We start from the raw sequence: 230,686 nt of genomic DNA, 5'->3' as shown, positions 1-230,686 counted from the left end.
CGCAGCTTTTCTAAACGTCGTGTTGATTTCGGATACGGTTGGTTGGCTGTGTAAGGTACAGGTAAAATCCGTCAACGAACCATTCAAGACGGGTACGCGGATGCCAGCACCACCAAGTTTACCCTCCAGATGCGGAAACACATTGGTGATGGCCTTGGCGGCGCCCGTAGTGGTAGGGATGATGGAAGCAGAGGCGGCTCTTGCTCGCCGGAGGTCGCGATGAGGGGCGTCATGGAGATTTTGATCACCTGTCATGCTATGTACAGTGGTGATATAACCATCTTGGATACCCCAGTTTTCATCCAGCACCTTGACCAATGGTGCCACGTTATTGGTGGTACATGAAGCATTGGATAGGATGGGGCTACGTAAATCAATGGAAGCTTCATTGACCCCCAATACCACAGTAGGGACATCCCTGTCTGATGAAGGGGCAGATATGATCACCTGTTTTGCCCCGGCTTCTAAATGTTTGGCGGCTGCTTGCCCACTCGTGAATTTACCGGTGGCTTCTATGACTACATCCACATCCAATGATTTCCAAGGCAACTTTATCGGATCCCTTTCGGCAAACACTTGGATGGAATTGCCATCTATAATCAAGGTATTTGGGGTTGCTTCGATATTGCCGCCATAGGGGCCATGGACGGAATCATACCGGAAGAGATGGGCCAATGTGTGGGTATCAGCTAGGTCATTGATGGACACCACATTGATGCCCTTTACCTGCCTAAGCAGCATGTTGCGGAGCGTGTTTCGGCCGATACGACCGAAACCATTTATTGCAATTTTCAACATTTAATAGGTTATACTACGTAGATGGTTAAACCAAGTCCAAAGTTAATCATTAAAATGATTACTGTTATACCACGTGGTTTATTATCTTATGCCTTATGCCTGTTACACCTGATTAATGGCTGCGATTACCTCCTCGATATCTTTTTCACCACTCCAATGCTGTTTCAATATGCCGTCGGATCCATACACATATGTGGCCGGATATTGTGAAGGGATATGGAATTTGTTGATAAACTCGGCATTACGATCATACAATAGTGTAATATTGTCTTTGCCAATCAAAGGCTTGGCGTAGGTATCCAAAAAGGTACTCATAAGCGCTGGGTCATTCATCGAGACAAAATAAACGTGAACATCTTTGACGCGGCTGTAATGCTGACCAAGATCTCTTGCTTCATGTTGGCAATGGCTGCAACTTGGGTCAAATAGGATGAACACAATATTCTTGCCGTCTTTGGCGAGATCTTCACGGCTGAAACGTATACCGCTTTGCAAAATATAAAAAGTAAAATCAGGGATTATTTTGGTTGGTTCAACTGAGGTTGGGGCGACAGCGGGGGAGGCGCTTGCATGGCTTTGTATTGCCGATTCCTTAGACTCGCTTTGCGTATGAGGTTGTTTACTGTTTCCATTACATGAAAGGGAAAGTGCCAGGCACATAAAAGTAGAAATACGGATCATATATTTTTGGCAAATCATATGCTTATTGTTTTATTAGAATCATATTTTATCAAAACTATGCAAAAAATCAAAGAAAATAAATGCTTAACCATTAAATGACATGGCCGTTATCCAATTCATCTGGGGGCAAGTTTCCTAACCAAGAGCTGGCAGGTATAGCTATCCTTGAGCTCCATGATGATTTCCTTTTCCACCAGGACACGATCTATAGTCTGCTGGTTGTAATGACGTATGGTGATGAGTTCCAATCCGTTTTGACGCTGCACATCATATCGTGCTTTTAAATCACGGAGCAACTCCGCTATGTTTTCTCCTGTGCTATCTATACTTACCGAAAAGCTTACGGCGCTATTGTGCATCATATTCACCTTGATTTGGTACTGGTGGAAACGGCTGAAAATGTCACTGAGATTGTCTTCTACAATAAACGAAAAGTCTTTCGGCAATATGGAAATCAACACTTGATTTACCTTGAAGATAAATGAGGGTATCGGTAAGGTGCCCTCGGTTTGGCGTATCTGCGTGCCTCCATTTTCAATATCGATGAATGACTTCACATGCAACGTAATATTTTTGTTTTGCAGCGGTTTGATAGTCTTTGGGTGGATGACCGTGGCACCGTAATAGGTAAGCTCAATGGCATCCAAATATGAAAGTTCAGCAATTAATTCTGTCTTGTCAAACCATTTAGGATCGGCATTTAGTACCCCTGGTACATCCTTCCATATGGTTACGGCTTCGGCATCAAGACAAGCCGCGAAGATGGCTGCTGAATAGTCAGATCCTTCACGGCCAAGCGTGGTGGTGAAATTTTCGGATGTAGAACCGATGAAACCCTGGGTTACTGCCAATTGCTGCTCCAACAGGGTGGGTATTTCACTTAAGATGCGCTCTTCGGTGATTCTCCATGCCACACGCCCCTCCCGATGGGTATTGTCAGTAAAAATATAATTCCGTGCATCTAGCCATATATTTTTTACTCCGATGTAATTGAGGTAATGGCTCACGATGGTTGTAGAGACGAGCTCACCCACGGAAACAATTTGATCATATAAATAATCATAAGGATCCATTGGCTCGTCTTCCAATATCCACTCGATTTCGACAAACCGATTGGCGACATCGTTATAGGCCGGATGGTGCTCATCAGGAAAGAGTGTTCGTAATATGGTGTCGTGGTATTGTCTGGCTTGCTCCAACAAATCGGATGTATCATCCTTCTGGGTGAAATAGCTAAGGGTTAACCGTTCCAATAGGTTGGTGGTTTTTCCCATAGCGGAAACCACGATTAACAACTTGTCATTTTGGTGTTTTTCGATGATCCGGCCCAGGTTTATTACACCTTCGGCGTCTTTTACGGACGCACCTCCAAATTTGAATACTTGCATTTAGGGGTATAGCTTTACATGTTCAATTCCACAATAATCCGTTTTGCACGGTCCGTCAACAACTTTTCAACTTCCGAATAGGGAACACGGAGTTCAGTTTGTCCGTCTACATACGGTTTGATTTCATAGACGTTGTAAAGGAAAAGCATACTGTCTCGTTCGAGCCCAAAGTTGTCCGGAAGGCTGAAACGGCCTTGGTCAAAAAAATAACCGTTTTCTAAGGATTGGTCAACGGCAAGGTTTTCCTGTTTCCTAAAATGACGTTCAGCAACGGCAGTCAACTCATTTTGGTATGGTTTTGATACGATGTTATCAAGAGTGAGTGGTTGTCGATTGGGGATGTCATAGTGCATGAATACCGTGGCATAGTTGCCGTGCGCACCACCCGTGTAGGTGGAAGCATCGATTACCAACTCGAGGTAAGAGGGGGTAATGCGGTACACTTTGGCGTGGGACTCGGACGCCCAAACCCGTGGAAAGGGGTCGGATTGACGGAAATCATCAAATTCATCAATGAATGTTTGGGCAACCCCCTCCACTGATGCGGTATCATCACCAAGCAGCGCGCCCATCACGAAGCGGTTGACGGCAGAATCTTGGAATGACGGGTAAGACATCGCAAAATAAGTGGTGTCTGTGGTTTCACTGGTCTTAATAGGAAAGTCGCTGTATTTGATATAATTTTCATATTGGTATGCAAGCGTATCTGCATGTTGAACCTGGCTTTCTGCCTCATTATTATCTGAATTGGACTGGCAAGCACCAAGCACTCCGGCTCCGATAATCGCCAACAAGCCATACCGCCAGTTGGCGAATTTGGGATTCCTGAAATTCATACGTTTGTTTATCATCATGTCAGCGCTTTGGGGTTTAAATTGTCAATATAAAAATTAAAATGTGTCCAACGACACATTCACCCATTCCTTATCAAAAGTTGCACCATATTTTTGGTAAAAATTGATGGCGGGCTCATTCCATTCCAATACCTGCCATGCCATGCCACTGTACTGTCGTTCCTTGCATAACTTCCAGGTCGCATCGAACAGTAACTTACCGATGCCTTTACCCCGCATGTGTTCGGTTACAATGATATCTTCCAGATAAAGCCTACGGCCCTTCCATGTCGAATACCGGATATAAAAGAGGGAAATGCCCACGATATGGTCATCCACATCCGCCACAAAAGCCTCCCACACCGGAGCATCGCCAAAACCGGTGTCCACAAACTCCTCCATGGTTACGGTCACTTCATCCGGTGCTTTTTCGTATACGGCAAGTTCCTTGATGAGTTCCAGCATCTGCTGGCAGTCGGTCGCTTCGGCCTTACGTATGATTATGTTGTTCATTTTTGTTGACTGTTTGTCTTTTGTTCTTTCACACAGAGGCTGTCAAGCCTTTACGCAAAGAACGCGAAGGCATTTATTGCTTTCTTTTGCGAACTTTGTGTGGAACCCGCCTTCATCGCTCACCAAAAATTGTGCTCCCCAAACGTACCATCGTGCTACCTTGTTCGATAGCGATTTTGTAATCGGCAGACATGCCCATGGATAAGGTGTCAAAATAAGGGGTATCCCTGAAAAAACTCTGTTTAATGCCATCGAAAAGTGATTTCAGTTCATAAAATTCCTCTTTGACTATCTTTTCACTAGGTGTGTTGGTTGCTATTCCCATTAATCCCCTAATCCGAATATTCTTCAACTCGCCAATCTGTTCTGAACGCAACAATTCAATAAGTTCAGCATGGTCGAGTCCGAATTTAGTGTCTTCAGAAGCGATATGTATTTGCAAAAGGCAGTCGATGATACGGGCATGCTTCACTGCTTGTTTGTTTATTTCGCTCAAGAGTTTTAAGCTATCTACTGAGTGGATCAAGCCGATGAATGGCGCAATGTATTTGACCTTGTTGCTTTGCAGGTGGCCAACGAGATGCCATTCGATATCTTTGGGGAGTGCTTCGTGTTTCCCAACCAATTCCTGCACGATGTTTTCACCAAAGGCGCGGTGTCCGGCATGGTAAGCTTCCATAATATCGGATTGGGGTTTAGTCTTTGACACAGCAATCAGTTTGACAGCAAGTCGGCTTAACTCTTCTTCGATGGCTTTAATGTTATTAGCAATGCGCATATTTTTGACGATTTCGTTTTATGTTTCTCATCTTGTTATAACCTTTTTCTCTACGGCGGATGAGAGACTGGTAAGCCGCATAGAACTGTGTCACGAAAGTTCGCAGAGACGCTTTTCCGTAGTTGGCGGATTAAGCTCGCTAAGAAAAGCTCAGCGGTCTTCGCGTTGGAAAACTTTGCGCGCTCAGCGTGAAAAAGCTGCAATCTGCCGTACACCCCCATAATTGCGAAGCATTCACGAACACCTTTGGAGCTGACTGGAGGTGAGTAATTGCTTTTCACACACAATTTGTCTAAGTTTTCATCTGTCCTTAACTTTTCTCTCAATGGCAGATGAGAGATCGACAAATTGCTTTTCACACACAATTTGTCTAAGTTTGCACAAAACTACAAAACCTGCACCTATCTACCAACTGGAAAGATAGGCAAGGATAATATAATAGGATGCGACTGCTTTTGACCGGAATGATGGTTTTGTTTTTATACATCTCCTGCGGGGAGAAAATTCCTACTGATGTGATTCGGCAAAATCAGATGTCGGACATATTGCTGGATGTGCACCTAGCGGATGGTGAGCTGTCTTCTATGGCCATCGATTCGGCAAGAGCTTACCGAGAAACGTATTATGATGCAATCTTCAACCGGTATGGTATTGATTCCACGATGTTTAGGCGAAGTATTGAATTCTATTCAAGCAGGCCGTATATCATGAAAGAATTCTATATATCCATTGAAAAAAAGCTAGAAGGAATGAATAAGGCTGAGCAGGAGGAAATCGAAGCGAAATATCGGTCGCAACGGCTTGCAGACTCCATCAGAAATGTCCAGACGCTAGATAGCCTGTATCGTATAAAACGTGATTCGCTCGATCTCAAACGCAAGCGTTACCTATTGTTCATGCATAAAGGAGATAGCACATACAATGGGCCGGATTCCGTGAGCTTTGAGCAATTGCGAAACAAGATGTTGGAGGATATTGGCTTTGATAGGGCCCGGAAACTGCAGGATAGCATAAGACAAGAATGATTTATCCCGATAATGCCATAGACAAACTTGGGTTTGCGGACATAAAAACACTCGTCAAATCCAAATGCCTGAGTGAACCGGGCGAGGAGATGGTGGATAAAATACAACCTCAGACGAGGTTTGACCAAATCGATAAGTTTTTGAGGCAAGCCCATGAATTCAAGGAACTGCTTACCAATGACGCCCCGCTTCCCGTAGATCATTTATACCCTATTAAGCCCCATGCAGAAAAGGCCAGGGTAATAGGTGCTTTCCTTTCCGAAGAAGAGTTTTTCAATGTATTGCTGTCCTTGAGGACAGTATTTGCCGTTATCCGATACTTTAATGAACGCAATGGCCAATATCCCAATTTGGAAGCATTGTTTGAGCACCTTCCCATCGAAAAGAACATCATTTTGGCCATTGAATCGGTCATAGATGCCAAAGGAAAGGTAAAAAACAATGCTTCGCCGTTGCTGGCAGACATCCTGTCTGGCATCGTCAAAGCTGAACAGGAAGCTCGGAAACGCATCGATCAAGTATTCAAAGCCGCCCAGAAAAATGGCTGGACGGCCGATGGCAACCTCACGATCCGCGATGGCAGGCTATGCATCCCAGTGTTAGCCGAAAACAAGCGCAAGGTAAAAGGATGGATGCATGACGAGTCGGCCACCGGACAGACCGTATATATCGAGCCGGAAGAAGTGTTCCTCCTCAATAACAAGGTGCGCGACCTTGAATTCGAGAAGCGACGGGAAATCGTCCGAATATTGACCGCCTTGACGGACGAACTGCGACCACATATCCCTTTGTTATTGGCTTATCACAATTTGCTAAGCAAAGTGGATTTTGTACGTGCAAAAGCATTGTTTGCCATCGATATCGAGGCCCACATGCCTGAGTTGAGCAAGGATGCAACGCTTTCATTGGTCAATGCACGGCACCCCTTGTTACTGCTCAATTTCAGAAGCACCCAACAAACTGTGGTGCCACTCAACGTAAAAATAGAAGAAGGGCAGCGGGTCATTGTGGTCTCGGGACCAAATGCAGGAGGGAAATCCGTATGTATGAAAACCATTGGATTACTGCAATTGATGGTCCAAGCGGGTTTGCTTATCCCAGCGGATCCCACTTCAAAAATAGGGATATTCCGGCGGGTGTTTGTCGATATCGGTGATGATCAATCGATTGAAAGCGATCTCAGTACGTACAGTGCCCACCTTTCGAAAATGAAGTATTTTTCCGAACATGCAGATGCCAAGACCTTAGTGCTCATTGATGAGTTTGGCACGGGTACCGATCCGCTTTTCGGTGGACCCATTGCCGAAGCGGTGTTGGACACACTTAACCGTAAGCGGGTCAGAGGAGTGGTCACTACCCATTATTCCAATTTAAAAGTCTTCGCCAGCAATACGGAAGGCCTTGAAAATGCGTCCATGTTGTTTGACAATGCGGCGATGCGGCCCTTATATATCCTCCAAACCGGTAAACCCGGTAGTTCGTATGCTTTTGAAATTGCCCAGAAAATAGGCTTGAGCAAAGACATTTTATATGCCGCCAGGCAAAAGATTGGTGTCCAGCAAAAGCGAGTAGATACATTGTTGGTTGATTTGGAACGAGACAAGAAACTAGTATATGATGCTAAAACAGCTATCGCCCTAAAAGAGCGGCAACTGGCTCTACTGAAAGAAGAGAACGAAACATTACAGACTTATTTGGAAGAAAACAAAAAGTCCATTATCAGCAAGGCCCGTGAAGAGGCGAAGGAGATTATTAAGAATGCCAATAAACTCGTGGAAAATACCATTGCGGGCATCAAGGAAAGCCAGGCGGATAAGGATAAAACCAAAATGCTACGGAAACAATTGGATGCCGAATTGCAAAAACATACGCAGGAAACACCAAAGCCGGAAATCCATAAACAACAGCCCGTAGCGGATGACCATATTGAAGTAGGTGATTGGGTTCAACTGTTGGAAACGGGCAATGAAGCACAAGTAATCAGTGTTGCCAAAAATAACCTTGTATTGGCAATGGGCGAGCTCCGTACCGTCCAAAAGCGAAACAATGTAGCCCGTATTACAAATAAGAGCCCCAAAAAGGTTTCGCGGCAATCGCACCATGCCAAAATATCGAATGATGTAGCTAGTTTCCGTCCTGAAGTGGATGTACGTGGTATGCGTACCGAAGCAGCACTTTATGAAATCGAGAAATACCTGGATAGGGCGTTAATGATGGGGTTTCCAAGCCTCAAAATCATCCATGGCAAAGGCGATGGGATTTTGCGCAAATTTATCCGAGATTATTTGCGCAAATACGGAGAAGTGAGCCGAATGGAAGACGAACATCAAGATAGGGGAGGTGAGGGAATTACGTATGCTTATTTTGAATAAAAATGGACTTTTTACCGGAACACCATGATTTGATTTCTATTGGAATCTCTATACTGGCGGGCAGCCTGGTGGGGCTGGAGCGTGAGTACAAAAATAAATCAGCCGGCTTTCGCACCATTGTGCTCATTTGCTTAGGGGCGACGGTATTCACCATTGTTTCACGCTTTGGCGTGGGGAGTGACGACCGGATCGCCGCTAATATCATTACCGGTATCGGTTTTATTGGCGCCGGTGTCATCTTCAAAGATAAGTTCTCGGTAATGGGGCTCACTACGGCTGCGGTGATCTGGGTCGTAGCGGGGATTGGCATGGCAGCGGGCATCGGATACCATGGGTTGGCGCTGTTGCTTGCTGTAATTACCGTGATTGTATTATCCCTTTTTGCTAAAGTTGAAGGTGGCATGGAGCGGTTGTTCCTGACGCGCACCATTTTCGTTGGTTTTCACAATATGGATACCGATAACCTAGAAGAGTTGAAACGCTTGATGGATAAATATCGCATCAGACACACGCGTAAAACGGTAAGCAAACGCGCCGGAAAACTAGCCGTTGTTTTTGAGCTGAGTGCCGACAGGAAGAACCTGCAACAATTTAATAACGAAATGATCAGCTTGCCTTACGTAGACGAATTCCATTACAATTCATAAGAAAAAGGAAAGGCTGTCCTTCACTAAGAACAGCCCTTCCCATGTGTGTTACTTAGGTAACGTTTAAAAGCTATACGTGAGCCCAGCGTTCCACGTGGTGCCTAAGCCGTAATAGTAACCGTTGCCGGTTTTACGGCTGAAATATTCCTGGTTTAAAATGTTCATCACGTTGCCGCGGAATTTCAACCGCTGCGCCCCGATGTTGAACGTATAGCTGACTCCGGCGTCAAGAACACCGAACGAATCAAGTTTCTCGGGACTGTATACCTCCCCGTCAAGCACTGCATCAATGACGCTCGATGCATTTACTTGCTCATAGAGGTTGCTGTAGAAATTGTAATCGACATCGATTGACAACTCTTCCAGAATGTCATAGCGTGTTCCCAGTCCAAACGAGGTTTGGGCAGCGTCGCCAACCTTTGCACCGGAAAGTTCGAGATTACCACTTTGAATGATTTGTGAATTCTCATCATTTCTTAGGTTGAAAGGTGAATCGCCGTCATACTGCCAGTCACCCAATGAACCATAGCCGCGAATCATCCATTGCGGGGTAACATTTGCCTGGAAATCCAGTTCCAATCCTTTATGAAGTTGTGTTACACCGGTTAAGAGGTAAGTTGTTTCATCGTACACCGTTCCGTCGACTTCTATGCCTCTGACGAAGAACGTCTCAAAACGATTTTCCCAAGAGGTGTAATAGCCGTTCAGATTAACGACAAAATTTGGAATCGAAAATCGATAGCCGGCTTCCAGTCCGAAAATCTCCTCGTTATCCACCTTTGGATCGGTAAATTCAACGCTGCCCTGGGGGAAAATGTTATCCAAAAACGGCTGACGGGAATACTGGCCGATATTGGCAAAAATCGTGTGCTGATCTTCAAAAGTATAAGAAGCCCCGCCCTTAATGTTATAACCTATTTTGTTTTCAGTATCAGATTTCGCTTCTCGTTCGTCATAGTTCCAGCGATTGTATTTCACATAAGACTGGTTGGAAACAGAACCTTGCGCAAACACCGTAAATCCATCTCTCGCGTATTCCACTTGTCCAAAAGCACCCTGGTAATTAATGCTTTCCGAATCGTCATAACCTACCCGCTGATCTTCTGGTGCGTAGTTGAAAAGCGCCGCCCAAGGGTCTGCTTTGTAAGATTTGGTGATTTCGAAATCACCGCCGTGTGCCGGGCTATTTTCAATCCGGCTATTTAATCCCAATTTATTGATGACCTGGCGGAAGTGGTCGCCTTGGTAAAACCGGAGATCAGCCCCAACATTAAATGTAAAGCCATAATCCGTCTCGTGCGTGAAATTCGATACCATTCCATACCAGAAGTGGTTGTTCATCGAAGCCCGCAGCATGGTGCCTTCGTATCCTTGGCTCACACCACTTGTAATCGAGTTGTTATAACTCGCGATATTATCCCAAAGTAATTCACCGTTGGGTCCGTAAGCCGGGCCGAATTGCTGGTCTAGGCGGTTTACACCGTTGCCCAACGCGCCCGTACCGCCACCCCGCCCAATGGACGCATAGAGTACGGTAGAAAGTGATGATTTTTCGGTAATATCAAAGTCCCAGTTAAGATTGGCTACCGGTTTATGATAAAAGTTGGTTACCAGTGACAGTCCGTCGCCGTTGTAACGGCCATAATTATGATTGCCGCGGATACCGGTTAAATCGTAGCCGGGAAATTCAACGCTTCCGTTGTCGAAATAGCTCGTTTCCATATTCTTGGCATAGTTCTGTCCGTGCTGTTGCGGCGCACCGAAGAGCATGAAGTTGAAATTATGGCTTTCGTTTGGTTTGTAACCCACGGAGAAGAAGTAGCTTTGTCCATTTCCTTGCGTACCTACGGCGTATTTAGCATCTGCGCGCCAATAATCCAGCATCATGGAAAAGCCCCATTTATTCTTGAGGCCGGTATTATAGCTTACCGTACCCTTAGCGTAGCCGTTGTTGCCAGTCATGAAACGAACGAAACCGCCTTGTTCCAAGTCCGTCGCTTTAGTAACAATATTTATTGTACCGCCGACAGAAGAGATAGCTAGTTTAGACGATCCTAAACCACGCTGCACCTGCACGGCGTTTGCCACGTCAGCGATTGAACTCCAGTTGGACCAATACATGTTTCCGTCTTCCATCCCATTGATCGGCTGTCCATTCAGCAGGTAAGCCGTATTGGATTGATCGAACCCACGTAGGAAATTCTGTCCATCACCAAATCCGCTGGCCTGGTTCGTTACATAAACCGATGGCGTGTTTTTCATGATTTCCGGGAACTCGACGTTGCCGATACCCTTGTTTTGAATTTCCGATCTACTAACGGTAGACACCGCAATAGGCGTTTTACGGTCTTCGGCGATGTCGATGATTCCACGGCCCACCACTACTACTTCTTCCAACGATTGCGAGTCCGAGGGCGATAATACGATGATACCCAAATTGGATGTTGTAGAGAACGGCACCGTCTTGCTCGAAAAGCCGATGATTCTGATCATGATTTCACCGGATTCGCGGTCTGTGGAAAGGGTAAAGTTCCCGTCGCTATCGGTTGCCGTAGCGATGGAAGTGCCCCTGATCAAAACGGTTGCTCCGGCCACTGGCTCATCGCCATCGGTAACCTTTCCCGTGAGCGCACGCTGTGCCCAGGAATAATTGCTGATCATTAAAAAAACAGTAACTAATGTTGTCCATTTAGTAATTTTCTTTCTCATACGTACATAAATTGATAAAAATTCGAGTGTGAATGAAGTCGTTTTTCCTCCTAAGCGAGAAAAATGAAAATTCAAGTGCCGTGAAAAACGATACATTCATGGGATGAATGGTTATTTTACAGCACAAAGGTAGCCTTTTGCGTGTGAAGTTAATATTAACACAATATTATCTAACATCTTTTTTATCAACAAGTCGGTCTCACTGTGGATTTCTCCACGATACGTTGATTATGCTTGCAGGTCATTACGAGGATAGTTATGTTTGGGACATGAAAAGAGTCCTGCTTGGCAGTTGTTTCCTCTTGGCATTGGGTTGTGGCGATAAACGTAACAATCCGAAACCGGAAGCTGCTACCTATCGCATCACCGAAGACTTTGAAGGTGCCCGGAAAGACGCTTATGCAACAGGCGAACTGCCGTTAAATACAGGGATATGGGAGTTTGACGATGCCCTGATCTGGGGTGGCGCGTTCCAAGCTGACGCAAAAAATGGCAAACGCGCCGTTCGCATCCGAAATACGGGAAGTATAAGTACCGCTTTTCAGGTATCGAACCTTGAGATGGTCTACTTCAAACACGGACTTTTCGGCAATGATGCTCCAGCTACTTGGCATTTGTATATGGCGCCGGATGGAGAGGGCTTTCAGCAGGTTGGCGAGGAGATGACAACCTCTTCACACACCCTGAAATTGGATTCGTTTGCCGTTTCAGACACCGGGAAGGTGCGGTTTCGGATCGTTAAAACCGGTGGTGGCCGCCTCAACATCGACGATATCGTTTTCAAAGGGACAGGTGAGTCGGGGATTGTATTAGGCGAGCCGGGTACGTGGGAGGGCGGTGGTTATGACCCCGCCGATGAAGAGCCGCGCGGCGTTGAAAAGGGGGAAGATGCGCCACCATCAGTAGGCGATAACAGCAACATGCTATTCGGGAATCCTTCAGACGCCGATGACAACATCATAAATTATTCCAACTACCTCATTGATCATCATTACTATGTATTGTCATACAACCGCGACCGCGGAACGCCGAATTGGGTAAGTTGGCATTTGGACGAGGCCAATATCACCGGTGAGGTAGGCCGCCAGGACAATTTTGCACCCTATATTGGTATTCCCCAAAGCTGGTACGTCGTATCCCATGCTAGCTACACAGGTTCTGGATTTAATAGGGGGCATAATTGCCCATCGGCTGACCGGACGAGTTCCTATGAGGCTAATTCATCGACATTTTTGATGACAAACATGATCCCGCAAGCGCCGGAAAACAACGGCGGACCATGGGCAGACTTGGAAAACGAGATCCGCGCCCAGGTGAGAAATGGCCGCGAGGCCTATATCATTATGGGTTTGTATGGAAAAGGTGGGAAGGGCGACAATGGAGAAGCCGAGACCATTGACAATGGGAAAATAACAGTGCCTGCCCGGATTTGGAAAGTTGCGCTACTCTTAACGAAAGGTGATGATGATCTGGCTCGCGTTACCGCGGATACGCGAATTATCGCTGTAGATATGCCAAATAGCAATGATGTTGATGAGCGGTGGCAAAATTATCAGGTAAGTGTTGATGCCATTGAACAACAAACCGGATACGACTTATTCGCCAACCTTCCAGAAGATATCCAACGCGCCGTGGAGGGGGCCGTTGTTGTCGACTTTTAAGTTGGGATAACTGAAAGAAGCGGAGGCGACTAAAGCGTATCTACCCAACGAAGTACAGGGTGCCCTGCTCTTGAAACGGGCCGGACAAATGGGCTATCTTAACTTGCCGTGCTATGCAAAACCGATGCTTTGCCATTTTAATAGTTTGGTTGGTTTGCTTGCCAACTATCGTCGTGCTTCACCAGCAGCGACTCAAGGGCGCGGTCGGCCATTACGAATACCTCCGCGTTGGTAAGGAATTGGTAGGTGCTCCCCTTACCATATCGTGTGTTTGTGTATGTTGCTTCCATTATGAAGACAAAGGTAGGGGCAAAGCCAACCCTGAAAGTTGACCTCAACTGCATAAAAACTTGGCAAAATAGACGGTACAGGAAATTGTAAGCTCCCTTTAGCCGCCGCCATCATCACGCTGTTGGCTCTTCCGATACGCACGTGGCGACAGCCCATACCACTTCTTAAACAGCCTGCTGAATACGCTGGTTTCGGTATAGCTGAGCGCAGAAAACCTACACGCGGGGGATGCGCGCCGTCACAATAGCGTTCCATGAGCCAGCCTTCCATGTTGGACTCCGCGTCACCGGCTTCTTCCTCGATGACGTCGTCGGGCGCGGCATGGAGGTTAAGGCGAATGATTCTAAGGGAGTCTTCTCGAGCGTATAAAAAATATCTTCCAAAAAACTTAATAGGTGGCAAAAAAAGCGGCAATCTATCGTACCGATGACTGCCGCTTTTAACGATTATCTTTGGACCTTTATACGTCTCTTCTTGGTTGATTTCCAGCTTTTACCGCCGCACGAATCTTGCTATGCCGCTTGCCGTATACAAAGTAAAACACGATTCCGATAACCATCCAAATAGCTAATCGCTCCCAGCTCGCAATGGGCAATGAAGCCATCATAGCGATGCATACGACAATGCCAAGAATGGGTAACAAGGGTACCAAGGGGGTACGGAATGGCCGATGTGTATCGGGGTTTGTCTTGCGGAGCACGATAATGCCTATGCACACCAAGGTGAATGCAAATAAGGTGCCTATACTGACCATGTGGCCAAGGTCTGATACCGGTACAAAACCGGTGAAGAGACTGACGAAAAGCATGAAAATCAGGTTGGTTTTCCAAGGTGTTTGCCTTTTGGACAAATCCGAAAAGAATTTGGGCAACAGCCCGTCTTTGCTCATGGTATAGAACACACGACTTTGACCGAGCAGCATCACCAGAATGACGGATGTATATCCGGTAAGGATGGCAATAATCAATGCGGTATTTAAGAAGGTGTATCCTGTTTTGGCAAAGGCTGTAGCAACGGGTTTTGCATCGCCCGCAAACAATTTGTAATTTTCTAAACCGGTGAGCACATAGGAGAACAGCACATATAGAATGGTACAAACCACCAACGAACCGATAATGCCTATAGGCATTCCTTTCTGTGGGTTTTTGGCCTCCTGGGCGGCGGTACTCACGGCGTCAAAACCGATGAAGGCAAAGAAAACGACACCCGCTCCACGCATAATGCCGCTGATGCCAAACTCACCGAAATAATCGCTCCTGAAGAACTCAAAAAAGCCTATTTCGCCTGATTTCAATAGTTTTTCACCTTCATTTACAGGAATGAACGGATCATGGTTGAGCGGATTGATGAAACTCCATCCCAAAGCAATGAAAATCAAGACCACGGCCACCTTGACCACGACCAATATATTATTCACAAACGACGATTCCTGTGTGCCTCTCATCAAAAGCAGCGACAACAGACATACGATGAAAATGGCCGGGAGATTCACGATGCCATTTTCCCAAGGTCCATGCAAAAAATTATGAGGGATAACTATGCCAAATTCAAGTAAAAACTGATTGAAGTACTGCGACCAACTGGACGCCACCGTGGCAGCACCCAACGCATATTCGAGCACGAGATCCCACCCGATCACCCAAGCCACAAATTCACCCATGGTGGCATAGGAGTAGGTATATGCACTCCCCGCTACCGGAATCATAGCTGCAAACTCGGCATAACAAAGTCCCGCAAACGCGCATCCCACAGCTGCTACAATGAATGAGATGGTCACAGCCGGCCCTGCATTTTCAGCCGCTGCTATCCCCGTAAGCGAGAAGAGCCCAGCACCAATGATAGCGCCTACGCCCAACGCCACCAGCCCACTGCTTGATAATGTCCGTTTGAGAGTTCCTTCTCCACTTTCCTGGGCTTCAGCCACCAAGGTTGGAATCGATTTTTTAAATAGCATATCGAATCACTTTTAAGAATTTAGATTGTTTGCGTTAGTAACGAACCAAACCTACAAATTTTTATTTTTAAAAGATGTATTTTTTTAGTTATCCGATTTTTCTACCGATTGTAGGGAGGGATGAGTCGGTTTTTCGATAGGTTGATAGGTTACGACTTTTTCTTGCTGCTTATTCCCTTCGGCCGTGACCAAGGGGCTATCCCTATTAACGCTGATATGTGGCGCGATAATCAAAGACACGATCGACATCAATTTGATAAGGATATTCATGGAGGGCCCCGAAGTGTCTTTGAACGGGTCACCTACGGTATCGCCGGTCACTGATGCTTTGTGTGCATCCGAACCCTTATATTCCATTTTACCGTTGATTTCTACACCGGCCTCGAATGATTTCTTGGCATTATCCCAAGCTCCGCCGGCATTATTCTGAAACATTCCCAGCAATACTCCCGACACCGTGACCCCCGCCAAAAGGCCTCCAAGGATTTCGGCCGAAGAGGTGTTTTCGAATACGCCCTTGAAGCCGAAGCCCACCAAAAGCGGGACAACCAATGCGATGGCACCCGGTAAAATCATCTCCCGGATAGAGGCTTTGGTGGATATCGCCACACATTTGTCGTATTCGGGTGTTGCTTTGTATTCCATGATGCCAGGTATTTCGCGAAACTGACGCCTCACTTCTTCCACCATGGCCATCGCTGCCCGACCAACAGCTGCAATAGCCAAAGAAGAGAAAATAAATGGAATCATGGCACCAACAAATAACGCACCCAATACTGGTGCTTTGTATATATCAATGGAGTCGATGCCTGCTATGCCAACAAAAGCGGCAAACAAGGCCAATGCGGTCAATGCCGCTGATGCAATAGCGAACCCTTTTCCTGTAGCGGCTGTGGTATTGCCTACCGCATCCAGCTTATCCGTGCGTTCGCGCACTTCTTTGGGTAGTCCACTCATTTCCGCAATTCCACCCGCATTATCTGCAATGGGACCGAAAGCGTCAATGGCTAGTTGCATGGCTGTGGTGGCCATCATGCCCGCTGCGGCAATGGCTACGCCATACAGCCCCGCAAACGAATAGGAAGTGATGATACCGGCAGCCAATATGATCGTGGGTACCGCGGTAGATTCCATGCCAACCGATAGCCCCCCAATGATATTGGTGGCGTGGCCAGTGGACGATTGCTTCACAATGGAATTGACCGGACGCTTGCCTATGGCCGTGTAATATTCAGTAACGATGCTCATTAGTGCACCAACGATGAGCCCCACCACAATGGCAATAAACACATCCAATGAACTGAATGAAACGCCCCGTAATTCGAGTTGATCAGGCAACAGCCAACCTACCACAAAATAGCAGCCGATGGCCGTGAATAGGATGGAAGACCAGTTGCCAAGGTTCAATGCCTGCTGTACGTCACCCAAGTCATTCTTTACCCTTACCAATGTTGCACCCAAGATGGAGAAAATCAACCCCATGCCAGCGATGAGGATGGGTAACAAGATAGGGGCGATGCCCCCGAAATTGTCTATCGATATGATTTCGCGGCCTAAAACCATGGTGGCCAATATGGTAGCTACATATGAGCCGAATAAATCAGCACCCATACCGGCTACGTCACCCACATTATCCCCCACGTTATCCGCAATGGTAGCGGGGTTGCGTACATCATCCTCAGGGATGCCTGCCTCCACTTTCCCAACCAAATCGGCACCTACATCGGCGGCTTTGGTATAGATCCCACCACCCACACGGGCAAATAGGGCAATGGATTCAGCCCCTAATGAGAATCCAGCCAATACTTCCAGGGCCTTCTCCATTTCTTGCCCGTTTACGTTTGATCCGGTGCTGACTACATATAGCTGATAGAGAATGATGAATAATGTACCCATTCCCAATACAGCCAAGCCAGCCACTCCAAGCCCCATCACGGTGCCACCCGTAAACGACACCTTAAGCGCCCTCGTAAGGCTGGTACGTGCAGCCTGGGTGGTTCGTACGTTGGCTTTGGTTGCGATATTCATGCCGATGTATCCGGCAAAGGCGGAGGTAAACGCTCCGATGATAAAAGATATAGAAATAACCCAGCTCGAGGTCTCGACCAAAGTGCCCGACCAAGCCAAGAGTATAGCCGATATGATCACAAAATAGGAGAGAACCTTCCATTCGGCTCTCAGGAAAGCCATGGCTCCTTCAGCGATATGACCTGCCAATGATTGCATATTGTCGTCTCCCGCATCCTGCCTGCTCACCCACGCTGATTTGATAATCATCACGATAATGCCCACCAAGCCCAATACAGGAATTAAATAAATCAGATTTTCTTGTAAAAATTCCATCGTATTTGATTCAAATTAAGTTAAATATTTCTGCCGCAAGTCATAATAGGTTCCAATCAAGCGATGCCAAAAATAAGATGCTTATTGTAATATTCAAATTTATTTGCGCTTTTTTTTCCTTTCCACTTTTTTCCATACTTTCGTTGTCATAACCAACCACCGATGAACACAACACCCGAACAGAATGACGACATGAAGCGCGAATTGGGCTTGCTCGATGCGACCATGTTGGTAGCCGGATCGATGATCGGCTCAGGTATCTTTATCGTTAGCTCCGATATTGTACGTAACGTGGGCAGTGCCGGCTGGCTCATCTTCATTTGGGTACTCACCGGCACAATTACCGTGATAGCGGCAATGAGCTACGGCGAATTGTCGGCCATGTTCCCGAAAGCAGGGGGGCAATATGTCTACCTGAGGGAAGCCTATAATAGGCTTGTAGCCTTCCTTTATGGATGGTCGCTATTTATGGTCATTCAAGCGGGCACCATTGCTGCCGTGGGGGTGGCATTCGCCAAATTTGCGGCTTATATCTATCCTCCGCTGGGCGATGAATACATCTTATGGGATTTAGGAGTATTTAAACTCAATTCGGGCCAATTGGTGGCCATTGGCACCATTGTCATGCTCACTTGGTTCAATGCCCGCGGAGTGAAAAACGGAAAGATCATCCAAACGGTGTTCACCATCGTAAAAATCCTGTCGCTAGGCGGGTTGATTGTCATGGGGCTTTTCGGTGCGTTCAATGCCGATGTTTGGAATGCCAACTGGTCAACAGCGTGGGATACTGTGCGCTGGGATGTAAATAGCGGCACGGCTGTTTCAATAGGTGGTGCGGCCATCTTCGCCGGTATTGTATCGGCCATGGTCGGTTCCTTGTTTTCCAGCGATGCGTGGAACAATGTGACATTCATCGCCGGGGAGGTACGGAATCCAAAGCGGAATATTGGGTTGAGCTTGTTTTTGGGCACCCTGATTGTGACCGTCATTTATGTATCGGCAAACCTGATGTATTTAGCCACGCTGTCCATGCCTGAGATTGCTTTTGCACCTGCAGATCGGGTAGCTATCGTGGCAGCACATGCTATTTTTGGTTCCTCAGGCACGCTTATTATTGCCATTATGATTATGGTATCAACCTTTGGCTGCAACAACGGATTGATTTTGGCTGGAGCACGGGTATACTACACCATGTCTCAGGATGGACTATTCTTCAAAAAAGCAGGTGAATTAAATAAGTTTGAAGTGCCTGGATGGGGATTGTGGGCACAGTGTATATGGACTTCGGTGTTGTGCCTCACAGGCAGGTATGGCGATTTGCTCAACTATGTGATTTTTGTAGTATTGATTTTCTATGCCCTTACCATCATTGGGATATTCATCCTCCGAAAGAAACAACCCGATGCAGAGCGGCCCTATAAGGCCTTCGGCTATCCGGTGTTGCCTGCTTTGTATGTTGTTGCCGCATTGACAATTTGTGTCGGATTGTTGATCTATCAACCCACCTTCACATGGCCGGGATTGATCATTGTACTTTTAGGTATACCGGTGTTTTATTTTTGGAATAGGAAAGCAATTAATGTGTAGGACTGGTTTATGGGAGATGCCTTGAACCTCATAGCATAGGTTTTAAGCTACAAGAATAGGACGTGGATGATGCAGATTAAACGAATCAACGCCTTAACTATCTATCAGCGATAATCTGTTTAATCTGCGTCTCCAGTGTTCCGATGAGACACGTTATCGGCGTTCTATCAACTACTTCGCAGGCACCGTCCAGAAATAGATGGTATCGTTGCCCACTTTCACCACGCTTTCGGCCTCCCAATCACCCATATCAAAATCGTGCGAAACAATACGGCTTCCGGGCTTCAACTCCTTGAGCAGCTTGGGGCGTAGCTTCAGATTCACGGAGGGCAATAAGTATAATGTCACCACGGAGGCCTGACTAAAATCGAAGTCAAACAGGTCACCCTGTACGAATCTCACCTTATCGGTTACCCCTTCGGCTTTGGCATTTTCATTGGCTTCCTTGATGCGTTGCGGATTCAAGTCCACGCCGATTCCTGTAGCCCCAAATTTTTTTGCAGCAGTAATAACAATACGTCCATCTCCACATCCCAAATCATAAACCACATCGCCAGCTTTTACGCCAGCCAGTTTCAGCATTTCTTCTACTACCTTTTGGTTCGTAGGTACATACGGGACATCCAAATCCGGTTGTTGAGCATATGCGCCTGTGCACGCAACAACAAATAAGGCAATCAACCAATTTTTAAATTTGCTCATCATCTTTGTTTTTTGGGTTATACATTTATATATATATATCAAATGCTTGTGATGGGGCTATAAACCTAAAGATTAACAGTTTACAGCCGTGATTGTCTTTATCCTCTTGGACTACCGTATAACAGTAAAAAATAATGTGCCCAATAGCAATACCCCGACACCCACCATGGCCCCCATGCCTGTGTAAGTCAAACTTGAATACAATAAATACGCACAGGACCCGCTAAATATAATCGGGGTTAGGGGGTATAAGGGTACCTTGAACGGACGTGGGACATTTGGCTCCTTGATGCGCAGCACAAACAATGCGATGCCAATGGCGAGGAAAAAGAACCAGAACACGGGTGCCGTGAACTCCACCATGGACTCAAAGCCGCCGCGGGTGAACGCGCCTAAGCCAATCAAAGCCAAAGCGATCAGGCCCTGGACGAGGAAAGCGTTGACAGGGGAGGAGGTGTTCGTATTCCACTTGCCCAAGGGAGCAAATATCTTGAAGTCGCGGCCAAGGGCATAGTTGGTACGGGCTCCGGTAAAAATGGTCGCATTAACAGAGGTCAATGCCATCATCGCTACCAGCACCCCAATGAGAAAAACTCCCGGTTCGCCCATGATGGCACGCATCAGATCGACCCCAACGGCCTCAGAAGCGGCCATCCGCTCAATACCCAACACATATAGGAATGCAAGGTTAATCAATAGGTAGATAGCCGTGATGAATAGGATGCTAATCACCAATACATTGACCATTTTCCGGCTACCTGCACGTAATTCCGCAGATATGTAACCAGCTTCGTTCCATCCACCAAATGTTAAGAGGACGAATACCATGGCGAGCCCCATTGCCGGAGTGGTGTTGGTGGTCACACTGGGTATGTCCGCCAATGATGCCGATGATGGACTGAAGAGAAACCCGGCGATGATTACCATGAGTAACCCAGAAAACTGGATAGCCAATAACAATTTTTGTGTGCCGGTGCCGAACTTGACACCGCTGATGTTGATGGCGGTAAGCATAAACACCACCAATGCTGCATATATGGCGGAGGAGTAAGTACCCAAACGATATAATTGGGAAATATAATCGCCCACAATATAAGCCAGCAAAGCTATTGAACCCGTTTGTATTACACTTATCCTCGCCCAAGCAAATAGAAACGAAAAACGCTTACCAAAGGCACGCCTCAAAAAATGATAGTCGCCCCCAGTGTTAGGAAATGAGGTGCTAAGCTCTGCATAACACAATGCCCCAATCAAGGAAACCAATCCACCCAGCAGCCAAACGGATAAGAATAATCCCCAGCTTCCAGTATTTGCAGCCACCAAGGGTGGCGTACGGAAGATCCCTGCACCAACCACGATGCCCACGATGATGACAATCGCGTCCAGCATGCTAAGTATGGGTTTAGGGCTGTTCTTGTCAATGGATTGGAAATGGGAAGGAGATGTCGCCTGACCATTTTGATGAAGTTCCAAAAAGGTGTGGGTGGACTTGCTTTCTTCTTTCATAACTTGGTATGCTAGTAGATACGATCGGTAACCAGAAGAACTACAATTATATAGCGTGTTTGTTTACCATGGATTAGCTTTTGTAATGTAATATTATTGTGGTAGGAAGGTGAATAGTGGTCGATGGTCAGTAGTCTGCGGTCGATATTCAATCGAAAAATTTTTCACTAAAGTTTACAAGAAACAATTCTTTAGTGGCGCGTGTGCAAGCCGTATAAAGCCACCGTAGGAACTCGATGTCCATTAGCTCATCCGTAAGGTAACCCTGGTCTACAAATACGGCTTGCCATTGCCCACCTTGTGCTTTGTGGCAGGTAACAGCCATGGCAAATTTGATTTGCAACGCGTTATAATATGGATCGGCCTTCAGGGCAGCCATGCGCTCTCTTTTGTCAGGGATGTCCATGTAGTCGGCCATGACAGCTTCAAAGAAACGCTGTTGGTCAGCTTGGGGAAGGTTCGGCGAGTCGCTATGGAGGGTATCTAACATGACTCTGCAGTCGATGGGTTCAATTTCATCGGAATCCATGAATTCCAGGCTTACATCAGCAAACCGGAAGCCATGTTGTTCATGTACATTACGTACCCTGCGCACTTTCGCCATGTCGCCATTGGCGATGAAGCCCGTTCGTTCGGAATCGGCAGAAAGCCAATAGTAATTGTTGCGGACAACCATGATATAATCGCCCCCAGTAAGTTCTTCGTCCCTGAAAAGGATGCGGTTCCGTATGTTTTGGTTGTAAAGGTTGGCGTTTTTGTTCGAACGGCAGATGACGATGGTGTTTTCCATGCCATATTTGTCATATGTATAGTGCAGCCCCTCAATGAGGCGTTCGCCTGTCATCCGATAGATATCGGGATATCCTTTTACGGTAAAGTGCGGAAACCCGACAGGCATTTCCGCTTTTGCCGCCTGTATCTGGTTACGTATAGCCGTGGCATTGAAGAGTATGCCTGAGTGCTTTTCCTGCCTCACCACTTCGGTGAGTTCATATGTAAATACATGCATTCCGAAAGCAGTCGAAAGCCACTTAGCATCAAGTGCAGGGCTTTGCGAGAGGCCCACAGGGGGAAGTTGAGCGGTATCACCCACAAACATCAAACGGCAATTTTCACCAGTTCCCACATACGCTACCAAGTCTTCCAATAAGCTTTTTCCATTGAATGCAAACCTTTCGTTGGATATCATGGATGCCTCATCCACGATGAAGAGGGTATCCGTGTGTGGGTTCTCGGCCATACCGAAGGCCATATCGGGCGACAAGGCTGTCTTTTTACGATATATTTTTTTGTGTATGGTGAACGCCTTTTTGCCGGAATAGTTGCTCATCACCTTTGCCGCCCTGCCGGTAGGGGCAAGCAATACCGTGCGCCTGCGCAACGTAGGGAGCACATTTACTAAGGTACTGATGATGGTGGTCTTCCCGGTGCCCGCATAGCCTTTGAGAACAAAGCAACCATCATTTGCCATATAGGCCAAAAAATCAGCAAGCCTTTGGAATGCTTCATTTTGCTGTCCGGTGGGTTGCAAAGGGAAACGGCTGGAAATCAATTCAGCGATACGCACGGTCAAAAGTACCCAAAAGTTTGCCAATTCGCCGCTAAGAATGAAAATTGCTTTTAAGGATTAAACTAAGTAAGTTTGCCTCAATAAATGGAGGAAGATGACTTATACATCAACGGATTTTGATGCACAGCGGCTGGATGATTACACCTTACTGGTTAGGATAGATCAGGATGAAAATGCGTTGGCCATTATAGACAACGAGCGGCAATTGAAGTTCATAGGTGTCTATGATCCGGCAAAGGTCACACAACAAATAGGAGATATCCTAAATCTCGGTTTTGTTAACGTGAAAATCACTGCGCTCGATAATGGTTATTCGTTCATCCCGGCCGACGTGTTTGACGAAGTGCATCTTCCTACGTATCGTCGTTATTTGCCGAACGACAACCTTTCCGATCCCTTTGTTTCCGATATACCCCCCATTGGTGTCAAACTTGTCGGCCAAATCAATCGCCTTGGCTTGGTGCCTTTTTTGGAACGCTTTCCACACGCTGGCGTCCATTCATCTGTACAGGTGCTCTTGAATGGTGTGGCCGGTTATGGCGCAAAAGCAGGCGGTCGTACCTTAGCCATCCATAAGGCAGCAACATCAGTAGGATTCTACCTCTTTGATTCTGGTAAGTTTTGTTATGGTAATGATTTTGAAGTATATGATGCTGATGACTTAAATTATTACCTGCTTTCGGTACTCGAACATTTTGAGTTGGAGGGGAAGCAGCCGGATATACTATTGTCGGGCGATCTTACTACGGATGATGCATATTACCAGCGGATAACGAAATATAGTGAAAACATAGCGTTTGCTGATGTCGGGGAATTGACCGGAATAACAATACCGGCTGAGCTGCAACAACACCAGCATCGGTTTTTCACACTTTTTGGACTCAACTTATGCGAATAATTGGTGGCAGCCGCGCGGGATTACGGTTGCATCCGCCACCAAATTTGCCCGTACGGCCTACTACAGACATGGCCAAGGAAGCGCTGTTCAATATTTTACAAAACCGGATTGACTTCGAGGGAATACATGCATTGGATTTATTTGCCGGAACCGGCAATATTGCTTTTGAACTTGCCTCCCGGGGCGCGGCCCATGTGACGGCTGTAGACATCCACTTTAAATGTATGCAATACATCAACACTACGGCAAAAAAAATGGATTTGGCAGGCATCAAGGCGGTCAAAGCAGATGCCTTGAAATTTATTGCAACAGGCAATGGGGCCTATGATTTGATATTTGCCGATCCGCCGTATGATTTGCCTTTACTTCCCCAGCTCGCTGGTACCATTTTTGACCAGGGTTTGGTGAACTCCGGAGGTCTAGTGGTAATCGAGCATCCCAGCACCCGGAAAATGATTGAACTTCCCACGCTCATGGAAATCCGCAAGTACGGTTATACATCGTTTACATTCTATCAAGGATAAGTTATCGATTTTTTAATGACTGCAGTTTTGTCATTGTGGGTGTAATCTCATACTTTTGAAAAAAGATATTCAATGAACATCGCTGTTTTTCCCGGTTCTTTCGACCCCATCACCAAGGCACATGTGGATATTGTGGAACGTGCAAGAAAACTTTTCGATAAGATTTATGTGGCTATTGGAACCAATACCACAAAAAAAAGTTTTTTTAGCCATGAAGAACGATTAGCCATTATTAAAGATGTGTTTTCAACCCAACAAGACTCAATAGAAGTCGTGCAATTTGCGGGGCTTACGGTTGATTTTTGCCGGAAAATGGGCGCACGCTATATCCTTCGCGGTATGCGTAATGCTGGGGATTTTGAATTCGAGAAAGCCATCGCCCTCAATAACTCGGACCTCGCACCGGACATTGAAACCATTTTTTTAGTGAGCAGCAGTGGATTGTCCCATATCTCGTCCACCATCATTCGCGAAATCATACTCAATAACGGTGACGTGAGCCGACTGGTGCCTGCTGAGGTGGTAAGGGCAATAGGCCTTAGGCAATAGCCAAAAAAATCACGATAATCCATCTGTGGCTGGATCCGGTTCATGTTCCATTGGTGAGATTGTATCCAAAATATCTGCTATAAGCGGATATGTGTTTTCCCGGACCTTATTTAATTCAGCTTTCGGCAACCATAGCGCTTCTGTGATGTTCTCCTCCAGTTGGGGTTTCAGCTTGGGTACCTTATTTACCCCCATTTCATACCAATTCGTTTTTTTGATCACCAATTCACCTTTCATTATGTAGGCATGGTAGGTGGTTATGATTTTCTGTCCGAGGTAATTCACTTTGATACCACATTCTTCCTCCACTTCCCGTACGGCTGCACGTTTCATCGACTCGCCCTCGTCTACCTTGCCTTTGGGCAAATCCCATTTGCCAAGCCTATAGATAATTAGGTAGTCGCCATGGCCGTTTTTCACTAATCCTCCCGATGCTTTAATTATTTTGATTCTTTTTTTAATGAGACTAAAATATGCTTTCGGATTTTTTATTAGTATGAAATACGTAACAGGCGATTCATTACCTTTTGATTGTTTAAAAAGTTTTTCAAAGTCAAGATCCTGATGGTCAATTGATTGGATGTTGGAGATATTGCCGGGTGTAAAATCAGCCAAAACGAGGGCCGATTGGTTCATATAAATTTTATAGATTTGCGCCATGAATAATATGAATGAGGTTGGACAAAAAGTTGCCGAATCATTATTGCAAATTAAAGCAATAAAATTACAACCTAAAAAACCTTTTACATGGGCCTCAGGTTGGAAGTCGCCAATTTATTGTGATAATCGTGTTGCATTGTCCCATCCACCTATCCGTACGTATATCCGTCAAAAGCTTTCTGAATTGGTACAAGAGGAGTTTGGTTCGGTGGAAATGATTTCGGGTGTAGCCACTGCTGGGATCCCTCAAGGGGTATTGGTAGCACAGGATTTGGGTTTGCCGTTCACCTATGTACGGACAAGTGCCAAAGACCATGGCCGGGAGAACCTCATTGAAGGCGAGATGGTAGGCGGTCAACGCGTGGTTGTAGTTGAGGACCTTGTTTCCACAGGTAAAAGCAGTCTTAAAGCGGTACAGGCTTTGCGTGACGCAGGTTGTAATGTAGTGGGGTTGGTTTCTATCTTTACTTACGGGTTTAAGGAAGCGGATGAGAACTTTGCAGCGGCAAAATGCCGGCATATCAGTTTATGTGACTATAACACGCTGGTTGATTTTGCTGCTGACCATAATTATATCCATCCAGCTGATATCGAAGTGCTGAAGCAATGGCGGGAGAACCCTGCGGATTGGTCGCCAGCAACATAACGGGGCACCCTGTTTACATGATATGACTACTATTCAGAACCGTACGATTATTAATAAACCCGTCGCGCAGGTATATGCTTTCCTGGCAGATTGTAACAACCATGAGCAATTGATGCCTGATAGTGTTTACAATTGGTCTTCTACAAGCGATGAAGCACGTTTCACCATCCAAAACATGGCGAAACTGGCACTCAAGGTGGATAGCCGTACGGAAAACAGTGAAGTGATATTTGTGCCGTTGGAGAAAGCGCCATTCGATGTGACCCTTCGCTGGAACATGATGCCCCAAGGAGACCATGCAACGGAGGTGGGGTTGGTCATTGAGGCCGACCTGAATATGATGATGAAGATGCTGGCAACTGGGCCATTGCAGAAACTGGTGGATTACCAGGTAAGCAGGCTTAGCGAAATATATGCTTAACAAAAAAATTCTGCTTCCATATTTAAAGTTGCTCAGCCACAAAATCCCAATTGACCACGTTCCACCAATTGCTGATGTAATCCGGCCGCTTGTTTTGGTAATGGAGGTAATAGGCATGTTCCCATACATCGAGGCCGAGTAGTGGTTTACCGCTTAATTCCACATCATCCATCAAGGGATTATCTTGGTTTGGCGTAGAACCTATTTTAAGTGCATCATTCTCTTTCACTAGCCATGCCCAGCCCGATCCAAATTGTCCGGCTCCGGCGGCTGCGAATTGCTCTTTAAACTGGTCGAATGAACCAAACGCTTGGTTAATGGCTTCCAACAATTCACCAGTAGGGGCATTGCCTGCCATAGGTGCGCGCAACGATTTCCAGAAAAACGTGTGGTTCCATGCACCGCCACCATTATTGCGCACTTTGGCAGAAAGTTTCGAAATATTGGCAAACAACTCCTCCGGTGTAGTGTAAGACAATTCGTCTGCTTTGATAGCTTCGTTTACATTTTTGATATAGGCTGTGTGATGTTTCGTGTAATGGATTTCCATAGTCCGCGCATCGATATGCGGCTCCAGTGCATTGTATTCATAGCCCAATGGTTCTTGAGAGAACTCCAATGCCCCGTCCGTTCCAGTAGATGACTGATCAGATGAAGTAGGGGATCCACACCCCACCAATGCATTCAATGGATTGATACCTAATGCTGTGGAAGCCGCCGTGGCTGCGGAAAAACCAATGGTTGTACGTAAAAAATTCCTTCTGTTGGTAATTGCCATAATGGTTAAGTGATTTGTATTTTTAGCTAATATACAACCAAAAGTAGGAATTTGTTTTTAATTGCCGTGGATTTCAAGCCATTTGTTTAGAGAATGTGACACAAATCGCGTACTTGCGGTTTTGTTTGATCAGATTTCTAGTTATTTATTAAATAGCACTTGCCTTATCTAATCGAGCAATCTGTTCATTGGAAAGGTGCAGCGAAACCGCTTCAACGAGATCCGTCAAGTGGTAATCATTGGTAGCGCTAGCGATTGGAGCCGTGATATACGGTTTGCTCAATTGCCAAGCCAGGGCTATTTGCGCCAATGAAGCTCCGGATTCAGTTGCCACGTTATCGAGTGCATCTAAAATGCGAAAACCCCTTGCATCGAGGTATTTCTTGACACTACCGCCCCTTGGACTTTGGCCAAGATCCGCTTTGTCTCTGTATTTACCACTGAGGAACCCGCTGGCTAAGGCATAGTAACTGATTACCGCCAAGCCTTCGGTTTGGACAAGTGGCAAATATTCGGTTTCGAACTTTTGCCTATCATATAGGTTGTAAAGCGGCTGCAGACTGATATAGCCTTGGAGATTATTATCCCTGGCATAACGGTTGGATTCCGCAATGCGTTCAGCCGAAAGATTGGAGGCACCAATGTAACGGACTTTGCCGGCACTAATCAACTCGTTGAACGTTTCGATCGTTTCGGCAACAGGGGTATCAGGGTCGTCATAATGTGCCTGGTATAGGTCTATGTAATCGGTTCCCAGTCGCTTCAATGAAGCGTCCACGGCCTCTTTTACGTGCGTGGCACCCAGTCCTTTTTTGCCATTCCCCATATCTCCACCTAGCTTGGTGGCAATAATCAGGTCATCACGTTTGCCTCGTTGTGTTATCCAATTGCCAATAATGGTCTCGGATTCACCCCCTTTGTTGCCGGGTATCCAGGTCGAGTAGGTATTTGCGGTATCAATGAAATTAAATCCAGCAGCCACGAATGCATCAAGGATGCGGAATGACCGCTGTTCGTCCAATGTCCACCCGAAGACATTGCCCCCGAACGCGATGGGTGAGACATGTAAATCTGATTTTCCTAATGTTCTTTTATCTGCCATAATATAACGATATACACGTAACGTGTTATTTTGGTTTTTGTAAATAAATGAATAATGGCCTTTAAACAGTGTGAACTATCCAAAGGCCATCGGGTCATTGTAAAATCGGTATTAAGCGATCTGTAAGAAGAATTCATCTTTGGGCGTGCGCACCTTTTTTTGATTCACCAGCCAATCATTCTCCGAATCGCGGTAACCCAAGGGTAAGAGCGTTACACTTTTAAGCCCTTGTTGAGGCAATTGCAACAATTCGTCAAGGGCGGCGTTGTCAAATCCTTCCATCGGGGTGGCATCCACCTGAAGTTCAGCCGCGGCAGCTATGGCAAGGCCAAACGCAATGTATGCCTGACGTGCCGCATGCTCGAAATTCTGCTCGGCAGCACGTTTGGTGTATAATGCGGTTATCCTGTTCTTATAGTCAGAAAAGGTTCCTTCGGGTAGCCCACGCTCGGTTTCAATGTGTTGGTATACCTTATTTATCCGCTCTACGGTATAGTTGTCCCATGCGGCAAAAATCAACACATGCGAGCTATCCGTAATTTGGCTTTGGTCACTTGCAATTTCCCTGATTTTTCGCTTCATGGCTTCATCAGTGACAATAATAACCTTGAATGGCTGCAATCCAGAGGAAGTAGGAGCAAGATAAGCGGCTTCCAATATATTGTCTACTTTTTCTTGTGGAACGGGCTGGCCGTTCATTTTTTTTGTGGCGTAGCGCCAGTTTAACGCATCTAATAATTGCATGATTTTAATCTTAATGTGTTTTATTTATTATGTGTTTTATTTATTGCTAACTAATGATTATTAATTACTAACAAAGACAGTATCAGGTTGTGAGTGCTTTGATAAATCCTTCCATCGCATCATCCAAGGTTTGCAATGCTGTATCAGCACAATTTCTAGCCGAGAGCATTTCAATGGCTACCAAGCCGTGTAGAATCGACCAAAAAGTCCGCAGTTTGAGGTGGCTATCGGCATCCAGGTTCTTCCCACTTTCTATGGCATATTCGATGGAAGACAGCATTAAGTCATTCACCTTTTTCATTTCATCAATACCATGTATCATTTCGCATGTGGGTATGCCAAGGCCAAACATGATTTGGTAATGTTTGGCATGATTGAAAGCAAAGTTCCAATAAGCATGGGAGATGGCTATCAGTTGCTGGTCTGGCTGGTCATGTTGTATCTTAGCATTTTTCAGTTTTTCCGCCAACAATCCAAAACCCTGTTTGGTGAATTCTTCAATGATGGCGTCTTTGCTTTCAAAATGTTTATATACCACAGGAGTGCTATATTCAATAGCTTCTGCAATCTTCCGGATGGAAAGCGCTTGCCAACCTTCTTCCTCCACGATTTGCCATGACTGTTCGAGGATAGTGTTCCTTGTCTCCTCCATTTGCCGTTGTTTACGCTCTAAAATCCCCATGGATATTTACGTTATAATAAAAAATAACACTGTGAGCAAAAGTAATACATGTTAACTAAAGATAATACACCATTACCTGAAAAAGACAATCAAATGACGATGGCTGGGCTTTTCAATTGCTGAGAAGAAATTTTTTCAGTGGTTCAATAAACCGCTCATATGCTTCTATATGGGGTAAGTGCCCGACGCCATCGATTTCCACCAATTGAGCGTCGGGTATTGCCGCTGCGGCGGCTTTTCCAAGTGCCGGGTAGTTTCCCAATGTTTCTTGGACTTCCTTGGATGCCTTGGCTTTGCCAAGTGCGGTGCGATCACGCTGCCCGATGATCAGCAGGGTGGGGGCTTTGATATTGCCAAACTCATATACCACCGGTTGCGTGAAAATCATATCATACAATAACGCCGAGTTCCATGCGATACGGGGGTAATCGACATCGTTCGTCCAACCTGCCAACATGTGCACCCAACGGTCGTATTCAGGTTTCCATTTGTTGTCGTAATAAAAGGTGAGTTGGTAGTTCTTGATTTTGTCATAAGTCTGCGCTAATTCTCCGGCATACCAATCTTCCACGGTTTGGTAGGGGACCACGGTTTTCCAATCCTCCAGTCCGATCGGATTTTCCAAGGTCAACGTCTTGGTAGCCTGCGGATACATTAGCGCGAACCGAACGGCGAGCATCCCTCCCATGGAATGACCCAATACATGAGCTTCCTTGACACCAAGGCTGTCTAATAGCCTTTTGGTATTCATGGCGAACAGTTGGAAGGAATATTGGATGCGGTTGGGTTTTGACGATTTGCCAAAGCCAATTTGGTCAGGCATAACTACCCGGTAGCCCAGTTGGTTAAGGTGCTTTGCTGTCTGCTCCCAATATGCTCCATTAAAGTTTTTTCCATGGAGCAGCAGCACGGTTTCACCGTTTGGCGCTTGCGGTTTGGCGTCCATGTAAGCTAGTTTCAATGTTTCGCCTTGGATATTCAGGGTTAGGTAGTGTGGTGGGAAAGGATATTTGATCGTTTCAAGGTTGGCCCCAATAGGGACGTCGTGTTGTGCATTTGATAGTTGGATGGACAAGATAGCCAAACCGATTACCCTTAATATCCTATTCAAAAATCTATTGTTATGCATAGCTATTAAAATTTGCTGTTACCTCGCTTTTCGATAGAAAAGCGCAAAAATAATGCCTAGCCCCCAATAAAGTTATAGGCACTACACCGGCCTCAATGCCGCAAACCAATTGGCTGAAGCGACGATAAGGGCAAGATTAAATAGGTAATGCAACAATTTTAGGGAAAGAGTATTAACTTTGGCGCATGTCAATAATCATCAATAATTCTTCCAGGACTCAGCAATTTATTCAAAAAGAATTAGCATACAGTGCCCATAACTATCACCCCTTACCGGTTGTATTGGAAAGGGGAGAAGGTGTATATCTTTGGGACGTAGACGGAAATCGGTATTATGACTTCCTTTCGGGATATTCGGCGGTGAACCAAGGGCATTGCCACCCGAAGATTGTGGGCGCGTTGATTGAGCAGGCTCAAAAACTTACGTTGACCTCGCGTGCTTTTCATAGCGATTTGCTGGGTGAGTATGCCGAATATATCACCGAATATTTCGGCTATGATAAGGTACTGCCCATGAACAGTGGGGTGGAAGCCGTGGAAACGGCCTTAAAACTAGCCCGCCGATGGGGCTATGACAAGAAAGATATCCCAGTCGATCAAGCCAAAATCATTACGGTGGAAGGCAATTTCCACGGACGTACGCTTAACGTGGTTTCATTTAGTACGGATCCCGCTTCACGTGAGGGTTTCGGACCGTTCATGCCGGGCTATGAGGTAATACCCTACAACGATTTAGACGCGCTGGAAACAGCATTAAAAGACCCGTATGTGGCCGGGTTTCTGGTAGAGCCCATCCAAGGGGAGGCAGGGGTGTATGTGCCGGACGACGGTTATTTGGCCCAAGCTTATGATTTATGCAAGCAGGCTGGTGTGCTTTTCATTGGCGATGAAATCCAGACTGGTTTGGCGCGTACAGGCAAAATGCTCGCTTGCGACCATGAAGGTGTTCGTCCCGATATCTTGATATTGGGTAAGGCCCTCAGCGGAGGCATATTGCCTATTTCGGCCGTATTGGCCGATGATGAGGTGATGCTATGCATCAAACCCGGGGAACATGGATCTACTTATGGGGGGAATCCATTGGCTTGTAAAGTGGCCATCGCGGCATTGGAAGTGATTAAGGATGAAAACCTCGTGGAGCGCGCCGAAGAGCTTGGGGTATATTTCCGCGAACAGTTACATCAACTAAATCATTCTAATATCAAAGAAATCAGAGGAAAAGGATTGCTGAATGCTATCGTTATCGAACATGTAGATACCGATGCGGCATGGACGCTTTGTCTTGCTTTGAAAGCAAATGGCCTTTTGGCCAAACCCACCCATGGTGATAAAATCCGATTTGCTCCACCATTGGTGATCACCAAAGAACAGTTGGATGATTGCATTCGTGTTATCGCGAAAAGCCTGGAAATATTAGGATAGGCGCCCACCCCAAATGTAATCGCACGGTAAAGAATTTGCGGTAACAATAGATTTATTGGGATTTCGGGAAAAACCGATATATCTTTGTCCCATGGATCAGCTCGAAATTTTTAAAGCCCTTTCAAACAAGACCCGGCTGGAAATACTGCAATGGCTTAAAGCGCCTGAACAGCATTTCGAACAACAGGATCACGACGATTTTGAGGGGCAAGGAGTGTGCGTAGGTCAAATACAGGCCAAAGCAGGTTTAACCCAATCCACCGTTTCCGAATACCTAACGATCCTGCAAAGAGCCGGACTGCTGCAGCAGACCCGGGTAGGGCAGTGGACCTATTACAAACGGAACGAAGAGGCTTTTGAAGCTTTGGGCAAACTGATTCAAACGGACATCTGATCCCGGTCAAATTATTTATCTTTAAATTTAGTACAACATGAGTGCAGAGCAGCTTTTTCAACCTTTCCATCTTAAATCTTTACGTATCCGCAACCGGATTGTCATGGCTCCCATGACTCGTTCTTTTTCTCCTGGGGGTGTCCCGACGGATGAAGTCGCTGCCTATTATGCTCGCCGGGCAAAAGGTGGAGCAGGTCTTATCCTTTCGGAAGGTACGGTCATTGACAGGCCTTCTTCTTCCAATGACCCCAATATACCACATTTTTATGGGGAAAAGGCATTGGCTGGTTGGCAGCAGGTAATCCTGGATGTGCACGCCGCAGATGGAAGCATGGGCCCACAGATTTGGCACATGGGTATTATGGAAAACCACCATTCAGGCTGGTTGCCCCCAACACCTTTTGAAGGTCCTTCCCCCTATAAAAATGCTGATTTTCAAAATGGGAAAGCAATGACCGATGCAGATATTGCTGATACGATCCGCGCATTTGGACAGGCGGCAGCCGATGCTAAACGTCTGGGCTTTGACTGCGTGGAACTGCATGGGGCCCATACCTACCTGATCGACCAGTTCTTTTGGGACGTGACGAATAAACGGACGGATGGTTATGGAGGGAAAACCCTGCTGGAACGCAGCCGCTTTGCCATTGCCGTCATTAAGGAGGTACGGAGACGGGTCGGCGAGGATTTTGCGATCATCATCCGTTTGTCCCAATGGAAAAGTGCTGATTTTGCTAATAAACTTGCAAAGACCCCACATGAGATGGATATCTGGCTGAATGCGCTAGCCGATGCAGGCGTAGACATTTTTCATTGTTCGCAGCGCCGGTTCTGGGAACCTGAATTTGAAGGGTCGGACTTGAACTTTGCCGGCTGGGCGAAAAAACTGACGGGCAAAGCCAGTATTACCGTAGGTTCTGTCGGGCTGTCTGGGGAGTTTTTAGCGGCATTCAGGGGAGAAGCTTCTTCCCCAGCGACCCTGGACGAGTTGTTGCGGCGTTTTGACCGGGGCGATTTTGACCTCGTAGCGGTAGGCCGTGCCATTCTGGCCGACCCGGAATGGGTAAATAAGATCCGAGAAGGACGTGATGCTGAGCTGGATGGCTTTCGTAAAGAGGCCCTCGGGCAGCTAGTATAACATTTGGGTATTTGGCCGTGTAAATGGTCAGTAGGGGAGATGCTGTGCGAAAATTGTAAGTAGTCGCAACAATCCGTAACTTCGCCCAAAATCATTTACATGCAACATTACCGACGGTACGACCGCCAAGAGAAAAAGGAAACCAACCAAATGGTATTTGGTATCCGGGCAGTCATCGAAGCGATAGATAGCGGCAAGGAAATCGAATCCTTGTTTGTGCAACGTGGGTTGGGTGGAGCATTGTTCCTAGAATTGAAGCAAGTACTCACTCAGCATGGTATCAGCTTTCAGCAGGTGCCGATAGAAAAACTCAATCGCATTACACGCAAAAACCATCAGGGTGTTATTGCCGTTATTTCGCCCATCACGTACCAACGAGTAGAAGACATCATCCCCTTGATTTATGAAAAGGGCGAGGTACCCCTGCTATTGATATTGGATGGCATCACCGATGTGCGCAATCTGGGCGCTATTGCACGTTCAGCTGAATGTGCTGGAGTGCATGCCGTCATTGTTCCGAAAAAGGGGGCGGCGGAAATCAACCCTGATGCGATAAAGACTTCTGCCGGCGCCCTCTTTAAAATTAATGTATGCAGGGAAGATAGCTTGTCTAAGACCGCCAAATTCCTGCAGGAGTCGGGCATCCAATTGGTGGCTTGCACGGAAAAGACGGACAGCGATCTGTACCTGCCTGATTATACCGTGCCCACGGCATTCATACTTGGTTCGGAAGAGCATGGTATCGCTGACGACCTTATCCGTATTGCCGACCACCTCGCCAAAATTCCAATGGCTGGTGAGATTGCCTCGCTCAATGTGTCGGTATCGGCTGGGGTAGCCTTATATGAAGCGGTAAGGCAACGGCTGAAGGTCAACGGATAACACAGATATTTCCGACCTTTCCATTTAAAAAGGAGGGCTATCTTTGTGCTGCAAAATGGAAAAGTATTATTCGATCGGTGGTAATCAGGTGAAGGTTATTTTTAATGATGGACTTGTGGGCATCGTTAATGACATGGCATTAAAACAGGCGGTGGATATGCAACCAGAAGAATCAGTTGATTTGCTGGTCGTATGGATTAAGGAAGATTATCTGTTAGAGAAGGGAGAACCATTGGTTATTACGGATAACTCGTTTGTCGTAGAAATTTGGGGACATGTTTACGTGGATTATTTTCTTTTGAAATACAAGACCTTACTTCGTGTTATATTGGCTTTTGGTTTATACGCCCGTTTCTGCAAATCATGTGAAGTGATCGATTGTGGAGAGCGAGGAAAAGACCCTAACAGACGATTGTGGGATGCCTTGGCTCCCTATAGGAAAGCGATTGCCAAATGGAAGTTTCAGTAGGTATACTTTTTTGTTGTTATTTTTCGTGATAGTTACCATAATGTCGTGGATTGTATACGTTGCTATTGATGATCCGAAAAGGACAATCCTTGTGCTGCGAGGGCGCTGCGGAGTGTAGGTATGGTGCTAGGGCCTACACCATGCATGGCCAATAACTCACGCTCGCTATATGCCGATAACTTGGCCAATGTGGTGATGTCGGCGCCTTCGAGGGCGCGTCTTGCTGGGGCACTTATCAGGGAGAGAAAACCATCCTTTGGTTTTCGCGCTGCTTCGCAAATGGGACACGTGGGACAATCGCTGCTCTTATGGTACTGGTGTCCTTGGCTGCATATCCTTAAGGTATTTGTAGCTGCTTTCATCTGTATGGATTTTATGTCCGAAGTTAGATCTGCGCGAATATACGGTCATTTTCATTAGGTGATATGGTGTAAAAACGACAAAGTGACGGGTTGATTGCGTCAACTGTTTGCCGTACCTTTGTGGGCATGAAGAAAGTAAGTATCCTCGTTCCCAATACGGCGGTGCCCGCGGCAGTGGTCGACCCCCGTTACATGTTCTCGGCTGTCAATGGCTTTTTCAAAACCGCCGGACATCGACCCTTTTTCGACGTGCAGACCGTAGGGCTCACCAAGGAGGTGAAATTGAATGATGGGCTTGTTTCCATCCATACCGATGCCTTGGTCAATGAGGTAGGCAAGACCGATCTCATTATCATCCCCGCCATCAGTGGTGATATTGACGAGGCCCTCAAGCAGAACGAAGCATATTTTCCTTGGATAGTAGAGCAGTACCAAAAAGGGGCAGAAGTGGCCAGCTTGTGCATCGGGTCGTTCCTACTGGCTGCTACAGGACTGCTTGACGGGAAATCATGTTCTACCCACTGGCTGTTTGCCAATGAATTCAGGGCTCGTTTCCCAGCCGTGCAATTGGCCGATGATCGGGTAATCACGCATCAAAAGGGCTTATATTCAAGTGGCGGGGCTAGTACCTATTGGAACTTGCTCTTATATTTGGTTGAAAAATACACCAGTCGGGAAATGGCCATCATTGCCTCTAAATTCTTTCTGCTGGATATCGAGAAAAACAGTCAGTTGCCGTTCAGTGTCTTCAAAGGGCAAAAAGACCATGGCGATAGCTTGGTATTGGCTATTCAGGAACATATTGAGCAAAACTATCAAAATAGAATGACGGTTGATGGTTTGGCCGATCGTTTCGGGATTGGACGGCGTACGTTCGAGCGCAGGTTTAAAAAAATCACGGCCAATACCGTTGTGGAATACATCCAACGGGTCAAAATAGAAGCAGCAAAGAAACAGCTGGAGACCGGCCGTAAAACCGTTGCTGAGGTAATGTATGATGTAGGATATACTGACCCTAAGGCATTCCGGGACGTGTTCAAGCGGATAGCGGGGTTGTCGCCGGTTGATTACGCCAATCGATACAATTAATCAAGCCACCTCTCGCATGTCTACGGCCACCACGCGCGATATACCTTGCTCCACCATGGTCACCCCATAGATGATATCGGTGCTGGCAATGGTGCGTTTGTTGTGCGATACGATGATGAATTGCGACTGGTCTGAGAATTTACGGATGATGTTGTTGAATTTGTCTATGTTCGTATCGTCCAATGGTGCGTCCACCTCATCAAAGATACAAAACGGTGCGGGTTTGAGCAGGTATAGTGCGAAAAGGAGGGCGGTAGCTGTCAGTGTTTTTTCTCCGCCGGATAGCTGGTTGATGGAAAGTGGCCGCTTTCCCTTAGGGCGGGCCGTGATTTCGATGTCAGATTCCAAGGGATTATCGGGGTTACTCAAGATCAGGTCACACGAGTCTTCCTCGTTGAATAGCGAGCGGAATACGTTGATGAAGTTTTCGCGTACGCGGGTAAAGGCGTCCATGAATTTTTCACGTGCCGTGTTGTCTATCTCTTGTATCGTCTCCAGAAGTGAATTTTTTGCATCCAGCAGATCTTGCTTCTCCTTGATGATAAAGGTGTATCGCTCGTTCATCTCCTGGTAAGCCTCCATAGCCATAGGATTGATACTGCCAAAATCATCCAATTGCCTGCGTAGCTTTTCCGTTTTTAGGCGCAAAGTTTCTTCATCTTCCTGCGGTTCTTCGGGTGTTGTTTCGAGGAGATCTTCTATTGCAATGGAAAACTCTACAGATAGCCGCTCCTTCAGGGTATTGAGATCCAGTTTTAGGTTGGTTTTTTTATCACGCAATTCATCAAACAACAGGTCGGTGTTGTCCTTCTGCCTACGCAATTGGCTGATCTGCTCTTCGATTTCGTTGATTTTCCCACGCGACGTATAATAGTCTTCCTCCACCTGCTGCAGCCCTTTTTCATAAGCTTCCTTTTGGGCATACATCGCAATAAGGTCTTCGTCTGAATCGTCTACATGCTGGAGCGTATCCTTGATGTCGGCCCGCACCTGTTCGTATTCGGTATTATTTTTGGCTATCCGGTTTTCATAGGTTTCTTGTAGGCTTTCGCGATATTCCAGATCTTTATGGATACTTGATACCTTGTTTTGCTGTTGATGGAAACGGATATTCTCTTGGTTATAGATAGAGGATTTTTCCGTGAGCACCTCTGCCAACCCTTGAAATGCAGCTTGCAATTCTTGCAACACGGCAGCATGGCTTTCTCTTTCGGCAATGAGCGTTTCTAAGCGAGGTTCGGCAGCCACCAACTCTTGTGAAATGCTGGCCATCTTTTGTTCGATGTCCTGTTTGCGATTTTGGCTATTGGTAATGAATGCTTGGTATTGTTCCTGCTTGGTCTTCACCGATATCAATTCATGGTCGAGCCTATTCAGCTGTTGGCTCAGCTCGTCTATATAAGGCTTTTTAGAGCTGCCCTTCAGGCTGCCCAGCCGTTGGATTTCTTCTGTGAGACGATTTTGCAGGGTGCTGATATGCTGTCCCAGTGATTTGGTTTCCTTGGCTAGGTTTTCGAGGTTTTTGGCCCGACCAATCCGCTTGCCTTCAAACAGTCCCACTGATCCACCGGAGAGGCCCAATTTATTTTTGCTGAATTTGCCACTTTTATGGAGGATGATCATTTCACCATCAGGCAGCGCGTTTTCCAGTTCCTGCTCATTGTCTGATTTAAGTAGGAATACATTATGTAGCAATATACGGCATAGCGGCAGGTATTGTTCCTCCACGCTGATGATGTCCAATGCGGAAATCAGGTCGTCGTTGGGTGCCGGTATGGGATGCGGTATGGGCAGGTTACCTATTGCATCGATGATGAAGAAATTAGCCCTTCCGCGTGCGGCATCACTTAGCAAGCGCACAGCCTGCACGGCTTCTTCTTGTCGCTGTACCACATAGTGGTTCATGATTGGTTCGAGGTAATTTTCGATGGCCACGCGGAAGTCTTCCTTACAGAATAGCACATCCGAAAACAAGGGATATTGTTTTTTCCACCCGGCATTTTTGCGCAAAAAACGGATGGATTCAGGGAAACCTTCGAGATTGTCTACCAATGATTTGGTGAGGTTATACTCATTTTGCTTGGCATCAAGCTGCCGGTTATCGGTACTGAGTTCGTCTTTGAGCGACTGGATGGTTGCTTCTGTCTCGCCCATTTGTTGTTGCAATTCATTTTCCAACTGCACAGCAAGGTCATATTCCCGTTGATGGGTTTCAGTTTTACCCTCCAGCTCAGCCACAATGACATTAAACTGGTTCAGCTCCGTAGTTTTCGATTCGGTATCCGTCACATTGCGTAAGCCTTCCTGCTCCAGCGCATCGCGCTGGATGCGTAGTACCGCAATTTCCTTTTCCAGCTTATAGATTTCGTTTTGTAGCTCGTTATGTTGACGGGTGGTAACGTCCACTTTATTTTTAGCTGTCTGTAGTTGCCCCCGCAATTCATCTACTTCGGCCTTCTGCTTTTCCAATCCAGTGGTGATGCCGTCCAGTTTGTTTTGTTCCTCCAGTTGTTCCTCATTGAGCCGTTTGATGTTGTACAGCACATGGTTGAGCTGCTGCCGGTCCTGTGCCAGTTCGTTGCTGAGGCGGGCTTCCTTATCCTGCAGATTGCGGAGCTGTTCGTTTTTTACTTTTTTGTCACTTTCATAAGCGCGTATTTTACCCACATACTCATTGGTGACCTTTTGCTGCATGGCCAGATTTTTCTCCCTGGTGAGGCTATCTTGTTTCAACTGTTGGAGTAGAGCCTCCTGTTTGGCAATTTCGGTAGCGATGCGGGTCTGTTCAGTACGTTGTGTCAGTTCCTGCTCATCCAGTTTGGCCAATGATTCACTGAAATGAGCGATACGGTAGGTGGCCAATGCCACGCTAATGGTTTTATATTGCTCCTTGAGCCGGTAATACCGTTCGGTCTTCTTGGCCTGGTTTTCGAGTGTCTTGAGGTTTTTCTCTATTTCGAAAAGCAGGTCTTCCACACGCTCTAGATCGGTTTCGGTGTCCCTCAGCTTGGTGAGTGTCTGTTTTTTACGTACTTTATATTTGGATATGCCAGAAGCCTCCTCAAAAAGATTGCGGCGTGAGTTGTCTTTGTTGTTGATGATTTCGTCAATCATCTTTAACTCGATGATGGAGTAGGAGTCGGCCCCGATACCGGTATCCAAGAATAGGTCAGTGATGTCCTTAAGCCGGCATTTCACGTCATTAAGTCGATATTCGCTTTCACCGCTACGGTACAGTTTGCGGGTAATGGTTACCTGCGAAAACTCCGTGGGTAAGATGTTCCTAGTGTTGTCAAAGGAGAGGGACACTTCGGCAAGGTTCGCGGCCTTTCGGTTTTTGGTGCCGTTGAAGATGATGTTTTCCATCTTTTCCGAACGAAGCATGCGCGTGCTTTGCTCACCCAATACCCATCGGATGGCATCCACGACGTTGGATTTACCGCAACCATTAGGGCCCACGATAGCCGTTACCCCTTCGTTGAAATGGATGGTAATCTTGTCGCCAAAACTTTTGAAGCCTTTTATTTCGAGCTTAGTGAGTTGCATCTATGCCTATGTTCTCCTTGGTGTTTTCGTGGCGAATTTAAGAAATTGGATTGAGTAAATGCATATGGACGTGAGTTCATGCTAAACTTTGTAAAAAAAATGTTTATGTTAGCCTCACAGAAAAAAACAATTATGAAAACCTTTTTGACGCTCCTGTTCGCCGTGACGGCATGTATGTTAAATGCCCAGACCCAATCGCATAAAAAATCCCCACCGGTTTTGGAAGCTTCTCCAAGTAGTGTTGGCATTTCCGAGGATCGACTGAAGTGGATCGATGCGATGTTGGAAAAATCCGTTGCGGATGGGGAAATCCCGGGCGCGGTGGCTTTGATAGCACGAAACGGCAAAATTATTTACCACAAAGCCTTTGGTATCGCAGATGTTGAAAAGGGGAGAGCACAACAAAGGGATGACATTTTCCGTATCGCTTCGCAAACGAAAGCCATTACCTCCACGGCTGTGATGATGCTTTGGGAAGAAGGTAAATTCCAGCTCGACGATCCCATCTCCAAATATATCCCCGAATTTAAAAACCCCCAGGTGCTGCAGTCATTTAGGTATGCGGATACCGGCTTTACCGCCCGCCCGGCAAATAAGGAGATCACCATTAGGCACTTGCTTACACACACTTCGGGTATAGGTTATGGGGTAATTGATGGGGATGAGCGGATGAAGCTAATCTATGAAAAAGCAGGCACCACGGATCTTTTTACCACCAAGGATGTAAGTATTGGCGATGTTGTTAAAAAGCTGGCCAAATTACCCCTTCATCATGATCCAGGTGAGAAGTTTACCTATAGTATGGGATTGGATGTATTGGGCTATTTCGTGGAAGTGATTTCAGGAGTTCCTTTTGATCAGTTTTTGCGGGAACGCCTATTTGATCCCCTTGGTATGGATGACACGTGGTTTTACTTACCCAATGACAAGGCAGAACGGTTGGTGGCTATCCAGCATAAAGAAAAAGGCAAATGGGCCAATTATCCCATAACGTTTTATGATACAGATTATCCCATCAAAGGGGCCAGGACATTCTTTTCAGGTGGAGCTGGCCTTTCCAGCACGGCTAAGGATTATGCCATCTTTTTGCAGATGTACCTCAATGGTGGGGAGTTGAATGGCGTGAGGATACTGAGCCGCACCACCATCGCCAGCATGATGGCCAACCAAACCGGTAACCTATTCGGTGATGGAGACCAGTACTATGGTTTGGCTTTCGGTGTCCTGAGCCCGCAAGGCGTGGCCAAAGGCGGTTTGGGCAGCGAGGGCACCTTCGTTTGGGGTGGGTATTTCAATACCCAGTATTTTGCTGACCCTAAAGAGCACGTTATCGGTATCATCATGAAGCAAACACAAGGTTCTACAGGCGATCAAACGGCTTGGAAATTTAGGCAACTTGTAGGTACATTAATGGATGATTGATAGGGAAAAAATAATTACTACCTTTGTTGCACGATGGAAACCAAGCACCCGGAGAAAGATGACTATAGTTTCTGGACGAAGTACAAACGATTCGCCGGAAATGAACTATTGCTGTACGCAATCATGGTAATCGGTATCCTGCTAGGCATCGCTGTCTTCAGCCGATTTTTCTAAGTAAGTTAAACATATTCCACACCTAAAGCATTTCGCGAAACAATAAAATAACATGAAGCTTAAGTTGAAACGTCCGTTGGCCTTTTTTGACCTGGAAACCACCGGCGTAAATGTATCTAAAGACCGTATTGTGGAAATTTCCATCCTAAAGGTTTCTCCGGGTGATGATGAAGCGGTGAAAACGCTTAAAATAAACCCAGAAATACCCATCCCATTAGAATCTTCGATGTTTCATGGCATATACGATAAGGATGTGCAGGAAGCACCTACCTTTAAGGATGTGGCACAGGAAATAGCTGATTTTATTGGCGATGCCGATCTGGCAGGATATAATTCGAATAAATTTGATATCCCGATGTTGATGGAGGAATTCATCCGTGCCGATGTGGATTTTTCATTGGAGGGAAGGTGTTTCGTGGATGTACAGAATATTTTCCACCAGATGGAGCAGCGCACACTAAAAGCGGCTTATCGTTTTTATTGCGGTGAAAGACTGGATAATGCCCATAGCGCAGAAGATGATGTGAAAGCCACATACGAGGTGCTGAAATCGCAGCTGGATCGTTACCAGGATATGGAATGGGAAGACAAGTTGGGTAAAAAATCCATTCCCGTGGTCAACGATGTGGAAGCATTGCACCGTTTTACAAACCTGAGCCGTCCGGTGGATTTTGCAGGAAGAATGGTTTTCAATGAACAAGAGGTGGAGGTGTTCAATTTTGGGAAACATAAGGGGCGCCCGGTAGAAGAAGTGTTTGCAGTAGAGCCCAGCTATTACTCATGGATGATGCAGGGTGATTTCCCATTGTACACCAAGAAATGCTTGGATAGGGTATGGCAACGTTTCCGTGCGAAGCAGAAAGAACAACGTGCTGCCGTGCAGAAAACAGACACACCCCAAAAGGCGGCCCCAGCGACTGCGCAAAACAAGCCGGATACGCGCGATTTCAAGCGTCCACAGCAATCGCCAAAACGTAAAACTGGACCCATCACGGATGACATGCTGAAAAACCTGCAGGAGAAATTCGGCAAATAAGCCATCACTAATTACTTACCAACCGTTGACAAACGGCTATTGAATTACCCGTTTTAAAGCTGTACTTTTGTACATCAAAAAATTAGCTATGTCGCAAGAAACCGAACACGTAAAATGTTTGATTATCGGCTCCGGGCCCGCTGGTTATACAGCAGCTATCTATGCCGCCCGCGCCGACCTGAAGCCCATCATGTACACCGGTATCGTGCCGGGAGGGCAACTGACGCAAACCACGGATGTGGAGAATTACCCCGGCTATCCAGATGGTGTGCAGGGGCCGCAGATGATGGAGGATTTTAGGAAACAAGCTGAACGTTTTGGTACCGATATCCGCTTTGGATACATTACTTCGGTGGATTTCTCCGGAGACGTGCATAAAGTGGTTGTTGACGGTGAAAAAACCATTACGGCTGAAACAGTTATCATCGCTACGGGCGCCACGGCCAAATGGCTTGGCCTTGAAAGTGAGCAAAAGTATAATGGTTTTGGGGTATCTGCTTGTGCGGTATGTGATGGCTTCTTCTTCAAGGGGCAGGACGTGGCGATCGTAGGGGCGGGGGATACCGCTGCTGAAGAGGCTACTTATTTGGCGAAATTGACCAATAAGGTGCACATGCTGGTGCGCAGGGATGAATTCCGGGCTTCGAAAGCCATGCAGCACCGGGTACTGAATACACCAAATATCGAAATACACTATAACACGGAAACCATGGAAATTGTGGGCGATGGGCTGAATGTGACTGGTGTTTCCATATATAACAACCAGACCGGAGAAAAGCAACAGATTCCGGTAACCGGTTTCTTCGTGGCCATTGGCCATAAGCCGAACACTGAATTGTTCCAAGGGATACTGGATATGGATACAAATGGTTACCTCATCACCAAGCCGGACAGCACACGCACCAATATTGAAGGCGTGTTTGCCTGCGGCGATGTGCAGGACCATGTGTATCGCCAAGCGGTAACCGCTGCTGGAACAGGCTGTATGGCCGCTTTGGAGGCGGAGCGATACCTCGCCGCCAAGGAACATGTAGTGGTATAAAAAGGTATAAAATAAGTGATAAGGCCAGCAGTTTACTGTTGGCCTTATTACGTTACAGCGCTTCCAAGGGTCCCAACCCAAACATCAACAGCAACTTATCATCCTTATAAATATTGAGCGTTTGGTCGGCCACATCAAAACGTAGCAGCTCATCTCGGAGAATGGCTAGGAACTCCTGCTCAAGCTTGTTTTTATGTGCTTCTGCACATGCCATCCGCGTACTGGCCAATTGGTTGAATTTGATGTAATCATCTTGGTTGTGGAAATTGCCAAAGAAACGGTTACATCCTGAAAAACCATTGACTGATCCTTTAGCCTTGTCAAAGCGGATATATACAGGTGAGTTTTCCTGCGTTTCGCCTGCTATTTGCAATAAAAACGGTATCAATACACATGTGACCCATTTTCAAGCCACAATGCCCAGTTTTTATCATAGACATGGAGTTCGGTTGTCTGTATTTGCTCGTTGTTGTATACGGGGTTACGTTGGTTGACCCATTCATAAATACCCCCGAACAAGTTGAAAACGTGTTTGTAACCTGCTTTTTGCAATTTTTCGGCAATACGTTCGCCACGGTTGCCAATGGCACAATAGACGATGATGGTGTCGATTTTCGGAATGTCGTACACTTTACGCATATCAAACCAGATAAAACCCACATGCCTTGCGTGCTTCATATGACTTACATCAAATTCGTCTTGTTCGCGGGTGTCAAGTATGACAGCGCCTTGCTTCATCATCTCTTTCAATTCACTGACCGTAACCGTGGGTACACTATGCCGGTATATGCTGTTTAGCCGTGCCGCAAATTCCGGGTTGACTGTTGACTCCTGCTGCCCCTTACTCAGAATCAAAAAAACTAAGCTTATTATCCCCCACATCAGTCTGCCGGTGTAAAATCCGAAATAAATATGCCCATATCCTGTACTACTGCATGGGGTAAAGCAGCGGCAATAATGCTCGCCCCAATAGCCGAACGATATCCGCCAGCACAGTGCACCACGATGGGCTTGTCTACGGGGATTTGTTGGGTGTTTTCTCGCAATTTGGACAACGGGATATGGATAGAATGATCAAAAACCGGGTTTTCAGTCACTTCCGAAGGATCGCGGATGTCAATCACGGTATAATCTCGAGGATTGTGCTCAAATGCTTCTAGCTCAAATGGAGCGGACACAGACGGTCCTCCGTTAGCCACTACCAATGCCACTATCTGTTGCTCATACCCGATTTTGGCTACTTTTTGGACAAGTATCTGCAACGCTTCACGATCGGTGCTCACCAAATAGAACCGTTCATCGGGCGCTAAGATTGATCCGAGCCAAGTCTCAAACTTCAAGCCGTCTGGTATATGGATGGCTCCAGGCTGATGCCCTGCTCTAAACTGGGCTTGCGGTCGGCCATCGACGATGGTGATGCCGGCTTCAAATACCGCTGGGTAATCGAGGGAAGGGATAGCATCGATACTTGCCCTTAAAGCTTTTGCCCCTTTTTTATTGAGGCGCACATCATATTCAAAATATTTGGGTACAAAAGGTTGCCGTTCCATAAGCAAGGCCACAAATTCGCCTTCATCCATGTCTTGCAACGCATAGTTTTCATTTATTTCCCTGCCAATGGAGCTATGCAAATCAGCACCCATGTTCCTTCCGCAGAGTGAGCCCGGGCCATGGGCTGGATATACCAATACATGCTGAGGGAGGCTCATCAGCTTCTCACGTGTAGACCGATAGAGTTGTTTGGCCAGAAACTCGGCCTTAGCGGTAATATTTCCTGCGTTTTCGCGTAAGTCCGGTCTACCGACATCACCCACAAACAACGTGTCACCGGTAAATATAGCATAGGGTTGGTTTTGTTCATCCAATAGCAAGATGCTGACACTATCGGGCGAGTGTCCCGGGGTGTTGATGGCTTCTAACTGTACCTTTCCCAATGCGATTCGGTCCCCATCATCAAATGGTTGATGGGGATATTCCGCTCCCACCAATCGGCTGGTATAAATCGTTGCGCCCGTTAGCTGATGGAGCTCTAAGTGCGAACTGACAAAATCTGCATGTGGGTGGGTCTCTAAGATGGTGGAAATTTGTCCTTGGTGGTGTTTGGCAAAATCCAAATAAGGTTGGGGGTCACGTGCAGGATCTATTACTGCCATCATGCCTTCGCTCAATATTGCATAAGATGCATGGGCTAGGCCCTTGTCGTAAAACTGGTGTATAAGCATATAAAAAACAATTGTGGCACAAAGATATGAAATGTTTCTGTAGCGAGTTTGTGGGGACATGAATCAAGTGAACATGAAGATTAATTCGTATTTTGCCCCGCATGAGGTCGAAAACAAAGTTGATCGCATTGGTGACAGGCTGCTTGGCAGTGCTTTGCATGCGGGGCCAGGAAGAAACGGTGTTCGCCCATAGGCAAGCCAAGGGTAAAATATCGAATATCGAGATTGACGAAATATCGGGTTTGATTGCTTCCGCGAGGAACCCCAGCCGCTTTTGGACACATAATGACAGTGGCGACAAGGCTCGGATATTCCTCCTCGATGATTCGGCTAAGCATAAAGCTACCTATCACCTCAAAGGAGTCCCCGCTCGCGATTGGGAAGATATAGGAATCATGGAACGCAAAGGACGACATTATCTGCTGGTGGCGGATATTGGAGACAACAAGGGCCGATATCCCCATGTGCGGGTATACCTATTCGAAGAGCCATTAGTAAGCGCACGCAAACATGCGGTGGATACGATCCCGAAAGAACAGATACACGCGTTTAAACTGAAGTATGAAAATGGCCCCCGGGATGCTGAATCATTATTCTTTGACCCCGTGGATGAACGCCTATACATCATTAGTAAACGGGAACTGGAAGTAGGTATATATTGTACGGCCTTGCCAGAAACCCCTGCAGGTACCTTGATGCTCCGAAAAGTGGGGAGTCTACCGCATACGTTCATCACTTCAGCAGACATCAGTCCGGACGGCAGCGAAGTACTGGTAAAAAACCTCATGGAAGTGTTTTATTGGAAACGGAAAGGAGGGGAGTCCATACCCGATATGCTCAGTAGGCCTGCCATGAAGTTGCCCTACAAACCCGAACCACAAGGTGAGGCAATCACCTTTTCGCGAGATGGGAGCGGTTATTACACCCTGAGTGAGAAAGCCCTTAGAATGGATGCCATTTTGTATTTTTATAAAAGATTGTTGTAAATATGCTCATGAAAATCTATGCATTCAGCGTGTTGTTCGTGCTATGCGTTGCAAAGTCTTATGCTGCCGATGTAGTAGCGGGCGGGCTATGACCGATATTCCGCATACCTACATTACCAGTCCGGGCGCACATAATTGGGATTATTGGCGATTATCCATCCCGTACCAATTGCTGTTTTTTGATCGTTTCTTTGCCAAACACTGATTTAAAGACCTAAATCTGTATATATTTACTAAGGTGATTTAGAATAATAATTGCCTGATTGTTAATTTATTATAAATTTAATGTAAAAAAAATTGACTTTTTTGAATAAATTATTTGCCAATGTCAACTAATTATTCATATTTTTATTGCTCAAACCAACTAATTATAAACTTAAAGAGTCCTGATTGTTCGCAGTCAGGATTTCTTGTTTTTAATAGGTTACAATAAACCCTAAGAACAAGTGTAAAAGTCGGGAAAGCAGTATGTCTAGTGAAAAGGAGTATTTAAAAAAGCACTTCCTTAAGAATCCTATACGACTTCAACCTCGCTCCCTGATCATAAATATTACTAGTGGTCATCAATTCATCGACTCCGGTTTCCTCAATGAATTTAGAAAGCTGCGCCTGTAGGCGCTCTTTGCTCCCAATGAACGTACAGGAGGTCATTTGCTTGACCGCGGCTTCCATATCGGGCGACCAATAGGGATCCATGGAAGGCACAGGAGGTTGCAATGGCCTACGTGTATTGGTGACGATGCCGAGGAACATGCGGTACATGCTGGTGGCTAGTACCTGCGCTTCCTCATCGGTATCAGCTGCAATGACGTTTACACAAGCCAACACATAAGGGCTGTCGAGCTGTGCCGAAGGTTTGAAATGCTGCCTGTATAGGGAAATGGCGGCACGGAACTGTTGGGGGGCAAAGTGTGCGGCAAAGGCATAAGGAAGCCCCATTTCAGCCGCTAAATAGGCGCTATCTGTGCTTGAGCCGAGTATCCATATCGGGATATCGATCCCTTCACCTGGGAACGCCCGCACACGTCCATCGCTATTATCGTCGCTAAAATAAAGCTGGAGCTCACGGACGTCGGAAGGGAAGTGGTAAGCCGTATTGGCATTGTTGCGCCGCAGTGCCATGGCCGTCAGTTGGTCGGTACCCGGTGCTCGCCCAAGTCCCAGATCGATACGGCCAGGATATAAGGTATCAAGCGTGCCGAATTGCTCGGCAATGGCCAGCGGGGCATGATTGGGCAGCATAATGCCTCCAGATCCGACCCGGATGTGGTTGGTCCGACCCGCTACATGGCCAATGAGCACCGAAGTGGCCGAACTGGCAATGTATTCCATGTTATGATGTTCGGCAAGCCAAATACGTTCATAACCCAATTGTTCGACATGCCGGGCGATCTCCACGGTGCGGGAGATGGCCGTGGCGGCATTACCACCTTGTATCACTACGGAAAGATCAAGCGCGGAAAGCTTCAGTTGTTTAGCCATGCCCACAAAATACAGCAATACCTCCATCAAGCAAAGCAGCCATCAGCATTTTGATGTAAAGATGACCAAAAGGGTATCGGCCATGCCCGTACAAAAAAACAGGTACCTGTTTCCTCCCTCATCAATCCGGTGTCGTTTGCGTAGTTCTTCGGATTTCAGCGGAAAATTCCGGGTGCTGACGTTCGCTTGAGTTGTCGCTTTATTTTTTTTGAAATCGGAATAAAGCATCATGCTGTCTATACGAAATGTCCTCCCCATAAAATCGGGGTTTGCTTCCACAGAAGTATATAGGTGGGTGTGCTGGTGAAGTTTTTTAAGGCCGTATCGTTGCCCGATGAGCTTGAAGGCACCGGATTTCAGCAAGGCAGCATCCGGCTCGTAGAGATAGCCCTCAGGGTGGCCGAAATCAGTGGTCGCTGATTTTTCCTCGTCGACATAGAATTGGAAACGCTGTGCCATGCCGCCCTTCAAGGCTGCTACAATAATTTGGGGTGCATCCATATATTCGCGGTCGAGCACAAACAACAACTCCTTGCACTCATTATCAACACTGATGATGTGCACTTCACATACCCTTTTCAGTACACTCAATGCAGACGAGATGTCAAGTAACGGGGCAGATTTTATCAGGCTTTTTTTGGTCTTCTGTAGTAACCAATCCTGCAATGCTACCACATTGGGTTCGCAGTCTTCCAGCAGGAAAACCTTGCGTTTGTCGATACGTCGTGAGGGATCGATATAGCTATAGTCAAAAGTGTCATCTGCTTGGCTTTGTAGGTGCATGAGGCCATTAGCGGCAATGAAATCGATGTTGTCGGCCCCCAGGATGCGAGCATTATATTGAGCTATTCGTGCAAGCGATTCATTTCTTTCGCAATAGGCAACCGTTTTAGCGCGTTGTGCGAAATAATAAGCGTCCACGCCAAACCCTCCGGTGAGATCGATGATCCGGCTTTGTTCTGCGATGAGGCTACTTTTGTAGGCAGCTGTGTGTTGCGATGAGGCCTGCTCCACCGATAGTTTTTCGGGGTAATAGATGTTGGGTGTGCTATACCATAGTGGAAGTTTTTTACGGCAGCGCTGGCGGCCATCCAACTGTTGGGCCAATTCAGCTGGATAAACATGTAAGAATGGGCTTTTCCGCAGGGCCAAGCTTGTTGGAGCTGCTGTTTCGTGTTGCTGCAAGTAATGTTGCACTTCAGGTGCGAGTATCTGTTCGTTCATGGGTCAACTCAATCAATCGCTCCTGTTTGATACAACTGCCAAACCGGGGAGGCGGCTCTTAATTTTTCAACTGCCGATGTGACTTGCATAATGCCGTCACGGATATCCTCATCGGTATTGAACCTTCCCAAGCTAAATCGCAAAGAAGCATGGGCATCTTCATCAGACCTTCCCATGGCTTTGAGCACATGTGAAGGGTCACGGGTGCCGGTTACGCAGGCCGACCCTGAGGCGAGGGCAATATCGGGCACGTTGACCATGATTTCTCCGGCCTTAAGGTGTCTAAAGGTGATGTTGCTCACATGCGGCAAACGGAGTGTGCCTTCACCATTGACAAATGTCGCAGGTAATTTGGCCAGGGCTGTTTCCAGTTCGTCACGCTGTTTGGCGAGTTGCGAGAATTCATCAAGCATACGTTGTTTGGCTATTTCCGCGGCCTTGCCCAATCCCACGATTCCGGGAACATTGAACGTGCCGGCCCTGCGCTTGCTTTCCTGGCCACCCCCATGAAGCAACGCGCCAGTCTGTATACGCTTGTTCTTGCGCCTTATGTATAAAGCTCCCACGCCCTTCGGACCGTAAAGTTTGTGTGCACTCAAACATAGGAGGTCAACCCCCGCGGTCGCTAGGTCCACAGGAAGCTTGCCAACGGCCTGGGTAGCGTCGCAGAAGATCAATACATCATGCTTGTTAGCGATTTTAGCAATATCTGCTATGGGATGAACAATGCCTGTCTCATTGTTGGCATACATCAGCGCTATCAATACCGTATCCGCACGGATGGAAGTTTCCAGCAAAACCAAATCCATAGCTCCATCCTTATCTACTGGCAGGTAAGTAACCTCGGCCCCTTTTTTTTCTAAATAGGCAAAGGTGTCTAGCACGGCCTTATGCTCGGTGGCGCAAGTAATGAAGTGTTTGCCTTTGGCCTGGTAGTGTTCGAACACCCCTTTTATAGCCATGTTGATGGCCTCTGTAGCTCCGGACGTAAAGGTAATTTCCTGGGGTGTGGCCCCAATGAGTGCCGCCACCTGTTCCCTTGCCTTCTCAACGGCGGCCGAGGCCGTTCTTCCGGCTCGGTGTGTGATGCTGGAAGCGTTGGCGAAATGTGTGGTGAGGTAAGGCATCATGGCTTCCAGTACCTGCGGGTCGAGCGGTGTAGTGGCATTGTTGTCAAAATAGATAAGCCTATCCATGTTGCGAATTTAAGCTTTTTGGGTATATAAACCGCAATACTATACTGAACTGTGCTGGTTGTCATTTTTTGTACTTGCCAATTTTTGTTGCAACTTTGGAGAGCCATAGCGGATTACGGTTAAGAACCGATATAAACCAAAAAGTATTTTATGAATCATTCATCGGATGCTCAACTCTTAGAAAAGCTAACGCAGGGAAACCTAGAAGCGTATGATGCGTTGTTTCTGAAGTATTACAAAATGCTATGTGTAAACGCTTACTTTTATCTTAAGGATACGGAAGAAGCCAAGGAGCTTGTGCAGCAGTTTTTTGTAGAACTTTTCGAAAAACGAGGATACCTGCGCTTGGAAGGAGATGTAAAAGGATATCTTTACCGGGCTGTTAAAAATAGATGCCTCAATTGGTTCCGTAAAGCAGCAAATGACCGGAAAAGATCAGCACAATTGCTATGGGAAACGGAATCCACAGCCCATGAAGAAGATCGGGAAGTGGTGGAAAACTTATTTAACTTGCTCGGTGAAGCATTAAATGACCTAACTGTACAGCGCAGGGAAGCGCTTACCTTGGTTTATGTGCAGCATAAAAAATACCAGGAAGCAGCCAATGAGATGGGTATCAGTGTTAATTCGCTCAAGACGCATCTCAAATTGGGATTGAAGAATTTAAGGGAACGATTAAAAAATAGTCGAGTAGCTTAACCCGAAAGCGTGAGTTGCGTGTAGTAATTACAGTATGGAACCCAGCTACGAAGATATTAGACGACTATATATTGAGAAAATTTCCGGCGTTATTTCGGAAGCGGATAGTGCGCTGCTAGCCTCGTGGTTGGCAACGGATATAAAGGCGCAGCAAATTTGGCAAACCTTGGAAAAGGAAGGACGCCAATTGAATCTGAGTGACTTTATGGAGGGAATTGATTCCGGTGCTGACCTGCTGCAGGTAAAGCAAAGGGCTGGTACCCTTCCAACCAGAAGAGTTATCCCTTTTATGCGCTATGCAGCGGCAATGACCTTTTTTCTCTTGGTTGGTGCGGGCTTTTTTATCCTTAGAAAAACAGATAGGGGAGCGTCGTTAGGCGACGATCCAATAACCTTTGCTGCCTCGGTGGAGGATAGTCCGTATGTGCAGCTCAGCACAGACGACGGGCAGTCCGTTAACTTACAACATCAAACGACAATACGTGCCCTTAGGCTAAACGGTATAGCAATCAATGCCTCTGCCAGTGAACTTGAATCTATCCATTCCGATGCAATAGCCGTTGTGATGAGCACGCTCAGTGTGCCCGCAAAAGGCGCATACAAAGTCACCCTGCCGGATGGTTCCAAGGTATGGTTAAACGCGGAATCCAAGCTGCGTTTTCCATCCCGGTTTATTGGCGGTTCAAGGGAAGTTTACCTCGATGGGGAAGGTTATTTTGAGGTAACGACCGATTTGGCAAAGCCTTTTATCGTCCATGCTGGAGATACCAAAGTGCGCGTACTTGGAACACGTTTCAACCTACGGACATACGAACAGCAGGCCATACAAACTGCATTGGTAGATGGAAGCGTGCAGCTAACCACTGAAAACGGTGAAAGCATGCGACTCGAACCGGGGTATGCGGCCACATACAATGGTAAGGGCTTCTCGAAAGCCTCCTTTGATGCCACCGAAATATTGGCCTGGATGGATGGCGTCCATTATTTTCATAATGCATCCCTTGAAGAGTTGGCTAAGACCATCAACCGTTGGTACGGTTTATCGGTCACCTTTGAAAATCCTCAACTCGTTCACCAAACGATCACCGGGCTCATGGAAAAGGATGATATCGCTTACTTCCTAGCTGATCTAAAATCATCTACCGGCATAAAACACAGGCTTGTTGGCGATGTGTTATACCTCAAGTGATAAAAAAAACATTTTTCCTTTCACCCATTTCATTCCCTATGGTGTAGTTCTTTTAACCAAGGGTAGTTCACGGTTTTATGCTTAAGCGTATATGGCCAATTACCCAGAAAATTATATAACCATATTAACTCAGATGAAGAATAGGATTTTAAACCAAAGCATCAGATGCATGACGCTTCTGCCATTGTTCCTTATGGTATTGCAGGGGGCCGTGCTTGCAAAGAACGAGAAACAAGAGCTCATGGGAAGATCGGTTACCATGAAGGGCCGCAACGTGTCGTTGGCCACGGCATTTGCCATGATCAAGAAACAAACCGACTTGACGGTGTTTTACGGCAACAATCTGCTGGATGATAAGGAAAGGGTAACCTTTGATTTCAAAAGCAAAGCACTTAATGAGGTGCTGGATATCCTTTTGGAAGGCAAAGGCCTCCGGTACGAAATGCGAAGGAATCGCGTAATCGTTCTGGAAAAAATCACTGCACGCCCTACTTCCCCGGCCATAATTCAGGAGCAGCAGTCCATAACCGGAAAAGTAGCTGATCAGCGGGGGCCAGTGGAAAATGTGACTGTCAGCGTAAAGGGTGCAAACCGCGGTAGCTCAACAGACGGTAATGGAAACTATACCATCAATGCTGCGGTAGGGGAGGTATTGGTGTTTAGCCGGATCGGTTATATACAACAAGAAGTTGTGGTTGGTTCGGAAACCACCATCAACATTACATTGGTAGAAAGCATACAGGATATCGACGAAGTTGTGGTTATCGGTTACGGTACTGTTCGCAAAAGAGACTTGACAGGTTCCGTTTCCCAGGTCAAATCGCAAGAAATAAATGCTTTCCCTAATGCCAATGTTATTCAATCACTCTCTGGAAGAGCCGCCGGCGTCCAGATCCGCCAAAGCTCTGGAGCTCCGGGACCGGGTATGAGTGTGCGTATCCGTGGTGGTAATTCTATTCAAGGGAGCAATGAGCCATTATATGTAATTGACGGGTTCCCTATCTCGGGTAATACCCCCAGTCCCACACATATAAACACCGCTGATATAGAAAGTGTTGAAATTTTAAAAGACGCATCAGCAACAGCTATATATGGTTCAAGAGGAGCAAACGGTGTTGTAATGATTACAACCAAGAGAGGTAAGGATGGACTCACAAGTGTCAATTTTGAGACCAGTTTTGGATCTCAAAGCGTGATTAAGAAGTTAGATTTGATGAACGCCAGTGAATATGCACGGTTTTATAATATCCAAGCTGCAAACGACAATATCCCCGCTTATTTTACCGAAGAGGAGGTAGCTGGATTTGGCGAGGGATATAATTGGCAGGATCTCCTATTTACGAGAGCCCCCATATCTACTGCCGCGCTGAATGTGAGTGGTGGTAACGAGAAAACTCAATTTTCAGTTTCAGGCAGCTATTATGGACAAGATGGAATCATACAAGGAAGTGATTACACGAGGTATTCCCTGCGCAGCAGCCTCAACCATAAAATCAGTGATTTGTTTAGTGTAGAGTTGAACAGTACCCTATCTCGCTTGAAAACCAGCAGAAGGGATAATGGTGGTGGCAGTAGAGGCAGTTCGATGTTTGGTGGTGCATTGGTAGCTCCGCCTACCTTAACACCTTACAATGAAGATGGATCGTACCGGGTATTACACACCGCATACACGTTCTTGGCCGGAGAACTCAGAAATCCAATTAATTTCATCAATGAACAAACCGGTATTGTCAGGGCAAATGTGGCTCTTGTCAATGCCGCCCTCCTTTATAACATTACCCCTGACTTGGTACTAAAAATAGCTGGAGGTATTGAGAATAGGGACGACCGAACGGATAATTACACCAGTACCCGTTTTTTTAACAGCCCAGGCACTGCCTCCATATCCACGTTGCAGTTGACCAGCCTGTTGAATGAAAACACGCTGAGTTATAATAAAACCTTTGCGGATAAGCACACCATCTCTGCGGTGGCCGGCTTTACCTACCAAGATTTTCTTTCCACCCCTTTTAGTGGGAGTGGCTCAGGATTCTTAAGTGATATTTTCGAGACTTATAATATTGGTGCTGCTAGTAACCACACCCCATCAAGTTCCAATTATATCAAATCAGTATTACTTTCTTATTTGGGTCGCGTAAACTATAATTATGATGATCGGTACTTGGCCACTGTCAGTATCCGTCGCGATGGTTCTTCACGTTATAGCGAGGGACTTCAGTGGGGGAATTTTCCTTCAGCAGCGTTGGCTTGGCGTGTTTCAAATGAATCGTTCATGGCCGGCCAAACGGCCATTTCAGACCTGAAGTTACGTGCCAGTTGGGGGTTGACTGGCAGCCAGGCCATTGATCCTTATATTACCCAAAACATTCTCGTTAATGATGTGATTATTCTGGGTAATGAATTTCACAATACATTTGCACCAAACACCGCATTACCGGGGACATTGAAATGGGAAACCACGGAGCAAATGGATTTCGGCCTTGATCTAGGTTTTTTGAATAACCGGGTTTTGTTGACAGCAGATTATTACGTCAAGAATACACGTAATCTGTTAAGTCCTGTTTCCCTACCGTCTTCTATGGGATACAGTATAACCACACAAAATGTGGGCAGGGTACGGAATAAGGGATTCGAGTTTGGGGTTGATAGCCGTATCCTAGAAGGAGCATTTACCTGGGACGTGAATACAAATATAGCTTTTAACCGTAATAAAGTTATCGAACTTTATTACGGGGAAGATCTGCTCCGAGACCGGGTTGGTGTTACCATAGTCAATGATGTGACCAGCATCTTGAGGGAAGGGAGGCCCGTCGGTCAATTCTGGGGTTACCTAGAAGATGGCTACGATGAAAATGGCCGGATTGTCTATAAGGATGTAAATGAAGACAATGTCGTCAATGCGAGTGATAAAACGTATATTGGTGACCCGAACCCCAAGTTTATCTATGGTTTTAATTCAACTGTGGCCTATAAAAACTTCGAGCTGAATGTGTTTTTTCAGGGTATTTATGGAAACGATATCTTCAATGTGAGTTCTATTTCTACAGTTGATTATGGGTTTGGTCTGAATTTGCCGAATGAAGTTCTCTATGACCACTGGACGCCTGAGAATCCGAATGCCAAATATCCACGCATAAGCAGGAACTCTAATGTACAGATTTCCGACCGTTTTATCGAAGACGGCTCTTATTTGAGGCTGAAGAATATCATGCTCGGCTATAATTTACCCGTGCAGACCCTGGGCATACGTTGGACAAAAAGCCTGAACGTGTATGTCAGTGGTCAGAATCTTTGGACAATAACTAATTATTCATGGTGGGATCCAGAAACAAATTTCAGGCAAGACTGGAATGGGTACCCCATTGCAAAAACGGTAACATTTGGACTCCGTGCTGGTTTTTAACTATAGACTATCAAGAAAGATTGGAATACGATTATGAAAAAGTTAATAATAATAATGGTCGTTGGCTTTCTGTTCTCTGCCTGCAATAAGTGGTTGGAGGAGAAACCCAAGCAAATAGCCGAATTCGTATTTTATAATACGGCGGCAGAAGTGGAAACGGCGGTGAATGCCATATTGCTGCCATTACGAAAGGCCCGAGAGGCTCGAATGGCCAACTACATCGCTACTTTGGAATGCCAATCGGATTGGATGGTGGGGCGTGGATCGTGGGAGCCGCTAAGCTTGTATCAAGGGCTCAATGATGTCAATATTACGCGTGTGTCAAGTTTATGGGACGCATTTTATGTAGCTATACGTAATGCCAACCTAGTGATATTAAATACCCCATCTGGAACCAGTATCAGCCAACAGGACAAGGATAAATATCTTGGTGAAGCTAGGTTCCTGCGAGCCTATTTGTATTATCAACTGGTACAGAATTGGGGAGCGATTCCACTCCGTACAGAAGAGAATATGAATCAGCGGGATTTGCCTAGAAGCAGCCCTGATGTTATTTATGAGTTGATTGTAAGCGATTTGCTGGAAGCGGAAGTAAATTTGCCAGCCACGGCTTCTGTCAGTGGCCGCCCTACCAAATGGGCTGCAAAAACATTGCTGGCGGAGATGTTTTTGCAATTGGGACGGAATGAGGAAGCGGCGATGCGTGCCCAAGAGGTGATAGAGCAAGGGGGATTTAGCTTAGTGAAGATCAACTCTGTGAGTGATATTCAAACCAAAATATTTGGGCCTGAGATTAGCAGCAGCAGTGAAGAGATCTTTGCGCTGAAATATGCGCGTATAGTAGAGCAGGGTAATTATATTTTGTGGATTTCCAACCACCCGAGTACCAAATTATTTACATCGGAAGGTGTAGGTGCTTATGCGGTGCATGGTGATGCTAGCAACCCAAATTATGTAAATTGGGATGATACCGATATCCGTAAAGGCATGTGGGATAGGATAAATTATGGAAATGCACCTAATGCCCTTATTAGTTCAAAGTATGCTGATCCACAAGCGATAAGCCAATATGGGGCTGGTAATGATCAGCCCATATACCGGTATCCAGATGCATTGCTGCTATATGCTGAAGCAGCTGCTCGTTCTGAGAATGCTGTTAGCGTAGCGGCCATGGAAGCTTTGAATAAAGTACACCGACGTGCATACGGGCATAACCCCGACGCAACATCCGAGGTAGATTTAGACGCCGCTGATTTTACAGCCGAGACATTCATTGATCGTGTCATACAAGAGCGTGGTTATGAATTTATATATGAAGGAAAGCGTTGGTTGGAACTTAAAAGAACTGGTAAGTTGGATGAACTTATTCAATATGGCAAAGGAAAAACGGTAACAGAAAAACACCTATTATGGCCTATCCCGCTTTCTGAATTGAACTATAATGATGCGATTGATCCGGTGTCAGACCAGAATCCCGGGTATTGAAATATGGGTTGTCTTGCAACGTTATATATTGACTAGTGAAAGATCGAAGTGATCATGGAAAAAATGAAAAGACGATCAGCTATTGCCACCATAGGGGCGGTTTCACTGGGGCTTGCTTCGCCCCGGCTGCTCAAGGCTGATGTGCTGCAAAAACCTTACGCTGTAAAGAAAGAAATACTAAAAACGGATATCCTGGTTATCGGCGGTGGCACGGCCGGCGTTATAGCGGCCATACAGGCCGGTCGCGCCGGCTGTAGTACCATCCTTGTTGAGAACGGCAGCATGTTGGGAGGCACCACCACCACGGGCGGTGTTTCCTTTCCCGGCATTTTCTTTGCCTGGGGTAAGCAAATAATCAGCGGTATTGGTTGGGAACTAGTTCAGGAAGCGGTAACCCTTAATGATGATGAGCTTCCTGACTTTTCCCGGCCGCATGGCAGGCAGCATTGGCACCATCAGGTACGGGTCAACGGCCCCCTGTATGCCATACTGGCCGAGGAAAAATGCATAGAGGCGGGGGTAAGCTTGCGATTCTATGAGACCCCGGTCAACATTACGGGCAATAGGAATGGATGGACGGTAACCACCATGGGCAAAGGAACACAGACGGAAATCCAATGCAACCAGCTGATCGACTGCACGGGCAATGCCTATGCAGCGTCTATAGCGGGCCTTAGCGTGTTGCGCGAAGCCGAAACACAACCGGGAACGTTGATGTTTGAAATTGGCGGGTATGATTATAATCGCCTGGATATGGATATGGTAAAAAGCCGGTTTAGCGAAGCCGTTCAGCGCGGGGAATTGGTGAAAGGTGAGTTCTATAATGTAGACGCATTATTGCGCAGTGGGGGTGACAATGTACAACATGTGGCCGGTGCAGACTCCACCACATCGGAGACTCATACCGTGGCCAATATCGCGGGTCGCGCTTCCTTACTCCGGACCGTCCGTTTCCTGCGGACCTTGCCCGGCCTCGAAAAATTAAAAATACTGGACATGCAAAATGAAACAGCCGTCAGGGAAACCTACCGTATAGACGGTCTGTATCAAGTAACCCAAGAGGATTACGTAACCGGAAGGGTATTTGATGATGCCGTTTCTTATTCTTACTATCCCATTGACCTGCATGACGAGCATGGCGTTATACCCAAACAGCTAAAGGAGGGCATGGTTGCCACGGTGCCTTTGCGTTCGTTGATCCCAAAAAACAGCCGGAATTTTTTGGTGGCAGGGCGTTGCCTAAGCAGCGATAGATTGGCCAACTCAGCGCTGCGGGTTCAAGCTTCCTGCATGGGAATGGGCCAAGCTGCCTCGGCAGCCGCTGTACTGGCCAATCAGCAAGGAAAATCACCGCATGAAATAAGCATCGCTGCGCTCCATGAGCTGTTGGCGGCACACGGTGCAGTCGTACCAACTGTATAATATCCTAATGGGATTGGATAATGCGTGGACAATATAGGTGGTTACCAATCGGGTTAAAGAAATGGACATTATTCGGTTTATTGCTGGCATGCCACACGGGCCAAGCCCAAAACACGCCATGGGCAACCCGTTATTTCCGTAATCAGACCGTTTCATTTAAAACGCATGAAGTCAAGCCATTTGTGGTAGAAGTGAATAATACGGGTTATCGCGATACGCTTTATCAGGCTCTTTCCGAAAATGGCGAGCCGGTCTACTATTACCGCAAGATTTTGCAAGAGGTGTGTTTTGAGGGGGAATGCCGGCTTTTGAACGCCTATTTGTATTGGAATATTACAGGCAGCTATTTAGGCTTGGAACTTCCACCTGAGGAATTTTTGAGCAAGTCTGAACATACACCATTCGTGCCGAGTGAATATGCTGAGTTAAACAAGATTTTGGCGGATTCCTTGTCGCCACTTGCCAATTTCGCATACGAGGATCTTATCGTCAAGGATCGTAAACCACCCTCAGGGCTGGATGCCGTGACGGGTGCGACGACAACGAATATCGCCGGATATGTGGTGGATGGAGCGGTGTATACCACCCATACCTTATGGCATTTGGTGTATGGTCCAACAAGGCAGGAAGTCATGCGCTTAACAGCGGAAGTGCTGACTCCCGAATTATTGGGAGAGATCTTGCAAAGTGCAGATATGGGCGATAGATATTGGGCACTGAACCACATCAGTCACTTGCAGCGATTGCCTCGACAACTGGCCAAACAAGTTTTAGCGTTAATGGATGATAAGCAATACAATCTCTCGGAGCGCGCCATAAGCAGCCTACAGCCCCAGCAACTAGGGGATGGTTTCTTGCAAGGTGAAATCGTGAAAAAAATTGATCAGGTAGGGTATAGCTTGAAACCTCAATTGATTGTTAAACTGGGAGAAGCCCCTTTTTTGACTGAAGGTGTCGCCCAGCAATTGGCCACCTACCTGAAGCAGTCAAATGGCAAACCATTGATCACGATTTTTGATGTGTTGCAAAAACAACAGGTATCCGAACCAAAGGTACTTTCCATAGTTTCGGACCTCCTGGCAAACGAAAATCGCTTTATAGCAAATAACGCCTATAAATTCCTAAGTGGAATAGCGATAAAAGATCGGGTAATCTTGGGAAAGATGGAAGCTTATGAAGCTAGGCTGGCTGATGGGTATTAATCACCAACCGTTTGCTTCTTCATCTTAGACCTCACGCGGCGAAATGTGCCCCAAAAATCCTTTAAAAGGATGATTTTGTCTGATAACAATGACGCATTAAAGAATTGCAATTTTCTGAAATTAAGTCGTTTACCGGTTCCTATCCAAAAAGCGAGCATCCTAGACCCCGCCCTTATTCTGCGGTTGTACTGATAGGGCTGCATGAGCGCTATTTTATCTGCACTTAAAGGTTGTAGTACCATATTGCCGGCTTGCTGCGCCATTTTTAATACGGTTTCGCCTGCAGGTGTGCGAGCGAGAACCAAGCTCCAGCCCTCTTTTTCTGAAAAATCAGGATACCCATCTTTGGTTTCCCAAGCATCACCTACAGCAATATCAGCCTGTATGCCTATACCCTCTGGGCATATCTTACAACGAAAGTGTAAGTAGCGATTCAGTGTTTTACCCCAGGAATCATTATAACTTTGCTGGTAATGCCTTTGCTTGCTATCTGTAAATGTGAAATAACCCGGCCAGCCATGTCCCCGATAAGTTAGATTTGTTATGGGAGGGGTAGCTTCCTGATCGTCAATAATAGCTTGCGTACCCTTAATGGATGGCATACCTGCACACATAATGGCCACAGTAAGCTTGAGGCGCTCCTTATATCGCGGGTATTCCTTTAAAAAGTTTTTCAAGGCCGAAATATCACATGGCTTCCCGATAAAACAAAACGTGTCATTACTACTGTCGAGTAATTCCAATATGTTATTAAAAACCAATGCGGGCGCATACCTTGAGGACGCACAATGAAGCACATGATCACGCGTTCGTGATACCTGAAGGCTATTACGCCGGAAATCGCTGCTATCACCACCCACCTGCAATACAGCATTCACCTGTTTGGTTTTCAGCATATGGATGGCGATGGCGCTCACGATACCGCCCGAAGAGCCTTTATCTCGCACATCCGAATCTGTCGCATAACCAGATAGAAGCAATCTTATTCTTCCCCAAATTCGCTCATTTCTACCAAAAGGGATGTCATTTACAATGTTAAGGCCGGGGCAGATGCGCGCAATGATCGCTTCCCTATGTGCAATGCTATGTTTTACTTCTGGATGAAAAAAACCATCCAAGCCAAGCTGTATATGTACATGCTCAGATCCGCAAACGCTTTCACAAAGACCGCAACCGAGGCATAACCCACGGTTATCAATTTGTTGAATGACAGAGCCTGCCATAGACTAATAATTAGTCAGTAAGAACCTTATGAAGTATTTCTTTCAAAGATACTAAACGTGGTGCAATTATGGTGCTATTGCTATGGTCTACTTTTGCTTTCAATTCATGGCGATTTCCGTATGCCTCCTTCAGACCAGTAAAAACGGTGTTATTGTCGTCATTTACGCAGTCGCCTAGCCAAGGATACTGCAGTGTGTCGGCAAACAGGCCATTGAACTTACGGCTGTACGCCATCGGATAAACGGGTACACCGGTGGAAAAAGCAGCGATACAAGCATGCATGCGAGCACCGGTAAAGAAATCAAGGCCGCTGATGTACCCCTTTGCGGCAATGGGTGTGGCAAACCTTGGGGCAACGATAGCTTGTGGAAACTCTTGCTTCAAGGCTTCTGCCGCTTTATAGTCGTCTTCTATGGGGTGGTGGTCGGGTATGACATGCGATACAAGATGTATTTGCACATGCTGTTGTTGGGCGAAATAATGTAGGGTATCCAATACCAGCTTTTTATAATCCGTTTTCATGCCAAACTGGTTGCCGCCAGTATAACCGCCGTTCCAAAGCAGTCCAGATATATTGATGCCTACATGAATATTATTTGGCTCAAATTGCCCTGGAACATAAGGCATATAAAAGGCCACATCAATGCTTTCCGCAAGCTTTTCCTTGGATAACTGGGTTGCTGTATATTCATAGCTCCGTCGATCCCGGCTGATTACCAGATCTGCGTATCCCATTGCATGGAAAGCTGATTTCTCATTCCCGGGGTTCTTAAAAGGACCGATGGTTTGCGGTAGCAATACCAGCTTTTTTACCCTCTTTCCAAAGTAAATTTTGCTGTTTCTGATTTTTCTGAACCTTACATCGCCATAGATGTCGGTAAAACTATCACCCTCTGCAATGTCAAAAGCGTAATCGATGGCTTTGATATCAGGCAATCTGTGTTTCTTCGGAAATAACAACAACTTGATACGCCATTTCCAGTCGTGGAAATCAAGGCCGGGAATGTTCCTGAAATGGATAATCCTATCGCCGATCGCAATTTCGTCGACCCCCATTCTTTCGCTACCAAAAAAAGAAAAATCCGCCTGAAGGCCATGCTCCTCGATGATATCATGTAAAAGAGCTAAGGAAGAATAAGCGAGCGCGGCGACACCTAGGTTTTTGTTGTAGGGGTTGGCCCAAATAATTCCTATCTGTATTTTTTTATTGTGGTTCATTACCATTCCCATTCATGAATAGTGCCAATTATAGCCATTATTGTCTGGACGACCATAAAAATTTTATAGTGCATATGCATTTCTTGTTTTCCAGCTTTATTCATTAACTTTATTGCCTTGTAAGAGGAAAGAAACCATACCTCGAAATTCGTTCCAATAACTATTAAAAAGAGAAAAACATGAAATTCACCAGAACAGCAAGTGCCAACTGGCAAGGCACGGGGAAAGATGGCAAAGGTAGCCTGAGTACGCAAAGCGCAGTATTGGACCAAACGCAATACTCGTTTAAGGCCCGCTTCGAAGATGGTGTGGGTACCAATCCCGAAGAATTGATAGCCGCGGCGCATTCCGGATGTTTTACCATGCAGCTGAGTTTCCTGCTCAATGAAAAGGGCTATACGGCAAGCAACCTTGATACGGAAGCAAAAGTAACGTTTGAGGATGGTAGCATTACGCTGATAAATCTTGATCTAAAGGGATCAGTGCCTGATATTTCTAAAGAGGAATTCAGTGAAATTGCCCAGAAAGCAAAGGAAATATGCCCGATATCCAAATTATTGAACACGAAGATTGAATTGGCAATAACATTAGCCTGAATCTTTTAATTTTGCATCGGTAAATTTTCCGATGTGCCGACGTAGCTCAGTTGGTAGAGCAACGCACTCGTAACGCGTAGGTCGTAGGTTCGAATCCCATCGTCGGCTCGTTGACGCCTCTTTTCGTGAGATTAGAGGTTTTTTTTATTTTTTTTATCTTTACATCGATTTTATCGATAACATGACACTCATTCAATTAGAATATATTATAGCGGTAGATACATACCGCAGTTTTGTGGCCGCGGCTAAGAAATGTTTTGTTACCCAGCCTACGCTGAGTATGCAGATCCAGAAATTAGAAGAATCCATTGGCGCCCGGATTTTCGACCGCAGCAAGCAACCCGTTGTTCCCACCGATGTAGGAGTGGAAATCATCAGGCAGGCAAGGGTGGCGTTAATGGAGAGCCGCAAAATCAATGAGATTGTACAGCTAAAGAAGGGAGACTTGGAGGGCGAGCTGCGCATTGGGGTGATTCCCACCATTGCACCCTACCTGTTGCCACGGGTGTTGAGCGGTTTCATGCAAAAATTCCCAAAGCTTCAATTGCAGATATGGGAATATACCACGGAGAAAATCATCCATGAGCTAAAGGCAGGATTGCTTGACTGCGGTATATTGTCGACACCGGTATATGACGCGGCCTTGGCAGAACGCCCGATGTTTTATGAACCATTTGTGGCTTATGTAGCATCCAGCAGCGATTTGTTCCAGAAAAGGGAGGTGACCTCTGAAGATATATTGGCTGATAAACTTTGGCTGCTTACCGAAGGTCACTGCATGCGGGGACAGGTGCTGAATATCTGCCAACGCAAACGGAGCATGGAACCTGAGGGGACCTTTGAATATAATACGGGTAGCGTGGAAACCTTGAAACGGATGGTCGATGTCAATTCCGGAAGCACCATCTTGCCTGAACTAAGCATTGCAGATTTTGATGAGGACCAATTGTGTCGTATCCGGTATTTCCAGTCGCCGGAACCGGTGCGTGAAATCAGTATGGTGACCACCCATAACTATTTGAAAAAACAAGCTATTGATGCGTTGGAAAAGGAAATTATCGCATCCGTCCCGAAGAAATTCAAATCAAAGAAGAAAAAGGACGTCGTCGGTTTTGATTGATTTGGGGCATTCCCAAAAATTGACAAGGCATTTCCACGTTAAATCAACAGGTAAGTTGTTTTACTCCTTTTGTTGGTTTACTTTTGCCCCTACACATGCAAAAGCACCGCCCACATATTATTTACCGCCTCAACCAATGGCGGATGCGTCGGATGTCCAACCGCCATTTCCTTGTAATATTAGCCGTGGTAGTAGGGGTGTTCGGTGGCTTGGCAGCGGCAGCCCTAAAGGGACTTACTCATTCCATCGCATCATTCCTGCAAGATGATGTGCAGTGGCAGTATAAGTATTATCTCTATTTATTCTTCCCGCTTATCGGGATATTGCTAAGCGTAATGTATGTGAGGCGTTTCATTCGTAAGGGTACCTTTGAGCATGGAATGACCCCGATTATCTATGCCATATCCCGCAAGTCAAGTAGGATACAGCCCCATAACATCTATTCGCAGATCATCACCAGTGCCCTCACTATCGGGTTCGGTGGCTCGGCAGGGCTGGAAGCACCCATTGCATACAGTGGTTCGGCCATCGGTGCAAACGCCGGGCGTTTCTTTGGCCTCAACTACCGCGAGGTGACGATGTTGTTGGCTTGTGGGGCGGCGGCCGGCATTGCCGGAGCATTCAATAGTCCTGTAGCGGGAATGATTTTTGCGATTGAAATCTTACTACCCGAGTTTTCCATTCCGGCGTTTATCCCACTGCTGATGTCAGCAGCCACGGCTTCAGTGGTATCAAGATTAATCTACAGTGAACCGCTTTTCCACCTGGTAACAGATAATAATTGGGAATTTGAAGCTTTGCTCTTTTATATGCTGTTGGCCGTCATCATCGGTCTCTTCTCCATTTATTTTGCCAAAATCAGCACTTGGGCCAAGGCATTGTTTTCCAAGGTCAAGAATCCCTACCAAAAAATAGGAATGAGCGGATTGAGTCTTGGGTTGTTGATTTTCCTGTTTCCGGCCCTTTATGGCGAAGGATACTTGGCCATACAGCAAATCTTGGATGGGCGAATGGATGCCTTACTGGCGAATAGCATCTTTTCGGATTACCGGCATTTCGGCATACTGATTGTCATTTATACCGTGATTACGGTCTTTGCCAAATCAATTGCTTCACTGATTACGCTCAATAGCGGTGGCAATGGAGGGGTATTCGGTCCCAGTTTAGTGATGGGAGGGTTGTTGGGCTTTGCGTTTTCCTATGGTATTAACCTGACAGGCCTGATTGAGCTGAATGTGGCCAACTTCGTGGTGGCTGGCATGGCTGCAGCACTCAGTGGTATTATGCATGCCCCCTTGACGGCCATTTTCCTTATTGCGGAAATTACTGGTGGTTACGCCCTAATGGTTCCGTTGATGCTGGTAACCGCCATTTCCTATTTGATTAACCGGGCTACGCTGAAATATTCCATCTATACGAAAGTATTAGCAGAAAGCGGGGATTTGTTGACCCATGAAGACAAGGACCGTACGGTACTGAGCATGATGAAATTACGGTATGTGTTGGAACGTAATTTCATCATATTGCGACCTGACGAACTACCCTCAGACCGCCGGCATGATATTATCCATACCAAGCGAAACATCTTTCCGGTGGTAGATTATGATGGCAAACTGCTGGGAATTATATATAGTGAACGCCTTTTTGAAATTTTGCTGGGTGAAAATCCGGAAAAGGAAGGTAAAACGATGGGTGAATTGGCGGAGAAGCCAGTGGATATCATCCGAATGGATGCCAATATGGAATTGGTGATGCTTAAGATGAATAAGGAGGATATCTGGATATTACCTGTGCTGGACAATGAGGATAATTACATGGGGTTTGTATCAAAGTCAGCTGTATTTAACAAGTACCGGGCATTGTTAATGCGGCAGGGAACTTATTTGGAATAGCGGGTGATAGTATGCGGATGACGCAGATGCAACAGACGCCGAATCATGATTGATCCGTTAAAATCCGTTTGATCGGTATCATCCGCATTCCATTTACAATTCCTTAATGCGGATGTTGCGGTAAGCCACTACATCGCCATGGTCTTGAAGGGCAATTTTACCTTTGGGGTATTTGGCAAATCCTTCCCAATCCTTGAACTTGCTGGCGTTCAGTACTTCTTCCCATTCCGGGGTACCGATGGTGACATCAGCCGTTTGCACATCGTTTAGCCAAAGCGTGATTTGTCCATTATTTTTACGGATACGTGCTTGGTTCCATTCGCCCACAGGTTTCGGCTTTGAGACTTCTGTACTGCCAATCATATCATACAACGTACCGGCCAGGTGATTTTCGATTTTGCTGTCCGCGGCATCGATGTTGTCCAACACCTGCATCTCGGCTCCTGTGAGGTAGGTGGCGCTATATTTTGGATCTTCGTGCACACCGAAGATGATGCCGCTATTTCCCCCCGATGAGATTTTCCATTCCAGTTCGAGCTCGAAATTTTCATACTCACTATCCGTAACGATGTCTCCGCGCTCCTCACGGGCGACCTCTGGGTTGAAGCGCAACTCGCCGTCTTGCGCGGCCCACGCGGACGAGACACTATCTTTCAAATAGGTATGCCAGCCCTTGGTGGTTTTCCCATCGAATAGCGATACCCATCCGTCGTTTTCTGTGGGAGCCTCTTCATTGGTTGCACTTTCATCGTTTTCGGCTTTTTGTCCCGATCCGCAAGCGGAGAATAAAACTACAGCGAGAGCAACGGATAATAGTTTTTTCAAGTTTTCCATTTTAAAGATTTTATAGAGATTTTTGATCTATAGTTTGTTTGGCTTCAATATTACAAACTTATTTTCAAAAGCGAATGTTTTGAAGCATTATTTTTATGAAACAGGAGGTAATGATTCTCAAAATTTTCTTATAATTGCCCTTCAAACTTTACGAACCGAAATTAAGTGATTAGCCTAAACATTAACAGCCCGACCTATGTCCAAATTAAACAGAAAGTTGTGCTAATCAAAACGTTGTAGGTGATCTTGTCCTGTAAAATGTTTTTTTATCCAGCACGAGCTATAAATTATAAATAAACAATGTAATATTGTAGGTGAAATCGGAGTTTAAATAATATTGATTACTTGCTATTCTTAGATTCTATATAAAAGACATGTCCCTAACTCCAGTATGCGGGTTCCGTTTTATCCTATTGACGATTCTTATTGGTGTACAGGCCGTCGTATTTTCCCAAACAACACACACCATCAGTGGCCATATTCGCGATGCACTCACCGGCGAAACCTTAATAGGAGCGAGCATAACGTTAAAGGCTAACCCATCCATAGGTGCTCGTGCCAATAATTATGGTTTTTACTCGCTTACGGTGCCCGAAGGGGACCACGTATTTGTGTTTTCGCATGTGGGGTACCAAGTTGAGGAAGCTGCCATTGGTTTAACTGGAAATAGGACCTTCGACATTGAGCTGCAGCTTGGCGAAATGTTGGATGAAGTGGTGATAACCAAATCATCAAAAAGCGAAAATGTGAGCAGTCCGCAGATGGGTGTTGCTCGCGTAGATATAAATGAGATCAGGCATGTGCCGGTATTGATGGGCGAGAAAGACGTATTGAAAACCATCCAGTTGCTTCCCGGGGTGCTTTCAGGAGGTGAGGGGAGTAGTCATTTTTTCGTAAGGGGCGGTACTGGCGATCAAAACCTCATTTTGTTGGATGAGGCGATGGTGTATAATGCATCACACCTGTTTGGTTTTTTCTCCACATTCAATTCAGACGCCATCAAAGAGGTAAATCTTTATAAAGGAGGCATGTCTGCGCAATATGGAGGGCGACTAGCGTCGGTACTCGACATCAACATGCTTGATGGAAATAAAAAGAACTTTGGTGCCGAGGGTGGAGTGGGGATCATCGCCTCTAGGCTCAAGGTGGATGGGCCAATAGTGAAAGACAAAGGCTCCTTCATGGTAAGTGGGCGGAGGACATATGCCGATCTGTTCCTGAAATTCTCCAATGATGAAAGCATCAATCAAAGCAGCCTGTATTTTTATGACCTGAACGCCAAGGCCAACTATAGGTTGAACGACAGAAACGCACTCTTCCTTTCGGGTTATTTTGGTAAGGACGTGCTGGGATATTCCGACCTCTTCGGATTTGATTGGGGCAACGCTACGGCTACCTTGCGTTGGAACCATGTGCTGAATAACCAGTTGTTTTCCAATACCACCTTGGTATATAGCAACTTCAATTACAATGTAAATATCGACAATGAAGACTATGATTTTGTCATCGCCTCCCGTATTCTCAATTATAACCTCAAACAGGATTTCCAGCTCTATGCCACCAATAAGAGTACATGGCGCTTTGGTGTGAATTTGCTGCGACAGCGAATCTCACCCGCAAATATCGATGCAGATGAGGATACACCGGTAAATAGTTTGCAGCTTGAGGACCGGACAGGGATGGAATTGGCGGCATACATTTCACATGAGTGGAACCCGACCGACCATTTGAACGTGGTGTATGGCCTCCGCGTAAACAATTTCCTGCTTTTCGGCCCCGGCGTATTTTCCCAATACGATGCCGATGGTGATATCATGGGAAGCCAAACATACAAAAATGGAGAAGTGGTGCAGCATTACATCAACCTGGAACCGCGGCTATCCTTGAGCTATCAACTGCAAGGTAATAATAGCCTCAAGGTCTCTTACAACCGTAATTCGCAAAACCTGCACCAACTGTCTAATTCGACATCCAGCTTGCCTACTGATGCTTGGGTGATGAGCAGCAATAACATCAAGCCTCAAGTGGCGGACCAAGTTGCCTTGGGCTATTACCAGAATTTTGGGGGCGATGTGTACGAATTTTCGGCCGAGACGTATTACAAATACATGCAGAACCAGATAGACTACCGCAATGCGGCCGATTTACAGGCAAATGAACATATAGAGGCCGAATTACTTTATGGCATGGGGCGCGCCTATGGATTGGAGTTGTTCCTGAAAAAACGGGAAGGGAAATTCAACGGTTGGCTGAGCTATGCCTTGTCGAGAAGCGAGCGCCAGTTTGACGACATCAACGAGGGCAACTGGTTTGTGGCACGGCAAGACCGTACGCATGATGTGTCATTGGTCGGGATGTATCAGTTATCTCCACGGTGGAACCTCTCTGCGACGTTTGTTTACAGTACAGGCAATGCGGTGACGTTTCCCAGTGGGAAATACTCGGTGGATGGGCAAACACTTTGGTATTATACCGAACGGAATGGATATCGGATGCCAGACTATCACCGCTTGGATTTGGGAGCAACGTGGGAATCGAAAGTGACCAAACGATTCAAAACGACCTGGACATTTGGTCTTTATAATGCTTATAACCGCAAGAACGCGTATATCATCGACTTCAGGGAAAACGAAAGCAATCCAAACATCACCGAGACATATCGGATTGCTTTATTTGGGATTATCCCTTCAATAACATGGAATTTTAAGTTTTAATCAATGAAGACTTATTTTAGGTATATTGCTATATCAATCAGCTTTTTGATGTTTTCATGTGAAGATGTCATTGATATAAATCTGAATGATGCCGACCCTCAGTTGGTTATCATAGGCGAAGTGAGCAACAACACGAATGTACAGCAGGTTTCCATCAACAGGACGGTGGCCTTTGCCTCGGATACCCCGTTTGATCCGGTCCCCGGCGCGGAAGTAGAAGTGGTGGATGGAAGGGGGCGGGTATATCGGTTTACAGAAGAAACCCCAGGAATATATGTGGCTAATGGTTTCACAGGCAGCCAAAATGAACGGTATGACCTCCATGTACGTGTGGATGGTCAAGAATTTATGGCTACGGCTACCATGCCATCGCTGACTACTGCTGATTCCATAGGTACATCTGTGAGGAACTTATTTGGCGAGGAAGAAAAATTTGTTAGCGTCAAGTATCAAGATCCTCCCGGTGTTGCGAATTATTACCGGTATCTCCAACGTGTGAACGGGGAACGCTTTAAAATGGTGAAAGTAGCAAACGATAAGTTCAATGATGGTAGATACGTGAGTGATGACCTCATCGATTTTGATGTGGAATTGGTAGCTGGTGATTCGGTGGTCATTCAAATGCAATGTATTGATAAAGCTACGTTTGATTTTTGGAATGCGGTACAGTCGATCAACCCCGGTACGGCTGCCCCTGCCAACCCGCCTTCTGTTTTTGGCGATGGGGCATTGGGGTATTTCAGTGCCCATGCCATGTCAGAGATTTCTACGGTGGTGCAGTAATCTCCATCGGCTTTCGGCATTGGTCGACTTTGAACGTTCTCTACAATACACCAAACGTATATCCCGCTTTCAGCCAATGTTCGATAGCTCGGGGCAGGGCATAGGTTACACGTGGGATAGCCCTGATGCTGTCATGGAATACCACGATGGATCCATTTCGGGTATGTTTGATGACATTCCGCAGGCATTTTTCGGGTGTAAGTCTACTATCAAAATCACCGCTGAGCACATCCCACATGACAATATTATACTTCTCCTGTTGGAGCCTGGCATATTGTGAACGCGTACCACGTCCATAAGGAGGCCTGAAAAGATTGGTCTGTGTCAGTTGCTGGCAGCGGGCAATATTTTCAAGGTAAGTTTCGTCAACAGTCTTCCACCCGTTAAGGTGATTATAAGTATGGTTGCCAATACGGTGCCCATTTTCTATCAAACTATCGAACAAATCAGGATGTTTTTTTATATTTTCGCCCACACAGAAGAAGCTGGCCTTGACACCGTAAATTTTTAAGGTATTTATGATACCCGGTGTAACATCCGGTATTGGACCATCGTCAAAGGTGAGAAAAATGCGTTTTTCAGCCCTATTACGATGCCAGGTAAGTGTGGGATAGAGCCACTGTAAGATTAAAGGAGTATTGACAGCATACATGTTTCTGTGACAAAGATAGATTTTTGGAGACAAATGACGTGCATAACTAAATAAAGATAATAATAGCAATCATCTACTACATAATTATTACATGAAAAGAAGCTTATCATACTTGAAATTCCTGACAATCTGTATATGCATGATGTTATTCGCATCAACCAGCAGTGTTGCGCAGAAGTTGGTTCCCATCAATGTGGCCATTTACCATGCGTTGGACAATAACCTCCAGGTGAAGCAGGCGAAATTCCAAGCCGCGTTGTCCGAGCAAGATTTAAAGCAATCAAAAATGGATAGGTATCCCACGCTTAATGCAGGATTAAATGGTGGGTTAAATTGGGGATTGTCATTTGACCAAACGGCAGGCCGATTGATCACACAATCTGTTAATTCTGCAGGAGGCAGGCTTTCATCCAATGTTGATTTGTTTACAGGTTTTCAACGCATTAACCAGATAAGCGCCAATAAATTTCAACTGTCGGCGGACCAAAGCAATGTCGAACGAGTGAAGAATGACTTGGTTTTATCTGTAGTGACCACCTATTTAGAAGCGTTAACAAATCAGGATTTATGGGGAGCCAGCAGACAACAATTGGCATTGTCCAACGAACAGTTGGAGTCTGTAACTGCCAATTATGAAGTAGGAAACAATACATTGGCGGACCTTTCCCAAGCTAAAAGCCAGGTGGCTACTGATGAATTGAATGTAACCTCTGCACAGAATGCGTTTGATCTTTCTATACTCAATCTGAAGCAATTGATGGAAATGGATCCGGCAGTGGATATTGTTTTGGAAAAGCCAGTATTGCCCAACATTAATCTTATTGAGAGCAGTTATTTGGCTACACAGATTTACCAAACAGCTGTAACGAATTTTCCGGATATCAAACAAGCGTCATTTACATCGGCGACTGCCAAAACGAATATAGACATTGCTAAGGGTGGATTTTACCCCACCTTGTCGGCTAGTGGCGCATATGGCACCAACTATTCCTCCCAGTCGAGAAACATCCTCACGGGCGAGTTTTTGCCATTTGGAGAGCAGTTGGATCAAAATATGAATCAGTCGCTTGGTTTGACATTGAATATACCGATATTTAATAACCTACGAACTCGAATCAACGTGGCAAAGGCCAAGATCAGTTATGAAAACGCATTAGCAAGCGAACAGCTTGCTAAGAATAACTTGAATAAGATAGTGAATCAGGCCGTATTGGATATGCGCTCCGCCGAGAAGCGACATCAATCAACTGAGTCTGCTTTTACCTCTGCCAAAGATGCTTTTGAGGTTATCCAACAACGGTTCGATGTAGGTTTGGCTAATTCCATCGAATTGTCCACCGCGCAAACCAATATGAATAAAGCGGAGTTTGATCACATTACAGCGAAGTATGATCTGCTTTTCCGTAGCAAAGTCATCGACTTCTATTTGGGCAACGAAATAAATTTTGAAAATTGAACGAGTAAACAACCAAAATCATTAGGAAGACAATGGCAAAGAAGAAAAATACACTTAAATACGTGCTGATTGGCGCGGTAATCTTGGTGGTGTTGGTCATCATCGCTAATAAGGCGGGATGGATTGGGCAGGGCAATGTAATCAAAGTGGCCACGGATAAGGTAGCGAAAAAAACCGTGAACGAACAGGTATCGGCCAGTGGAAAAATCCATCCAGAAATAGAAGTAAAATTGAGTTCAGAAGTTTCGGGCGAAATCGTTGAGCTCAATGTAATGGAGGGCGAGGTGGTTACTAAGGGCCAAGTACTTTGTCGTATCCGGCCGGATATTTTACAGTCGGGCTATGAGCGGGCCGTGGCGTCGCTCAATGCACAACGGGCCAGCTTGGCAGCTGCCGAGCAGCAGCTCAAGCAGCAAGAAGCCAATTTTGCGAATATGGAGGCCATTTTCAAACGTAACAAGGAACTTTTTAGTAAGAAGGTGATTTCCGCATCGGAGTTTGACCAGACTAGGGCAGATTATGAAAGTGCGCGTGCAAATCTCGAGGCCCAACGGCAGAATGTATTGGCTACCAAGTATGGGATAGACCAGTCGCAGGCCTCCGTACAAGAAGCTGGGGATAACTTGGCACGGACCACCATCTATGCGCCAGTGGATGGCGTGGTATCCCTATTACAGGTGGAGCTTGGCGAACGCGTGGTGGGGACGGCACAGATGGCCGGCACGGAAATCATGCGTATTGCCAACATGAGCTCCATGGAGGTAGTTGTAGAGGTGAATGAGAACGACATCAATCGTGTGGCATTGAACAACGAAGCAACCATCGAGATAGACGCTTTCCAAGGTCGAAAATTCAAGGGGATTGTCACTGAAATAGCCAGTTCATCCACTACGGCCTCCATGGAAGGGACTGGCTCAGCAGGTACCGATCAAGTGACTAACTTCAATGTAAAAGTCCGCATACTAGCCGACTCCTATGAAGATTTGCTGAAGAAAGACCAGCCTAATCCTTCGCCTTTCCGCCCTGGGTTGTCTGCCACTGTGGATATCCATACGCAACAAGATATCGGTTTGGCTGTGCCCATCCAATCAGTTACGACACGAGAGTCAACCGCAAGTGACACAACGGCTAATGAAGGAGGCGATACCAGTGCCGCCGCTACAGGGAAGCCAAAAATAAAAGAATACGTATTTGTATACAACGATGGTAAGGTGAAACAAGTGGAAGTGACCACTGGGATTCAAGACGACACCAATATCCGCATCCTATCCGGCCTCAACGAGGGGGATGAGGTGGTTTCCCGCCCGTTCAATGCCATCAGCAAAACCTTGAAAGATGGAAGCTCGGTAGAAAAAGTGGATAAGAATAGCTTGCTTTAAGGCCCTACCTGATAACACGTAGTTGTATGATTTCCTCATCATCATGCTGGAGCAATGTTACACACTCTATATCCAACACTTCGGCAATTTGGAAAAGCCTATCCAATGAAAGTTTATGGAACCCCAACTCTAGCTTACTATAGGCATTTTGGGAAATGCCTATTTTGCTCGCAACATAATCTTGCGTGTAGCTTCTAAATTCACGTACACGTCTAATATTATTGGCCACGGTTTTTGCTTTGGCGTTCGGCGTCATAAGATAGCTTTTTTCTATGCGGAAAATAGTACTCAGACAGCTAAAGTACAAACTGGCAAACTGTCCATCATGTTTTGTTTCATTTATTTTATTCATGGCAGAATAAGGTAATAGATGGCTTGCCGTTTATAGCAGATTTTCGACCAACATTCCGATAAGTTGTATTGTATTCCTTATGGTTGTTTGAATTCATGATTCCTTTATATGATTTCCATCACAAAATGGCGTTATTTGTGATGGCAACATTGCATTACTGCATGTGTTGCCAAAGGGGGATGCCGAAAACCTTTGGATAGAGTAGGCAATCAATTTACTTAAATTTAGTATCTATGAAACTTCAAGAATTGAACGAACAAGAACTGAAAGAAACAAATGGTGGCTTTTTACCAGATGCCTCCATTGTCCTTGGATTGGGTATCGGAAGTTTATTGGGCTTAACTGTGGTTGCAGCTGATAGCCAAGTTGATGCCAACCTTTCTCTTGACCTAAGTGGAGTGACTGGTCTTGTTGGTGGTGTTTTGGGAGGTGTAGGCAACATCTTGGGAGGTTTGTTAGGTAGGTTATAAACCTGAAATAACAACAGATCATTACAACAAGTGGCTGTCAAGCGCAGCCTTTCGAAAAAAGAGGGACTTAATTAGTCCCTCTTTTTTCCTATACCACCCCATACTCATATTTTTCATTATTGATGAATTCGTATGTCAAAAAGGTTGTTTCCCGCGGAAATTGTTGAATATACAACGGAATACCATTTCAATAAGCACAATCCGCGAACACTTATTCTCTATCAGATCATGTTGCTGTTGCTCTTGGCTGCCGGCATTTCACTTTTTGTGGTTAAAGTAGATGTAAGCGTGCATGGTATAGGGGTGTTGCGCGCTACACAGGAAAATTATTCCGTGAAGCCCATTGTGTCTGGCCGAATCGAAGAGCTACTGGTCAAAGAAAACGAACATGTGAAGGCGGGGCAAGTATTGGCAAAAATAAGGACCGATATCCTTGATCAAGAGGAGGATTTGCTAGTGTCACAACGATTTGATATGAGAAACCAAATGAGTGACCTGCAGAAACTCACCAACCTATTACAGCGGCGCGAGTTGCAACGGCGACCTTTTCTGGTTTCAGCTATGTATAGTCAGCAATTTATCCTGTTTTGGCAACGAGTGTCCAAGTTGCAAAACCAACTAAATCTTGCCCAGAAGAACTACGAACGATATGAAAAGCTGTACAATAGTCGAGTTGTATCGGCGGCTGAATACGACGAAGCAAATTTTTCTTACCAACAGGCTAAAACCGAGTTGGAACTAGCCTATGACGAACAGGCGTCGATATGGCAACAAGATTTGAATAGCCTCAAGCTGAGGACGGGCGAATTGGGAGCCCGCATCAACCAAGTAAACAAAGAACAAGAACTTTATGTGCTGCATGCCCCCGCGACGGGAACCTTGCAATCGGTAAGGGGCTTGCAACAAGGCAGCATGATTGGTATAAACGAAGCACTCGCTGAAATCTCACCCGACTCCGGCCTGATTGCTGAGGCCTATATTTTACCAAAGGACATCGGTTACTTGAAAGTGGGTACACCAGTGAATTTGCAGGTAGAGGCTTTCAACTATAATCAATGGGGTATGGCAACCGGTGAAGTACAATCGATATCAGCCGATATTTTTACAGATAGGGAACAACCTTACTTCAAAGTACGATGCTTGTTAAATGAGGACCGTCTATCCCTCAAAAATGGCTATGAAGGCAAGTTGCGTAAAGGAATGACTTTGCAGGCACGTTTTTTCGTGACCCGAAGGACATTGTTTCAATTGTTATATGATAAGGCCGACGATTGGTTAAATCCGAATGTGGTATCGGCTCAACAAGCTGCTTTATAAGGATGTGTATATGGCTTTTTGCCCGATTTCATAGCAATAGAAACAAGTAATAGCAATAGAAACAAGTAGATGACTTGATATAAATTAAAAGCGATGGCTATATGGAACTTTTTTTGGGGTCGGAAACGGAGGGCTGCCCGTATCAAGATTAAACAGCATGACATAACAGACTGTGCTGCAGCATGTCTGGCTTCTGTATTGGCTTGGTATAAGCGAGATGTGCCGATTGCCCGCATCCGGCAACATGCATCTACTGACCAAAAAGGTACCACCGCTTTTGGTATCATCCACGCCGCAAACAAACTGAACTTGTCTGCCAAGGGGGTACGAGGCGATATTGATGCCCTGCCCGAAATCCCTTATCCAGCCATAGCCCATGTAATCATTCGCGAGCAATTGCAGCATTATGTGGTCATTTATGGCGTATCAAAAACCCGTGTGGAAGTAATGGATCCAGCCACAGGGACCATCACAAAATTGCCATTAGATAAGTTTAAGGAAAGTTGGACGGGTGTGCTTATCTTACTCAGCCCCAACAACGACTTCATGCAGGGAAGTGAAAAAGCGAGTATAGCCAGCAGGTTCAGATTTTTGCTCAAACCGCATCAGGCAATTTTATGGCAGGTATTGGTGGGAGCTGCCATGTTTACGATCTTGGGCCTGTCTTCTTCCATTTTCGTACAGAAAATCGTGGATAATGTAATCCCTGATGGTAACCGTAACCTGCTTAACCTAATGGGGATAGCCATGGCGGCAATTTTGGTGATTAAAATTATCATCAACCATTCACGTACATTGCTTACTATCAAAACAGGACAGCAAATCGATGCGCGGCTTATCCTCGGTTACTATAAGCATCTGCTAAGATTGCCCCAGTTGTTTTTTGATAATATGCGTGTGGGCGAAATCATTTCCCGGATGAATGACGCGGTGAAAATCCGGGCGTTTGTGAATGAAGCGCTAGTCGGTTTTGCGGTGAATGTGTTCATCGTTATTTTTTCATTTGCGCTCATGTTTACCTATTATTGGAAATTGGCGTTGGTGATGTTGCTGATCGTACCCTTGTTTGCCATCATCTACTACTTTTCCGACCGCTTGAACCGTAAGACACAACGAAAACTTATGGAAGATTCGGCCGACTTGGAGGCACAGTTGGTGGAATCCATAAACGCCGCAAGTACCATCAAACGCTTTGGCTTGGAAGACTTCGCCAATTTCAAGACCGAAACCCGGTTTATCCAATTATTGAAAAGCGTTTATCGCTCCTCTACCAATTCGCTGTGGATTGGCAATGCCAATTCCCTAGTATCCGGACTTCTTACCGTGATACTCCTGTGGCTGGGTACGCTGTTTGTGCTCAACAAAGTTATCACCCCCGGAGAATTGTTATCTTTTTATGCAATCTTAGGTTACTTCATTGGCCCGGTTGGAAGCCTTATCGGCATGAACAAGACCGTGCAAGATGCCTTGATTGCGGCCGACCGCTTGTTTGAAGTGATGGATTTGGAACGTGAGGAGCAGGAAAACCAGAGTGATTTGACCCCTGAGATGATTGGAGACGTTACCTTTATGGATGTGAAATTCCAATATGGTACGAGGGCAACGGTTTTCGAGCGGCTCAATCTATCCATACCTATGGGCAAAGTCACCGCTATCGTAGGGGAGAGTGGCTCTGGAAAAACCACGCTGTTGTCATTATTGCAAAGCATGTATCCGCTTCAGGGAGGGAAAATCATGATTGGCGACTATGATATCCGGTACCTTACCAACGAAAGCCTGCGACGAGTGGTGGCCGTAGTGCCGCAAGAAGTACACCTCTTTGCTGGGAATATCGTGCAAAACATTGCTGTGGGCGATATGTCTCCAGATATGAACCAAGTGGTGAAATTATGCAAGGAATTGGATATGCTAGGCTTCATTGACCAAATGCCTGCGGGGTTCAACACCTATATTGGTGAAAATGGCACACAGCTTTCGGGGGGGCAACGACAACGAATAGCCATTGCAAGGGCTTTGTACCGCCATCCAGAAATCCTCATTTTGGATGAAGCCACCTCTTCCCTTGATTCTTCCTCCGAAAGATATGTGCAGCAAGCCATTGCCGCCTTGAATGGACAGGGCAAGACTGTAATCCTTATAGCACACCGCCTCAGTACGGTGATGAGCGCTGATAAAATTGTCGTGCTCCATAAGGGTGAGTTGATTGAGGAAGGAGACCATCCCAGTTTGATGAATGTGAAAGGAGCTTATTACAACATGTGGCAGCAGCAGTTCCCACCTGAATACACCTTGTTGAGCAAACAATCGTACGTACAGAAAAATTAGCTATCTGCTATCAGCCATGGGCAATAAGCCTAAAATCTAACACGCAACGTTTAAAACAAAAAGCATGTTTAGTTGGACTGATTATAAATAATGCGTATATTCGCATCGGTTTAACTAGTTAACGCAGACGATGATTTGTCCTTTAGCACATTTCGAGGAAGTTTATAAAACAATACACGGCACTGTATATCAATGTAGTAGGAAAAATTGTTATTGGTTGGAGTTTGCCGGTAACACCACGGCATTCAAAGTAGGTGATTTCTTCAATTTCAAGAAAAAGATTGATGGAATCGATATTTCGGAGATGATTATCAATCCATCTCGTACTGCCGATTTTACCATTGTGATGCCGTTCCGTACGTCACGCTGTTTTGTGTTGGATATTAACGATGTGTTGAATCTCCGGGAATTATTGAAAGGTGCTAAATTTATGATTGAGCTCAATAGCGTTGTGAAGGAATGCCTCCGGACTACGCCGAACCGGATTGCCTATTAATATGGTTACTCCTCCCACCACCGAACACCCACCATCAGTAATTTAGACTGAATTTGTATTGTTTTTAGTTTGAGTGTTTTACCACTTTGTTTTCGTATTTTTGTATAGCAAAAAAGGAGCAGGTGCATTACCTATTCCTCGAATTTAAAAATACATAGCATTATGAAAGATTTATTGAGATTGAAAACCTCTTTGAACGAAGAGATAGAAAACATACTGAACGCACAGATTAAGGTAGAGGCCCATTCATCTTCCATCTATTTGGCCATGTCGTCATGGTGTGATGAGCAAGGTTACGACTTCAGTTCGAATTTTTTTGCTACTCAGTCAGAGGAAGAGCGCAAGCACATGATGAAACTCTTCAACTATGTAAATGATAGGGGTGGGCGTGCGGTTTCTCCAGAAATCGTGAACATTCCTGCTGATTTTGAGTCGTTCCGTAGTGTGTTTGAGCAGACGTTGGAGCAAGAAATGTATGTAACGCAGCAATTCAACAATATTGCCGATAAGTGTATCAAGCTGAAAGATTTTGTGACCTTCCAGTTCATCCAATGGTTTCTCGAAGAACAAATCGAGGAGGAATATGTAGCTAGGCGTATTTTGGAAATGTTTGACGTAATTGGAGAAGAAGGAACAGGCCGTTGGGAAATTGACAAACATGTTCCCAAGGTAAGCTATGAAGGATAGACATTGGCTGTAAGAAGTCGATGCTACCGGGTTGTCTTTCTAAAAAGACAACCCGTTTTTTTTTGCAGAGATACTGATTAAGTCTTATCTTTCGTTCTTTATAGAACAGTGACAGATTTAGGTTGCATAGACAGCGATAGATTTAAATTGCCTTATTGAACATATTGAGGATATTTCAAGCCAATTCATCTTATTCTGACGAAAAGCTGCCATCGACAGCTCTACATAAGCTTGTGCTTTTCGTATTTGTTTTCGTGTCATTGCAGGCAATGGGCCAGCATCAACGAAAAGAAATAAGCGGTGTTGTGATCGATACAGCAGGTGTGCCGTTGGAAGGGGTAAACGTGCGGCTTTCGTCCATACTGGATACGATATTGATAACGACAAAAAAAAATGGTGCATTCCGATTCACAGATATCATAGGTCCTGAATTTAGGCTTACATTCAGTATGATCGGGTACAAAATATTGGATAAATCATATCAATCGAATTTTTCGACGCCATTAATACAATTACTCCCCATCGTGTTACCCCCGGAGCAAACCTTGCTCAGGGAAGTGGTCATCAACTGGGTACAACCCATTGTTATCAAAGAAGATACCATTCAGTACAATATGGATGCATTCAACGTGCGGAAAAACTCGCTGCTGGAAGAATCGTTGAAACTACTTCCCAACGTGCAAGTGCTCAGGGACGGCACAGTGATTGCCCATGGAAGACAAATCAGCCGGGTACAAGTAGACAGCAAGAATTTTTTCGGGGGAGAGGTACTTACAGCGACGCGCAATCTGCCTGCCGAATTCGTCCAGTCCATACAGGTAATCGATTATTATGGCGATATGGCGAGCAGAACGGGCGTAAAAGATACGGAGCCCGAGAAGATACTCAATATCGTATTGAAAGAAGATAAGAAACGTATACTTTTTGGACAGGTAACCGGAGGTGGAGGAACGGAAGAACGATACATCGGCAGCATGGGGATAAACAACTTCAACGATGGACAAGAATTTTCCATGGTGGGATCGTTCAACAACACCAATACAAGCCTATTTAGCTATGGAGCTCCGAGTGGCGCGGGTATGAGGGAACGAGGCAATACCGACCTTACCGGCATGATGGATCCCGTGGATGGACTAAACACCACCAATTCAGCAGGAGTTAGTTATTCCGATGACATATCGGAAAAGGTAAGCGTATATGGGAAATACACATTTTCCAATAGGAAAAACAATACGGTGGGGAATACCCTGTTACGAAGTGTGTATGACGATTTCAATACCATCGAAAATAGGCAAAAGAAGGAAATCAATGCGGATAACATCAACCATTTGATGGCTTGGGATGTAGAAGCCCAATTGGACGCCCGAAATTACCTGAAAGTAAGCCCTAATCTGTCATATAGTACGTCCAACTCCATGCATCGCAGTAGGGATACGATTGAAAACAGACACATCATCAGCGAAAGAGCTTATTTTGCGGACGAAGAAATGTCGTCGCCCAACTTTGATATCGATGTGTTGTATTCCAGGATGTTCCGCAAGCCTGGGCGCAAATTTGTGCTCAATATGCAGGGGAAATACTCCAAGACGAATAAACTGGAAAGTATAAACGACTATTTTGAAAGTGTCAATGCCAACACCGGACAACCCATCCAGGATGACGTATATGCGCTGGAGCAACAAGTAAATAGCGACAACCGAAACCGGGTGGGCCGTATGCGGGCTTCCTATGTGGAGCCCATCGATAAAAACAGCATATTGGAAATGAGCTATGAATATAACTATACCGCAATTGATAGCCGCCGTAGCGTTTGGGATATAACCGAGGAAATGTTCGTGGACTCCCTAAGTTTGGATTATTCATATTTTTTCGAAAGCAATAAGGTGGGGATAAATTACCAAATGGAGCAAAATAAGCGGTTCAAATATATCTTAGGATTTGCTGTACAGCCATTACTCCTTCAAGGACATACACTTGACAACGACGAACATACCCAACACAGCAACATAAACCTGATTCCAAGTGCTGGGTTTCGTTTCCGAATCAATGATGAAAGCGAGTGGTCCATTGATTACTTGGGTACCAACAACCAACCCAATTTCTCCCAAATACAACCTATCCGGGACTTGACCAATTCTCAAAACATCATCATTGGTAATGCTGATTTGAAGGCCGAGTTCATCAACCGCTTCACCACCCGTTTTCGCCAAACAAAAATGGGCAGGAACCGGTTTTTTGAAGCGCAGTTATCGATAAACCAAATCCAGAACAAAATCGTGACCAACCGCTCGAATCCCAACAGCACCATACAGGAAACTAGTTTCCGGAATTCTCCCGGATATTTCGATGCAAGGGGTTATTTCATGTATAGTACACCGGTGATCAATGACAAATTCTTGCTTAACCTGAATGGTACGACGGATTATGTGAATAACATCTCGTATGTGAATGACGAGAAGAACTTTGGACGGAATTTCATTTACTCGCAGGGGGCGCAGGTGCAATTTGCGCTGGAAGATATCCTGGAAACTGAATTAAATAGCAGCTATACGTTTAATCGAACCCGTTATTCCTTGCGGAAGACAGAAGACATCGATGCCAATTCGTTTTTAATCGGATTTGCAGGAAAAGGCTATCTTTCAGATAACTGGGCATTTGGTTTCGATCTATCACACCGGCTCAATACAGGATATAGCAGTTTCGTCAACGCAAACCCCACACTACTCAATGCCTATATCGAATGTACCTTTTTAAAGAATAATATGGCGCTGTTGAGGTTGCAGGGATTCGATTTGTTCAACGAGAATACGGGACTAACCCTTGAGGTGCTGGATACCGATCGGTTTGAGACACGAAACAATCGTTTGGCAAGGTACTTTATGCTGTCATTGAATATCCGTTTGCAGAAGTATCCCCCTAAAAAGTCATGATGGAATCTGGCGAGTTTATCGGAAAATTGGTGTTGGAAGTGAGTTAGTGGTAATTGTGCAAAGGATAAACCTACGAGGTTTGGATATAAGCTAAATACTTTTAGCATTTCCATTTTGCAATATTTTTACCATATTAGCGGATTGTAAAAAGCATTTACAATATAGATCCAATAAAACAAACCCTATAGTAATGAAATCATCATTGACCCTATTTTTTGCTTGTCTCTTGTTGCATGTAAGTGCGCAGGAAGTCGCTCACGTAGAAAACCCATTAGACTATGTGAATACCCTGATGGGTACACAATCGGTACACAGCTTGTCGAATGGCAATACATATCCCGCCATTGCACTTCCATGGGGCATGAATTTTTGGTCGCCCCAAACAGGAAAGATGGGCGATGGATGGATGTACACCTATACCGCAGACAAGATTCGTGGATTTAAACAGACCCATCAACCTTCGCCGTGGATGAATGATTATGGACAATTTTCCATCATGCCCATCACAGGCAGGCGGACCTTCGATGAGAATGAGCGTGCAAGCTGGTTTTCGCATAAGGCAGAGGTAGCCAAACCGCATTATTATAGCGTGTACCTCGCAGACCACGACCTCACCACGGAGATTACCCCAACTGAGCGTGCAGCACGCTTCCGGTTTACATTCCCGAAATCCGATAGTGCGTTCGTGGTGATAGATGCTTTTGACAAAGGTTCATATGTGCAAATCATCCCTAGCGAAAACAAAATCATCGGCTATACCACCCGCAATAACGGGGGTGTTCCCGACAATTTTAAGAATTATTTTGTGCTTGTATTTGACCGTCCGTTTACGAGCGCGGGTACGTTTGCGGATTCCCTATTGGTGGATGACCGATTGGAGATACAGGCCGACCATGTAGGCGCCATTGTTGGGTTCAGCATCGCCGAAAGAGGCGATCAAGTGCAAGCGAAAGTCGCTTCGTCTTTCATCAGCCATGAGCAAGCCGAGTTGAACCTGAGGGAAATAGGCGATAAAGATTTTGAAACCATCAAACAAGAAGGTGCCGACCGATGGAACACGGAGTTGGGCAAGGTATTAGTTGGAGGGGGAACCATAGACCAAGTCCGCACCTTTTATTCCTGCCTGTACCGAACCATCCTCTTTCCGCGCATGTTTTATGAATATGATGCCAATGGCAATGTCGTCCACTACAGTCCTTATAATGGGCAGGTACTTCCGGGCTATATGTTCACTGATACCGGTTTCTGGGACACGTTCAGAGCCTTATTCCCTTTCCTAAACCTTGTTTATCCGGAGATCAACCAAAAGATGCAGGAAGGGTTGGCAAATACCTATAAAGAGGGAGGCTGGTTACCGGAATGGGCAAGCCCGGGCTACCGCAATATCATGGTGGGTAATAACTCTGCCTCCGTGGTGGCTGATGCCTACATCAAAGGGCTTAGGGGATATGATATCGAAAAGCTGTATGAGGGACTGCTGAAAGGGGCAAACAACGCTGGCCCCATCACGGCCGTAGGGCGGGCAGGTGCGCAATATTACACCGAGCTCGGCTATGTGCCCTATGATGTAAATATAAATGAAAATGCCGCCCGCACGTTGGAGTATGCTTATGATGATTTTGCCATTTATCAATTGGCGAAGGCGCTGGGACGCCCTGCGGATGAAATCGCGCTATACCGGGAGCGAAGCTTTAATTACAAAAAGCTTTTTGACAACGAAACGGGCTTGATGCGTGGAAAAAACAAGGACGGCAAGTTCCAAACCCCATTCAACCCATTCAAATGGGGCGATGCATTCACCGAAGGGAACAGCTGGCATTATTCATGGTCGGTTTTCCAAGATGTCGAAGGGTTGGCACAATTGATGGGTGGCCATGATGCATTCATCAGCAAACTAGATTCCGTATTTTCTTTGCCTCCAGTGTTTGACCATAGCTATTATGGGTTTACCATCCATGAAATCCGTGAGATGCAAATCGCCAATATGGGGCAATATGCGCATGGAAATCAGCCTATCCAACACATGATTTACCTCTATAACTATGGCGGGGCCCCTTGGAAAACCCAACACTGGGTACGTGAGACCATGGAGCGTATGTATTTGCCCACCCCTGATGGATATTGCGGGGATGAAGATAATGGGCAGACATCGGCGTGGTATGTATTCTCCGCATTGGGTTTTTATCCGGTCACCCCAGCTACGGATGAATATGTATTGGGTGCACCCTTATTTAAGAAAGCCACTATCCAATTGACGGGAGGGAAGACCATCGAAATCAATGCGCCGAATAACAACGCCGACAATAAATACATCCAGTCCGCTACGTTCAATGGCAAGGGATACAGCAAGAACTACCTCAAACACAGTGAGCTGATGGGTGGCGCGGTACTCCATTTTGATATGGCAGATGAGCCCAATATGGGTAGGGGAACGAAGCTAGCGGATTTCCCGTTTTCGTTGAGCTTCGAGGATTAAGCTAAACGTAATGTTACTTTAAATAAGCCCGTTGGTAATTCAACGGGCTTTTTCCTGTAATCTGTTTGAAGTATTTGTGGAATCCAGCGAAGTTATAAAATCCGCTTTCATAGCAGATTTGTTTGACGTTCAAGTTGTTTTCAATGAGTAGTTTGCAAGCATGGCCCACCCGTAATTCGATAAGGAATTGCGAAAAGGTTTTGCCCGTGCGCGATTTAAAATAACGGCAAAAGGCATTGCTACTCATGCCAGCCACTTCCGCTATTTCATCCAGTGAAATCCGTTGTTTAAAATGATCAAGCGCGAAATCATAGATGTTATTTATGCGATCCTTTTCGCCACGTTGGAAATGCGGATTGAAACTAACGGATGAAAGTAGTTGGATATCTTTGGCCTGAGCAATGGCAGTAAGGGCTTCAATGAGCAGAATAATCCGTTTGGTGCCTTCGGTAACTAATAATTCCTCCAAGATGCTGCACACCCGCATACGGACGGCGCCATACACCGCCATGCCTTGCTTAGCGTTCTGGAGGAGCAGTTTGATATTCGTGTTTTCCGGCAAATCGAGGAAATCCACTCCCCAGAAATCATCATTGAAGTGCGCTACGCGGACGTCGGCTTCTTCCCGGCCGTCCCGATCAAAATAGCTGCTATCAAAACTCCAATAATGGGGTAGGTTGGAGCCAATCAACACCATGTCACCCGACGCGAAATTGCGGATACTATCACCGATGAACTGTGTGCCCCAGCCCCTTTCAAAATGAATGAGCTCAATTTCGCGGTGGTAATGCCAGCGATTGTTGGCATATGGCACGGTATCACGCCGTACACTGAAGGAATGAGCCGGTCCTGTGCTCACTTTAAGTAATTGGGGTTTCATGTAATTGCCAAATTGGTCAGTCAAAAAAACATAATAATCTACAATTATACTAAATATGTGCTAATATAGCTTAATATATCGCTAATATGTTGGCAGTGTTCGTGTGCTTTCTTTCACTATTTTTGCTGAGCGAGATTGAGCACTAACCAAATAAATAGACAGGATATGACAACACGGAATACACGGCTATCGATAATACTGATCACCTCATTGTTCTTCCTTTGGGGATTAGCCAATAATATGACGGATACCTTATTGGCTGCCTTTAAGAAAATCATGTCGATGACCGATGCGCAGACTTCATTGATACAGATGTCGTTTTATGGCGCTTATTTTCTGCTGGCCTTGCCAGCAGCACTGTATATCCGAAGGTTTACATACAAGTCGGGTATATTGCTCGGCTTGGGATTATTTACGTTGGGAGCCTTGTTGTTTTATCCCGCAAGCGGGACCATGGTATATGGACATTTCCTCACTGCGCTCTTTATATTGGCCGGCGGTCTCTCCATTTTGGAGACCGCTGCAAACCCGTTCATCTTAAGCCTCGGTCCGGAATCCACGGCAACACGGCGCTTGAATCTGGCGCAATCTTTCAATCCCATCGGTTCCATTACCGGTGTGATCATCAGTAAGTTTATTATTCTTTCCGCACTAAACCGCGCGGGTTCCGATGAGCGGGCCACCATGGATAGCGCGACGCTACAGCAAGTACAATCAGCTGAGCTTTCGGCGGTGATGCAGGCATATGTAGGGTTGGCCGTGGTGCTGGTGTTGGTATGGCTGATGATCAGGTTGGTGCGCATGCCAACAGACACCGACACGGACCGGGGAAATGTGAGGCAGGCATTCCTTAGGCTCGTGAGGAACAAAAACTATGTTTTCGGCGTAGTGGCCCAGTTTTTCTACGTAGGGGCGCAAATCGGGGTGTGGTCATATACCATCCGATACGTGATGCAGGAACTCCAATTGGATGAAGAAAATGCGTCAAATTACTACATCGCCGCCTTGGTTGCATTCACGGTATTCCGATTCATCACCACAGGCCTCATGAAGTATGTGAAGCCCTATAATCTGTTGACCATCCTATCTGTCATAGCCATTGGGCTGACATTCATCGTTTCCTTTAGCGGAGCGTATGTGGGCGTGTATGCGTTGGTGGCCATTTCAGCTTGTATGAGCCTGATGTTCCCTACCATTTATGGGTTGGCAAGTGAAGGATTGGGTGAGGATCGAAAGATAGGAGGGTCGGGCTTGATTATGGCCATATTGGGCGGAGCTGTAATGACTTATTTCCAAGGACTAATATCAGATCACTACGGCAGTATCAATATTTCTTATCTCGTACCACTTGTTTGCTTTGCAGTGGTTGCGCTATACGGCGTATACAATCGAGCACTCAACTTTCGCAAGCTATGAGTGCGATGAAACGTTACGTGTTGGCTTTGGATTTACAGGATGATGAGCAGTTGATTGCTGAATATGAACAATGGCACCGGAATGTGTCTCGCGAAATCAAACAGTCAATTCGGGATTCAGGTATACAACGAATGGAGATATATCGGTTCGCCAACCGCTTGTTTATGGTTATGGAAACTACCGATGAATTCTCCTTTGAAAGAAAAGCTGCAGCAGATGCGGCCAACCCATGTGTACAGGAATGGGAGAAATTGATGTGGAAATACCAAAAACCAATCTCAGGCACTAAACCTGGGGATAAATGGGTATTAATGGACAAAATTTTCGAACTTAGTGCTTTTGAATAAGAAGATGGACAATAATAAACAGGCCTTTCTACAGATACACCCCCATGACAACGTGCTGGTAGCTTTGCAGGACTTGCCTCCGGGAATGGAAATAAACGTTGAAGGCAAACAAATTAAGATTGTCAGTGGCGTAAAGGCGAAACACAAATTTACGGTTGAACCATTGGAAGCTGGAGATGAAGTGCGCATGTATGGCGTATTGGTAGGCAAAACGAATGTCGCTTTGCCACAAGGGGAAACCATTACCACCCAAAACATCCACCATGCCGCAGATGAATTTAAGCTCGGCGAGCGTAGGCTCGATTGGCAAAAACCGGATGTTTCGGCATTTGAAGGCCGCACGTTCATGGGGTACCACAGGGCCAATGGAGCGGTGGGTACGGCCAATTATTGGCTGGTAATCCCGTTGGTTTTCTGCGAAAACCGAAATGTATTGGTGATGAAACGCGCATTGGAGGAAAAACTGGGATATGGCAAGCGTGCACGTGGATATGAACCTGAAGTAGAGCAGCTTATTCAACTATACAAAGCCGGTGCTGCGGTGGAGGAAATATTGAATGCCGATATCACAACAATCAAAGGACTGGAAAATGAACAGCGGCTGTTTGAGCATGTAGATGGGGTTAAATTTCTCAACCACCAAATGGGCTGCGGGGGCACGCGGACAGACTCTGATGCATTGTGTGGACTCCTTGCCGGATACATTACGCATCCCAATGTAGCTGGGGCGACCGTCTTGAGCTTGGGATGCCAACATGCGCAAGCTTCCATATTACGGGATGAGATTGCCAAACGTGACCCACTGTTTGATAAGCCGTTGTATATTTTTGAGCAGCAGCTATTGGGTACAGAAGAAAATTTGCTTCAGCAGGCATTAAAACATACATTTTCAGGACTTGTGCAGGCTAATGAGCAACGTAGGCAACCTGCGCCGCTAAACAAACTGTGCATCGGCCTGGAATGCGGTGGATCCGACGGTTTTTCAGGTATTTCGGCCAACCCAAGCCTAGGTTATGTGTCTGATATGCTGGTAGCCATGGGTGGATCAGTGATTTTATCGGAGTTTCCGGAATTGTGTGGGGTGGAGCAGGAACTGAGCGACCGATGTATCGATGAACTAACCGCACTGCGTTTTATGGAACTCATGAAAACCTATAACGCCAAAGCGGAGGCAGACGGTTCGGGGTTCTACGCCAACCCTTCTCCGGGCAATATACGGGACGGATTGATTACTGATGCGATCAAATCGGCAGGCGCCGCCAAAAAAGGGGGCACATCGCCCGTAGCGGCTGTCATGGATTACCCAGAGATGGCAAGCAAACCCGGGTTGAATTTATTATGTACACCCGGCAACGATGTCGAAAGCACCACTGCCGAAGTTGGTGCGGGAGCCAATGTCGTATTATTTACCACAGGATTGGGCACTCCTACAGGCAACCCCATTGCACCGGTAGTGAAGCTATCTACCAATACCAAACTGCATGAACGGATGTCCGACATTATCGATGTCAACTGCGGTACCATCATCGAAGGAGAAGAGACCATCCAAGAGGTAGCGCACCGGATACTCAACTTTGTTATCGAAGTAGCGAGTGGGCGAGAACAACCGAAGGCAGTACAGCTCGGACAAGATGATTTCATCCCATGGCGTAGGGGAGTGTCTTTGTAGGGTTTTAGATTTACGATTTTAGATTTTAGATTTACGATTTTGGATTTTAGCCATGTCAAATAAGAAATTAACAGGTAAAACAGCGATTATCACAGGAGGTGGCAGCGGAATAGGTCGCGCCATTAGTCTATTGTTTGCAAAAGAAGGGGCATCTGTCCATATCCTGGAATTGAATACTGCGATTGCCGATGAATTGGTGAGCGAAATTCATTCATTCGATGGGCAGGTGCGTGTGCATGCATGTGATGTCAGCAAGCAACAAGAGGTATTGACGATCGTTAATGGGATTGGTATAGCTGATATTTTAGTGAATAATGCAGGCATTGCCCATATCGGCAATGTGGAAAATACGGCAGCGGAAGATCTCGACCGAATTTATAATGTCAATGTGAAGGGCGCATATCATGCGCTGCATGCGGTGGTACCACTGATGAAAAAGCAAGCTAGAGGTGCCATTCTCAACATGGCCTCCATTGCGGCGTGGGTGGGGCTTACCGATCGGTTTGCCTATTCCATGAGCAAAGGAGCGATAGTTGCCATGACACTATCTGTAGCGCGCGACTACCTGCATGATGGTATACGCTGCAACAGCATATCGCCCGCGAGGGTACATACACCTTTCGTGGATGGTTTCATCGCAAAAAATTATCCGGGCAAGGAAGCGGAAATGTTTGACGTACTTTCCAAAAGCCAGCCCATTGGTCGTATGGCCCAACCCGCGGAAATCGCGTCATTGGCCCTGTACCTATGCTCGGACGATGCCGCATTCATCACGGGAAATGATTACCCGATCGATGGCGGGTTTATTAGGTTGAATAATTAATTAGCTATGAAACTAATCCGATACGGCTACCCCGGCCAAGAAAAAATAGGGGTGCAAATTAGTGGTGTTAATTACGATGTCTCCGCATTGGGGGGTGATTATAATGAAAAATTCTTTGACGAGAATGGCCTTGAACGTTTGGAAGAGTTTGTAAAAGCCAATGAAAATGAGCTGCTGCCGGTGCCGGAAGGAACGCGCATAGGCAGTCCCATTGCCCGTCCTTCTAAAATCCTATGTATCGGACTTAATTACCGTGACCATGCCGAAGAGACGAAGGCCCAGATTCCGAGCGAACCCATCCTCTTCATGAAGTCGACTACCTCGTTAAGTGGACCAAATGATGATATTATCATTCCTAGAAATTCCACGAAAACCGATTGGGAAGTGGAGTTCGGCGTTGTTATCAGTAAAAAGGCTTCCTATGTGAAGGAAGGCGATGCCTTGGATTATGTGGCTGGGTATGTGCTGCATAACGATGTATCCGAGCGGGAGTTCCAATTGGAGCGTGGGGGCACGTGGGACAAGGGCAAAGGATGCGATACATTTGCTCCAATAGGCCCTTTTTTGGCCACACAGGAAGAGATTGCCGATATCAATAATGTTCGCCTCTGGCTCAAGGTGAATGGCCAAACCTATCAAGAAGGAAGCACCCGAAACCTAATTTTCAGTGTGCCCTTCATCATCAGCTACATCAGCCAATTTATGACGTTGCTGCCGGGTGATGTAATATCCACGGGAACCCCGGCAGGGGTAGGGCTTGGCTTCAATCCGCCAATCTACCTCAAACCAGGTGATGTGGTAGAACTAGGTGCCGATGGATTGGGTACTTCGCGGCAAGTCGTAAAGGCTTATCAAGGTTGATTTACAATAAACGAACCAGCGAATAAACGAATGAAACGAATTGATGCCCACCAACATTTCTGGCAATATCATCCGGTGAAAGATGTATGGATTACCGATGACATGGCGGTGATACAACGTGATTTTATGCCGGCCGATTTGAAACCCATCCTCGATGCCAACGGGGTAGCGGCATGCATTGCCGTGCAGGCCGATCAATCGGAAGCCGAAACGCTATTTCTGTTGGATTTGGCAGCTAAGCATCCGTATATTGAGGGGGTGGTAGGCTGGGTGGATTTACAGGCAGATGATATCGCAGATCGGTTGGCATATTTTAGTCAATTCCAAAAACTAAAAGGGTTCCGCCACATCGTGCAAGGGGAGGAAGACCCTCTTTTTTTATTACGTCCATCATTTCTCAAAGGGATCGAGGCACTGGGAAAGTATGGCTATACCTATGACCTTTTGATAAAACCACACCAACTCGATACGGCGCTTGAATTTGTCCAGTATTTCCCCGATCAGTCGTTTGTGATCGACCATCTCGCAAAACCTCGCATCAAAACTGGGGAATACCAACCGTGGGCAACACAAATGGAGGCAATTGCTCAATATCAGCACGTTTATTGCAAACTTTCTGGGATGGTAACCGAAGCAGATTTAATCGATTGGAAACCAGAAGATTTTGAGTTTTATATGCAACATGTTCTTCAGGTATTTCATAATCGGATGATGTTTGGTTCAGATTGGCCGGTATGCGTGTTGGCAGCTGATTATGGGCAAGTGATTGAATTGGTAAACAAAGCAATCGCTTCTTTGCAACATGATGAACAGGAATTGATTTGGCATAAGAATGCCGCTAACTTTTACAAAATATAGTTTTTGTCGCCATTCCGAACAGGAGAATAAGCAGTTAACTCAACATACTATGGATTTAAATCTGAAAAACAACGTAGTCATTGTAACCGGCGCAGCCAAAGGGATCGGTAAAGCCATCGTATTAGCATTAGCATCTGAGGGAGCCATACCGGTAATTATAGGACGTAAGCAAGCTGATAATGAATTGGTACAGCAGGAAGTCGAGTCGATGGGCGGCCAAGCATTTTGCATAACGGCCGAGCTTACCCGCCCCGACGACTGTGAGCAAGCGATAGGGAAGACACTTGCTCAATTTGGCCGTATTGATGGCTTGGTGAACAATGCAGGAGTCAATGATGGTGTGGGGTTGGAAAGCGGTAATTACCAGAAATTTGTCGACAGCTTACATAAAACGCTTATCCATTATTACCTAATGGCCCATCATGCCTTGCCCGCGTTGAAAGCAAGCAAAGGAGCCATTGTCAATATCGGCTCCAAAACAGCTGAAACGGGGCAAGGGAATACCTCTGGTTATGCAGCCTCCAATGGCGGCCGTAACGCACTGACACGTGAATGGGCACTTGAGCTCTTAGATTACGGCATCCGTGTGAATGCCATAATCGTGGCCGAGTGTGCCACCCCACAATATGATACGTGGATACAAACGTTACGCAACCCCGAAGAAACACTACGTAAAATCACACAACGGATTCCGTTGGGCAAGCGCATGACCACGCCTGCTGAGATAGCCGATACGGTTGTGTTTTTATTATCAGATCGCTCAAGCCATACCACGGGCCAATTGATGCATGTAGATGGGGGGTATGTCCATCTAGACCGAGCCATTGATTAAAACCCTCATTTCACCAATAATGGAGGATCATCAAGAAATCTTGCGGCAGCTAAACGGTAAAGCTATTCGACCACCACACCCATTTTGCTAAATTTGTCGATGCGTTCGATGACTAATTGATTTGCAGGCTTTTTTTGGAGTACATTAAGGTCAGTCAATAGTTGTTGTTTAATCGATTCGGCAATTTCTTTCGGATTGTGGTGAGCGCCACCCAATGGCTCGGGAATGACACCATCAATGAGGCCATTTTTCAACATATCGGCCGAGGTTAACTTTAACACTTCAGCGGCCTTTTCCTTGTAATCCCAGCTTCGCCACAAAATGGAGGAACAAGATTCTGGTGATATGACAGAATACCAGGTATGCTCCAACATATATACCTTATCGCCAATCCCAATACCTAAGGCACCGCCAGAGGCCCCTTCTCCAATAATAATGCAGATAACGGGTACTTTCAAAACCGACATTTCCATTAGATTGCGGGCAATGGCTTCGCCCTGGCCCCGTTCCTCAGCCTCTATGCCGGGATAGGCCCCCATTGTATCGATCAATGTAACGATGGGCTTATTGAATTTTTCAGCCAATTTCATCAGCCTTAAGGCCTTTCTATAGCCTTCCGGATTGGCCATCCCGAAGTTTCGGAACTGACGTTCTTTGGTATTCTTGCCCTTTTGATGGCCGATAATCATCATGGACTGTCCGCCGATGGTGGCAAAACCGCCTATAATTGCTTTGTCGTCCCTAACGTTCCGGTCGCCATGGAGCTCAATGAATTCTTCGCAAATGAGGCCAATGTAGTCAAGCGTTTGGGGCCTGTCAGGGTGGCGAGACATTTGCACCTCTTGCCAACCGGTCATGTTTCCGTATATTTGATGCTTGGTCTTTTCCAGTTTATCTTGTAATTCAGCCAGTGTGGCGCTCATGTCCACCTTCGTCTTTTCAGCTACTTGATGCACTTTCTCGACCTGCATTTGTAGGTCAGCAATTGGCTTTTCAAAATCAAACGTCGTATCCATATATGCTATTGCAAAAATCAGGGTGCTAAGTTAGGGAATTGTCTTGACTTATTTAAAATGCTATCTGCTATCAGTAATCGGTATTTGTTATCCAGACTTTCTACTTAAAAACGAGATGGCTTGGTTTTTGCGTTAATTTGTCCTGTTCAATAGTGGCGACATATTTCGATTAAGCTTATGGTTAGAGCGATTACTTTATCTTTATTGTTTTTTTTTATAGCAATTGCGCCAATTTCTGCGGATACCTATCCAGAAGTGTTGTTTGAAAACAGTGTGCTGGGCGGCAATTATATCAATAGCCAAATCCACTATGATGGGATGAGTTGGGTAGAGAATGTTGGTGGAAAGTTCCCCATATCGGATTCCATATTCTTTACACCTGGCAATTCACTATCACTGAAATATACATCTGCCGAAAATAGCGATTGGCGTGCACGGATTTGTTATCCCAATAACACTGGTGGTTACCATGCAAAAGCAGGTGATGCCTTGACATTCAAATTATTTGTTGCGTCGAATACGGGAATCTCGGCTTTGCCAAAGCTAGCTATATTTCAGCATGATACGCTGAGCGACTTGGTAGACTTATCCAATTACATCACCGAATTCCAAACCAATATGTGGCTAAGCGTGAGCCTGCCATTAAAAGATATAGGTGGTCTGCGTCTGGAAGATCCTATAGATGGTGTACAGTTTTCCCAAGGAGCGGTAGGCGATAGTACGCACTGGCTATATATCGATCAAATGGAGTTCTTGCCAATCACCCCACCAAGGGTTAAATTATCTTCACCAGCTGTGCTTTCTTCAGCAAAGGCCTATGATAGGCATGTCGACCTGACCTGGCAATTGCCGCTTACACCAAGCATACGGTACATTAAGATTTACCGATCTGAAGATAACGAGCATTTTGAGCCGGTAGCAATCCGTCCCATTTTTGTACAAAAATGCACAGATTATGTCCCCCTTTCTAATAAAACATATTATTATAAAATAGCTTGGGTAGATTACGACTACTTGGAATCGCCATTTTCAACTGTCACGAAAGCGAAAACCAAAACCGCGAGCGATGAAGAAATGCTGGATTTTGTACAAGCGGCACATTTAAATTATTTTCTGGAAAGAGCAGAAGTCAATAGTGGAATGCACACCGTAAAGTTTGGTGTTGATGATGCAATAGTGTCTGTTAGGGAAACCGGTTTGAGCATCTTAGCACAGATCGTTGGGGCGGAACGAGGGCTCATATCACGTTCGACAGTGGTGAGCAGGCTGCAACGGGTGCTGGGTTTTTTAGATAAAGTAGATCGGTATAACGGAGCGTTTCCCGCATTGATTGATGGGCGTACCGGAAAAGGTGTATTTGACATCGACTCCATTCCCATGGCTGATTTAGCGTCTACTGCGTTTTTGATGCAGGGTCTGCTCGTGGCCCAGCAGTACCTTCAAGTAGACAGCGGCGAAGTAGATCCGTTGGTTGAAAAGATCGATACGTTATGGAAAGAGATTGCATGGAACCAATTTACCATTGAAGGCCAAGAAAATATCTTGTTAGACAAGTGGTCGCCTGTCGCCGGATTCAAATATGCACACCCGTTAGGCGGATTCGATCCGGATTTCATCTGCTATATACTAGCCTTGGCCTCCCCGCAACATGCCTTGGCACCTAGTGCCTATACGGAAGGCCTAGGCGTATGTCGGAAGTTGATTGATTCGACTCATACCATGGAATTGGTTAACAACCCATCTTTCTCCGTGCAACTTAACCACAACATAGAAACCGTTTCGCCACGTTATCAGGAGTTTCCATATACAAGTGATACCACCCTATATGGTTTGAAAATCACCGTTGGAACCGTAGATACCTCGTTGTTGGAGGCATATACACCTTTTTTGGCGTTTGATCCAAGAAATAAAAAAGACAAATTCACCGATTATTTTGTCAATAACACTAATCTTACTAAGGCTTACCAACGACGGGATAACGAAAGCGGCTATGGGGGAAGTTCCCTCGATGTATGGGGGTCAGAAACTCAGCCTGATATCTCCTTGGACACATTGAAAATCATCAATCCTGCAATTGCCAGCGCCAGTTATGGCTACTTACCTAATGAAGCCATTAAGTCCATCAAGATGTTTTATAATGAATACGGAAGCAGCTTGTTTACCGAGTACGGGTTTCGCAAATGGATTGCTATAAAAGAGAATGCCGTAACTGACGAATACGATGCCCTACATCAAGCCGCTGTGGTGGTGATGATTGAAAATGGGCGCAGCGGATTGATTTGGGATTTGTTTTCTAACCATCCGGATATCAAATCCGTCATAGAAAGCCATTTTACCGTTGAATGATTATGATTACGTTGATTTTTTTCGATTAATTTTGTTGATGTAAAGTTGCATTTAAACGCAACTTTATCTAAGTTTACAAGCAAACAGCGTTTTTTATAAGGCAATAACATAACCACTTTTTAATATGAAATATTATACCCTCTTCGCATTTTTATTAGTCATTTCGATGGGACTGTTTTCTTGTAAAAATAAGAAAATGGCAGTCAATCCTGGTGCACAAGTAAGCATAGATGGTACGAAAGATGGCTTGGAGCATGTACAACGTGATTTTGAGGAAGCGTCCATCACTGATCGGGGCATTATGGTTACGTTTGACGCTGATGTATTGTTTCCACTCAATTCCTCGTATCTAACAGATCAAGCAAAAAAAGAAATCGATAAATTGGTAACGCTATTGGACGATTATCCAGGTGCCTCACTGATTGTGGATGGCCATACGGATGCCACCGGCACGGAAACATATAACCAATGGCTATCTGAGAAAAGGGCAGAGTCCGTAAAACAATATGCGGTCGAAAAGGGCTTAAGTGAGCGTAGGGTCACGACAAATGGGTATGGACAAACTAAACCTGTGGCCGCCAATAACACCAAGGAAGGTAGGCAAAAAAACCGTAGGGTAGAGGTGACGATCGTAGCAGCGAAGAAGTAGGGGAAAGTCAAAGCTTTAATTCCGTCGCTTTAATCGCCTGCCCATAAAACCTAAACGCCTTTTCCTCAAAATCCAAGGCATTGTCTGTGGTAAAGAAGCGGATTTTACGTTCTTTGGCACACAGGCTCTCCACCTCAGGATGCCTGTCAAGGTAATTGGCTAGACTGTTGGCCACTAACTCACCTTGCGAAAGTATCTGGATGTGAGCAGGTATAAACTGTTTGATGAGCGGAAGAAGCAACGGGTAGTGCGTGCAACCCAATATGACTGTATCGATGTGTGGCGATTGTTGGAGGAGCCTGTTGATATCCCTTTCTACAAAATACCCCGCAGCGGGGGGATCCAATTCATTGTTTTCGACTAAAGGTACCCATAGCGGACATGCCTGCTGGTATACCGCCACATCTGGAAAAAAGTTATGGATTTCTATGGGATAAGATGCTGATTTCACGGTGCCCAGTGTAGCTAAAACACCAACATGTCGCGTGCGGGTATAGCGGCCAACGACTTCTGTGGTCGGCCGGATAACGCCCAATACTTTACGTAAGTCCGGATAATGTGGTAAATCACGTTGCTGAATGGTGCGGAGTGCTTTCGCCGAAGCCGTATTGCAGGCTAAGACCACAAGATGGCAACCCATTGCAAATAGCTTGTCGACACATTCCTTGGTGTAGGTATAGACCGTCTCAAACGATCGCGTACCGTAGGGCACCCGGGCATTATCGCCTAAATACACATAATCGTATTGCGGTAGTTTGTCCACGATTTCGCGGAAAACGGTCAACCCGCCATAACCTGAATCGAATATACCTATGGCCCCCATTTTTATAGCTATCAGCTGTCAGCCATTAGCTATCAGCTTTTCCACATTTTCTTTTTCTTTTATCACAATCAAATATCGTTCAGCAAAGATGGTTTTTCTTTATAGGTTTTCCATAGAAATTCACCGAATAATGTGTTGGCCCAGGCGAACCACTTACGTGTGAAGTTTTTGGGATCATCCATATGGAAAGACTCATGCATGAAACCGGTATCGCCATGCGTGTTCTTCAACGATTCGATGCATGCCCGTATTTCGCTGTTATTGATAGCAGTCAACCCCCTCATCGTAATGGCCATTGGCCAAATCATGTCACGCCCCACGTGCGGCCCACCAATGCCTTCAGCTGCTGTTCCTTTGAAGAAAAAGGGATTATTGGGCGATAAGATATAATCACGTGTACGCTGGTATATCGGATCATTGGCATCAAGCGCATCGAGGTAGGGGAGCGAAAGGAGGCTGGGGATATTGGCATCGTCCATCATCATATAGCTGCCAAACCCGTCTACCTCATAGGCATATACACGGCCATGCATGGGATGGTCTACAATGCCATATTCCTTTATGGCTTTTTCCACTTCATTCGCCAGATCGAGCATCGCTGTGGCCAGGGCTTGGTCATTAGCGATATTTGCTAACATTTCAGCCGATTGGCGGAGGCTCACCACTGCAAATAAATTGGACGGGATGAGGAAAGGGAACATGGTGGCATCATCACTCGGCCTGAAGCTGGAGCAGATCAACCCCACGGGGTTGACAGGATAGCCATAACCATCCACTTGAAGTGTATCCGTACCGCGAGGAGTCGTACGCTCAAACCGGTATGGCCCGAGATCTTGCTTCCGTTGTTGCTCCTTGAATGTTTTGAGGATATTGCGTTGTGCCGTTATCCACGCTTCTCCAAAAGGAGAAGTATCTGCTGTCGATTTCCAATAACCATAGGCGAGACGGATGGAATAGCAGAGCGAATCGATTTCCCATTTACGCTCATGGATGCCTGGCTTCATATCGGTATGGTCGCTACCCCATTCGCCTACTTTATCAGGATCATTATAGAAGGCATTGGCATAGGGATCGATGTTGATGCATTGACTTTGTTTGTTTACCAAACCGGCGACAAGCCGCTGCAGGTTTTTATCGGCTGCCATAAAGGGCAAATATGGCCATACCTGCGCGCAGCTGTCGCGCAACCACATCGCATCGATATCACCTGTAATGACATAAGTAAAAGGTTTACCATCGATGTCTTCAATGAAAACCGTGGTATCCAAGGTATTTGGGAAGCAGTTGCCGAATAACCAGCCCAGTTCCTTGTTGCCTACATGATCACGGAATTCACTAATTGCCTGTTCTATGACGTCACTTGAAAAATGCCGCTGATCCTTCGGCACCCGTACTTCTGGAAAATTTTGTGACGCATTGGCCAATGGAAATTTCCCCGCCCATATTCCGGCGCCAAGCAATGCCGTGTTTTGGATGAATGTTCTTCGTCTCATGATGATTCGATTGGTTCTACTATTTGTAGGGTGCAATATGCAAAAAAAACCATAAATTCAAATATGCAAATTCGTTTTAGCATGCAGTATTTATCTTTGTATGGCGTTGAATCGGTCAAATCTGACCCAAGAGCGATTTTATGGCTTAATTCTTGGTACGCAATGTTATCTTTGCTCAGAATTCGTGTTATGGTAAGATTTATAGATTATCGTTACGTTCGCTTATTGTCGTGTATGTTGGCTTTCGGTAGCTTCGGACTCCATGTCAATGCGCAATCGACGTATCAACCCTATTCCTATCACTTTTACCAAAAGCTCAACAGTGAGCTGTATCATTTGGATACCAGGTACCATACCGCAGTGAAACCGATGATTATTGACAATACGCTGCGCCTCCGGTATGATTCGTTGATGCAGATAGGAGTAAGGGAGCGAAGTTCATGGTGGGGGCGTAAACTTTATAATGAACATTTAGTGGATATCAAAAAGGATGACCATACGTTTTATGCCGATTTCCTTCCTGATTTCCAGATAGGGCGTGATTTTGCAGGTGATGGCCGGACGACATGGTTGAATACTCGCGGGGCACAAGCGGGCTTGACGGTGGGAGATCGTTTTTCCTTATACGTCAATATCTTTGAAAACCAAGCGATGTTTCCTGGTTACTTAGATGATTACATCACGAGAACAACCGTGACGCCGGGCCAGGGATACGGGAAAACTGTGAGTGAGACGGGAAAGAAAGACTGGATGTATACGACAGCCAATGTTTCATATACGGTCAATGATTACCTCAACGTCACCTTAGCATACGATAAGAATTTTATCGGCGATGGCTATCGATCCATGCTGCTCTCGGACGTTTCGTCCAATTATACCGCATTGAAACTAACTGGGAAAATAGGGAATGTACAATACCTTAGCATGTGGGCTTACATGCTGGATCCCATGCATCCCAGATCATCGGATTATTGGGTACGGTTAGGAGACAATTGGAAATGGGGGGCTTTCCAGTACTTGGATTGGAATGTGAATAACAGGCTTTCCGTCGGATTATTTCAGTCAGTCGTGTGGGGTGCACGAAATGCGGCTGGGCGTAGAGGCTTTGATTTCAATTACCTGAATCCCATCATTGTGTTGCGTCCAGTGGAGCTGACCAATACCTCTTCCCCGGATAAGATCCACCTGGGACTGAATACCAAATATAAGGTGTTGAAGAACATGGCGGTTTATGGACAGTTCCTCTTGGGTGAGTTTACGGCCAGCGAATTTTTTGGAGGTGAGGGCCATGTAAATAATAAATGGGGCGCCCAACTGGGATTCCGTGGATACGATGCTTTCGGTATAAAGAACCTCAATTTTCTTGGAGAGTTTAATACCGCACGCCCTTATACCTATACGCACTTTGACCCCGTCAGTAATTACAGCAATTACGGAGAAGCCCTTGCACACCCTTGGGGAGCTAATTTCAGGGAGTTCGTTGGCATACTTAATTATTCATACAAGCGGTTTGATTTTTCTTTTCAAGGTACCTGGGGGCAATTCGGCACAGATCCTGATTCCATCACAAATTATGGAAAGGACATATTCAAACCCTATGATACCCACCTGCGTGTTTATGGCAATTACATTGGCCAAGGCATCAAAAACAATCTATTATACGCCGACGGAAGGGTGTCTTATTTATTGAATCCGAAATACAACCTACGGGTAGAGGCCGGTGGCGTATACAGAAGGCATAGCGTTCCAGAACAAGGGAAACATCACCAAACAGGCATGCTTACCCTGGGACTACGTGCATCATTCCGCAATTTTTATTATGATTTTTAGAATTTCCAGTATTTTTATGGATATTGCATAGGTATGAGTAAAATAATCATCATCAACGGTCCAAATCTAAACCTTTTGGGGGTACGGGAAAAAGGCATCTACGGCGATCAGGATTTCCAATCGTATTTCGAAGCACTTCGTAAACAATATGCTGGGGTAACATTGAGCTATTTCCAAAGTAACCATGAAGGAGCCATCATTGACAAAATCCATGAAGTAGGCTTTTCTGCAGACGGGATAGTACTCAATGCCGGCGCCTATACACATACCTCATTGGCGATAGCTGATGCGATTGCCGCGGTGACGGCACCCGTCATCGAAGTCCATATTTCGAATGTGTATGCCCGCGAACCATTTCGGCACCATTCATACCTAGCGAAAAATTGCAAGGGGGTTATCTGTGGGATTGGTTTGGATGGCTATCGATTGGCTGTGGAAAGTTTCCTATATTCCACCCAAACCTCGTAAATCTCACTTATGTATGAGCCTTTTGCGTAAACCTATGAGGTTTTTGGTGACAACCCAAGGACAATTATCAAGCTCAAGAAAGCACATCCTGCCATTACCGATGCCATGGGGATAGCAGTCCCGTTATGAAAATAGCTCACCATCGCCGATGACAGTGCCCCGCAGGCCATCTGCACGCTCCCCAACAAGGCGGATGCGCTGCCTGCAAGCCTGCTGAAAGGACTGAGCGCCAAAGCGGATGTGTTAGGGAATACAAATCCTTGGGAGCCCAGGAATAGGAAAATCAGTGCTACCATCAAATAGAGGTTTATAAATCCGGTTATACTGCAAAGCACCAGTACTAAGCCTATTGATGATTGTACAATCAACGCAATTCTTGCCAGCTGTTCGCTTGTATAGTTGTTGAGCATGAGTCTATTCAACTGGCTTGCCGTAATCAACGCTGAAGCGATGAGCGCAAATACCAATCCATATTGTTTTTCACTCAGCCCGTATAACGTCATCATGACATATGGCGATCCGGCAAGGTAGGCATATAACCCCGAGGAGGCCAAGCCACCGGCAAAGGCATAACTAAAAAACTGACGTGTCTTAAATACCTCCCAATATGACCTGGTAATTGGTTTGGGCATCAGCGATAGTGTGGGGTTGGGCCCCTTGCTTTCCGGTAGAAAAAAAATAACGATAAGTAAGATGGATGTGGTCATCACGGCTAGCACCAGGAATATGCCATGCCAATCCCAATGTGCCATCACAAAACTCCCCACTGTAGGGGCTAATATGGGCGAAACTCCAATGACCAACATGAGGAGGGAAAATATTTTGGCGCTCTCCGCTGGCCCGAAGAAATCCCTAACCATCGCCCGCGACGCAACCATACCACCGCAGCTTCCCAATGCCTGTATGAAACGGAACCACATCAAGTTATCCGCGGAATTTGTCAATGCACAGCCAATCGAGGCGGCAATGTAAATAACCAATCCTATAATAAGCGGGATTTTACGGCCAAAACGGTCAAGCAACGGCCCATAGACAATTTGTCCCGAAGCGATACCAATAAAGAAAGAGGTGAGCGAAAGCTGAATATGTGCCGCCGAAGTTTGGAGGCTGGACGCAATGGCTTCGAACCCCGGCAAATACATGTCAATGGAAAACGGTCCGATGGCAGACAGCAGTCCAAGCGTAACTATGATAAAAATACGACGTCTTTGGGTCAAAGTCATGGAGGCCATAAAGTTAACGCTTTATTTTGGGGCCAAGACCCTGCTATGAGTAATTATTCTGTCATCTGAAGAGTGGCCAACGAGCTATTTTTTCTTATCAGCAGTGACTTTATATGGCCTGAACAAAAGATAAATGCCAATAGCTACGAATGGAAGACTCAATAATTGTCCCATATTATATTTCATTCCTTCTTCAAAAGCTTCTTGGTTTTCCTTCACAAATTCCAAGGCGAAACGTGCCCCAAACAAGGTAATCAGGAATACCCCAAAGATGAAACCCGGTTTCAGAGTCGGCCTTCTATGGTAGATGTTCCATAAGAGGATGAATATAAACACATAACTGATGGCCTCATAAAGCTGGGCAGGATGTCTTGGGATTTGGTCAACCCGCGCAAAAATTACAGCCCATGGCAAATCCGATGGCAAACCGATAATCTCCGAGTTGAAGAAGTTACCCAAACGCACGAAAGCACCCGCTAGGGCAACCACGATGACCAACCTGTCTGAAATCCAGAGAAAATCCGTCTTGGTTTTTCGACAGAAGAGGAAGATGCCGACCAGTATACCTATTGCCCCTCCGTGGCTGGCTAAACCATGGAATCCGGTCAGCGTAAACTTGCCATTAACGTACGTGAACGGCAAAATCATTTCCAACGGATGGTCCTTGTAATAGTCGAACTCATAAAATAAGCAGTGGCCAAGCCTGGCACCCAGCAATGTGCCAATGAAAATATAGATACTCAGCTGGTCCAACAATTCCTGCGATTTGTTTTCGCGCTTAAAAATGCGGAGCATCAGAATGTAGCTGCTGACAAAAGCCAACAGGAAACATAGGGTGTAATACCGTACCCCGAAGCTGCCAATATTGAAGATTTCTGGATCAATGTTCCAATGGATTGCGCTCAGTATATTGTCCATCATGGTTATGTTACGTTTAGTTCGGTAAATATAGGGTTATCCGCTAACATGGCGTAAAATATCTTTAAACAGCTGTCAGTTATCAGCATTCAATCAAGTTAATTCAATACATCAATTTCTGTATTTTCAACAAGATTGAACCCATCCTTGATTAATTTGCGGAGCTCGGGTTGGGATTCGGATTTGTCGAGAAGCCAATGCTCGATTTCCGTAGCCAATCCATCCGCATAATGATGGTGTTTGAGTATTTCCAATATTTCGAGCGCACATAGCCAGTCATCCTGGTGGTGGGTTTTTAGTGCAGACCAAACAGAATGCAATTCACCAAATCCCTTCTGAGATTCGCGTATTTGGCGAACAAGGGCATAATATTGATGGAGTAGCCTGGTTTTGTCGTCATATGCTGCTTTATGCGTATATTCGTTAGAGACTAAGGCAACCTGCTCGAAAGCATCTTTGTCTGCCGCACCACAGTATACGGAAACAATGCCTTCACCCACAGCCATATCATAGATGCCCCATTCGGGGCTGAAATATAATTTTCCATGCTGGACATCTTTCACTTCGCAATTGGAGAAAGAAATCAGCATGATTTTATCATGGTTGCGCTTGATATCAATTACGGTGCCATGCACCTCGATACCGGAGACATACCGGAGTGTTACGGGCGCATCCACCTGAATGCCCAGGCCATGCAATTCTTCGTCGGTGAAATCTTCCAATGCTTTGCTTTGCCCATCAAGATGCCCCACAGGTGAGCCGAAGCCTTCTTGGTGATTCGATTTCCCATGTCCATCCAATTGCTTATCACCCACAGCAAGCGCCGTTGGCCCACTGGTTTGCAGATAATGCAAATCATGGCCTTCTTCTATTTCTATGAAAACCCCTGATACCTGCAATCCCGAGCTGTATGCAGCTGTACATACATTCTTACATTCAATGGCCTTATTTATACTTGTTTTGCCACCCACACGGAAAGCCATGGTATCTGCAAATTGTTCCAGTACATCCAAGAGATGCTCAAATGTCGGAGTGACAAACAAGTGTGGTTGGGGCTTGGTGATGTCATAGGTATAATTAACGGTCTCTAGCGAGTAGGGGAGCTTAGGTACATGCGGTTGCATGCAGGAAGCACTTTCACCGATGGAAGACAATAACCCAGCGCCGTATATTTTTGGATTGTCCAAGGTGCCGATAAGCCCATATTCCACCGTCCACCAATGGAGCCGGCTCAGTAGCGCCATTTCCGATGGTTCGCCCATGTTGGCCTGTATCCGTTTAAGCCGGTCCTCTGCGGCTATGATTTCTCCAGGTGTGGCGTCATGGCTTTCTTTGAGAATGGAAAGCTTACGGATGGCCTCGTATTGTTCGAAATCCTTATGGGAAAACATCGCTTTGCTCCCAATTTCACCGAAGTAGCTCAGGTATTCGGCATAGTCGGGCTCGGCAATGATGGGTGCATGCCCACTTGACTCATGGATGATGTCTGGGGCGGGAGTATATTCGATGTGCTCCAATTGTCGGATATCAGCAGCAATTACCAGTACATGGTAGGCCTGGAACTCCATGAACGCCACAGGTGGAATAAAACCATCGACCGTGACGGCTCCCCAACCAATTTTTTTAAGGTTGTCGTTCATGGTTTGCAGATCGGGGATACGTTCAATGCTCAATCCAGCCGCGCGTAAGCCGGGAATATAGGGGTAATAGGCCACATCCTTGAGGTAACTATAATTCTGACGCATCACATAACGCCATACCGCTTGGTCGACAGGGGTATACCGTTCATAGTGCTGTTCCACAATATATTGCTTCAGGTGAAGCGGAAGCCGGTCAAGGATAGGGTTATTGTATGTATTCATGGTTTTACATTGGTGCATTGAGCCAAAGTTACGGAATTTAGTCGAAGCTAATGTCCTCAACGCTCCGCCCTAAAGCTTTTGTCCGGCCCTGCTTTTCCGTTCCTTTCTTACCTGTTTTTTGAGGATATATTGTTTTTCAAGGAAGGCAATGACTTCACTTGCGATGTCCTTGTGGGTGGCTTTTTCTATACCTTCCAAACCCGGTGAGGAATTGACCTCGAGCACGAGCGGCCCCCGGTCAGATGGCAGTAAGTCTACGCCGCATATGGTAAGCCCAAGTTCCTTGGCAGCTCGGATGGCTGTTTCCCGCTCGGCTTTGTTGAGTTTGATGACTTCCGCGGAGCCGCCACGGTGTAAGTTGGATCGAAATTCACCCTCTTTGGCCGTACGCTTCATCGCACCGACCACCTTGCCATCCACCACAAATGCCCGGATATCCGTGCCGCGCGATTCCTTGATGTATTCCTGTATCAGGATATTGTTGCCCAACCCATAAAATGCCTCAATAACAGAAGAAGCTGCTTTTTTGGTTTCAGCCAGCACCACCCCTATACCTTGCGTGCCTTCAAGCAGTTTGATGACAAGGGGCGGACCGCCTACCATTTTGATTAAATCGTCCACATCACGGGTACTGCGCGCAAATCCGGTAATTGGCATGCCCAAACCTGCACCCGAAAGGATCTGCATGCAACGTAGCTTGTCACGGGATCGGGTGATTGCCTGGCTCGGATTGGCCGATATCACCCCCATTACCTCAAATTGGCGTACGATAGCCGAACCATAGAAAGTGACCGATGCCCCGATGCGAGGGATGATGGCATCAATATCTGATACATCTTGGCCTTTATAGTGGATACTGGGTTTGCCTTGCCTGATGCCTACATAGCATTGGCTATGGTCAATCACGACGCATTCATGTCCCCGAGCCTGTGCTGCTTCCACCAATCTACGTGTGGAGTATAAATTTTTAATCGTTGATAACACTGCTATTTTCACAAAGGAGAGATTATTGATGGATAGAAACAAAAATCGATGTCTTATGTTTGGTTCACTTGCTATCTTTCGGTTTTTTTTTTTGATAGGTTAGCCCGTGAAACGTCTACGAGAAATTTCTTGCGGATGAAGCTCCTGCCAAGCAAAACGGGAAACTCCATACCCGATCGGTCACGTAATGAAAGTTCGATATCATGGGAAACATTGAATAGGGACAGGGTGGTACTGATGACATAACGGTTTTCTTCTTGCCCGAATGAATTTTTGACCTTACGCTCGCTGTGGAACGGAAAAACATAGATGTCGGTTTGCTTTCCAAATCGATCGTCCAATGGACGGAACTCCACATATTGTTTCCGGCCTTTTTTGACTAACCGGATATGACTGCAATGCAATACGGATGTTCGTGCACCTGTATCCACTTTGGCCGGAACATCATAGATGCCCAAATCAGGCAAGTCTACGATTTCTTTCCAACCGATGGTTCGTAATTTTGGAGTGATGTTGTTAGCCATTGGAGTAAACATATTCCCCGAAAGCAGACTTAATGGTCACCTGCTTTGTCGGTGATGTTTCCACCCTGCCGATGATTTGAGCTGCAATGCCGTATTCTTCTGAAATACGGATAATATCGATGGCGATGGATTGCGGTACATACAATTCCATACGATGCCCCATATTGAAAACCTTATACATTTCCTGCCAATCGGTATTGGATTCGGCTTGGATGAGTTTAAATAACGGTGGCGTGTCAAAGAGGTTGTCTTTGATTACATGGAGGCTATCGATGAAATGCAATACTTTTGTTTGCGCACCTCCACTGCAATGTACCATGCCATGGATTTGCGGCCGGTAGTTATCAAGCACTTGTTTGATCACGGGTGCATAAGTCCGGGTAGGAGATAGCACCAGCTTTCCGGCCGTAATGAGTTGATTCGTATCGATTTCAATCTCGTCAGTTAATGCTTTTGTTCCAGAAAAAACTAGTTCATAAGGTACGGCAGGATCATAGCTTTCAGGAAATCGCTCGGCAATGGTTTTATGGAACACATCGTGTCTTGCCGAAGTCAGTCCATTGGATCCCATCCCACCATTGTATTCATGCTCGTAGCTGGCTTGGCCATAAGAAGCCAATCCGACGATAACATCCCCTGCTTGTATACGATGGTTGGAGATGACCTCATCGCGCCTCATTCGGCATGTTACCGTACTATCTACGATGATGGTGCGGACCAAATCACCTACATCGGCCGTTTCACCTCCCGTGGAATAGATGCCGATGCCGAGCTTCCGGAGTTCGGCAAGGATTTCTTCGGTACCATTGATGATTTCAGCGATCACTTCCCCCGGGACGAGATTCTTGTTGCGTCCGATGGTTGAGGATAACAGGATATTATCCGTGGCTCCCACACACAATAGGTCATCCAGGTTCATTACAATGGCATCTTGTGCAATACCCCGCCACACGGAATGGTCACCGGTTTCTTTCCAGTAAATATAGGCCAACGATGATTTTGTGCCCGCTCCATCAGCATGCATGATGTTGCACCATGCCTCATCGCCACCCAATATATCGGGAATGACTTTGCAAAAAGCCTTTGGGAATAACCCCTTATCTATGTTTTTGATGGCGTTGTGCACATCTTCCTTACCTGCGGATACGCCTCGTTTGTTGTACTTCAAGTCTGACATCTTGCGGCAAAAATAGGAATTAAAGTTGTTAATTTGTTAAGTGGGAAAGCTGAACGCAGTGAAGTATTGATGAGTAAAGCGATATCGGGATCGTTAAGTCTGGGAGTACCGACCAATGACCTCCGGCCACCAATCAAAAATCCCTATTTTTAGGTATATAGAGTTTGGTTTGTTTTCAATAATTTTACACCAATGAAAATTAACATCTACACCATCACATTTGATTGTAATCCATAAACATCATGTACATTAGTATACAGGTAGTAGCAGTGGTCAATTTAACACTTCCCTTAATGGTTAATGGGGGGGCATGAATGCCAACTATAAGGAATGACTAACAAGGATAACGGATGAAATCAATTACCGAAAATAAAGAAGCCCTCCAACGGAAATACCTAGCTATGATTGCGCAGTTCAGCAGCCATCAGGATGAAGTAAAGGCAATGCCACCCAAGGAATTCAGGCTTAAAATCGATGACCATGTAGATGCCAAAGGGTCGGCTGATCGATTGGCGATGCTCCAGGAAGAAACAGGTAAGAACTTAATCTTCCTAAGCAAACAAGATCAATTGGTAGACCTTGGCTTATTGGAGGGGCATATCGAAAATTATATCGGCATGACGGCTGTACCCACCGGCGTCGTGGGGCCACTGCGGGTTGCCGGCATTGAAGCCAAAGGCGATTTCTATGTGCCACTAGCCACCACGGAGGGTGCGTTGGTTGCTTCGTTCCACCGCGGGGCTAAGGTTTGCTACCTTGCAGGTGGCGCATCATCGGTATGTACCAACGAAGCGGTGCAACGTTGCCCGGCATTCAAATTTGAAAATTTGGCAGATTTAGGCCAATTTTTGGCTTGGGTATTGCCCAATCTGAATACGTTCCAAGAGATTACAGTGAAAACAAGCCGGTATGCACAGTTGCTAGATATCAAAGCCAATATAGAAGGTAACCACCTTACCCTTGTTTTCGAATATTATACCGGTGATGCTTCCGGACAGAATATGGTAACGCTCTGCACGGACGCGATTTGCCAACATATCGTAGCCAATAGCCCGATAAAACCCGTGGCATGGTACATTGAAAGCAATTATTCAGGCGATAAGAAAGCTACAGCGCTGTCTTTTACCCATGTTCGGGGCAAAAAGGTGACTTCTGAAATTGTACTTCCCGCAATTTTAGTGGAAAACGTACTGAAGACAACATCCCAAGCGATGGACGATTACTGGCGTACCTCTACCATTGGGGTTATCCAAAGCGGAGCCATCGGTGCCCAAGGGCACTATGCGAATGGCTTGGCAGCCTTGTTTCTCGCCACCGGACAGGATGTGGCCTGTGTGGCGGAAGCCGCCACAGGAATTACCCGCATGGAATGCAATACGGATGGCTCCTTATATGCGAGTATTACCTTACCCAACCTTATCGTGGGAACTGTAGGAGGTGGCACCACACTACCCACCCAACGCGAATGCCTTGAACTCATGGATTGTTATGGGACCGGTAAGGCCAATAAATTTGCTGAGATATGCGGAGCATTGCTGTTAGCCGGTGAATTATCCATTGCCGCTGCATTGTCGGCAGGGCATTTCACCTCAGCACATCGGGATTTAGGACGGAAGAAAAGCTGACATGGAAGTCGCGATGAACGGAAATAAAGAGGAAAACAGCTTGCCTTTATTGCATAGGCTTTATCGCTACCAAAAAGAACGTTTCCCGTTGTTGGGGCATGGGCTATTGGTGGTGGCATTCAGCTTTTCAGCGGTGTCGTATTCCCGGATATGCAGGGGCGTGTCGGGCTTCATCCCTTGGGAAACATTCCTCATTGGCGTAGTTACCACCGTGACATTGTTCCTGCTGGTCCGTATTTTCGATGAGCACAAGGATGCCGAAGATGATGCACGTTATCGTAAGTCGCTGCCCGTACCCCGGGGATTGATAACCTTGCGTGAGCTGCGCAAGGTAGGGGTGATGGTGATATTGCTTCAAATAGGTCTTAACGCGTGGTTTTTGCCTAAGATGCTAATCATCTATATAGCAGTGATGGCTTACCTATGCCTGATGGGCAAAGAGTTTTTTATTGTTGACTGGCTCAAGAAACATCAGTTTTGGTATGTTACTTCCCATATGTTTATCATCCCGCTCATTGATATCTATGCAAGTGGACTAGATTGGTTGTTGGAAGGGGTCGCTGCCCCAAAAGGATTATTGTTTTTCTTTGCCGTATCCTATATGAATGGTATTGTATTGGAAGTAGGGCGGAAAATCAGGGCGCCAAAAGATGAAGAAACGGGTGTACTGACCTATACCCATCAACTGGGTACAAGACGAGCCCCGGTACTATGGATGGGAATGCTTTTGGTAACCCTGGTCTTGGCCATCGTCGCAGCACATTACGCCGGATATGGCCTGCAGGCATTTGTGGTATTGAGCGTAACCTTCGGGTTGTGTATAGTGCCCGCGGTGTTTTTTGTTCGCAATCAATCGGCACGGGCGGCCAAGGGTATTGAGGTCAGTTCAGGGCTTTGGACCATCGCCATGTATCTTTCATTGGGAGGTATTCCCATGGTACAACAATTATTGTGGAGTACATGATCATCATCAGAGACATACAGCACGAAGCATTGCTTCAATACCACATTGGAGGTAAGGCCAGCAACCTCCACCTATTGGGGGAAGCCGGTCTCAACATCCCTCGATGGGTGGTCATTCCCGCCAATGAGCTGGTAAATCGGTTGCCTTTTGGTTATGAGAAAATGCCTTTGGAAGAGTTACGGGCATACATCCAAGATGCAGATATTCCAGAGTGGGCACTAAAGCAGGTTACCGATTATTTTCCCGACAACCTTTTCCTTGCCGTGCGCTCTTCGGCCGTGGAAGAGGATGGTGAGCACCATTCCTATGCCGGGCAGTTTGAATCGCACCTCTTCGTTACCAGAGATAGCCTAGATACTCACATCAAAAAAGTATGGAGCTCGGCATTCAGCGATCGGGCGAGGCAATATGCCCTTCATCGTGGGGAGAAGCCCGTTCAAAGCATCGCCGTCATTGTGCAGGCGATGGTGCCGGCGGAAGTGTCTGGTGTGGCATTTGGCGTCAATCCGGTCACAGGTAATAGAAAAGAAAACGTAATCAATGCGGTTTATGGACTGGGAGAGGGGTTGGTTTCCGGAGCATTGGATGCAGACCAGTATATTGTCAATGGTGATGATATCCAAGTTAGCATTGCGAATAAGACCCAGCGGCTTACCTTGGACTGGGAGAATGGCGGCGGTACACACATGGAAGAAGTGGAGCCTCAGCTACATCAGGTATCTTCGCTGGATACGAAGCAAGTGCGTGAGGTATGCCACTTGCTCGATCGATGCCAACAACACTATGGAACCCTGCTTGATATCGAGTTTGCTTTTGCAGATGACACTTTGTACTTGTTGCAAGTCCGTCCGGTAACCAATTTGGAAAACCTGTCTAATCGAGATGGGGAATATATCTTATGGGACAACAGCAATATCATTGAGTCCTATCCCGGTGTCACCACACCCCTCACATTCTCTTTTGTTAGCAAATCCTATGAAGGAGCCTACAAACTTTTCTGCCGTTACCTTGGGGTAAGTAGCGGGATGATAGGACACCATGGCCATGTATTTGCCAATACGCTTGGGCTAATCAAGGGCCGGATTTATTACAACCTCAAAACGTGGTACCATATGTTGGCCATGCTTCCAGGCTATAGCATTAATGCCCGTTATATGGAAAAAATGATGGGCGTAAAGGAGCGGTTTGATATTCCCGAAAGCTACCGGCTTTCAAAGCTTGGAGCATGGTGGGCCATATTTAAAATGGGCCTAAAGATGCTTGGGCGTTTTATTTTCCTGCCATGGACCCGTCAACGATTTATTCGCTTGCTCAACAAGACCATCGCCGAGTATAAAGCGGTGGATTTTTCCAGTAAAGACGCCAATGAGCTGATGCACCTGTATCTCCATTTCGAACACCGGTTGTTGAACGAATGGAAAGCCCCTTTGCTGAACGATTTCTTTGCCATGATTGCGTTTGGAACACTTGAAAAGCAATGCCATAAATTGGTGGGCGACAACTATCCCAATATCCATAACGATTTATTGTGTGGCAGTGCCGATATCATCTCCACACAACCCATCCATAGGTGCATCGCGCTTGCCGACCAGATCTGTGCCACTGACGGACTGAAATCGCTTTTCCTTACACAGGAAGCTAGTGTGATATGGCGGCAACTGCAAATGGCGAATGGCCTCGCCGAAAAAGAACTGAAAGCATTGATTGATGTATATATCCATGATTTTGGAGAACGTTGCGTGGGCGAACTGAAGCTTGAAACCGTGTCCTATACACAGCAACCTGCGTTGTTCATCAAATTGCTCCAATCTTATGTGAAGGGAGGCATAACCGCCGATAAGGTAAACAGTGATGTGGAAGAGAGACTGCGTGGCGACGCGGAGCAACAGATTGCCGAAGCATTGAAAGGAAAACCATTGAAAAAATTAGCGTTTGGCTGGTTGCTTCGACGTACGCGTAGCTTGGTGAGTGCGAGGGAAAACCTGCGCTATGAGCGTACTCGTGCTTTCGGCATCGTGCGGGAAATTTTCACCCATATGGGTGGGTGGTTTCATGCCAACGGGATTATTGAACAGAAAGGTGATATTTTTTACCTTGGTATGGAAGAAATCTTTGCTTATATCGACGGGCGTTCCATCATGGAAGACATCAAGGTGCTGATCGCATTGCGTAAGGCCGAATTTGAGGCTTATCGGCAACAGTCGGTACCTGCCGAACGCTTTGCTACATATGGACCAGTATACCATGCCAATGATATATATAATAGCGATAAGGAAATCATTATCGTGGGCGATTTGCATGGTGTTGGTTGCTGTCCGGGGCGAGTGAAGGCAAAGGTAAGGGTTGTGCTGGATCCTACAGAAGTCGGATCGCTCGAAGGGGATATTCTGGTTACGAGCAGCACTGATCCGGGATGGACTACCCTGTTTCCCAGTGCATCGGGCATTATTGTAGAACGGGGTAGCCTCCTCAGCCATTCGGCCATTGTGTCTCGGGAAATGGGCAAACCCTGTATCGTGGGGGTAACCGGTTTGCTAAAAAGGCTGAAGACGGGCGACGAGGTGGAAATGGATGGCAGCACAGGAGAAATTAGGTTAATTAGAGAAGCCTTATGACGTCAATTAGTAATCGTGCAGATTTCAGCGTATTGCGCTATGCCAATTGTTGGGAAGATGCGGATGTACTGTTGAGCGGCCTGGGATCCCGCGAGGGTAGCCGGATCTTGTCGATTGCGTCTGCGGGCGATAATAGTTTTTCGTTATTGTCAACTAATCCCGAGCAGGTCATTGCAGTGGACCTCAGTGGAACGCAATTAGCGCTACTGGAGTTGAAAAGGATCGCCATGCAGCAGTTATCCTATGGCGAGGTCCTGCTTTTTTTTGGTTTCCGACCATGCAACGAGCGACTCCAGACGTTGGAACGCCTTAAATCCTATTTGCCGGAAGACGTGTTCAACTATTGGAAAACCAAACCCGACTTGATTCGGAAAGGTGTCGTTACACAAGGCAAATTCGAAAGGTATTTCCAGCTGTTCAACCAGTATGTGCTGCCTTGGATTCATTCAAAACGGACGGTTAGAAAATTACTGTCGCCCAAACCAGCAGCTATCCAGACCGACTTCTATCACCATAAATGGAACACATGGCGATGGCGGCTGTTTTTCAAGTTGTTCTTCAGTAAAGCTGTGATGGGACGGTTTGGGCGCGACCCAGCGTTCTTACAAGAGGTAGAAGTGCAAGTGGGCAGCACCATTTTCAATCGGGCCGAAAGGCACTTGACGACGGTAGCCGCTCAACATAATTTCATGCTGCATTATAACCTCATTGGTAATTTTGGTAATTTTCTGCCACATTACCTATTGCCTGAGAATTATATACGGATTATCCCCAATTTACATCGGCTCCAAGTGTTTGAAGGGTATGCAGAGGATGCATTGGATAAGTTTGGGCGTGTGGATTATATGAATCTTTCCAATATCTTTGAATACATGGATACGGATACGTTTAGACAAGTTGCCGATCGGTTGGTCGATGGTTTGAACCCCAAGGGCAAAATGGCCTATTGGAACCTGATGGTGCCGCGTAGGGTGTCTTCGGTATTCCCCGATAAGCTGACCTACTTATCGGAATTGTCCACGCGTTTGACGGAGTCAGATAAGGGGTTCTTTTATGAACGGTTCATTGTGGAGGAGGCACATGGGTAGCAGTATGTGGAATATGTTGGCAATGTCTGGGGCGTATCTAGGTTTGTTTACCATGGCTGAAGTGTTGTATCATGTCTTTAAGGTCAATGCAGAGAGCACCCGTAAGCTAGTCCATATTGGTACAGGCTTACTAGCCTTGCTATTCCCCATCATCATGAATAACCATTGGCAGGTACTGCTACTATGCAGTATTTTCGCTTTGCTGCTTCTCTTGAGTTTACGTACGGGCTTGTTGCAATCCATAAATGGTATACGGCGCAAATCATACGGCAGCCTTGGATACCCCATTGCCGTGTATGGAAGTTTCCTAGCCTATGAGTACCACGATAGGCAATACGTATACTACTACCTTCCGGTATTGGTGTTGGCAATATGTGACCCATTAGCGGCTTATATAGGTCGCAAGTACCGATTTGGTCTATACCGAGTAGGCACAGGAATCAAGACCATCAGCGGTTCAGCTGCCTTTTTCTTTGCTGCTATCCTAGTAACCGCTGGGGTGTATCGCTACCTTGGGAATTTCCCCACGATAGGGTATTTTATTAGTGTGGCGGCACTGGTCGCCACGCTAGCCACTTTAGCCGAATCTTGGAGCAGTAGGGGACTTGATAATGTAACGATACCGGCGGCTGTATGGGTAGGCTTAGCACTTGCCGAACATGTGTTAGCCTAATTGGTTTGCTATAGCGAATAGCAAGCTAATGAAGAAATTAATACGTATTTACGAATGAAGAAACCAATTGAGGTTATCAAAACCTATCCTACTGATAAAGATTTCCATTTGTTCACGGAAGTAGCGAAAACACTATACCCTCCAGATAGCATTCGTCACAAGGAATCTGAGCACATCAATTTGGCCATACTGCACAGTTGCTATGTCGTGTTGGTAGCCGGGAAACCAAGTGGAAGGGCAGCATTATACATGCAAGATAAATTGAGTTATGGGGTACATAATCCTTGGATGATAGGCAATTATGAATGTGTTGATGAAAATGAAGCGGCTAAATCACTTTTGGAAAAAGTATGTTGGGACGTGCGTCAGCAGGGGGGCACTTACCTCATAGGCCCCATGAACGGCTCTACTTGGGACAATTACCGCTTCAGTGTATCCCACCGAGAGCCACCTTTTCTATTGGAACCCTACCACTACCTTTATTATAATGAGCAATTTATGATTAATGGTTTTGAGGTTATCAAGCGGTACAACTCCAATAAAGATGATCAGTTAATGTGTGACGGGTCTACCCTGTTGGCTAAAGAACGGGAGTTTAGTCAACAAGGAGTTACCATACGAGGCATTGACATCAATCGAATCGACGAAGAACTTAATAACTTACATGCTTTTATTGGCCACGCGTTTCAACATAATTTCTTGTACACCCCAATTGATTTAGATAGGTTTATTTCCAAGTACCGGGCCGCATTGCCCATGATTAATCCCGAATATGTGCTTTTGGCTGAAAACAGGAACGGGGAAGTGGTGGGGTTTATTTTCAGCTATGATGATGCGTATGCACAAGGAGACAAAAAATTAATCATCAAAACCCTTGCCCGCCATGAAGACAAGGCCTATGCCGGACTTGGACATGTATTGGTCAACCGCGTTACCCGTTTAGCTAAAGGTACGGGATATCAATCCATCATCCACGCATTCATCATTAACGAAGGCGATGCAACCACCGTTTCCCGCAATTTTAGGAGTGAAACCTACAAAGAATATGTGTTATATGGGATGTCTATTGACCCACGAGCCTAATTTCAACACGACGATTGGTCGCCCTTCCCGTTTCCGTATCGTTGGAAGCAGTGGGTTTGGTTGCGCCGTGGCCGTCGGTCGCCAGGTTATTTCCATGAATACCTGAATTTACCAGATACAGCTTAACAGCATTCGCCCTATCTATAGATAGTTCCATATTATATGCTGCCGTACCTTCTATGGAAGCATGGCCATCGATGATAAATTTGGCGTCCGAATCCTTCATCATTTCCCTTGCTATTTGATCAAGAATCGCATAAGATTCGGTTTTTAACACATGGGAGTCGTATTCAAACTGGATATTTTTGAAATTATAATTTGGTGGAGCTACAGCAACGGGTTCACGCGGCGCTTCTTCCATAACAGGCTTTTTCTCTTCTTCTACCTTAACGGGTTCTTCCTGTACTTTTTCCACCACCTCGGCAGCAGGCTGAACCGCTAATTTTTTGGGGCCGCATGCTTGATTCAAAATGGTCAGTATACCTATGCAGGCAATCAACGTGTAACTATTTATGGTCTTCATTTGTATAATACCTTTGGGTTGTAAACATAGGAAATATCTATTGAATTTTAATTAGATAAGATCATGCATAACTATGATTTTTTGCATATACTTGGATCTTAATAGGTTTCCCAATGTTAAATAACTCATCATTATTATAAGATGGATACAAGGATAATGCCAGCTTGCTATTTTAATAGGTTGTTTTTCACCTTTTTTTTACTGTTTTTCAACCAAGCGTTTGCCCAGGATCCCCTGAAAGTAGCGGTAGCTGGGTTAAGTCACGATCATGTACATGCCCTGTTCAATGCATATAATCGTCATCAAGTTGATATTTTAGGAATTGCGGAACCAGATGCAGAATTGGCTCGCCATTATCAAGGTTCCTATAAGTTGCCCGATTCGTTGTTCTTCAAAACAGTTGATGGCATGTTACAAAACATTCGTCCCGATGTGGTTTTGGCATATAATGCCATTTCAGAACATGTTGATGTCGCCGAAGTATGTTTGCCACTGAAAATACCCTTAATGGTGGAGAAACCCTTAGCGATAAACAACGAGCAGGCAAGACGGATAGCGGCTTTGGCAGAAAAGCATGATACGTATGTGTTGACCAACTACGAAACGACTTGGTATCCCAGCAACCAAACCCTGAAGCAATTGATCGATGAAGGCAGGGTGGGACAGCTGAAAAAAATAATGGTAAAAGATGGACACCAGGGTCCGAGAGAAATCGGTTGTAGTGAGGCATTTTTGACATGGTTGACGGACCCAGATAAGAATGGGGGCGGTGCATTGGTCGATTTTGGATGCTATGGTGCTAACCTGATGACCTGGTTGATGAATGGCGAGCGACCTGTGGCCGTTACGGCCATAACCCGGCAATTGAAGCCAATGGTGTATCCACTCGTGGATGACGATGCCACCATTATGTTGGAGTATGAAGGAGGGGTAACCGGAATCATCCAAGCTTCATGGGATTGGCCTTATAGCATCAAGGATTTACACATATATGGTGAAAAAGCTTCGCTTCATGCCGTAGACCAAAACATATTGCGTGCCTATACTAACCCCCATAAACAAGAAAACGTTCCATTGAAGGATGGGTATTATACAGAACACTTTTCTTATCTAAAGGCAGTCCTGGATGGTGATGCGAAACCAACAAATGACTTATCTTCACTTGCCAACAACCTCCTTGTCGTAGAAATCCTGCAAGCGGCGAAAGAGTCTGCCAAGCGTGGCAAACGTATCCTATTGTAGCATGAAGGGTTATTCCGCACTCCACAACATTGCGCGGCTTTTTCACAAGGCCGCCGAGCAATACCCAACCCATGTGGCCATCATTCATGGTGGCGACCGGATAACGTATGCGCAATTGGCGCGCGATGTGCGACAAACCGCTATGTGGCTTCGGTATAAAGGATTGGGCAAGGGCGACCGCATTTTAGTGTTTGTACCCATGGGTATTGCATTATACCGAACGGTGCTGGCTATTTTCCACATCGGGGCCACCGCCGTTTTCCTCGATGAATGGGTAAATAAGGAACGGATGGAGCTGTGTTGCCGGATAGCCCAGTGCAAAGGATTCGTCGGGATACTCAAGGCGCGCATATATGCACATTTCTCCATGGAACTGCGGAAAATACCTATTCGACTGGGTACGGTCTCCCGCTGGAAGGCGGGACAGACTGATGAATTGGAAGCGGTAGGCTCAACGGATGCGGCACTCATCACCTTTACTACAGGGAGTACGGGTACACCCAAGGCCGCCAAACGCGCCCATGGATTTCTTTGGGAGCAATTTAATGCGCTGAACGATGAAATGGAGCCCCAACCAATGGATGTGGATGTAACCATTCTCCCCATTATGTTATTGGTGAATCTCGCAGCCGGTGCTACTTCTGTCGTTGTTCCTTACCGTGCCAATAAAGCCCATAAAATGGATAGCCCCAAGATATGGAAGCTGATGGGAAAATACCGGGTGAATCGGATGACCGCATCACCCTTTTTCGCCATGCAACTAGCTCACTATGGCATCAACCGAGGGGCAGATTTACCACATCTTAAGAAAATATTTACCGGTGGCGCACCTGTTTTCCCCAACGAGGTGCAAGTGTTGGTTAACGCCTTCCCAAACACCAGTATTAAAATTGTATATGGTTCTACAGAGGTTGAACCCATCAGCAGCATTGGGGCCGATACGCTTGCTCAACAGCGATCATTGACCGACGGACTCCCGGTGGGGCAGCCTTTCCATAAAACCGAAGTACGTATCATGCGTATCCAAGACGAATCTATGCTATGCAACAATGAGCAGGAGCTTGAAGTGTTGCAACAACCAACAGGAACCATTGGAGAGATTATCGTTGCCGGCCCGCATGTGCTTTCCGAATATTACGATAACCCGGAGGCACTCGCACGCAATAAGATTTTTGTGCAGGGGAAATGCTGGCACCGTACAGGAGACAGCGGTTACCTGGCTGCCGACGACCAACTGTACCTTACCGGGCGTTGTAATACCTTGATTTGGCATCAAGGTCAGCTATTGTCACCTTTTGTCTATGAGCATAAGTTCCGCTGTATACCCGGTGTAGTGATGGGAACCATTGTGGAATTGGATGGAAGCATCGTTGCCGTTTTGGAAACAGAAAGAAAGGCATCGCAGCAGCAAATAACCGAAGCCATCCTGGCTAAGGGAACGCCCTTGGTAGCTATCCGATGGGTAGGCAAAATCCCCCGTGACCCGCGCCACCATTCCAAAATCGACTATGAAAAGCTGTTGTTGGCTATTGGCCGTTAGTTAGCAGTTAAAAACCTAAAACCTACTCAATGCGGCTTAGCAGTAAGCTGTCACACCATTGTTTATAGACCTCTGGCGTGAAATGCTCACGCAGGATATCCAGTTCAACAGTATGCAATGCCGTGGCGCCTTCCACAATATAAGCGAGGAAAATTTTCGATCCGCAATCATCATCCGTGTCTGATTTGATGGCATATAAGATGGCTGTACGACCATCTATTATTTTTTTATCAACCACTTCAAGCATGGCCTCGGGGCAACTTATTTTCTCGTATTCCCATTTTTCCGCCGGCGCACCTTCAGCTTTCATGGGATAGTATCGCCGGTCTATGGTCGTGACGGTGATAGTCTGTACCGGCGCCTCCGTAATATTCCCATCCCTTATGGTATATTCGGTACCCCTAATGGCTTTAGTATCTTTCGGTATTTTATTGCTTTTCCAACGGTACTCCGTAGGGAAAGCCACTACGATAGTCTCCTTGCCCGGTTTAGGCTGTGCCATGGCATGAAACACGAAGAACATACTGATAATAAAGAAGGCGTATCCGGTTTTCTTTTGCATAATGACTATATAATGGGTTCAAATCGCATGGCAAACTTATCTCGATAAGCCTTGGGCGTCATCCCCGTAATGTCTTTGAACAATTGCCTGAAATTCTTCATGTCGTTATATCCTGCGCAGAGCATGATTTCGAAAAGTCCCTTTTCCGTGTTCTCCAACAATTTCTTGGCCGCCTCTATCTTGGTTTTCTGGAGGTATCTGATTGGGGTCAACCCCGTAGCCAGTTTGAATCTTCTCACAAAATTCCGCCTGCTGGCGGGGATGTCGGCAATAGCCTCTTCAATGCTTTTAATGTCAGGGAATTCGTTCTTGATTTTGTGCTGCACCCGCATCACCAACTCATCATCATGTGCTTCAAAGGGAGCAAAATGGCCGAAATAGGCTTGGTTTTCCCTATCCATATCAATGGAGAATACTTTGGCTATGCGAATAGCCATCTCCCGCCCGCAGTATTTTTGTATCAAGGCCAGTTTAAGATGGAAGCCACTTGTGGCACCACCGCTGGTGTAGATATTGTCATCATGCGTCACTACGGCATCCCGCAGGAGTTTAACCTTTGGGAAGTGGGAAGCTAGCTTATCGGCCGCATCCACATGGGTAGTAGCGCGTTTGTTATTGAGTAGTCCTGAAGCCGCAAGCAGGAATGCCCCGGTACAATTGCTGGCCAGGGTAGCACCTTGACCATACTGTTTCTGAAGCCAAGGGATAAAACAGCTGTTATCTTCGAGGGTTTTTGCTATATCCACGGGTCCAAAGGCGGGCACGAAAATCAAATCGTAAGATTGGCCAGCGCTGAAAGGAGCATACGGAAGGTGGTTTATGCTATCGGGAAGCACTTTATGTTCGGTGGCCCCAACGAATGAGATGTCGAACAATTCGGGTTTGCCATCTTCAAGGAGAAAACGGTTGGCGGTTTCAAATACATCCACAATGGCTGCAAGGCTCAGCAGCCGGTATTTGCTGGTTAAAACAATGGATAGTTGCATAGTCATTCAGCCGTTTAGTATGTTTCTATCCATCAAATATACGAACCTTTTACGATGTTTCTCGCAAAGCGTCTGAACCCTGATAGACCGCAAACGAACAGCTGTTGTGCACGCTGTAAATATCCTAACAAAATATCTTTCCAAAACCCTATCTTTGCCGTTTGAAGTCGATTTACATGAAACCCGCCATGTCAGCGCCCAACGCGAAGGCGATGAAAATGCAGGTTCCATGAGGCCTCTTCTAATAAAATTATTCTCGAATGAACCATATTCGCAATTTTTGCATTATTGCCCACATTGACCATGGCAAAAGTACCTTGGCCGATCGTTTGTTGGAAGCTACCCATACCGTTACCCAACGCGAATCGCAGGCCCAGCTGCTAGACAACATGGACCTGGAGCGGGAGCGGGGCATTACCATCAAAAGCCACGCGATCCAGATGAACTATATAAAGGATGGTCAGGAATATGTGCTGAACCTCATCGATACCCCCGGGCACGTCGACTTTTCTTATGAAGTATCACGCTCCATTGCAGCATGCGAAGGAGCACTGCTTATCGTCGATGCTTCGCAAGGTATTCAGGCCCAAACCATTTCCAACCTATATCTCGCCTTGGAACATGATCTCGAGATTATTCCAGTGCTGAATAAGATGGATTTGCCAGGAGCCATGCCCGAAGAGGTTAAGGACCAGATCGTGGACCTCATCGGCGGCAAGCGTGAAGATATCATCCCTGCATCGGGCAAGACCGGATTAGGCGTATTGGATATATTAAATGCCATTGTTGACCGTGTTCCGGCACCTGTGGGTGATCCAGAAGCACCCCTGCAAGCCCTGATTTTCGATTCCGTGTACAATTCGTTTCGGGGTATCATGGCCTATTTCAAGGTAGAGAACGGAGAGATACGCAAAGGTGATAAGGTGAAGTTCATCGCTACGGGTAAACAGTATAATGCGGATGAAATAGGTACCTTGAAACTCAACCAGCTTCCCAAGGATGTCATCCGTACCGGTGATGTGGGATATATCATCTCGGGCATTAAAGAAGCACGTGAAGTAAAAGTAGGGGATACCATTACACACATAGCCCGTCCAAGCAAGGAAGCCATCAGGGGGTTTGAGGAAGTGAAACCGATGGTTTTTGCAGGTATTTACCCTGTGGATACAGAAGATTTTGAAGAACTGCGCGAAAGCATGCACAGGTTGCAACTCAATGACGCATCATTGGTATTTGAGCCGGAGTCTTCCGCAGCTTTGGGATTTGGCTTCCGATGTGGTTTTCTCGGCATGCTGCATATGGAGATCATTCAGGAACGGCTGGAACGTGAGTTTGACATGACGGTGATTACCACGGTGCCAAACGTGTCATACAAGGCCTACCTCACCAAAGATAATGAGGAAATCTTCGTACATAATCCATCTGATTTGCCTGATCCAAGTAAGCTAAGTTATGTGGAGGAACCCTATATTAAGGCTAATATCATTACTAAATCCGAATTCGTAGGGCAGGTCATGTCGCTCTGCATTAAAAAAAGGGGCGCCATTGTTAACCAATCTTACCTCACCGCAGACCGGGTAGAGCTCGTGTTCGAGATGCCAATGGGCGAAATTGTTTTTGATTTCTATGATAAGTTGAAAACGATATCCAAGGGATATGCATCATTCGATTATAACCAGATCGGATACCGGCAATCGGATTTGGTCAGGCTCGACATCCGCTTGAATGGTGAACCGGTTGATGCACTTTCATCACTTATTCATCGGAGCAATTCATATGAATTTGGAAAAAAAATCTGTGAAAAACTGAAAGAGCTGTTGCCAAGGCAGCAATTCGAAATCGCGGTACAAGCCTCCATTGGAGCTAAAATCATCGCCCGTGAGAGTATCCGCGCATTGCGCAAGGATGTAACGGCTAAGTGTTACGGCGGCGACATTTCCCGTAAGCGTAAATTATTGGAGAAGCAGAAAAAAGGAAAAAAACGCATGCGCCAAGTGGGCAACGTAGAAATCCCACAATCAGCGTTCATGGCGGTGTTGAAGTTGGATTAATTTAATTTTAGATTGGCGATTTTAAATTTTAGATTGAAACGGACAGACGATCTAAAAATTATAAATCGTAAATCTAAAATCGTAAATCTAAAATCGTAAATCATAAATGAACTTACTCGACGGCAAACTCGTATCATCGAAAATAAAGGAAGACATCAAGCAGGAGGCTGCGGCATTTTTGAAAGCGATGGGAAGAAGGCCGCACCTGGTGGCTATTCTAGTAGGCAATGACGGTGCAAGCGAAACCTATGTGGCCAGCAAGATGCGTAATTGCGAACTGGTGGGGTTTGAATCTACCAATATCCACTATGAAGAGGACATCACGGAAGAGCTATTGATTGCTAAAATCAAGGAACTTAACGCAGATAATCAAGTAGACGGACTGATTGTACAGTTGCCCTTACCGAAACATATCGATCCGGAACGCATTACGGAGGCTATTGATTACCGGAAGGATGTGGACGGGTTCCACCCCATCAATCTTGGCCGTATGCAGCGCAACCTTCCATGTTTCATCCCGGCCACACCCTATGGTATTTTGTTGATGTTGCAGTATTATGGTATTGACACAGCCGGCTTGCATGCCGTGGTCGTGGGTAGGAGCAATATTGTGGGCAGCCCAATGAGTATCCTGCTTGCCCGCAATAGTAGCCCCGGTAACTGCACGGTGACGCTCACCCATAGCCGTACGAAGAATATCAAGGAAGAAGTGCTGCGAGCTGATATTGTGGTAGCAGCTATTGGAAAGAAACATTTCATCACGGCGGATATAGTCAAGGAAGGGGCTATCATCATCGATGTGGGGATTAATCGTGAAAGCAGTACCCAAACTAAGTCGGGTTACAAATTATACGGTGACGTGGATTTTGAGCAGGTATCGTCCAAAGCATCCTGGATTACGCCCGTACCCGGCGGGGTAGGGTTGATGACTATCGTCGGGCTGCTTAAAAACACCTTGGACGCGGCTAAAGGAAGTGTTTATTCGTAAGTGACTAAAGACTTTGGTACAAATATTGTGTAAACAAAAGGATTCATCAAAAACAATAACAATGAAGAAAATTGCATTATTAGCATTATTTGCAGGCGCATTGGCTTTTACGGCTTGCAACAGCAACCAATCGGAAAATAATTCGGAAGAGGCAGAACATTCCGATCACGAGCACAATGGTGACGGACATGACCACGACCACGACCATGGAGCTGATTCAACATTGGACAGCGTAGAAAAAACAGCTGATGAAGTTGAGGCCAAGGCAGAAGAGATCGGGGAGAACACGAAATCCACGGTAGCAGATGCGAAGGAAGGAATCAAGGCAGGCATTCAGAATGCCAAGGAAGAGGTGCAAGAAGCCTCCAAAGCCGTCGCCAAAGATGTGAAGGAAGTTGCCGATAAGACTGAACAAAAAGCAAAGGACTTACTGAAGCAAAACTGATCCACCACTAACGGTATCAGGAAAACCTCATAGGTTTACCGCCTAGGGCGGCACATGTGCGTGCTGCCACGATGTACCGGCTAAACCTATGGGGTTTAATTTATATACGCATCGTCCTCATCATCCAACGGCTTTTCAAAAGAAGTATCCTCGGACTCGCTCTCCCGGATGACCGTCCGCTTCCTAGGACGGCCAAGTAGGAATCCCACCACAGCACCAACGAAAAACATCGTACCCAATACGGCTAGTTTGGGTACAGTCCGTGTGCCGAATATCCAGAAATTAACCTCATCCATGTTTTTCATGAGAATGATCGTAACCAATACGGTAAGTACGATGATGAAAATGGTTTTTGCACTCATGGTTTATATCTTTATTACGAAAGTAGTAAAAAAATCAGATTGTTAATTAATCAATTAACCATCCGCTATTCACCGTCATCTACACTGTCCATGTCCATTCATTCTCCTCGTTACATCTATGGCTGTGATTTATAATAGATGTGTATTTAATCATTCAGCATAAGTTTTCAGCCCAATGAAATCTATTGTGTTGATATTCAACGATGTTTATTGCGGCTGATACAGGTGGGTAAACTACGCCAATGAGATTCTTCCTACAATTTCTTTAACATTTATTAACTTTTTTATAATAAATAATTTGATTATAGAAATCTACATCGTATTTTTGACACAGCGATAGAATAAAACATGTATTAATTAAGCGCAGTTTAACGTTTAAACGGAGTTATTGGGTATTTTTACACAACACGGAATTTCTTATTTGGCAATCATTGGCTAATCAAGCCAAACGTATTGGTTTTCTATTAATACAGATTTTCCTCTTCCAATCTAGTAGTTAAACAACTGTGCTACCTCAGCAAAACTATGTTCCGGCATATGATAATGGACAGCGCGGTAACGGCGGCAATTATTTGGTTGTTTTTCCAACTGGGTAGATTTTGTCTTGTTATCAAGCCTGATGGATAACTATGTCAACTGATTTTTCCAAACATTCAAACCTAACGATAAGTTGGATTTCAAGAATCAGGCAAGCTTTTATAGATTACTATTTTTTTATTTTTTAACCAAATTCACAAACACATGAAACAAAAAATACTATGTTTCTTTATGATTGGGGTACTGCTGATAGGATCAGTGTATGCTCAAGATAGGAGAATCAGTGGTAGTGTGACAACATCTGGGACAGGAGAACCATTGTCAGGCGTAACCGTGGTAGTAACAGGAGCCACTGGTGGCACGGCAACAGATGGAAATGGTCGCTACTCCTTATCGGTTCCTGACAACGCCAAATCTTTAACATTCAGTATTATAGGATACACTTCCCAAACAATACCAATTGGAAACCAAGATATCATTAATGTAACACTTGATTCTGAATTTTCAGAATTAATGGAGGTTGTCGTTACAGCCCAATCCATTTCTAGGGAAAAGAAAACGTTGGGTTATTCGGCCCCTACAATCTCAAGCGATGAATTATTACAAGGTAGAAATGTGAGTGCCATTAACTCGTTGGCGGGAAAAGTAGCCGGGGTTAATATTACCTCCACAGCGAACTCTCCGGGTAGTTCATCTAGGATTGTTTTTCGTGGCGGAACATCGATTTCGGGAAATAACCAAGCGTTAATCGTTGTCGATGGTGTGCCTATTGATAATTCAAGCATTATTGGAGGTGTTAATGCTTTATCCAGTTTAGATTTTGGTAACCGGGGTAATGATATCAATACAGATGATATTGAATCGGTTACCGCCTTGAAAGGGCCAGCGGCGGCTGCGCTATACGGATCAAGAGCTTCCAATGGCGCATTGATTATTACCACCAAAAAAGGAAAGCAAGGCGCTGAAAAAACAGAAATAACCTTTAACACCTCAAACACGCTGTCTTCTATTTTGAAACTACCTGATTTTCAAAATGAATATGGACAGGGTTATCTCGCTGGATTCGATGCCGATGGGAATCCCGTTTATGAAACAGATCCCAAGGAAAACTGGAGCTGGGGTGCGCCCTTTACAGGTGAAATGCAGGAATGGGGGCAAGAAATTGATGGTGTAAGACTTCAGAAACCTTACGCAGTCCTGCCTAACAATGTCCGCAATTTTTTTGATACTGGAATAGCTTCTGATAATAATTTGAGTTTTTCAGGTGGTGGAGAGAAAACATCCTTTTATCTTGGGTTGAACTCACTGAATTCTGATGGGGTATATCCGACTTCAACCGACAGTTATAATCGGTATGGTATTCGATTCAACGGAACTGCGGAATTCAGTAACAAATTTAATGCGGGTGTATCGGTTAACTATAGCCGTATTAATAGTAGTACCGTAGGGGGTGGGCAGAATAACGCATCAGTATATGACAAAGTCTTGCAAACTGCTCGAGATATCCCTATCGATGAGATGGGAGACCTGAGCAATAAGTATTATAGCTTTGGTTATCTAGGTGATGATGGTGTGCCGCACGATGACCTGTATGGGTATACCGGAGCATATGCGCTGAGCCCTTATTATGTGTTGGATGCCTTTGAGAATCTGAATGAGGTAAATCGCATTACCGGAAATGTGAATATGGGATATAAACCAGTTGAATGGCTGAATTTCCAAGAAAGGATAGGGGTAGATACCTACACTGACCGGAGAAGACGGCTCTCCCCTAAATATGAATTTTACCCGGCGGATAAAACGTCCGGTAATTATGATGACGATGATAATGCATATGTAAGCAACGGTGCCTATGAAATAAGACAGATTAATGTGAGTGAGATTGTACATGATTTCATGGCCACCGCCACCCATCGGTTTAATAGTGATTTTCAAGGCTCGCTAATGATTGGGAATAACATTCGTCAACGTTTTGTGACGGATAACCAAACGGCGACCAACGCCAGTGGTGGCTTGGTCGTGCCTGAATGGTATAATTTGGCCAATAGTAACGGTCCAGTGAACGTGGTTCGGGATAGTTATAGTAGGAGGAGATTAGTTGGGGTTTATGCTGACTTAAACTTGGCGTACAAGAATATGCTCTTTTTCGAGGCTACCGCCAGAAATGACTGGTCGTCAACACTACCAAAAAATAACAATTCCTTTTTTTACCCAAGTGTAAGCAGTTCGTTTGTGTTTTCGGAACTCCTAAATCAGGAATCTGATGTATTGAGTTTTGGTAAGGTGCGAGCAAGCTGGGCACAGGTTGGTAACGATACGGATCCCTATCAGTTGTTGACTACTTTTTCAAGGGGACAAATAAGTGGTAATTTCGGAAGCACCACTTTCCCATTTGGCAATGTTGCCGCATTGATGTCAAGTAGCACGATAGGTAACGAAGTGCTTAAGCCTGAGATTACAACTTCTATCGAAGTTGGAACTGAACTTGGTTTTTTCATAGGCAACAGACTATCTCTTGACTTTACCTACTATAGAAATTCTTCAAGGGACCAAATATTGACGATTCCCATCGCGGAATCAACAGGTTATGGTTTTAAGGTGATAAATGCAGGGAAAGTAGAAAATAATGGTGTCGAATTAGCAATGAGAGGTACGCCTGTAAAGACAGACTATGGCCTCACTTGGGAACTTTATGGCACCTTTACCAAGAATAACAACACGGTGTCAAGTCTGGGCGTAGATCAAGTTTCTTTAGGCGGATTCGGCGGTATGGGTATTGTGGCTGCCGAAGGCAGACCCTATGGCCAATTTTATTCTGTAACTGAATCTAAGGATTCAGAGGGAAGAACAATCATAGACCCGGCGAACGGTATGCCTATTCCTACCTCAGGAGCTGTTTATTTAGGTAGTTATAATCCCAAATTCCAGGCATCTTGGGGTACCAACTTTACTTATAAAAATTGGTCGTTGAATGCGCTATTTGATATGAAGCATGGAGGCAAGTTCTTTTCACGGACCAAAGATATCATGGCTTTCGTAGGTAGCTCTGCAGAGACAGGTGGAGAACGTAATAGGGTTATTTTCCCGAATTCGGTATACTTGGATGACGATGGCAACAGCATCGTTAATACCGAATATACATATTTCAAACAAAATTATTATCCGAGTCGCGAAGCAGGGGTGAGTATATTAGACGCTTCTTATGTAAAATTACGCTCTATGGCGATTGCTTATACATTCAGTAAACAGCAACTTACCCGCACACCATTTGGTTCTTTGACCATAGGTTTGTATGGGAATAACCTGTTTATTTGGACGCCCGAAGAGAATCAATTTGCGGATCCGGAAATAAATTCCACAGGTGCGGGTAATGACCAAGGGTTTGACTTCACAGCGGAACCTTCCGTTCGCAATTATGGTTTGAATGTAAAGGTTTCATTTTAACATCAATCGCTATTTATTATGAGAACAAGATATTTTTTAAGCGGTAAGCATGTAGGAATATTAATGCTTATTAGCATATTCAGCTTTTCAGGCTGTAAGAAGTTTTTGGATATCAATGAAAACCCGAATAATCCGGATTCGGCAACGCCTGCTTTACTGTTACCGACAGTTGAAGCAGCATTAGGCCAAGTAGTTGGGAATTCTTTCCAAATCTATGGAGGTATTTGGAGTCAATACTGGGCGCAAAATGTTGCATCTTCGCAGTATAAAACTATTGAAGACTATAATGTGGCCAATACTGCATTTAATGTGGCATGGAGAATTCTATACCGCAATGCATTGAATAACGCTCAATTAATCATAAACGACCAAGACAACCCGTCTTCTGAATATTATAAAGCCATTGCTTATATACTTAAAGCTTATGCTTTTCAGGTAGCTACAGATGCTTTTGGTGATATTCCGTTAACTGAGGCCCTTAATGCCAACGAATATAGTGATCCTAATTATGACAGCCAAGCAGTTGTTTATGATAGCATTTTCTATTATTTAGATCAAGGTATTACTTTGGCAGGGACGACAAATGCAGTGGATCCCGGTGCACAAGACATGATTTTTCAAGGAGACATGGACCGCTGGATAAGCTTTGCCAATATATTAAAGTTGAAGGCTTACCTAAGGTTATCAGAAATCAATCCTGAATTGGCGAGTAGTGGAATTCAGGACCTTTATAGCGCTGGCGCTGCCTTTTTAGATACAGACGCACAGATTGAATATTCTACCGTAGGGGGCAACGAAAACCCGCTTTACAATGAAATGGTAGGATTAGGCTATACACAAAATCTTATAGCCAGCAGAACCGCAGTGAGCAATTTTAATCGGAACAACGACCCCAGGGTATTCAAGTTTTACGATCCGCTATTAAATGCTAATGGGGAACCTCAGGATTCTATCACGTCCTTGCCTCAGGGAGCCTATGATAATACGGATTATACAGGCAGATCATACTCCCCTCCCTCTTCTTTGGTCGGTGGTAGAGCAAACAATACCGCCTCTGCGGTAGCCCCAGTTAAGTTTTTCTCAGCGGCGGAAACCTATTTTTTGCAGGCTGAAGCTGCTGTGAGGGGTTGGGGAACAGCTGATGCTGAAAGCGCATTTATGCAGGGTATTCGCGAAAGCTTTACAGCAGTAGGTCTGACATCGGAAGCGGATGCTTATATTGCGAACGCGCCAGACGCTGTGTTTAGTGGTAGTGAAGAAAGCCGGATTAAAGCCATTATCACCCAAAAATATTATGCAATGTGTGGTACTCAAGGTTTTGAAGCGTGGACGGAGTGGAGAAGAACCGGTTTCCCGGATTTCTTCGTGGTCTCAGAAGCCTCTATTATCGGCGCTGGAAGAATGCCGCTTAGATTTCCATATCCAAATAGTGAAATTACGTCAAATAATAATTTTCCGGATACAGAATTCATTTATACACCTGTTTGGTGGGATGCCAATCCATAATGTATCTTGAATATAATGAGAGGGTGAGTTATTGGATTGACCAACGATAAATTCACGAAAAAGCAGCAAACTCAGTTTTGCTGCTTTTTTGTTTTGGCTAATTGACTTGTATATGGACCCGCTTTAAAACCAAATCCGGTCACCACAATCACGTATTGTAGCGAAATCAACCCGCCCGCCGTTCTATCCAATAAATAAACTAATCAAAAAACAATACAATTATGAAAATCTTAACCTTTTTACTTGCACTGGCATTTGCAGGCGCATTGTGGATGCACAACAAAAAATCCAAGAATGACAAGGACCAATCCGTAAATGCCATTCTTGGCGACATCAGCTTCGAGGATAGGTACGCGAAGTAACCAACCGATGAAACGGACGAAGACTTACGCATCGGCACGCATCTTGAATATGTCGAAAACATACTCTGGAATGCAGACGTTTCTACGCTGCCCTTGGAATTCCAGGAAAAAGACAGCTGATGCTGGCTGTTGCACACGTATCGTACAAGGGGTGTATTTCCGAGGAATTACGATTATGCGAACAAACGGAAACCATGCTTTATTGATAAAGATGGTCGGATATTTGCCATGGGGTATCGGCCCAGGAAGTTTAAAACCAACCGACGCCTGATATGACATTTAAAAAAGCTGTAGTGGCAACTCCTGTTGTGGAAACCTGTTACCAAACGGGACTGAAGGCATTGGGGAACAATAGCGGGAAAATCAACCTTGGTGATACGACGAAATGCGACGGCAGTGTCGATATCGATGGATGCACGGTAACCAGATACTCCAATAGCAATCGGCGGGATTATTGTTTCTCCTACAAAAGTTGCATACTGCGAACACGGCCGAGGTCAGCACAGTACTCAGAAAATTGCAATGGCTGAAGGATTGGTTGAATGATCGAGCTCCCGAGTTGAACAAATTGCGCGCGAAAAGCCGCTCCCCCTTTTATTGGGTACAATCTTCCAAGTTCAACATCCCCAAAACGGTCAAGCAGCATAGGCAAGTGGTGCAGGCAGGGATAAAGCCGATCCCCGGTGCCGGTGTTGTATTAAAAAGCCATCCTCAGGTTAGTGGATGGCTCAATATTAATACACGGCAGTACTAGTTTTTACGGCCAACGCTTAAGGTGTCGGAATTCCCACATAAAAATAATAATCCCTTTCAAATGAAGCACAAGCTGTTGTAGCAGTACATTTTAGTCTTACCCACCCACCTTTTCCTTTTGAATATACCGTTACCCGTGGTCCTAAAGAATTCCAATAAACAGTAGGTATACCCGTTGACCCCGATACCTTAGACCAAGTATAAGTTGTTGGTGCTTCTGTAGTATTAAATATGGTTAGAACTCCAAAGTATCTATAAACACCACTTCCCTCTAATACCGTAAAACGATTTGCCGACCCCGTCCCGTCACCTTGTAGGTCTACCATATTGTCGATTCCTAATTGTATAGTATTGTAACCGACGTAAATACTCCGTGATGTCGTATTACCACCAACGGTAGATTTAAGTGTCACAACACCACTCGCGTTGCCAATTCTTGATATTTGATATTGATTGTTCCCCAACGCAGTCAATGTTGCAATTCCCGTAGCATTATCCAAGGAAACAGTTCCTGCGCTTATTGTATAGGTACCATCGTTGCAAATGTGGGCTGGGCCAGCGATTCTTGGTCCATACAGACGAGCAAGGCCTTCTTTATCCCCTTGAGATAGATGACTTCTTTGATTAAACCATGTCGAATTATCGACCAAATTTTCCATAATCACTGTCCCATTATAATAGGAGGAATACAGCATGATTGAATTAAAGTCAAAGGCACCTACCCCTTGGGACAACGGGTTGATTTGGTATTGATATCGAATACCTGCATCATTTGGTAGCCGGTTCTCATATACCCGAATAAAATTATCCCTGTCCGGTCTACTTTGTTCGTGGAAAAAGCCCAGTGAGTGTAGTATTTCATGGGCGATTGACCCAATCCCGAAATCCGAATGTATTACTATTTCCTTATTGGATATTCCTGTTTCCATACCAACATGATTAGAGTACGCGACGGTGTCATTCGAAGCAGCATCATAAATAGTCACATACTGCGACTGATTGGTTCTTTCGATAAAACGCACATTGGAATTATCAGAAATCCAGCTCATTGCCTCTTGTATATCTGCACCTCGGCTGGACTCAATCTTATAGTACCAAATCCCATCTGTCCATTTCTTTACAAAATCTGCGATAATTGCACCACGCTCTGTAGTTGTTATACCATCATTTGCAAGTCTTTTTAGAATGTTGAACTGCCTTTTACTTAACATTTCGTCATCGGAGATATAAAACTCTCCATTTACTTCTCTGACGATTGTCTTATTACCATCGATCACAAACATGTGAAATACGACCCCTTCTGACTGTACCGATTCAGTCTGCTGTTCCCCGACATTTTCCTTGCTACAGGCGAAGGCTGCTACAACCAAAGCAGCAACCAAACAAGACTTAATAGCCACATTTGCCCATTTACTCTTTTTCATAATACTTGGATTTTAGATTTATAGATTATTTTGATACGAAATGATAAGCAATGCCCAAACTTGCGCTATTTGCACGGTATTTAACTTCATTTAGTCTGGTGTGCTGGATAGCGCCACTTTTTAAGTATAATTGATCTTTCCCATCACGCAATAAAGCGCCTTGGTAGTTATAACCAAGTTTGAAACAAAAGGTTTGATTTAATTGATAAGATAATTTAAACTCACAGTCAATGCGGAAACCGCTCCCTTTGTGTGTGTAACTTTTAGGATGAACAAAATCCTTTATCAGGTTCCAATTGCCGAATGCAGTGTACGACGATCTGTAGCCCCCTAAATCCATATGAATGGATAAGGGTTGGAATACGGTATAGTCAACCCACAGGCTGGCTCCAAAGGATGCCCACTTCGTGTTGTAATATGAATTGAGCCCTTCAACGTAATCGAACGGGTCGCTTTCACTATTGGTTCCCCTGGGGTTCAATAGATACGCCCGTTGATGTAAATAGTCAAATCCTACGAGGCATGAAATTGAAAACGGGGGCCTGTCCAATACAGTATAGCCCAATAGTGCATTTACATGCGTACCAACACCGTCATGGCTGCTTAGGTATTGTTCGGAAAATATAGCCTGGCGATTATCTTCGGCATAATCGATATCAGAGACCTCTCCTTTAAACACATCCGACCGGGTATACCGTATTTTAAAAGGGATTTTGCGGATAACGCTACCCCTCATCTCGACACCATATTGTATAGCCTTCAGATCAGACCATATCAGTTCCGACAGAACGTTAGGATGCTCTCCCTGTTCGTTTCCCGCGATTGAATAACGGGTATCCGATATGCCATAACCGACAAATGGAGAAACCGTTAGCGAGAACACCGGGTTTTCGCGAGTCCCATCATTTTGAGCAACCATTGCGAAATGAATCAGACACAACAGCGATGTAGCAGCAAATCGAAAAGAGAACCTTTTTTTCTGTTTCACGCTGTATACATTTTACTCGTCGAGCGTTGCCATGAATTAAGCATGAATTAAGATAGATATTACGACGGTTAGATATTGAACGAATTTTCTTTGCATGATCGTTGGTTTTATAAAGATTCATTATGAGCTCTAAGTTTGGTAATTATTTTAATATAAACAAGGATATTTCGTTTTTGACCTGCTTAATTGGAATTGGAGAACAATATATTAACCTTATTCGACAATTTATTCACAATAAATTCGGACAAAAGAGCAGCAAACTCAGTTTTGCTGTTTTTTGTTTTGGCTAATTGACTTGTATATGGATCCGTTTTATTTAACTCATCGTTGTTAGCTGATTTTAGCTTAATTCACTTCTCGAACCAAATCCGGTCACCACAATCACGTATTGTAGCGAAATAAATCCTCCTGTCGTTCTATCCAATAAATAAACTAATCAAAAACAATACGATTATGAAAATCTTAACCTTTTTACTTGCACTGGCATTTGCAAGTGCATTGTGGGTGCACAACAAAAATTCCAAAGGAGACATGGATCAATCCGTAAATGCCATTCTTGGCGACGTCAGCTTCGAGGATAGGTATGCAAAAGGACCAACTGCTGAAACGGACGAAGACCTACGCATCGGCACGCATCTAGCATATGTCGAAAACATACTCTGGGATGCAGACGTTTCTACACTACCCTCGGAACTCCGGGAAAAAAGGCAGCTGATGCTGGGTCTGCTGCACACTTATCGCACAACAGGTGTATTTCCGAGAAATTACGATTATGTGAATGAACGGAAACCATGCTTTATTGATAAGGATGGTCAGATATGCGCCGTGGGATATCTGATTGAACAGACGGCGGGACGGGGAGTAGCCGAAGCAATAAACAAGAAGTACAAATATGAGAAGATACTCGACATGCAGGACCCTGCAGTCGACAACTGGATCGCATCAAGCGGGCTCACCAAAATGGAATGTGCGATGATTCAACCCTCCTACGGAGGTGTAACCATCGTATATGACGATAAAAACCATGTTTCAAAAGGTTATGGCATGAGTTCGGCACTGCTCAGCGGCGCAAACCTTTCATTTACCACAATCAATGCCATCCAAATCGGCCGCGGGACAGACAACCGGGTAGTCCCATGGATTGGTTTGGCAAGTGGTGCCGCCCAGATTACACTAGGTATCGCCGAGTATCCGGAAGAGGAGATGAATATATATGATGAGCCCTATATGAATGTGGGACAGCGCAATGTCTCCCTGCTTAATATCGGTTTGGGCACCGCTACCATGATATTGAGCTCGTGGAATCTGATTGCCAATAAGCCGAGAAAAGAAAGGGCGGTACGATGGGGATTTCAGCGTATATCTATTCCTAATGGCCATGATGGTTTGGGGTTTAATGTGGTTAAGCGGTTTTAACTTCCAATTGAGTAGCAAAATCGGTAGCATCCATAGATAATTTGCGGCGAATAAAAACTTATTTCCCGTATTTTTGCGGCGAATAACTCGTATATTTGCCGCAAGGAAAACATTTGGCAATGGCAAAGTATATTTATCAAAATAAGAACTGGACTGATTTTATCTGGCAGGACAAGGCCCTCAACATGGTGTTTGGAGAAGTTCGCCACTTGCAGGGAAAAATTGCAGGACAGATGAGTTCGTTAGGGTTTTCGATGCAGGAAGAAGCTAATCTTACCACGCTTACGCTTGATGTGGTAAAATCTTCGGAGATAGAGGGTGAACAGCTAAACTATGAGCAGGTACGTTCTTCCATAGCAAGGCGTTTGGGACTGGATGTGGCTGGCTTGGTGCTGACAGACAGGAATGTGGAGGGAGTAGTGGAAATGATGTTGGATGCTACCCAAAAATATTTACAACCATTGACAGAAGATAGGTTGTTCGGTTGGCATTCGGCTTTGTTTCCAGCAGGACATAGTGGGATGTATAAAATTGAAGTAGGGCACTACCGTACTGGAGAAATGCAGGTGGTTTCGGGAGCTATGGGAAAAGAAAAAATCCACTACGAAGCAGTGCCTAGTGAATTTGTAAATGAAGAAATGGACAAGTTTCTTGATTGGTTAAATAGTGACCTAAAAATGGATATGGTGTTAAAAGCCGCCATTGCTCACTTTTGGTTTATTATTATTCACCCCTTTGACGACGGTAACGGCAGGATAGCAAGGGCGATTTCAGATTTATTGCTTGCCCGGGCAGACGAAAGTCCGGAGCGTTTTTATAGTATGTCGAGCCAAATCCTGGTGGAACGCAAAAGGTACTATGAAGTGTTGCAAAAGGTTCAACATAGTAGCGGAGATATTACAGAGTGGTTAGAATGGTTCCTGCATTGCCTGAAAAATGCCTTGCTAGAAACGGAAAATACGTTACAGCAGGTAGTTCATAAAGCAGAATTTTGGAAAATACACGAACATACACCATTGAATGAAAGGCAACGATTGGTATTGAACAAACTATTAGATGGATTTGATGGGAAATTAAAATCTTCAAAATGGGCAAAAATAGCCAAATGCTCACCGGACACAGCATTACGGGATATAAAAGACCTGATAGAAAAGGGGATTTTACGACAGGAAGAACAAGGTGGTCGCAGCACGAATTATGAACTTGTGGAATTGCCGAAGTGATTTATAAATTTCTGTATCACAATTGAAGGGAGCCATTTATTAAGCGATGGCCTCGGTATTTCCTTTTCTTCCGAAAACCGCGAAGTGGCCGAATACCTCATGAAGGAGGTCTAGCCAGATTGTTATGTATCCCAAAGTAACCATCATCCAACTTCCATCCAGCCGTAATGGAACAGGGTCATCAGCGAGACCATCTCTCTTTCGCACAGTCCCATTTTTCGGTTCCGGATTGCCGAGCCTACGGCCTTCAATCATCTTTTCTTCCAGCGTGGGGTAAAATTGGTTGCTGCCGAGATCAGTTACGGTAGCTATTCCCAAAGAATTTTCAAAAGTAATTGCGCCTGGGTTAGTGATCTGTATGGTGACCGGCGACGGCAATAACGATTGCCCGGTCGGCTCCTATTTCAACGTCTAAACAGTATTGGTCTACGCCTCAACGAACCCGTTCTATACGGAGATGGGTTACTTTAAAAACTAATGATATTTGGGTTTCATCTTGGTGTGCCTGACTCGTAAAACTCGCAATACTCCCTTCGAATAACGATATGAAGCCAACATGAGATTTCAAATGCCCGGAATGTGCCATCGTTTTCAAGTTTTAATTTATCCGGGGCATAAGCATCTGGGTACTCCGCTGCTTTTTCAATAGTACTGGCAATATCAGCCACCACTTTTAATGCGTTTTGAGGAGAATCTTCGCTGATGTGTTCAAAAGCCTGCTTCAAATGGCCTTGTGCCATTTTCGTCCAGACAATTCGGGCAGGCTTATCTACCACGTTTGGATAGTTTTTAACAATTGCTCATGTGTCACATAATCGCCTTTTTCATATTCGGCCTCCGCTTCCCTTAGCTCGGCATTGTACTTTTCAATGCTAATAGGCTGAGCCGGTTCTTTACGACTTTTAATAAAGGTTTTCAGCATCTGGACAACCGATTTTTTTCAGCGTCGTTCAACTGGGTAAAGTAATTGAGCATCTCACTTTCTATGATCGTTGCCATAACTCCTGATTTTAATTCCAAAATTAAATAAATATGCTTTCAAAAGCAAATCCGAAAAAATTATGACGTGTTCTTCACACTTCCATCTGTTTTACTTTAAACGCTTAAGATACGCTTTAGTATGGACTCAATCCGAGACCTTGAGGTTTTCGATTTTTTAATTCAGGAGGCCATATGGGGTTTCCGGGAACCGCACAATTAACTTTAGCTGTCTTTGCGCATATTCAAATGACATAAGGCGGGTTTTCCTCATAATTCCGCCATACGCCGGTTAGATTTACACATCACATGAATAAACAAGGGTGCATTCCAAATAATTGGTAAGAAAAAAAGCCTTCAAACCCCGTATAGGGTCTCACGGATACCGTATGGTGGTCATTGGCCCCTAAACGGCGGCCAAGTAGACCAGGTATGGGGTTCACTGCAAACCATATGGTCGCCATTAGCCCTTAAACAGTGGCCAATAGATCCGGTATAGTGTTCACCGTAAACCATATGGTGGCCATTAGCCCCTAAACAGTGGCCAATAGACCCGGTATAGTGTTCACCGAAAACCATATGGTGGCCATTAGCCCCTAAACTGTGGCCAATAGACCCGGTATAGTGTTCACCGAAAACCATATGGTGGCCTATTAGCCCCTAAACTGTGGCCAATAGATCCGTTATAGTGTTCACCGAAAACCATATGGTAGCCAATAGACCCGGTATAGTGTTCACTGCAAACCGTATGGTGGCCAGTAGCCCCTGAACGGTGGCCAATAGACCCGGTGTAGAGTTCGCTGTAAACCGTATGGTGGCCAGTAGCCCCTGAACGGTGACCAATAGACCCGGTATAGTGTTCACTGTGAACCGAGTGGTGGCCATTAGCCCCTGAACGGTGGCCAATAGACGCGGTGTAGGGTTCGCTGTAAACCATATGGTGTCCGTGAGCAACGATACGGTGAATCAGCGGTACCCTTGAGCCGTTCCATGATACCACGGAGCGTTCCATCAATACTGCGGAGCATCCCTCGCTGTCATCGGGATTATCGCGGCTTTTCGTTATCTTAGCCACATGATCAGGAAATACCCCATCGGCATGCAATCCTTCCGGGAAATCCGGGAGGGTGGCTACATATACGTCGACAAGACCGAAATCATCCACCACGTGGTGGAAACCGGTAAATATTACTTTCTTAGCCGTCCGCGCCGCTTCGGCAAGAGCCTGCTGGTGGATACCATTGAGGAGTTGTTCAAAGGAAGCAAAACACTGTTCGAGGGGCTGTGGATACATAATCAATGGGATTGGTCGAAGACTAACCCGGTGATCCACTTCAACTTTGCGGAGATCCCATACAAAGAGGTGGGTCTCGAAGAAGCACTGAAAATTGAATTGACGCGCAATGCCGGGCTGGTGGGTGTGGCGCTTGAGGCGAAGACGTTGCAAGGCATGTTCCGCGAGTTGATTGAAAGGACTGCTGCTGGAATTGGCCAAGTGGTGCTTTTGATTGACGAGTACGACAAGCCACTGATCGACTTCCTGCATGATACGGATCAGCTGGAAGCGAACCGCTCCGTGATGAAGAGCTTCTATTCGATACTGAAGGGGCGCGACGGACAAATCCGCCTGCTGTTCATCACTGGCGTGAGCCGCTTCAGCCGGGTGAGCATTTTCTCCGACCTGAACAACCTGGAGGACATTACGATAGACCGCAACTTCCATTCGCTGGTCGGCATTACGCAGGCGGAACTGGAAACCGTATTCGCCGAAGAGATCGGAAGCATGGAAAGCGAATATCCTGATGTAATTGAACAGATCCGGAAATGGTACAATGGGTATTCGTGGGGAGAAGACAAACGCCTGTACAACCCATTTTCATTGCTAAACCTGATGAAGGGGCGTGCATTCATGAACTACTGGTTCACCACGGGTACACCGACGTTCCTCTTCGAACAGCTCAAACAGCGTAAACTGGGCGACATGGATGGCGTGGAGGTGTCGCTCAATACCCTGGCGGACTTCAATACGGATAGGCTGAACATGGCCTCGTTGCTGTTCCAGACGGGTTACCTGACGATAAAGGAACTGGATGGCCAATTGTGTACGCTGGGCTACCCGAACCAGGAGGTGCGGCAGAGCCTATTGGATGGTTTGCTGAATACCTACCGTGAATCGGAGATCACCGACTCGCTGTCGTTGGTGACCGCCCTGCGTCGGTCGCTGGTGGCGGGAGACGTGGAACGGACCGTGGCCGCACTGAACGGCTTGATAGGCGAGGTGCCGTACGACCATTGGAACGCCGACACGGAGTCGATTTTTACCATCATCACGGTATTGGTGTTCAAGCTGGCCGGGGTGGAGGTGTATACGGAAGTACACAGCGCCAAGGGCCGCTGCGACGTGCTGGTGAAGACGGATGATTATATCTATGTGATTGAACTGAAACTGGACGGCACGGCGCAGGAAGCATTGGATCAGGTCATTGCCAAAAACTACCTGCAGCCTTACGGCGCCGACGGGCGCAAAAAACTGGCTATCGGTATTTCCTTTTCTTCCGCGGATCGCCATGTAGCCGAATACCTCGTGAAGGAGGTCTAAACCTCATCCAAGATGGGGAGCCTTTAAATCTTTGTGTAAACTGGTGCTACCTTAGATTCACGGGAGGCAAAAAAAAACAGGTAGGCGCCATGGCCTACCTGTTGCTATCTTATCCTTGTTAGCTACCGCTTATTCAGCAACAACTTCGAAAGGAACTTGCACCTTCACTTCTTTATGGAGATTCAGGTTTGCTAAATATTCACCCAATACCTTGGGATCTTCTTCGAAGGTGATACGACGGCGATCTACATCGAAACCTTGCTTTTTCAAAGCGTCTGCTACTTGAATACTATTCACCGAACCGAAAATCTTTCCGGTTTCACCTGCTTTGGCGCCGATGGTCAGTTTCAAACCTTCCAATTTAGTAGCTAAATCGGTAGCATCCTTCTTAATTTTATCTTGCTTGAATTGTGCTTGACGGATATTCTCAGCCAATACCTTTTTAGCCGATTCGGTAGCCATGGTGGCATATCCTTGCGGGATGAGGTAATTACGGCCATAACCGGGTTTTACGGTTACAATGTCGTCTTTTTCACCAAGCTTCTTGATGTCTTGCTTTAAGATTACTTCCATGTCGTTTTCCTCCCTATTTTAGTGAATCAGCAACATAAGGCAATAGACCGATATGACGGGCACGCTTTACCGCTTGGGCTACCTTGCGTTGGAACTTCAGTGAAGTGCCGGTAAGACGGCGGGGTAATACCTTGCCTTGGTCATTGACGAACTTCAACAAGAAGTTTGCGTCTTTGTAGTCGATGTATCGGATGCCATTTTTCTTGAAACGACAGTATTTTTTACGGGTGTCCTCCACTTTGGGGGCAGTCACGTATTGGATTTGTTCGTTTGCCATTAGTTTGCTACCTCCTCTGCTTTGGGCCCTTCGGCCTTCTTCTTGTTGAAAGCACCACTGCGTTTCTTCTCACTGTAAGCAATGGCATGTTTGTCCAATTTGATCGTCAGGAAACGCATTATCCGCTCATCACGCCTGTATTCGATTTCCAGTTTGCTGATTAATTCACCTGGAGCCTTGAATTCTGTTAGGTGATAGAATCCGGTTGTTTTTTTCTCAATCGGATACGCTAATTTTTTCAAACCCCAATTATCCTCATGGATAATTTCGGCTCCGCCTTCGGTGAGGATGCTCTTGAATTTGGCAACGGTCTCCTTGGAAACCTCCTCAGAAAGCAACGGGGTAAGAATGATAACGGTTTCGTACTGTTGCATACTTTGTTTAAAAATGATAAAAATTTAATAATTTACTCCGTCTCAAAACGGGATGCAAATTTATGCATAATGTTTTTGATATCAAAGCCGTATCCTTACTAATTTTTAGGCTGGTACCTGCCTTGTAGGTTTGTGGGAGCTATCGCTTTTTAATTAGGTAATCGGATTTAGGAAATTGTTGTTAAAATAGTGCGAGCCGCCCGCGAAGCAGCTCCTGAGGAATTATTTCTATCAGGGGCGAGTACTGAGTGGCGGGGCTGATAAAAACCAATCTCATCTTTGAAGGGAAGATTGGTTGCTCCTACACTCATTTCAGCCCGCTTGCTCGCAATGACGCTGGGTAGTTTTTTTAAAAGCGAAACCCAGTGTTTTTCAAAGTCTAATTTGAATAATCAAAATAAAGCATTACCTTTGCGCTTCAATTTTTAAGTATAAATTTTTATTTTATTAATTCATTAACAATGTACGCAATAGTAAATATAGCCGGACAGCAATTTAAGGTTGCAAAAGACCAGCAAATCTTTGTACACCGTTTACAAGGGGATGAGGGCGCTAGTATTGAATTTGACAATGTATTGTTGGCAGAAGACGGTGGTAAATTCACCGTTGGGGCCCCTATAGTAAAGGGTGCCACGGTTTCGGCTAAGATTTTGTCACATTTGAAGGGGGATAAGGTAATCATTTTCAAAAAGAAACGCCGTAAAGGCTATAAAAAGAAGAATGGTCACCGCCAGCAATTCACCAAGATTGAGATTACTGGAATTACATTATAAATCAGATTGTTCAATTGGGCTTCTTTGCCTTAAAAATAATTAAGAAATAAGACATGGCACATAAAAAAGGTGCGGGTAGTTCGAAGAACGGCCGCGAGTCACATAGCAAACGTTTAGGGATAAAGATTTTTGGTGGCCAGCAAGCTATTGCCGGAAACATCATTGTAAGGCAACGTGGTACTAGACATCACCCTGACCAAAACGTAGGTATTGGTAAAGACCATACTTTGTTTGCACTTATCGATGGGAAAGTGGTATTTCGGAAGAAGGCTAACAACAAATCCTTTGTTTCGGTTTTACCGTTTGAGGAGGAAGTAGCGGTGGTAGAACAACCGAAAAAAGTGGCTAAAAAAGTGGAAACTAAACCAGCAACAGCCAAAGCAAAGGCACCTGCCAAAGAACCAACAGAAGCGCCAGAGAAGGTAGAAGCAAAAGTAGCCGAGGCTGCCGCTGAAAAACCAGCAAAAGCTCCTAAAAAGACAAAAACCGCCGCTCCGAAAAAGGAAGTAGCGGCTGATGACGCTCCAGAAAGCGAAGAGAAAGCATAAGCAATAGAGCCCACACAAATTAGAAGCCGCGGACATGATTGTTCGCGGCTTTTTTTATTCTCGTTCTTTTCATGAAAGCGTAAGCGTCCCTGCCTACAGGCTAAACCTCCTCCTCCAATAGTTGTTTCTCGTGGAGCTCAAAATAGCTACCCTGCATGGCCAACAATTCCTCATGGGTGCCTTGCTCAATGATAGACCCTTCATCCAATACGATGATATGGTCGGCATTTTTGATGGTCGATATCCTGTGGGCAATAAAAATGGTGCTTTTACCCTGCATCACCAAACTCAGGTTGCGGAGGATTTCTTCTTCGGTCTTGGTATCCACGGCCGATAGGCAGTCGTCAAAGACCAATACCTGCGGTTTCTTCATCAATGCCCTAGCAATGGACACCCGTTGTTTCTGACCGCCGGAGAGTGTAATCCCGCGCTCGCCTATGGAAGTTTCAAACCCCTTGTCAAATGCCCGGATATTGTCATATACAGCGGCGCGTTTTGCTGCGTCTTCCACCTCATTGATATCGACTTTGTCCAATCCGAAAGCAATATTGTTTGTGATTGTTTCCGAAAAGAGGAACACTTCCTGTGGTACAAAACCAACCTGTCCCCGGTAAGATTGCAATGGCAGCTCTCGGATGTTTATACCATCTATCCATATTGCGCCGGCCTGTACATCATACATGCGCATGATTAGGTTGGCCAGTGTAGATTTACCTGAACCGGTTCTGCCCACAATGGCGAGTACTTCTCCGGGGTTTACCTCAAACGAGACGTCCTTGACCGCTTGGATTCCGGTTTCAGGATACGTAAAGCTTACATGTTCAAAACGGATGTGTCCATGGCTATCGAAGTGTTTCTTGCTACCCGACTGGATTTCGGGTTGTGTGCGTAGAAATTCGTTGATGCGCTTTTGCGAAGCCGCTGCCCGTTGGATGAGCGAGGTTACCCATGCAAGCGACATCGCAGGAAATGTCAATTGATTCACGTAGATGATAAATTCGGCAATATTACCCGAAGTAATGCTCCCCCTGGCTACCTCCAGCCCACCTACATAGATCGTAATGATCGTGCTGAGGCCAATAAGTAAAAGAATCAGCGGAAAAAATACAGCCTCTGTCTTTACCAAGGCCAATGACACTTGCCTATACCGGTTGCTTTCATCGGCGAAAACATCCATTTTGTTGGCCTCCCGGTTATACGTTTTGATTACCCGGATGCCCGAAAATGTTTCTTGTACAACGGATGAAAGTGTGGAAAGTTGCTGCTGAATACGCTCACTGCGCCGGTTGATGATCCTGTTTACAAATAGCAACATAATGGATAATATCGGGATAGGCATCAATGCATACATGGCCAAGGTAGGGTTTACACTAACCATAGCAGCGATAACCATGATGGACAGTACCACGGTGTTGATGGAATACATGATGGCAGGACCGAGGTAAGCGCGCACTCTATTTACATCTTCCGTTACCCTGTTCATCAGGTCGCCAGTATTGTTCCTCCGGTAGAAAGCCATATCCAGCTGTTGATAGTGGTTATAGATTTCATTTTTGAGGTCGTATTCGATATGCCTCGAGGTAAGGATAATGGTTTGCCGCATCAAAAACAGGAAAACTCCACGGATAAGCGAAAGCACCAAGACCAATGTGCCGAACAACAACAGGCTATACCCAAAAATCTCATACACGAGCTGCTGCCGTTCAAATCCTTCGAAAAGCCTGTACATGCTGATGTTGTCCTTTACCAAATCAAATGCAATCCGAATGACCTGGGCGGGCAATACCCCAAAATAATTGGATACGATGACGAAAATAACGCCGGGAATCATTTTCCAACGGTATTTGTAGAAATATTTATTGAGGTGTGCGAGGTGTTTCATGTACCGTGCAAAACTACAAAATATTCGTGATGCCTTTCAATAGGGTGCACAGATTCCTTTTTTCACCAAGGAAAAACTCATTGTCTTATATCTAATCCATAAATAATTTTCCTACTTTTGCGCAATAGCATCATAGCACACACATTTATAGTTGCATATGTCCGTACCTATCAAAGACAACTCATCCTTTAAGTTGATGGCACAATTTGGCCATCAAAAGCTCGTTTTCTGCAACGATAGCACGCTTGGGTTACAAGCTATAATCGCCATCCATGACACGACGCTTGGCCCCGCGATAGGGGGGGTAAGGATGCTTCCTTACCAAAGTGTCGATGAGGCTATAGACGATGTGCTGCGTTTGTCTAGGGGCATGACCTATAAGGCCGCCGTGGCGGGAGTAAATTTAGGGGGCGGCAATGCAGCGATTATCGGCGATCACCGCACACAGAAAAATGAAGCATTGTTGCGGAGATTCGGTCAGTTTGTAGAGCAATTGAGCGGAACCTTCATTGCTTCGTTGGATATTGGTACCACACCAAAGGATATGGAATACCTCCATATGGAAACAGACCACGTGGCTGGCCTGCCTAAGTCGCTTGGGGGAAGTGGTGACTCCGCGCCGTTCACCGCAAAGGGGGTGTATTATGGTATCAAGGCCTCGTTGAAGGAGCTTTATGGAAATGATAGTTTGGCAGGCCGTACCATTGCCGTGCAAGGGGCCGGCAATGTAGGGGAGCATTTGATTGCCATGCTGCGTGAGGAAAATGCCAAGGTCTATGTAAGTGACATTGTGGAAGAGCGGATGGCAGAAGTGGCAAATAAATACAAGGCTGTGGCCGTTTCGAATAACAACATCTATGAATTGGAGGTAGATGTTTATTCACCCTGCGCATTGGGGGGCATAATCAATAAGGATACCATCTCCAAGATGAGATGTCATATCATAGCGGGTTCTGCAAACAACCAATTGCGCAATGAACAGGAAGACGGGCAATTGCTGTTAGATAGAAAAATATTATACGCACCTGATTATTTGATTAACGCTGGTGGCCTGATTAGCTGCTATTCGGAAATTGCTGGATACGGTGCATCGCGTACTGCCGTGCTCACAGAGAATATCTATGAGGCTACGCGTTCCGTATTGCGTAAATCAATAGATGAAAATGTGCCTTCTTATCAGGCGGCAAATCAAATGGCAGAATCCCGTATAGCGGATATGCGCAAAATCAAACAATAGAACAATACATACATTGGCATTTAAATCCAATCCGTTCTTTATACATAACTATGCTAAATAGAAGGCACCTAAGGGTCAAAGTACTACAAACACTGTATGCGTACCAACTATCGGAAGATAAACAGGTCGATAAGTTTGAAAAGGCATTGCTTTATAATGTTGACCAAGTGTACGAAATGTATATATGGACATTAAGCCTACTGGATGAAGTGTCTGAGCATGCGCGGATTGACGCAGATGAACGCGCGCATAAACACTTGCCCACGGCAGCTGACCTAGCACCAAACACCCGGTTGTACAACAACACCTTCATCGAATTATTGCGGCACAATGAGAAATATAAAGCAGCCGTAAAGCGGTATAAGATTTCTTGGAGTTTTGATCCGGAAATTGTGCGCACGGTATTCCTACAACTGAAAGAGGCACCGGAATATGAAACATACTTAAAACAAGAAGATCGATCCGTTGCTGCCGAAAAGGACATCATCAAGTATATATTCAAAAAGATTATCCTTAAATCGCCAATCATCGAGCAGGTATTTGAAGAAAAATTCATCAACTGGCCAGTGGATAAAGAAGTGTTGCAGGCAATGATTGCCAAAACTTTCAAAAATTTCACCAGTGAAGATCCCAGTCAGAATAAATTGGCTGAATTGACACCGAATTGGGATGAAGACAGGCAATTCATCTTGGACTTATTGGTGCACACCATCCGTTATGCCGATGAATACCAGCAACTGATTGGCATGAAGACCAAAAATTGGGAGTCTGACCGGATTGCGTTGCTGGACACGCTTTTGATGCGTATGGCCATTTGCGAATTGCTGAATTTTTCGACCATACCGGTGAAAGTGACGATCAACGAGTATATAGAGATATCAAAAGTATTCAGTACGGCAAAAAGCAATACCTTTATCAATGGAATCTTAGACAAGATTTTGACGGAATTGCAGGCTGCCGGAAGGATACGCAAATATGGGAGAGGGCTTGTGCAATGACAAACAAGTGCGGCGATCTCTTGTTTTATTATAATGAATGCTTAAAGCAATATTGAAAAATGAGAACCATGAAGTGGATACCGTTATTTTGTGCAGGATTGGCGTTGATCCTGTCCTGCAACTCGGGGAAGGAAAATCAAGATAAGGAAGCTGAAGAAGTGCCGAATGACCAATTGGGTGAACAACCGATTGGCCGGACAATTATACCTGATCAGGATTCAATTGCCCCCGTTTTGGAATTGGAGGCTGACGCATACGACTTTGGTAAAATAAAAGAAGGTGAAAAAGTCGAACACGAATTTAAATTCACCAATACAGGGGCCTCCCCATTGATCATATCCAATGTACAAGCCTCGTGCGGATGCACCACCCCTGAATATTCAAAGAACCCAATTGCCCCAGGTGAAAAGGGAATGGTAAAAGTGGTGTTCAATAGTTCCGGACAGCCTGGTAAGCAACATAAGATCGTGACAGTAACCTCCAATGCATTGAGTACCAATACACTTTTGCACATCAGAGGGGAAGTGAAGAAGTAGCACGGCAAATTTGCAAATCAGCGAATAGACGAATAAGCAAATTAACAAAAACAAATAGCTAAAATAATGATTACAACAACAATTTTATTGCAAACGGGTGGTGCAGGTGGAATTATGGGATTTTTACCCATGATCTTGATCATCGTAGTTTTTTATTTCTTCATGATTAGACCACAGATGAAAAAAGCCAAGGATCACAAGAAATATATTGAGGAGCTAAAGGTAAACGACAAGATAGTAACCTCAGCAGGTATACATGGCCGTATCGTTGAAACATCTGAAACGACTTTTCTGGTCGATGTAGGTGGCGGTATCAAAATCCGTTTTGATAAAACAGCCATTGCTTTGGATGCTTCCAAGGCTCAGAATGCTGCGCCTAAGGCATAATTTCATTCGCTCAAGGCCTCATGGGTTTGCCGCTTAGCGTGGCACATGCGCTAGATTCGCGCATTGAAAAACCTATGAGGTTTTAAGTTTTGTAGGAGATGCCGTTTGATGGGTTTGTATATATGGGACATGTTACCTAAGTTTGTTTATCATGCCGGCACTGAATTTAAACAAAACACAACGGCGCAAGCTTAGCATTTTTATCAAATGCATCATCTTCTCATTTTTGGCCTGGGCACTTTTCGCAGTGTCCAATACCTATATTTATACGGTCAAATCTAGGTTACAATATGTAAATGTGCCGGAAAACAGGGCATTCCATCCGCTGCAATCGGATACAGTAAACCTGCGATTGGAAGCTTCCGGATGGCAACTGTTGTTTTCAACATTACAGTCGACATCCCAAACGATTCAAGTAGACCTCAGTGGCCTGGAGAACCGCAATTGGATTGTCTTTACCAACCAATTGGGATTTATTAACCGGCAGTTCCCCACTAACACTAACCGACGTGTCGTTTCCGTATCACCGGATACGCTGTATTTTGATTTTTCAAAGCAGACAGAACGCAAGGTGCCGGTGATTCCGGTGTATAACATCCAATTTGATAAGCAGTACAACATCATTGATGAACCGACCATCTCACCAGAATATGTAACGATTACCGGGCCGCTTGAAGACGTGGTACAAATCGAACATTGGGAAACAGATACGATGAAGATTTCAAATGCAAATGGCGACATACGTGCGGTGGTGCATCTTAAACAGAACCAACGCTCCAACATCAATGTCTACCCCACGTCCGTGGAGATCAACATTCCGGTAGGGGAGGTGACCGAAAAGATTTTAGAAGTGCCTTTGAAGGCGGAAAACGCGAATCAATTTAGCTCGGTGAAGTTGCTCCCCGGAAAAGTTAGGCTTACGGTCATGGTATCGCTTCGCGATTTTGGGAAGGTAACGAATGGCGCGTTTGAGGCGGTAGTGAATATGGATGATTGGATAGACCATGATATCAAGAACCTGCCGGTTATCATCACCCGGGTGCCCGATTTTTGCAAATTGGTGAAAGTCGAACCGCAGAATGTCGACTTTTTTGTCAGGAAATAATGATGAAGATCGGACTAACAGGAGGTATCGGTAGCGGAAAAACAATCATTTCCAAAATATTCAGTGTATTGGGGATTCCCATTTTTGACGCGGATACGGAGGCTAAACGATTGATGGCAACGGATACTACGTTGATGCAGGCCATCCAAACCGAATTTGGGCAAGCGGCTTACTGTGAAAATGGCTCACTTGACCGCTCCTATATGGCTGCCCAGGTCTTTGGCGATGAAAGCAAATTAAAGAAGTTGAATGCCTTGGTACATCCTGTAGTCATACAGGCAGGGGAGGAATGGGCTGCAAGACAAGATGCGCCATATACCATTAAAGAGGCGGCATTGCTGTTCGAGAGCGGCTCTTATAAGCACAACAACTATAATATCCTGGTGACGGCACCCATGGAACTGCGGATCAATCGGGTTATACAACGTGATGGTACAACCCGTGAACAGGTGAAAGCCCGAATGGAGCAGCAGTGGTCTGATGAAACGAAAATACAGTTGGCTGATTTCGAGCTGGTCAATGATGGTATCCAGGCCCTAATTCCACAAGTATTGAAGCTCCATCACTTTTTCCTTTCAAACCAGACATAATGGGCAATATTTTACCGGATTTCCTCGTCCATCGACCCGAGGGATATTATTGCAGGTATGGCGATTTTTATATCGATCCAATCATGCCTGTAAATCATGCGATCGTATCGCATGCGCATGCCGACCATGCAAGCCCGGGACATGGCCTAATTTACTGCACGCCATCTACAGCTATTTTCATGAAGCACCGGTATAATCGGCGACTACTGCATAGTTTTTTGGAACTCCCATACCACCAATCTTTCGCCATTGGCCTAGTGGCTGTACGTTTTGTCCCTGCTGGACATATACTCGGATCAGCCCAGATCGCATTGGAATATGAAGGTGTTCGGTACTTGTACACGGGTGACTATAAGTTGCAGGCAGACGATACCTGTGAACCCTTGGAAACCGTACAAGCTGATGTATTGATTACCGAAAGTACGTTTGCCGATCCTTTGGTTTCGCATCCTGATCCGGTGTCTGAAATCAAGAAATTGAATGACACTCCATTCAATGTTTTGCTGGGAACTTATGCACTTGGTAAGGCCCAACGCCTAACTGCTTTGATCAACAAGCATTGCCCGGACAGGCGTATTTTGGTGCATTATGGTATATTGCCGATCCATAGAATTTATGAAAACAATGGGGTTTCAAAAATGGACTATGAACCATATAACCGTAAAGAGATGAAATCGGGGGCAGAAAACAAGGTTTATATGGTGCCCCCGATGACCTTCAAAAGCTATTACCGGGCTACGGGTGTTGTCCGTGTTTTCGCCTCTGGTTGGAAGCGACTGCAACAGCATAATGATATGGAACTGTATATTTCAGATCATGTAGATTGGAATGATATATTGAACTATGTTGGAGTGGTAAAGCCAAGGGAGATATGGACCATACATGGGGATGGGAGGCATTTGGCAACATATTTCGCTGGAGATATACCGGTGAAAATAATATAGTGATTTTTGATATCAACAGTTTAGCGTACCTACAATTTCAATCCGCTGGTTTTTCCCTTTTAATCATTTTCAATAGGATAATTGTTGCAATGGGGTGCGGAAAAGCCAACGTTAGAAATATGTTCTCCGCACCTACATTTCCAATAAACTGCCCCGCAAAATAATTCAATACAATAGCTCCAGCCAAATGACTCTTCGGTAATAAGCCCCCTCACGGAATTTACTTCAGTACACTAACCAGGATATCATCCAAAAATATGCGGTTTTTGTTAGGCGCTGCCTCTCGTAAGTCATAATCACCGCCCAAAAACCAGATTTGGGTCTCCGCAGTAGCTCCTGTAATGGTGAAAGAACGCGTGGTTTCGGGGTATTTCCAAATCTCCGTACAGTTAGGGTCAGCAGTATAGTCAGGCCAGTTGTCAATCGTAAACTCAGCTACACTGACTGTACCGGGGCCTATGACGCCGACCTTGAGGGCGGTGCCGTCTCTTGTTCCCCCAGCCGTCTCGTAGGGTACCGCTTTGAATGTTACCTGCAGGTTCTGTATGCCTTGCACTTCTGCCAGTTTGGGACTGCGTATGTCTGATCCGTAATTCGTTTTTCCTAATTTGACAAAACCCTGGCGGGCATAGGTCGACGGGATTCCATCGGCAGATGGATTGTACCAGCCCCAGCCCCTCGCTAGTTCATCCGCACTCCACTTATCTATTCTTGTTTCCCCAGAGGTCGTGTAAAAAATGGCACTCCCGTAACCCAACCAATTGAAATCTTCATAGAGGATGACCTCCATGCCTCCCTGATTAACGTTAAATATACCAGGGACTTGTTCACCGTCCAGGTAAAAGACCAAGCCCGCTGTACGCGATTCAGGTGTGGTATTGATATCGACATCTATGGTCACCCCCGTATCAAAACGGCCCTCCATCGGTTCGATGCTCAGCCAATCCGCACCTTCAGGGATCTCTATTTTCCAGTTACCCGTAGACCGCATCGCATATCGGCCATGAAGCCCGGCTTCGGGAACTTCCAAACTTTCCAGCCCATCCAGGTTTACGTAAGGATCGTCATCTTCGCCTTCTTGACTATGGGCCTCTTGCTCGATTTTCAATACGTTGTTTTGTATTTTGCCGTCCACGACAAAAGTCAGGGTAGATTGACGGGGTTCCGGCGTCGTATTCCTGTCGACAGTAACCGTAAACGTTCCTTCTCCGTTCCCTTCCCGGGGCTCAATCTTTACCCATCGCTCGTTGCGCAAAGGCTCGACTTTCCATACCCCGGCAGACTGCACGGTAAAGGTTTGGGATGACCCTTGCGATGTAACCGTCATAGCCGTCGGGTTATCCTTCAACGCAAAATGTGTACCTCCTTCATTTTCTTTCTTGCAGGAAGAAAAAGAAACCAGAAAGCCCAGGCATAATATTCCCCACAGCTTTCTCGAGGCCTTTCTAAAATTAGTGTGATAATTCGTTTTCATTGTATGATTTTAAAGATAATCAGTTAAGTTACCTGATCTGCAACTCCACCCGTTCTTTCATGACTGTTGTGGCACCATCTATTGTATATTCGTAAGACAATAGAAATACGTTGGTTCTTCTTCCAAAAGCTTCTTCGACCCTAAATATATTCGGGTACAAGGGGTCGTTGTTTAATTGAACAATCGCTATCTCCTTATACGGTTTGATGGTCACCTCGTTGAATTCGTCTACTTCCAATATGACGGATTTTTTCTCGATTTCTGATACCTTCGACTCGTATAGTTCGTTGCCGGCGATCATCCGTACACTGTTATGGGTCAGCGGAAAAAGCTCCTTATTTGCAGCTACGGGTATGTTTCCGTCTTTTATCCCTGTCATCGTATACCTGGAGTCGGTTACCTGAGAGGCGTAATCATTCTCGAACGAGACCTGATAAAGCACGGTGTTTTTAATTGGGTTGATCTCCACGCCGGCGATGTCGGTGGCCTTTAATCCGATAAAATAGGTCGAGTCCGGTGATAGGCCATCAGGACGCAACTTGATCATGGTCCGTCCCGTACGCTCGCCTGCTTTGATGACGATCTTGTCGTCAAGAAGCTCGTACTTGTCTGCGGGCACTAGCTTGGCATACAAATCTTCCGCAGCATCAAAATTCGACCAGTTATAGGCTTCCAGGGGTTCCGGGTCTTCCTCCAACCCGATCACCAGATCCTTTTGAGGTGCGTGTGTACCTCCCACAGAAGCGGCGACATACCCGATGATTTCTTCGCCGGTCAATTGTACGACCTCCTGGAAAACATTGTGATCGTCGCTGCTGATTAAAGAGACCTCATTTTTATACATTTCTTTTTCGAACACTGCATTGTCCTTGCAGGATGCGAACACCGTACCCAGTGCAAGCATTGCGATATAACGTCTTTTCATTTTTTTTCTTTTATCGTTCTTTCCTAATTATAACCCGGATTCTGATCGAGAGAAGGCAACCTTCTCAATTCGGCACGCGGTAACGGCACCCAATTGGATCGTTTATTGACTTCTCTTGTGAGGAACGAGGAGGTGCCCGGAACGACACGTCTGTAATAAGCCTCCTTGGTAGCTCCATCTGGGTTCATACCCATGATGGGTTCGCGTTCGGTCTCCTCGTAGATGCCCCAACGACGCACATCGTAGAAGCGTCTGTTTTCCCACAGGAACTCGATCATGCGTTCACGTTCGATTTGTTGCTGCACGTCCGTTTGATTGGCAAGCTGGCTTGCAGACAAGCCCGGCAGTCCGGCACGATAGCGGATAGCATTGAAAGCACTTTTGATCTCATCGGCATTGCGGCTCAGGGTGTATGTTTGGTCCCCCAGCTGTACGGAGTGGCTGCCGGTCAGGTTGTTGAGCGCCTCCGCATACGACAACAGGATTTCGGCATACCGGATGATGGCGTAAAACTTGGGAAGTTGCCGTGCCCCGGTACCATTTTTTGCATCATAAGAGTGAATCCATTTTTTGATGATGTACCCCGTGATCGGATAGTTGGGTGAGCTCGCGCTTACCCCGCCACGGCCATCCAGATCCTGGAAGTAGTATTTGGCCGTGTGATTATAAAGCGTTGTGGATGATAATGCCTGCCATACCGCCTCGTTAAATCCAACTGATGCGTAAAAGCGCATCTCCCGGTTGGCATACATCTTAAATACGCCCGCATTGAGCGGGTATCCCGAGAAGCTCTTCGACTGTTCGGTAAAGAGGTCATTAAAAGTGCCACCGGCAGGCAAATCGCTGACTTGCTCAAAATACGTGTCGCCACGTGCTTCTTGTATGGTCCGACCATCATCCATGAGGTAGGCGTCGACGACTTTCTGTGTCACACAGAAGCGTCCCCAACCTCCAAGCGTTGGCGGAAGGGCTCCTTGATTAAGGTCTGTATTGATATACGGAGCACTTTTCCCCCAAATAATTTCTGGATTAATGGCGGCTACGGATTCACCGGTAAAGATATCCGAATAGGATTTGAATGCATCAATACCGTTGGCTCCGTTGGGATAGGTGGCATAGAAATTGGGATCCGAGGTGACGCCTGTTGACAGGGTGGGGGTTCTGTCATCGGCAGGTACCGCATAGAGCCGGTACTGTCCGAGGTCCATCACGCGTTTGGCAGCCGCTGCGGCTAATGCCCAGCGGCTTTCGTCGTATTGCTGGGAAACATAGTGCACCCCGTCAGTCTTCCGTGTCCAATTGCCAAAGTAAGAACGGGCTGCTTCGCCACCATTATACAACGGACTGGCGTGTATCAGCCGTAAACGGGCGACCAGCGCCAATGCCGCTCCTTTCGTCGGGCGTCCAAAGTTGAGAAGCCCCACGTCTGCCGGTATCAGTTGAGCTGCTTTCTCAAATTCCGCACAGGTGTAGTCCATCGCTTCGTCATAGGTAGACCGCGGACGGTCATAGTATTCCATGGATTCGTTCGTGTTGAGCACTTCATCACCTACCAATATCGGCGGGCCATAATCCACCAAAATATTGTAGTAGGCATAGGCCCGTATGAAGCGTGTATACCCGTCGATCCGTTGTCGGTCAAGATTGGTCATATCGGCCGGCCGCTCCAGGTTTTCCAGGATCAAATTGCATTTCCGGATGATTTTGTAATACCTGTTCCATTGGTTGAGTCCGCCAAATTTATCCGGCGTAATGTTTCCCGTAGCAAAATCCATCCCGTAATAGATATTGGTGGTTCCAACACCTGTCAGCCCGTTGAAACCTTCGTCCGTTGCCATAGGCCCCGGAGTGTAATTGCTCCGGATGGTTCTAGCTTCGTCATTGAACAATGAGGCTGCCCCCCACATATAAGCTTCCATATTTCGGGTATTGCTAAATGCCGAATCGATGTTAAATTCATCGTCGAAGTAACTGTCGATATTCAGGTAGTCCTCGCAGGATGTCATCATCGCAACCAGCTGAATGATCAGGGCTGCGCTCGCTATTCTTTTTATGATTATTGACGTTTTCATGTCGTTGATTTATGTATGTCGCCTAGAAATTGATATATACCTGTGCCGAATACGTAGCAGGTATGGGGTATTTACGGCCGTTCCATGCGGCCTGTTCCGGGTCAAAGATTTTCACATTGTCCCATATATAGAGGTTGTTTCCCACAAACTGGAGATCCATCGAGCTGATACCTACCCTTTGCATGAAGGACGGACTGACACGGTAACTCAGTGTGATCTCCTGCAGGCGTATGTAGCGCGCGTCGTCTTGCCAAAATGACGATAATTGGGTGTTATTGCTGTTCTTGCCATATTGCAGGCGCGGGAAACGGGCATCCGGGTTTTCTGCCAACGCCGGATCGATACCGTTTTCGATGGCATAGTCCAGTGGAATCCACCGGGTTTTCGGGTCGTTTGCCATCGTGATCACATTGCCCAGCGTACCGTTGTAGAAAGGCATATAGCCCATACCGTTGATTTCTGTGACGTTCTTATAAGTTTTAGGCATTCCAACATAGTAGAAAGGTGTTCTTCCGGTTCCCTTGAACAGTACGCCCAATGATAGATTTTTATAGCGGAACTCTCCGCCAAAACCAAACATCAACAAGGGATAGTCGCTATGGGTCAATGGTACCTTGTCTAGCGTATTGATCACCCCGTCGCCATTGACATCTTTATATTTGATATCCCCTGGCAAAACGGCTCCGAAAGTCTGTTTCGGACTGTACTTGACATCGTCTTCGTCCTTGAATAAGCCGAGGGCCTGATAGCCACGGATGGAACCGTACGGAAAGCCGTTGTATTCCAGGTACGGATATTCCATATAGGCTTGTTCCCAATTCTGTACTACATTTTTGGAGTAGGTGAAATTACCCCGCACCGTAAAACCGAAGTCGGGGGTAAGCTGCGTGTTGTAGCTGATGTTTCCATCGGCACCGGTACTTTTCATCCGCCCCACATTGGCCCAGGGATTGGTGACCACCCCTACGTACTCGGGCACTTGTACACGCTGTTGGAAAATTCCGTTACGCTGATCCTTAAAGAAGTCAATGACAAAATCGATCTTATTGTTGAAGAGCCTACCCTCAATCCCCAGGTTGGACTTGATGGCCCTTTCCCACGCGAGGTTATCGGCTCCGATACGGGTTTCGTTGATGGTTTCTATACCACCGACTCCCCATATGGTGCTGAAACCCTGATTGGCCTTGGTGAGGTAAGGAAAACGGAGATCGTTGACGATACGGTCGTTTCCCACGGTGCCATAAGAAGCCCGGATCTTGAAGTAATTGAGCCAAGGAGCCTTTTCCTGTATAAATTCGTAGCTCGTGGGCACCCAACCCAATGCCACGGATGGGAAAAAGCCGTACTGCCTGCCCGGCTGGAAGTTTTCGGAGCCCGTATACCCAAAGTTGACATCCAGCAGGTAGGTATCCCGGAAGCCGTAGGTCAGCCGACTGGATATCCCTTGATAGCGCACGGGAATAGCGGTTAAATTGTTGGTGGCATCTTCGGTGTTTTTAGCATCGCTGATGTAGTAATAGATCAATGCGGATGTGCGGTGGTCATCACCAAATTGCTGGTCGTAGTTGATCATGGACTCCAGGTGATACTTGCGGTACTGCCGTGTATCTTTACCGTAGAGCGCAGCGCTTTCCTGTACCGTTTCTTGGGTGATGAGCGATCCGTCATAATCCCGGCCCATCGCCTGGTAGAGCGCCGGCTGTATCCATCTGCGCTCGTTAAATCTACTGTGGAGATCGTACGCCCCCTGCACACGGACCTTGAGCCCCGCCAGAATACGGGAAAGGTCTTGATCCAGCGAGAGGGTCGTTTTACCTTTGTACCACTGTTCCGAGGCTTTCCCTGTACGGTTGATAAGCACAGAGGGAGATGATAACCCATCACTCCCCATGGCGGGCAGCATGCCGTTGGAATATTGTGTGGGAACGGCTAACGGTGTGAGCGATGACTGTGCACCCCATATAAAGTCGGTATTGGCTACACCGGGCTGATCCAGTTTGGATAGGTATCCATCCGATCCCAGGTATACTTTTGTGGTTGGGGTGAGGTTGATATCCAGGTTAATCCGATAGGTGTAGGAATCGAAGCCTACATTCGAGCTGTAGGGGCTGCTTTTGTCTACCTTGTAAGCGGCAGTTTCACTTTTTCCGCCCAAGCTCAGGAAGTAACGGGCTACGTCAGATCCGCCACGCCCACTGATATAATAGCTTTGGCGCCAGAAGTTTTTGTTGAGGATTTCGTCCTGCCAGCTCACATCCGGATATATATCCGGATCCAGTCCGCCCTGGATGATACCCAGCTCGGTTTCGGTATAAACAGGCGATTGGTTGCGGGCGAAAGCAGCCTCATTGGCCAATTGGGCATAGTCATAAGCGCGCAGGTATTCCGGCAGCCGATTGAGCCGCGAAAGGGTGGTGTTGGCGCGGGCGGTGATCTGTATACGATCCACAGTACCTCGCTTGGTCGTGACCAATACCACCCCGTTGGCACCGCGTACCCCATAAACGGCGGTGGCCGACGCATCCTTCAGTATGGAGAAGCTCTCGACATCCGCCGGATCCAGGGTGTTCAGATCACCTTCCAACCCATCGATGAGTACAAGGGCGCTGCTATTGGCGCCGAATGTACCGATACCACGTATCCAGAAGTCAGCGATGTTTTGTCCGGGCTCACCACTGGCCTGCATCGAAATCACGCCGGCTGCCCGTCCACCAAGCAGGTTGGCAATGGAGGGGGCTGGCGATTGCAGATCTTTGGGATCTACAGTGGTAATGGCGCCGACCGAGCTGATCTTTCGCTGCTTAGCACCCAGACCGACCACAACGACTTCGTCGAGGGCCTCACTCTTGTTGGTGAGCGCGATGGACAGGTCATTGGTCGATTCGATGGCGACATGCTCGAAGGGTTCATAACCGATGTACGTAAACACCAGCCTGTCCCCATAGACCGCGTTTATGCTAAACGCTCCATTGGCATTGGTTGATGTACCGGTGGCGGCCCTGTCTTTGATATAAATAGACACGGCGGATAGCGGCTGGCCAGCTTCATTGACGACCGTACCGGCAATCGTTAACTCTTGTGTTTGCTGTGCAAAAGTGGCCATGTGCAATAAACATAACGGCAACAGGCACAATATATGAATGATTCTCATTGTATTAGACAGCTTGATTATTCAATAATTAGTTTGCGAATCCGTGAATTGCCATAGTCAGCGATATAGATATCGCCTTGTTCGTTGACCGCAACCCCCCAGGGGTTGTTGAACATGGACTCGATCGGACCGCCATCTCTGTAGCCTGCCACTCCGGGCTGCCCCGCTACCGTGGTGACGATGCCGTCTGCCGATACCATACGGATACAATGGTTGCCATAGTCCGCCACGAACATGTTTCCGTCGTTATCAAACTTGATGTCTTTTGGATAGTTGAATACCGCATCTTCGAGCGGTCCATCGCGGTGGCCACTGCCACCGGTCGCGTTGACCCGTTTGAACCCTTCATCGATATGTTCCGGACGCAAATCCAGCACCATGAGCCCTTGTTTGAATTCATTCGGACTGGCGTTTGAATGGAGGGTCATCCACAGTTCCCAAGGCTTCTTCGGGTTAACACCCTGCCCATACTGCGATCCATATGGCCATTTTGAATCAGCATCCTTCGATCCTTTATGTACAACGGTCGCTTCATAGGTATCCGGGTGTATCTTCACCACACTGCCATCACGTGAACGGGTATAGAGATAGCCGTCATACGGACTGAAAGAGATAAAGTTCATATACTGGTCGCCGGTTGGAATTCCGTGGGCACTGGCAAATGAGGCATTGCGCTGACGGGGGTACCAACCCTCTATTGGGTCAAAGGAGAAAAACACTTCCACGACCGATTCGTGAGAAACCGTCATCATGCCCGTGGCGCGGTCTACCGTTATGCCGTTGGCATACGGATATGGCTTTTCTTTAGCCAGATACATGGAGGTCACCAGATTTTCCGCCTCACTGATCCGGCCCACGCCAAATTTCGAATCGCCCGTGCCATCCCGCCAGGTCATGAACAGGTTGCCTTCCGCATCCAATTCCAAGTACTTTGCACACACATGCGCCTGGTCTAGGGTGCCCGGTACAAACTCTCTGTCCCCGGTACCTGTGACAGTGGTCACCTGGGCTTGGGCCGTGTAGGTGAACGTTTCTTCGTAAGTGGCGGATTGCTCACCGATAACTACTTTAATGGCCGGATTTTCGCCCGGGAGACGCGGTACGATGGCATAAATCCGATCTCCGCTGGAGGAAACTACAGCGGCCTGGGTATTGTTGAAATACACCTCGATTTTGCTGGCATCGCTTCCGAAATTCTCGCCGTCTAACAAAATCTTGTCTTTTGCTCCTCCCTCATGGGGCGAAAAGGAGGTCAACGTAATGGGCTCGTTGGGTTCGTGCTCCTTACGGTTAATTTCCCCTTCGTTTTTTTGACATGCAAACAAAAGAGGCAGGGCGGTGATGACACACGCCAGTGAGTGGTAATGTTTCATTGCATAAATAGTTTAAATTTGCAAGCAGCTTATACGGCCGCAAGTTTGAGGGTTTGTTGTTTATAATTGGTTAATATTGGGTTATGATAAGATAAAGTTTGTTGCGCGGCTACGTGCCGAGCGATAAAAAGAGTACCGTGGCCAATGAGGTTGCATATTGCTGGCGCGGTGCAGAACAGGCAATGTGTTCCCTTTCCAGAAAATACTAAAAAAAAGGAGCGTAAAACTTTTCATTTCATTTCATATTGGTTTTCATTTACGATATTGAATGTTTATTTTGGTTGCAAGTATGAGGTTTTCATGTTTAGTAGTTGTTAATTTTGGGTTATCATAACTTTTTCCAGCCGATTTGAAAGTTCTTGAAGAATAACCCACTGCCCTAAATCTCATTTGGAAATAACCTATCGGGGTTCAACCGATTGAATGTTTTTTCGTTAAATTCTTATAATTAGGAATATACATAGGATGTATGATGAAGAAATCCGTTCAAATAGAGAAAAAAGTAAATTTTTACTTTCATAACAGTTGGCTAAGTAGGTTTATAAATAGTATTGTAAAATTAATAAAATAAAACTATAAAAAATAAAATAAAATATAATTTTAAACTTTTTTAACCATAGAGAAGGATCAACATGCCGCCTAATGTTTGACTAGTAGATATAATGCGGCAGCCAAAGCGGCGCCGATTATCGGGCCGACCACAGGCACCCATGCATAACCCCAATTGCTTCCGCCTTTTCCTTTTATGGGCGCAATCGCATGGAAAATGCGTGGGGCCAAGTCGCGCGCCGGATTGATGGCGTATCCCGTGGTGCCTCCCAATGACAAGCCGATTGCCCATACCACAAAGGCTACCGGAATAGCTCCGATAGTTCCAAGCCCAATGGGTGTCGATGTCCCATCCGGATCCAATGTCGCTCCTGCGATATAAAACACTGCGAATATTAAAACGAAGGTCCCAATGATTTCACTCAGCAGGTTGGTAAAGGGATTTTTTATTGCTGCTCCAGTGGAAAACACCCCTAGCTGCGCAGCGGGATCTTCCGTACTATTGAAATGATCCCGGTACATCGCCCAAGTCAGTAATGCACCCGTAAAAGCCCCTCCAAATTGAGCCATGATATAGCCGGGTGCCATGGCCCAGTCAAATAATCCGCCTATCGCCAAACCTACTGTTACAGCGGGATTCAGATGTGCTCCACTATGGGGAGCTGCCACCAGTACTCCGGTAAATACGGCTAGCGCCCAACCGGCGGTGATCACAATCCAGCCACCGTTGTTTCCAAGCGTTTTCTTTAAGCATACATTGGCAACCACCCCGTTTCCAAGCAGAAGTAATAATGCCGTTCCTATAAACTCAGCTACATATACGTTCATGGTGAAATCTTTTTCAGTGTTGGCTACTATTTCAATGATGTCCAATATTGTAAGGCTTTAATGGCCTTCTCCCATCCTTGTATGCCTTTTTCCGCATCGGTCCTGTCTTTTGTGGGTTCAAATTCCTGGTCAATTTCCCACAGATTGGCTATTTCTTCAGCGTCGTTCCAATACCCTACAGCCAACCCGGCGAGGTAAGCAGCCCCGAGGGCTGTGGTTTCGGTCACTTTCGGGCGGATTACCTTGGTGTTCAGTACATCCGATTGGTATTGCATCAATAAATTGTTTGCGGTAGCCCCACCGTCGACTCGAAGTTCCCTGATTGAAAGGTTGCTGTCGGCTTCCATGGCTTTCAATACATCCATGGTTTGGTATGCAATGGCATCTAAAGCCGCACGTGCCACATGCGCATCGGTGGTTGCCCGGGTAATTCCGAATACCGTTCCTTTGGCATGGGAATTCCAATATGGGGCCCCCAATCCTGCAAAAGTAGGCACAAATACCACCCCCCCGGTATCATCTACGCTCATTGCGAGTTCCTCAATTTGCTTGGACGTCATGATGATGCCTAGGTTATCACGGAGCCATTGCACCACGGCACCTCCGATGAATATGCTTCCCTCCAAGGCATACATGGTTACGCCGTTTACCTGCCAAGCAATGGTGGTCAGCAGGTTATTGTTGGATACAATCGGTTTTGTGCCGGTGTTCATGACCATGAAGCACCCGGTTCCATAGGTATTTTTTACCATCCCGGGTTCAATGCAACGTTGCCCAAAAAGAGCAGCTTGTTGGTCACCCGCAATACCGGCAATGGGAATTTTGGAAGCAAAAATGGTGGTTTTGGTTTCGCCATAAATTTCGCTGCTTGACTTAACCACAGGCAATAGCTGTTTTGGAATGTCAAACAAGGCCAACAATTCGTCGTCCCATGCCAATGTGTTGATGTTATAAATCATGGTTCGGGAAGCATTGGTTACATCCGTTATATGGAGTTCACCACGGGTAAGGTTCCAAATCAGCCAAGTGTCCATCGTGCCACAAATAAGTTCGCCCGCGTTGGCCTTTTCCCTGGCGCCTTCTACATTATCCAAAATCCATTTGATCTTGGTTGCTGAAAAATAGGGGTCTATCACCAATCCTGTTTTTTCGCGGATGATTGCTTCCTTCCCTGCAGCCTTGAGTTCGTCACAATAGTCCGCGGTTCGCTTGTCCTGCCAGACAATTGCATGGTATACCGGTTGTCCCGATTTTTTGTCCCAAACTACAATGGTTTCCCGTTGGTTAGTTATTCCAATCGCGGCAATATTTTTTCCATTAAGGCCGGCTTTGGTGGTTGCTTCGGCGGTAATGCCTGCTTGTGTCGACCAAATTTCCAGTGCGTCATGCTCTACCCATCCCGGTTTTGGGAAGTATTGCTTGAATTCCCGCTGTGCAACGGAAATCACCTGTCCTTTTTTGTCGAAAATGATAGATCTGGAACTCGTTGTCCCCTGGTCCATCGCTAAAATGTATTGTTCCATAGTGGTAAGAAAGACTTAACTGGTTAATCGTTATTTAGTTCATAATTAATGTCCGTCTATCATATTGAAAGATGGAACACGGATGACACCGATCAAGCGGATAATCGCCGATTTTAGTCGGGTAAATATCGTTTTACAAGTGCTTCAAACTGGTGAAGTTGCGTATCGATCCATTCCTGGTCCTTATTTAAGGATTTGGCCATGATTTCAGCTGTTTTCGGTGCCATTTCCAGTGCAGCCGCAGCATCTAGAAACAGGATCCTCAGTCGCCTTGCCAATACATCTTCCACCGTACGGGCCATTTCGGTTTCAACCGCCCATGCCACTTCTGCCCCAATGTGCTCAAATTTAGGGTGAAGCTTTTCATTGAGTTCTGGCTTGGCGGTAGCCATAGCCTGTATTTTATTGGCGTCGCTACCGTAATATCCCCAATGTCCGGATTGCTTCTCCTGGGTATAACCATTGATTTTTATATCTTGCGTAAGGCAGGCTACTTTTTCAAATCCGCTGGTGCTTATTGCCTTGTCGACGGTTTCCTCGGCCATTTTTCGGTATGTGGTCCATTTTCCTCCGGTAATGGTGATCAAACCTGAATCGTTAATGATGAGTTTATGGTCCCGTGAGATTTCCTTCGTGCTGTCGCTGTCTTTATCGGGAGCGGCTAGCGGACGCAGGCCAGCAAAAATGCTGCGTACATCACTGAGCTGCGGAGGCCTATTGAGGTAGTTTGCTGCTGTGTCCAAGATGAAAGCGATCTCTTGGTCAAGTGGTCGAGGTTCTTCACTGTGCTGATCAATAGGGATATCCGTAGTGCCCAATAGCAGATGGTTGTGCCAGGGAACGCCAAAAAGAACTCTGCCATCACTTGTTTCGGGGATCATTAATGCATCTTCATTGCCCAGAAAGGAGCGGTCCACAACGATATGGGTACCTTGGCTGGGACGTACCAATGGCTTGTGAGTAGCGGTATCCAATCGCAAGATGTCATCTACAAACACACCTGTGGCATTGATTATTACACGGGCATTGATTTCATGCTTTTCGCCCTTTTCTTGGTCGACGAACGACAGGCCCGAAATTTTCCCCTGCTCGTTTTTTGCCAGTGCCGTCACTTTTGCATAATTAATGAGGGTTGCGCCATGTTTTGTCGCCGTTTGTGCCAGGTTTATGGCCATTCGGGCATCATCGAATTGCCCGTCGAAGTAACATACACCGCCCTGTAATTTTTCCGTTTTTATACCGGGCAAACGTTTTTTGATGTCTTGCTTGGTTACATAGGTTGATTTGCCGATACGGTGATGCCCAGCCAGCCAGTCGTATATTTTCAAGCCGATGAGGTATTTCCATTTACTGAGGAATGAGTAACATGGAATGATAAAACTCTGCGCATGAGCAAGATGGGGAGCATTTTTGAAGATGATGCCACGTTCACGTAATGCGGCATAGACCAGTTTGACGTCGCCCATGGCTAAATACCTCACACCGCCATGCACCAATTTGGTGCTCCTACTTGATGTTCCTTTCGCAAAGTCATGCTGCTCAAGCAAAATGGTTTTAAGTCCACGGGAAGCAGCATCAAGTGCTATCCCAAGTCCCGTGGCTCCACCTCCGATAATGGCGATATCCCAATTTTCGGTGGATGGAAGGTTTTGCAGTGAACGGTCTCGACTTAAAGAAGGTGTATTCATACGCGTCAATAGGGGTCTAAAAGGCTTTCGTATATAGGTGTTATTGTTGTGGTATTAGCTTTTTCAAAGGTATATGAAATAATTATAAAATCATAATGAAATTAAAAAAAATTAAATGAAAGTCAATAAGGCGGGCTTCGATTTGGTTTTCATCCGAATTATTTGTTCTTTAGTAGCGTTGATATGATCCATAGCGGGATGGTGCAATTCATAGCTTTAACCTTAATAAGCCCATATTAATTCACTAATTATGAATAATGTAGAGCGACATCAATTCATTATGGCCCAACTCAAGAAAGTGGGGTCGGTCAATGTATTGGAATTATGCAAGATGCTGGAGGTCTCCTCCGTAACCATTCGTAAGGACTTGAAACTTTTGGAAAGTCGGCAATTGCTTTTTCGTACACATGGGGGAGCCACATTGGTTAATCCCTATACCACAGATCGGACTGTATTTGAGAAAGAGAAGATGCATGCTGTAGAGAAAGTGGCCATTGCTCGTGAGGCAGCTTCAATGATTACGGACAATGATTCCATCATCATTGCGTCGGGAACGACGGTACAAGCGATGGCTAAAGAGATCCAGCCGATTGGCAACCTTACCGTGGTAACCTCGGCATTGAATGTGGCCGTGCAATTGATCAAGCACCCCAATGTGGAGATTTTGCAATTGGGGGGGATTCTGCGCAAAAGCTCGACTTCTGTTGCGGGGTTGTATGCAGAAAGTATTTTGTCGGATTTCTTTTGCAGCAAGTTATTTTTGGGCGTTGATGGTATCGATCTTGAGTTCGGGTTGACCACCACGAATGCCCAGGAGGCGCATCTCAACAGGAAAATGATGGAAGTATCACAGAAAGTAATTGTGTTGGCCGACTCCACCAAATTTGGTAAACGGGGCTTCGGCCGGATATGTGGTATTGAGGAAATTGACTGTATCATTACAGACAAAGGGATCTCCCCACATACAGTGAAAGGGTTGGAAAGGCTGGGAGTGAAGGTGATGGTCGTGTAACAAAACCTCATAGGTTTTGCACGCATGGCCTGCGCACGGTTAAACCTATAAGGTTTTTTATACTTATATCTCCAGCAACAACCTTGCTGGGTCTTCCAAAAGTTGCTTTACACGCACCACGAAGCTTACCGATTCGCGTCCGTCGACGATACGGTGATCGTATGACATGGCAACGTACATCATGGGACGGATCACCACCTGACCGTTTTCGGCCACGGGGCGTTCGATGATATTATGCATACCAAAGATCGCCGATTGTGGGGCATTGATAATGGGGGTAGACATCATCGAGCCAAATACGCCACCATTGGTAATGGTAAAGGTGCCTCCAGTCATTTCTTCGATGGTCAGCTTATTGTCCCGGGCTTTGACAGCTAAATTGACAACTTCTTTTTCTATTTCATGGAGCGACAGCGAATCCGCATTGCGGATTACAGGCACAACCAATCCCTTAGGTGCAGATACGGCGATGGATACGTCCACGAAATCACTATATACAATTTCTTCGCCATCAATACGGGCATTCACCGCAGGCCATTCCTTGAGTGCCGTGCATATGGCCTTGGTGAAGAACGACATGAACCCAAGTCCAACGCCGTGTTTTTCCTTAAAGATTTCCTTATACTTGGCACGTAAATCCATAATGGGTTTCATGTTCACCTCATTGAATGTGGTGAGCATAGCCGTTTCATTTTTGACGGCCACCAAGCGTTTGGCTATGGTTTTGCGGAGGGACGACATCTTTTCACGGCGCTCATTCCGCTCACCACTCGCTTTTGGTACCTGTGTTGCGACCGTTGCCGGTTTGGCAGGCTCCGATGCTTTTGCCTTGGGCGCTTCGGCTTTTTCAGCATCCTCCTTAGTAATGCGACCGTCTTTACCGGTACCGTCTAAGGAAGCAGGGGCTATGCCTTTTTCCCTTAAAATCTTGGCCGCAGCAGGAGAGGCCGTTCCCGAGGCGTAGCTATCCTTGCTGCTGTCGGCTGCCGGCTTGCTGTCGGCTTGCGGGGTATCTTCCGCTTTATCTGTTTCCTGTTTGTCTTCTTTTTTGTCGCCGGCGGGCGCTTCACCTTCTTCAATGGTGGCTACCAAAGCTCCGATTTCGAGTGTGTCGCCTTCTTGTGCTACAATTTTGAGTATTCCTGCCTTTTCGGCTGGTAATTCGAAAGTTGCTTTGTCCGATTCCAGTTCGGCGATGTTTTCATCCATTTCCACGTAATCACCATCTTGCTTCAACCATTGTGAAAGGGTCACTTCCGAGATGGATTCACCTACTGTCGGTACTTTTATTTCTACGCTCATATATGACTGTATTAAAAATGCTGTTTGCGTTTGGTCAATCGACTTTTGAAGCCTCTTTTACACTGGCTTTGACGTTCTCCCTTACTTCTGGCCCCGCCTTATCCTCAAACGCCCTGCCTACCACAGCAAGCTGTTGAGCCGTGTGCTGTTTAGCATATCCGGTGGCCGTACTGCTGCTTTCCTTACGGGAAATCACGTCCAGTGAAATGTTGCGGTTCCTGAATTTTCGGCATATATAAGGCCATGCACCCATGTTTTCAGGTTCTTCCTGTACCCAGATGAAATCCGTGGCTTTTTTGTACTTGTTCCGTATGGCACGGAGCTTGTCCATGGGAGTGGGATAGAGTTGCTCCACCCGTACAAGGGCTACATCCTTACGCTTATCAGCCTGTTGCTTTTCAAGCAAATCATAGTATATTTTACCGGAGCAGAACAGCACACGCTTCACATCGGCCGACTTTACATAGCTATCATCAATAACTTCTTGAAACTGCGACTTCGTGGTGAAAGCTGAGATATCACTCACCATCTTCGGATGTCGCAACAGGCTTTTGGGTGTGAAAACAACAAGTGGCTTGCGGTAATCGCGTTTTATCTGGCGTCGCAAAACATGAAAGAAATTGGCCGGTGTGGTACAATTAACGATTTGCATGTTATTTTCAGCACAGAGTTCCAGGAAACGTTCGATACGGGCCGAGGAGTGTTCAGGGCCTTGACCTTCTGCACCATGTGGCAACAGCATGACCAATGCATTCGAACGCCGCCATTTGGTTTCAGCACTGGAAATGTATTGGTCTACAATAATCTGCGCACCGTTAAAGAAATCGCCAAACTGTGCTTCCCATACGGTCAATGCCTGAGGGTTGGCCAATGCATAGCCATATTCGAATCCCAGCACCCCATATTCTGAAAGGTGTGAGTTGTAAATATTGAACCGTTCCCCTCCCTTGATGTGTTGGAGTGGGATGTACTCTTCCTCCGAGTCTTCCAAAGTGAGCACCGCATGCCGGTGGGAGAATGTGCCACGTTCCACATCCTGTCCGCTAACGCGCACGCGCGCACCCTCATTCAACAGCGTGGCATAGGCCATCAATTCTGCGGTAGCCCAATCAAAGGTCTTTGTTTCAACCATTTTAAGGCGTTCGTCAAAGAGACGCGAAATCTTCCGAAAGAATTTCTTGTCCTTGGGCAAGGTGCTCATTTCCTGTGCGATCGACAAAAACGCGCGCTCAGTGACACCGGTTTTAACAGGTGTGAAAATATCTTCATATCTTGCTTTATAGAGTCCTTTCCAGGCACCAGCATACATGGGGTTGTCAAGCTTGAGGTTCTCTTCTTCTTTTGACTCATCCAACCGGTTTTGCAGCAGCTTACGGAAATCCTTCTCCATTTCCTTCGCTAAATCGGCGCTAACACTACCTTGTTCCGCCAATTTTTTGTAGTAAATTTCACGGGGATTGGCGTGCTTTTCGATCGCCTTATACAACAGGGGCTGTGTGAATTTCGGCTCATCACCTTCGTTATGTCCGTACCTTCTATAACACAATAAGTCGATGAAAACATCGGTATGGTATTTCTGACGATATTCCACGGCCATATTGATGGCATATACCAACGCTTCTACATCGTCGCCGTTCACATGGAATACCGGTGACAAGGTTACCTTAGCGATATCTGTGCAGTAGGTAGACGATCGGCCATCCTTGAAATTGGTTGTAAACCCTACCTGATTGTTTACCACGATGTGGATGGTACCTCCTGTACGGAAGCCCTCCAGTTTGGACATTTGTATAACTTCGTATACAATACCTTGGCCAGCAATGGCAGCATCACCATGGATAAGTAAGGGGGCGATTTTGGAAGGGTCGCCATCATATTTCATGTCGATTTTCGAACGTACAATCCCTTCTACCACGGGATCTACCGTTTCCAAGTGGGAAGGATTGGGTACCAAGCTCAGGTGCACGCTGGAGCCGCTGTCTGTGGAAATGTCTGTTGAATAACCCAAATGGTACTTGACATCCCCGCCAAAATCCTGCTCAGCCCCTTCTGCATAGGTTTTACCTTCGAATTCAGAGAAGATACTTTCGTACGATTTCCCAAGGATGTTGGTCAGCACATTGAGCCGGCCGCGATGTGCCATGCCAATGACAAATTCCTGGATACCCAATTCGGCACCTTTTTCAATGACCGAGTCCAATGCTGGGATCAGGCTTTCCGCTCCTTCAAGCGAGAAACGTTTTTGGCCAAGGAATTTTGTGCCTAGGAAATTCTCGAATACCACGGCTTCATTGAGCTTTTGCAATATCCGTTTTTTCTTTTCCAGGGGGAGATTCGGCGTGTTGCGTTCACTTTCCATGTGATCCTGCAACCACTTTATTTTTTCGGGACTCCGGATGTACTTGAATTCAGCACCGATAGACCTGCAATAGGTGTCTTCAATGAGTTGACGGATGTCGCGCAGTTTGGCAGGGCCCAATCCGATTTCCACACCGGCGTTAAAAACGGTATCCATATCGGCTTCACTGAGGCCGAATGTCTCCAGTTCTTTGCCCGGGTAATATTTCCTGCGCTCGCGCACCGGATTTGTCTCGGTAAACAAATGACCCCGGTCCCTGTAGCCATTGATCATGTTCAGCACATTGATTTCCTTGAGCACGTGGTCGGGTGCAGTTTGCACCTCACCAACACTACCATTTTGGCCGAAATCAAAACCCTCGAAAAACTTTTGCCAACCAAAATCAATTGAGTCGGGATCCTCTTTGTACGCTTTATATAGCGAGTCGATATAGGCCGAATCTGCGTTACTTAGATAAGAAAACTTGTCCATTTATTTGTTTATGCAATAAAACGTCAAAGTTATGAATTAAAAAATGGTTTACCATAGTAATAACCCACAATTTTGTGACCAAATTGATTTCAAAACGCCATTGCTTCTTTGGGGTAGAATTGTGCGCTTATTTTTTTGATGTCTATGGGCTTGTTGTCTTTTCCGCTGCTTCCCACACCGGCTAGATGGGCCCAGCTTCCATAGTTGGTAGATGGGCCGTAATCGATTAGCTTTTCCTCAAACCAAGCGGCACCTTTGAGCCAACTGACGCCCAACTCGTGAATAAGATAAGCGGCTACGATTACACGCAAATGGTGCGGAATATGACCCGTTTTATTGAGCTGCCGCATGCCCTTATCCACAATGGAACTTCCGGAATTCCCGGTTTTCCATTTATCGAAATTAGCATCGTCATCCGCATGAGTATCCGGAGGCGTATCCGTCAAACCACCTGAATGAAAAAAGCGGTTGCCATGCTTTTTAAACATAAACCGATAATAATCCCGCCACAACAGCTTCAATATGATCTGTTCAACACGCTTTTTGTCCAGCGTAACTTGCTCAGCCTCCTTAACAGCGTGATACAAGGTATTGGGCGATAATGAACCAATAGCAATGTAGGGGGACAAGGAGGAGTAGTCCATCGTTGATGGGTGGCCTTGCAGAAATGCGCCCATCTGCTTCAATGCTGCGGTTTCACCACCTTGGAAACGCATATTACGTATTTGTTCGATTTCTGCCTCGCTGAAACCCAATTCGGTCAATGAGGGGAGATCACCTGTTTCCATCTCCTCCGGTATGTGGATAGTGTCGGGACTTCCCAACTGGGGTCTAATGGCACTTTCCCGTTCCGTTTTTTTCTTGAAAATAGAAAACGCATCTGGGATGTCTTTAATCGGAAAGGGAAGGTCTTCTTTATGGTATAAGGTATGGCCTATGAAATGTCGCAGGTTGATTTGCATTTTCCATAGGGCCTCCTCAACAAGGGCAGAGATATGGGTTTCTTCATGAGCCACCTCTCTATGGTGGTATACTTCATTGACATGGTACTTCGCTGCTATCTGCGGAAGAAGTACTTCGGGATGGCCATATGCAATAATCAAATCACCACCTAGTTGTTGGAGCGCATGTTTCAGCGCTAACACATTTTCACGCAGAAAGGCAGCGCGTAGGACGCCAGTTTTTTTTGTACCATATTCCGCAGCAACAAAATATCGTGGATCAAAGCAATAAACAGGGATAATTTGATGACTACGTTCAACTGCCCGAAGCAAAATCTCATTGTCATGGATACGCAAATCATTTCTGAACCAAACTAAGATCGTCCTCTTGTCCATGCCGGCAATAATAATGGATTAAATCCTACAAATATATATTTTATTTATGGATGTAAGCTTGGCTGATTGTATCATAATTCGAATATTGACAATAAAACCACATTTCATCGGGAACGCGCGACGTTACGTGTATTTGCGTAGCCCGTTTTGGCCTAATGGTAATATTATGTAAATTTGGGGCTTCTTGAAAACCCCATTTAGATGAGTGAACGCCTTAGACAGTTGATCGATTTTTTAAAAGAGAGCCCCGATGATCCCTTCCTGAAATATGCGCTTGCCACAGAGCATCTGAAACTTGGTCATGTAGTCGACGCCCTACGCTATTATGAAGAGCTGCTGACTAACCACCCTGCATACGTGGGCACCTATTATCATTTGGGTAAACTATATGAGGCGTTGAATAGGAGGGAAGAGGCCATAGCAATCTATGAACAAGGCATGGCAACAGCGCGGAGTAAAGGCGATATGCATGCCCTGTCCGAATTACAAGCTGTTTATCGCTCGGCAATGGGAATGGAAGACGATGAATGACGATCTGTGCCATCCGTGCTCCATCTTTCGATACTACACTGTTCCAGGATTGTTGATATCAGCCGGAAAGTCGTGTGTTCGTCCATGGTCGGTATTTATAGGGTCAACAGGTTATGGCGTCCATTGTTTGGAAAAAATTAAATCACGCTTTTTCGAGGCAGAGTTCGCGTAATTTGTCCACCACGTAATCGATTTCTTCCCTGGTGTTATTCTTGCAAAAGGAGAAACGAACACAAGGCCGTTTGGCATCTACACCGATGGCTGTCAGCACGTGTGAACCGATGTCTGAGCCGGAACTGCAAGCACTCCCGCCGGATGCCGAGATGCCGGAAATATCGAGATTAAACAATAGCATATCGGCAATAGTTGTACAAGGGAACGAAACATTGAGTACCGTATATAGGCTGTTTCCGGGATTGATGTCGCCATTGAATTGCACATCGGGAATGTGTTCGGTCAATTGGGCAATCATGTAGTCTTTCAACCCTTGGATATATTGGCGATGTTCGTCCATTTGGGCATAGCAGATTTCCAAGGCTTTGGCCAATCCCACTATGCCATATACATTTTCGGTACCCCCCCGCATATTACGCTCCTGGGCACCTCCGTAGATGAAAGGCTTTATTTTGGTGTTGTGGTTTACATACAAAAAGCCTACACCTTTCGGGCCATGGAATTTATGGGCTGCCCCCGCGACGAAATCAATTTGCAATTTATTGAGGTCGTGCACAAAATGGCCCATAGTTTGCACCGTATCCGAATGGAAGATAGCCGTATATTGCTTGCAAAGTGCCGATATATATTCAATATCCGTGAGCGTGCCGATTTCATTGTTAGCATGCATCAAGGATACAAATGAACGCGGACTATCTTTCAGTAATTGCTCTAACTGGCCGATATCGACATATCCCAAGGCGTCTACATGGAGCATGCTCAGCTTGATGGTTCCATTTTTTTCCAGTTCTTCCAACGTATGCAGTACGGCATGATGTTCTAACGGCGACGTGATTGCATGGGTGATGCCATTGTCTATAATCCCCCTGACGATGGCTGTGTTGTCCGCTTCGGTACCTCCTGAAGTGAAGAAAATTTCAGCGGGTGATACATTCAATAATCCCGCCACGGTTTTGCGGGCTCGCTCCACGATGGTTTTCACCCGCCTGCCATGGGCATGGATGGATGAAGGGTTGCCATAGTTGCTTTCCATGGTTTCCACCATGGTTTTGATGACTTCCGGATCGAGTGCCGTAGTGGCTGCATTATCAAAGTATACTTGCATGGATGCAAAGGTAAGCATTGATTTACGATTTTAGATTTACGATTTTAGATTTACGATTTTGCTGATCGCCACCGCCGCCCGATCACAATTAGGAGACCGAAAACCAAACTCCCTATGCATCCTGCGTAAGCGAAATAGTCCCCAGCTTTTACATAGCATGTAATTTCCTCATTGAGGTTGATATCCTGTTTAATGGCATCAGCCACCCACCACTTGGTCTTTTGTACCACATCGCCACGCTGGTTGATGAAGGCCGATATACCGGTATTGGCCGAGCGGGCTACCCAACGGCGGGTTTCGATGGCCCGTAGTTTGGCATATGCCAAATGTTGGTCCTTACCAGAAGTATTGCCCCACCAACCGTCATTGGTCACTACGGCGATGAATTGGGCACCCTGCTTGATGTATTGGGCTACATAGTCGCCCCAAATGGATTCGTAGCAGATGACCGGTGCCGCGCCGATACCACTTTGGGAATAAAACACGGAAGGCTTTTCTTGGCGTCCATACCCACCGGTAGTGCCACCAAAAGCCTTGAAGAGGGGTTTCATGAAGGCCAGCGCTCCACCAAAAGGAGTTTGCTCCACACCGGGAACTAATTTGGATTTGTGGTAAAACTGCAACCTAGCTGAATTTTCAATGAGTACGGCAGCATTGTATTTGTCGTAATATATCCCTTGATACTCGAATGCTGTAGGTGTATGCTGTTCGGGAAAAATGCGAAAGCTTTCAATTCCGGAAAGCAAATTGCTATTTTTATATCGCGAGAGGAAATCCTGAATTCGATGGAAAATAGGGAGTTGGCGAAGTTGTTCTTCATCGTATCCAAACGAATGTGCGATGGCCGTTTCCGGCCAGATAAAGAACTCCGTGTTTGGCTGGGCAACGGATTCCGAAAGTCGGATCAGGTCTTCGATTTGCTCCGCGGGAGGGATGAAGCCAAATTTACCATACGGGTCGATGTTGGGTTGTACCACTACTACATCCGATGGGTTTTCATGCTCCTCATATGAAAAATAGCGGTATAACGACCAAGTGGAGGGTATGAGAATCAATGCGGCAAGCCCACCCAATAGTTTATACCGATGCGCAGGGGCAAATCCATCTTTAGCAGATAAGATCGTCAAGAACACCAATATATTGGGCGCCCAAATCCATACCGTTCCACCAAATACCCCGGTATATTCATACCATTGCACCAGTTGGTGTGTGCTGGCAAATCCATTGCCCAAGGTCATCCATGGGAAAGCCAAATCCCAGGTTTGGTGCAGGTACTCATAAGCAATCCAAAAGCAAACAAGTCCGACCAACGATAAACCGATGCCATGGCGTTTCCGCAATTGGTAATAGAGCCTGAAGGCAATAGCCATCAATACGGCTGCAAGGCCAAAAGGGATAAGGGAAACAAATGCAGCGGCATAGACAGGCATCACGGCATCCAATGAATTGAATACCCAATAGATGGAGGCTGTATTCCACAACAGACCGGTGGATCCGCCTAATAGGAATATTTTGGTACCCTTCTTACGGTATTGCCCGCGCATTACATCTTCCATGGCCAGCAGGAGTGGAACAAAACCGACCCACAACAGCGGAGCGGTATAGGGGATGGGCGGCCATGCTACCCATAACAGGAAAGCACTTAGCAGAGCAAGCAGGTAATTCGTTCTCACGTTGGGTTAAAGTTGGGATAAGAGTTCGTTCTTCTTGCTTTCGTATTCGGCCTGTGTAATGAGTTGCCGCTCGAACAAAGTTTTCAGTTTTTTGAGTTTAAGGGTGAGCTCGTCTTCTGCGTCGTTTGTTTTTTCAAATTTAGGCATGGGTTCCTCATCCGGTTCCAAGGGGGGCATTGGAGCGCGATCAATAACATCCTGTTCCTCTTTTGATTGCTCCTTTTTCTGGTTTTCCAGCATCTCGCTCGCCAGTTGGTAAAGTTTCCGCGATTGGGTTTTGGGAATATAGCCCACAGTAAGGACGTCGCCCTGCATGGGGATTACAATAAATTTGGAGCCAAAGATATCCTCCTTGAAGGAAATGTCCTTAACGGCGGCCCATGGTATGATTTCAAAATCTGTGGTCAACCCCAATTTGGTGAATTCGCAAAGGAAAATACGTTTATTCGTCAGTGCAATACTATCCGGAAACAAGGTAACGGCTGGTTTTTTCTGTACGGCGATATACATGACATCTTCGCTGGAGGTAAGCATGTCCTGCAGTTTCAACAAGAGTTTTTCCACCACTTTGGGATCCTGTCCGTCATTGATGTATTTATCGATGTTCATTTTTTTAGTTATCAGCAATCGGCTACTAGTTTGATATGCTGGTATGGTAATTTCTCCATGCTAAGATAGCAAGTTTATCCCAAACCCTGCACGCAAATCACAAATTCACCTTTCAATATATTGGTCTCAAAGTAATTTTTGAGTTCGCTAAGTGTGCCTCGCTTCGTTTCCTCATACAGTTTGCTGATTTCGCGGGAGATGGATGCTTGCCTTTCCTCTCCAAATGTGGCAATGAGCTCTCCAAGGGTCTTGAGCAGGCGATGGGGCGATTCATAGAATACCATTGTACGGTTTTCATTGGCTAAAGACTTCAAGCGGGTATGCCGCCCTTTTTTCACAGGCAGAAAACCCTCGAAACAGAAGCGGTCGCAGGGTAGGCCCGAACAGATCAATGCCGGAACGAAGGCCGTGGCTCCCGGTAAGCACTGTATGGCGATACCATGCTTGATGGCTTCGCGTACCAACAGAAAGCCGGGATCGGATATGGCAGGGGTACCGGCATCGGAAATCAGTGCCACGGTTTGGCCTTCGGTGAGGAACCGGATGATTTCACTGACGGCCTTGTGTTCGTTATGTTGATGGTGTGAGTAAGCCTTCTTCGCTATACCGAAATGCTTAAGTAATGGGGCGCTGGTACGGGTATCTTCCGCAAGGATTACGTCTGCCTCTTGAAGGATACGGATGGCTCGCGGTGTCATGTCTTCGAGGTTGCCTATGGGGGTGGGGACGAGGTAGAGCATTTTGGGGTTTACGATTACAATTTATGATTTTAGATTTTAGATTTACGATTTTAGATTTTAGATTTACGATTTGTGATTGAAGATTGTTGTTTGGATTTCAACGTATTTATGGATGCAACGAAGATAGCCAATAGCTCATTGGCCTCTGCCCACAACAATTGAATCGTACTTTTCTTGTCGGGATTAAATTCCTCGATCAATTCCAGAAAGAACATCGTTTCATCTAATTCTTCTTCAACTATTTTCAATTTATAGATGAAATCTGCATTAGACTTTGCCCTGCACGCGGCACGGTAATTTGCTCCTACAGAACTTGAACACCGTGTGATTTGATTGCTGTAATTTTTATTTATTATATTATAAGGGAGTTCTAAGACCAATTTACCGATATCAATGGAAAGAATTTTTGTGCGTTTCTTTAAAATTTCACTGTTAATCATTATATAGGTTGTCAATCGAGAAAATCTAAAATCTAAAATCGTAAATCTAAAATCACCTTCCTATCTTTGTCGACACAAAATAAGCAAAAATATGTTGCAAATTAATTATATCCGTGAAAACCGTGACAGCGTAATCCAACGGCTAGGCATACGGAATTTCAAACCATTGGAATTGGTGGATGAGGTGATTGTTTTGGATGAGCAGCGTCGGCAGACCCAAGCCCAATCAGATGCGCTTTCCGCCGAAGCCAATACCGCAGCGAAGCAAATTGGTGAATTAATGCGTCAAGGCAAGCGTGATGAGGCGGAAACCATCAAAGCCCAATCCGGCGGATATAAGGAGCAGCTTAAAAAATTGGCTGATGAACTGGCGGCGGTGGAAAGACTACTGCAGGATAAGCTGGTGCTGTTGCCAAACCTGCCCCATCAGTCTGTTCCAAAAGGAGTAGGGGCCGAAGACAATGAGGTGGTGTTGGAGCATGGCCATCATCCCAATCTGCCGGAAAATGCCTTACCCCACTGGGAGCTAGCTGCAAAATACGACATCATCGATTTTGAATTGGGCACCAAGGTTACAGGCGCTGGTTTCCCGGTATATAAAGGCAAGGGCGCACGGTTGCAACGGGCCATGATCAATTTTTTCCTTGACCAAGCCGAGAAGGCAGGATACCAAGAAGTGCAACCTCCCATATTGATAAACGAAGCATCGGGCTTCGGTACGGGACAGCTGCCTGATAAAGAAGGGCAGATGTATCATGTAGGAACGGACGACCTCTACCTTATCCCCACGGCGGAGGTGCCGTTGACAAATCTCTATCGTGATGTGATCGTGAAAGAAGAAGATTTTCCCATTAAACTGACGGCGTATACCCCATGCTTCCGCCGGGAAGCCGGATCCTATGGTGCGCATGTACGTGGATTGAATCGGCTACACCAGTTTGACAAGGTAGAGGTGGTGCAGCTGGTGCATCCTGACCAATCATATGGCGTGTTCGAAACAATGAGCGCATACGTGCAATCCCTGCTCCAGGCATTGAACCTGCCTTATCGGGTCTTGCGCCTTTGTGGTGGCGATATGGGTTTTACTTCAGCACTTACCTATGATATGGAAGTATGGAGTGCCGCTCAAAAACGCTGGCTGGAAGTATCTTCCGTATCCAACTTCGAAACCTACCAAAGCAACCGGCTAAAAGTGCGCTTTAAGGGGCAGGACGGCAAAATGCAGTTGGCCCACACACTAAATGGGAGCGCATTGGCTCTACCACGCATATTGGCTACCATGCTGGAAAATAACCAATCAGATAGGGGGATAAAAATTCCCGAAGTATTGGTGCCTTATACTGGATTTGAGTGGATTGCTTGACCGGGGGCAAATGCTAGCTATGCAAGCTTAAGCGGATTAATCAGATTAATTCGAAGCCATACTGCTTGCCCAGGTCCTCCACCTGTTTAATAAAAGAAGGCAGGTTTTCTAAATTTTCTTTGCTAGCCATAACGCTGATGTTGAAGGTAATACCCGGCGTACGGTCAAGGTATTTTACCTTTTGTTCGTTAGGCATTTTATCCATTATGCTTTCGTAGGCATGATGCGTAAAATCGAGACCTGAAGCTTCCTTGAGGTTTTGCAGAAATTCTATATCAAATTTTTTACGTAAATCAATTTGATTGATGGTTTGCCTTGATACATTCATCTTTCGGGCAACCACCGATCCCTTAATTCCGCGTTCTTTCATCGTTTCCTTAATGACTTCCCCCAAAGTCTTCGTGTTTATTTTGGTCATGTTACAAAGATATCTTGCTTTTTGTAAATAAAATATTTACAAAAAGCCCATTGTTTCGGCTAAAATGATTTTATATTTTGCTTTTTGTAAATTATTAATTTACATTTGTCCTTATTGTACAGCTAATTCGCTAGCGCTTACTTGGTGTCGCAAATAGATAACGTGCTAAAACATGATTTAATAACACATAAAAGCAGCAAATTATTGTAGAGTTTTTACACTAAACTATTTTCTCAAAAAAGACTAATTGCTTTTAGCCTGTTCGGATTCGATCCGTGAACGTGGTCAATTTGATAGTATAGGTTGCCTGATGGATGATACGAGGTGATATAACTTATCCTGTTTGTCTCAGAATTACAGGTAATGGAGCCTAATTCAGCTAGTAAAAGAAATCCGGATTTCCGGTATATCGATTAATTTTTAACCAAAATCAAAACACATGAAACAAAAACTACTAAGTTTCGTACTGCTTTGCGTTTTGTTGGTTGGTTTTGCCAATGCACAAACAAGAGTAGTGAGCGGAAAGGTGACTTCCGCTGACAATGGAGCGCCTCTTTCGGGGGTGTCAATTACAGTTGTCGGCTCAACGATTGCTACAAGTACGGATGATGCCGGTAATTATGCAATTACCGTACCCTCCAACTACAATGCCATCATGTTTATTTATTTAGGGTACCAAACCCAAGAGCATTCAGTGGCCACTTATTCCCAGCGTGGCAATACGCTGAATGTTGAACTTGTGTCAATCACGACGAGCTTAGATGAAGTGGTGGTAACAGGTGGTGGTTTGACCACTACGCAAAGACAATTGGGAAATGCCTCAACTACTATCAAAACCCAAGATGTAACACAAGGCAAAGCATCTAATGTCGCCGCTGGTTTATCAGGTAAAGTTCCAGGTTTGCAAGTAAATGCAGTTAGTGGCGGTTTGAATCCAAATTATAGACTAATTCTCCGGGGACAGCGTTCAATCACAGGTAATAACCAGGCCTTGTTAGTGGTCGATAATATTATCGTGCCTACTTCAATGCTAGGCAACTTGAATCCAGAGGACATCGACGATATCCAGGTTTTGAATGGTGCCGGTGCGGCAGCACTTTACGGTTCAGATGCTTCTAATGGAGCACTTATCATTACTACCAAAAAAGGTAAGGCTGGACAAACTTTCATTAAATTATCTAATACATCCACATTTGAGGAAGTTAGCTATTATCCCAAATTGCAATCAAGGTTTGGTTCCGGTACCACACCAGATAATGTAAAGACGTATACACCCTATGAAAACCAACAATATGGCCCTGAATTTGACGGCTCGATGGTACCAATAGGCAAGCCATTGGAAGATGGATCAATTCAAACAATACCCTATTCCCCAACAAATGGAAAGAATGATTTTTGGGAAGCTGGCTATGCAAATCAGACAGATCTATCGTTGACATCGGGTGACGACAAATCAAGTTATTATATCGCCGGTCAGTATTTTGATCAAAAATCAACCGTTCCTCGCGATAAATACAGGAGAGTTTCATTACGTGCTAATGGTACACGTAAAATTTATGACAATTTTGACGTGGAGTTCAATACCAATTACATCTACAACTGGTATGACATGACCACGCAGACCGGAAGCATGTATACCAATATTATGATGACACCTGCGCATATTCAATTGACCGATTACCGGAATTGGGAAACGGATCCATTTGCTAATCCGAATGGTTATTATAATGAATATTACGATAACCCTTATTTCACGTTGGACAATTGGCGCCAATTTACCGTAAACGAGTATTTCCAAGGTAACCTTCAATTGCGTTGGAACCCGATTAAACCTCTCACGTTTACATACCGAATAGGCCTGAGTTCACGTAACAACCGCAACAAATCACAGGTCGGTAAATTTACGTATAGTGAATACACGAAAAGTATATCCGGTAGCTCAAAAACGGATGAGGCGGGAAGTGTAAGTGATTATCAGAATTGGAGTTTTCAGCTGGTCAGCGACTTCCTTGCCGGTTATAAGACAAGTATAACAGAGGATCTGATGTTTGAGGGAACGCTCGGCGCTTCTATCCGCGATAATAACGCGAAAAATTTGAATGTGTCTGCAAGCGGATTGGTGGTTGATGGATTGTACGATATTGGTAACTCATCAAATATTCCAAGTGCAGATGAAATCAACCGCAGATCCCGGCAAGTTGGTGTTTATGGCGACCTTAGGTTTGGTTTCAAAAACTACCTTTTTTTACACGTTACCGCCCGTAATGATTGGCGGTCGATACTTGCCAAGGAAAACCGTTCGTTTTTCTACCCGTCTGCTGACTTGTCATTTATTGTCACAGATGCCATCCCTTCGCTTAAGGATCTACCTTGGTTGGAATACCTGAAACTTCGTGGCGGCTATGCATATGTTGGGCAGGTGAATCTCGGTGCATATGAGTTAAGCAGCGTCCTTTCTCAACAATTTGGCTTCCCATATACCGGTGGCCCCGGTTTTTCCATCGGCTCAATAATGGTAGCGTCAAACATCAATCCTGAAATTACCAAAGGGCCTGAGGCTGGTTTTGATTTTGACTTGTTCAATGGTGATGTCAGTGGCGGTTTCACTTGGTATAAAACCAATACGGTTGATCAAACCTTGGAAGTGAATGTTTCCCAGGCTACGGGTTACAACATTTTACGGACTAACGTAGGAGAGGTACAAAACCAAGGGATTGAAACGTTCTTGAGGGTAACCCCAATTCGTAACCGTAATGGTTGGACTGTTACCGTGGGTGGGAATTACGCACTTAACCGAAATAAGGTGTTGTCATTAGCAGATGACGCCCCTGAGTACGTTTTCTTTTCAAGCGCCGGAGGCCAAGTAGCCGCTGTGGTTGGCGAGCCTTTCCCCTTGATTCGAACCACCCGTTACAACCGCGATTCGCAGGGCAGAATTATCGTAGATCCCAATAGCGGATTCCCTTCGCATGACGGCACTTATCAAATGTTTGGTACGTCTAATCCTCCACATATCCTAGGTGCGGATCTTGAAGTGCGTTGGAAGGGTTTCCGTTTAACCTCCTTGTTTGAATATCGTACAGGCCATTATATTTATAATGGCATAACAACTGCATTTGATTTTTCGGGTGCTGGTATCCGTTCCACCTGGTTTAACAGAGAACGTTTTGTGATCCCTAATTCTTCGTATTTAGATCCATCAACAGGTGAATATGTTGCTAATACCAACATTACTACGCGTTCAGGAGGTGCTGATTTCTGGACGGATGGTACCCGAAATACTGGGGTTGGCGAGAACTACGCGCATTCCGCTGCATTTTGGAAATGGCGGGAAGCAAGCTTGTCTTATGACATTCCTGCTCATATCTTCAAGGGCTACGTAAAGGGAGCAACGGTAAGCCTTCAAGGGCGCAATTTGTTTATTTGGGTGCCGAAAACGAATTTATATACTGATCCAGAATACAGTCAACAAGGTGCAGATAGTAATGCTATTGGTGTTGCTAACGTGTCGCTAACTCCTCCAGCAAGGTATTTTGGCGGTACGGTATCATTCTCTTTCTAAACGGTTTTAACAATAGTGTGATGAAAAAATATAGTATAAAATATTTGATGTTTGCTTTGCTGTTTTCAGCGACGTCATGTGAGAAATATTTGGATATTAATGATAACCCTAATGATCCTACGGTTGTTCAACCAGAGTTGGTTTTACCAGCCGGTTTAGTGCGAACAGCTTCGCTAGCGGTTGCTTATAATACGTATGGAGCTTCGTTAGGTGGTTATATCGCCAACGCGGGTGGCTTTTCTGGATTCGGGGCATTATTGAACTATAATTTTACACCAGGATTTCTTTCAAACTGGGGTGGTTCTTACGACAACTTGTTGGATTATAAATACGTGATTGACAATTCCGAGGGTGTGGACGAACTGGCCTATTTTAATGCCGTTGCCAAGATCATGACCGTATATGGGTATCAACTTTTAGTTGACGCTCACGGTGATATTCCATACACCGCAGCATTGCAAAGTGATGCAAACACCACTCCAGCTTATGATAATGCACCAGCTATCTATCAGGACCTGGTAAATAAATTGGATGAAGCGATAGGTATTATAGATAATGCCCAGTTTCCGAGGGCCTTGGGATTTTCGGCTGACCCCATGTTTGGTGAGGACAGAGAACCTGAGGAACAAATGAATTTATGGAAACAGTTTGCGAATACGGTTAAATTGAGGCTGCTGATTCGTGTTTCCGAAGTACCCGCTTTGCAGGATTTTGTAAATTCGGAGTTCGCTTCTTTCGATGAGGAACTTGGAATCTTGACAGAAGATGCTATTGTCAATCCAGGTTATGAGCTCAACAAACCAAATCCGACTTGGTCTTCATGGGGGTATACGACTACGGGCAACGTAGCAACTTCGTCTCGCGTCCCTACTTATTATGTTTATGGCTATTATGATGGGAACAAACTAACTGATCCAGGCAGGGGTAGCGTTATCTACAACGACTTTGGCGATGGCAGCCGCCCCACTCCGCTAAACCAGTTGGGTGTGGAGCAAAATAATCCACCAATCCGAGCCAATTATTCACCTTGGTATACAGGGGTTCGGGAAAGCGCTAGTAATATATCCAATGCTTTGGGGATTGTGAAGGGGCCCTCCCAAGGACAACCGATCCTGTTACTTTCAGAGGCATATTTTCTGCTAGCGGAAGCCCAATTGAGAGGGCTCTTGTCAGGAGATGCCGAGGAAAGTTTCGAAGCGGGTATAGCAGCATCCTTTGGATACCTTTACACGACAGTGAGTGGAACGGTAGATGCAGGCAAGGATGTAGATGAAGATGTGGAAACTTATTTGACTGATAATAGCGGTTCGACATTGGTTAATTTTTCAGGAAATACGGAGCAAAAAACAGAGGCGATCATTACACAAAAATACATAGCCTTGAATATGATTCATTCGCATGAGGGTTGGAATGATTATCGGAGAACCGGATATCCCAGGACAAACCCAGATGCAGACCGGTATAACAATATGGCATCTGTTAACTCTAATTCTACGCGGTTGGATGAACTGCCGACCATTCTGCTATATCCACAGACTGAATTTGCGTATAACCCAACGAATGTAAGGGTATTGAACCAGTTTAGTGATTTAATCTTTTGGGCAAAACAATAATTAGAAAACGATGAAAAAGATAACGAATATAATTGCGGTTATTATCTTTATGGGCGTGTTTAGTGCCTGCTTAAAAGATGATAACTATGCATTGGATCCCTCGGGAAGCCAGAATGTTGTGGAGTTCTTGAATTTAACAACCCCAATTTCTGCTTATAATGATAAGTATGTAGAGTATATACCGTTGACGCTAGAAAATGTCCCTGAATCGGAGTTTACTGCCGGTATCAACTATGCTGGGCCAGAAAATGTCGCACCTCAAGATATTGTGGTAGAATTAGCCGCAGCTCCAGAAGTGGCCGAAGAGGCAGGTTATGACCCGTTGGATCCTTCGCTTTATGTGCTCCCAACTTCGATTACAATAAAACGAGGCGAAAAAACAGCTCGATTTCAAGTTAAAGTTCGGCCGAGTTCCTTTGACGGTAACTTAAGCAATGCTTTGGCCATAGCTATCACGTCGACATCATATGGAGTTATTAGTGGAAATGTTGGAAAGGTGATTTTTAGTTTACCAGTAAAAAACATCTATGATGGTGTTTATCGCTATAGAACATCCGCAAACACAGCGCTTTTACCTAATCGAGATGTTGAAGTCGAGTTACGTACTATTAGCCCTACAAGGAGTAGGTTGGGCCCTGGTTTATTAGGGTTTTATAGTAATCAAGTGGATTATATTGTTGATCCAGAAACCAATTTAGTTACCGTTGAAATGATTACTTTGTTGCCAATAGCGACTTTCCCTGAAAGCAAATATGATCCGGAAACGAAGACGTTTACACTAAGGTGGACTTCTAATGGTGGTGCACGGCTATTCGAAGAAACCTTAACTTATATTGGTCCGAGGGAAGAATAATTTTTTTGAATAAATTGATTATATACCTGCGGTTTCCCAGAATTGTTCCGCTTGTAATCATGTGTTTGTGAATCCAAAACAATTCTATCGCTAAAAAGGGGCTCCCAGCCCCTTTTTTATTTATACCTATTCCAATTACGCCCTGTCTTTTATCTAATACTAGCTATGTAAATTATAAATTGCCTATTGTATTATAAATTAAGTCATTTGTCAATCTAATTAGTCTGAATAGCTTCGTTGCCTCTTTTTTTATTGATTTACTTTACTATTATTTACTTGCCAATACGACTCATAGTTTTTTAGCACCCTAAAGTGATAAATTATTTGAATTAACCATTACTAAAAACAGAAGTTGTTGCTGAAATTTTACGCTAAACTATTTCCACAAAAAGATTAACTGCTTTTGACCTGCTCGGATTCGATCAATGGTACATGGTCAATTTGAATGCATGGGTATTGCTTGGTAAATGATATCGGCCGAATATGACCTGCTGGCAATTCCAAAATAGATGGTAGGCAAAATGTTTAATTCAATTAACACACAGACAATGAAACCCGGAGTTTCCGGCATTAATTATATTTGATTAACCAAATTCACAAACACATGAAACAAAAATTACTATGTTTTCTCGTGCTGGGATTAGTGCTGATGGGATCGGCATATGCCCAAGACAGGAGAATCAGCGGTAGGGTAACTTCAGAAATAGACGGGGGTGCATTGTCAGGGGTCTCAGTTTTAATTATTGGTTCCGGTGGAGGAACTCAGACCGATGAGAATGGGCAATATTCTCTTATTGTACCCGCTGCTGCCAGAAACATTCAGTTTAGAATGATTGGCTTCGTTACGCAGACGCTTGAGATTGATGGTAGAAACACTGTAAACGTGGCGCTAACAGCGGAAAAATCTGAGTTGGCAGAAGTCATTATTACGGGTTATACCGAGACTGCGCGGACTAAAAATGTAGGGGCCAGTGTAACCATTTCATCTGATAAAATTCAAGATGTACCTATGCCCAACTTTTCTCAAAGATTGCAAGGACTAGCTGCCGGTGTAAGTGTCTTGTCGGGTTCGGGGCAACCTGGAACAAACGCTGTGATTAGGATACGGGGCCAGAATTCAATTGCGGGTGGTGAAACCCCGTTGTACGTCGTAGATGGTGTGCCCATTGATGAGGCTACGTTTTCTACAATGAATCCTAATGATTTCGAAAGTATTAGTATCCTTAAAGATGCTTCCACCACTGCGCTTTATGGATCGAGAGGTGGCAACGGTGTGGTGGTAATTAAGACAAAAAGGGGGAAGGCAGGTGGACTGCAACTTCGTTATAATACACAATTTGGTATTGATAACAGGGCGACATCTAAATTTGATATGATGAGCACTAGCGAGTTGCTGGCGCTACAAGAACAGGGTCGAGCCGGTATTGGGTGGACTTTATCGCCAAACAATACGAGTTCTTCTATCGAACCAATTAGGAGAGCAGCAATACTTGACTCCATTAGTCGAATTAATACTAATTGGGAAGACTTGTTTTTCCGGACAGGCAGACTCCAGACCCATGAAGTAACGGCGTCAGGAGGAGATGAAAACACAAGGTACTTTAGTAGTCTAAACTATTATGATCAGGATGGTGTTGCTTATCGGTCGGACTTAAGGCGTTATACATTTAGGCTTAATTTAGACCATAATTCCGGCCCTTGGGAATTCGGCTTGCAAAGTAATGCAGGATGGTCCAAATCAAATTTCATCGAGTCCGAAGCTGCAGTTGCGTTGGCTAATCCTTATGCTGCAATTTACTTGGGTTTGCCTTGGGAGAATCCATTTGGGCCAGACGGTAGAATTATCACATCCAATAATACAACAAACGGTTTTTCTCCAGCTAATCCTTTTAATAGTAGGTACGGGGTATTGGCCGATAGTCGTATAGCATCTAACACATTAGATAGGATGGATAATACAACCTTATTTACGGACCAGATAAAAACAATGTTTAATGCGAATGCCGCTTATAGACTGTACGACGGATTAAAGTTGTCGACTAACGTTGGACTTGATTATCGCCAAACTACGCAAGAACGCAGTATATATCCTGGTTCACATGCCGGAGTTTCCGTTCAGAATGGCAATCAAGGATCATACGGTAATAATGTAACCAGGAGACTAAATTTGATCTCTACAACGGGGTTATCTTACAATAAGGTTTTTGCAGACAAGCACGACTTGTCTGTGCATGCTATGTTTGAAGCTGTTCGTTGGAGGGAATCCGGATTTAACTATACTGGATACGGTATTAATCCAAAGTTGTTGAACACCCCTGCGGGAATTACAGCTGGTACAAACACAAATGCAATGATACCGGGTGTTGGGGGTGGAAAGACGGAATATGGTTTGCTGTCCTACTTTGGGATAGCTAACTATACGTACGACAGGAAATACACCTTTCAAGGTTCATTTAGACGAGACGGTTCATCCAAATTACCTACAGCGAATCGTTGGAGAAGTTTTTATTCGTTGGGTGGTAACTGGAATATATCGGAGGAAACCTTTCTTCAGAACAGTCCCTTTGTTAATCAACTGATTTTGAGGGCTAGCTATGGATTAACTGCGACTGCCCAAAATCAAAGTAATTTCGGTTATTTGCCAACTTATAGCAATGCGTCTTACGCCGGTGAATCTGGTATTGCCCCGGCTACGCCCGGTAATCCAGATTTTGACTGGGAATATACAAGAGCCTTTAACATTGGACTTGATTACGGACTTTGGAATAATCGCGTAAGAGGTGCGCTGGAATTTTATCATAGTACAACTAGAAATTTGTTTATATCCCAGCAACTATCGATGACATCTGGATTTAACAGTTTGTCTATTAACGCTGGAAACATGCTTAATCAAGGCATCGAATTTGATTTTGCGGTTGACGTGCTGTCTGGCAAGGACTATGTATGGACGATTAATGCGAATATTGCCTATAATAGAAATGAAATAACATCCCTCGGTCAAGAAGAAGAGTATCCACAAGGTACTTCTATCATCAGGGTGGGGTTGCCTAGGGGGTCTCACTATGCAGTTGGTTATGCTGGTGCCGATCCAGAAACCGGTGCCCCCCTCTACTATAACAGGAATCAGGAAACCGGTGAGATGGATGGGACAACCACGACAACTTATGATGGCAACACCATGTCCGTGGCCCAATGGGGGACAATGTTTCCGCCTACCAAAGGTGGATTTGGCACCTCCTTTTCTTACAAGGGGTTTAGTTTTAGTACATTGTTTGTATTTTTTGAGGGGTTTCATTTGTTCAATAATGAATCCTTTTTCTTGGCAAGTACTTCCAATTTCTCGGCCTATAATCAACAAAAGAGAATGGCTAATGCTTGGAACGAACCCGGGCAAATTACTGATATTGCTCGTTTGGGATCGCAGCGTCAATTTAGTTCCTTTGATATCGAGGATGCCTCTTTTATACGTTGGAGGAATGTAACAGTTAGCTATCGGTTACCAACAGATTTTGTACGCCAATCCAAATTTCTATCGGGTGTCAGGGTGTATGCGATGGGACAAAACTTGATGACCTGGACCAAATGGAGCGGTTTTGACCCTGAGAATAGTATCAATATCCATAATTTCAGGTATCCTGCTCCCAAAAATTTTACATTTGGAGTAGAGGTTAATTTTTAAGCGTGATTAAATAGACATGAAATGAAAAAGAAATTAAATCTACTAATTACGGCGGCTATTATGTCCGTATCTATAAGCTGCAGTGATAATATCGATTTGCTGCCCTCTGACACAATCCCTACCGAAACGGCTATTCAGAATTACGAAGATTTTGATAGGGCTGTTATTGGGGTGTATTCAAATATCGGATACAATCAAACCATCTATAGTAATACGTTGATGGCCGATGAATCGAGATGGGCTATTGATAATAATGTGAGGAACTACGGTTTACCGCATAAATGGGCCTTTGATTCTTCCGATGGTAACGTTACAGCGCCTTGGGGAAACTTGTATAATGTGATAGACCGTATAAATAGAGCGTTGGCAGTGTACGATAATTTAACTACCATGGGAACACAAGCCCAAGAACTTCCTCGCTTGAGAGGGGAATTGCTGGCATTGAGAGCTCTTTGTCATTTTGATTTACTGCGCTCATTTGCTTCCGGTTATGAAAATGATGCGATGGGAGTGCCATTGATGCTTGAATCAGTAGTACTGGGCAAACCTCCACGTAATACATTTGGTGAAGTGATTAATCAAGTAAAATTGGATCTTGCTGAAGCCGATCAACTTATACCCGCTGGTTTTGGTGACCTCTTTCGGATTACGAAACCTGCGGTCGTTGCTTTAAGGGCCAGGGTTGCATTGTACGCAAAAGATTGGGACGAAGCGATAACCTTCTCAAATCAAGCAATTGGGTTTAAAGGACAATTATCGAGTGGAGACAGTTATATAGACATTTGGAACGACTCAAACACTTCTGAAACATTCTTTCAATTAAGACGGAATTCAAATGGTGGTTCTATACGGACGTTATGGACGGACGATAATACCGATGTGTTCTTCTCTCCTTCATTTAAGCTGATAGATTCCTATGATGGTGATAATGATGTACGGTATAATGCATTTATCTTAGATGATGAGAGTGTTGAAGAAACTCGTGAGAATTGGAAGGTTAATAAATATCCAGGACAAAACGAAACGAATCGATTTAATAATATTAAGGTAATAAGAGTTTCGGAAGTATATCTCATTTTAGCGGAGGCGTATGCTGAAAACAACAATCTAGCTGATGCAACAAAAGCGTTGAATGATTTAAGAAGCGCAAGAATTGATAATTATTCGGATGAAACTTTTGCTAACAAGCAAGATGTTATTGATGCAATATATTTGGAAAGGTTTAAGGAACTTGCATTTGAGGGACATCGTTTCTTCGATTTAAAACGAAGAAACCTGATTGTTGAAAGAGATGACAGGGATCTCGCGTTTGGAGCTGCTATCCCTAAGATTCTAATGACAACAGACCGGAATTATCTCTTACCGATACCATCTGGTGAAATTTATGCAAATGAGAATATAATTCAAAACCCAGGTTATGTTGGACAATAGTTTGTTTCAATTGGTATTCATTATTAGCTATCTTGCTCTACCTGCGGTTTCCTAGAATTGTTCCGCTTGTCAACATGTGTTTGTGAATCCAAAACAATTCTATCGCTAAAAAGGGGCTCCCAGCCCCTTTTTTATTTATATCTTATTCGAATTACGCCTCGTCATTTATCTAATAGCTAATATGTAAATATTGACTTGCTTATTATATTGTAAATTAATCTGTTTGTCAATTTAATCAATCTAAATCGCTTCGTTGTCTAATTTTTTATTGATTTAATTTACTGCTGTTTACTTGCCACTACGACTCATAGTTTTTTAAGCAACCCAAAACGGTAAATTACTTGGATTAACCATTATTAAAAACAGAAGTTATTGCTGAAATTTTACGCTAAACTATTTCCACAAAAGGATTAACTGCTTTTAACCTGCTCGGATTCGATCAATGTACGTGGTCGATTTGAATGCAAGCGGTGTCTGGTAAATTATATCGGCCGAATATGATCTGCCGACCATTCCAAATGCTAGGTAAAAGTGTTTAATCCAATTTAGTACATAGACAAAGAAACCCGGAGTTTCCGGTATGTATATTAATTATATTTTTTAACCAAATACACAAACGCATGAAACATCTATTTTATTTGGGCATGATGCTATTACTAGGTTTTAGCGCATGCAAGAAAGAAAACCAGTCTGAAAAAGTAAATGATGAGACTTTCGTACTGGATGGTCAGACGTATAGCGTGTCCGAGACAAGAGAAAAACTTGCCAAACTCACCGGTGTGGATAAAGATGAACTTGTTTTTTTCAGAGATAGCCTTGCTTTCACTCAGGAAGGAACAACCAGTTTCTTAAAAATTGAAATGTTTATTGGTGAATTAAACAAAATGAAATTATGAAACACTTTTGGCTCTTTGTCTTTGCATTTACTTCAATAATTAGTATAGCAAAAGCTCAAAATGACGATAACGGCAATCTATTATATCCTTACAATTTTGCTATATCAACACCTACATCAGATGGAAAGATAGCGTTTGACTCTAACCAATTAGGTGTAGGTATTAGCGGTTCATTCGGAATTGTACTTACCGAACTTTTTAAGCCGCATTTTCAAGGTGTTGAGACATCGGTACAATTTGTAGTTGGTGGACAAGTAAAAAAGGAGGCCAAACTGACTTTCTTTGAAGAAGATTTTATCGTTGATGGACAAATGTATCTTATTTCGAAGCTTAAGAGTTTCAGTTTGTCTATTTCAACCAATGGAATCGATATGAATTCCGCAAGGTTGGTAATAAAATATAGATTTTATTACGATTCGAATTGGAATTTAATTCCCGGAATTACTCAGTCAGGTTGGCTGCCTGAAATAGCGTTTGGCAAGCCATGGTTTACACATAATAAACAATATAGTTTCGTAGACACTTTTAATCCACCAATAACAATATCTGGCCCAACTGATATCTGTACCGAAGGTGTTTATGAAATTCAACATGCAGGAAATGTTGTCATACAAAATATTGACGGCACCCCAGCTACATTAACTAAAACTGGTGCGACAACATATAAATTATCTAGAGTCAGTAATAATGTGGGGATTGTCAGACTGATGGCGACCTCGAATACTGGAAATACAGCTAACTTTGATGTTCGAGTTGGTTTAATCAAAGGCAGGCTAATTGGCCCATCATTTTTAACCTCGAACTACCATCCTAATAACGAGGAAGAATTTGAGATTCAATTGGATCCCGGTGAAAATTTTACAATTACAAATTTCATAGCGAGCAGATCTACATGTGAGATCCAACAAACAGGACCTTATAAATTTAAAGTTAGAATACCTGGGAGCTGGTCTTTTTACCCCCCTAACCACAACCAAGATTACCTAAGAATTACGGTATTGGATCAATCTGGTGCATGTGTAAAAGGAATTAGTAAAACCATTATTATCTATCCTAACCAAGGCGGCGGTGGTGGTGAATTACCAGATCCGGGCGGACCCCAAAATCCAAATTTTGGCTTGTAAATTTGACTAATTTATATAACTAATTGAAAAGAGCCGTCTTCTATAGTGAAAAGCAAGCTTTTCTCAAAAAATAGCGAGGCAGCTTTTTTCTCTTCTGTGACTTTTGATATTCTGGTGTCCGTGTGTGTTCTTGAAAGATAAACAGGTGATCCCGATATGCGCTAGAACTTACTCTGTCCGGGTCTTGCGGTGATGCATAGTTAGGCCGGCAACTCCATCCTCACCAAATACTGGTCATTTCCATCTTCATAAACCACCTGCACCACCCACCCGTCGGCATGTGCAAGTTGGATTAATGTCTTTTGGTCGATAAACAACCAATTAAAAAGGGGGCTTTTCAACCCTTTATATTCATATTGGTAATGTATTTGCCCGTAGTATTCCTGAGGTTTTTCAATAGCGCCATCAGCATAAAGGTAGGCGATATCCGAGGAATCAAACAGCAGCTGCCCACCTGCATTCAGCAACGATTTGCAATGACGGAGCAATTTTTTCAGTCCATCTAGACTACCCGCTATCCCGATGCCGTTCATTAAGAACAGTAGCGTATCGTATTTCCCGGATCGGTATTCGAAAAAATCATGCTGTATCACCCGCCTTACACCCCGTTCCTTCATCACGGCACAGGCTTTCGGGGAAATTTCCAATGCTTCTACCTCCATGCCCAGCGATTGCAGGTACAACGCATGGCTACCGGCACCGGCACCTACATCAAGTACGTTGCCTTCGCACAACGCCACTGCAATATGCTCTAATTCGGGGAAATCAGGAGGTTGCCTAAAATATTCTTCCATGGGCATTACCTCAATAATTCCATAACTGGCGTGGATTAGGAGCTGTTCTTTTTTTATTCCATGCAAATAATCGCTAAGGGCATTGCCCAATACGTCATGTGCCATAATATTATGAAATACTTAGTATTTGCTTGGCAAGAGCAATGGTTTTGCCCTCACCGGTATGTTTGCCCACCTCGTCCGATAGTTTGATGACAGGTGTCCATTGGGCCTCTTCGGGAAATGCTTCGGTCATTTTCAGCACAATGTTCATAGGCGGAAGCCCAACATCATTGGTGAAATCGGTGCCAATACCAAAGGACATCCCGATTTTACCTTGGCAATATTCAGCTATGCGCTTCACTTTGTCGTAGTTGAGCCCATCCGAGAAAATGATGGTTTTCGATAGGGGATCGATACCTTTTTGCTGGTAATGCTGGATGGCTTTGTCGGCAAATATGAGTGGATCACCACTGTCATGTCGCACGCCATCGAATAACTTGGTGAGTTTTTTGTCGAATTGTGTAAAGAACACGTCGGAGGTATAGGTATCCGACAAGGCAATGCCTAAATCTCCCCGGTAGACATCAGACCAATGTTCCAGGCCCAATAGGTTGGCCATCTTAAATCCATATTTGGCGGCATGGAACATAAACCATTCATGCGCGTGAGTGCCAATGGGCCTGGTCTGATAGCGCATGGCCATGTGTACATTGCTGGTACCAATGAAGGCGTCTTGCCCATATTGCTTAAGGGTTTGCACCACCAATCGGTGAACGGTGTAGGAATGCCGGCGGCGGGTGCCGAATTCGGCAATAGTAACCCCCAAATCACGGTACCTTTCGATTTTTTCACGTGCCGTCTTTATTACCTTTTCATCCGGTTGCCGTTCTTGGGCGGCCATTTGGTAATAGATCTCGCAAATAAGCGACATGATGGGTACCTCCCAAAGGATAGCCCGGTACCAATACCCTTCAATGGCTACACTTAATTCCTCCCCATGCTGTTGGATATGTACCTCCTCGGGGTCATACCGATAGCCTTGCAAGAAATCAAAGTACGTAGGGTCGATGTATGGACAGGTGGCGGCAAAATATGCTTTTTCCTGCCGGGTCAGTTGCAATTTGGCTAACCCATCAACAGCCTTGCGTAATTCATCAGCGAAACCCTCTGGAAATCTATGCCTACCCCTGTTGATAAACTGGTACCTCGCTTTGGCTTTGGGAAACAGCTTCACCACCGCATTTTGCATGGTGAATTTATAGAAATCATTATCTAGTAAGGAGTTGATCATAGTTTTGAGCGATCAGCGGTCAGCTATCGGCTATCGTGATTATCTGCTCCATTCGTGTAATCCACATACCAACATCATTTCACCACACGCAGCCAAGCTTCGGCCATTAATTTGGCTCCGGCTAATGTAGTATGTACGCCGTCGGTAGTCCAGTATGCTGGTGAAACATGCTTGGATGCTTCGTTAAACACCCTTTGGTAGGGGATGAACGCGGCTTTATATTCGTTGGCTATTTCCAATGCCGTATGTCGGTATTCGTCAAAAGCCGGAAACCATGCATCCGTTACCGCTTTGACATTGTTGACAGCAAAGGGCTCACCGATGACGAGTTTCACATGAGGAAATGCCGTTAGTGTACGATCCAGCAGCTTTCGGTAGTCATCCCGATATACTTGTATCGTGCCGTCGTATTTTCCATTGAACATGTGCCAATAATCGTTGACACCGATTAATATGCTGAGGATGTTGGGTTTGATGCGGATACAGTCTTCATCCCAACGCTCATCCAGTTGGTGCACTTTATTGCCGCTGATTCCTTTGTTGAATATGCTGAGCTGTTTGGCAGCATGTTGATGAAGCAGGTCTGCGGCGGCGAGAAAAGCATAGCCGTTGCCAAGTGCACGGTTGTTGTTTGGGGCTTGATTTTCTTTATCCCTTCCGGCATCAGTAATGGAGTCTCCTTGGAACAGGATGACATCATTGGGTTCAATTTTTATTTTGGCCGCTGCTGCTCCACGTTTTGTTGCTGCCGATACAATGCTTGGGATACTGACAGCCAAGGCTGCTCCCATTAGGGAATGTCCGATAAATGTTCTTCTACTTTTATCCATGGGTTTAATTTTCCCAAACATAGTTAAACTTGTTTTTTTTCACAAGTATTGTTTGGGTGCATCTTTGGATTTGCATCATCCAAGATGATGAGAATCTACAAAAACCCGTAGTTTTCTCGCAATGTACGCAGGGAAAGCGCTGATTTCCGCCTGTCATAAAAAAAGAGGCCGAAGCCTCCTTATACGTTATATATCCAATTTTCTAACTAGGGGATATCCTTAATTACGTCCGCGTGAAGAACCACCCTTTTCGGAAGAACGGCTGCTCCGCGAAGTCGCACTGCTGCTTTTGCTGCTTGAAGAGGTGCGACTTGGTGACACACTTGGTCGTGACTTTGACTGCGAGCGCGATGTGACACCACTGCTACGTTGGCTGCTTTGTGGTTTCACCGTTGCCTTGCTGCTACTACGTGCCGATGGCTGTACACCAGTGCGGGTATTGTTTGTGCGCGCAGAGGAAGCCCGAACGGTGTTGTTATTGGGCGCCCTGCGGGATGTTGGTGCTGTGCGTTCACTTCTTGTACGTGTCGCTGGAGCCGCATTACTTTGACGGGAGGTAGCCTGTTTGTCGTTTCCCGAGCGCTGTACGGTCGTGGACGCACCACGGGTGTTGGCTGTCGACCTCGTGTTTGAAGTTGGTTTCACCGCATTGTTATTATTGCTGCGGCTAGCCGAGCTTGTAGGTCGGCGTGCTTCACGAGCGCCGTTACTACGCGTGCTGACTGCATTGTTGCGGGTACGCTCCTTGTTGTTGGTCGCATTGTTGCGGCTAACTGTGGTGCCGCGTGAGCTGTTTGCCGACCTTACTGAAGCTGCATCTGAAACCCTGCTTGGACGTGCCGAAGCCTGTGTGTTACGATTCACCTCCGGACGGTATATGTTTACAGAACGGCTACTTACCGATGCCCTTCCGGGACGGGAGGCATTGCCGACTTCCCTAACGGATACCCTGCTACGCGTAGCCCGTTCGATTTCACTGCGACGTGGGCCACTGACATATGTACGGTTGTTGTAGACATATGTGTTGTTGATAATGGTGGTACGGTTATATATCGTCACACGGTTTCTATATGGCGCGCAGTAGCTATATACCCTAGGGCTGTAAACATAACGTTGAGGCACAAATATATAATGGTGGTGCGGGATACCAATGCTCACGTTGATACTCATGCGTGGTCCAAGTGGAGCCCAGCCATAGTAGTTGCCGCCACTACGCCAATTTACCCATGCAGGTCCCCATTCGTATCCGGGCACCCATGCCCATCCATAATAATCGCTATGTGTCCAACGGCCATAATGGAAGGGAGCCCAACCCCAATCATAATTGGATACCCATGTATTACCGTAAGTGGTCATCATCCAATGCCCATTGGTAGCATAAGGTTGGAAATTAGATCCAGCATCTGGAAGCCAAATATATCCATACTCAGGGTCGTCGACCCATTCTCCATAAGGAGCAAGTTCGTCATAGAACAATTGGAATGAAACACTCATACCGGGCTGAGCATCCGCTGTTTTTGTTCCTGCAAATACGATGAAAGTAAATGCTGACAGTATTAAAAGTCCGGTTTTTCTTAACGTTTTCATGACATGTTGATTTAAAATGTGCAACACTCCTGTTAATTTTCTTCTATTGGTAAGACCGCTATACCAAACCAATGGTTTAATCACGGCAACGATATAAAACTGGAATGTTACTTAATAGCCTCTTTTCCAATATACTTTTATATCGCTTAAAAAACCGTGCCAGTTGTTTATTTAGCTGTTGGCGATCAGTTATTAGCTGTCAGCAATCAGCCTAAGGTATACAGCTGTGAAATCTGAAATCTTTTGTCTAAGTTTGTGGCTTCAAATTGAAAAATACTGAATGGAACTTGGTATATCGCCAATGTTTGTATCGCTTAAATACATCTCATGCTAAATAAGATTAAACGTATACTGATCGAATTGGGTGGCATCCATCGATTTGTTATGCGCTTTTTTAGGGAATTGGTGCGGCCACCGTATGAGTTCAAGGAGATTATAAAGCAGTGTTACGAGGTAGGATGGAAATCCTTGCCGTTGATTTCGCTAACCGGCTTCATCACGGGCATTGTGTTTACCAACCAATCCCGGCCATCGCTGGCTGAGTTTGGGGCTACTTCTTGGTTGCCGGCATTGATATCCATTGCCATCATCAGGGCGTTGGCCCCGTTGGTCACCGCTCTTATCGCATCAGGTAAGGTGGGTTCACAGATTGGGGCCGAATTGGGCTCCATGAAAGTGACCGAACAGATTGATGCCATGGAAGTGTCGGGTACCAACCCATTCAAATTTTTAGTGGTAAGTCGGGTATTAGCCACCACCATCACCATTCCAATTCTCTCGCTATATACCGCATGTGTTGGATTGTTAGGTGCTTATTTGAGTGTAAACCAGCATGAAAGTACCAGTTTTGTGGTTTATTTTTCGCAGGTGTTTGAGGCGGTGAGTTACTTGGATATTTTTTCCCTGGTGCTCAAAGCCGTGGTCTTTGGGTACACGATTGGCATTGTAGGGTGCTATCAAGGATATAATTCCTCCAAGGGAACAGAGGGTGTGGGAAAGGCTGCCAACTGGGCAGTGGTGATGTCTATGTTTCTTATCTTTGTTGAGGAAATATTAATTGTACAAATTATTCAAGGAATGCGTACATAACGATGGTGAATGAACGTGAACATATCGACCAGCACACCAAGGTAATCACCGTGAAGGGAGTGAGCAAGTCTTTTGGCGACTTGGATGTGCTCCGCGGGGTAGACCTGCATTTGTTCAAGGGTGAAAACCTCGTGGTATTGGGTCGCTCAGGAACAGGTAAATCCGTGTTGATCAAGCTTATATCCGGATTACTTAAACCCGACACAGGTACCATTGAAGTGCTAGGCGAGCCTGTGGATGAACTGGATGAAAAGGCCTTACAATTACTTCGATTAAAAATCGGCTTTTCTTTTCAGAGCAGTGCATTATACGATAGCATGACGGTAAGGGAAAACTTGGAGTTTCCACTTGTTAGGAACAAACGCCATCTTTCCCGCAATGAAATCAACAGTGAAGTGGAAGATGTGCTGGATGCTGTTGGCCTCTTGCATACCATCGGTCAAATGCCTTCGGAATTGTCTGGTGGGCAACGGAAACGCATCGGCATAGCACGTACATTAATCCTTAGGCCCGAAATCATGCTTTATGATGAGCCTACAGCTGGATTGGATCCGATTACCTGTATCGAAATCAATGGGCTCATTAATGAAGTGCAAGAGAAATACAAGACTTCTTCTATCATCATCACCCATGATTTGGCTTGTGCCAAGTCGGTTGGCGACCGGATAGTCATGTTGCTGGATGGCAGTTTTGAACGGGGGGGAAGTTTTGACGAGATTTTTGACACGAATGACGAACGGGTCAAACCATTTTACGATTACAATTTTATCATATAACTATGAGTGCCACAGAGAATAAACGTGCAATGATCGTAGGGCTTTTTGTGTTGGTTGGGATTATCATATTGGTGGCTGGGATACTCGTCCTGGGTGGACAGCAAAATCGTTTTTCGAGGACCGTGAAGGTTTCGACGGTATTTGATGACGTGAGTGGGTTGAAATCTGGGAATAATGTTTGGTTTTCAGGGGTGAAGATAGGAACGATAAAAGCAATAAATTTCAAGAATCTCAAACAAGTGGAAATCGTGATGGCCATTGAGGAAAAATCACGTGAATACATCCGTAAGAACGCCATCGCCAAAATAGGATCCGAAGGTTTCATTGGCAATAAATTGATCGTCATTGAAGGAGGAAGTAGCGATGTGCCTGCGGTGGAGAGTGGGGATATCTTGGTGTCTTCCAAAGGAACCGACACGGATGCCATGCTTGCCACCTTGCAAATCAACAATGAAAACCTGGTGGATATCACCGAGAACATCAAGTTGTTGAGTGAGCAGGTGGCACGGGGAGAAGGAACAATAGGAGCGGTATTGACGGATTCCATGATGGCCGTGCATACCAAGCAGATGATAGCCAACCTCAACCTAACAGCTGCCAATACGGCCAAGGCTTCCCAAGCGCTTACCCAGTTGACAGACAAGATGAATGCCGAAGGCACGTTAATCAATGATTTGCTTACCGATACGGTTGTTTATGCCAATTTACGGGGCGCTGTGGCGCAATTGCAGGGTATTACGCAAACCGCTTCCGCTTTGGTGGCTAACCTTAACGAGACAACAAATAAGTTCAACGCAAAGGATAATGCCATTGGTGTGCTTTTAAATGACCCGGAGGTGGCTGAAAACATGCGGCAAACCATGGAAAACTTGGAGCAAAGCACGGAGAAGTTGGATCAAAACATGGAAGCCTTACAGCACAATTTTTTGTTCAGGGGTTTTTTCCGAAAACAACAGCGACAAGCTGAGAAAGAAGCTAAGGCCGCCGAGAATCAATAATAAAGGGAAATTCCTTAATGGGCTAGCATTTCCGGTACTTCGGCTACCTCTACTTCACCATGATCGGTGATTTCCAAAAACTTAACGGGAGTGACCTCATTGACCAGTAAAGGATCGTAGGGGGTACGTACCTTTACATAATTGCGGCTGAAACCGTGCATATAACCATCTTTCACATCTCCTTCGAACAACACGTTACCTTCCTTGCCTAATTGGGTTTGGTAAAATGCCCTCCGTTTTTTTTCCGAAAGGATATGCAGCATTTTACTTCGCTCGTTACGTTGTGCCCCCGGAACGGCACCTTCCATTTGTGCGGCAATGGTGTTTTCCCGTTCAGAATAGGTGAAAACATGCAAATAGGAAATGTCCAAATCGTTGAGGAATTGATAGGTTTCCAAGAAATCTTCACGGGTTTCGCCCGGAAACCCAACGATGGCATCTACGCCAATACAACAGTCGGGCATTAACTCTTTGATTTTCGCTACCCGCTCGGCATACAGTTCCCTACGATACCGCCTGCGCATCAATCCCAGCACCTTGTTGGATCCTGATTGCAACGGGATGTGGAAATGGGGGACAAAACGGGCAGATTGTGCCACGAATTCGATAACTTCATTACTCAACAGGTTGGGTTCGATAGATGATATGCGGAAACGGTCTATGCCATCGATCGTATCCAAAGCCTTGACCAAATCAAGGAAACATTCTTCACGTGTGCCGTTGCGTATGCCGAAATCGCCGATATTTACACCTGTAAGTACGATTTCCTTCACATCCATGGCTGCTATTTCCTCCGCTTGCCTCACGAAATCGTCGATGGTTCCGCTACGGCTTGCGCCCCTTGCTAAAGGAATGGTGCAAAATGTACAGGAATAATCGCACCCATCCTGAACCTTGAGGAATGTTCGGGTACGGTCGCCAATTGAGAATGCAGGAACAAATTGATTGGTTTCCGCGATCGGCGCGTTATGGATGATTGCTTTGGGCTGTTTGGTCAAGTCGGCAATATGTTCAATAATGTTGAACTTTTCTGCGGCACCCAGTACCATATCTACTCCCGGTATCTCGGTGATTTCACGGGGCTTCAATTGCGCATAGCAGCCTACAACGACAATGTATGCATTGGGTGAATGGTTGAGGGCTTCTTTCACCACCTTTCGGCACTTCCTATTGGCATTCTCCGTTACAGAACAGGTGTTAATCACAAAAACATCGGCCTTGCTGTTGAAAGGCGTGGTTTCGTACCCGGCCTGTTGGAAGATGCGGCCAATGGAGGATGTCTCTGAAAAATTCAGCTTACACCCCAAGGTATAGAAAGCGACTTTTTTATTCATATTGAAACGGCAAAAGTACAAAAAATATATTCAGCTCACGCTAAGACGCTAAGAAAGCCACTTCGCGGCTTTGGGAGAACAATCTCGATGCGTGTACGAGTATGTGCACGGATTAATAACAAAACCCCAGTTATTAACATTGATAACTGCTGTGGATATTTTTTATCCTTCAACGACCTGAAATCTCCTTATCTTTACCCCCATAAAGGGAAAGATCACCATGAAGCAATACCTCGATTTGATGCGCTATGTATATGAAAACGGAGTGGAAAAACATGACCGTACAGGTACGGGAACACGTAGTGTTTTCGGTTACCAAATGCGTTTCGACCTCCAGGCGGGTTTTCCTTTGGTGACTACGAAGAAGCTACACCTGCGGTCCATCATCCATGAATTGATTTGGTTTCTCAAGGGTGAAACCAACATCCGGTACCTCAAGGAAAATGGGGTGAGCATTTGGGATGAATGGGCGGATGAGCATGGTAATTTGGGGCCTGTTTACGGTTCGCAATGGCGTTCTTGGCCTACTCCAGATGGTGGGTATATTGATCAAATTGTGAAGGTGATACAGCAGTTGAAGACCAACCCGGATTCGCGTCGCATCATCGTATCCGCATGGAATGTGGCCGAAATCGAACATATGGCGCTTCCTCCATGCCATGCGTTCTTCCAATTCTATGTGGCACCGGCAGATCCTGAGAGGGGACTGGACAGACCCCAGCTTTCTTGCCAACTATACCAGCGGAGCGCGGATATTTTCCTGGGGGTGCCATTCAATATCGCTTCCTATGCCCTGCTTACGATGATGGTGGCTCAAGTATGTGATATGGAGGCCGCGGATTTTGTGCATACCCTTGGCGATGCCCATCTTTATAGCAATCATTTTGAACAGGTGGAGTTGCAGTTGAGCAGGGATTTAAAACCCTTGCCCATTATGACCATTAATCCGATGGTAACTGATATTTTTGCGTTTAAATATGAAGATTTCCAATTAACGAATTACGAACCACATCCGCACATCAAAGCACCTGTGGCCGTATAATACCTTAATCCTTACCTATGGACAAACCATTTTTATCCATTATCGTGGCTGCCGCCGAAAATAATGCCATCGGCAAAGACAATGAATTGCTTTGGCATCTGCCCAATGATCTCAAGTTTTTCAAGCAGACCACCACTGGCCATCCCATCATCATGGGGCGTAAAACGTTTGATTCAGTAGGGAAGCCCTTGCCACACCGCCGCAATATTATCATCACTCGCCAGCCCGATTATGTGATCGAAGGTGCCGAGGTCGTTCAATCCCTTGAAGAGGCTGTGGCATGCTGTAAAGGTAGAACGGAGGTTTTTATCGTAGGGGGCGCCGAAATTTATAGGCAAGCATTGCCGTTGGTTTCAAGGGTTTACCTTACACGTGTTCACGCAAGTATGGAAGGCGATCGTTATTTTCCCGAATTGGACGAAAATGAGTGGGTACTCGTGTCTTCGGAAAGCCACCTCCCGGATGAGCGACATGCCCATGGATATACGTTCATGGTATATGAAAGGATGTGATATTTACAGTCATGGCGCAGGAATCTCACACCACTAAACGGATGGCTATCAGGGATAGGCTGGTCTTTGCGCTGAAGGTGCTGCTTTGGCTGGTTATTGGATATTCATTCGCTAAGGATTTTTATCAGGGCAATCTTTGGTTGAGCCAATTTGCATATGGGCTGAACATATTCCTTACAGGCAGTATCTTGATTTCCATCGCGCGTTTTACGTTCATTGCGCTGTATAGGCGGCGAAACAAGAGGAACGACCGTGTACGCGGCAATTATGTGGTGGGCATCAATCGGTTTGCCACCATACTAAACGTGGTGTTTATTGTATTGGGGCTTATGTTGAGCTTTGGTATCAACCCCAAAGAATTCTTGACGAGCATCACCATTGTGGCGATGGCCATTGCTTTGCTGTTTAAAGATTATATCACCAATATGATCAGCGGCCTGCTGCTGATGTTTTCAGACCAGCTTACCATTGGTGATCATATCAAGATTGGGGAGCATCAAGGAAAAATCACTGACATCACCCTCGCCAACATCATGGTTAAAAATGAGGATGACGACGTGGTGTTGATTCCCAACAATACTGCCTTCACGACCAACATCATTAACCAATCGTTGCAGAATTCGAAGAAACTTTCCATGGATTTCGAATTGCCATTGGTGCATGCCTATGATCAGCCGGAGCTGGAGCGTAGACTTGTGAGTGTCTTACAAAAACACAAAGGCAATATCGTTGAAGGCACGTTCCAATTGAAAGTAGTGGGTGTGGATCGGCAATCTGTGCATTATAAATTACAATTTGTAACTACCACCAAAGACAATACTCGGAGGAAACGCATCCGTAACGATTTGTTCCAGGATGTGATTTCATATGATGCTGGACAAGCCGCGAAGGCCAATATGCAGCGCTAGCCTTTCCTGATTTTTACACTTTTCACAAAATGGTGACTGCCTTTTTCAAGGATGAGATCTGCGCGGAAACGTGTGGGTAAGATGTTCTTGATTAAGTTAGGTTTATTGATTTCTTCCCAAATGCTCGTGGCCATGGCGATACTTTGTTCTTCATTGAAGTCGGCAAAACGATGAAAGTAGGATTCGGGTTTCTGGAAGGCCGTTTTACGTAGCCATTCAAACCGTTGGATATACCACTCCAGTAAGTTTGCTGGGTCTGCATCAACATATATGGAATAATCAAAAAAATCGGATACGAAAACCCGTGGCCCATTGTACTTGCCCTTCACATTGACCTGAAGTACGTTGATGCCTTCTACAATCAATATGTCAGGTTGCGCTACCCACTGCAATTCATCAGGTATGATGTCATACACCAGGTGGGAATATATAGGTGCACCGACCAATTCCTTGCCCGACTTGATATCTGACAGGAAACCGAGCAACCGCTTGGTATCGTAGCTTTCTGGAAATCCCTTGCGATTGAGTATGCCTTTCGCTTCTAAATATTGGTTGGAATGCAAGAATCCATCGGTTGTGACGAGGTCTACTTTGGGATTTCCGGGTGAAAGCGACAACACCTTTTGGAGTACCCTTGCCGTAGTGCTCTTTCCCGCTGCTACGCTTCCTGCTATCCCGATGATAAAAGGAAGTCGTTTGGTGTTGTTGTTGAAAAATGAATTGGCATTTTGGTGCAGCTGCCGATAGCAGTCGACATGTATTTGCAGTAAATGGCTCAACGGAAAATACACATCTTCGATTTCCTGCATGGTCAACGGCTCATTCAAAGCATTTAGCTTATGGATATCCGTATCGGCAATGGGGTAGGATAGATGGCCATTGAGTTCTTTCCATTCTGCGCGCGAAATGTGCCTAAATGGAGAATATGTAACGCTATTTTCTGTGTTAACCATGGCGAGAGCAGCTTAATGGAGCTGCAAACTTAGATAAACTTGCTTTTTTTCACAACTATTTATTTTCTGGGCATTCAAGCTTCCATAATTCACGCGATCACTCAAAACATTCCCTCAAGAATGAGTTTCCCGGTTGCGGGATTAGTAGCCAATGGCACATTATACACATCGCAGACCCGCATCAACATCTGAATATCGGGCTCATGGGCATGCTTTCCCAAGGGATCTCGGAAAAAGATAATGGCGTCCACTTTCCCCTCTGCCGCTAACGCAGCAATTTGCGCATCACCACCTTTTGGTCCGCTCAATTTCAACTCGACATCCAATCCCGTTTGCTTGATGTATGATCCAGTGGTGCCAGTGGCAACGAGTTTCGTGCCACGCAGCAGTTCAATGTGGTCTTTTACAAATCCGACCATTTCAGGTTTTTTGCCATCGTGAGCTATTAATGCAATTGTCTTTTGCTCCATCAGTTGATTTTATTTTTTTAGATTGGTCATTAACCATTAATCATTCACCTTTAGCATATAAAAATCGCCATGGGTTTTTGGGTAGCGACCTTTCTTTTTCTTTAATCAGTTCTGCTACCATTTTATTGAGCACATCATTGTGTTCACTCACCATTCGGTCGCCCAATGCAACCAGCTTCTGGATGTTGCTGTGATCTGCATCATCAAGTCCTTCACGGATGCTATGGAGATTGCGAGGCTCTATCCGTATATATTGTTCTGCCCTGCCAACCGACCTATATAGTTGCGCTAAAAAGAAATCGCTGCTTTCGGCAGCGCCGCTCATCATGATGTCTATCAAGGCTGGCCCGATGGATACTGCGCGGCTTTTTTTGAAGTGTTCGTAGTCATAGGATTTCCTGGAACGCCCCGTACCCAATGACAAGATGGAAATGTCGTTGATTTTGGTTTGGTTGAATGCATTGGTTACTTCCACCAATGCACTCATCGATGGGTTAGGAGCGAATACACCACCATCGAGCAGGGGATACCTTGTTCCACTCATCGAATAGATTTCGGCCACACTGAAATAGGTGGGGGCTGCAGATGTGGCCCGGCATACATCACGAAGGTAGAAGTCACGTTGGTCACCACGTATAATGGAGGTCTGCTGTCTGAAAAAATGAGTTTTGCGGAGCTCGATGTTATAGGCAGTAACGATACAAGGTTTGAGAAGCTGGCTCAATTTCGTTTCACCGAAATAGGTTCCCAACACATGCTCCAGCGTGGTACTTGGGTACCGTTCGCTCAGGAGACCAAATTTGGCAATCATGCGTCTGAAGAAGCCCGCCTTAAAGATGTCGGTACCATGGGTTACATATAAGTCCAAAGCTTCCTTGGCCGTAAATTTGGGTCGCGATGGGTTTTGCTCGTCGGGACAAAGCAACAGGCAGATGAGGATGCCTCCGGTGCTGGTACCCGCAAAGAAATCAAAATAATCGACTATGGCAGCATCCGGATTTCCGCTTTCACGCTTCAGTTTTCGTTCTAAGGCCACCAATAGCATTCCAGGGATGATTCCACGGATTCCACCACCATCTATCGAAAGGATTTTCTTCATTGCTTATACTTTGTCCGTAAAAATATGATTTTTTCCGATAAACCTAGGACTGCATCTCACATCTCATGTCACACATCTCAAATCTTATCCTTACTTTTGCACAACGCAATTTATCACATTAATACTTCATTTTGGAAACACTGGAATTGACTACCGTAGATACCGCAGTTGAATTAGGGCTTTTACCTGAGGAGTTTGAACGCATAATCGAAATCTTGGGTCGGACACCCAATTTCACCGAATTGTCGATCTTTTCGGTTATGTGGAGTGAGCATTGCTCTTATAAAAACTCGATCGTTTGGCTCAAAACATTGCCCAAGGACGGTCCGCATATGTTGGCGAAAGCAGGTGAGGAGAATGCGGGGTTGGTAGATATCGGCGATGATTTTGGCTGTGCCTTTAAAATCGAATCGCACAACCACCCTTCGGCTTTGGAACCCTACCAAGGAGCGGCTACTGGCGTTGGTGGTATTAATAGGGACATCTTTACGATGGGTGCCCGGCCAATCGCCCAACTCAATTCTTTACGTTTCGGAAACATCAACCATCCCCGCACGCAATGGTTGATAAAAGGGGTGGTTAAAGGTATTGGCGATTATGGCAATGCATTTGGTATCCCAACCGTAGGGGGGGAAGTATTTTTTGATGAATGTTACCAAGTCAACCCGCTGGTAAATGCAATGTCAGCAGGTATTGTGAAGGCAGGAGAGACGGTGTCGGCCACATCCTATGGTGTTGGTAACCCCGTCTATATCGTGGGATCCGCCACCGGCAAGGACGGTATACATGGAGCGGCATTTGCTTCCAAGAATATCACCGAAGATTCAGTGAATGACCTACCTGCTGTACAGGTTGGCGATCCTTTCCAAGAAAAGCTGTTGCTGGAAGCTTCGCTTGAAGTGATTAAAACAGGTGTGGTGATTGGCATGCAAGATATGGGTGCTGCCGGAATCATCTGCTCCAATTCCGAGATGTCTGCCAAAGGCAAACATGGCATGCGTATCGACCTGGATAAAGTGCCCACCCGCCAGGCAAACATGAAGCCCTTTGAGATATTACTGTCTGAATCGCAGGAGCGGATGCTTATTGTGGTACAGAAAGGGCGAGAGGCCGATGTAGAAGCCGTATTTGAAAAATGGGATTTGAATTGTGCCATCATTGGTGAAGTCACGGACACCCAGCGATTGGAATATTATATGAACGATGAGTTGGTGGCCGATTTGCCTGCCGATGATTTGGTGCTTGGCGGGGGAGCCCCTGTATATCACCGCGAATACAAGGAGCCGGCTTATTATGCCGAATACCAAAAATTTAGGATGGAGGATATTGCTGAGCCCGATGATTTGCGCGAAGTGGCGCAACATCTACTTTCGCATCCAAATATTGCTTCCAAGCGTTGGGTGACAAAGCAATACGACTCCATGGTGGGTACAGCCAACATGACTGCTAACCGTCCGAGCGATGCGGCGGTGGTGGCTGTGAAAGGTACCAACAAAGCCATTGCACTGACCGTAGATTGCAATTCACGTTATGTAAACGCCGATCCCCGCAAGGGTTGCGCAATCGCTGTGGCAGAAGCAGCCCGCAACATCACTTGTGCCGGTGGCGAACCATCGGCCATCACCAATTGCCTCAACTTTGGCAACCCTTACATTCCCGAGGTATATTGGCAATTTGTGAATGCCATTAAAGGAATGGGAGAGGCTTGCCTTAAATTTCAGACCCCTGTGACTGGGGGGAATGTGAGCTTCTACAACCAATCAGCAGATGGCGGTTCGGTGTTTCCCACTCCCACCATTGGTATGCTGGGCGTACTTAATGATGCTTCTAATATCATGACATTGCATTTAAAGGTAGAGGGCGACTATATCTACTTGGTTGGAGAATCCCGTGATGATATCGCATCGTCACAATACCTGGCCTCTTACCATGGTGTGAAGGCTTCTCCTGCACCCTACTTCGACTTGGATGAGGAATATGCCACGCATCAGGTCATCAAGCACCTGATTCACGAGAAAATGATTGTATCAGCCCATGATGTCTCCGATGGCGGTTTATACGTAGCCTTGGCAGAATCGGCCATGGCGGGCAACCTTGGCTTTGCCATTGATACCGATAGCGAGATCCGCAAAGATGCTTTCCTCTTTGGTGAAGCGCAAGGTAGGATTGTAGTATCGGTAAAACCCGATGCGCAGGAGGCCTTTGTCGAATTGATGGCCGCGAGTGGAACGGAGTTTTCACTGTTAGGTGCTGTTACTAAAAATGGATTTGTGGTAGATGAGGAGCTATATGATACCGTAAGCCACGCCAAAGAGGTATATGATCACGTGTTGCATAATATCTTAGGAGAGTAACCATACTCCAAACTAATAAAATCATGATGCCCGGCAGACTTTCTGCCGGGCATTTTTTTGTTTTCCACATCCTGTTTTCTTGGTAACTGGATATTTTCAATGAGCTTTTAGGTGTATAAATGTGTTTATCGGAAATATTTTGGGTTCAAAGGATGTAGTTTTGTTAATTTATCAGTGTTTAATAGTTATATTCCATTGTTTGATGTTGATTTTATATATATAAAACAATATAAATACAAAATTTTTGAATTTTTTCTCATTTTTTTAATAAAAATATTGATTTAATGAAATATTTGTACATATTTGCATTGTAAATTGTTTGTATGCTAATTTTTAACCATTTTTATATCTAATTTTTTAATATTATGGAGGTTTTTACAGCAAATTTTTCCTGTTTGGCTGATTTGTTTAGCACAGGGATGGCATTTCCCCTGCTATCCATTTCCATGCAGGATGCAACGACGGACGGCACGTCGGTCGCGGATGTAATGTTGACTGCTAACAATATCTGGATGATGCTTGCGGCAGCATTGGTATTCGTTATGCATTTGGGTTTTGCCGGTGTGGAGGCGGGTTTTACGCAGTCCAAAAACACGGTGAACATCCTTTTCAAAAACACGATGACCCCGGTCTTAGGAGTGGTCACCTATATGCTAACGGGTTTTGCGTTAATGTATCCGGGTGACTTTAACGGTTTCCTTGGCTTCAGTTATGAAAGCTGGGATATCCTTTGGTTTTCATCGGGTACAGCTGATGTAAGTGCCGGGTATGCAGAAGGTGGGTACACATTCTGGACAGATTTTTTCTTCCAGGCCATGTTTGCTGCTACTGCCGCTACCATAGTTTCCGGTGCAGTGGCTGAACGAATCAAGCTAAGTGCTTACCTAACCTTCACGTTGGTGTTCCTTAGCGTTGTCTATCCCATCATCGGCAGTTGGAAATGGGGTGGTGGATTCTTGGATGAGCTGGGTTTCTACGATTTCGCTGGCTCCACGTTGGTACATTCCGTAGGTGGATGGGGGGCCTTGGTAGGAATATGGCTATTGGGTCCGCGTATCGGTAAATTTAACAATGGTAAAACCAAGGATTTCCCTGGATCATCCGTACCGTTGGCAACCATTGGTGTCTTCTTGCTGTGGTTAGGCTGGTTTGGTTTCAATGGTGGTTCGGTGCTGTCGGCTGATCCTGGTTTAGTTTCCTTGGTATTAGTCACCACAACATTAGGTGCTTGCGGTGGAGCTATAGGTGGACATTTTACCAGTATGATTGCATTCAAGCGTATTGATTTCGGTATGGTACTGAATGGGGTACTGGCAGGCTTGGTAGGTGTAACGGCGAGTGCCGATATCATCACGCCTTTGGAAGCATTGGTCATCGGTGGCGTAGCCGGTATTCTAGTTGTGTTTTCCGTCATCCTTTTAGACAAGTTGAAACTGGATGACTGCGTAGGTGCTGTATCCGTACACCTTACCTGTGGGATATGGGGAACTTTGGCCACCGGAATATTTGGTGAAGGAGCGTCATTCATGCCGCAGTTGTATGGCGTGCTTGCCTGCGGAGCGGCCGCTGCGATAGGTGCTTTCATCATTTTTTACATCTTGAAAATTACCATGGGATTGCGTGTCAGTGAAGAAATGGAGAAACATGGTCTCGATAGCGAGGAACATGGTATCCGTGGTTATACGATTTTGATGGACGACTAATGTTGGTGTTTGTATCACCATTATATTTAATTGAAACGATTCGCCAACGGGCAGATCGCTTCATCACACTTAAACAAATTATTCCGATGAAAAAAATTATGTTATTTGCCGCACTATTGACTGCGGGATGTTCAATAACGTATGCCCAAGATGAGTCGTTGACCATTTCGGGGTCTGTAGATGCATACTACAAATACGATTTTTCTAAATATAAAAATGAAGATGGCCTGTCTAATATCCCCACTTCATTCGCCGATGAGCAGAATTCCATTTCATTGGGCATGATCAACCTGATACTGGGTAAGACGGTGGGAAAAGCATCCTTCGTTGGTGATATTTCCTTTGGACCCCGTGGGCAAGGCCAATCTTTACTGGGAGAGCGTGATGGGAATTCCTTCCATATCCAAAATCTCTACATGACCTATGGCTTTACCGATAAATTTTCGATGACCGCTGGCTTCATGGGTACGTTTGTAGGGTATGAGATTATTTCACCAACCGGTAACTTTAACTATTCCACTTCGTATCTCTTTACTAATGGTCCTTTCCAAAATGCAGGGATCAAGGCAGAGTATGCCTTTTCAGATAAGGTGGGGTTGATGGTGGGGCTATTCAACGACTGGAATGTATATCAGGATTTCAACGGAGTTTCGGATTTTGGCGCGCAGCTGTCGCTGGCACCTGTAGAGGGATGGGAAGCTTATGTGAATTTCTTGACGGGGTCTCCTTCGGGCACAATTGTAGACTTGACCACCACCTATGATATAACAGACGCGTTCAAATTAGGATTGAATGCCGCTGATTTTTCGGCTTCGGACGATGATGACGGTGGATATAGTGGCGGAGCCTTGTACGCCCAATATGGGTTTTCAGATGCTTTCGCCTTGGGTGTACGTGGTGAATATTTCAAATTGAAGGATATCGGTAGTGGGGATGACCTCATGGAAGGCAGTTCCGTGGTCGGGTTAACACTTTCCGCCAATGTGAAAGCTGGGCCGCTGACCATTATACCGGAATTCCGGTTTGATAACAGCTCGGATGAGCTATTTTACAAAAATGTAAGCATGGACCCCACCAAAAGCGCTTCGCAGTTTTCCATTGCCGCTGTATATGCCTTTTAATAGCTGATTGACTTTTTTTTAAGGCTTCCATATAATACCGACCTAACAGGCGTTGAACCCTGTTAGGTTTTTTTATTTATGGGGCAATTTGCCTGGTGGATACTTCCGCCACGATTTTCAAATTAAATTTTATTCCTTATTTTTGGCATCGGGGTGTCTTGGGGGGCATCCTAATTATTCAAACTTATTATTAATTGAAAGATATATGGTAAATTTAGTTTTGCTATTAGCCGTGAATATGCCAATCGCTCATGGAAACATGGCAAACAACAATATGATTAGCAACGATGAGCGATTTGCAGTGGACCAACGGGGTAAATTCGTGGTTTATAAAACCGAGCCCATTGCTGATGGGGTGAGCTTTTCAGACATCAACCAACAGTTAACCAATTATTTGACGCAAAAAGGCAACCATACGACTACTTCGGGTGGAAATAGGCTGGAGAGTTGGGGCAGTGTAACGATGAAAAAACATGCCGGGATAGGGAATTATGTTGGCGGCACCATCAACTATACATTGGTTGTGGAAAATGACGAGGGCGAATTGAATTATTGGTTTACTGACCTTACCTATCAACCTTATCGTAATGACCGCTACGGCAAACGGGTAAAGGCCAGTGTATCGCCCATACCTTTGGAGAAAAAGATGAGTAAGGTCAATGATAAGGTATGGAATAAACAACGTGGATATGCTTATGAGACGATCGATCAACTGGCCGATGAGGTATCGTCACAGTTGAAGGCAGTGGGTAAATCCAAGATTGTCACAACCAGCATGGGTGAATAACAACTGCGATAGATTGAGATTGCCTCTTTTTTGTCATATTGTCCTGTCATCCTGACGGAATTTGTGCATTGGAACGTATATTGTTCGAGATGGGACAAATGAATCCCTAATATTATTACAAATTGCAATATGAACGAAAAAGGAAACATAGCCATTCATACCGAGAATATATTTCCGGTAATCAAGAAGTTTTTGTATTCAGACAATGAAATTTTCCTTCGGGAACTCGTGTCAAATGCGGTTGATGCCACGCAGAAAATCAAAAGGCTGTCTTCCTTGGGAAAATACCAACGCGAATTGGGTGATGTGACCATTGATGTGGCTTTTGACGAAAAAGCCAAAACGATTACCATATCGGACAATGGCCTTGGTATGACCGCCGAAGAGGTGAAGAAGTACATCAACCAAATCGCTTTTTCTGGTGCAACGGAATTCGTGGAGAAATTTAAGGAAGCCAAGGATGCCAATGAGATTATCGGGCGCTTCGGATTGGGTTTTTACTCCGCGTTTATGGTAGCGGATAAGGTGGAGATTCAAACCCTGTCTTATCAAGAAGGCGCAGAATCAGCGCTTTGGTCATGCGATGGCAGCACCTCTTATGAAATCTCCGAAGGTAGCCGCACCACAAGGGGCACAGATGTGATCCTGTATATCAACAAGGATTCCGAGGAATTCCTTGATCAGGGTCGATTACAAGAAATATTGGAGAAATACGGTAAGTTCTTACCGGTACCTATTCGCTTTGGCAAACGGACAACCAGCGAGCCTGATGGAGAAGATAGCGAAGGTAAACCCCAATATAAATCGGTAGAAGTAGACAACATCATTAACAATACAAATCCCGCTTGGACTAGGTCGCCATCCGAACTGAAAGACGAGGATTACTTGGCCTTTTATCGCGAGTTGTATCCGTATTCGCTGGATGAACCCCTCTTCTGGATTCACCTCAATGTCGACTATCCCTTCAACCTAACAGGTATTTTGTATTTCCCTAAAGTCAAGAGTGACTTCGAATTACAAAAGAACAAGATCAAGCTATTTTCCCGCCAAGTTTTCATCACGGATGAAGTAAAGGACATCGTGCCAGAGTTCTTGATGTTATTGCATGGTGTAATTGATTCCCCGGATATTCCGCTGAACGTATCGAGAAGTTTCCTGCAAGCCGACAGCAATGTAAAGAAAATCAATGCCCATATTACCAAAAAGGTGGCAGACAAACTTGCAGAACTATTCAAAACCGACCGCAAAGGATTCGAGGAAAAATGGAAAGATATCGGGCTCTTTGTCAAATATGGCATGTTGAGTGACGAGAAGTTTGCCGAGAAGGCAAACGACTTCTGCTTGGTGAAAAACACTGAAAACGAATCGTACACGATTAAGGAGTATGGAGAGAAGGTGAAAGATATCCAGAAGGATAAAGATGGCAATGTAGTATACCTTTACACCAACGATGTGGCGCACCAAGACAGTTATGTTGCTACCGCCAGAGATAGGGGGTATGATGTGCTGGTGTTTGATTCGCCGATTGATAGCCATTTTGTGGCCTACCTAGAGCAGAAAACAGAAAAGACCCAACTAAAACGTGTGGATGCTGATGTTATTGACAAGCTCATCCAACAAGCGGATACTAAGGCACTGCAATTGACTGAGGAGGAAAGTAAAAAGGCCGTAACGCTCTTTGAGAAGGCTATCAGCAGGGACAATATGAAGGTACAGGTGGAAGCGCTAAGTGAAAATGAGTTGCCTGTAACGGTGACGATTGATGAATTCATGCGCCGGATGAAGGATATGGCACAGACAGGAGGGGGAATGAGTTTCTATGGAACGATGCCCGATAATTATACGGTAACCGTAAATGGGAACCACCCCCTGGTCAAGCGCATCCTTACGGGTGAAAATGAGGAGGAGCAAGCACAACTGGCTAAACAGGCATTTGACCTAGCACTATTATCGCGCGGACTGCTTACCGGAAACGAGTTGACCAATTTCGTGAAGCGTAGCGTGAGCCTGATTGGTTGATAACTTCGCAAACCTCATAGGGTTATGGGCAATACCAAATTCGTCCGTAAACCCTATGAGGTTTTTTATAAATTTGTTGCGAAATATTTATTTTAATTCTTACTTTTGCAATCCAAAACACGGTGGTTGTAGCTCAGTTGGTTAGAGCATCGGTTTGTGGTACCGAGGGTCGTGGGTTCGAGCCCCATCATCCACCCCAAACAAAAAAGCATTCGGATAGCTATCCGAATGCTTTTTTGTTTGGGTAAACTCCGATGCTTACAACGATTTAAGTTACAGGCCTTACATATCCTTTGCGCTTCGCTATCTCAATTCCACATTGGGTTTTGCGGAAAATTCGCCACATGGGCATACTTTGGGCCCAAGGAAACGATAGCTTCTTTCCATAGGCTTTCACTGTCATTACCAAAAGTGATATCGGGGTTATAATGGTTGCTAATGACCCAGGTATTTTCCTTGAGTTCATTATCTAATTGCCCGGGACTCCACCCAGAATAACCGATGAAAAACTTGATTTCGTCTTTTGTGATGTCGCCGTTTCGGATTAATATCTGCAAACTCTCAAAGTTGCCACCCCAATAGATGCCATTGCCCAAGCCTATGCCACTATTAAGCCTGTCGTAACATTTGTGTATGAAATGGATGCTTTCCTGCGCTACGGGTCCGCCAAAAAACAAGGGGAAATCCGCTTCTGGGAAATCATCCATTACATCCTTGAGCTGTATGGTGGCTGGCTGATTAAGTACATAACCTACAGTGCCATCCTCCACATGATGCTCGCAGAGTAATACCACGGCCCGTTGGAAATTGGGATCCAACATAAATGGTTCCGATATGAGCAAACTTGCCACCTGGGGGATGTTTTTGTTGAACATGTTGGAGTCGTGTTTTGTATAATATCGTAAATATAGTGAAAAAAAATAAATGCTAATCAGTCGGGCTCCAGAAACAGTAGGTGTGAAAAAACAATTAATTAACGATGCAAAATTGCGACTAATCCCTGCCGCCAAAGGTGGAGGATCGTGCCGTTGTTTTGATAGGCCTGTCCAAAAGTTGGCACGATTTTACACCTTTGTCTTGTCAACCCCGTAAGTTGCCTTCCGGTTTTTTGTAAAAAATCGCATCTATGCTATCAAAAAGGCATTTATTCGAAATTTATCGAAGTGCTTTTGTCTCAGATTACATGTCTTTTGTCTCAGACTACGTGTCTTTTATCGCAGATTACATGTCTTTTGTCTCGGATTACATGTCTTTTGCCTCAGATTACATGTCTTTTATCTCAGGTTACATGTCTTTTACATCAACCTACATGTCTTTTACATCAACCTACATGTCTTTTGCCTTAGATTACATGGCTTCCAGATCAGGTTACATGGCTTCCATCCCGGAATACATTTCCTCGGCCTGGGAATCCCTGTATTTTGGGACAAACTACCCTTGTTTTGCACCAGACTTCCGGTGGTATGCTCCAAGCTAAATGTCTTTTGCCGGCCATTCCATGTCTTCTCGATGCCTTTATCGGTTCATAGGTACCTTCATACCATTACCATGCCCGCTCCAGAATTCCCTTTGGGAATGATGCCTTCAAAATCTTTATAATCGAAAGGATGGTCCTCTACCTCCATGGCCAGCCGTTTAACTGATGGATCAGTCGAAGGGCCTTTAGGTACCGCCCAACTTTTAAGCACCCAACCCATTTCCAACCGGATGATAAGACACAAGCCCTTACCGGATGACTTTCCTGTTTGGGGTTCAGGAGTATGATCAAACGATCTTTTTTGCCTTGAACTTCCTTATGGTCGGTCGCTTACCTTTATCTTTGCGATCGAGCATATCAAAATCTGGCCTGCTGTCTGTAGTGGCGCTGAATATCTTGGTGGGTATATTGACAAGCCCGAAACCTATGGCGCCTGTCCAGATCGCTCTCATAATATATAAAAGTTGGTCAAAAAGATAACAAGAGAGCCTTAAAAAAGTTGCAAATTAGTTTTACATGCCTTAATTTACCATCTTTACATGGCCTTTTTCGGGGCTTGTATGGTGCAGTAGAAACCATGAGGCAGTGCCTTGATGTATTGTGGCGTAACAAGCAGTTCAAAGCAATAGAATTGTAAAAAAATGCAGTATATGAAACAACAAAACATGCTCATGATTTTTGCCAAAAACCTTATTCACGGCAAGGTTAAAACCCGACTTGCTGCGTCTATTGGCCCATCTGCTGCTTTTGAAGTGTATAAGGAATTGCTACAGTTTACAACCGAAATAGCTAGAAAGACAACGGTCGATAAAATCATATTTTACTCCGAGCAGATACCGCCAAATGATGGATGGTCGGACGATTTCGCTAAAGCAATCCAGCAAGGGGCGGATTTGGGCGAGCGAATGAAAAATGCTTTTAAAGCGGTATTCCAACAGGGGTATACAAAAGCAGTGATTATAGGAACCGACTGCCCGATGATAACTGAAGCGATCATAGTGGATGCTTTCGACAGGTTAGAAAAAAATGATGTTGTCATCGGCCCCGCACACGATGGAGGTTATTATTTATTGGGATTAAAAGCATTGCATGAAGCTTTGTTTGATCATATTCAGTGGAGTACATCGGTTGTTTTAGATGAAACGATCGTTAGTTGCATAAACAACAATCTTAGCTATTCCTTATTGCCTGTATTACATGATATAGACGAAGAAAGGGATTTAGTACACCTGAAAGCCTTGAAGGGATGAATATGTTCAGCATCATCATTCCGACCTATAATGAAGCTGATCAAATCGTGCAAACCATCAGTAAGACACACGCTGCCAATAGAACGAATGAGGCAGAAATCATCGTGGTAGATGGAGGCAGTTCAGACAACACAAAGGCATTAGCAAAAGAATCCGGAGCAATCGTAATAGCGAGCGAACAGCAAGGCCGGGCGGCCCAAATGAATAAAGGGGCCGCTATCGCAAAAGGTGAAATCCTTTATTTTCTGCATGCTGATAGCATTCCCCCGGATAATTTCACCACACAAATTTTAGATGCTTATCATCGTGGAGCTAAAAGCGGTTGCTTTCGGCTTGCTTTCGATTATAATCATTGGTTCCTCAGAGCCAATGCCTGGTTTACCAAGTTTAACCTAAATGCTGTGCGTTTTGGCGACCAGAGTTTGTTTGTAACAAAAGAAGTATTTCAGCAAACCGGTGGCTTCAGGGAAGATCTATGGGTGATGGAAGATCAGGAAATTATCCACCGCTTAAAGAAACATGGAAAATTTGCAGTACTGAATGATGTAGTCATTACTTCAGCACGAAAATACCTGGATAATGGCATATACAGGATGCAGGGCCTTTTTTTTCGCATCTGGGCTTTATATTACCTTGGTTATCCACAAGAGCGATTGATAGGGCTACACAGAAAATTAATCCGACAACGAGATAAACTTAGCGGTCATGATTAAGTCCATTTTTGATAGTTATGGCACGCCGATTTTGGTAGTCGCCTTTATTGTTCTTTTTTTACTTGAAAGCAGGTTTCAGTTACGAAAAAGAGTGCAGGGCCGATGGAAGCGGGTGTTCATTAATTTCATGGTTTCCATACCCGCATTTTTACTGCTCCGTCTTTTGCTTATCCCTGCAATGGTGTGGCTGGCGATTGAAAACCAATCGTGGCAAATTGGCCTGAACTATTTATTAGACGCACCCGCTATTGTTAGCATGCTTATTACGTTTCTCTTACTTGACTATAGCAATTACCTCTGGCATATTTTACTGCATAAATTGCCTATCCTTTGGCGTTTTCATTTAGTACACCATTGTGATCTTGATCTGGACATTACAACCGCTTTCCGGTTTCATTTCGGAGAGATGATCGGTTCCGTGATCTTCCGCGGAGCCGCCATTGTTTTAATCGGAGCTTCACCATTAATGGTGCTTATTTACGAAATCGTATTTGAAGCAGCTACTCAATTTCATCATAGCAATATTAAAATTCCTTTTCGCTTAGAAAAAGCATTGAATTTTTTGATTGTAACGCCTCGAATGCATGGCATCCATCATTCTGTCTTTAAGAAAGAGACCGATAGCAATTACTCCATTATTTTTTCCTTTTGGGATAGGATACATCGAACTGTTCGATTGAATGTTCATCAACACGAAATTGTAACAGGCGTTCCTTCCTATGCTGATGAAAACGAGCTAACAATTGGTCGTCTCTTAAAACTACCTTTTACAAAGATTCGCCCTTGGTCGGCCCTCTTGAGCAGGAGCCCGGATAAAGAAAGTAAAGAAGGATTAGGTAAATTGAAAAAGTAATTGTTACCGTTAGCATAAGCTTTAGCGTACGCTAATACATAAAAAAAGTCCTTTTTGTAGTTGGTGCGCCCACCTGGGCTCGAACCAGAGACCAAAAGATTATGAGTCTTCTAGCCTAACCGCCCTATTATGAGGCAAAATGTGCTTTTCTGACTTACAGAAGTAATTTACAAACTATTTTTGAAACCGCAAAATTTTGCTCCGTTACGTATTTGTTACGGTTTTGAAAGCAACTATTGAAATGTGAGAGGCTTTGAACACCGTTAAATTTTATTCATGATTTTTTCTATCTCGGCAAGGTCTGCTATTGAAAGCCTGAACCATTCGCCCCGGATACGCTTGTGCTTGTACCTGGCATGTAGCTTCTTTTCTATTTCCTGACCGCAACACCACAACGCGATGCGGTGAACACTTGGTTCCTTTGAATGAAGCGTTCGTTCCCTATAAATAGGATTATTACTCCTGCCGATCTTAATATAGCCGGTATCCGTATTTACTATCAGGTAAACATATTCCCTCCCTTTTTCTATGATCTGGTTATTAATGTTGTTAAAAAAATCCAGATAAAACTCCTTTTGATCAATGAAATCAAGCTTGATCATATCTCTTTGGGACGGACTTAAAAGTACAGCATTTTGCCCCCTGAAACGCCTAAGTTCTAAACTGGTAACAGTTACTATACCTCGCTTTTCCAAAAAACCTCTGAGTTTTTGCTGGAAAGTATTAAAGGCCATCAGCGCATCCACTTCTTTATAACCATCAGCTAGCATGATACAAAACCGCAGCAGCAGTTCATAGTAATCCTTATCCCGCACTTCCAGTTGAATGATGTCGCCTTTTAGTTCACCCTTCCCGTTTATGTAAAACATCTCGACCGATAATCCATGAAGATCATCAAATAAACGTACCCCATAACAATGATACGCTATACCGATTATCACGTTATTTATTGGCCCGTTATCTTCCTCATCAAACTTTAGGATATCTTCCTTTGACAATGTAAAACAGCAGGTGTGATACTTATCCTTTGTTTTGTCAGTAGCAGCCATAACTCTATTTATAAACCTTAAATATAAGCCATTTTTACTGTTGTTCCGTCACCCTACATATTTTTTGGAATATGTGATTTACTCTAAAAGACAACATTGATATTGGTTTTCCATCATAATATTAATAACCTTTATAGGGCTAATTTTTACTCCCTCAATTCTTAATATATTATCACAGTCATCCAAGTCGAAATTTACTTTATGAGTGGGGAATTGGTCTAGTATTATATAGACAATCATTTTCGACTCTTCTTCTGTAAATACATTTGTCTTAAAAACCAACACATTTTTTAAGATCTTTTCATTAGCAATATTGAATTTGCTTTTAATCATAATTTGAATATATTTCTATCCAACTTCTTTTATCCCTCTTATTTGCAAAATAGCCATTAGGCTACCCAACCTGCAATTAAGATTATTGCTGCAATACCTATGATAGATAGGTTGGATTTTATAAATAATAACAACACAAAACTTGAGACAACCCAAAGGATATCTACTATTATACTAGGGATAAATACAAACTTGTCCTTGTCCATTTGGTAAAACAGAAGCAATAACATCCTGTCTCACTTTTTTGTCATACAATTTTTCTATTGCCCAACTAATCAAGTCAACTGATGCTAAACAACCTGCTGCTGTTCCGATATTTCCGTGAGTTACTAAATGGGTGTTCTCAATAACTTCCACTCCGTAATTCCTTAATGTTTCAAATGCAGTTGGGTAAGTTGTTGCAGAAAGTCCTTTTAAGTGTCCAAGTGCTGCAATAACTAAGGCCCCTGAACACATTGAACAAATAATTTGCTTGTCTGGTTTTAAATCGAAACGTTCAAGGTATGAATTGTCTTTGATTACACTTCTTGTTCCTGGTCCACTGCCAAAAAACACTAAGTCTGCGTCATTACATTCTTCAATATGTCCGTGAGTTGTCAGGTCAAGTCCACATATAGACTTGTGAGTGGTTTCAGTGCCTACTATTTTGACTTGAAATTCTTTGTCACTCAATTTTACTCTGTTTAATAAGTCCCAAGGTAAAAAAATATCTATGTCTGTAAATTTGTCAAACGTTACTATAACGGCTTTCTTCATATTTTATTTGTTGTTTAAAGTAAATACAACGTTGAGTATATACTTGGCCATACCGCACCATAATGCAAGGTTTATGCGCAATGGTCCTGCCGTAATTTCCGCCGTGCTCTGGTTGTGCTGCTTTGAAATCGTTTGGAGATTACTCCTTTTTAATTTGTTTAACCATCAATATTTCTTTAAAACCAACACCGTAATGTTCAATAGTTATGTCTTTTATTTTTTTCCATCCATGCTTGTAGTAAAATGATAAGCCTTCGGGAGAGGCGGCCAATTGAATTTTATTTAAGCCTTTATCCAATGCGAACTTTTCGAGATGTTGCATTATCGATTTACCTACGCCTTGATTCAGACATTCAAGCCTTGTATAAAAACCAACAATGAAATCTTTATCAAGGGCAATTGTTCCCACAATTTTGTTATCCAATTCTGCGCAAAAAGTATATTGTTTTTTTATTTTGTTTCTAATTTCCTCCGGAGAGTAGTATTTAATGAAGACATTCCATTGATTTTCAGTATAGTGGGGAAGTAGCATCGCCTGTGCATTCTCAGTTATCATTTGACTTAAGCCTTCCGCATCTTTGTCATGCGCTAGCCTAAACGTGAGTTGATTAATCATGTTTATTATTTTTAGTCAGTGCTTTCTAAACCCCGTCCATCAGGAGGTGAGTTTTTGTTGTGTACAAAAATGATTAGGAGTGCGGGTATTATAAAAAAATAGAATCCAGATACTGGCTCAAGTAAACAACCAATAGTTACTATGATTAATAGATAATAACCGAATTTTTTCGGAACAGGTTTTTTGAATTCATTTTGATATTGTTGTAGAATGAAACCAATATACAACACAAATAGACCACTTATTTCATACCAATAAAAGCTATATCTCTCTGGTGTTTCATTAACCGTATTGATAACACCTGATTGGAGGATGTCAATAACCACTGGCCAATTTTCAATAAAGCCGAGTATTAAATGACCTGTTCCGATTACTATGATAAAAATGCCTACACGGCTTGAATACCTATCTAATGCTTTACTCATCATTCACAATGTTGGTTAGGTTAGACTTTTCCGGTTTTAAGAGAGACCGCCAATCGATTCCAGGCATTGATAATTATGACGATCATTATAATTTGTGCCGTGAGCTTTTTTCCGAAGTGTGATTCCGCATCGTTATATAATTCATCGCTTAATCCGTGTTCGCTAATCAATGTAATTTCTTCAGTAATGGCAAATAAAAGCTTTTCTTCGGGGCTAAAAGCGGTTGTTTGTTTCCAGTTACTGATTAAATCAATGCGTTCCTGTGTTTCCCCAAGATGCAAAGCATTTTTAGTGTGCATATTTATACAGTAAGAACAACCGTTAATTTGCGAAGCCCTAACCTCCATCAGGAATATGTTTTTTTTTGGAACGGAGACAGTTGAAAGGTAAGCCTCAAGTTGCATTAAAGCGCTCATGGCGGCAGGTTCGACATGTTCAATAATTAATCTTTTTGACATCTTTATTTTATGAATGATGATGAAAAATCTTTAGTGTTAGCAGTAGGTGGCGTAAGAAAAGAGCTGTTTAAAAGGCTATTTGAAGGGGAATTTGTCGGCAACTAAATTTAACTTGATACCATGCTCTAAATAGGCTTTTAGCCCGTCTAATACCGTAGTAAAACCGCCGGTATTGTCATTTATAGCCCGGATAAGTTCATTCCCGGTTTGTTTGAAACCGAAATTTTTGATGACTACGTAGGTGGTATCGTTTGTTAAAGCAGTAAATTCATATATTACTTCGGTAGCTGGGTCACCCCATTCGGTCAAGATTCTACCGTTAGGGATAATCTCCTTTACCAACACTTTTTCTGAGACACCGTACATTTCCCACTCCCAAGTTATTGTTTGACCAATTTCTAGTCGTCCACTTGATTTTGTAAACCAGAAATTGGTCGTAATTTCTGGGTTGATAAATGCTTGAAAAACTTCTGAGACAGGTTTTCTTATGAGCATTTGTGTTTCCACTGTTGGGACATATTCTGTATTCATGATATTTTATTTTGTTTCATATGTTGATATTGATTGAAGGCAAATCCGATAACAAATAATGATAGTGGAATTACCATGCTAATGGCGAAATCTGCTATCATATATTGATATCCAACCCAAACGAAAAAAGCGTTAGACACAACAGTAAGTAGCGATATGAACTGTAAACTGGGGAACAATTGATTTTTTCTTGCAGCTAAATATAAATTTATGGCACCGATAAAAATCAGGCCAACGCTAAACATCGCATTAAATCCTATCCATAATTTCCACAAATTCCCGGTCTTATCCATTTGTATATGGGATGATTTGAGACGAACGAGTAGTTCTTGGTCTGCAGGAGCTAGATCCGTTGAAAAAAATGTACCATGTAGATGCAACAGGCCGAAAAACAACAAGGTTGCTGACCCTAACATTATGCTAATCCTTGCAATTGATTGAATTTTTGCCATTTGTCCTATTCAGTTGTTAATCGCGGTCAGGGGGAAACTGCTATCATATTTTTTATGACTTTAAAACCATTAATCTAAAGTTATGTCAAAGCTACCTATCGTTTGCACACCAACTTTGGAAAAATGCGACAAAATTCTGCGACATTTGAAGACTTCAAACCCACGGGACTGCAGACTTGCTCAGGTCGCTGCATTAGGCGAACTCGCTATCCTTATTTCCAAAGATGCCAAACAAATGATGACAGTAATTTCTCCAATAAAATAGGCTAAGCCTAACAGGGTAAGAGTTGGTTCATTTATTATCAGAAGTATGACGATGAGAATGCAGTAAATGTAGTTAGCAACTGCGATAACTCTTAAAAGTAACAACCGCTGATCACTTTTAGTAAATGCGCAACAGAATGAATAAAGCGAAAAAGCATACGCAATTGCAGATAGCCAGTACAGTACCTTTTTGGGCATTCCAAATTCCTGATAAAGTGGGGTGACTACAACAAGTAATAACGTACCAGAGAGCAATGCCCCAACCGCATCTATCAGAAAAATATTATTTTCGACAAATTTCCTTTTTTGCATGGTAAATAGTTGAGATTCCATAAGTCTGGGGCATTGATTTTACATCTTTAAACCCAGCTTCCTCTAAAATTTTTACGAATTCCCTGCCGTAAGGAAACCGAATTGCGGATTTGCACAGATAAGTGTAGGCGCTTTTATCCTTGGAAAATAAGCTCGCTATTAAAGGCATTATTTGTCTTGCATAAAAGAGATATCCAAATTCTAATATTCGATTGTCTGGAATTGATGTTTCCAATATAATCATGACACCGCCCGGTTTAAGTACTCGCAGTATTTGCGAAAGACCCTTTTCTAAGTTCTCAAAATTTCTTATTCCATAAACGACGGTTACCACATCAAAGGAGCTATCCGGTACACTCAAGTTTTCCGCATTTTGAATTTCGGTTTTAACTTGCTTTCGTAAGTTTAAAAGTTGGATTTTTTCATTGGCAAGGGCTAACATTCCCTGAGATATGTCAACGGCTAAGATATGTTCAGCGCCAGTTTTGCTTAATAAAATGGCCATTTCACCGGTACCTGTGGCAATGTCTAAAACTGAATTGGGTTTTCTTTCAATGATCAGTTTTAGTACATTGTTGCGCCACTTTCTATCTAAGCCCCAGGTGATTATCCTATTCATGGAGTCATAGTGATCAGACACGCTGTCAAACATTTTTTCAATTTGTTCATGGCTGCTTTCGGAAGAAGCTCTAGGGGTTGTTTGTGCATTCATTTATTACGCGTGACGATCAGGTTTTGGAAACCAAAAGTACATCGGCAAAAACCGTGTCGTTTGGAAAAATACGACAAAATTCAAAATGCCATGAACTGACACAAAGAGTGATTAATTAGAGATTTGTCGGAACAACCCCTGAGTATTTTTTAATTTCGTTACTCAAGTGCGCTTGGTCATAGTAGCCACTATCAAAAGCAATTTCAGCAAGCTTTATTTCAGGATACTTTTCTAGTATGAGCTGCTGCGCATACCGGTATCGAATAATATTTATAAATTCCTTTGGGCTCAAGCCAATGTGGTAGCTGAAATTTCTTTCCAACTGCCTAACAGTCGTGAAATGTTTTTTGGCTAACTCACTTACTGATATACGACCAACGTACTGCTTAACAGTTGCAACGATAGGCAACAAGGAATGTTTGGATTGATTAAGTTTATTGTGAAAGAAGGAATCGAATGCCGTAGCAATATCGTCAGAGAATGAGCTAATTTTTGGAACCAGATCATTTGAAAGTTCAACAACGTTATTGGTTACTTCATGCAATGAGGAGTACGCATAAAAATGTGAGAATGCTGAAGGTTTAAAACGAACACCAATTAAATGGGTTTCCTGCGAAAAAATGGCCTCCACAAACTGCGTTATTGCTCCACCCAAATATGCCTTTTCGCTTTTGAAAACTGAATTATCTTTTTCATTAAGAAAGTCGTCTCCGATATTTATGGCGAGGTCTACACATCCGTCGGGCAAGATCTTATGAATAGCAGTTCCACCCGCTTTGCAGGTGAGCTCCCAATATGCATCTATAAAAGGCGCCAATAAGATGTGAGGTTTACACTCTGTATATTTCACTTGCTAGCAAATATCCTAAGGTAATAATTATATGCTTTTCATTTCTAATTTCTCGATTAATCTTTTTAACATAACCTTCATGATAATTTTATGAAGCGGCTTTATCAGGAAAAAATAAAATCGCCCAAACCAGTTGTTATAGAGCACCACTGTAGAAATCGTAATTTTTTTTTGACTACCAACTTTCGTTTCTTCGAGTAATAAGGAGCCTCTAAAATCCAAGTGTTTGTCATCCATCCCAAACACGAGTTCATTTTTGTTTACATCAAATACTTTTAAATATCCGAGCTGGTCGCCTTTCTTGTAATTAGCATTAGCAAATTCTTTTAATTTGTTCGCATCACCAGACACCTTTAGGCCAAATACGGAAACAATTTTGTTTCTAAGGCTGAGTAGGACCTTTCCCCAATTAGGCAGCGATAAAAAAAATGCATTACTGACTTCGGTTGGCGTAAAGGTAGTTGCTTTGTCGATGAGTGTCCCTTGGAAGCAGTCGATGTAGTGATATTTTTTATAATCGATATTAAGTAATGAACTTTTAGGAAGATTAGTTTGAAGTATTTTCATGTCTTTATATTGAATTAAAGTTATTGTCTTTTAACAAGGCCTTTCTTTCTAATTTTCTTATTGTCGATCCTAATAAAATCTTGGAGAAAATTAAATGTAGCGGCTTAATTAGCGAGAAATAAAACCTTCCTAACCAGTTGTTAAAAACCACCCTTGTACTCATCGAAAGGGTTCTAGGCTTATCAATTATAGTGTATCCAAGGATCAGCGATATTCTAAAATTAAAATGGGTACCGTTTGAACCCAGAGTTATTTCATTATCACTTCTTTCATACACTTTTAAAATTCCTAATTGTTCTCCTGCTTCGTACTTAAATTTATCAAGTTTTTGCATTTTAAAAGGTTTAGCTTTAAGACCGACCATGGATACAATTTTAGCTTTAATAGTTGATAGTTTCTGGACGGTTTCTCTAACTGAAGATAAAAATGCGATGCAGGCGTCAGATATCGTAAGCTCATCGTTCTTGGCTATTAAGACTCCCTGAAAACAGTCTATATAATCATATTGTAGGTGATTGTTTTTTAAAATGGAACTCATCGGAAGATTAGTTTTAATAATTTTCAAAGCATTTCAACGATCTGAATATGGTTTCCGCACGTGTCATTGAATACTGCAAATTTTTCTGTTCCTAAAGTCTTAGGTTCAACACTAAATTCAACTCCTAAACTCAAAAGACGTTCGTAGTCTCGCTGAACATTGTCTGAATCGAGTTGGGTGTATGGAATACCAGCTTCAAATAATGAACTTTGGTAGGTCTTTGTTGGCCCAAAATGGCTAGGTGAAGGTTCTAGAAGAATTTCGGCCCCATCCTGGTCATCTTTGCTTACAACGGTCAGCCATCTGGTATTTTCGTCTAACGGCACGTCACTTTTTTTTAAAAAGCCTAACTTTTCTGTATAAAACTTTAACGCTTTTTCTTGGTCCTGCACTGGAATGCCGATAACTTTTATTTTCATTTTTTAGATGCTAAGTTCAATGTGCAATTGGCAAATCTGAAGCTTTCTTCTGTGAATAAGTTTGCCGTAGTGTACCTGCTTCAAGTCCAAAGTGACCTTAAATAAGGTACGACAAAGATGCTGAGTTCAAAGCTGTATAATTTGGAAAAATGCGACAAAATTTGTGTAGTTGATGAACAGAATTGGCTTACTCGTAAAAAGGTATATTTCATACGAATGTTATAATTTTACAACGTGAAAGAAATTGTTTCAAAATCTGGTGACTATATGTTTGGCCTTACAACTGGGCTCAACAAATTGCAGAACCGACCTACGCAATATACGGAGTATTCAATCTTATACATTCCAGAGGGCAGGGGTCATTACCGTGCAGATTTTGGCGTCTTTCCTTTTGAAGGACCAGTACTTTTATTTGCGACCCCGCTGCAAACCATTGAGCTTGATGCCTCATTGTCTAAGAAGTCTTGGATGCTTCGATTTCATGGTGACTTTTACTGTATTGAATATCACCGTGCGGAAGTATGTTGCAATGGCCTGCTGTTCAATAATGTTTACATTCAGCCATTAGTAAACCTAACCATCGGTGATGCACACGAATTCCAAGTCTTGGCGGATCAAATTACACATGAATTTGAAAAGAAAGATCCTTCAGAGATTGTATTAAGAGCTTATCTTCAACTGTTTTTGGCTAAGGCAAGCACTGTTAAGACAGCTTCTATTTCACAACAAGTTGAGCAACGGCAGTATGATGAGGTGATGGAACGGCTCAGAGAATTAGTGGATGAGCATTACCTTTCACTCCATAGCCCGAAGGATTATGCCTCGCTATTAGGCATGGCCCCAAATACTCTGACCAAGCGTTGCTCAAACTATTTCAAGAAGCCACCCCGCCATTTAATAACTGAAAGGCTCATCCTAGAGGCCAAGAAGCAGCTTCACCTTACCCGTAAAAGTATCAAAGAGATCGCTTATGCGCTGAACTTCCAAGACGAATTCTATTTCAGTCGGGTTTTTAAGCGGTTTACCAAAGTGTCGCCCCAAGCTTTCCGTGATAAAATTGGGATATCAATTGTGGCAGATTTGAACAGGTAAAATCCTTTTTCGTCCATGTTTTAACAATTTATGCTGATGTAATTTTGGATTAAATTAATACAGCATGAAAATTTCTATCCTTAAAACAATGGCAGGCCTTGACATATTTGACTATAACATCATCCGTTACGGAACAGTACTGATATTAGTATGGATCGGTGCGTTAAAATTCGCAACCTATGAAGCTGACGGCATCACTCCATTTGTAGCCAACAGCCCATTGATGTCGTCCTTTTATAACCACCCTTCGGAATACAAAAAACATGTGAACAAAGAGGGCGAACTTGTTTCTAAAAACCACCAGTGGCACATTGCCAATAATACCTATGGCTTTTCTAAGGGTCTTGGTATTCTCCTTATGGGCATGGGTATATTGGTGGGCCTGCACAAAGTCGCTCCACTGTTAAGTGTGATAGGAAGCGTCCTTGTTTTTATCATGGCATTAGGCACTTTGTCTTTTTTAGCGACAACACCCGAAACTTGGGTGCCAGCGCTAGGTGATCAGCACAACGGCTTCCCATATCTATCTGGTAGGGGGAGAATTGTCATCAAGGATCTGCTGCTTCTGGGAGGCTCATTCCTCACCATGAGTGAATCGGCTAGGTTCTATTTAAGCAAAAATAACATTCAATTTTAGTCATGGAAAATCAATCAATAATATCATCAATAGCGCAAATTCTGATCAGAGATATACAGAACACAATCGATGAAGTATCATCATATGAAAATAATGAACTGCTCTGGGTTAAAGAAGGTGCGATAAACAACTCAGCCGGAAATCTGGCACTGCATATTGCCGGAGCAATCCATCATTTTATTGGGGCTGTGTTGGGCGATAACGGATTTGTGAGGGACAGAGATTACGAGTTTAACGCGGCCGGCACTGCTACTGAAGGAATCCTTTCCGGATTAAATGACGCTAAAAATGTTGTGCAAGAGGTCTTGCGCCACTTTACTGATGAAGATTTGTTAAAAGATTTTCCCGCAAAGATATTGGGCAATACAATGAGCATTGGACACTTTCTGGTACACCTGACCAGCCATTTGAGTTACCATCTAGGGCAAATTAATTATCATCGGAGGTTCTTGGTTATTAGCTGAGTTTTCATTGGCTAGTAATCTTCTTCGTGCTGTGCTAATTATAGAACGGCCTAACTTTTCTTGTGCAAGTCAATTGCAATGAATAGTTTTGTCGAAGCAACAGTTATTGTTTCCTTTGTTTTGCAACCTTAATGTTGCCCTAAGTCCTTTCTGGTTGTACGATATCTGCTCCTGAATAGCATACATCATGCAACTGGATGAAAATAAGCCTACACATCACAAGTTTTATGGAACGTCATGATTACTTGAAACTTTTTCACGACATTGATAAAAGCGACTATGAGTTGCTGACCGAAAACCTGAAGATAAAAAGGTTCAAAAAGGGAGACTTTATTACTGTTGCCGGACAAGTTCAAAAAGAACTCTTCTTCGTGAAAAGTGGTGTCCAAATGTCCCATTTTGAGGCTGATCACAAAACGCAAGTCATTGCATTTACTTACTCTCCGAACTTGTGTGCAATCCCCGAATCATTTTCATTTCAGGCTCCTTCCAAATATTTTATTACCTGCTTAACTGATAGTGAACTGGAATATATTACATATCAGGAACTCATAGCTCTTTTTGATCAATCGCAACAGTTAGAGCGATTATTTAGGCGAATAACCGAATTTGTTTTGGCAGGCATGATTAACCGCCATATTGAACTTCATACCATGACTATCGAGGAACGTTACAAGAACTTCTGCGAGCGAAGTCCACATTTGCTTCAACTTGTTCCACACAAACACATTGCTTCCTATTTGGGCATTTCGCCAACTAATTTTAGCAAGCTATTTAATAATGTGAAATTCTGATGTTGGTATAGACCAAGTTTGGTGTACTGTCGATTTGCGAAATTTGTTAAAAAACAATATGACAGAACTTTGGCTTGATAGATCAGAATATCCGTTCACTTCGAATTATTTTTATGTGAACGGACATAAACTACATTACATTGATGAAGGCAAGGGAGAAACGATATTGTTTGTCCACGGAACGCCTTCTTGGAGTTTTGATTTTCGCAACATCATCAAGAAACTGAAAACAAATTTTCGTTGTATAGCAATTGATCATATTGGTTTTGGACTATCCGACAAGCCCGAACATTATGATTATTCGACCCGAAACCATAGCAAAACGCTCGAAAAATTTATTTTGGAAAAGGAATTACAAAATATCACCCTGGTTGTTCATGATTTTGGTGTTCCCATCGGATTAAACTTCGCCATACAGTTCCCCGACAAAGTGAAAAAATTAGTCATTCTCAACTCATGGCTTTGGAGTAGCCGTAACGACCCCGATTTTATCAAAGTCAGTAAAATCTTAAAAAGTCCACTAATGCCTTTCCTATATCGTTATTTTAATTTTTCAGCTAAATATATTTTACCCAAATCATTTGGCGAACGTAAAATTTCCATGCAATTAGTAAAGCAGTATACAAAACCGTTTGCCGACTCCACTCAGCGAAACGGAACTGTAGCTTTTGCTATGTCGCTAGTAAATGATCAAGATTGGTTTGAAGAACTTTGGAACAAAAAACAGGCTATTTCCACCAAGCCGACCTTGTTTGTTTGGGGAATGAAAGATTCTCTAATCAAGCCACATTATTTGGACAAATTTGTTTCTGGATTTCAAAATTCGACTATATTGAAATTAGAGACGAGCGGACATTTCCCCCAAGAAGAACAACCCGAATTGGTTTCAAAATCAATACACTACTTTTTAACGGGTATCACTGCAATAGCAACAAAATAAAAACCTCCTAATTACTGTTCCTACGAGAGGTAAAGTAAATTATCCATTGTTTTATCGTCATAGAAATCTCCCTGTAGGTACAGGCCTGTTCGGGTGATCTGATGGGAGGAAATACACATCGGTAATTTAAGCGTTAAAATAATATTGTTTTGCATCTCCATCCCAAAAAAACAGCATCATGACTTTGGCTAATTCTGCTTAAGAGACAAAGTGTTTTTTGTCAAGACAAGATCATCCTAGATGCGAAAAAAACGAACCCACGTACCGGCGTCGATTTTTGCTCTTTCGATTGACCCAAGGTTAACCGATAAACATTTTTTTGCTTCGACTGCTGCACTGCTACATTTGGCGAATCTCCCGGTTGGGTGGGTACCGAAGCTAAATCCATCCTGAAAGATTTTGAGGCTATTGTGACTAAAATCAAACCGTCCCAAGGAAAATTATTTTTTTTTTGTTCACTCGTAGTTAACGTTACTTGATCCGATAAAGTGATCTAATAGTTTACCTATGATAGTTTCACATTGACTACTATGTTCTGCGCCTTTCAGTATGTTATCGATGCTTTGAATGAATTTTTCGTTATTTAAGTCTAAACTGCAACTTTCAATCATTTGAAGGACATTTGGTCTTCCAACTTCCAAATGAAATTGCAATGCAACAACTGTATCGTCGTAAATAAAAGCCTGATTTATGTTTGCTTCGGAATTCAACAGGTGTATTGCCCTATCGCTAGGAATTTCGAACAAATCTCCATGCCAATGAAATACGGTAGGATGATCTTTAAATAGGTTATAAAACCATAAAAGTCGTTTACACTCTTCGGTGGGATAGACCTTGTACCAGCCTATTTCGTTAAAGGTGGCACGATGTACCCCAACTCCAAGACAAACAGCGATCAATTGGGCACCTAAGCACACGCCGAAAACTTTCTTCTTCTCACCTAAACACCTTCTGATGAATTCCTTTTCCTGCTTCAACCAGGGAAAAGTTTCATCATCATGCACGCCCATGGGTCCACCCATAATGATTAGAGCATCTATGTCTCCAAGACTAGGAATTTCGTAACCAATTTCGTAAAATCGGGTGGAAGAGACTTGATGCTTATTTTCTATTAGCCATTTTGCAATATAACCGAGCCCCTCATAGGAAACGTGTTGAAAATA

207 protein-coding genes, 2 tRNA genes and 2 pseudogenes (2 of these 211 running past the window's edge) are annotated in these 230,686 nt (G+C 45.0%); 112 read left to right on the top strand and 99 right to left on the bottom strand.

Annotation, left to right across the window (positions count from 1 at the left end; translation table 11 throughout):
* The 6 genes from gap to NF543_RS09315 all read right to left on the bottom strand — a co-directional run.
* Positions 1-798: the 5' portion of a type I glyceraldehyde-3-phosphate dehydrogenase gene (gap, locus tag NF543_RS09340; protein ID WP_257667852.1), read on the bottom strand. Its footprint begins 207 nt before the window's first position; the window shows 798 of its 1,005 coding nt (coding positions 1-798); it begins with the start codon at positions 796-798; its stop codon lies beyond the left edge, outside the window.
* Positions 799-900: 102 nt separating this feature from the next.
* Entirely contained in the window at positions 901-1,497 is a 597-nt protein-coding gene (locus tag NF543_RS09335; RefSeq protein WP_257667851.1) for a peroxiredoxin family protein, read from the bottom strand.
* A 98-nt stretch (positions 1,498-1,595) separates the two neighbouring features.
* Positions 1,596-2,867, bottom strand: coding sequence for an aspartate kinase (locus NF543_RS09330; RefSeq protein WP_257667850.1), 1,272 nt, complete (start codon positions 2,865-2,867; stop codon positions 1,596-1,598).
* 14 nt (positions 2,868-2,881) lie between these two features.
* The gene (locus NF543_RS09325; RefSeq protein WP_257667849.1) at positions 2,882-3,721 is read right to left on the bottom strand and encodes a DUF3298 and DUF4163 domain-containing protein; all 840 of its coding nucleotides are present in this window, start codon (positions 3,719-3,721) and stop codon (positions 2,882-2,884) included.
* A gap of 36 nt (positions 3,722-3,757) precedes the next feature.
* Positions 3,758-4,213 carry a GNAT family N-acetyltransferase gene (locus NF543_RS09320; RefSeq protein WP_257667848.1) on the bottom strand — a complete coding sequence of 152 codons (456 nt, stop codon included), beginning with the start codon at positions 4,211-4,213 and terminating at the stop codon, positions 3,758-3,760.
* A 112-nt stretch (positions 4,214-4,325) separates the two neighbouring features.
* Entirely contained in the window at positions 4,326-4,991 is a 666-nt protein-coding gene (locus NF543_RS09315; protein ID WP_257667847.1) for a YggS family pyridoxal phosphate-dependent enzyme, read from the bottom strand.
* A 443-nt stretch (positions 4,992-5,434) separates the two neighbouring features.
* On the opposite strand from NF543_RS09315, the gene NF543_RS09310 reads away from it, so the two are divergent.
* Genes NF543_RS09310 through NF543_RS09300 form a run of 3 tightly spaced genes read left to right on the top strand, consistent with a single transcriptional unit; the run spans position 5,435 to position 9,035 of the window.
* The gene (locus NF543_RS09310) at positions 5,435-6,016 is read left to right on the top strand and encodes a DUF4296 domain-containing protein (RefSeq protein ID WP_257667846.1); all 582 of its coding nucleotides are present in this window, start codon (positions 5,435-5,437) and stop codon (positions 6,014-6,016) included.
* Positions 6,013-8,388, top strand: a complete 2,376-nt coding sequence (locus tag NF543_RS09305) for an endonuclease MutS2 (RefSeq protein ID WP_257667845.1) — start codon at positions 6,013-6,015, stop codon at positions 8,386-8,388. Before NF543_RS09310 ends, NF543_RS09305 begins: the two co-directional genes overlap by 4 nt.
* A gap of 2 nt (positions 8,389-8,390) precedes the next feature.
* Entirely contained in the window at positions 8,391-9,035 is a 645-nt protein-coding gene (locus NF543_RS09300) for an MgtC/SapB family protein (RefSeq protein WP_257667844.1), read from the top strand.
* A 63-nt stretch (positions 9,036-9,098) separates the two neighbouring features.
* Here the strand turns inward: NF543_RS09300 and NF543_RS09295 are convergent, their stop codons facing one another.
* Positions 9,099-11,744 carry a TonB-dependent receptor gene (locus NF543_RS09295; protein ID WP_257667843.1) on the bottom strand — a complete coding sequence of 882 codons (2,646 nt, stop codon included), beginning with the start codon at positions 11,742-11,744 and terminating at the stop codon, positions 9,099-9,101.
* A 269-nt stretch (positions 11,745-12,013) separates the two neighbouring features.
* On the opposite strand from NF543_RS09295, the gene NF543_RS09290 reads away from it, so the two are divergent.
* Positions 12,014-13,405 carry a DNA/RNA non-specific endonuclease gene (locus NF543_RS09290; RefSeq protein WP_257667842.1) on the top strand — a complete coding sequence of 464 codons (1,392 nt, stop codon included), beginning with the start codon at positions 12,014-12,016 and terminating at the stop codon, positions 13,403-13,405.
* A 137-nt stretch (positions 13,406-13,542) separates the two neighbouring features.
* Here NF543_RS09290 and NF543_RS09285 read toward each other — a convergent pair whose 3' ends face one another.
* The 4 genes and pseudogenes from NF543_RS09285 to NF543_RS09275 form a co-directional block, all read right to left on the bottom strand.
* Positions 13,543-13,695 (bottom strand): hypothetical protein, encoded by a 153-nt coding sequence (locus tag NF543_RS09285; RefSeq protein ID WP_257667841.1) that lies wholly within the window; start codon positions 13,693-13,695, stop codon positions 13,543-13,545.
* Between the two features lie 98 nt (positions 13,696-13,793).
* Positions 13,794-13,883 (bottom strand): annotated as a pseudogene (locus NF543_RS25505) (AraC family transcriptional regulator); the annotation flags it as partial.
* 273 nt (positions 13,884-14,156) lie between these two features.
* Positions 14,157-15,650, bottom strand: coding sequence for an amino acid permease (locus tag NF543_RS09280; RefSeq protein ID WP_257667840.1), 1,494 nt, complete (start codon positions 15,648-15,650; stop codon positions 14,157-14,159).
* An 84-nt stretch (positions 15,651-15,734) separates the two neighbouring features.
* Positions 15,735-17,993 carry a sodium-translocating pyrophosphatase gene (locus NF543_RS09275; protein ID WP_257667839.1) on the bottom strand — a complete coding sequence of 753 codons (2,259 nt, stop codon included), beginning with the start codon at positions 17,991-17,993 and terminating at the stop codon, positions 15,735-15,737.
* A gap of 162 nt (positions 17,994-18,155) precedes the next feature.
* Here NF543_RS09275 and NF543_RS09270 point away from each other — a divergent pair, with 162 nt between their 5' ends.
* Positions 18,156-19,580 (top strand): APC family permease, encoded by a 1,425-nt coding sequence (locus tag NF543_RS09270; protein WP_257667838.1) that lies wholly within the window; start codon positions 18,156-18,158, stop codon positions 19,578-19,580.
* 171 nt (positions 19,581-19,751) lie between these two features.
* On the opposite strand, the gene NF543_RS09265 is transcribed toward NF543_RS09270, so the two are convergent.
* From NF543_RS09265 to NF543_RS09255, 3 genes are all read right to left on the bottom strand, one after another.
* Positions 19,752-20,282 carry an SAM-dependent methyltransferase gene (locus tag NF543_RS09265; RefSeq protein WP_257667837.1) on the bottom strand — a complete coding sequence of 177 codons (531 nt, stop codon included), beginning with the start codon at positions 20,280-20,282 and terminating at the stop codon, positions 19,752-19,754.
* 111 nt (positions 20,283-20,393) lie between these two features.
* The gene (locus tag NF543_RS09260) at positions 20,394-21,788 is read right to left on the bottom strand and encodes an APC family permease (RefSeq protein ID WP_257667836.1); all 1,395 of its coding nucleotides are present in this window, start codon (positions 21,786-21,788) and stop codon (positions 20,394-20,396) included.
* A 148-nt stretch (positions 21,789-21,936) separates the two neighbouring features.
* Positions 21,937-23,355: an ATP-dependent DNA helicase gene (locus NF543_RS09255; RefSeq protein ID WP_373275000.1), complete on the bottom strand. Its 1,419-nt coding sequence runs from the start codon at positions 23,353-23,355 to the stop codon at positions 21,937-21,939.
* A 97-nt stretch (positions 23,356-23,452) separates the two neighbouring features.
* On the opposite strand from NF543_RS09255, the gene NF543_RS09250 reads away from it, so the two are divergent.
* The 3 genes from NF543_RS09250 (at position 23,453) to coaD (ending at position 25,329) form a co-directional block, all read left to right on the top strand.
* Positions 23,453-24,256: a DUF3822 family protein gene (locus NF543_RS09250; protein ID WP_257667835.1), complete on the top strand. Its 804-nt coding sequence runs from the start codon at positions 23,453-23,455 to the stop codon at positions 24,254-24,256.
* On the top strand, positions 24,247-24,780 hold the full coding sequence (rsmD, locus tag NF543_RS09245; protein WP_257667834.1) for a 16S rRNA (guanine(966)-N(2))-methyltransferase RsmD: 534 nt from the start codon (positions 24,247-24,249) through the stop codon (positions 24,778-24,780). Before NF543_RS09250 ends, rsmD begins: the two co-directional genes overlap by 10 nt.
* A 72-nt stretch (positions 24,781-24,852) precedes the next feature.
* The gene (gene coaD, locus NF543_RS09240) at positions 24,853-25,329 is read left to right on the top strand and encodes a pantetheine-phosphate adenylyltransferase (RefSeq protein WP_257667833.1); all 477 of its coding nucleotides are present in this window, start codon (positions 24,853-24,855) and stop codon (positions 25,327-25,329) included.
* A gap of 9 nt (positions 25,330-25,338) precedes the next feature.
* Here the strand turns inward: coaD and NF543_RS09235 are convergent, their stop codons facing one another.
* The gene (locus tag NF543_RS09235) at positions 25,339-25,989 is read right to left on the bottom strand and encodes an NUDIX hydrolase (RefSeq protein WP_257957461.1); all 651 of its coding nucleotides are present in this window, start codon (positions 25,987-25,989) and stop codon (positions 25,339-25,341) included.
* Here NF543_RS09235 and pyrE point away from each other — a divergent pair.
* Both pyrE and NF543_RS09225 read left to right on the top strand, forming a co-directional pair.
* A complete protein-coding gene (gene pyrE, locus NF543_RS09230) occupies positions 25,988-26,635 on the top strand; it encodes an orotate phosphoribosyltransferase (protein ID WP_257667831.1) in 648 nt (215 codons plus the stop codon). The genes NF543_RS09235 and pyrE overlap by 2 nt on opposite strands.
* A 22-nt stretch (positions 26,636-26,657) precedes the next feature.
* Positions 26,658-27,056: an SRPBCC family protein gene (locus NF543_RS09225; RefSeq protein ID WP_257667830.1), complete on the top strand. Its 399-nt coding sequence runs from the start codon at positions 26,658-26,660 to the stop codon at positions 27,054-27,056.
* Positions 27,057-27,078: 22 nt separating this feature from the next.
* Here the strand turns inward: NF543_RS09225 and NF543_RS09220 are convergent, their stop codons facing one another.
* From NF543_RS09220 to NF543_RS09200, 5 genes are all read right to left on the bottom strand, one after another.
* On the bottom strand, positions 27,079-27,834 hold the full coding sequence (locus tag NF543_RS09220; protein ID WP_257667829.1) for a superoxide dismutase: 756 nt from the start codon (positions 27,832-27,834) through the stop codon (positions 27,079-27,081).
* 148 nt (positions 27,835-27,982) lie between these two features.
* A complete protein-coding gene (locus tag NF543_RS09215) occupies positions 27,983-28,936 on the bottom strand; it encodes an aldo/keto reductase (protein ID WP_257667828.1) in 954 nt (317 codons plus the stop codon).
* A gap of 111 nt (positions 28,937-29,047) precedes the next feature.
* On the bottom strand, positions 29,048-29,680 hold the full coding sequence (locus NF543_RS09210; protein WP_257667827.1) for a nitroreductase family protein: 633 nt from the start codon (positions 29,678-29,680) through the stop codon (positions 29,048-29,050).
* A gap of 82 nt (positions 29,681-29,762) precedes the next feature.
* Entirely contained in the window at positions 29,763-30,362 is a 600-nt protein-coding gene (locus tag NF543_RS09205; RefSeq protein WP_257667826.1) for a TetR/AcrR family transcriptional regulator, read from the bottom strand.
* A 112-nt stretch (positions 30,363-30,474) separates the two neighbouring features.
* Positions 30,475-31,491, bottom strand: coding sequence for an alpha/beta fold hydrolase (locus tag NF543_RS09200; RefSeq protein ID WP_257667825.1), 1,017 nt, complete (start codon positions 31,489-31,491; stop codon positions 30,475-30,477).
* 185 nt (positions 31,492-31,676) lie between these two features.
* Here NF543_RS09200 and rocD point away from each other — a divergent pair, with 185 nt between their 5' ends.
* The 5 genes from rocD to NF543_RS09175 all read left to right on the top strand — a co-directional run bounded on the left by rocD (position 31,677) and on the right by NF543_RS09175 (position 35,795).
* Positions 31,677-32,912: an ornithine--oxo-acid transaminase gene (gene rocD / locus NF543_RS09195; protein WP_257667824.1), complete on the top strand. Its 1,236-nt coding sequence runs from the start codon at positions 31,677-31,679 to the stop codon at positions 32,910-32,912.
* A gap of 91 nt (positions 32,913-33,003) precedes the next feature.
* Positions 33,004-33,306 carry an ArsR/SmtB family transcription factor gene (locus NF543_RS09190; RefSeq protein ID WP_257667823.1) on the top strand — a complete coding sequence of 101 codons (303 nt, stop codon included), beginning with the start codon at positions 33,004-33,006 and terminating at the stop codon, positions 33,304-33,306.
* A gap of 37 nt (positions 33,307-33,343) precedes the next feature.
* Positions 33,344-34,444: an NADH:flavin oxidoreductase gene (locus NF543_RS09185; protein WP_257667822.1), complete on the top strand. Its 1,101-nt coding sequence runs from the start codon at positions 33,344-33,346 to the stop codon at positions 34,442-34,444.
* A gap of 99 nt (positions 34,445-34,543) precedes the next feature.
* Entirely contained in the window at positions 34,544-35,326 is a 783-nt protein-coding gene (gene rlmB / locus NF543_RS09180; protein ID WP_257667821.1) for a 23S rRNA (guanosine(2251)-2'-O)-methyltransferase RlmB, read from the top strand.
* Positions 35,327-35,381: 55 nt separating this feature from the next.
* The gene (locus tag NF543_RS09175) at positions 35,382-35,795 is read left to right on the top strand and encodes a hypothetical protein (RefSeq protein WP_257667820.1); all 414 of its coding nucleotides are present in this window, start codon (positions 35,382-35,384) and stop codon (positions 35,793-35,795) included.
* A 62-nt stretch (positions 35,796-35,857) separates the two neighbouring features.
* On the opposite strand, the gene NF543_RS09170 is transcribed toward NF543_RS09175, so the two are convergent.
* A complete protein-coding gene (locus tag NF543_RS09170; RefSeq protein ID WP_257667819.1) occupies positions 35,858-36,157 on the bottom strand; it encodes an RNA polymerase alpha subunit C-terminal domain-containing protein in 300 nt (99 codons plus the stop codon).
* 126 nt (positions 36,158-36,283) lie between these two features.
* On the opposite strand from NF543_RS09170, the gene NF543_RS09165 reads away from it, so the two are divergent.
* The gene (locus tag NF543_RS09165) at positions 36,284-37,246 is read left to right on the top strand and encodes a GlxA family transcriptional regulator (RefSeq protein WP_257667818.1); all 963 of its coding nucleotides are present in this window, start codon (positions 36,284-36,286) and stop codon (positions 37,244-37,246) included.
* On the opposite strand, the gene smc is transcribed toward NF543_RS09165, so the two are convergent.
* On the bottom strand, positions 37,247-40,792 hold the full coding sequence (smc, locus tag NF543_RS09160; RefSeq protein ID WP_257667817.1) for a chromosome segregation protein SMC: 3,546 nt from the start codon (positions 40,790-40,792) through the stop codon (positions 37,247-37,249).
* A 132-nt stretch (positions 40,793-40,924) separates the two neighbouring features.
* Here smc and NF543_RS09155 point away from each other — a divergent pair, with 132 nt between their 5' ends.
* From NF543_RS09155 to trxB, 4 genes are all read left to right on the top strand, one after another.
* On the top strand, positions 40,925-42,214 hold the full coding sequence (locus NF543_RS09155; protein ID WP_257667816.1) for a serine hydrolase domain-containing protein: 1,290 nt from the start codon (positions 40,925-40,927) through the stop codon (positions 42,212-42,214).
* A gap of 33 nt (positions 42,215-42,247) precedes the next feature.
* Positions 42,248-42,388: a hypothetical protein gene (locus NF543_RS09150; RefSeq protein WP_257667815.1), complete on the top strand. Its 141-nt coding sequence runs from the start codon at positions 42,248-42,250 to the stop codon at positions 42,386-42,388.
* 52 nt (positions 42,389-42,440) lie between these two features.
* The gene (locus NF543_RS09145) at positions 42,441-43,424 is read left to right on the top strand and encodes a 3'-5' exonuclease (protein WP_257667814.1); all 984 of its coding nucleotides are present in this window, start codon (positions 42,441-42,443) and stop codon (positions 43,422-43,424) included.
* Positions 43,425-43,512: 88 nt separating this feature from the next.
* Entirely contained in the window at positions 43,513-44,466 is a 954-nt protein-coding gene (gene trxB / locus NF543_RS09140; protein ID WP_257667813.1) for a thioredoxin-disulfide reductase, read from the top strand.
* Between the two features lie 52 nt (positions 44,467-44,518).
* Here trxB and NF543_RS09135 read toward each other — a convergent pair whose 3' ends face one another.
* Genes NF543_RS09135 through NF543_RS09125 form a run of 3 tightly spaced genes read right to left on the bottom strand, consistent with a single transcriptional unit; the run spans position 44,519 to position 46,688 of the window.
* Entirely contained in the window at positions 44,519-44,839 is a 321-nt protein-coding gene (locus NF543_RS09135; protein ID WP_257957460.1) for an META domain-containing protein, read from the bottom strand.
* 11 nt (positions 44,840-44,850) lie between these two features.
* The gene (locus tag NF543_RS09130) at positions 44,851-45,321 is read right to left on the bottom strand and encodes a rhodanese-like domain-containing protein (protein WP_257667811.1); all 471 of its coding nucleotides are present in this window, start codon (positions 45,319-45,321) and stop codon (positions 44,851-44,853) included.
* A 26-nt stretch (positions 45,322-45,347) separates the two neighbouring features.
* A complete protein-coding gene (locus NF543_RS09125) occupies positions 45,348-46,688 on the bottom strand; it encodes an MBL fold metallo-hydrolase (RefSeq protein ID WP_257667810.1) in 1,341 nt (446 codons plus the stop codon).
* A 101-nt stretch (positions 46,689-46,789) separates the two neighbouring features.
* On the opposite strand from NF543_RS09125, the gene NF543_RS09120 reads away from it, so the two are divergent.
* Positions 46,790-47,674, top strand: coding sequence for a hypothetical protein (locus NF543_RS09120; RefSeq protein WP_257667809.1), 885 nt, complete (start codon positions 46,790-46,792; stop codon positions 47,672-47,674).
* Positions 47,675-48,163: 489 nt separating this feature from the next.
* Here NF543_RS09120 and NF543_RS09115 read toward each other — a convergent pair whose 3' ends face one another.
* Genes NF543_RS09115 through NF543_RS09105 form a run of 3 tightly spaced genes read right to left on the bottom strand, consistent with a single transcriptional unit; the run spans position 48,164 to position 51,576 of the window.
* Positions 48,164-49,156 carry an LLM class flavin-dependent oxidoreductase gene (locus NF543_RS09115; protein WP_257667808.1) on the bottom strand — a complete coding sequence of 331 codons (993 nt, stop codon included), beginning with the start codon at positions 49,154-49,156 and terminating at the stop codon, positions 48,164-48,166.
* Between the two features lie 42 nt (positions 49,157-49,198).
* Positions 49,199-50,380: a class I SAM-dependent methyltransferase gene (locus NF543_RS09110; RefSeq protein WP_257667807.1), complete on the bottom strand. Its 1,182-nt coding sequence runs from the start codon at positions 50,378-50,380 to the stop codon at positions 49,199-49,201.
* 8 nt (positions 50,381-50,388) lie between these two features.
* The gene (locus NF543_RS09105) at positions 50,389-51,576 is read right to left on the bottom strand and encodes a cysteine desulfurase family protein (RefSeq protein WP_257667806.1); all 1,188 of its coding nucleotides are present in this window, start codon (positions 51,574-51,576) and stop codon (positions 50,389-50,391) included.
* 150 nt (positions 51,577-51,726) lie between these two features.
* On the opposite strand from NF543_RS09105, the gene NF543_RS09100 reads away from it, so the two are divergent.
* The 6 genes from NF543_RS09100 to NF543_RS09075 all read left to right on the top strand — a co-directional run bounded on the left by NF543_RS09100 (position 51,727) and on the right by NF543_RS09075 (position 60,976).
* Complete coding sequence (locus NF543_RS09100) at positions 51,727-52,275, top strand: RNA polymerase sigma factor (protein ID WP_257667805.1); 549 nt, start codon at positions 51,727-51,729, stop codon at positions 52,273-52,275.
* Between the two features lie 34 nt (positions 52,276-52,309).
* The gene (locus NF543_RS09095; protein WP_257667804.1) at positions 52,310-53,464 is read left to right on the top strand and encodes a FecR family protein; all 1,155 of its coding nucleotides are present in this window, start codon (positions 52,310-52,312) and stop codon (positions 53,462-53,464) included.
* Between the two features lie 133 nt (positions 53,465-53,597).
* On the top strand, positions 53,598-56,867 hold the full coding sequence (locus NF543_RS09090) for a TonB-dependent receptor (RefSeq protein ID WP_257667803.1): 3,270 nt from the start codon (positions 53,598-53,600) through the stop codon (positions 56,865-56,867).
* Positions 56,868-56,900: 33 nt separating this feature from the next.
* Positions 56,901-58,352 (top strand): RagB/SusD family nutrient uptake outer membrane protein, encoded by a 1,452-nt coding sequence (locus NF543_RS09085; RefSeq protein ID WP_257667802.1) that lies wholly within the window; start codon positions 56,901-56,903, stop codon positions 58,350-58,352.
* A 54-nt stretch (positions 58,353-58,406) separates the two neighbouring features.
* Positions 58,407-59,774, top strand: coding sequence for an FAD-dependent oxidoreductase (locus NF543_RS09080; protein WP_257667801.1), 1,368 nt, complete (start codon positions 58,407-58,409; stop codon positions 59,772-59,774).
* 20 nt (positions 59,775-59,794) lie between these two features.
* Positions 59,795-60,976: a hypothetical protein gene (locus NF543_RS09075; protein WP_257667800.1), complete on the top strand. Its 1,182-nt coding sequence runs from the start codon at positions 59,795-59,797 to the stop codon at positions 60,974-60,976.
* Here NF543_RS09075 and NF543_RS09070 read toward each other — a convergent pair.
* Entirely contained in the window at positions 60,973-62,199 is a 1,227-nt protein-coding gene (locus NF543_RS09070) for a Coenzyme F420 hydrogenase/dehydrogenase, beta subunit C-terminal domain (RefSeq protein WP_257667799.1), read from the bottom strand. The genes NF543_RS09075 and NF543_RS09070 overlap by 4 nt on opposite strands.
* A 10-nt stretch (positions 62,200-62,209) precedes the next feature.
* Positions 62,210-63,418: a polysaccharide pyruvyl transferase family protein gene (locus NF543_RS09065; protein ID WP_257667798.1), complete on the bottom strand. Its 1,209-nt coding sequence runs from the start codon at positions 63,416-63,418 to the stop codon at positions 62,210-62,212.
* Between the two features lie 179 nt (positions 63,419-63,597).
* Here NF543_RS09065 and NF543_RS09060 point away from each other — a divergent pair, with 179 nt between their 5' ends.
* The 4 genes from NF543_RS09060 to NF543_RS09045 all read left to right on the top strand — a co-directional run bounded on the left by NF543_RS09060 (position 63,598) and on the right by NF543_RS09045 (position 67,026).
* Positions 63,598-64,014 carry an OsmC family protein gene (locus NF543_RS09060; RefSeq protein ID WP_257667797.1) on the top strand — a complete coding sequence of 139 codons (417 nt, stop codon included), beginning with the start codon at positions 63,598-63,600 and terminating at the stop codon, positions 64,012-64,014.
* Between the two features lie 35 nt (positions 64,015-64,049).
* A tRNA-Thr gene (locus tag NF543_RS09055) sits at positions 64,050-64,122 on the top strand.
* Positions 64,123-64,195: 73 nt separating this feature from the next.
* Complete coding sequence (locus NF543_RS09050) at positions 64,196-65,134, top strand: hydrogen peroxide-inducible genes activator (RefSeq protein ID WP_257667796.1); 939 nt, start codon at positions 64,196-64,198, stop codon at positions 65,132-65,134.
* A 95-nt stretch (positions 65,135-65,229) separates the two neighbouring features.
* A complete protein-coding gene (locus tag NF543_RS09045) occupies positions 65,230-67,026 on the top strand; it encodes a chloride channel protein (RefSeq protein ID WP_257667795.1) in 1,797 nt (598 codons plus the stop codon).
* 93 nt (positions 67,027-67,119) lie between these two features.
* On the opposite strand, the gene NF543_RS09040 is transcribed toward NF543_RS09045, so the two are convergent.
* On the bottom strand, positions 67,120-67,860 hold the full coding sequence (locus NF543_RS09040) for a 3-keto-alpha-glucoside-1,2-lyase-like domain-containing protein (RefSeq protein WP_257667794.1): 741 nt from the start codon (positions 67,858-67,860) through the stop codon (positions 67,120-67,122).
* A gap of 374 nt (positions 67,861-68,234) precedes the next feature.
* Between NF543_RS09040 and NF543_RS09035 the strand changes: the two genes are divergently transcribed.
* On the top strand, positions 68,235-70,574 hold the full coding sequence (locus tag NF543_RS09035) for a TonB-dependent receptor (protein ID WP_257667793.1): 2,340 nt from the start codon (positions 68,235-68,237) through the stop codon (positions 70,572-70,574).
* A 3-nt stretch (positions 70,575-70,577) separates the two neighbouring features.
* The gene (locus tag NF543_RS09030; protein ID WP_257667792.1) at positions 70,578-71,357 is read left to right on the top strand and encodes a DUF4249 domain-containing protein; all 780 of its coding nucleotides are present in this window, start codon (positions 70,578-70,580) and stop codon (positions 71,355-71,357) included.
* 40 nt (positions 71,358-71,397) lie between these two features.
* Here the strand turns inward: NF543_RS09030 and NF543_RS09025 are convergent, their stop codons facing one another.
* Positions 71,398-72,009 (bottom strand): polysaccharide deacetylase family protein, encoded by a 612-nt coding sequence (locus tag NF543_RS09025; RefSeq protein ID WP_257667791.1) that lies wholly within the window; start codon positions 72,007-72,009, stop codon positions 71,398-71,400.
* Between the two features lie 139 nt (positions 72,010-72,148).
* Here NF543_RS09025 and NF543_RS09020 point away from each other — a divergent pair, with 139 nt between their 5' ends.
* Positions 72,149-73,465 carry a TolC family protein gene (locus NF543_RS09020; protein WP_257667790.1) on the top strand — a complete coding sequence of 439 codons (1,317 nt, stop codon included), beginning with the start codon at positions 72,149-72,151 and terminating at the stop codon, positions 73,463-73,465.
* Between the two features lie 32 nt (positions 73,466-73,497).
* Positions 73,498-74,844, top strand: coding sequence for an efflux RND transporter periplasmic adaptor subunit (locus NF543_RS09015; protein ID WP_257667789.1), 1,347 nt, complete (start codon positions 73,498-73,500; stop codon positions 74,842-74,844).
* 4 nt (positions 74,845-74,848) lie between these two features.
* Here NF543_RS09015 and NF543_RS09010 read toward each other — a convergent pair whose 3' ends face one another.
* Positions 74,849-75,100 carry a helix-turn-helix domain-containing protein gene (locus tag NF543_RS09010; protein ID WP_257667788.1) on the bottom strand — a complete coding sequence of 84 codons (252 nt, stop codon included), beginning with the start codon at positions 75,098-75,100 and terminating at the stop codon, positions 74,849-74,851.
* A gap of 329 nt (positions 75,101-75,429) precedes the next feature.
* On the opposite strand from NF543_RS09010, the gene NF543_RS09005 reads away from it, so the two are divergent.
* The 7 genes from NF543_RS09005 to NF543_RS08975 all read left to right on the top strand — a co-directional run bounded on the left by NF543_RS09005 (position 75,430) and on the right by NF543_RS08975 (position 85,897).
* Positions 75,430-75,666 (top strand): class IIb bacteriocin, lactobin A/cerein 7B family, encoded by a 237-nt coding sequence (locus tag NF543_RS09005; RefSeq protein ID WP_257667787.1) that lies wholly within the window; start codon positions 75,430-75,432, stop codon positions 75,664-75,666.
* A 132-nt stretch (positions 75,667-75,798) separates the two neighbouring features.
* Positions 75,799-76,983 carry an HlyD family secretion protein gene (locus NF543_RS09000; protein ID WP_257667786.1) on the top strand — a complete coding sequence of 395 codons (1,185 nt, stop codon included), beginning with the start codon at positions 75,799-75,801 and terminating at the stop codon, positions 76,981-76,983.
* Positions 76,984-77,076: 93 nt separating this feature from the next.
* On the top strand, positions 77,077-79,308 hold the full coding sequence (locus NF543_RS08995; RefSeq protein ID WP_257667785.1) for a peptidase domain-containing ABC transporter: 2,232 nt from the start codon (positions 77,077-77,079) through the stop codon (positions 79,306-79,308).
* 130 nt (positions 79,309-79,438) lie between these two features.
* Positions 79,439-79,804 carry a hypothetical protein gene (locus tag NF543_RS08990; protein WP_257667784.1) on the top strand — a complete coding sequence of 122 codons (366 nt, stop codon included), beginning with the start codon at positions 79,439-79,441 and terminating at the stop codon, positions 79,802-79,804.
* A gap of 162 nt (positions 79,805-79,966) precedes the next feature.
* Positions 79,967-80,491 (top strand): ferritin, encoded by a 525-nt coding sequence (locus NF543_RS08985; protein WP_257667783.1) that lies wholly within the window; start codon positions 79,967-79,969, stop codon positions 80,489-80,491.
* A gap of 164 nt (positions 80,492-80,655) precedes the next feature.
* Positions 80,656-83,421, top strand: coding sequence for an outer membrane beta-barrel protein (locus NF543_RS08980; protein ID WP_257957458.1), 2,766 nt, complete (start codon positions 80,656-80,658; stop codon positions 83,419-83,421).
* 190 nt (positions 83,422-83,611) lie between these two features.
* Positions 83,612-85,897 carry a GH92 family glycosyl hydrolase gene (locus NF543_RS08975; protein ID WP_257667781.1) on the top strand — a complete coding sequence of 762 codons (2,286 nt, stop codon included), beginning with the start codon at positions 83,612-83,614 and terminating at the stop codon, positions 85,895-85,897.
* A gap of 13 nt (positions 85,898-85,910) precedes the next feature.
* Here the strand turns inward: NF543_RS08975 and NF543_RS08970 are convergent, their stop codons facing one another.
* The gene (locus NF543_RS08970; protein ID WP_257667780.1) at positions 85,911-86,777 is read right to left on the bottom strand and encodes an AraC family transcriptional regulator; all 867 of its coding nucleotides are present in this window, start codon (positions 86,775-86,777) and stop codon (positions 85,911-85,913) included.
* Between the two features lie 165 nt (positions 86,778-86,942).
* Between NF543_RS08970 and fucP the strand changes: the two genes are divergently transcribed.
* From fucP to NF543_RS08935, 7 genes are read left to right on the top strand one after another with little or no spacing between them, the layout of a single operon-like run.
* Positions 86,943-88,193, top strand: a complete 1,251-nt coding sequence (gene fucP / locus NF543_RS08965; protein ID WP_257667779.1) for an L-fucose:H+ symporter permease — start codon at positions 86,943-86,945, stop codon at positions 88,191-88,193.
* Between the two features lie 5 nt (positions 88,194-88,198).
* The gene (locus tag NF543_RS08960) at positions 88,199-88,540 is read left to right on the top strand and encodes an L-rhamnose mutarotase (protein ID WP_257667897.1); all 342 of its coding nucleotides are present in this window, start codon (positions 88,199-88,201) and stop codon (positions 88,538-88,540) included.
* Positions 88,541-88,544: 4 nt separating this feature from the next.
* A complete protein-coding gene (locus NF543_RS08955) occupies positions 88,545-90,209 on the top strand; it encodes a UxaA family hydrolase (protein ID WP_257667778.1) in 1,665 nt (554 codons plus the stop codon).
* Positions 90,210-90,261: 52 nt separating this feature from the next.
* Positions 90,262-91,032, top strand: coding sequence for an SDR family NAD(P)-dependent oxidoreductase (locus tag NF543_RS08950; RefSeq protein ID WP_257667777.1), 771 nt, complete (start codon positions 90,262-90,264; stop codon positions 91,030-91,032).
* Positions 91,033-91,038: 6 nt separating this feature from the next.
* Positions 91,039-91,893 (top strand): fumarylacetoacetate hydrolase family protein, encoded by an 855-nt coding sequence (locus NF543_RS08945; protein ID WP_257667776.1) that lies wholly within the window; start codon positions 91,039-91,041, stop codon positions 91,891-91,893.
* A gap of 30 nt (positions 91,894-91,923) precedes the next feature.
* The gene (locus NF543_RS08940) at positions 91,924-92,751 is read left to right on the top strand and encodes an amidohydrolase family protein (RefSeq protein ID WP_257667775.1); all 828 of its coding nucleotides are present in this window, start codon (positions 91,924-91,926) and stop codon (positions 92,749-92,751) included.
* A gap of 49 nt (positions 92,752-92,800) precedes the next feature.
* On the top strand, positions 92,801-93,583 hold the full coding sequence (locus NF543_RS08935) for an L-fucose dehydrogenase (protein ID WP_257667774.1): 783 nt from the start codon (positions 92,801-92,803) through the stop codon (positions 93,581-93,583).
* 62 nt (positions 93,584-93,645) lie between these two features.
* Here NF543_RS08935 and NF543_RS08930 read toward each other — a convergent pair whose 3' ends face one another.
* Complete coding sequence (locus tag NF543_RS08930; RefSeq protein WP_257667773.1) at positions 93,646-94,599, bottom strand: acetyl-CoA carboxylase carboxyltransferase subunit alpha; 954 nt, start codon at positions 94,597-94,599, stop codon at positions 93,646-93,648.
* A gap of 177 nt (positions 94,600-94,776) precedes the next feature.
* On the opposite strand from NF543_RS08930, the gene NF543_RS08925 reads away from it, so the two are divergent.
* The gene (locus NF543_RS08925; RefSeq protein WP_257667772.1) at positions 94,777-96,945 is read left to right on the top strand and encodes a glucoamylase family protein; all 2,169 of its coding nucleotides are present in this window, start codon (positions 94,777-94,779) and stop codon (positions 96,943-96,945) included.
* 196 nt (positions 96,946-97,141) lie between these two features.
* The gene (locus tag NF543_RS08920; RefSeq protein ID WP_257667771.1) at positions 97,142-97,594 is read left to right on the top strand and encodes an OmpA family protein; all 453 of its coding nucleotides are present in this window, start codon (positions 97,142-97,144) and stop codon (positions 97,592-97,594) included.
* Between the two features lie 7 nt (positions 97,595-97,601).
* Here the strand turns inward: NF543_RS08920 and murI are convergent, their stop codons facing one another.
* On the bottom strand, positions 97,602-98,417 hold the full coding sequence (gene murI, locus NF543_RS08915) for a glutamate racemase (RefSeq protein ID WP_257667770.1): 816 nt from the start codon (positions 98,415-98,417) through the stop codon (positions 97,602-97,604).
* Between the two features lie 68 nt (positions 98,418-98,485).
* Positions 98,486-99,910: a glycoside hydrolase family 125 protein gene (locus NF543_RS08910; protein ID WP_257667769.1), complete on the bottom strand. Its 1,425-nt coding sequence runs from the start codon at positions 99,908-99,910 to the stop codon at positions 98,486-98,488.
* Between the two features lie 189 nt (positions 99,911-100,099).
* Here NF543_RS08910 and NF543_RS08905 point away from each other — a divergent pair, with 189 nt between their 5' ends.
* The gene (locus NF543_RS08905) at positions 100,100-101,740 is read left to right on the top strand and encodes a gliding motility protein RemB (protein ID WP_257667768.1); all 1,641 of its coding nucleotides are present in this window, start codon (positions 100,100-100,102) and stop codon (positions 101,738-101,740) included.
* Between the two features lie 33 nt (positions 101,741-101,773).
* Positions 101,774-102,208 carry a type II 3-dehydroquinate dehydratase gene (gene aroQ / locus NF543_RS08900; RefSeq protein ID WP_257667767.1) on the top strand — a complete coding sequence of 145 codons (435 nt, stop codon included), beginning with the start codon at positions 101,774-101,776 and terminating at the stop codon, positions 102,206-102,208.
* Between the two features lie 32 nt (positions 102,209-102,240).
* On the opposite strand, the gene NF543_RS08895 is transcribed toward aroQ, so the two are convergent.
* From NF543_RS08895 to NF543_RS08870, 6 genes are all read right to left on the bottom strand, one after another.
* Positions 102,241-103,431, bottom strand: coding sequence for a multidrug effflux MFS transporter (locus NF543_RS08895; RefSeq protein ID WP_257667766.1), 1,191 nt, complete (start codon positions 103,429-103,431; stop codon positions 102,241-102,243).
* Positions 103,432-103,515: 84 nt separating this feature from the next.
* Positions 103,516-104,352, bottom strand: coding sequence for a prolipoprotein diacylglyceryl transferase (lgt, locus tag NF543_RS08890; protein ID WP_257667765.1), 837 nt, complete (start codon positions 104,350-104,352; stop codon positions 103,516-103,518).
* A gap of 95 nt (positions 104,353-104,447) precedes the next feature.
* Positions 104,448-106,211, bottom strand: coding sequence for an aromatic amino acid hydroxylase (locus NF543_RS08885; protein WP_257667764.1), 1,764 nt, complete (start codon positions 106,209-106,211; stop codon positions 104,448-104,450).
* 69 nt (positions 106,212-106,280) lie between these two features.
* Positions 106,281-107,207, bottom strand: a complete 927-nt coding sequence (rimK, locus tag NF543_RS08880) for a 30S ribosomal protein S6--L-glutamate ligase (RefSeq protein WP_257667763.1) — start codon at positions 107,205-107,207, stop codon at positions 106,281-106,283.
* Positions 107,208-107,266: 59 nt separating this feature from the next.
* Complete coding sequence (locus tag NF543_RS08875) at positions 107,267-107,719, bottom strand: ATP-dependent zinc protease family protein (RefSeq protein ID WP_257667762.1); 453 nt, start codon at positions 107,717-107,719, stop codon at positions 107,267-107,269.
* Positions 107,712-108,896, bottom strand: a complete 1,185-nt coding sequence (locus NF543_RS08870; RefSeq protein WP_257667761.1) for an AIR synthase related protein — start codon at positions 108,894-108,896, stop codon at positions 107,712-107,714. The genes NF543_RS08875 and NF543_RS08870 overlap by 8 nt, the downstream gene beginning before the upstream one ends.
* A 350-nt stretch (positions 108,897-109,246) precedes the next feature.
* Between NF543_RS08870 and NF543_RS08865 the strand changes: the two genes are divergently transcribed.
* The 6 genes from NF543_RS08865 to NF543_RS08840 are packed head-to-tail and all read left to right on the top strand — an operon-like array spanning position 109,247 to position 116,944.
* Entirely contained in the window at positions 109,247-110,521 is a 1,275-nt protein-coding gene (locus tag NF543_RS08865; RefSeq protein ID WP_257667760.1) for a hydroxymethylglutaryl-CoA reductase, read from the top strand.
* A gap of 1 nt (position 110,522) precedes the next feature.
* Positions 110,523-111,485, top strand: a complete 963-nt coding sequence (locus NF543_RS08860) for a UbiA family prenyltransferase (RefSeq protein ID WP_257667759.1) — start codon at positions 110,523-110,525, stop codon at positions 111,483-111,485.
* Entirely contained in the window at positions 111,482-114,100 is a 2,619-nt protein-coding gene (locus NF543_RS08855; protein WP_257667758.1) for a PEP/pyruvate-binding domain-containing protein, read from the top strand. Before NF543_RS08860 ends, NF543_RS08855 begins: the two co-directional genes overlap by 4 nt.
* The gene (locus NF543_RS08850) at positions 114,097-115,188 is read left to right on the top strand and encodes a DUF3419 family protein (protein ID WP_257667757.1); all 1,092 of its coding nucleotides are present in this window, start codon (positions 114,097-114,099) and stop codon (positions 115,186-115,188) included. The genes NF543_RS08855 and NF543_RS08850 overlap by 4 nt, the downstream gene beginning before the upstream one ends.
* The gene (locus NF543_RS08845; RefSeq protein WP_257667756.1) at positions 115,154-115,861 is read left to right on the top strand and encodes a diacylglycerol/polyprenol kinase family protein; all 708 of its coding nucleotides are present in this window, start codon (positions 115,154-115,156) and stop codon (positions 115,859-115,861) included. Before NF543_RS08850 ends, NF543_RS08845 begins: the two co-directional genes overlap by 35 nt.
* 54 nt (positions 115,862-115,915) lie before the next feature.
* Positions 115,916-116,944 carry a hypothetical protein gene (locus tag NF543_RS08840; RefSeq protein ID WP_257667755.1) on the top strand — a complete coding sequence of 343 codons (1,029 nt, stop codon included), beginning with the start codon at positions 115,916-115,918 and terminating at the stop codon, positions 116,942-116,944.
* Here the strand turns inward: NF543_RS08840 and NF543_RS08835 are convergent.
* Positions 116,925-117,467 carry an OmpA family protein gene (locus tag NF543_RS08835; protein ID WP_257667754.1) on the bottom strand — a complete coding sequence of 181 codons (543 nt, stop codon included), beginning with the start codon at positions 117,465-117,467 and terminating at the stop codon, positions 116,925-116,927. The genes NF543_RS08840 and NF543_RS08835 overlap by 20 nt on opposite strands.
* Positions 117,468-117,608: 141 nt before the next feature.
* On the opposite strand from NF543_RS08835, the gene NF543_RS08830 reads away from it, so the two are divergent.
* Positions 117,609-118,709: a Gfo/Idh/MocA family protein gene (locus tag NF543_RS08830; protein ID WP_257667753.1), complete on the top strand. Its 1,101-nt coding sequence runs from the start codon at positions 117,609-117,611 to the stop codon at positions 118,707-118,709.
* Position 118,710: 1 nt separating this feature from the next.
* Positions 118,711-120,249, top strand: coding sequence for an AMP-binding protein (locus tag NF543_RS08825; RefSeq protein ID WP_257667752.1), 1,539 nt, complete (start codon positions 118,711-118,713; stop codon positions 120,247-120,249).
* Positions 120,250-120,271: 22 nt separating this feature from the next.
* Here the strand turns inward: NF543_RS08825 and NF543_RS08820 are convergent, their stop codons facing one another.
* Both NF543_RS08820 and NF543_RS08815 read right to left on the bottom strand, forming a co-directional pair.
* Positions 120,272-120,811, bottom strand: a complete 540-nt coding sequence (locus NF543_RS08820; RefSeq protein ID WP_257667751.1) for a hypothetical protein — start codon at positions 120,809-120,811, stop codon at positions 120,272-120,274.
* A 5-nt stretch (positions 120,812-120,816) separates the two neighbouring features.
* A complete protein-coding gene (locus NF543_RS08815) occupies positions 120,817-121,797 on the bottom strand; it encodes a GlxA family transcriptional regulator (protein WP_257667750.1) in 981 nt (326 codons plus the stop codon).
* A 260-nt stretch (positions 121,798-122,057) separates the two neighbouring features.
* Here NF543_RS08815 and lepA point away from each other — a divergent pair, with 260 nt between their 5' ends.
* From lepA to NF543_RS08800, 3 genes are all read left to right on the top strand, one after another.
* Entirely contained in the window at positions 122,058-123,848 is a 1,791-nt protein-coding gene (lepA, locus tag NF543_RS08810; RefSeq protein ID WP_257667749.1) for a translation elongation factor 4, read from the top strand.
* A 106-nt stretch (positions 123,849-123,954) separates the two neighbouring features.
* The gene (locus NF543_RS08805; protein WP_257667748.1) at positions 123,955-124,836 is read left to right on the top strand and encodes a bifunctional 5,10-methylenetetrahydrofolate dehydrogenase/5,10-methenyltetrahydrofolate cyclohydrolase; all 882 of its coding nucleotides are present in this window, start codon (positions 123,955-123,957) and stop codon (positions 124,834-124,836) included.
* A gap of 61 nt (positions 124,837-124,897) precedes the next feature.
* Entirely contained in the window at positions 124,898-125,281 is a 384-nt protein-coding gene (locus NF543_RS08800; protein WP_257667747.1) for a hypothetical protein, read from the top strand.
* 95 nt (positions 125,282-125,376) lie between these two features.
* Here the strand turns inward: NF543_RS08800 and NF543_RS08795 are convergent, their stop codons facing one another.
* Positions 125,377-125,643 (bottom strand): hypothetical protein, encoded by a 267-nt coding sequence (locus tag NF543_RS08795; protein ID WP_257667746.1) that lies wholly within the window; start codon positions 125,641-125,643, stop codon positions 125,377-125,379.
* A gap of 741 nt (positions 125,644-126,384) precedes the next feature.
* Here NF543_RS08795 and NF543_RS08790 point away from each other — a divergent pair.
* The 5 genes from NF543_RS08790 (at position 126,385) to NF543_RS08770 (ending at position 132,246) form a co-directional block, all read left to right on the top strand.
* Positions 126,385-129,624: a SusC/RagA family TonB-linked outer membrane protein gene (locus NF543_RS08790; protein WP_257667745.1), complete on the top strand. Its 3,240-nt coding sequence runs from the start codon at positions 126,385-126,387 to the stop codon at positions 129,622-129,624.
* Positions 129,625-129,642: 18 nt separating this feature from the next.
* Entirely contained in the window at positions 129,643-131,130 is a 1,488-nt protein-coding gene (locus NF543_RS08785; protein WP_257667744.1) for a SusD/RagB family nutrient-binding outer membrane lipoprotein, read from the top strand.
* A gap of 221 nt (positions 131,131-131,351) precedes the next feature.
* Positions 131,352-131,492 carry a hypothetical protein gene (locus NF543_RS08780; RefSeq protein ID WP_257667743.1) on the top strand — a complete coding sequence of 47 codons (141 nt, stop codon included), beginning with the start codon at positions 131,352-131,354 and terminating at the stop codon, positions 131,490-131,492.
* A 272-nt stretch (positions 131,493-131,764) separates the two neighbouring features.
* Positions 131,765-132,022: a hypothetical protein gene (locus NF543_RS08775; RefSeq protein WP_257667742.1), complete on the top strand. Its 258-nt coding sequence runs from the start codon at positions 131,765-131,767 to the stop codon at positions 132,020-132,022.
* Between the two features lie 29 nt (positions 132,023-132,051).
* On the top strand, positions 132,052-132,246 hold the full coding sequence (locus NF543_RS08770; RefSeq protein WP_257667741.1) for a hypothetical protein: 195 nt from the start codon (positions 132,052-132,054) through the stop codon (positions 132,244-132,246).
* Between the two features lie 16 nt (positions 132,247-132,262).
* Here the strand turns inward: NF543_RS08770 and NF543_RS08765 are convergent, their stop codons facing one another.
* The gene (locus NF543_RS08765; protein WP_257667740.1) at positions 132,263-133,669 is read right to left on the bottom strand and encodes a M12 family metallopeptidase; all 1,407 of its coding nucleotides are present in this window, start codon (positions 133,667-133,669) and stop codon (positions 132,263-132,265) included.
* 25 nt (positions 133,670-133,694) lie between these two features.
* Entirely contained in the window at positions 133,695-134,657 is a 963-nt protein-coding gene (locus NF543_RS08760) for a hypothetical protein (RefSeq protein ID WP_257667739.1), read from the bottom strand.
* A gap of 453 nt (positions 134,658-135,110) precedes the next feature.
* On the opposite strand from NF543_RS08760, the gene NF543_RS08755 reads away from it, so the two are divergent.
* On the top strand, positions 135,111-136,073 hold the full coding sequence (locus NF543_RS08755) for a hypothetical protein (RefSeq protein ID WP_257667738.1): 963 nt from the start codon (positions 135,111-135,113) through the stop codon (positions 136,071-136,073).
* A 119-nt stretch (positions 136,074-136,192) separates the two neighbouring features.
* Positions 136,193-137,296 carry a Fic family protein gene (locus NF543_RS08750; protein WP_257667737.1) on the top strand — a complete coding sequence of 368 codons (1,104 nt, stop codon included), beginning with the start codon at positions 136,193-136,195 and terminating at the stop codon, positions 137,294-137,296.
* A 39-nt stretch (positions 137,297-137,335) separates the two neighbouring features.
* On the opposite strand, the gene NF543_RS08745 is transcribed toward NF543_RS08750, so the two are convergent.
* The 4 genes from NF543_RS08745 to NF543_RS08730 form a co-directional block, all read right to left on the bottom strand.
* A complete protein-coding gene (locus tag NF543_RS08745; protein WP_257667736.1) occupies positions 137,336-137,614 on the bottom strand; it encodes a hypothetical protein in 279 nt (92 codons plus the stop codon).
* A 173-nt stretch (positions 137,615-137,787) separates the two neighbouring features.
* On the bottom strand, positions 137,788-138,072 hold the full coding sequence (locus NF543_RS08740) for a type II toxin-antitoxin system RelE/ParE family toxin (protein ID WP_257667735.1): 285 nt from the start codon (positions 138,070-138,072) through the stop codon (positions 137,788-137,790).
* Positions 138,066-138,218 (bottom strand): hypothetical protein, encoded by a 153-nt coding sequence (locus NF543_RS08735; RefSeq protein ID WP_257667734.1) that lies wholly within the window; start codon positions 138,216-138,218, stop codon positions 138,066-138,068. Before NF543_RS08735 ends, NF543_RS08740 begins: the two co-directional genes overlap by 7 nt.
* A gap of 684 nt (positions 138,219-138,902) precedes the next feature.
* Positions 138,903-139,349 carry a hypothetical protein gene (locus tag NF543_RS08730; protein ID WP_257667733.1) on the bottom strand — a complete coding sequence of 149 codons (447 nt, stop codon included), beginning with the start codon at positions 139,347-139,349 and terminating at the stop codon, positions 138,903-138,905.
* On the opposite strand from NF543_RS08730, the gene NF543_RS08725 reads away from it, so the two are divergent.
* Entirely contained in the window at positions 139,350-140,873 is a 1,524-nt protein-coding gene (locus NF543_RS08725; RefSeq protein WP_308378642.1) for a PD-(D/E)XK nuclease domain-containing ATP-binding protein, read from the top strand. It abuts the gene before it with no gap.
* A gap of 129 nt (positions 140,874-141,002) precedes the next feature.
* Here NF543_RS08725 and rplI read toward each other — a convergent pair whose 3' ends face one another.
* From rplI to rpsF, 3 genes are read right to left on the bottom strand one after another with little or no spacing between them, the layout of a single operon-like run.
* Positions 141,003-141,446, bottom strand: coding sequence for a 50S ribosomal protein L9 (gene rplI / locus NF543_RS08720; protein WP_257667732.1), 444 nt, complete (start codon positions 141,444-141,446; stop codon positions 141,003-141,005).
* Positions 141,447-141,459: 13 nt separating this feature from the next.
* Positions 141,460-141,723, bottom strand: coding sequence for a 30S ribosomal protein S18 (gene rpsR, locus NF543_RS08715; RefSeq protein WP_257667731.1), 264 nt, complete (start codon positions 141,721-141,723; stop codon positions 141,460-141,462).
* A complete protein-coding gene (gene rpsF, locus NF543_RS08710; RefSeq protein WP_257667730.1) occupies positions 141,723-142,097 on the bottom strand; it encodes a 30S ribosomal protein S6 in 375 nt (124 codons plus the stop codon). The genes rpsR and rpsF overlap by 1 nt, the downstream gene beginning before the upstream one ends.
* A gap of 461 nt (positions 142,098-142,558) precedes the next feature.
* On the opposite strand from rpsF, the gene rplU reads away from it, so the two are divergent.
* Both rplU and rpmA read left to right on the top strand, forming a co-directional pair.
* Positions 142,559-142,870, top strand: a complete 312-nt coding sequence (gene rplU / locus NF543_RS08705; protein ID WP_257667729.1) for a 50S ribosomal protein L21 — start codon at positions 142,559-142,561, stop codon at positions 142,868-142,870.
* 53 nt (positions 142,871-142,923) lie between these two features.
* Positions 142,924-143,418 carry a 50S ribosomal protein L27 gene (gene rpmA, locus NF543_RS08700; protein WP_257667728.1) on the top strand — a complete coding sequence of 165 codons (495 nt, stop codon included), beginning with the start codon at positions 142,924-142,926 and terminating at the stop codon, positions 143,416-143,418.
* 100 nt (positions 143,419-143,518) lie between these two features.
* On the opposite strand, the gene NF543_RS08695 is transcribed toward rpmA, so the two are convergent.
* Positions 143,519-145,300, bottom strand: coding sequence for an ABC transporter ATP-binding protein (locus NF543_RS08695; RefSeq protein ID WP_257667727.1), 1,782 nt, complete (start codon positions 145,298-145,300; stop codon positions 143,519-143,521).
* Between the two features lie 157 nt (positions 145,301-145,457).
* Between NF543_RS08695 and NF543_RS08690 the strand changes: the two genes are divergently transcribed.
* The 7 genes from NF543_RS08690 (at position 145,458) to NF543_RS08660 (ending at position 151,097) form a co-directional block, all read left to right on the top strand.
* Entirely contained in the window at positions 145,458-146,537 is a 1,080-nt protein-coding gene (locus NF543_RS08690; protein WP_257667726.1) for a Glu/Leu/Phe/Val family dehydrogenase, read from the top strand.
* A gap of 50 nt (positions 146,538-146,587) precedes the next feature.
* Complete coding sequence (gene nusB, locus NF543_RS08685; protein WP_257667725.1) at positions 146,588-147,535, top strand: transcription antitermination factor NusB; 948 nt, start codon at positions 146,588-146,590, stop codon at positions 147,533-147,535.
* A gap of 59 nt (positions 147,536-147,594) precedes the next feature.
* Positions 147,595-148,071, top strand: a complete 477-nt coding sequence (locus NF543_RS08680) for a DUF1573 domain-containing protein (RefSeq protein WP_257667724.1) — start codon at positions 147,595-147,597, stop codon at positions 148,069-148,071.
* Between the two features lie 69 nt (positions 148,072-148,140).
* The gene (gene yajC, locus NF543_RS08675; RefSeq protein ID WP_373274999.1) at positions 148,141-148,458 is read left to right on the top strand and encodes a preprotein translocase subunit YajC; all 318 of its coding nucleotides are present in this window, start codon (positions 148,141-148,143) and stop codon (positions 148,456-148,458) included.
* A 151-nt stretch (positions 148,459-148,609) separates the two neighbouring features.
* Positions 148,610-149,563, top strand: a complete 954-nt coding sequence (locus tag NF543_RS08670; RefSeq protein WP_257667722.1) for a CdaR family protein — start codon at positions 148,610-148,612, stop codon at positions 149,561-149,563.
* 2 nt (positions 149,564-149,565) lie between these two features.
* Positions 149,566-150,153, top strand: coding sequence for a dephospho-CoA kinase (coaE, locus tag NF543_RS08665; RefSeq protein WP_308378636.1), 588 nt, complete (start codon positions 149,566-149,568; stop codon positions 150,151-150,153).
* On the top strand, positions 150,153-151,097 hold the full coding sequence (locus NF543_RS08660) for an MBL fold metallo-hydrolase (protein WP_257667720.1): 945 nt from the start codon (positions 150,153-150,155) through the stop codon (positions 151,095-151,097). Before coaE ends, NF543_RS08660 begins: the two co-directional genes overlap by 1 nt.
* A gap of 220 nt (positions 151,098-151,317) precedes the next feature.
* Here the strand turns inward: NF543_RS08660 and NF543_RS08655 are convergent, their stop codons facing one another.
* The 8 genes from NF543_RS08655 to NF543_RS08620 form a co-directional block, all read right to left on the bottom strand.
* A complete protein-coding gene (locus tag NF543_RS08655) occupies positions 151,318-152,571 on the bottom strand; it encodes a BACON domain-containing protein (RefSeq protein ID WP_257667719.1) in 1,254 nt (417 codons plus the stop codon).
* A 28-nt stretch (positions 152,572-152,599) separates the two neighbouring features.
* Positions 152,600-153,496, bottom strand: coding sequence for a BT_3044 domain-containing protein (locus NF543_RS08650; RefSeq protein ID WP_257667718.1), 897 nt, complete (start codon positions 153,494-153,496; stop codon positions 152,600-152,602).
* Positions 153,497-153,519: 23 nt separating this feature from the next.
* The gene (locus tag NF543_RS08645; protein ID WP_257667717.1) at positions 153,520-155,568 is read right to left on the bottom strand and encodes a RagB/SusD family nutrient uptake outer membrane protein; all 2,049 of its coding nucleotides are present in this window, start codon (positions 155,566-155,568) and stop codon (positions 153,520-153,522) included.
* Between the two features lie 22 nt (positions 155,569-155,590).
* Positions 155,591-158,719, bottom strand: a complete 3,129-nt coding sequence (locus NF543_RS08640) for a SusC/RagA family TonB-linked outer membrane protein (RefSeq protein WP_257667716.1) — start codon at positions 158,717-158,719, stop codon at positions 155,591-155,593.
* Positions 158,720-158,736: 17 nt separating this feature from the next.
* Positions 158,737-160,092, bottom strand: coding sequence for an IPT/TIG domain-containing protein (locus NF543_RS08635; RefSeq protein WP_257667715.1), 1,356 nt, complete (start codon positions 160,090-160,092; stop codon positions 158,737-158,739).
* Between the two features lie 639 nt (positions 160,093-160,731).
* Entirely contained in the window at positions 160,732-161,469 is a 738-nt protein-coding gene (locus NF543_RS08630; RefSeq protein WP_257667714.1) for an MIP/aquaporin family protein, read from the bottom strand.
* Between the two features lie 26 nt (positions 161,470-161,495).
* Positions 161,496-162,992, bottom strand: coding sequence for a glycerol kinase GlpK (glpK, locus tag NF543_RS08625; protein ID WP_257667713.1), 1,497 nt, complete (start codon positions 162,990-162,992; stop codon positions 161,496-161,498).
* Positions 162,993-163,105: 113 nt separating this feature from the next.
* Complete coding sequence (locus NF543_RS08620; RefSeq protein ID WP_257667712.1) at positions 163,106-164,680, bottom strand: glycerol-3-phosphate dehydrogenase/oxidase; 1,575 nt, start codon at positions 164,678-164,680, stop codon at positions 163,106-163,108.
* A 250-nt stretch (positions 164,681-164,930) separates the two neighbouring features.
* Here NF543_RS08620 and NF543_RS08615 point away from each other — a divergent pair, with 250 nt between their 5' ends.
* A complete protein-coding gene (locus NF543_RS08615; RefSeq protein ID WP_257667711.1) occupies positions 164,931-165,692 on the top strand; it encodes a DeoR/GlpR family DNA-binding transcription regulator in 762 nt (253 codons plus the stop codon).
* A gap of 63 nt (positions 165,693-165,755) precedes the next feature.
* Here NF543_RS08615 and odhB read toward each other — a convergent pair whose 3' ends face one another.
* The 3 genes from odhB to NF543_RS08600 all read right to left on the bottom strand — a co-directional run bounded on the left by odhB (position 165,756) and on the right by NF543_RS08600 (position 171,161).
* The gene (gene odhB, locus NF543_RS08610) at positions 165,756-166,994 is read right to left on the bottom strand and encodes a 2-oxoglutarate dehydrogenase complex dihydrolipoyllysine-residue succinyltransferase (protein ID WP_257667710.1); all 1,239 of its coding nucleotides are present in this window, start codon (positions 166,992-166,994) and stop codon (positions 165,756-165,758) included.
* A gap of 34 nt (positions 166,995-167,028) precedes the next feature.
* Positions 167,029-169,824 carry a 2-oxoglutarate dehydrogenase E1 component gene (locus NF543_RS08605; RefSeq protein WP_257667709.1) on the bottom strand — a complete coding sequence of 932 codons (2,796 nt, stop codon included), beginning with the start codon at positions 169,822-169,824 and terminating at the stop codon, positions 167,029-167,031.
* Positions 169,825-169,913: 89 nt separating this feature from the next.
* Positions 169,914-171,161, bottom strand: coding sequence for a DASH family cryptochrome (locus NF543_RS08600; RefSeq protein WP_257667708.1), 1,248 nt, complete (start codon positions 171,159-171,161; stop codon positions 169,914-169,916).
* Between the two features lie 201 nt (positions 171,162-171,362).
* On the opposite strand from NF543_RS08600, the gene NF543_RS08595 reads away from it, so the two are divergent.
* Positions 171,363-171,692: a tetratricopeptide repeat protein gene (locus NF543_RS08595; protein WP_257667707.1), complete on the top strand. Its 330-nt coding sequence runs from the start codon at positions 171,363-171,365 to the stop codon at positions 171,690-171,692.
* 142 nt (positions 171,693-171,834) lie between these two features.
* Here the strand turns inward: NF543_RS08595 and NF543_RS08590 are convergent, their stop codons facing one another.
* From NF543_RS08590 to NF543_RS08570, 5 genes are all read right to left on the bottom strand, one after another.
* The gene (locus NF543_RS08590; RefSeq protein WP_257667895.1) at positions 171,835-172,971 is read right to left on the bottom strand and encodes a cysteine desulfurase family protein; all 1,137 of its coding nucleotides are present in this window, start codon (positions 172,969-172,971) and stop codon (positions 171,835-171,837) included.
* Between the two features lie 50 nt (positions 172,972-173,021).
* Complete coding sequence (lnt, locus tag NF543_RS08585; protein ID WP_257667706.1) at positions 173,022-174,644, bottom strand: apolipoprotein N-acyltransferase; 1,623 nt, start codon at positions 174,642-174,644, stop codon at positions 173,022-173,024.
* Positions 174,645-174,650: 6 nt separating this feature from the next.
* Positions 174,651-175,253: a PH domain-containing protein gene (locus NF543_RS08580; RefSeq protein ID WP_257667705.1), complete on the bottom strand. Its 603-nt coding sequence runs from the start codon at positions 175,251-175,253 to the stop codon at positions 174,651-174,653.
* A 74-nt stretch (positions 175,254-175,327) separates the two neighbouring features.
* Positions 175,328-175,993 (bottom strand): 16S rRNA (cytidine(1402)-2'-O)-methyltransferase, encoded by a 666-nt coding sequence (gene rsmI, locus NF543_RS08575; RefSeq protein WP_257667704.1) that lies wholly within the window; start codon positions 175,991-175,993, stop codon positions 175,328-175,330.
* A gap of 50 nt (positions 175,994-176,043) precedes the next feature.
* Positions 176,044-176,433 (bottom strand): four helix bundle protein, encoded by a 390-nt coding sequence (locus NF543_RS08570; RefSeq protein ID WP_257667703.1) that lies wholly within the window; start codon positions 176,431-176,433, stop codon positions 176,044-176,046.
* A 91-nt stretch (positions 176,434-176,524) separates the two neighbouring features.
* Here NF543_RS08570 and serS point away from each other — a divergent pair, with 91 nt between their 5' ends.
* The gene (serS, locus tag NF543_RS08565; RefSeq protein WP_257667702.1) at positions 176,525-177,796 is read left to right on the top strand and encodes a serine--tRNA ligase; all 1,272 of its coding nucleotides are present in this window, start codon (positions 176,525-176,527) and stop codon (positions 177,794-177,796) included.
* A gap of 40 nt (positions 177,797-177,836) precedes the next feature.
* Here serS and NF543_RS08560 read toward each other — a convergent pair whose 3' ends face one another.
* Entirely contained in the window at positions 177,837-178,214 is a 378-nt protein-coding gene (locus NF543_RS08560) for a helix-turn-helix domain-containing protein (RefSeq protein ID WP_257667701.1), read from the bottom strand.
* A 439-nt stretch (positions 178,215-178,653) separates the two neighbouring features.
* Here NF543_RS08560 and NF543_RS08555 point away from each other — a divergent pair, with 439 nt between their 5' ends.
* The 7 genes from NF543_RS08555 to NF543_RS08525 all read left to right on the top strand — a co-directional run bounded on the left by NF543_RS08555 (position 178,654) and on the right by NF543_RS08525 (position 191,372).
* Positions 178,654-181,776, top strand: a complete 3,123-nt coding sequence (locus NF543_RS08555) for a SusC/RagA family TonB-linked outer membrane protein (protein WP_257667700.1) — start codon at positions 178,654-178,656, stop codon at positions 181,774-181,776.
* Positions 181,777-181,796: 20 nt separating this feature from the next.
* Entirely contained in the window at positions 181,797-183,389 is a 1,593-nt protein-coding gene (locus NF543_RS08550) for a SusD/RagB family nutrient-binding outer membrane lipoprotein (RefSeq protein ID WP_257667699.1), read from the top strand.
* Positions 183,390-183,399: 10 nt separating this feature from the next.
* On the top strand, positions 183,400-184,242 hold the full coding sequence (locus NF543_RS08545; protein WP_257667698.1) for a DUF7015 domain-containing protein: 843 nt from the start codon (positions 183,400-183,402) through the stop codon (positions 184,240-184,242).
* Positions 184,243-184,846: 604 nt separating this feature from the next.
* Positions 184,847-187,921 (top strand): SusC/RagA family TonB-linked outer membrane protein, encoded by a 3,075-nt coding sequence (locus tag NF543_RS08540; RefSeq protein ID WP_257667697.1) that lies wholly within the window; start codon positions 184,847-184,849, stop codon positions 187,919-187,921.
* Positions 187,922-187,942: 21 nt separating this feature from the next.
* Positions 187,943-189,352, top strand: a complete 1,410-nt coding sequence (locus NF543_RS08535) for a RagB/SusD family nutrient uptake outer membrane protein (RefSeq protein WP_257667696.1) — start codon at positions 187,943-187,945, stop codon at positions 189,350-189,352.
* A 620-nt stretch (positions 189,353-189,972) separates the two neighbouring features.
* Positions 189,973-190,248 carry a hypothetical protein gene (locus NF543_RS08530; RefSeq protein WP_257667695.1) on the top strand — a complete coding sequence of 92 codons (276 nt, stop codon included), beginning with the start codon at positions 189,973-189,975 and terminating at the stop codon, positions 190,246-190,248.
* The gene (locus NF543_RS08525; RefSeq protein ID WP_257667694.1) at positions 190,245-191,372 is read left to right on the top strand and encodes a hypothetical protein; all 1,128 of its coding nucleotides are present in this window, start codon (positions 190,245-190,247) and stop codon (positions 191,370-191,372) included. The genes NF543_RS08530 and NF543_RS08525 overlap by 4 nt, the downstream gene beginning before the upstream one ends.
* Before the next feature lie 200 nt (positions 191,373-191,572).
* Here NF543_RS08525 and NF543_RS08520 read toward each other — a convergent pair whose 3' ends face one another.
* From NF543_RS08520 to NF543_RS08505, 4 genes are all read right to left on the bottom strand, one after another.
* Positions 191,573-192,271 (bottom strand): class I SAM-dependent methyltransferase, encoded by a 699-nt coding sequence (locus NF543_RS08520; protein WP_257667693.1) that lies wholly within the window; start codon positions 192,269-192,271, stop codon positions 191,573-191,575.
* Positions 192,272-192,275: 4 nt separating this feature from the next.
* Entirely contained in the window at positions 192,276-193,439 is a 1,164-nt protein-coding gene (pncB, locus tag NF543_RS08515) for a nicotinate phosphoribosyltransferase (protein WP_257667692.1), read from the bottom strand.
* Positions 193,440-193,513: 74 nt separating this feature from the next.
* On the bottom strand, positions 193,514-194,269 hold the full coding sequence (locus NF543_RS08510; protein WP_257667691.1) for an SGNH/GDSL hydrolase family protein: 756 nt from the start codon (positions 194,267-194,269) through the stop codon (positions 193,514-193,516).
* Positions 194,270-194,488: 219 nt separating this feature from the next.
* Entirely contained in the window at positions 194,489-195,856 is a 1,368-nt protein-coding gene (locus NF543_RS08505) for a DUF6600 domain-containing protein (RefSeq protein ID WP_257667690.1), read from the bottom strand.
* Positions 195,857-196,183: 327 nt separating this feature from the next.
* Here NF543_RS08505 and NF543_RS08500 point away from each other — a divergent pair, with 327 nt between their 5' ends.
* From NF543_RS08500 to NF543_RS08490, 3 genes are read left to right on the top strand one after another with little or no spacing between them, the layout of a single operon-like run.
* Positions 196,184-196,945: an MlaE family ABC transporter permease gene (locus tag NF543_RS08500; RefSeq protein WP_257667689.1), complete on the top strand. Its 762-nt coding sequence runs from the start codon at positions 196,184-196,186 to the stop codon at positions 196,943-196,945.
* A gap of 2 nt (positions 196,946-196,947) precedes the next feature.
* Complete coding sequence (locus tag NF543_RS08495; RefSeq protein WP_257667688.1) at positions 196,948-197,721, top strand: ABC transporter ATP-binding protein; 774 nt, start codon at positions 196,948-196,950, stop codon at positions 197,719-197,721.
* 2 nt (positions 197,722-197,723) lie between these two features.
* Positions 197,724-198,719 (top strand): MlaD family protein, encoded by a 996-nt coding sequence (locus tag NF543_RS08490; protein ID WP_257667687.1) that lies wholly within the window; start codon positions 197,724-197,726, stop codon positions 198,717-198,719.
* A gap of 14 nt (positions 198,720-198,733) precedes the next feature.
* Here the strand turns inward: NF543_RS08490 and mtaB are convergent, their stop codons facing one another.
* Entirely contained in the window at positions 198,734-200,053 is a 1,320-nt protein-coding gene (mtaB, locus tag NF543_RS08485) for a tRNA (N(6)-L-threonylcarbamoyladenosine(37)-C(2))-methylthiotransferase MtaB (protein ID WP_257667686.1), read from the bottom strand.
* Positions 200,054-200,273: 220 nt separating this feature from the next.
* On the opposite strand from mtaB, the gene NF543_RS08480 reads away from it, so the two are divergent.
* Genes NF543_RS08480 through NF543_RS08470 form a run of 3 tightly spaced genes read left to right on the top strand, consistent with a single transcriptional unit; the run spans position 200,274 to position 202,515 of the window.
* Positions 200,274-201,095: a thymidylate synthase gene (locus tag NF543_RS08480; protein ID WP_257667685.1), complete on the top strand. Its 822-nt coding sequence runs from the start codon at positions 200,274-200,276 to the stop codon at positions 201,093-201,095.
* A 17-nt stretch (positions 201,096-201,112) separates the two neighbouring features.
* Positions 201,113-201,607: a dihydrofolate reductase gene (locus tag NF543_RS08475; RefSeq protein WP_257667684.1), complete on the top strand. Its 495-nt coding sequence runs from the start codon at positions 201,113-201,115 to the stop codon at positions 201,605-201,607.
* Between the two features lie 11 nt (positions 201,608-201,618).
* Entirely contained in the window at positions 201,619-202,515 is an 897-nt protein-coding gene (locus tag NF543_RS08470) for a mechanosensitive ion channel family protein (RefSeq protein ID WP_257667683.1), read from the top strand.
* Here the strand turns inward: NF543_RS08470 and coaA are convergent.
* The 3 genes from coaA to NF543_RS08455 all read right to left on the bottom strand — a co-directional run bounded on the left by coaA (position 202,512) and on the right by NF543_RS08455 (position 205,037).
* Positions 202,512-203,468 carry a type I pantothenate kinase gene (coaA, locus tag NF543_RS08465; RefSeq protein WP_257667682.1) on the bottom strand — a complete coding sequence of 319 codons (957 nt, stop codon included), beginning with the start codon at positions 203,466-203,468 and terminating at the stop codon, positions 202,512-202,514. The genes NF543_RS08470 and coaA overlap by 4 nt on opposite strands.
* 101 nt (positions 203,469-203,569) lie before the next feature.
* Positions 203,570-203,938 (bottom strand): methylglyoxal synthase, encoded by a 369-nt coding sequence (locus NF543_RS08460; protein WP_257667681.1) that lies wholly within the window; start codon positions 203,936-203,938, stop codon positions 203,570-203,572.
* A 40-nt stretch (positions 203,939-203,978) separates the two neighbouring features.
* Positions 203,979-205,037 carry a patatin-like phospholipase family protein gene (locus tag NF543_RS08455; protein WP_257667680.1) on the bottom strand — a complete coding sequence of 353 codons (1,059 nt, stop codon included), beginning with the start codon at positions 205,035-205,037 and terminating at the stop codon, positions 203,979-203,981.
* 131 nt (positions 205,038-205,168) lie between these two features.
* Between NF543_RS08455 and purL the strand changes: the two genes are divergently transcribed.
* The 6 genes from purL (at position 205,169) to NF543_RS08425 (ending at position 213,220) form a co-directional block, all read left to right on the top strand.
* A complete protein-coding gene (purL, locus tag NF543_RS08450; protein WP_257667679.1) occupies positions 205,169-207,391 on the top strand; it encodes a phosphoribosylformylglycinamidine synthase subunit PurL in 2,223 nt (740 codons plus the stop codon).
* 365 nt (positions 207,392-207,756) lie between these two features.
* The gene (locus NF543_RS08445) at positions 207,757-209,094 is read left to right on the top strand and encodes an ammonium transporter (protein ID WP_257667678.1); all 1,338 of its coding nucleotides are present in this window, start codon (positions 207,757-207,759) and stop codon (positions 209,092-209,094) included.
* Positions 209,095-209,180: 86 nt separating this feature from the next.
* Complete coding sequence (locus NF543_RS08440) at positions 209,181-210,215, top strand: outer membrane beta-barrel protein (RefSeq protein ID WP_257667677.1); 1,035 nt, start codon at positions 209,181-209,183, stop codon at positions 210,213-210,215.
* Positions 210,216-210,420: 205 nt separating this feature from the next.
* Positions 210,421-211,002, top strand: coding sequence for a hypothetical protein (locus NF543_RS08435; RefSeq protein ID WP_257667676.1), 582 nt, complete (start codon positions 210,421-210,423; stop codon positions 211,000-211,002).
* 129 nt (positions 211,003-211,131) lie between these two features.
* Entirely contained in the window at positions 211,132-213,021 is a 1,890-nt protein-coding gene (gene htpG, locus NF543_RS08430; protein ID WP_257667675.1) for a molecular chaperone HtpG, read from the top strand.
* 122 nt (positions 213,022-213,143) lie between these two features.
* Positions 213,144-213,220 (top strand) — tRNA-His (locus NF543_RS08425).
* Between the two features lie 109 nt (positions 213,221-213,329).
* Here the strand turns inward: NF543_RS08425 and NF543_RS08420 are convergent.
* On the bottom strand, positions 213,330-213,896 hold the full coding sequence (locus tag NF543_RS08420) for a YqgE/AlgH family protein (RefSeq protein ID WP_257667674.1): 567 nt from the start codon (positions 213,894-213,896) through the stop codon (positions 213,330-213,332).
* A gap of 308 nt (positions 213,897-214,204) precedes the next feature.
* On the opposite strand from NF543_RS08420, the gene NF543_RS08415 reads away from it, so the two are divergent.
* On the top strand, positions 214,205-214,498 hold the full coding sequence (locus NF543_RS08415; protein ID WP_257957455.1) for a hypothetical protein: 294 nt from the start codon (positions 214,205-214,207) through the stop codon (positions 214,496-214,498).
* A gap of 58 nt (positions 214,499-214,556) precedes the next feature.
* On the opposite strand, the gene NF543_RS08410 is transcribed toward NF543_RS08415, so the two are convergent.
* Positions 214,557-214,742 (bottom strand): DNA polymerase ligase N-terminal domain-containing protein, encoded by a 186-nt coding sequence (locus tag NF543_RS08410; protein ID WP_257667672.1) that lies wholly within the window; start codon positions 214,740-214,742, stop codon positions 214,557-214,559.
* Positions 214,743-214,833: 91 nt separating this feature from the next.
* Positions 214,834-214,950, bottom strand: a pseudogene (locus NF543_RS08405) (non-homologous end joining protein Ku); the annotation flags it as partial.
* Positions 214,951-215,148: 198 nt separating this feature from the next.
* Between NF543_RS08405 and NF543_RS08400 the strand changes: the two are divergent.
* From NF543_RS08400 to NF543_RS08390, 3 genes are read left to right on the top strand one after another with little or no spacing between them, the layout of a single operon-like run.
* Complete coding sequence (locus NF543_RS08400; RefSeq protein ID WP_257667671.1) at positions 215,149-215,748, top strand: TIGR04282 family arsenosugar biosynthesis glycosyltransferase; 600 nt, start codon at positions 215,149-215,151, stop codon at positions 215,746-215,748.
* Positions 215,745-216,461 (top strand): TIGR04283 family arsenosugar biosynthesis glycosyltransferase, encoded by a 717-nt coding sequence (locus NF543_RS08395; RefSeq protein WP_257667670.1) that lies wholly within the window; start codon positions 215,745-215,747, stop codon positions 216,459-216,461. Before NF543_RS08400 ends, NF543_RS08395 begins: the two co-directional genes overlap by 4 nt.
* Positions 216,454-217,314 (top strand): sterol desaturase family protein, encoded by an 861-nt coding sequence (locus NF543_RS08390; RefSeq protein WP_257667669.1) that lies wholly within the window; start codon positions 216,454-216,456, stop codon positions 217,312-217,314. Before NF543_RS08395 ends, NF543_RS08390 begins: the two co-directional genes overlap by 8 nt.
* A gap of 263 nt (positions 217,315-217,577) precedes the next feature.
* Here NF543_RS08390 and NF543_RS08385 read toward each other — a convergent pair whose 3' ends face one another.
* From NF543_RS08385 to NF543_RS08325, 13 genes are all read right to left on the bottom strand, one after another.
* Positions 217,578-218,363 (bottom strand): GIY-YIG nuclease family protein, encoded by a 786-nt coding sequence (locus NF543_RS08385; RefSeq protein ID WP_257667668.1) that lies wholly within the window; start codon positions 218,361-218,363, stop codon positions 217,578-217,580.
* 507 nt (positions 218,364-218,870) lie between these two features.
* Positions 218,871-219,452 (bottom strand): DJ-1/PfpI family protein, encoded by a 582-nt coding sequence (locus NF543_RS08380; RefSeq protein ID WP_257667667.1) that lies wholly within the window; start codon positions 219,450-219,452, stop codon positions 218,871-218,873.
* A gap of 139 nt (positions 219,453-219,591) precedes the next feature.
* Complete coding sequence (locus tag NF543_RS08375) at positions 219,592-220,068, bottom strand: GNAT family N-acetyltransferase (RefSeq protein ID WP_257667666.1); 477 nt, start codon at positions 220,066-220,068, stop codon at positions 219,592-219,594.
* 11 nt (positions 220,069-220,079) lie between these two features.
* A complete protein-coding gene (locus NF543_RS08370) occupies positions 220,080-220,496 on the bottom strand; it encodes a DUF6463 family protein (RefSeq protein ID WP_257667665.1) in 417 nt (138 codons plus the stop codon).
* A 17-nt stretch (positions 220,497-220,513) separates the two neighbouring features.
* On the bottom strand, positions 220,514-220,951 hold the full coding sequence (locus tag NF543_RS08365; RefSeq protein WP_257667664.1) for a carboxymuconolactone decarboxylase family protein: 438 nt from the start codon (positions 220,949-220,951) through the stop codon (positions 220,514-220,516).
* Between the two features lie 75 nt (positions 220,952-221,026).
* A complete protein-coding gene (locus tag NF543_RS08360) occupies positions 221,027-221,482 on the bottom strand; it encodes an SRPBCC family protein (protein WP_257667663.1) in 456 nt (151 codons plus the stop codon).
* The gene (locus tag NF543_RS08355; RefSeq protein WP_257667662.1) at positions 221,479-221,934 is read right to left on the bottom strand and encodes an LIC_13387 family protein; all 456 of its coding nucleotides are present in this window, start codon (positions 221,932-221,934) and stop codon (positions 221,479-221,481) included. Before NF543_RS08355 ends, NF543_RS08360 begins: the two co-directional genes overlap by 4 nt.
* A gap of 180 nt (positions 221,935-222,114) precedes the next feature.
* Positions 222,115-222,510 (bottom strand): hypothetical protein, encoded by a 396-nt coding sequence (locus NF543_RS08350; RefSeq protein ID WP_257667661.1) that lies wholly within the window; start codon positions 222,508-222,510, stop codon positions 222,115-222,117.
* Entirely contained in the window at positions 222,482-223,222 is a 741-nt protein-coding gene (gene ubiE / locus NF543_RS08345; RefSeq protein WP_257667660.1) for a bifunctional demethylmenaquinone methyltransferase/2-methoxy-6-polyprenyl-1,4-benzoquinol methylase UbiE, read from the bottom strand. The genes NF543_RS08350 and ubiE overlap by 29 nt, the downstream gene beginning before the upstream one ends.
* A 115-nt stretch (positions 223,223-223,337) precedes the next feature.
* Positions 223,338-224,072: a helix-turn-helix domain-containing protein gene (locus NF543_RS08340; RefSeq protein WP_257667659.1), complete on the bottom strand. Its 735-nt coding sequence runs from the start codon at positions 224,070-224,072 to the stop codon at positions 223,338-223,340.
* A 27-nt stretch (positions 224,073-224,099) separates the two neighbouring features.
* Positions 224,100-224,639: a DUF2867 domain-containing protein gene (locus NF543_RS08335; RefSeq protein WP_257667658.1), complete on the bottom strand. Its 540-nt coding sequence runs from the start codon at positions 224,637-224,639 to the stop codon at positions 224,100-224,102.
* A 4-nt stretch (positions 224,640-224,643) separates the two neighbouring features.
* Entirely contained in the window at positions 224,644-225,177 is a 534-nt protein-coding gene (locus NF543_RS08330; RefSeq protein ID WP_257667657.1) for a DUF2867 domain-containing protein, read from the bottom strand.
* 23 nt (positions 225,178-225,200) lie between these two features.
* Positions 225,201-225,596: a VOC family protein gene (locus tag NF543_RS08325; RefSeq protein WP_257667656.1), complete on the bottom strand. Its 396-nt coding sequence runs from the start codon at positions 225,594-225,596 to the stop codon at positions 225,201-225,203.
* 234 nt (positions 225,597-225,830) lie between these two features.
* Here NF543_RS08325 and NF543_RS08320 point away from each other — a divergent pair, with 234 nt between their 5' ends.
* The 5 genes from NF543_RS08320 (at position 225,831) to NF543_RS08300 (ending at position 229,523) form a co-directional block, all read left to right on the top strand.
* Positions 225,831-226,688, top strand: a complete 858-nt coding sequence (locus NF543_RS08320; protein ID WP_257667655.1) for a helix-turn-helix domain-containing protein — start codon at positions 225,831-225,833, stop codon at positions 226,686-226,688.
* Between the two features lie 64 nt (positions 226,689-226,752).
* Positions 226,753-227,325, top strand: coding sequence for a DUF417 family protein (locus NF543_RS08315; protein ID WP_257667654.1), 573 nt, complete (start codon positions 226,753-226,755; stop codon positions 227,323-227,325).
* A gap of 2 nt (positions 227,326-227,327) precedes the next feature.
* Positions 227,328-227,789, top strand: coding sequence for a DinB family protein (locus NF543_RS08310; protein ID WP_257667653.1), 462 nt, complete (start codon positions 227,328-227,330; stop codon positions 227,787-227,789).
* A gap of 197 nt (positions 227,790-227,986) precedes the next feature.
* Positions 227,987-228,583 (top strand): Crp/Fnr family transcriptional regulator, encoded by a 597-nt coding sequence (locus NF543_RS08305; RefSeq protein WP_257667652.1) that lies wholly within the window; start codon positions 227,987-227,989, stop codon positions 228,581-228,583.
* A gap of 58 nt (positions 228,584-228,641) precedes the next feature.
* A complete protein-coding gene (locus NF543_RS08300; RefSeq protein WP_257667651.1) occupies positions 228,642-229,523 on the top strand; it encodes an alpha/beta fold hydrolase in 882 nt (293 codons plus the stop codon).
* A 455-nt stretch (positions 229,524-229,978) separates the two neighbouring features.
* Here the strand turns inward: NF543_RS08300 and NF543_RS08295 are convergent, their stop codons facing one another.
* Positions 229,979-230,686: the 3' portion of a type 1 glutamine amidotransferase gene (locus tag NF543_RS08295; protein ID WP_257667650.1), read on the bottom strand. Its footprint extends 12 nt past the window's final position; 708 of the gene's 720 nt are visible here — the last part of the coding sequence; the start codon falls outside the window, past its right edge — the gene reads right to left on this strand; it ends in the stop codon at positions 229,979-229,981.

The sequence above is a fragment of the Parapedobacter tibetensis genome, from assembly GCF_024704835.1.
In the GTDB taxonomy this organism is placed as follows: domain Bacteria; phylum Bacteroidota; class Bacteroidia; order Sphingobacteriales; family Sphingobacteriaceae; genus Parapedobacter; species Parapedobacter tibetensis.
Note: the sequence above shows the minus strand (reverse complement) of the source record. Positions and strands in the feature narration are given on the sequence as shown.

What these genes read in the sequence shown, in the direction of transcription:
- NF543_RS09335 (WP_257667851.1), bottom strand. Translation starts at nt 1,497, where the DNA reads ATGATTTGCCAAAAATATATGATCCGTATTTCTACTTTTATGTGCCTG.
- NF543_RS09330 (WP_257667850.1), bottom strand. Translation starts at nt 2,867, where the DNA reads ATGCAAGTATTCAAATTTGGAGGTGCGTCCGTAAAAGACGCCGAAGGT.
- NF543_RS09325 (WP_257667849.1), bottom strand. Translation starts at nt 3,721, where the DNA reads ATGATGATAAACAAACGTATGAATTTCAGGAATCCCAAATTCGCCAAC.
- NF543_RS09320 (WP_257667848.1), bottom strand. Translation starts at nt 4,213, where the DNA reads ATGAACAACATAATCATACGTAAGGCCGAAGCGACCGACTGCCAGCAG.
- NF543_RS09315 (WP_257667847.1), bottom strand. Translation starts at nt 4,991, where the DNA reads ATGCGCATTGCTAATAACATTAAAGCCATCGAAGAAGAGTTAAGCCGA.
- NF543_RS09310 (WP_257667846.1), top strand. Translation starts at nt 5,435, where the DNA reads ATGCGACTGCTTTTGACCGGAATGATGGTTTTGTTTTTATACATCTCC.
- NF543_RS09305 (WP_257667845.1), top strand. Translation starts at nt 6,013, where the DNA reads ATGATTTATCCCGATAATGCCATAGACAAACTTGGGTTTGCGGACATA.
- NF543_RS09300 (WP_257667844.1), top strand. Translation starts at nt 8,391, where the DNA reads ATGGACTTTTTACCGGAACACCATGATTTGATTTCTATTGGAATCTCT.
- NF543_RS09295 (WP_257667843.1), bottom strand. Translation starts at nt 11,744, where the DNA reads ATGAGAAAGAAAATTACTAAATGGACAACATTAGTTACTGTTTTTTTA.
- NF543_RS09290 (WP_257667842.1), top strand. Translation starts at nt 12,014, where the DNA reads ATGAAAAGAGTCCTGCTTGGCAGTTGTTTCCTCTTGGCATTGGGTTGT.
- NF543_RS09285 (WP_257667841.1), bottom strand. Translation starts at nt 13,695, where the DNA reads ATGGAAGCAACATACACAAACACACGATATGGTAAGGGGAGCACCTAC.
- NF543_RS09280 (WP_257667840.1), bottom strand. Translation starts at nt 15,650, where the DNA reads ATGCTATTTAAAAAATCGATTCCAACCTTGGTGGCTGAAGCCCAGGAA.
- NF543_RS09275 (WP_257667839.1), bottom strand. Translation starts at nt 17,993, where the DNA reads ATGGAATTTTTACAAGAAAATCTGATTTATTTAATTCCTGTATTGGGC.
- NF543_RS09270 (WP_257667838.1), top strand. Translation starts at nt 18,156, where the DNA reads ATGAACACAACACCCGAACAGAATGACGACATGAAGCGCGAATTGGGC.
- NF543_RS09265 (WP_257667837.1), bottom strand. Translation starts at nt 20,282, where the DNA reads ATGAGCAAATTTAAAAATTGGTTGATTGCCTTATTTGTTGTTGCGTGC.
- NF543_RS09260 (WP_257667836.1), bottom strand. Translation starts at nt 21,788, where the DNA reads ATGAAAGAAGAAAGCAAGTCCACCCACACCTTTTTGGAACTTCATCAA.
- NF543_RS09250 (WP_257667835.1), top strand. Translation starts at nt 23,453, where the DNA reads ATGACTTATACATCAACGGATTTTGATGCACAGCGGCTGGATGATTAC.
- rsmD (WP_257667834.1), top strand. Translation starts at nt 24,247, where the DNA reads ATGCGAATAATTGGTGGCAGCCGCGCGGGATTACGGTTGCATCCGCCA.
- coaD (WP_257667833.1), top strand. Translation starts at nt 24,853, where the DNA reads ATGAACATCGCTGTTTTTCCCGGTTCTTTCGACCCCATCACCAAGGCA.
- pyrE (WP_257667831.1), top strand. Translation starts at nt 25,988, where the DNA reads ATGAATAATATGAATGAGGTTGGACAAAAAGTTGCCGAATCATTATTG.
- NF543_RS09235 (WP_257957461.1), bottom strand. Translation starts at nt 25,989, where the DNA reads ATGGCGCAAATCTATAAAATTTATATGAACCAATCGGCCCTCGTTTTG.
- NF543_RS09225 (WP_257667830.1), top strand. Translation starts at nt 26,658, where the DNA reads ATGACTACTATTCAGAACCGTACGATTATTAATAAACCCGTCGCGCAG.
- NF543_RS09220 (WP_257667829.1), bottom strand. Translation starts at nt 27,834, where the DNA reads ATGGCAATTACCAACAGAAGGAATTTTTTACGTACAACCATTGGTTTT.
- NF543_RS09215 (WP_257667828.1), bottom strand. Translation starts at nt 28,936, where the DNA reads ATGGCAGATAAAAGAACATTAGGAAAATCAGATTTACATGTCTCACCC.
- NF543_RS09210 (WP_257667827.1), bottom strand. Translation starts at nt 29,680, where the DNA reads ATGCAATTATTAGATGCGTTAAACTGGCGCTACGCCACAAAAAAAATG.
- NF543_RS09205 (WP_257667826.1), bottom strand. Translation starts at nt 30,362, where the DNA reads ATGGGGATTTTAGAGCGTAAACAACGGCAAATGGAGGAGACAAGGAAC.
- NF543_RS09200 (WP_257667825.1), bottom strand. Translation starts at nt 31,491, where the DNA reads ATGCATAACAATAGATTTTTGAATAGGATATTAAGGGTAATCGGTTTG.
- rocD (WP_257667824.1), top strand. Translation starts at nt 31,677, where the DNA reads ATGTCAATAATCATCAATAATTCTTCCAGGACTCAGCAATTTATTCAA.
- NF543_RS09190 (WP_257667823.1), top strand. Translation starts at nt 33,004, where the DNA reads ATGGATCAGCTCGAAATTTTTAAAGCCCTTTCAAACAAGACCCGGCTG.
- NF543_RS09185 (WP_257667822.1), top strand. Translation starts at nt 33,344, where the DNA reads ATGAGTGCAGAGCAGCTTTTTCAACCTTTCCATCTTAAATCTTTACGT.
- rlmB (WP_257667821.1), top strand. Translation starts at nt 34,544, where the DNA reads ATGCAACATTACCGACGGTACGACCGCCAAGAGAAAAAGGAAACCAAC.
- NF543_RS09175 (WP_257667820.1), top strand. Translation starts at nt 35,382, where the DNA reads ATGGAAAAGTATTATTCGATCGGTGGTAATCAGGTGAAGGTTATTTTT.
- NF543_RS09170 (WP_257667819.1), bottom strand. Translation starts at nt 36,157, where the DNA reads ATGAAAGCAGCTACAAATACCTTAAGGATATGCAGCCAAGGACACCAG.
- NF543_RS09165 (WP_257667818.1), top strand. Translation starts at nt 36,284, where the DNA reads ATGAAGAAAGTAAGTATCCTCGTTCCCAATACGGCGGTGCCCGCGGCA.
- smc (WP_257667817.1), bottom strand. Translation starts at nt 40,792, where the DNA reads ATGCAACTCACTAAGCTCGAAATAAAAGGCTTCAAAAGTTTTGGCGAC.
- NF543_RS09155 (WP_257667816.1), top strand. Translation starts at nt 40,925, where the DNA reads ATGAAAACCTTTTTGACGCTCCTGTTCGCCGTGACGGCATGTATGTTA.
- NF543_RS09150 (WP_257667815.1), top strand. Translation starts at nt 42,248, where the DNA reads ATGGAAACCAAGCACCCGGAGAAAGATGACTATAGTTTCTGGACGAAG.
- NF543_RS09145 (WP_257667814.1), top strand. Translation starts at nt 42,441, where the DNA reads ATGAAGCTTAAGTTGAAACGTCCGTTGGCCTTTTTTGACCTGGAAACC.
- trxB (WP_257667813.1), top strand. Translation starts at nt 43,513, where the DNA reads ATGTCGCAAGAAACCGAACACGTAAAATGTTTGATTATCGGCTCCGGG.
- NF543_RS09125 (WP_257667810.1), bottom strand. Translation starts at nt 46,688, where the DNA reads ATGCTTATACACCAGTTTTACGACAAGGGCCTAGCCCATGCATCTTAT.
- NF543_RS09120 (WP_257667809.1), top strand. Translation starts at nt 46,790, where the DNA reads ATGAGGTCGAAAACAAAGTTGATCGCATTGGTGACAGGCTGCTTGGCA.
- NF543_RS09115 (WP_257667808.1), bottom strand. Translation starts at nt 49,156, where the DNA reads ATGGCTAAACAACTGAAGCTTTCCGCGCTTGATCTTTCCGTAGTGATA.
- NF543_RS09110 (WP_257667807.1), bottom strand. Translation starts at nt 50,380, where the DNA reads ATGAACGAACAGATACTCGCACCTGAAGTGCAACATTACTTGCAGCAA.
- NF543_RS09105 (WP_257667806.1), bottom strand. Translation starts at nt 51,576, where the DNA reads ATGGATAGGCTTATCTATTTTGACAACAATGCCACTACACCGCTCGAC.
- NF543_RS09100 (WP_257667805.1), top strand. Translation starts at nt 51,727, where the DNA reads ATGAATCATTCATCGGATGCTCAACTCTTAGAAAAGCTAACGCAGGGA.
- NF543_RS09095 (WP_257667804.1), top strand. Translation starts at nt 52,310, where the DNA reads ATGGAACCCAGCTACGAAGATATTAGACGACTATATATTGAGAAAATT.
- NF543_RS09090 (WP_257667803.1), top strand. Translation starts at nt 53,598, where the DNA reads ATGAAGAATAGGATTTTAAACCAAAGCATCAGATGCATGACGCTTCTG.
- NF543_RS09085 (WP_257667802.1), top strand. Translation starts at nt 56,901, where the DNA reads ATGAAAAAGTTAATAATAATAATGGTCGTTGGCTTTCTGTTCTCTGCC.
- NF543_RS09080 (WP_257667801.1), top strand. Translation starts at nt 58,407, where the DNA reads ATGGAAAAAATGAAAAGACGATCAGCTATTGCCACCATAGGGGCGGTT.
- NF543_RS09075 (WP_257667800.1), top strand. Translation starts at nt 59,795, where the DNA reads ATGCGTGGACAATATAGGTGGTTACCAATCGGGTTAAAGAAATGGACA.
- NF543_RS09070 (WP_257667799.1), bottom strand. Translation starts at nt 62,199, where the DNA reads ATGGCAGGCTCTGTCATTCAACAAATTGATAACCGTGGGTTATGCCTC.
- NF543_RS09065 (WP_257667798.1), bottom strand. Translation starts at nt 63,418, where the DNA reads ATGAACCACAATAAAAAAATACAGATAGGAATTATTTGGGCCAACCCC.
- NF543_RS09060 (WP_257667797.1), top strand. Translation starts at nt 63,598, where the DNA reads ATGAAATTCACCAGAACAGCAAGTGCCAACTGGCAAGGCACGGGGAAA.
- NF543_RS09050 (WP_257667796.1), top strand. Translation starts at nt 64,196, where the DNA reads ATGACACTCATTCAATTAGAATATATTATAGCGGTAGATACATACCGC.
- NF543_RS09045 (WP_257667795.1), top strand. Translation starts at nt 65,230, where the DNA reads ATGCAAAAGCACCGCCCACATATTATTTACCGCCTCAACCAATGGCGG.
- NF543_RS09040 (WP_257667794.1), bottom strand. Translation starts at nt 67,860, where the DNA reads ATGGAAAACTTGAAAAAACTATTATCCGTTGCTCTCGCTGTAGTTTTA.
- NF543_RS09035 (WP_257667793.1), top strand. Translation starts at nt 68,235, where the DNA reads ATGTCCCTAACTCCAGTATGCGGGTTCCGTTTTATCCTATTGACGATT.
- NF543_RS09030 (WP_257667792.1), top strand. Translation starts at nt 70,578, where the DNA reads ATGAAGACTTATTTTAGGTATATTGCTATATCAATCAGCTTTTTGATG.
- NF543_RS09025 (WP_257667791.1), bottom strand. Translation starts at nt 72,009, where the DNA reads ATGTATGCTGTCAATACTCCTTTAATCTTACAGTGGCTCTATCCCACA.
- NF543_RS09020 (WP_257667790.1), top strand. Translation starts at nt 72,149, where the DNA reads ATGATGTTATTCGCATCAACCAGCAGTGTTGCGCAGAAGTTGGTTCCC.
- NF543_RS09015 (WP_257667789.1), top strand. Translation starts at nt 73,498, where the DNA reads ATGGCAAAGAAGAAAAATACACTTAAATACGTGCTGATTGGCGCGGTA.
- NF543_RS09010 (WP_257667788.1), bottom strand. Translation starts at nt 75,100, where the DNA reads ATGACGCCGAACGCCAAAGCAAAAACCGTGGCCAATAATATTAGACGT.
- NF543_RS09005 (WP_257667787.1), top strand. Translation starts at nt 75,430, where the DNA reads ATGAAACTTCAAGAATTGAACGAACAAGAACTGAAAGAAACAAATGGT.
- NF543_RS09000 (WP_257667786.1), top strand. Translation starts at nt 75,799, where the DNA reads ATGTCAAAAAGGTTGTTTCCCGCGGAAATTGTTGAATATACAACGGAA.
- NF543_RS08995 (WP_257667785.1), top strand. Translation starts at nt 77,077, where the DNA reads ATGGCTATATGGAACTTTTTTTGGGGTCGGAAACGGAGGGCTGCCCGT.
- NF543_RS08990 (WP_257667784.1), top strand. Translation starts at nt 79,439, where the DNA reads ATGATTTGTCCTTTAGCACATTTCGAGGAAGTTTATAAAACAATACAC.
- NF543_RS08985 (WP_257667783.1), top strand. Translation starts at nt 79,967, where the DNA reads ATGAAAGATTTATTGAGATTGAAAACCTCTTTGAACGAAGAGATAGAA.
- NF543_RS08975 (WP_257667781.1), top strand. Translation starts at nt 83,612, where the DNA reads ATGAAATCATCATTGACCCTATTTTTTGCTTGTCTCTTGTTGCATGTA.
- NF543_RS08970 (WP_257667780.1), bottom strand. Translation starts at nt 86,777, where the DNA reads ATGAAACCCCAATTACTTAAAGTGAGCACAGGACCGGCTCATTCCTTC.
- fucP (WP_257667779.1), top strand. Translation starts at nt 86,943, where the DNA reads ATGACAACACGGAATACACGGCTATCGATAATACTGATCACCTCATTG.
- NF543_RS08960 (WP_257667897.1), top strand. Translation starts at nt 88,199, where the DNA reads ATGAAACGTTACGTGTTGGCTTTGGATTTACAGGATGATGAGCAGTTG.
- NF543_RS08955 (WP_257667778.1), top strand. Translation starts at nt 88,545, where the DNA reads ATGGACAATAATAAACAGGCCTTTCTACAGATACACCCCCATGACAAC.
- NF543_RS08950 (WP_257667777.1), top strand. Translation starts at nt 90,262, where the DNA reads ATGTCAAATAAGAAATTAACAGGTAAAACAGCGATTATCACAGGAGGT.
- NF543_RS08945 (WP_257667776.1), top strand. Translation starts at nt 91,039, where the DNA reads ATGAAACTAATCCGATACGGCTACCCCGGCCAAGAAAAAATAGGGGTG.
- NF543_RS08940 (WP_257667775.1), top strand. Translation starts at nt 91,924, where the DNA reads ATGAAACGAATTGATGCCCACCAACATTTCTGGCAATATCATCCGGTG.
- NF543_RS08935 (WP_257667774.1), top strand. Translation starts at nt 92,801, where the DNA reads ATGGATTTAAATCTGAAAAACAACGTAGTCATTGTAACCGGCGCAGCC.
- NF543_RS08930 (WP_257667773.1), bottom strand. Translation starts at nt 94,599, where the DNA reads ATGGATACGACGTTTGATTTTGAAAAGCCAATTGCTGACCTACAAATG.
- NF543_RS08925 (WP_257667772.1), top strand. Translation starts at nt 94,777, where the DNA reads ATGGTTAGAGCGATTACTTTATCTTTATTGTTTTTTTTTATAGCAATT.
- NF543_RS08920 (WP_257667771.1), top strand. Translation starts at nt 97,142, where the DNA reads ATGGCAGTCAATCCTGGTGCACAAGTAAGCATAGATGGTACGAAAGAT.
- murI (WP_257667770.1), bottom strand. Translation starts at nt 98,417, where the DNA reads ATGGGGGCCATAGGTATATTCGATTCAGGTTATGGCGGGTTGACCGTT.
- NF543_RS08910 (WP_257667769.1), bottom strand. Translation starts at nt 99,910, where the DNA reads ATGAGACGAAGAACATTCATCCAAAACACGGCATTGCTTGGCGCCGGA.
- NF543_RS08905 (WP_257667768.1), top strand. Translation starts at nt 100,100, where the DNA reads ATGGTAAGATTTATAGATTATCGTTACGTTCGCTTATTGTCGTGTATG.
- aroQ (WP_257667767.1), top strand. Translation starts at nt 101,774, where the DNA reads ATGAGTAAAATAATCATCATCAACGGTCCAAATCTAAACCTTTTGGGG.
- NF543_RS08895 (WP_257667766.1), bottom strand. Translation starts at nt 103,431, where the DNA reads ATGACTTTGACCCAAAGACGTCGTATTTTTATCATAGTTACGCTTGGA.
- lgt (WP_257667765.1), bottom strand. Translation starts at nt 104,352, where the DNA reads ATGATGGACAATATACTGAGCGCAATCCATTGGAACATTGATCCAGAA.
- NF543_RS08885 (WP_257667764.1), bottom strand. Translation starts at nt 106,211, where the DNA reads ATGAATACATACAATAACCCTATCCTTGACCGGCTTCCGCTTCACCTG.
- NF543_RS08875 (WP_257667762.1), bottom strand. Translation starts at nt 107,719, where the DNA reads ATGGCTAACAACATCACTCCAAAATTACGAACCATCGGTTGGAAAGAA.
- NF543_RS08870 (WP_257667761.1), bottom strand. Translation starts at nt 108,896, where the DNA reads ATGTCAGACTTGAAGTACAACAAACGAGGCGTATCCGCAGGTAAGGAA.
- NF543_RS08865 (WP_257667760.1), top strand. Translation starts at nt 109,247, where the DNA reads ATGAAATCAATTACCGAAAATAAAGAAGCCCTCCAACGGAAATACCTA.
- NF543_RS08860 (WP_257667759.1), top strand. Translation starts at nt 110,523, where the DNA reads ATGGAAGTCGCGATGAACGGAAATAAAGAGGAAAACAGCTTGCCTTTA.
- NF543_RS08855 (WP_257667758.1), top strand. Translation starts at nt 111,482, where the DNA reads ATGATCATCATCAGAGACATACAGCACGAAGCATTGCTTCAATACCAC.
- NF543_RS08850 (WP_257667757.1), top strand. Translation starts at nt 114,097, where the DNA reads ATGACGTCAATTAGTAATCGTGCAGATTTCAGCGTATTGCGCTATGCC.
- NF543_RS08845 (WP_257667756.1), top strand. Translation starts at nt 115,154, where the DNA reads ATGAACGGTTCATTGTGGAGGAGGCACATGGGTAGCAGTATGTGGAAT.
- NF543_RS08840 (WP_257667755.1), top strand. Translation starts at nt 115,916, where the DNA reads ATGAAGAAACCAATTGAGGTTATCAAAACCTATCCTACTGATAAAGAT.
- NF543_RS08835 (WP_257667754.1), bottom strand. Translation starts at nt 117,467, where the DNA reads ATGAAGACCATAAATAGTTACACGTTGATTGCCTGCATAGGTATACTG.
- NF543_RS08830 (WP_257667753.1), top strand. Translation starts at nt 117,609, where the DNA reads ATGGATACAAGGATAATGCCAGCTTGCTATTTTAATAGGTTGTTTTTC.
- NF543_RS08825 (WP_257667752.1), top strand. Translation starts at nt 118,711, where the DNA reads ATGAAGGGTTATTCCGCACTCCACAACATTGCGCGGCTTTTTCACAAG.
- NF543_RS08820 (WP_257667751.1), bottom strand. Translation starts at nt 120,811, where the DNA reads ATGCAAAAGAAAACCGGATACGCCTTCTTTATTATCAGTATGTTCTTC.
- NF543_RS08815 (WP_257667750.1), bottom strand. Translation starts at nt 121,797, where the DNA reads ATGCAACTATCCATTGTTTTAACCAGCAAATACCGGCTGCTGAGCCTT.
- lepA (WP_257667749.1), top strand. Translation starts at nt 122,058, where the DNA reads ATGAACCATATTCGCAATTTTTGCATTATTGCCCACATTGACCATGGC.
- NF543_RS08805 (WP_257667748.1), top strand. Translation starts at nt 123,955, where the DNA reads ATGAACTTACTCGACGGCAAACTCGTATCATCGAAAATAAAGGAAGAC.
- NF543_RS08800 (WP_257667747.1), top strand. Translation starts at nt 124,898, where the DNA reads ATGAAGAAAATTGCATTATTAGCATTATTTGCAGGCGCATTGGCTTTT.
- NF543_RS08795 (WP_257667746.1), bottom strand. Translation starts at nt 125,643, where the DNA reads ATGAGTGCAAAAACCATTTTCATCATCGTACTTACCGTATTGGTTACG.
- NF543_RS08790 (WP_257667745.1), top strand. Translation starts at nt 126,385, where the DNA reads ATGAAACAAAAAATACTATGTTTCTTTATGATTGGGGTACTGCTGATA.
- NF543_RS08785 (WP_257667744.1), top strand. Translation starts at nt 129,643, where the DNA reads ATGAGAACAAGATATTTTTTAAGCGGTAAGCATGTAGGAATATTAATG.
- NF543_RS08780 (WP_257667743.1), top strand. Translation starts at nt 131,352, where the DNA reads ATGAAAATCTTAACCTTTTTACTTGCACTGGCATTTGCAGGCGCATTG.
- NF543_RS08775 (WP_257667742.1), top strand. Translation starts at nt 131,765, where the DNA reads ATGACATTTAAAAAAGCTGTAGTGGCAACTCCTGTTGTGGAAACCTGT.
- NF543_RS08765 (WP_257667740.1), bottom strand. Translation starts at nt 133,669, where the DNA reads ATGAAAAAGAGTAAATGGGCAAATGTGGCTATTAAGTCTTGTTTGGTT.
- NF543_RS08755 (WP_257667738.1), top strand. Translation starts at nt 135,111, where the DNA reads ATGAAAATCTTAACCTTTTTACTTGCACTGGCATTTGCAAGTGCATTG.
- NF543_RS08750 (WP_257667737.1), top strand. Translation starts at nt 136,193, where the DNA reads ATGGCAAAGTATATTTATCAAAATAAGAACTGGACTGATTTTATCTGG.
- NF543_RS08735 (WP_257667734.1), bottom strand. Translation starts at nt 138,218, where the DNA reads ATGCTGAAAACCTTTATTAAAAGTCGTAAAGAACCGGCTCAGCCTATT.
- NF543_RS08725 (WP_308378642.1), top strand. Translation starts at nt 139,350, where the DNA reads ATGATCAGGAAATACCCCATCGGCATGCAATCCTTCCGGGAAATCCGG.
- rplI (WP_257667732.1), bottom strand. Translation starts at nt 141,446, where the DNA reads ATGGAAGTAATCTTAAAGCAAGACATCAAGAAGCTTGGTGAAAAAGAC.
- rpsR (WP_257667731.1), bottom strand. Translation starts at nt 141,723, where the DNA reads ATGGCAAACGAACAAATCCAATACGTGACTGCCCCCAAAGTGGAGGAC.
- rpsF (WP_257667730.1), bottom strand. Translation starts at nt 142,097, where the DNA reads ATGCAACAGTACGAAACCGTTATCATTCTTACCCCGTTGCTTTCTGAG.
- rplU (WP_257667729.1), top strand. Translation starts at nt 142,559, where the DNA reads ATGTACGCAATAGTAAATATAGCCGGACAGCAATTTAAGGTTGCAAAA.
- rpmA (WP_257667728.1), top strand. Translation starts at nt 142,924, where the DNA reads ATGGCACATAAAAAAGGTGCGGGTAGTTCGAAGAACGGCCGCGAGTCA.
- NF543_RS08695 (WP_257667727.1), bottom strand. Translation starts at nt 145,300, where the DNA reads ATGAAACACCTCGCACACCTCAATAAATATTTCTACAAATACCGTTGG.
- NF543_RS08690 (WP_257667726.1), top strand. Translation starts at nt 145,458, where the DNA reads ATGTCCGTACCTATCAAAGACAACTCATCCTTTAAGTTGATGGCACAA.
- nusB (WP_257667725.1), top strand. Translation starts at nt 146,588, where the DNA reads ATGCTAAATAGAAGGCACCTAAGGGTCAAAGTACTACAAACACTGTAT.
- NF543_RS08680 (WP_257667724.1), top strand. Translation starts at nt 147,595, where the DNA reads ATGAGAACCATGAAGTGGATACCGTTATTTTGTGCAGGATTGGCGTTG.
- NF543_RS08670 (WP_257667722.1), top strand. Translation starts at nt 148,610, where the DNA reads ATGCCGGCACTGAATTTAAACAAAACACAACGGCGCAAGCTTAGCATT.
- coaE (WP_308378636.1), top strand. Translation starts at nt 149,566, where the DNA reads ATGAAGATCGGACTAACAGGAGGTATCGGTAGCGGAAAAACAATCATT.
- NF543_RS08660 (WP_257667720.1), top strand. Translation starts at nt 150,153, where the DNA reads ATGGGCAATATTTTACCGGATTTCCTCGTCCATCGACCCGAGGGATAT.
- NF543_RS08655 (WP_257667719.1), bottom strand. Translation starts at nt 152,571, where the DNA reads ATGAAAACGAATTATCACACTAATTTTAGAAAGGCCTCGAGAAAGCTG.
- NF543_RS08650 (WP_257667718.1), bottom strand. Translation starts at nt 153,496, where the DNA reads ATGAAAAGACGTTATATCGCAATGCTTGCACTGGGTACGGTGTTCGCA.
- NF543_RS08645 (WP_257667717.1), bottom strand. Translation starts at nt 155,568, where the DNA reads ATGAAAACGTCAATAATCATAAAAAGAATAGCGAGCGCAGCCCTGATC.
- NF543_RS08640 (WP_257667716.1), bottom strand. Translation starts at nt 158,719, where the DNA reads ATGAGAATCATTCATATATTGTGCCTGTTGCCGTTATGTTTATTGCAC.
- NF543_RS08635 (WP_257667715.1), bottom strand. Translation starts at nt 160,092, where the DNA reads ATGAAACATTACCACTCACTGGCGTGTGTCATCACCGCCCTGCCTCTT.
- NF543_RS08630 (WP_257667714.1), bottom strand. Translation starts at nt 161,469, where the DNA reads ATGAACGTATATGTAGCTGAGTTTATAGGAACGGCATTATTACTTCTG.
- glpK (WP_257667713.1), bottom strand. Translation starts at nt 162,992, where the DNA reads ATGGAACAATACATTTTAGCGATGGACCAGGGGACAACGAGTTCCAGA.
- NF543_RS08620 (WP_257667712.1), bottom strand. Translation starts at nt 164,680, where the DNA reads ATGAATACACCTTCTTTAAGTCGAGACCGTTCACTGCAAAACCTTCCA.
- NF543_RS08615 (WP_257667711.1), top strand. Translation starts at nt 164,931, where the DNA reads ATGAATAATGTAGAGCGACATCAATTCATTATGGCCCAACTCAAGAAA.
- odhB (WP_257667710.1), bottom strand. Translation starts at nt 166,994, where the DNA reads ATGAGCGTAGAAATAAAAGTACCGACAGTAGGTGAATCCATCTCGGAA.
- NF543_RS08605 (WP_257667709.1), bottom strand. Translation starts at nt 169,824, where the DNA reads ATGGACAAGTTTTCTTATCTAAGTAACGCAGATTCGGCCTATATCGAC.
- NF543_RS08600 (WP_257667708.1), bottom strand. Translation starts at nt 171,161, where the DNA reads ATGGACAAGAGGACGATCTTAGTTTGGTTCAGAAATGATTTGCGTATC.
- NF543_RS08595 (WP_257667707.1), top strand. Translation starts at nt 171,363, where the DNA reads ATGAGTGAACGCCTTAGACAGTTGATCGATTTTTTAAAAGAGAGCCCC.
- NF543_RS08590 (WP_257667895.1), bottom strand. Translation starts at nt 172,971, where the DNA reads ATGCAAGTATACTTTGATAATGCAGCCACTACGGCACTCGATCCGGAA.
- NF543_RS08580 (WP_257667705.1), bottom strand. Translation starts at nt 175,253, where the DNA reads ATGAACATCGATAAATACATCAATGACGGACAGGATCCCAAAGTGGTG.
- rsmI (WP_257667704.1), bottom strand. Translation starts at nt 175,993, where the DNA reads ATGCTCTACCTCGTCCCCACCCCCATAGGCAACCTCGAAGACATGACA.
- NF543_RS08570 (WP_257667703.1), bottom strand. Translation starts at nt 176,433, where the DNA reads ATGATTAACAGTGAAATTTTAAAGAAACGCACAAAAATTCTTTCCATT.
- serS (WP_257667702.1), top strand. Translation starts at nt 176,525, where the DNA reads ATGTTGCAAATTAATTATATCCGTGAAAACCGTGACAGCGTAATCCAA.
- NF543_RS08560 (WP_257667701.1), bottom strand. Translation starts at nt 178,214, where the DNA reads ATGACCAAAATAAACACGAAGACTTTGGGGGAAGTCATTAAGGAAACG.
- NF543_RS08555 (WP_257667700.1), top strand. Translation starts at nt 178,654, where the DNA reads ATGAAACAAAAACTACTAAGTTTCGTACTGCTTTGCGTTTTGTTGGTT.
- NF543_RS08550 (WP_257667699.1), top strand. Translation starts at nt 181,797, where the DNA reads ATGAAAAAATATAGTATAAAATATTTGATGTTTGCTTTGCTGTTTTCA.
- NF543_RS08545 (WP_257667698.1), top strand. Translation starts at nt 183,400, where the DNA reads ATGAAAAAGATAACGAATATAATTGCGGTTATTATCTTTATGGGCGTG.
- NF543_RS08540 (WP_257667697.1), top strand. Translation starts at nt 184,847, where the DNA reads ATGAAACAAAAATTACTATGTTTTCTCGTGCTGGGATTAGTGCTGATG.
- NF543_RS08535 (WP_257667696.1), top strand. Translation starts at nt 187,943, where the DNA reads ATGAAAAAGAAATTAAATCTACTAATTACGGCGGCTATTATGTCCGTA.
- NF543_RS08530 (WP_257667695.1), top strand. Translation starts at nt 189,973, where the DNA reads ATGAAACATCTATTTTATTTGGGCATGATGCTATTACTAGGTTTTAGC.
- NF543_RS08525 (WP_257667694.1), top strand. Translation starts at nt 190,245, where the DNA reads ATGAAACACTTTTGGCTCTTTGTCTTTGCATTTACTTCAATAATTAGT.
- NF543_RS08520 (WP_257667693.1), bottom strand. Translation starts at nt 192,271, where the DNA reads ATGGCACATGACGTATTGGGCAATGCCCTTAGCGATTATTTGCATGGA.
- pncB (WP_257667692.1), bottom strand. Translation starts at nt 193,439, where the DNA reads ATGATCAACTCCTTACTAGATAATGATTTCTATAAATTCACCATGCAA.
- NF543_RS08510 (WP_257667691.1), bottom strand. Translation starts at nt 194,269, where the DNA reads ATGGATAAAAGTAGAAGAACATTTATCGGACATTCCCTAATGGGAGCA.
- NF543_RS08505 (WP_257667690.1), bottom strand. Translation starts at nt 195,856, where the DNA reads ATGAAAACGTTAAGAAAAACCGGACTTTTAATACTGTCAGCATTTACT.
- NF543_RS08500 (WP_257667689.1), top strand. Translation starts at nt 196,184, where the DNA reads ATGCTAAATAAGATTAAACGTATACTGATCGAATTGGGTGGCATCCAT.
- NF543_RS08495 (WP_257667688.1), top strand. Translation starts at nt 196,948, where the DNA reads ATGGTGAATGAACGTGAACATATCGACCAGCACACCAAGGTAATCACC.
- NF543_RS08490 (WP_257667687.1), top strand. Translation starts at nt 197,724, where the DNA reads ATGAGTGCCACAGAGAATAAACGTGCAATGATCGTAGGGCTTTTTGTG.
- mtaB (WP_257667686.1), bottom strand. Translation starts at nt 200,053, where the DNA reads ATGAATAAAAAAGTCGCTTTCTATACCTTGGGGTGTAAGCTGAATTTT.
- NF543_RS08480 (WP_257667685.1), top strand. Translation starts at nt 200,274, where the DNA reads ATGAAGCAATACCTCGATTTGATGCGCTATGTATATGAAAACGGAGTG.
- NF543_RS08475 (WP_257667684.1), top strand. Translation starts at nt 201,113, where the DNA reads ATGGACAAACCATTTTTATCCATTATCGTGGCTGCCGCCGAAAATAAT.
- NF543_RS08470 (WP_257667683.1), top strand. Translation starts at nt 201,619, where the DNA reads ATGGCGCAGGAATCTCACACCACTAAACGGATGGCTATCAGGGATAGG.
- coaA (WP_257667682.1), bottom strand. Translation starts at nt 203,468, where the DNA reads ATGGTTAACACAGAAAATAGCGTTACATATTCTCCATTTAGGCACATT.
- NF543_RS08460 (WP_257667681.1), bottom strand. Translation starts at nt 203,938, where the DNA reads ATGGAGCAAAAGACAATTGCATTAATAGCTCACGATGGCAAAAAACCT.
- NF543_RS08455 (WP_257667680.1), bottom strand. Translation starts at nt 205,037, where the DNA reads ATGAAGAAAATCCTTTCGATAGATGGTGGTGGAATCCGTGGAATCATC.
- NF543_RS08445 (WP_257667678.1), top strand. Translation starts at nt 207,757, where the DNA reads ATGGAGGTTTTTACAGCAAATTTTTCCTGTTTGGCTGATTTGTTTAGC.
- NF543_RS08440 (WP_257667677.1), top strand. Translation starts at nt 209,181, where the DNA reads ATGAAAAAAATTATGTTATTTGCCGCACTATTGACTGCGGGATGTTCA.
- NF543_RS08435 (WP_257667676.1), top strand. Translation starts at nt 210,421, where the DNA reads ATGGTAAATTTAGTTTTGCTATTAGCCGTGAATATGCCAATCGCTCAT.
- htpG (WP_257667675.1), top strand. Translation starts at nt 211,132, where the DNA reads ATGAACGAAAAAGGAAACATAGCCATTCATACCGAGAATATATTTCCG.
- NF543_RS08420 (WP_257667674.1), bottom strand. Translation starts at nt 213,896, where the DNA reads ATGTTCAACAAAAACATCCCCCAGGTGGCAAGTTTGCTCATATCGGAA.
- NF543_RS08415 (WP_257957455.1), top strand. Translation starts at nt 214,205, where the DNA reads ATGTCTTTTGTCTCAGACTACGTGTCTTTTATCGCAGATTACATGTCT.
- NF543_RS08400 (WP_257667671.1), top strand. Translation starts at nt 215,149, where the DNA reads ATGAAACAACAAAACATGCTCATGATTTTTGCCAAAAACCTTATTCAC.
- NF543_RS08395 (WP_257667670.1), top strand. Translation starts at nt 215,745, where the DNA reads ATGAATATGTTCAGCATCATCATTCCGACCTATAATGAAGCTGATCAA.
- NF543_RS08390 (WP_257667669.1), top strand. Translation starts at nt 216,454, where the DNA reads ATGATTAAGTCCATTTTTGATAGTTATGGCACGCCGATTTTGGTAGTC.
- NF543_RS08385 (WP_257667668.1), bottom strand. Translation starts at nt 218,363, where the DNA reads ATGGCTGCTACTGACAAAACAAAGGATAAGTATCACACCTGCTGTTTT.
- NF543_RS08380 (WP_257667667.1), bottom strand. Translation starts at nt 219,452, where the DNA reads ATGAAGAAAGCCGTTATAGTAACGTTTGACAAATTTACAGACATAGAT.
- NF543_RS08375 (WP_257667666.1), bottom strand. Translation starts at nt 220,068, where the DNA reads ATGATTAATCAACTCACGTTTAGGCTAGCGCATGACAAAGATGCGGAA.
- NF543_RS08370 (WP_257667665.1), bottom strand. Translation starts at nt 220,496, where the DNA reads ATGATGAGTAAAGCATTAGATAGGTATTCAAGCCGTGTAGGCATTTTT.
- NF543_RS08365 (WP_257667664.1), bottom strand. Translation starts at nt 220,951, where the DNA reads ATGTCAAAAAGATTAATTATTGAACATGTCGAACCTGCCGCCATGAGC.
- NF543_RS08360 (WP_257667663.1), bottom strand. Translation starts at nt 221,482, where the DNA reads ATGAATACAGAATATGTCCCAACAGTGGAAACACAAATGCTCATAAGA.
- NF543_RS08355 (WP_257667662.1), bottom strand. Translation starts at nt 221,934, where the DNA reads ATGGCAAAAATTCAATCAATTGCAAGGATTAGCATAATGTTAGGGTCA.
- NF543_RS08350 (WP_257667661.1), bottom strand. Translation starts at nt 222,510, where the DNA reads ATGCAAAAAAGGAAATTTGTCGAAAATAATATTTTTCTGATAGATGCG.
- ubiE (WP_257667660.1), bottom strand. Translation starts at nt 223,222, where the DNA reads ATGAATGCACAAACAACCCCTAGAGCTTCTTCCGAAAGCAGCCATGAA.
- NF543_RS08335 (WP_257667658.1), bottom strand. Translation starts at nt 224,639, where the DNA reads ATGAAAATACTTCAAACTAATCTTCCTAAAAGTTCATTACTTAATATC.
- NF543_RS08330 (WP_257667657.1), bottom strand. Translation starts at nt 225,177, where the DNA reads ATGAGTTCCATTTTAAAAAACAATCACCTACAATATGATTATATAGAC.
- NF543_RS08325 (WP_257667656.1), bottom strand. Translation starts at nt 225,596, where the DNA reads ATGAAAATAAAAGTTATCGGCATTCCAGTGCAGGACCAAGAAAAAGCG.
- NF543_RS08315 (WP_257667654.1), top strand. Translation starts at nt 226,753, where the DNA reads ATGAAAATTTCTATCCTTAAAACAATGGCAGGCCTTGACATATTTGAC.
- NF543_RS08310 (WP_257667653.1), top strand. Translation starts at nt 227,328, where the DNA reads ATGGAAAATCAATCAATAATATCATCAATAGCGCAAATTCTGATCAGA.
- NF543_RS08305 (WP_257667652.1), top strand. Translation starts at nt 227,987, where the DNA reads ATGAAAATAAGCCTACACATCACAAGTTTTATGGAACGTCATGATTAC.
- NF543_RS08300 (WP_257667651.1), top strand. Translation starts at nt 228,642, where the DNA reads ATGACAGAACTTTGGCTTGATAGATCAGAATATCCGTTCACTTCGAAT.